At 66.5% G+C, this 190,496-nt stretch carries 165 protein-coding genes and 2 pseudogenes; 87 read left to right on the top strand and 80 right to left on the bottom strand.

Translation table 11 applies throughout. The annotated features are described in order from the left end of the window. Window positions 1-665: 665 nt before the first annotated feature. The 5 genes from K2R93_10955 (at window position 666) to K2R93_10975 (ending at window position 6,445) form a co-directional block, all read left to right on the top strand. Window positions 666-962, top strand: coding sequence for a hypothetical protein (locus tag K2R93_10955; protein ID MBY0490349.1), 297 nt, complete (start codon window positions 666-668; stop codon window positions 960-962). 166 nt (window positions 963-1,128) lie between these two features. After that, complete coding sequence (locus K2R93_10960; protein MBY0490350.1) at window positions 1,129-2,118, top strand: hypothetical protein; 990 nt, start codon at window positions 1,129-1,131, stop codon at window positions 2,116-2,118. Continuing rightward, on the top strand, window positions 2,115-3,089 hold the full coding sequence (locus tag K2R93_10965) for a hypothetical protein (GenBank protein MBY0490351.1): 975 nt from the start codon (window positions 2,115-2,117) through the stop codon (window positions 3,087-3,089). Before K2R93_10960 ends, K2R93_10965 begins: the two co-directional genes overlap by 4 nt. An 11-nt stretch (window positions 3,090-3,100) precedes the next feature. After that, window positions 3,101-4,030 (top strand): hypothetical protein, encoded by a 930-nt coding sequence (locus K2R93_10970; GenBank protein ID MBY0490352.1) that lies wholly within the window; start codon window positions 3,101-3,103, stop codon window positions 4,028-4,030. A 534-nt stretch (window positions 4,031-4,564) separates the two neighbouring features. Beyond that, on the top strand, window positions 4,565-6,445 hold the full coding sequence (locus K2R93_10975; protein MBY0490353.1) for a DNA2/NAM7 family helicase: 1,881 nt from the start codon (window positions 4,565-4,567) through the stop codon (window positions 6,443-6,445). 98 nt (window positions 6,446-6,543) lie between these two features. Here the strand turns inward: K2R93_10975 and K2R93_10980 are convergent, their stop codons facing one another. Further along, window positions 6,544-6,897, bottom strand: a complete 354-nt coding sequence (locus tag K2R93_10980; GenBank protein ID MBY0490354.1) for a hypothetical protein — start codon at window positions 6,895-6,897, stop codon at window positions 6,544-6,546. 485 nt (window positions 6,898-7,382) lie between these two features. On the opposite strand from K2R93_10980, the gene K2R93_10985 reads away from it, so the two are divergent. Then, window positions 7,383-9,860, top strand: a complete 2,478-nt coding sequence (locus K2R93_10985; GenBank protein MBY0490355.1) for a hypothetical protein — start codon at window positions 7,383-7,385, stop codon at window positions 9,858-9,860. Window positions 9,861-10,841: 981 nt separating this feature from the next. Here K2R93_10985 and K2R93_10990 read toward each other — a convergent pair. From K2R93_10990 to K2R93_11025, 8 genes are all read right to left on the bottom strand, one after another. Continuing rightward, window positions 10,842-14,111 (bottom strand): hypothetical protein, encoded by a 3,270-nt coding sequence (locus tag K2R93_10990; GenBank protein ID MBY0490356.1) that lies wholly within the window; start codon window positions 14,109-14,111, stop codon window positions 10,842-10,844. 7 nt (window positions 14,112-14,118) lie between these two features. Beyond that, entirely contained in the window at window positions 14,119-15,828 is a 1,710-nt protein-coding gene (locus tag K2R93_10995; GenBank protein ID MBY0490357.1) for a hypothetical protein, read from the bottom strand. Next, window positions 15,829-17,007: an AAA family ATPase gene (locus K2R93_11000; protein MBY0490358.1), complete on the bottom strand. Its 1,179-nt coding sequence runs from the start codon at window positions 17,005-17,007 to the stop codon at window positions 15,829-15,831. Window positions 17,008-17,019: 12 nt separating this feature from the next. Next, window positions 17,020-18,798 (bottom strand): DUF1998 domain-containing protein, encoded by a 1,779-nt coding sequence (locus K2R93_11005; protein MBY0490359.1) that lies wholly within the window; start codon window positions 18,796-18,798, stop codon window positions 17,020-17,022. After that, on the bottom strand, window positions 18,795-21,203 hold the full coding sequence (locus K2R93_11010) for a hypothetical protein (protein ID MBY0490360.1): 2,409 nt from the start codon (window positions 21,201-21,203) through the stop codon (window positions 18,795-18,797). The genes K2R93_11005 and K2R93_11010 overlap by 4 nt, the downstream gene beginning before the upstream one ends. A gap of 948 nt (window positions 21,204-22,151) precedes the next feature. Continuing rightward, window positions 22,152-23,780, bottom strand: coding sequence for an NERD domain-containing protein/DEAD/DEAH box helicase (locus K2R93_11015; protein ID MBY0490361.1), 1,629 nt, complete (start codon window positions 23,778-23,780; stop codon window positions 22,152-22,154). A 91-nt stretch (window positions 23,781-23,871) separates the two neighbouring features. Continuing rightward, window positions 23,872-24,987 carry a hypothetical protein gene (locus tag K2R93_11020; GenBank protein ID MBY0490362.1) on the bottom strand — a complete coding sequence of 372 codons (1,116 nt, stop codon included), beginning with the start codon at window positions 24,985-24,987 and terminating at the stop codon, window positions 23,872-23,874. Between the two features lie 70 nt (window positions 24,988-25,057). Further along, window positions 25,058-26,290 carry a DNA cytosine methyltransferase gene (locus K2R93_11025; GenBank protein MBY0490363.1) on the bottom strand — a complete coding sequence of 411 codons (1,233 nt, stop codon included), beginning with the start codon at window positions 26,288-26,290 and terminating at the stop codon, window positions 25,058-25,060. Between the two features lie 128 nt (window positions 26,291-26,418). Between K2R93_11025 and K2R93_11030 the strand changes: the two genes are divergently transcribed. From K2R93_11030 to K2R93_11040, 3 genes are all read left to right on the top strand, one after another. Next, entirely contained in the window at window positions 26,419-26,796 is a 378-nt protein-coding gene (locus K2R93_11030; protein ID MBY0490364.1) for a very short patch repair endonuclease, read from the top strand. Window positions 26,797-27,556: 760 nt separating this feature from the next. Then, the gene (locus tag K2R93_11035) at window positions 27,557-27,934 is read left to right on the top strand and encodes a hypothetical protein (GenBank protein ID MBY0490365.1); all 378 of its coding nucleotides are present in this window, start codon (window positions 27,557-27,559) and stop codon (window positions 27,932-27,934) included. 10 nt (window positions 27,935-27,944) lie between these two features. Further along, window positions 27,945-28,766 (top strand): SDR family oxidoreductase, encoded by an 822-nt coding sequence (locus tag K2R93_11040; protein MBY0490366.1) that lies wholly within the window; start codon window positions 27,945-27,947, stop codon window positions 28,764-28,766. Window positions 28,767-28,803: 37 nt separating this feature from the next. Here K2R93_11040 and K2R93_11045 read toward each other — a convergent pair whose 3' ends face one another. From K2R93_11045 to K2R93_11060, 4 genes are all read right to left on the bottom strand, one after another. Beyond that, on the bottom strand, window positions 28,804-30,294 hold the full coding sequence (locus K2R93_11045) for a serine hydrolase (protein MBY0490367.1): 1,491 nt from the start codon (window positions 30,292-30,294) through the stop codon (window positions 28,804-28,806). A gap of 9 nt (window positions 30,295-30,303) precedes the next feature. Then, entirely contained in the window at window positions 30,304-31,788 is a 1,485-nt protein-coding gene (locus tag K2R93_11050; protein ID MBY0490368.1) for a DUF1501 domain-containing protein, read from the bottom strand. Between the two features lie 22 nt (window positions 31,789-31,810). After that, window positions 31,811-35,281, bottom strand: a complete 3,471-nt coding sequence (locus K2R93_11055) for a PSD1 and planctomycete cytochrome C domain-containing protein (protein MBY0490369.1) — start codon at window positions 35,279-35,281, stop codon at window positions 31,811-31,813. Window positions 35,282-35,402: 121 nt separating this feature from the next. Continuing rightward, a complete protein-coding gene (locus K2R93_11060) occupies window positions 35,403-37,007 on the bottom strand; it encodes a VCBS repeat-containing protein (GenBank protein MBY0490370.1) in 1,605 nt (534 codons plus the stop codon). 114 nt (window positions 37,008-37,121) lie between these two features. On the opposite strand from K2R93_11060, the gene K2R93_11065 reads away from it, so the two are divergent. Both K2R93_11065 and K2R93_11070 read left to right on the top strand, forming a co-directional pair. Next, complete coding sequence (locus K2R93_11065; GenBank protein ID MBY0490371.1) at window positions 37,122-37,292, top strand: hypothetical protein; 171 nt, start codon at window positions 37,122-37,124, stop codon at window positions 37,290-37,292. A 102-nt stretch (window positions 37,293-37,394) separates the two neighbouring features. Then, window positions 37,395-38,114 carry a VIT1/CCC1 transporter family protein gene (locus K2R93_11070; protein ID MBY0490372.1) on the top strand — a complete coding sequence of 240 codons (720 nt, stop codon included), beginning with the start codon at window positions 37,395-37,397 and terminating at the stop codon, window positions 38,112-38,114. Here the strand turns inward: K2R93_11070 and K2R93_11075 are convergent. Next, a complete protein-coding gene (locus K2R93_11075; GenBank protein MBY0490373.1) occupies window positions 38,107-40,005 on the bottom strand; it encodes an APC family permease in 1,899 nt (632 codons plus the stop codon). The genes K2R93_11070 and K2R93_11075 overlap by 8 nt on opposite strands. A gap of 156 nt (window positions 40,006-40,161) precedes the next feature. On the opposite strand from K2R93_11075, the gene K2R93_11080 reads away from it, so the two are divergent. From K2R93_11080 to K2R93_11130, 11 genes are all read left to right on the top strand, one after another. Further along, entirely contained in the window at window positions 40,162-40,857 is a 696-nt protein-coding gene (locus K2R93_11080; GenBank protein ID MBY0490374.1) for a response regulator, read from the top strand. 4 nt (window positions 40,858-40,861) lie between these two features. Continuing rightward, window positions 40,862-42,340, top strand: a complete 1,479-nt coding sequence (locus tag K2R93_11085; GenBank protein MBY0490375.1) for a DUF4118 domain-containing protein — start codon at window positions 40,862-40,864, stop codon at window positions 42,338-42,340. A 212-nt stretch (window positions 42,341-42,552) separates the two neighbouring features. Next, entirely contained in the window at window positions 42,553-42,642 is a 90-nt protein-coding gene (locus K2R93_11090; GenBank protein MBY0490376.1) for a potassium-transporting ATPase subunit F, read from the top strand. Between the two features lies 1 nt (window position 42,643). Continuing rightward, window positions 42,644-44,371, top strand: coding sequence for a potassium-transporting ATPase subunit KdpA (kdpA, locus tag K2R93_11095; protein ID MBY0490377.1), 1,728 nt, complete (start codon window positions 42,644-42,646; stop codon window positions 44,369-44,371). Beyond that, window positions 44,368-46,428, top strand: a complete 2,061-nt coding sequence (kdpB, locus tag K2R93_11100) for a potassium-transporting ATPase subunit KdpB (GenBank protein ID MBY0490378.1) — start codon at window positions 44,368-44,370, stop codon at window positions 46,426-46,428. The genes kdpA and kdpB overlap by 4 nt, the downstream gene beginning before the upstream one ends. Window positions 46,429-46,430: 2 nt before the next feature. Next, on the top strand, window positions 46,431-47,030 hold the full coding sequence (kdpC, locus tag K2R93_11105) for a potassium-transporting ATPase subunit KdpC (protein ID MBY0490379.1): 600 nt from the start codon (window positions 46,431-46,433) through the stop codon (window positions 47,028-47,030). Next, window positions 47,027-48,127 carry a porin gene (locus tag K2R93_11110; GenBank protein ID MBY0490380.1) on the top strand — a complete coding sequence of 367 codons (1,101 nt, stop codon included), beginning with the start codon at window positions 47,027-47,029 and terminating at the stop codon, window positions 48,125-48,127. The genes kdpC and K2R93_11110 overlap by 4 nt, the downstream gene beginning before the upstream one ends. Before the next feature lie 6 nt (window positions 48,128-48,133). Beyond that, window positions 48,134-49,333: a universal stress protein gene (locus K2R93_11115; GenBank protein ID MBY0490381.1), complete on the top strand. Its 1,200-nt coding sequence runs from the start codon at window positions 48,134-48,136 to the stop codon at window positions 49,331-49,333. Then, window positions 49,330-50,364, top strand: a complete 1,035-nt coding sequence (locus tag K2R93_11120; protein MBY0490382.1) for a hypothetical protein — start codon at window positions 49,330-49,332, stop codon at window positions 50,362-50,364. The genes K2R93_11115 and K2R93_11120 overlap by 4 nt, the downstream gene beginning before the upstream one ends. A 78-nt stretch (window positions 50,365-50,442) precedes the next feature. Continuing rightward, the gene (locus K2R93_11125) at window positions 50,443-52,437 is read left to right on the top strand and encodes a hypothetical protein (protein MBY0490383.1); all 1,995 of its coding nucleotides are present in this window, start codon (window positions 50,443-50,445) and stop codon (window positions 52,435-52,437) included. Between the two features lie 47 nt (window positions 52,438-52,484). After that, complete coding sequence (locus K2R93_11130; protein MBY0490384.1) at window positions 52,485-54,806, top strand: TonB-dependent receptor; 2,322 nt, start codon at window positions 52,485-52,487, stop codon at window positions 54,804-54,806. Between the two features lie 153 nt (window positions 54,807-54,959). Here the strand turns inward: K2R93_11130 and K2R93_11135 are convergent, their stop codons facing one another. The 8 genes from K2R93_11135 to K2R93_11170 form a co-directional block, all read right to left on the bottom strand. After that, on the bottom strand, window positions 54,960-55,904 hold the full coding sequence (locus K2R93_11135; protein MBY0490385.1) for a carbon-nitrogen hydrolase family protein: 945 nt from the start codon (window positions 55,902-55,904) through the stop codon (window positions 54,960-54,962). 10 nt (window positions 55,905-55,914) lie between these two features. Continuing rightward, the gene (locus K2R93_11140) at window positions 55,915-56,391 is read right to left on the bottom strand and encodes a hypothetical protein (protein ID MBY0490386.1); all 477 of its coding nucleotides are present in this window, start codon (window positions 56,389-56,391) and stop codon (window positions 55,915-55,917) included. After that, entirely contained in the window at window positions 56,388-56,795 is a 408-nt protein-coding gene (locus K2R93_11145) for a hypothetical protein (GenBank protein MBY0490387.1), read from the bottom strand. Before K2R93_11145 ends, K2R93_11140 begins: the two co-directional genes overlap by 4 nt. Continuing rightward, window positions 56,792-57,409: an RNA polymerase sigma factor gene (locus tag K2R93_11150; protein MBY0490388.1), complete on the bottom strand. Its 618-nt coding sequence runs from the start codon at window positions 57,407-57,409 to the stop codon at window positions 56,792-56,794. The genes K2R93_11145 and K2R93_11150 overlap by 4 nt, the downstream gene beginning before the upstream one ends. Window positions 57,410-57,489: 80 nt before the next feature. Beyond that, a complete protein-coding gene (gene ggt / locus K2R93_11155; GenBank protein ID MBY0490389.1) occupies window positions 57,490-59,247 on the bottom strand; it encodes a gamma-glutamyltransferase in 1,758 nt (585 codons plus the stop codon). 17 nt (window positions 59,248-59,264) lie between these two features. Then, complete coding sequence (locus tag K2R93_11160; GenBank protein ID MBY0490390.1) at window positions 59,265-60,470, bottom strand: cytochrome P450; 1,206 nt, start codon at window positions 60,468-60,470, stop codon at window positions 59,265-59,267. 51 nt (window positions 60,471-60,521) lie between these two features. Further along, window positions 60,522-61,955: an NAD-dependent succinate-semialdehyde dehydrogenase gene (locus tag K2R93_11165; GenBank protein MBY0490391.1), complete on the bottom strand. Its 1,434-nt coding sequence runs from the start codon at window positions 61,953-61,955 to the stop codon at window positions 60,522-60,524. A 32-nt stretch (window positions 61,956-61,987) separates the two neighbouring features. Further along, window positions 61,988-63,109 (bottom strand): zinc-dependent alcohol dehydrogenase family protein, encoded by a 1,122-nt coding sequence (locus K2R93_11170; protein ID MBY0490392.1) that lies wholly within the window; start codon window positions 63,107-63,109, stop codon window positions 61,988-61,990. A gap of 152 nt (window positions 63,110-63,261) precedes the next feature. Between K2R93_11170 and K2R93_11175 the strand changes: the two genes are divergently transcribed. After that, entirely contained in the window at window positions 63,262-63,498 is a 237-nt protein-coding gene (locus K2R93_11175) for a hypothetical protein (protein ID MBY0490393.1), read from the top strand. 53 nt (window positions 63,499-63,551) lie between these two features. Beyond that, complete coding sequence (locus K2R93_11180; protein ID MBY0490394.1) at window positions 63,552-64,160, top strand: ATP-binding protein; 609 nt, start codon at window positions 63,552-63,554, stop codon at window positions 64,158-64,160. Window positions 64,161-64,219: 59 nt separating this feature from the next. Here the strand turns inward: K2R93_11180 and K2R93_11185 are convergent, their stop codons facing one another. From K2R93_11185 to K2R93_11205, 5 genes are all read right to left on the bottom strand, one after another. Further along, complete coding sequence (locus K2R93_11185; protein MBY0490395.1) at window positions 64,220-64,891, bottom strand: phosphatase PAP2 family protein; 672 nt, start codon at window positions 64,889-64,891, stop codon at window positions 64,220-64,222. A gap of 71 nt (window positions 64,892-64,962) precedes the next feature. Next, window positions 64,963-65,319: a metal-sensitive transcriptional regulator gene (locus K2R93_11190; GenBank protein MBY0490396.1), complete on the bottom strand. Its 357-nt coding sequence runs from the start codon at window positions 65,317-65,319 to the stop codon at window positions 64,963-64,965. Between the two features lie 39 nt (window positions 65,320-65,358). Next, window positions 65,359-67,701 carry a heavy metal translocating P-type ATPase gene (locus K2R93_11195; GenBank protein MBY0490397.1) on the bottom strand — a complete coding sequence of 781 codons (2,343 nt, stop codon included), beginning with the start codon at window positions 67,699-67,701 and terminating at the stop codon, window positions 65,359-65,361. A gap of 42 nt (window positions 67,702-67,743) precedes the next feature. After that, the gene (locus K2R93_11200; protein MBY0490398.1) at window positions 67,744-67,977 is read right to left on the bottom strand and encodes a cation transporter; all 234 of its coding nucleotides are present in this window, start codon (window positions 67,975-67,977) and stop codon (window positions 67,744-67,746) included. Between the two features lie 111 nt (window positions 67,978-68,088). Then, the gene (locus K2R93_11205; protein ID MBY0490399.1) at window positions 68,089-69,024 is read right to left on the bottom strand and encodes a VOC family protein; all 936 of its coding nucleotides are present in this window, start codon (window positions 69,022-69,024) and stop codon (window positions 68,089-68,091) included. A 125-nt stretch (window positions 69,025-69,149) separates the two neighbouring features. On the opposite strand from K2R93_11205, the gene K2R93_11210 reads away from it, so the two are divergent. From K2R93_11210 to K2R93_11225, 4 genes are all read left to right on the top strand, one after another. Next, window positions 69,150-69,611 (top strand): TonB-dependent receptor plug domain-containing protein, encoded by a 462-nt coding sequence (locus K2R93_11210; protein MBY0490400.1) that lies wholly within the window; start codon window positions 69,150-69,152, stop codon window positions 69,609-69,611. A gap of 102 nt (window positions 69,612-69,713) precedes the next feature. Next, window positions 69,714-70,058 (top strand): hypothetical protein, encoded by a 345-nt coding sequence (locus K2R93_11215; protein ID MBY0490401.1) that lies wholly within the window; start codon window positions 69,714-69,716, stop codon window positions 70,056-70,058. An 82-nt stretch (window positions 70,059-70,140) separates the two neighbouring features. Next, window positions 70,141-70,983, top strand: coding sequence for a hypothetical protein (locus tag K2R93_11220; GenBank protein MBY0490402.1), 843 nt, complete (start codon window positions 70,141-70,143; stop codon window positions 70,981-70,983). A gap of 2 nt (window positions 70,984-70,985) precedes the next feature. After that, a complete protein-coding gene (locus K2R93_11225; GenBank protein MBY0490403.1) occupies window positions 70,986-72,233 on the top strand; it encodes a hypothetical protein in 1,248 nt (415 codons plus the stop codon). On the opposite strand, the gene K2R93_11230 is transcribed toward K2R93_11225, so the two are convergent. The 3 genes and pseudogenes from K2R93_11230 to K2R93_11240 all read right to left on the bottom strand — a co-directional run bounded on the left by K2R93_11230 (window position 72,193) and on the right by K2R93_11240 (window position 74,128). Further along, window positions 72,193-73,065, bottom strand: a complete 873-nt coding sequence (locus K2R93_11230; GenBank protein MBY0490404.1) for a response regulator — start codon at window positions 73,063-73,065, stop codon at window positions 72,193-72,195. The two genes, K2R93_11225 and K2R93_11230, sit on opposite strands and share 41 nt — an antisense overlap. A 52-nt stretch (window positions 73,066-73,117) precedes the next feature. Further along, window positions 73,118-73,411 (bottom strand): annotated as a pseudogene (locus K2R93_11235) (hybrid sensor histidine kinase/response regulator). A gap of 315 nt (window positions 73,412-73,726) precedes the next feature. Further along, a pseudogene (locus K2R93_11240) lies at window positions 73,727-74,128 on the bottom strand (PAS domain-containing protein). Between the two features lie 369 nt (window positions 74,129-74,497). Here K2R93_11240 and K2R93_11245 point away from each other — a divergent pair. From K2R93_11245 to K2R93_11275, 7 genes are all read left to right on the top strand, one after another. Continuing rightward, window positions 74,498-75,193, top strand: a complete 696-nt coding sequence (locus K2R93_11245) for a PEP-CTERM sorting domain-containing protein (GenBank protein ID MBY0490405.1) — start codon at window positions 74,498-74,500, stop codon at window positions 75,191-75,193. A 133-nt stretch (window positions 75,194-75,326) separates the two neighbouring features. Continuing rightward, window positions 75,327-76,424 (top strand): serine/threonine protein kinase, encoded by a 1,098-nt coding sequence (locus K2R93_11250; protein MBY0490406.1) that lies wholly within the window; start codon window positions 75,327-75,329, stop codon window positions 76,422-76,424. Window positions 76,425-76,503: 79 nt separating this feature from the next. Next, a complete protein-coding gene (locus K2R93_11255; GenBank protein MBY0490407.1) occupies window positions 76,504-76,923 on the top strand; it encodes a hypothetical protein in 420 nt (139 codons plus the stop codon). A gap of 2 nt (window positions 76,924-76,925) precedes the next feature. Further along, the gene (locus K2R93_11260) at window positions 76,926-77,837 is read left to right on the top strand and encodes a DUF2911 domain-containing protein (GenBank protein ID MBY0490408.1); all 912 of its coding nucleotides are present in this window, start codon (window positions 76,926-76,928) and stop codon (window positions 77,835-77,837) included. Between the two features lie 179 nt (window positions 77,838-78,016). Beyond that, complete coding sequence (locus K2R93_11265; GenBank protein ID MBY0490409.1) at window positions 78,017-78,520, top strand: (2Fe-2S)-binding protein; 504 nt, start codon at window positions 78,017-78,019, stop codon at window positions 78,518-78,520. A gap of 4 nt (window positions 78,521-78,524) precedes the next feature. Continuing rightward, a complete protein-coding gene (locus K2R93_11270) occupies window positions 78,525-80,762 on the top strand; it encodes a molybdopterin-dependent oxidoreductase (protein ID MBY0490410.1) in 2,238 nt (745 codons plus the stop codon). A gap of 30 nt (window positions 80,763-80,792) precedes the next feature. Next, window positions 80,793-82,418 (top strand): alpha-D-glucose phosphate-specific phosphoglucomutase, encoded by a 1,626-nt coding sequence (locus K2R93_11275; GenBank protein MBY0490411.1) that lies wholly within the window; start codon window positions 80,793-80,795, stop codon window positions 82,416-82,418. Window positions 82,419-82,502: 84 nt separating this feature from the next. On the opposite strand, the gene K2R93_11280 is transcribed toward K2R93_11275, so the two are convergent. Then, window positions 82,503-83,369, bottom strand: coding sequence for a protein phosphatase 2C domain-containing protein (locus K2R93_11280; GenBank protein ID MBY0490412.1), 867 nt, complete (start codon window positions 83,367-83,369; stop codon window positions 82,503-82,505). A 144-nt stretch (window positions 83,370-83,513) separates the two neighbouring features. On the opposite strand from K2R93_11280, the gene K2R93_11285 reads away from it, so the two are divergent. From K2R93_11285 to K2R93_11300, 4 genes are read left to right on the top strand one after another with little or no spacing between them, the layout of a single operon-like run. Then, complete coding sequence (locus K2R93_11285; protein MBY0490413.1) at window positions 83,514-84,488, top strand: protochlorophyllide reductase; 975 nt, start codon at window positions 83,514-83,516, stop codon at window positions 84,486-84,488. Further along, a complete protein-coding gene (locus K2R93_11290) occupies window positions 84,488-85,558 on the top strand; it encodes a patatin-like phospholipase family protein (GenBank protein ID MBY0490414.1) in 1,071 nt (356 codons plus the stop codon). The genes K2R93_11285 and K2R93_11290 overlap by 1 nt, the downstream gene beginning before the upstream one ends. Before the next feature lie 2 nt (window positions 85,559-85,560). Beyond that, window positions 85,561-86,487, top strand: coding sequence for an alpha/beta hydrolase (locus K2R93_11295; GenBank protein ID MBY0490415.1), 927 nt, complete (start codon window positions 85,561-85,563; stop codon window positions 86,485-86,487). A 31-nt stretch (window positions 86,488-86,518) separates the two neighbouring features. Further along, entirely contained in the window at window positions 86,519-87,316 is a 798-nt protein-coding gene (locus tag K2R93_11300) for a matrixin family metalloprotease (protein MBY0490416.1), read from the top strand. 165 nt (window positions 87,317-87,481) lie between these two features. On the opposite strand, the gene K2R93_11305 is transcribed toward K2R93_11300, so the two are convergent. Genes K2R93_11305 through K2R93_11315 form a run of 3 tightly spaced genes read right to left on the bottom strand, consistent with a single transcriptional unit; the run spans window position 87,482 to window position 90,088 of the window. Then, complete coding sequence (locus K2R93_11305) at window positions 87,482-88,741, bottom strand: PDZ domain-containing protein (protein ID MBY0490417.1); 1,260 nt, start codon at window positions 88,739-88,741, stop codon at window positions 87,482-87,484. Further along, window positions 88,741-89,532: a hypothetical protein gene (locus K2R93_11310; GenBank protein MBY0490418.1), complete on the bottom strand. Its 792-nt coding sequence runs from the start codon at window positions 89,530-89,532 to the stop codon at window positions 88,741-88,743. The genes K2R93_11305 and K2R93_11310 overlap by 1 nt, the downstream gene beginning before the upstream one ends. Next, entirely contained in the window at window positions 89,519-90,088 is a 570-nt protein-coding gene (locus K2R93_11315; GenBank protein ID MBY0490419.1) for a sigma-70 family RNA polymerase sigma factor, read from the bottom strand. The genes K2R93_11310 and K2R93_11315 overlap by 14 nt, the downstream gene beginning before the upstream one ends. A gap of 209 nt (window positions 90,089-90,297) precedes the next feature. Here K2R93_11315 and K2R93_11320 point away from each other — a divergent pair, with 209 nt between their 5' ends. Further along, window positions 90,298-91,758 (top strand): serine hydrolase, encoded by a 1,461-nt coding sequence (locus K2R93_11320; GenBank protein ID MBY0490420.1) that lies wholly within the window; start codon window positions 90,298-90,300, stop codon window positions 91,756-91,758. Window positions 91,759-91,807: 49 nt separating this feature from the next. After that, the gene (locus K2R93_11325; GenBank protein MBY0490421.1) at window positions 91,808-92,146 is read left to right on the top strand and encodes a metal-sulfur cluster assembly factor; all 339 of its coding nucleotides are present in this window, start codon (window positions 91,808-91,810) and stop codon (window positions 92,144-92,146) included. Between the two features lie 27 nt (window positions 92,147-92,173). Here K2R93_11325 and K2R93_11330 read toward each other — a convergent pair whose 3' ends face one another. Both K2R93_11330 and K2R93_11335 read right to left on the bottom strand, forming a co-directional pair. Next, complete coding sequence (locus tag K2R93_11330) at window positions 92,174-92,734, bottom strand: signal peptidase II (GenBank protein ID MBY0490422.1); 561 nt, start codon at window positions 92,732-92,734, stop codon at window positions 92,174-92,176. 258 nt (window positions 92,735-92,992) lie between these two features. Continuing rightward, entirely contained in the window at window positions 92,993-94,168 is a 1,176-nt protein-coding gene (locus K2R93_11335; GenBank protein MBY0490423.1) for an HRDC domain-containing protein, read from the bottom strand. Between the two features lie 40 nt (window positions 94,169-94,208). Between K2R93_11335 and K2R93_11340 the strand changes: the two genes are divergently transcribed. From K2R93_11340 to K2R93_11350, 3 genes are read left to right on the top strand one after another with little or no spacing between them, the layout of a single operon-like run. Continuing rightward, window positions 94,209-95,462, top strand: a complete 1,254-nt coding sequence (locus tag K2R93_11340; protein MBY0490424.1) for an AI-2E family transporter — start codon at window positions 94,209-94,211, stop codon at window positions 95,460-95,462. 1 nt (window position 95,463) lies between these two features. After that, complete coding sequence (locus K2R93_11345; GenBank protein MBY0490425.1) at window positions 95,464-96,288, top strand: alpha/beta hydrolase; 825 nt, start codon at window positions 95,464-95,466, stop codon at window positions 96,286-96,288. A 9-nt stretch (window positions 96,289-96,297) separates the two neighbouring features. Continuing rightward, the gene (locus K2R93_11350; protein ID MBY0490426.1) at window positions 96,298-96,909 is read left to right on the top strand and encodes an isoprenylcysteine carboxylmethyltransferase family protein; all 612 of its coding nucleotides are present in this window, start codon (window positions 96,298-96,300) and stop codon (window positions 96,907-96,909) included. A gap of 97 nt (window positions 96,910-97,006) precedes the next feature. Here the strand turns inward: K2R93_11350 and K2R93_11355 are convergent, their stop codons facing one another. The 4 genes from K2R93_11355 to K2R93_11370 all read right to left on the bottom strand — a co-directional run bounded on the left by K2R93_11355 (window position 97,007) and on the right by K2R93_11370 (window position 98,740). Beyond that, window positions 97,007-97,270, bottom strand: coding sequence for a ferredoxin family protein (locus tag K2R93_11355; protein ID MBY0490427.1), 264 nt, complete (start codon window positions 97,268-97,270; stop codon window positions 97,007-97,009). 120 nt (window positions 97,271-97,390) lie between these two features. After that, window positions 97,391-97,696 carry a YhbY family RNA-binding protein gene (locus K2R93_11360; protein MBY0490428.1) on the bottom strand — a complete coding sequence of 102 codons (306 nt, stop codon included), beginning with the start codon at window positions 97,694-97,696 and terminating at the stop codon, window positions 97,391-97,393. Beyond that, window positions 97,693-98,325: a M23 family metallopeptidase gene (locus tag K2R93_11365; GenBank protein MBY0490429.1), complete on the bottom strand. Its 633-nt coding sequence runs from the start codon at window positions 98,323-98,325 to the stop codon at window positions 97,693-97,695. Before K2R93_11365 ends, K2R93_11360 begins: the two co-directional genes overlap by 4 nt. 1 nt (window position 98,326) lies before the next feature. Continuing rightward, window positions 98,327-98,740: a hypothetical protein gene (locus tag K2R93_11370; protein MBY0490430.1), complete on the bottom strand. Its 414-nt coding sequence runs from the start codon at window positions 98,738-98,740 to the stop codon at window positions 98,327-98,329. A 198-nt stretch (window positions 98,741-98,938) separates the two neighbouring features. On the opposite strand from K2R93_11370, the gene K2R93_11375 reads away from it, so the two are divergent. The 9 genes from K2R93_11375 to K2R93_11415 all read left to right on the top strand — a co-directional run bounded on the left by K2R93_11375 (window position 98,939) and on the right by K2R93_11415 (window position 106,347). Beyond that, window positions 98,939-99,658 (top strand): helix-turn-helix domain-containing protein, encoded by a 720-nt coding sequence (locus K2R93_11375; protein MBY0490431.1) that lies wholly within the window; start codon window positions 98,939-98,941, stop codon window positions 99,656-99,658. Beyond that, window positions 99,655-101,088: a Fe-S cluster assembly protein SufB gene (gene sufB, locus K2R93_11380; GenBank protein MBY0490432.1), complete on the top strand. Its 1,434-nt coding sequence runs from the start codon at window positions 99,655-99,657 to the stop codon at window positions 101,086-101,088. Before K2R93_11375 ends, sufB begins: the two co-directional genes overlap by 4 nt. A gap of 148 nt (window positions 101,089-101,236) precedes the next feature. Beyond that, window positions 101,237-101,986: a Fe-S cluster assembly ATPase SufC gene (gene sufC, locus K2R93_11385; GenBank protein MBY0490433.1), complete on the top strand. Its 750-nt coding sequence runs from the start codon at window positions 101,237-101,239 to the stop codon at window positions 101,984-101,986. Then, a complete protein-coding gene (gene sufD, locus K2R93_11390) occupies window positions 101,983-103,299 on the top strand; it encodes a Fe-S cluster assembly protein SufD (protein ID MBY0490434.1) in 1,317 nt (438 codons plus the stop codon). Before sufC ends, sufD begins: the two co-directional genes overlap by 4 nt. A 123-nt stretch (window positions 103,300-103,422) precedes the next feature. Continuing rightward, on the top strand, window positions 103,423-103,875 hold the full coding sequence (locus K2R93_11395) for an SUF system NifU family Fe-S cluster assembly protein (GenBank protein MBY0490435.1): 453 nt from the start codon (window positions 103,423-103,425) through the stop codon (window positions 103,873-103,875). Beyond that, on the top strand, window positions 103,872-104,213 hold the full coding sequence (locus K2R93_11400; protein MBY0490436.1) for a non-heme iron oxygenase ferredoxin subunit: 342 nt from the start codon (window positions 103,872-103,874) through the stop codon (window positions 104,211-104,213). The genes K2R93_11395 and K2R93_11400 overlap by 4 nt, the downstream gene beginning before the upstream one ends. A 98-nt stretch (window positions 104,214-104,311) precedes the next feature. After that, window positions 104,312-105,535: a cysteine desulfurase gene (locus K2R93_11405; GenBank protein MBY0490437.1), complete on the top strand. Its 1,224-nt coding sequence runs from the start codon at window positions 104,312-104,314 to the stop codon at window positions 105,533-105,535. Window positions 105,536-105,539: 4 nt separating this feature from the next. Further along, entirely contained in the window at window positions 105,540-105,983 is a 444-nt protein-coding gene (locus K2R93_11410; GenBank protein MBY0490438.1) for an SUF system NifU family Fe-S cluster assembly protein, read from the top strand. A 70-nt stretch (window positions 105,984-106,053) separates the two neighbouring features. Then, window positions 106,054-106,347 (top strand): YciI family protein, encoded by a 294-nt coding sequence (locus tag K2R93_11415; GenBank protein MBY0490439.1) that lies wholly within the window; start codon window positions 106,054-106,056, stop codon window positions 106,345-106,347. Window positions 106,348-106,503: 156 nt separating this feature from the next. Here K2R93_11415 and K2R93_11420 read toward each other — a convergent pair whose 3' ends face one another. The 3 genes from K2R93_11420 to K2R93_11430 are packed head-to-tail and all read right to left on the bottom strand — an operon-like array spanning window position 106,504 to window position 109,366. Continuing rightward, on the bottom strand, window positions 106,504-107,694 hold the full coding sequence (locus K2R93_11420) for a phosphodiester glycosidase family protein (protein ID MBY0490440.1): 1,191 nt from the start codon (window positions 107,692-107,694) through the stop codon (window positions 106,504-106,506). Next, window positions 107,691-108,470, bottom strand: coding sequence for an ABC transporter permease (locus tag K2R93_11425; protein MBY0490441.1), 780 nt, complete (start codon window positions 108,468-108,470; stop codon window positions 107,691-107,693). The genes K2R93_11420 and K2R93_11425 overlap by 4 nt, the downstream gene beginning before the upstream one ends. Then, the gene (locus K2R93_11430) at window positions 108,467-109,366 is read right to left on the bottom strand and encodes an ABC transporter ATP-binding protein (protein MBY0490442.1); all 900 of its coding nucleotides are present in this window, start codon (window positions 109,364-109,366) and stop codon (window positions 108,467-108,469) included. The genes K2R93_11425 and K2R93_11430 overlap by 4 nt, the downstream gene beginning before the upstream one ends. Window positions 109,367-109,527: 161 nt before the next feature. Here K2R93_11430 and K2R93_11435 point away from each other — a divergent pair, with 161 nt between their 5' ends. From K2R93_11435 to K2R93_11445, 3 genes are read left to right on the top strand one after another with little or no spacing between them, the layout of a single operon-like run. Then, the gene (locus tag K2R93_11435; GenBank protein ID MBY0490443.1) at window positions 109,528-110,079 is read left to right on the top strand and encodes a VTT domain-containing protein; all 552 of its coding nucleotides are present in this window, start codon (window positions 109,528-109,530) and stop codon (window positions 110,077-110,079) included. Window positions 110,080-110,081: 2 nt separating this feature from the next. Next, window positions 110,082-110,714, top strand: coding sequence for an HD domain-containing protein (locus tag K2R93_11440; protein MBY0490444.1), 633 nt, complete (start codon window positions 110,082-110,084; stop codon window positions 110,712-110,714). Further along, complete coding sequence (locus K2R93_11445) at window positions 110,711-111,910, top strand: tRNA-guanine transglycosylase (protein ID MBY0490445.1); 1,200 nt, start codon at window positions 110,711-110,713, stop codon at window positions 111,908-111,910. The genes K2R93_11440 and K2R93_11445 overlap by 4 nt, the downstream gene beginning before the upstream one ends. 117 nt (window positions 111,911-112,027) lie before the next feature. Here the strand turns inward: K2R93_11445 and K2R93_11450 are convergent, their stop codons facing one another. Next, entirely contained in the window at window positions 112,028-112,804 is a 777-nt protein-coding gene (locus K2R93_11450) for an aquaporin family protein (GenBank protein MBY0490446.1), read from the bottom strand. Here K2R93_11450 and K2R93_11455 point away from each other — a divergent pair. Next, on the top strand, window positions 112,803-113,762 hold the full coding sequence (locus tag K2R93_11455) for a hypothetical protein (protein ID MBY0490447.1): 960 nt from the start codon (window positions 112,803-112,805) through the stop codon (window positions 113,760-113,762). The two genes, K2R93_11450 and K2R93_11455, sit on opposite strands and share 2 nt — an antisense overlap. A 115-nt stretch (window positions 113,763-113,877) precedes the next feature. Here K2R93_11455 and K2R93_11460 read toward each other — a convergent pair whose 3' ends face one another. Both K2R93_11460 and K2R93_11465 read right to left on the bottom strand, forming a co-directional pair. Continuing rightward, a complete protein-coding gene (locus K2R93_11460) occupies window positions 113,878-114,228 on the bottom strand; it encodes a hypothetical protein (protein ID MBY0490448.1) in 351 nt (116 codons plus the stop codon). An 11-nt stretch (window positions 114,229-114,239) separates the two neighbouring features. Then, window positions 114,240-116,783, bottom strand: a complete 2,544-nt coding sequence (locus tag K2R93_11465) for a penicillin acylase family protein (protein ID MBY0490449.1) — start codon at window positions 116,781-116,783, stop codon at window positions 114,240-114,242. Window positions 116,784-116,916: 133 nt separating this feature from the next. Between K2R93_11465 and K2R93_11470 the strand changes: the two genes are divergently transcribed. Continuing rightward, window positions 116,917-117,432 (top strand): sigma-70 family RNA polymerase sigma factor, encoded by a 516-nt coding sequence (locus K2R93_11470; GenBank protein MBY0490450.1) that lies wholly within the window; start codon window positions 116,917-116,919, stop codon window positions 117,430-117,432. Further along, the gene (locus K2R93_11475; GenBank protein MBY0490451.1) at window positions 117,422-120,064 is read left to right on the top strand and encodes a von Willebrand factor type A domain-containing protein; all 2,643 of its coding nucleotides are present in this window, start codon (window positions 117,422-117,424) and stop codon (window positions 120,062-120,064) included. Before K2R93_11470 ends, K2R93_11475 begins: the two co-directional genes overlap by 11 nt. Before the next feature lie 633 nt (window positions 120,065-120,697). Here K2R93_11475 and K2R93_11480 read toward each other — a convergent pair. Continuing rightward, window positions 120,698-122,047, bottom strand: coding sequence for a S8 family peptidase (locus K2R93_11480; protein MBY0490452.1), 1,350 nt, complete (start codon window positions 122,045-122,047; stop codon window positions 120,698-120,700). A 304-nt stretch (window positions 122,048-122,351) separates the two neighbouring features. On the opposite strand from K2R93_11480, the gene K2R93_11485 reads away from it, so the two are divergent. After that, entirely contained in the window at window positions 122,352-122,600 is a 249-nt protein-coding gene (locus K2R93_11485) for a DUF3520 domain-containing protein (protein MBY0490453.1), read from the top strand. A gap of 3 nt (window positions 122,601-122,603) precedes the next feature. Here K2R93_11485 and K2R93_11490 read toward each other — a convergent pair whose 3' ends face one another. Beyond that, window positions 122,604-122,984 carry a hypothetical protein gene (locus tag K2R93_11490; GenBank protein MBY0490454.1) on the bottom strand — a complete coding sequence of 127 codons (381 nt, stop codon included), beginning with the start codon at window positions 122,982-122,984 and terminating at the stop codon, window positions 122,604-122,606. A 120-nt stretch (window positions 122,985-123,104) separates the two neighbouring features. On the opposite strand from K2R93_11490, the gene K2R93_11495 reads away from it, so the two are divergent. Next, window positions 123,105-123,671, top strand: a complete 567-nt coding sequence (locus K2R93_11495; GenBank protein ID MBY0490455.1) for a PepSY domain-containing protein — start codon at window positions 123,105-123,107, stop codon at window positions 123,669-123,671. Between the two features lie 291 nt (window positions 123,672-123,962). On the opposite strand, the gene K2R93_11500 is transcribed toward K2R93_11495, so the two are convergent. After that, complete coding sequence (locus K2R93_11500) at window positions 123,963-125,117, bottom strand: putative sulfate/molybdate transporter (GenBank protein ID MBY0490456.1); 1,155 nt, start codon at window positions 125,115-125,117, stop codon at window positions 123,963-123,965. Window positions 125,118-125,192: 75 nt separating this feature from the next. Here K2R93_11500 and K2R93_11505 point away from each other — a divergent pair, with 75 nt between their 5' ends. The 16 genes from K2R93_11505 to K2R93_11580 are packed head-to-tail and all read left to right on the top strand — an operon-like array spanning window position 125,193 to window position 139,750. Continuing rightward, window positions 125,193-126,692, top strand: coding sequence for an NAD(P)/FAD-dependent oxidoreductase (locus K2R93_11505; GenBank protein ID MBY0490457.1), 1,500 nt, complete (start codon window positions 125,193-125,195; stop codon window positions 126,690-126,692). A 56-nt stretch (window positions 126,693-126,748) separates the two neighbouring features. After that, window positions 126,749-127,717, top strand: coding sequence for an ATP-binding cassette domain-containing protein (locus K2R93_11510; protein MBY0490458.1), 969 nt, complete (start codon window positions 126,749-126,751; stop codon window positions 127,715-127,717). Further along, complete coding sequence (locus K2R93_11515; protein MBY0490459.1) at window positions 127,710-129,005, top strand: ABC transporter permease; 1,296 nt, start codon at window positions 127,710-127,712, stop codon at window positions 129,003-129,005. Before K2R93_11510 ends, K2R93_11515 begins: the two co-directional genes overlap by 8 nt. Before the next feature lie 38 nt (window positions 129,006-129,043). Continuing rightward, window positions 129,044-129,244 carry a hypothetical protein gene (locus K2R93_11520; protein ID MBY0490460.1) on the top strand — a complete coding sequence of 67 codons (201 nt, stop codon included), beginning with the start codon at window positions 129,044-129,046 and terminating at the stop codon, window positions 129,242-129,244. Window positions 129,245-129,292: 48 nt separating this feature from the next. Beyond that, window positions 129,293-129,460: a Flp family type IVb pilin gene (locus tag K2R93_11525; protein MBY0490461.1), complete on the top strand. Its 168-nt coding sequence runs from the start codon at window positions 129,293-129,295 to the stop codon at window positions 129,458-129,460. Window positions 129,461-129,475: 15 nt separating this feature from the next. Continuing rightward, complete coding sequence (locus K2R93_11530) at window positions 129,476-129,661, top strand: Flp family type IVb pilin (protein ID MBY0490462.1); 186 nt, start codon at window positions 129,476-129,478, stop codon at window positions 129,659-129,661. 7 nt (window positions 129,662-129,668) lie between these two features. Then, on the top strand, window positions 129,669-130,217 hold the full coding sequence (locus K2R93_11535; GenBank protein MBY0490463.1) for a prepilin peptidase: 549 nt from the start codon (window positions 129,669-129,671) through the stop codon (window positions 130,215-130,217). Next, the gene (locus tag K2R93_11540) at window positions 130,214-130,684 is read left to right on the top strand and encodes a pilus assembly protein (protein ID MBY0490464.1); all 471 of its coding nucleotides are present in this window, start codon (window positions 130,214-130,216) and stop codon (window positions 130,682-130,684) included. Before K2R93_11535 ends, K2R93_11540 begins: the two co-directional genes overlap by 4 nt. A gap of 46 nt (window positions 130,685-130,730) precedes the next feature. Continuing rightward, entirely contained in the window at window positions 130,731-131,690 is a 960-nt protein-coding gene (gene cpaB / locus K2R93_11545) for a Flp pilus assembly protein CpaB (GenBank protein ID MBY0490465.1), read from the top strand. Window positions 131,691-131,734: 44 nt separating this feature from the next. Continuing rightward, window positions 131,735-132,949 carry a pilus assembly protein N-terminal domain-containing protein gene (locus tag K2R93_11550; GenBank protein ID MBY0490466.1) on the top strand — a complete coding sequence of 405 codons (1,215 nt, stop codon included), beginning with the start codon at window positions 131,735-131,737 and terminating at the stop codon, window positions 132,947-132,949. 15 nt (window positions 132,950-132,964) lie between these two features. After that, window positions 132,965-134,200 (top strand): P-loop NTPase, encoded by a 1,236-nt coding sequence (locus K2R93_11555; GenBank protein MBY0490467.1) that lies wholly within the window; start codon window positions 132,965-132,967, stop codon window positions 134,198-134,200. Window position 134,201: 1 nt separating this feature from the next. Then, window positions 134,202-135,644, top strand: coding sequence for a CpaF family protein (locus K2R93_11560; protein MBY0490468.1), 1,443 nt, complete (start codon window positions 134,202-134,204; stop codon window positions 135,642-135,644). Window positions 135,645-135,659: 15 nt separating this feature from the next. Continuing rightward, on the top strand, window positions 135,660-136,607 hold the full coding sequence (locus K2R93_11565) for a type II secretion system F family protein (protein ID MBY0490469.1): 948 nt from the start codon (window positions 135,660-135,662) through the stop codon (window positions 136,605-136,607). Window positions 136,608-136,654: 47 nt separating this feature from the next. Beyond that, window positions 136,655-137,575 (top strand): type II secretion system F family protein, encoded by a 921-nt coding sequence (locus K2R93_11570; protein MBY0490470.1) that lies wholly within the window; start codon window positions 136,655-136,657, stop codon window positions 137,573-137,575. Window positions 137,576-137,602: 27 nt separating this feature from the next. Next, the gene (locus K2R93_11575) at window positions 137,603-138,778 is read left to right on the top strand and encodes a hypothetical protein (GenBank protein MBY0490471.1); all 1,176 of its coding nucleotides are present in this window, start codon (window positions 137,603-137,605) and stop codon (window positions 138,776-138,778) included. A gap of 15 nt (window positions 138,779-138,793) precedes the next feature. Beyond that, a complete protein-coding gene (locus K2R93_11580; GenBank protein MBY0490472.1) occupies window positions 138,794-139,750 on the top strand; it encodes a serine/threonine protein kinase in 957 nt (318 codons plus the stop codon). A 33-nt stretch (window positions 139,751-139,783) separates the two neighbouring features. Here the strand turns inward: K2R93_11580 and K2R93_11585 are convergent, their stop codons facing one another. From K2R93_11585 to K2R93_11680, 20 genes are all read right to left on the bottom strand, one after another. Then, complete coding sequence (locus K2R93_11585; protein ID MBY0490473.1) at window positions 139,784-141,400, bottom strand: serine/threonine protein kinase; 1,617 nt, start codon at window positions 141,398-141,400, stop codon at window positions 139,784-139,786. 85 nt (window positions 141,401-141,485) lie between these two features. Next, window positions 141,486-141,896 (bottom strand): BrxA/BrxB family bacilliredoxin, encoded by a 411-nt coding sequence (locus K2R93_11590; protein MBY0490474.1) that lies wholly within the window; start codon window positions 141,894-141,896, stop codon window positions 141,486-141,488. 25 nt (window positions 141,897-141,921) lie between these two features. Then, complete coding sequence (locus K2R93_11595; GenBank protein ID MBY0490475.1) at window positions 141,922-142,308, bottom strand: co-chaperone GroES family protein; 387 nt, start codon at window positions 142,306-142,308, stop codon at window positions 141,922-141,924. A 38-nt stretch (window positions 142,309-142,346) separates the two neighbouring features. After that, a complete protein-coding gene (locus tag K2R93_11600) occupies window positions 142,347-143,963 on the bottom strand; it encodes an FAD-dependent oxidoreductase (GenBank protein ID MBY0490476.1) in 1,617 nt (538 codons plus the stop codon). A gap of 7 nt (window positions 143,964-143,970) precedes the next feature. Continuing rightward, entirely contained in the window at window positions 143,971-145,467 is a 1,497-nt protein-coding gene (locus tag K2R93_11605; protein ID MBY0490477.1) for a polyamine aminopropyltransferase, read from the bottom strand. 16 nt (window positions 145,468-145,483) lie between these two features. Beyond that, the gene (locus tag K2R93_11610; GenBank protein MBY0490478.1) at window positions 145,484-145,696 is read right to left on the bottom strand and encodes a DUF350 domain-containing protein; all 213 of its coding nucleotides are present in this window, start codon (window positions 145,694-145,696) and stop codon (window positions 145,484-145,486) included. A gap of 9 nt (window positions 145,697-145,705) precedes the next feature. Then, window positions 145,706-145,888 carry a hypothetical protein gene (locus K2R93_11615; protein ID MBY0490479.1) on the bottom strand — a complete coding sequence of 61 codons (183 nt, stop codon included), beginning with the start codon at window positions 145,886-145,888 and terminating at the stop codon, window positions 145,706-145,708. 21 nt (window positions 145,889-145,909) lie between these two features. Continuing rightward, the gene (locus K2R93_11620; protein MBY0490480.1) at window positions 145,910-147,256 is read right to left on the bottom strand and encodes a DUF4178 domain-containing protein; all 1,347 of its coding nucleotides are present in this window, start codon (window positions 147,254-147,256) and stop codon (window positions 145,910-145,912) included. Next, window positions 147,253-147,906, bottom strand: coding sequence for a DUF4178 domain-containing protein (locus K2R93_11625; GenBank protein MBY0490481.1), 654 nt, complete (start codon window positions 147,904-147,906; stop codon window positions 147,253-147,255). Before K2R93_11625 ends, K2R93_11620 begins: the two co-directional genes overlap by 4 nt. Further along, the gene (locus tag K2R93_11630; GenBank protein ID MBY0490482.1) at window positions 147,903-148,289 is read right to left on the bottom strand and encodes an S-adenosylmethionine decarboxylase; all 387 of its coding nucleotides are present in this window, start codon (window positions 148,287-148,289) and stop codon (window positions 147,903-147,905) included. Before K2R93_11630 ends, K2R93_11625 begins: the two co-directional genes overlap by 4 nt. Window positions 148,290-148,303: 14 nt before the next feature. Further along, window positions 148,304-149,317, bottom strand: a complete 1,014-nt coding sequence (locus K2R93_11635; protein ID MBY0490483.1) for an SPFH domain-containing protein — start codon at window positions 149,315-149,317, stop codon at window positions 148,304-148,306. 9 nt (window positions 149,318-149,326) lie between these two features. After that, entirely contained in the window at window positions 149,327-150,748 is a 1,422-nt protein-coding gene (locus K2R93_11640; GenBank protein ID MBY0490484.1) for an aminopeptidase P family protein, read from the bottom strand. Window positions 150,749-150,758: 10 nt separating this feature from the next. Next, complete coding sequence (locus K2R93_11645; protein MBY0490485.1) at window positions 150,759-151,739, bottom strand: hypothetical protein; 981 nt, start codon at window positions 151,737-151,739, stop codon at window positions 150,759-150,761. A 1-nt stretch (window position 151,740) separates the two neighbouring features. Continuing rightward, on the bottom strand, window positions 151,741-152,241 hold the full coding sequence (locus K2R93_11650; protein ID MBY0490486.1) for a hypothetical protein: 501 nt from the start codon (window positions 152,239-152,241) through the stop codon (window positions 151,741-151,743). A gap of 90 nt (window positions 152,242-152,331) precedes the next feature. Further along, complete coding sequence (locus K2R93_11655) at window positions 152,332-153,357, bottom strand: esterase family protein (protein ID MBY0490487.1); 1,026 nt, start codon at window positions 153,355-153,357, stop codon at window positions 152,332-152,334. Between the two features lie 2 nt (window positions 153,358-153,359). Next, window positions 153,360-154,157: a signal peptidase I gene (gene lepB, locus K2R93_11660; protein MBY0490488.1), complete on the bottom strand. Its 798-nt coding sequence runs from the start codon at window positions 154,155-154,157 to the stop codon at window positions 153,360-153,362. 85 nt (window positions 154,158-154,242) lie between these two features. Then, complete coding sequence (locus K2R93_11665) at window positions 154,243-154,662, bottom strand: SWIB/MDM2 domain-containing protein (GenBank protein ID MBY0490489.1); 420 nt, start codon at window positions 154,660-154,662, stop codon at window positions 154,243-154,245. Window positions 154,663-154,872: 210 nt separating this feature from the next. Beyond that, complete coding sequence (locus tag K2R93_11670; protein MBY0490490.1) at window positions 154,873-155,934, bottom strand: alpha/beta fold hydrolase; 1,062 nt, start codon at window positions 155,932-155,934, stop codon at window positions 154,873-154,875. Then, window positions 155,889-156,779, bottom strand: a complete 891-nt coding sequence (locus tag K2R93_11675; protein ID MBY0490491.1) for a deoxyribonuclease IV — start codon at window positions 156,777-156,779, stop codon at window positions 155,889-155,891. Before K2R93_11675 ends, K2R93_11670 begins: the two co-directional genes overlap by 46 nt. 32 nt (window positions 156,780-156,811) lie before the next feature. Next, complete coding sequence (locus tag K2R93_11680; GenBank protein MBY0490492.1) at window positions 156,812-157,954, bottom strand: hypothetical protein; 1,143 nt, start codon at window positions 157,952-157,954, stop codon at window positions 156,812-156,814. Window positions 157,955-158,033: 79 nt separating this feature from the next. On the opposite strand from K2R93_11680, the gene pruA reads away from it, so the two are divergent. Further along, entirely contained in the window at window positions 158,034-159,665 is a 1,632-nt protein-coding gene (gene pruA / locus K2R93_11685) for an L-glutamate gamma-semialdehyde dehydrogenase (protein ID MBY0490493.1), read from the top strand. On the opposite strand, the gene K2R93_11690 is transcribed toward pruA, so the two are convergent. Both K2R93_11690 and K2R93_11695 read right to left on the bottom strand, forming a co-directional pair. Beyond that, window positions 159,653-161,179: an arylsulfatase gene (locus K2R93_11690; GenBank protein MBY0490494.1), complete on the bottom strand. Its 1,527-nt coding sequence runs from the start codon at window positions 161,177-161,179 to the stop codon at window positions 159,653-159,655. The genes pruA and K2R93_11690 overlap by 13 nt on opposite strands. A gap of 35 nt (window positions 161,180-161,214) precedes the next feature. Further along, window positions 161,215-162,537 carry a CPBP family intramembrane metalloprotease gene (locus tag K2R93_11695; protein MBY0490495.1) on the bottom strand — a complete coding sequence of 441 codons (1,323 nt, stop codon included), beginning with the start codon at window positions 162,535-162,537 and terminating at the stop codon, window positions 161,215-161,217. Window positions 162,538-162,594: 57 nt separating this feature from the next. Here K2R93_11695 and K2R93_11700 point away from each other — a divergent pair, with 57 nt between their 5' ends. After that, a complete protein-coding gene (locus tag K2R93_11700; protein ID MBY0490496.1) occupies window positions 162,595-163,206 on the top strand; it encodes a TetR/AcrR family transcriptional regulator in 612 nt (203 codons plus the stop codon). A gap of 9 nt (window positions 163,207-163,215) precedes the next feature. Continuing rightward, window positions 163,216-164,151, top strand: coding sequence for a PhzF family phenazine biosynthesis protein (locus K2R93_11705; protein ID MBY0490497.1), 936 nt, complete (start codon window positions 163,216-163,218; stop codon window positions 164,149-164,151). 42 nt (window positions 164,152-164,193) lie between these two features. On the opposite strand, the gene K2R93_11710 is transcribed toward K2R93_11705, so the two are convergent. Then, the gene (locus K2R93_11710; GenBank protein ID MBY0490498.1) at window positions 164,194-165,420 is read right to left on the bottom strand and encodes a GGDEF domain-containing protein; all 1,227 of its coding nucleotides are present in this window, start codon (window positions 165,418-165,420) and stop codon (window positions 164,194-164,196) included. A 158-nt stretch (window positions 165,421-165,578) separates the two neighbouring features. Here K2R93_11710 and gltB point away from each other — a divergent pair, with 158 nt between their 5' ends. Further along, the gene (gene gltB, locus K2R93_11715; protein ID MBY0490499.1) at window positions 165,579-170,162 is read left to right on the top strand and encodes a glutamate synthase large subunit; all 4,584 of its coding nucleotides are present in this window, start codon (window positions 165,579-165,581) and stop codon (window positions 170,160-170,162) included. A gap of 27 nt (window positions 170,163-170,189) precedes the next feature. Here gltB and K2R93_11720 read toward each other — a convergent pair whose 3' ends face one another. Both K2R93_11720 and K2R93_11725 read right to left on the bottom strand, forming a co-directional pair. Continuing rightward, window positions 170,190-171,536, bottom strand: a complete 1,347-nt coding sequence (locus K2R93_11720; GenBank protein MBY0490500.1) for a HEAT repeat domain-containing protein — start codon at window positions 171,534-171,536, stop codon at window positions 170,190-170,192. 120 nt (window positions 171,537-171,656) lie between these two features. Continuing rightward, a complete protein-coding gene (locus K2R93_11725; GenBank protein MBY0490501.1) occupies window positions 171,657-174,269 on the bottom strand; it encodes a hypothetical protein in 2,613 nt (870 codons plus the stop codon). A 139-nt stretch (window positions 174,270-174,408) separates the two neighbouring features. Between K2R93_11725 and K2R93_11730 the strand changes: the two genes are divergently transcribed. Together K2R93_11730 and K2R93_11735 are read left to right on the top strand one after the other, a co-directional pair. Then, window positions 174,409-176,088: a peptidase dimerization domain-containing protein gene (locus K2R93_11730; GenBank protein ID MBY0490502.1), complete on the top strand. Its 1,680-nt coding sequence runs from the start codon at window positions 174,409-174,411 to the stop codon at window positions 176,086-176,088. Between the two features lie 98 nt (window positions 176,089-176,186). Next, on the top strand, window positions 176,187-177,503 hold the full coding sequence (locus K2R93_11735; protein MBY0490503.1) for an amidohydrolase: 1,317 nt from the start codon (window positions 176,187-176,189) through the stop codon (window positions 177,501-177,503). Between the two features lie 124 nt (window positions 177,504-177,627). Here the strand turns inward: K2R93_11735 and K2R93_11740 are convergent, their stop codons facing one another. Then, window positions 177,628-178,953, bottom strand: coding sequence for an aminotransferase class V-fold PLP-dependent enzyme (locus K2R93_11740; protein ID MBY0490504.1), 1,326 nt, complete (start codon window positions 178,951-178,953; stop codon window positions 177,628-177,630). 43 nt (window positions 178,954-178,996) lie between these two features. Here K2R93_11740 and K2R93_11745 point away from each other — a divergent pair, with 43 nt between their 5' ends. Beyond that, window positions 178,997-180,484 (top strand): amino acid decarboxylase, encoded by a 1,488-nt coding sequence (locus tag K2R93_11745; GenBank protein ID MBY0490505.1) that lies wholly within the window; start codon window positions 178,997-178,999, stop codon window positions 180,482-180,484. A 20-nt stretch (window positions 180,485-180,504) separates the two neighbouring features. Here K2R93_11745 and K2R93_11750 read toward each other — a convergent pair whose 3' ends face one another. The 5 genes from K2R93_11750 to K2R93_11770 form a co-directional block, all read right to left on the bottom strand. Then, window positions 180,505-181,179 (bottom strand): DedA family protein, encoded by a 675-nt coding sequence (locus K2R93_11750; GenBank protein ID MBY0490506.1) that lies wholly within the window; start codon window positions 181,177-181,179, stop codon window positions 180,505-180,507. Window positions 181,180-181,274: 95 nt separating this feature from the next. Then, window positions 181,275-184,436: an efflux RND transporter permease subunit gene (locus K2R93_11755; protein ID MBY0490507.1), complete on the bottom strand. Its 3,162-nt coding sequence runs from the start codon at window positions 184,434-184,436 to the stop codon at window positions 181,275-181,277. Between the two features lie 9 nt (window positions 184,437-184,445). Then, window positions 184,446-185,579, bottom strand: coding sequence for an efflux RND transporter periplasmic adaptor subunit (locus tag K2R93_11760; protein ID MBY0490508.1), 1,134 nt, complete (start codon window positions 185,577-185,579; stop codon window positions 184,446-184,448). Continuing rightward, window positions 185,576-187,123: a TolC family protein gene (locus K2R93_11765; protein MBY0490509.1), complete on the bottom strand. Its 1,548-nt coding sequence runs from the start codon at window positions 187,121-187,123 to the stop codon at window positions 185,576-185,578. The genes K2R93_11760 and K2R93_11765 overlap by 4 nt, the downstream gene beginning before the upstream one ends. Then, on the bottom strand, window positions 187,120-187,785 hold the full coding sequence (locus tag K2R93_11770) for a TetR/AcrR family transcriptional regulator (GenBank protein ID MBY0490510.1): 666 nt from the start codon (window positions 187,783-187,785) through the stop codon (window positions 187,120-187,122). Before K2R93_11770 ends, K2R93_11765 begins: the two co-directional genes overlap by 4 nt. An 86-nt stretch (window positions 187,786-187,871) precedes the next feature. On the opposite strand from K2R93_11770, the gene K2R93_11775 reads away from it, so the two are divergent. Genes K2R93_11775 through K2R93_11785 form a run of 3 tightly spaced genes read left to right on the top strand, consistent with a single transcriptional unit; the run spans window position 187,872 to window position 190,259 of the window. Further along, window positions 187,872-189,098, top strand: coding sequence for an XdhC family protein (locus K2R93_11775; GenBank protein ID MBY0490511.1), 1,227 nt, complete (start codon window positions 187,872-187,874; stop codon window positions 189,096-189,098). Between the two features lie 4 nt (window positions 189,099-189,102). Beyond that, window positions 189,103-189,729, top strand: a complete 627-nt coding sequence (locus K2R93_11780) for a nucleotidyltransferase family protein (GenBank protein ID MBY0490512.1) — start codon at window positions 189,103-189,105, stop codon at window positions 189,727-189,729. Between the two features lie 29 nt (window positions 189,730-189,758). Continuing rightward, window positions 189,759-190,259 carry a DinB family protein gene (locus tag K2R93_11785; GenBank protein MBY0490513.1) on the top strand — a complete coding sequence of 167 codons (501 nt, stop codon included), beginning with the start codon at window positions 189,759-189,761 and terminating at the stop codon, window positions 190,257-190,259. The last annotated feature ends 237 nt before the right edge of the window (window positions 190,260-190,496 follow it).

A 190,496-nucleotide genomic window follows, 5' to 3' on the forward strand; every position in this document is an offset into this window, starting at 1 on the left:
TGACCGATCCCAAGTGCTCAAATACCCATCCACACGCGTGTGGATCGGGCCTCGGGCAGCGGACCTGTCGTCGCTCCGTTTCACTTTGGGGGCCACCCCCGGGATCCGGCCGAGACCTAAGTGCTCAAATACCCATCCACACGCGTGTGGATGGGGCCTCGGGCAGCAGACCTGTCGTCGCTCCGTTTCACCTTGGGGGCCACCTCTGAGATCCGACCGGAGCCCCAACTGCTCAAATACCCATCCACACGCGTGTGGATGGGGGCCTCAGACAGCGGACCTGTCGTCGCTCCATTTCAGTTTTTCCCGCTTCACCCATGCTGAGGGGGACGAGCTGTCCTTTTAGTGCGCCACACGCGAGTGGAGTGCGCGTCGGCGTCGCCCGACCTGTCGTCGCGCCCTTTCACTTACGCTGACCCGAGCAACGGCGTGGCAACCCGAACTTTGGTTTTCTATCGCCGAAAGTACTGATCGGGAATATCCAGCGCCGAGCCTGTCGTCGCTTCTCCTCTGCTAGTACCACCCCGGGAATTGGCAGCGCGATCGCTTCAGTCGATGAGATGCAGCTGCGCGCCGACGCCATATAAACGGGTTGTTGGGAATTTTGCCTGCGTTTTGGCGCGGCCATCCGTATCTTCTCGCGCCCTCAAACCCAAGGAGTGCGCATGGCCCGAATGAAGCGCCGCGTGGCGACCACGCCGCCGACCCCACCCACGCCCACGAGCCTGTTCACCGAGGCGGAGTTCCAGGAACTCCTCACCCTGCCAGAGTGGGAGGAGTCGCGTGAGCTCGCGCTGCTACTGGTGCTGGACGACGAGCTGTGGGCGAAGACGAAGCCTCTCATTCTGCGCCGGATGCTGGTGCGGCTGGAGGGCGAAGTCTTGTGCGAGGAGTCGACCGCGATTCAGCGAGCGATCGACGTGTTCTTCGTGACGAACGGATTGGTGACGAGCCCAGCGTAGTCGCTCGCGCCCCATCGCGTCCCACGACCAGTGCGGACGTGGTGGGGCGGGCGTTGTCGCGGGCGCCAAACCGCTCGCACCCTCATGCATGGGCGATCGGCAGCATCGTGGCGAATCGCTACGGTGCGCTGGTCCACGGCTGTCCCTCGCCACTGGAGGAGTACGCATGCATGCGCCATCGCACGTCAACGATCAGGATATCGCGCTGCTGGTCGCGCAGTGCGAGGCAGGAACACCACACGAGTTCATGGGGGAGTGGCCAGAGGACGTGATCGCGGAGACGGTGCATCGGATCCCCGTGGTGTGTCCCGAACTGGCTACCTACGTGATAGCCTGCGGCTATCCGAAGTACCTGCTACTTCGGCCCGACATTCCGCGGCGATCGATGGATGCGGTCTGGGCGCATTTGATCGGGGACTTCTGCGACGACGCGGAGAGTAGCTGGCAGTGGTCAGGAACGGTCGGACTGCTCCTGCGCGAGGATGCGTGGCGGACCAGTGTGGTGTGCTTTCTGGCCCCGTCATTTCGGGCGATGCGCCGACGCGGCGCGCTCAAGCGCCTCGCCCCGGGGGAGGTGAGTGCGGGCTACGCGGCGACGGCCTTTCTCATCACCGACCCCAGCGAGCCCCTCCGGCGTCGGGCGCGCATGCTGCGAGCCCTCGTGGCCCACACGGCCGACACGTTCTTCTCGCCGTTGTGGCATTTGGCGATCTCGGAGGACGTCCTGCGGGCAGCGTACCGTGACCAGTTCTCCACCTCTCCCTTTGTCGCCGAGGTCCTGCTGAATCACGGGTGTGTGCTGCGGGATGCGCCCTGGTGTGCGGCGTTGACGACCAACGTGAGCCCGTATGTCCTAGCCGAACTTCCCCTGCGGACCCTGGAGGCACTGCCCGCGCCCGACAATGTGGTGCGGGCCATCGCCATCGTGCAGAACCACGTCTTTGCCAGTGCGGAGGCCACGCGGGTGTTCGCCGCGCAGGTGTGCCGGATGGCGCCAAGGCTGCTCCCGATTCTGACGCGGGCCGATGTGCTGCGTTGCGTGGCGGCGACCGATGTCATCGACGTGCGGAGCGCGCTGCTTCGCATGCTGAGTCGCGTCCGCGCCGACGCTGATTCTGTGAACACTTCGAGCGACGTCGCGGGGGAGCGCGCATGAGCCTGCCGCCCGAGGTGCTCGAACAGGAGGTCGCGCGTCTGCTCCATCAGTGTCACTCGGACGTACCGCTTGAGGGCATGTGGTCGTGGCGCCGAGAAATTATCGCTGCGGCCGTGCAGTCCGTGGATCTCGTCACCCCCGCGTTGGCGACGTACGTGGTGAGCCGCGGTTATCCAGAAATCCTCCTAATGCGGGACGATCTCCCGGCGGAGGCGATGGACGCCGTGTGGGCGCTGCTGATGCTCGATCTCCCAAACCAGCATGGCATCTCGGTACGCTGGTTCACAGCCGTCCCCGTCCTCTTGGGCCAGCTGGCGTGGCGCCAGCGCGCGGAACGGTTTCTCAAGCGCTCATTCGCTGTCTTTCGCATCGGCGGGATGCTCGGCGACTTAGCAACCGGTCGCGAGCACGAGGGGTACGCGGCGGCGGCCTATTTGATCATCGACCCCGCTGAACCCCTGCACGTTCGCGCGGAGCTCCTGCGCGAACTCGAGCGGGAGCAGGTCTATACTCCGCTGCGATCGCTGCCGCTCACGGAGGACGTGCTCCGCGCGGCGTACCGGCACGATCCATTCATCGAACCGGCGGCGGCAGACGCACTGCTGGAATATCCGTGCGTCCTGGCCGACGCGGCGTGGTGTGCCGCGTTGATCGAGCACGTGTCTCACCACGTCGTCGCGGATCTGCCGCAGCGGGCGCTTGAGCTGCTGCCGACGCCCCGCAATCGGGAGCGGGCGATCGCCATCCTCCACGACCACGTCCTTGAGGATCCGGCGACGGCGCACGCCTTCGCCCATCACCTGTGGTGGGAGCCGCCTCTGCACGCCGTTGTGACCCGCGCCGACGTGCTGCGATGCCTCGCAGTCGTCGGGAGTGCCGAGGTGCGCGTCGCGCTCCTTCGCGTGCTGAGTACCGTCGGCGCCGACGCGGCCGTGCACCCGCCGTGTGGAGTTGCTGAGGAGAGCGTATGAGCGCGGCTCACGTGGTCCGCGACGAGGACGTGGAGCAACTGCTGCGACAGTGTCACTCGGAGATACCGCTCGATGCCATGTGGACGTGGGGCAGCAACACAATTCTCGAGGCCGTGCGCCGGGTGGATGTCGTTACGCCGGACTTGGCGAGGTACGTGGTGAGCCGCGGGCATTCGGAGCATCTGTTGACGCGGGACGATATCCCGCTGGAATCGATCGATGCCGTGTGGGCGCTGCTGATGATTGATCTGCCCACTCTGCTGGGGCTTGTCATGCGTTGGTTCGCGGCGATTGGCGTGCTGCTCCAAGAACCCAGGTGGCGCGCCCGCGCTGAGCGAGTTCTCGCCCCGTCGTTCGCCGCCGTTCGTGTGGGAGGCGCGCTGGAGCAGCTCCCGACCGGTCGGGAGCGGGAGGGGCTCGCTGCGGCGGTCTTCATCATCACCGATCCCGCTGAGCCGCTACACGTCCGCGCCGAGCTTCTGCGGGAGGTCGAGCGAGAGCAGCTTGGAGCGCCGCTCACGTCTCTGAGTCTTGCGGAGGACGTGCTTCGGGCCGCCTACCGCCATGATCCATTCCTCCACAGCGAGCGCGCCGAGGCGCTCCTGACCCACGCGAGTGTGCTGGCCGATGCCGCCTGGTGCGCGGAGTTGATTCCACTGGCGTCGAACTACGCGGTCGCCAATCTGCCGGTCCGGGCCTTGGAGGTGCTTCCTGCGCCGCAGAACGCTGAATTGGCCAAGGCCCTCCTGCACGAGCATGTGTTCCCCAATGCGGACGCGCTCCGGGAGTTTGCGCACCACCTCTGGCTGACGCCCTCGTTCCTTCAGCCAATTGTGACCCGGGCCGACGTGCTCCGATGCATTGCCCTCGTGCACGACGCCGACATCCGCGCGGGGCTCCTGCGGCTCGTTGCAAGGATCCCCGGCGACGACGGGCTGTAGCGACGCGCGGCGGGCGCGGGCAGGATATCGCCCCGACCGCGGGCGGGTCAATTCGCGCACGCAGACAATCTGGGCATCATGGCACGGCAAATGGCGATCCGTAGCCCGTCGGCAACTCGAAATCCATCGTGAGTCCTCGCGCGCTCCATGGTGCGGCTCGCTCGGAAGCAAACGCTTTGGGCGTCTACGCACCTCCCGGTTCAAGGAGGGGGATCCGAACGCGGCGCGATATCGGCATGCCTACAGAAGACCGATAGGCCCAAGTCACTGAGGCATCGGGTGGGTCGATTGGCTTCGTCACATTCGAGGATCTGAGCCAGCTGGCGCCAACGCCTGGCAAGGTCATCATGGTAGCGTGCCCGCTCCCGGAGGCGTTCGACGAGGGTGGATTCATGAATCATGAAGGAACGGTAAGTCAGCTTGTCACCGCGGCGTCATCAGGAAATTCGCCGCCGCCGCCGGCGTCGCTAAGGTCGCTCCACACCCTTCCCGTGGAGGTCGGCTGTGCCGGCACCGAGTTGCTCGAGCGAGGTAATGAAGGCAACCAAGATGATGGCGGGAGCGATGGCTATCGCCCTATCCCATGAGCTGAAGGCAAAGCGACAAGCTGCTATTCGGTATCCCATCATTCGGGCCCAACACGCGAGTGGAGGAGTTGGGTCAGTCCTGGAGCTTACACTGGACATGCGCCAGCGTAGGCCCCTTCCCAATCACGAGCTCGACCTTGGACGAATTACCCTCCGAGAGAAATGGATCGCGGTAGAGCTCGAGCGCCAAATCAAGGGTGGTGTGCGGGTCATATCCAGCGAACCAGTTGATCCGTGCTCGCTAGTCGGCGCTACCCTGGAGATCGATCAGAGCTGGTTGCTGGAACGACAGATAGCCGTAATGCGTGAGATAGTTGGAGAAATGGATCGACCGCATTCTGATGGCTTCAATTACGAACTGGCGCTACGGGCGCTGAATGACCCATCAGTTTCGGCGGGTTCGCCGCCCTCGGTGAACGTAGATCTTGAGCGTGCTTCCGAGGTGCTGAACGAAGAGCAACTCACGTGTCTGGCGCGCTGCAGCAATGCCGACGTCACGTTGATCTGGGGACCGCCCGGGACGGGAAAATCCACCACCCTGACCGAAATAGCCATATCTCACGCGCTCGCCGGGCAACGCGTGCTGGTCGCTACTCCGAGCAACGCCACCGCTGATCAGATCGCGACACGCTGTATGCGTCGCTACCAAGCCGTCGTGGGGCGAGACTATGATGCACAAGTGATCCGCCTGGGTCCCCGTGACAAAAAGCTGAGCGCCGACGAAAAGGAGCGTTTACTGCCATCGCGCGTGGCGGAGCGGTGGGCCGCGGACTACCTACACCATCTTCGAACCGCTCCGAGCGGAGTGTCCATGGAGCTGGTCAACACAGTGATTCCCATGGACCCAACGCCCGAAATGGTGCGTCAATGGACTTCTGAGGTGGTTGAGCGAGCACAGATCGTAGTTTGTCCCGTAGCGCAGCTCTACCTGAACCGGACGCACTTCCAAGGTGCGTTCGACACGCTTTTGATCGATGAAGCCTCCATGATGCTGCCGCCGACGGTCTGGATTGCAGCCGGCCTGCCTCGTAAGCGGCTGATAATTGCCGGCGACCCGATGCAGCTCGGGGCTCCATTGCAGAAGCCCCTGGGCGAGCTTCGACAAGACGTCTTTCGACGTCATGGCGCAGCAACCGACCGCGGCGACTGCAGTGGACCCACATGGGTCATGTTGACGGAGCAGTATCGAATGGTCCCAGCGATAGCAGACTTCGTGTCCGGCGCATTCTATGAGGGCCGGCTACGTACGGCACCCTCGACTATCCCCCGGCTTCGTCCAATATCCTGGCCGATGGATCCTACGGCTGGATCAATGGTGGTCGTTGACACGTCGTCAATTGGACGGACAATCGACAAGGCATACGGTGGCCATGCAGTGGTGGAGCACGCATCGATAGTAGCCGACATCGTTCGCCAAGTATCGGGCCATCCAAATCAGCAGGCCTCTGGCTCGATCCTCATCCTCTCCGCTTATCGAGCTCAGACACACCTCATCCGATCGCTGCTGGAGCGCAATGTGCCCCCTTCCACGGGCAGCAGCCTAGCGCAGGCCGTCTCGACCATCCATGCCGCTCAGGGAGACGAGGCGGATGTTGTGGTGCTGACGATTGACGACGATCCCGCGAAGCCGGTCTTCTTGGGAAGTGCGGATGGCAAGCGATTGCTGAACGTTGCCCTCTCACGGGCGCGTCGAGGTCTGGTGATTGTAGGCGAAATCAGCCGTCTAAGCCAAAGCACGCATGTCGCGGTTGCGACGCGGCAAGTCCTCCTGTCACTAGCAAACCATTCGTTCGCGCTACCGCCACTGAAGGTTGCGCTGGCGATCTAGCCTCAGCCATCGATGCGGCGAATCATGGCCTCGCCAACCTGCGACCAATTGATAACGACGTGAGTCCGCGCCCTTTTCGTTCTCGAAAATCATGCCCACTAGAGGTCCTCCCTCTCGAAGGTCCTGCCGAGCGAAAAGGCCTCACGGATTATCCCGATGTAGTCGGAAATTCTGGTCCAGCAGATCGCTTGCGGTGACAGAGGAAGAACAATCGTTTGGCTATCAGAAATGCGAAGGTGGAAGTCAACATTCCAACATGATTTTGCAGAGTCAATTGACCGGCGGTTCAGTTGGATGAATGATCCGTAGGGAATCTGGACCCAAAGCTCCTCGAGCTCGAGCGCCAGAAGATCGCAAGCTGCGGGATCTGTAATTGCGGGATCAATGAGCAGTTCAAGCGTCTCTGCCTTGATCGGCTCATCGAGGCGAATCTGGAGAACGGAGTAGTGCATACCCCAGCAAGCCACGTAGGCGGATCTGTTGTCAATGAATTGGGTTGCTATCGACTACCTCGCATGCCAAGCCGTAGAGGTAGTGGCGATGCGATGCTGTGATCACAAAGACCGCGTCAGGCATGTTGTGCCGGGACCGGCGGCGAACGCACGGTAAGTCGTGCGAAGGGGTGCTCGATCAGCCTTACGATTCGGCGCCTCGGCACTCGGCAAGGGTCTGCCTGAATCGCGACCACCTAAAGCGTTTAACGAACCAGCCTTAACCGAGGTGGTCACCGAACGGCGCGGATTACCATCCTGCAAAGTCTCAGGGTGCTGTTCGGAATTGCTGAACTTCCGACCGGTAAGAACAACGACTTAGCATGCCTGCAACCAGCCCGAACCCAAGTGAACTGGTGTGGATTCGTAACTCGAGCACGTCGATGCGGTGTTGCACCGGCGTGTTGTGACCCAGCCGACCATGTCGAGTCTGCGGAGAGCAGCTTATGATTACCTTGTCAGAGGCGACGGCTCGCTTTCGAGCGTTAGCAACCGCTGGCGACATTATCAACCGGAAAACAGGAGCGAAAGGGCCGTTTGCGGCCTCTCGTATCGCTCCGATCCTGTCTAATGTGACCGCCGCGGTTCGATACGCCGCCTACCGCATTCACGGCCGAGAGTTCTCCGACGCCGAGCTTCAGCAAGTGGATCTGGAGCCCCTCTGGTCAGCACTGCCGCAATTTGCCTATGAGGGTGCTCAAGCACCAGGCAACGAGCGCTCAGATCCCGCCAAGGAACGGGCCAACGTACGACTCTTCGTGAGCGCGGTGACAGGTCGTGATATCGAACGTACACCGCAGCCGGTATGTGAAAACCGGGTACCCGAGGATTGGCGCCAACTTTACGAAGCGATAGTCCAAGCCGAGGCAAATGAACAGATCAAGCACGGGACTGCAAAGGGTTATCGACGCGGCATCCTTCGCCTCGCGCAGTTAGCTCTCTTACACGGAGTGACTCGCCCAGAGGATCTGCCGGCCGAGGCGGTGCATATCTATCAATGGGGAGTGCAGTCAGGGTGGCGACGAAAGGAGATTGACCTTGCACTCAGCTCGTACCGACGTGCCGCGGAGCTGATCGGCGCCAACCACCTACCACGCGCCTATGAGTTAGTTCGTCGAGACGGGTTGGGGATCAAGAGCCTGCCGGACTACCCGGAACGACTGCTGGCGGCTGGCTATGTTGGAGATCCACGAACTATTACGACTCTAGACGCAATCAAACTATTGGCACCGCTCTTGGGAACGTCGCTAGAGCGAGTTCTGGATGGCGCACAACATCGTGGACTATCGCCGGGGTGGGTGTCAGCGCGAGTGGACATGGCGAGTTGGGTGGTGGCCACACTGATTCGAGAGCGCGCCGATATTCCAGCCGAACTCACAACGCTTAAATGGATGGATCTATGGCTGCAAACGCGTCCGACTGAGGTCCGCTCTGATGATGAGCGCCGCGCACAACTTGCCGATTATCTCGGATCCGACAGTGCCGGTGATCTGACACTGGAGCATCGCTCCTTGATGCGCCTTCTCCTTGAAGCATCTGCCGCCCGATCGTACGCGAACAGCCCGCTCACGTTGGCGAACCCTGCCCATGAACGTGACGTCGTTCCGGTGTACACCGAAAAGCTCCAGGCGCATCTTGAGTCAGCGTGGATGGTTACCTATGCCTTCTTTGGGGACGTAATTCAGAAGAAGAAGCCCGAGCTCTGGGCACGGGTACGTAATGAGTATGAAGCCATTGTACGGCATATCGGCGAGTACAATCGTCCTCGAGCTCTGACCGGCCGCAAGAATAAGGCCTCCCTGCCCATCTCGTGGCCGCAAATGATGTGCATGGGCCTCCCGTTCCTCATGCAAGAGGCTTACGAGGCGCGCCGGGCCATAAATGAACGACTCTATCGCGTTGGGAACGTCGACTCGCGCGATAGCGGTCGACTAGTAGCCAAGTACTGTGAGGCGCTTCGGCGATGGATGGTGACACTAATCCTCACAGACGACGGACTCCGAATTAAGAACTACGCCGGTGCAATGCTCGGAGAGCAGATCATTCCTACGTGGGAGCGGGACAAGGATGGGCGCATTTGCGGATTGCTCAAGCTATCGACCCGGTGGAGTGGACTCGATCCACAGTCCGTCCGCTTGAAAGTGACCAGCAAGGCCAAGGAGACGAATGAGCGGCGACGGGATATTACCCCGGCATTCCTCGATCCAATTCTCGCCTTTGACTATCTGACTCTGGCGCGACCACGAGCCTTGGCGGACGCCGGCCTGCTCAATTCTGTTGAGGACTATAAACCGGATACCGATTGCTGGTCATTCTTTGTCACGCCGCGTCCGCGAGCAGCCCAAGTGTCAAAGTATGTGGCGCAACAGAACCTTAATGAGTCGGCTTTGGTGATGGCCGCCGAGCCAGCGTCATTCAGCAAACCAGCGCCTCCAGATTGGCGAGGAAACTTTAGCGAAGACATGCTCTCGAACATCTACGGCGAGGCTATGCATCGAGTCTGCACAAAAGTACTGAAGCGCGACCTTCCAACGTACGACTCCCCCGATCTCACCGATCGTTATCGTAGCATATTTTCGGCTCACATTACTCGGACAGAGATCGCCTGCTACTGGGGTGGCATTCGACAGGATTGGACGACAGCGATGTGGCTCACCAACGATGAGGAGCATACGCTTCGCAAGCATTACCATCAGCTACAAGCCGCGTTTGAACGACACCGCAATGCGCGTAGCTGTGAGAATCCGCGATGGTTTGACGCTGTGGTTGATCGGGCGCTCGGCAACTATCCTGAAGACGACTGGATGGCATTCTGGCGATCCTTTGATCCCCATCACCCAGATGCATGCCTCCAGCGAATGCTGGAGAAGACAGAGAGCCGACGACCGACTAACCGCATGAAGAAGGGCAAGGCTAGCCCCTAGACAGGGGCTGGGCGGTGAAGGCAAGGTCGACGAGAGCCTTCATTTACGTCGACTTATCCTCCTATGCCTCGCCCACCTGCTCGCATGTATCGCCGCGAGTTTGAGCAGCTCGCCGGCATCAGTAAGACTCGTTACTTTAGCCTGTTGGGCGACCCGTTACTGAGGCATCGCCTTGATGCTGGCAAGGATGAGAATGGCTGCTTCGTCAATCGACGAAAGGCAGAGCGGTTCATCAAAGAGCTGCTTCAGAAGCGGGAGGCTGCACGGCTTCGTGTGCGTGAGAATCTTGGAGCATATGCGTCGAAAGATGCCCCGCCGCGCGGCCGCCCCTGCCCTACGTGCGGACGTCGAATCACCAGAAAGCGAACTACGTGTCGACATTGCGGCGAATTTGTCGATGCAGTATAGCCGCGCTCTACGCAGCCGACCGGGTGGGAGCGGTCGTAACGTAGCCTCTGCAATACGCCGCTGGGGAGCATGGGAGTCTCTCGTTTGGGGGAATCGTTTGCAACTTAATGTCCGTTTTAAGAAATCGTCCACGACTCTGCGGGTTGCGTGCTCGACCAACGAGTCACACCAAGCCACCACAGTGAGGACGCGTGGGTTTTCCATGCCGCCGGCCCCAAGTTCGCCAGGCCAATCGCGTCAGCCGTTCAAGACAGTTCGCGCGCTCGGACGTCGGCTCCCCCCGAAATGGCGTGATACGTCCATTCAGGTATGGCGCAACTCCAGAATCTAGTCCGGCCTGTGCTTTAGAGGCTTAGCGCCTCTCTGCTGCTCATGAAAGCCTTGCTCCGAGAGGTTCCGCGGGATCGCGTCGCGACTATCGGGTGGAGACGTATTGGATGAACGCGACTATAGCCGGCATAATGATGTGATTGTAATACGAAGGCACTAACCGGGAATTCCATCGGCTCATCCGGGGTATGACGTGCTGGCGATGCTCCCGGCCATAGATGCTTTCAGGCTGAATGCGTATAGTCACGCAATTTCGCAGGTCTCCGCGAGATACAAACGCTGGCGAAGCGCGTATGCCAGCCTTGTTTCCACGTACTCAGGAAATGTCTTGGCGACGGAAGCGAGAAACTCGGCGCACGCTGACGCGCGCTTCGAGAAAAAGCCCAAGTGTACGGCCGCTTCAAACGAGGCCACGTGAAGTGCAGCAACTGCGCCTCCGTCGGGATGGTCGCCACGCCGGAGCCACTCACGGGCTAGCACGCATTCGCGCCGTACGTTTGGTGGCAGTAACTCGAGATCCGCAGGACTGCAGGGCGCATTCCGAGCGAGCGTAATGATCCAGGCATTCTTCTGGGGATCTCCAGAATTCCACCAGCTGCGCACCTCAAGGAGCCCACGTGCGCGTCCGTTTATTGAGAGCACTGATGCCTCGATCCTTCTTAAGCTCCTAAGGACAGAGTTAAGCGACCGAATCGACGCATGTCGCGCTCGCGAACCCAGCAGATCCTCAAACGTAAGGGGAGCATCTGAAAACACTCCCGACATTTCGGCAAAGCGCTCTCGCGACCACGGTGAGCGATCGCTTGAACACTTCAACAGACGTAAGAGCGTCGGCCCTTCGTCTGGCCACTCGCGCAGGTCGCCTCCACCGATCACGTACGCCATCAATCGCGCGCTTGCGCGTACGACCACCGATCTTGATCCGGCTAATGCAACTGCCTCATCTGCCCCTCGCAACCATTGCTCACCGGGGAGTGCCAGCGTTCGTATCAGCGCCTGCGCTGCGCGGCTGTCGCAGCGATCAGAACCGAGTAGCGTCATCGCCGCGCTTACGGCAGCGCCGGGGCTTCGGAGCGTTGGAGTCGGATAATCAGAGCGCACCAATATCCGGAGCAGATGCTCTCGCTCGTCCTCAGGCTCTCCAAAGTCCTCGATTCGCTGTGGCCATGGGATCTCAATATGTGCGGGCGCGGAGCTCTCCAGCTTGTGGAACTCACCATTCGCATCATGGAGCACCAGCTCAACGCTGTATCGACCAGGCAGCAGGCGCGTGCAAGCGACGTTACCCTCAGCGCCCTGCTCGTGCAAGTACTCAATGACCGGACGGGTCCAAGGACGGTCCAATGAGGCGATTTGGAGTGCTCGGCCTGCAAGCCTTCGGCTATCCGAGAGTCGAAAATGAAGCCATCGGTCCGTGGGGGTACCGGAAAGAGTTACCGCTTCGAGAGTCACTGAAATTGACTCCTCGAAGCGAGCTAGCAGTGACGAACGTTCTCGCCAATGGAGAATCACATCGAAGTACAGATTCTCATCGGAGATCGCATCAGCGATGACACTGGAGAGGTCAACGCAGGTGATCGGCCCCGACTTGACCTGAAACTTGCTTGAACCGCCGCCATTCCCCTGAACCAACTCGATCTCAGCCGCGCTATTGAACTCAGATAAGTCCAAGATTAGCTGAACATTCGGAACTGTCTTTGCAGAATACGTAGCTGTGATGGCGGTGCTGTCGAATTGCGAGAATCTGGACTCGCTCACGATTCGCCAGCGAACGATCGGCAGTCGCAGCTGTACTGAGAGGTATTCGCCGCCCGAACCGACCGTGAATGTCTGGCGCGCGTTGTCAGCACTTATGCTCAGCGGCCATTCTCTAGAGAATCCATCCATCACCCAACACCCTGGCCCGATCTCAATGCGCACGTCGGTGCTCTCCCCGGGCATCAAGGCATGTGAAGGCCCTAAAACCTGAATTCGGGGAGCAATGGCGCACGTGTACCTGATGCTCTCCCCCATAGGTCCAAGCATCCGGAGCGTCAGCGCCGGCATGAACTTCCCGCCGAGTAAACTGGCGATTTGTCTTGAGAAGGCATCGGGTGTAGCGGCCGGCTGTAGGGACGCGATTACGCCCGTGCCTTGCCTCACCACAATACGCCACAGCGACTCAGCACCATCCTCCCACGGGACAGCGCGGAATATCGGCGGACCGTCCAGTATCGGATGGCCCTCTGCAGTCGAGACGAAAGGCACTTCGTTTTCAACATTGAGCGCCCTTCTTGACTGCCTACCGAGGTTAATCCGAAATCGATCGAGCCCCAAGGCACCGGTTAACGTCGCGCTCCCGCCGAGTTCCAAATGGTGAACCGTCCACCCGTCCCATCCTTTTGAGCGAAGCTCATAATGCTGAACTACACGTACCTCGTCATCGCTAGACTCCAGCAACGTTGGCGCAAGCACGACAACACTCGAAACAGGGCAGAACCTACCGTCATTAATCTGCTCGCCATTGTCCAAGCGGAACACCAGAAACGGTCGCTCCTCCGTGACGCCCGCAACACCCGAGTGATGCATGCTCCCGTCATCCGCGCTCATATAAGTAACGCGCCAACGCGGCGCGGGCTGGATAAGGAGGGCTGCATCCGCTCCGCCGGTTACCGTGACCTGCGTGGATGTTCTTCCGGAGTTCTGGTGAATAACCTCTACCGGTGAGTACCTCTCGTTCGAGGGGATTTGCAGTTCCGGACCCGACAGCGCTTCATACCTGAACAAGAGGCGGGGACGCGGACACATTCGAAGTACGCGCGTGCCGCTGTCCAGACTTGCTTGAAGGCGTCGGTACTCCTGTACCACGTACGACGGAAGGCCGACCTCTGCCGCCAGATCAGCGCTCGCCAATGCACCGTCTGCGGCCTCTGGCAATTCCAGAACGCGCTCGAGAAAGTCCGCACCGATACTCCCGGAGGAGCACAGAAAGCGCACTATCGGGCGATCGAGCTGCACTCCGAGTTGTGCCCCGTCGCGAAGAAGGTCGATAATCTCCTGTTCGTCCCCAAACCCACGTGCTCGCGCCTGATGCACTAGGCGAAAGAGATCGCCTAGGCAGTAGACCGGCACCCCACCGTGCGCAAGGACGCGTGAAACATAGCGAGACGCGGACTGCTCATCGAACGCGCGAAAGGTCTCTAGTCCTAAGCTTGCAATTGCGAATTCAAATGCTTTGCCGACTTCCCATCCACCACTATGCGGCAGTCTAATCCGGCCCCACAGGTCACCCTCATGGTATTCAAAGACTCCCTCCGCCGCGATTGCGACAGAAAGGAGCGCAGGATAGTGGGAGGCGAGCAACATGTAGTTGGCTCCGCACTCATGCTCGATGACGCCAAGCACGCGCTCAAGCACAGCATCACGAAATGACTTGTCGATCCCTATTTCGAAAATGAGCCGACGACCGGCAAGAGCATTGCGCAATTCGGTCTCAGCATTTGCTGCTGAATCTGCAAGCGTAATCTCAGCCATATGAGCTTTACTCTTTACGCTCGCTCTCAACCTTGGTTTGGGTGTTCCGCTTCACTCGCTTATTTGCTGGCGCGCGGTTGGCAGTGGATTGCGTTGACCAGAACTCGAGTAGCCGTTCAACCCCTGCCTGGAGAGATGCGCTGGTGATCGCGTCGGAGAGGAAAAGCGATACAGAAATACCTGCCGAATCAGCGCTGAGATCGTACACAAGACCAGCGCGACCGATGGCTTCTGAGATCTGCATCCTAGCGGACGCTGTCTTCGGCGACGCGATGGATAGCGTCAGCCGCACGAGATCTTGAGATGGGAACAGGAACGCCGGCGCGACCATTTGCGCAGCGAGCGTAATCGAGTTCCCATTGCGTTCGACCAAAATGGCGGGACCGTTGTCAGAGGCACCGATCTGCAGCCCGGCCTCGTTCGCGGCAACCGCGAATCGCTCATACCACTTCGGCATCCCGACTTCTGAGCGCCTAACCACGCGACCGAAAAGACTGAGTGCTCTAAAGGCAGTGCCATTCTCATATAGAGTTGATGCTCCACTCTCGACTCGAGCGCCATACCCAATCGCCTCGGCAAGCTGCCCTAGACCCCAAAGTCGTTCCTTCGTACTGGCCTTTATGTCCCTTGGCAGAGCAAAGATCCCCTCTAGATAGCCAGCCAAGAACATTGCGAATGTCGCAACATGACTCCCTACGCGTCCTCCACGAACCGCCGTCGCGGCAAGCTTCTCGACTGATGGCGAGCGCAGGAACGCCGTCACCCCACGTAGAACAATAGCACCGCCATCCTGCAAGAGCTCTCGATTACCACCAGGATGCAATGACACCAGTGGCTTAGCGGCGGCAATAAACCGATCCAAGCCGGCAAGGTCGGCTAACCGCCCCGTCGAGTGCACATCCGCATAGATCGCATCCAAGAACTGAATGGGCTCAAAACCTGTTTGGGCCGAAATTGAGCCTAGTCTCCGAAGAACAGCGACCAAAACCTCACTTGAGAGCTCGTCAACGGATTCAACGCTGAGGGAACTGCCGAGCGCCAGCCCGAGCATGATGTCTGCATCCTGTCCTCCCACGGAGGCACCGAGAGCGTTCCAGACATCCTCCGCACGCTCGCGAGACAGAAGGCCAGCGTCGATCGCTGCGAGAATTCCTGCGACTGCCCCAGCGCATTTTTCGGGTCTACGATCGACCGCCGCTTCACGTGGGGTGCTTAGGATCTCATAGTTCGCCTGCGCAGCACTCACACTTGAAAACAAATGCGGCTCAACGCGAAACTCGACTCCGTCCAGTACCACATCCGGAAATTCACTAATACGCGCGATAAGCTGGTCACGATACTGTCGCGATCTCACCGAGACAGCAGAGATCTTACTCAACGGTATTGGCAAACGGACCGCGCCGGCATTAACCGAATCCCGGCCTAAGCTTGTTACGTCAATGGTAAAGACAAATAGCTCACCGCTGTCACTCACGATCCCGCGTGACTCTGCTAGCTGAGCGGCAGGAACTCCGTCTATCCAGCAGGGAATGTCCGCCCCAGGACGCCAAACGTTTAGCGACGGCATGATCGCGCCGCCGCTTAAGGCGAGAAGCGCCTCAGTTTCGGGCAGGCAAACGAAGACGTGCAACACCTCCGTTCGCTTCGAAGCGTTGCGGGGCCGCCTCTTGGCCTTGGGAGCCTCCGAGTTGCCTACGGCAGCTTTCGATTCTTTCACCTATCTCTCCAAGACCTCGTAGAGCGCCTCGGCAGGCGCTGGTAAGTGCCGTCGGACCATATCAGGATCGGAAACGAAGCAGAGCTGCAGGTACTCGCGTGCTCGCGAACATGAAACATACATGTTCATCTTGAACTGTTGTTCTCCTGAGCCCTCCGCAGAGGCCAACAAAAATGGGTCGACCACTACTACCGCATCGAATTCAAGTCCCTTTACGCTCGGCCTAGAGAGCACCGTCACCGTATTAGAGTAGTCAAACTTCAGGTCCGACGCCTTCAACGACTCGTCCTTGTAGGAGTACGACTGCACCACGACATCGTCGTCACTGGCATAGCGCTCCTGAAGCTGGCTGTAGATGTACTTTCTAGTTCGGTCCTTGGGACATACGATTCCGACGTCCCAATTACGGTCGCGCGCCTCCTCGATCAATTCAATGATCGATTCGAGCATGGCTGGCTGTCCTCGATGAAACGAGACCACCGGCTTGGGTCCCTCGCGACTAGGTGCGCGTGGAATTCCGCTCCTTAGGCCGCAGTAGTAGTGCGCGGCGAACCTGGCGATCTGCTTCGTATTGCGATAGTTCCTGCTCAACTCAAACACTCGCTTCTCACCTAATAGCGCTAGAGCTTGCCGAATATCTGCTATCGTCGAGTTCTGCTCGGTCAGCCGCTGGTTTTCGTCCGCGAAAACGGATAGCGCCGGCGCACTTGCATCAGACCACACGAGCCGAAGGAGCATCGCGAGCGTGCCATACATCGCTGGAGGAAAATCCTGCCCCTCGTCGACAATGAGATGTCCCCAGTTTGCCCGTTCCGCCCTGCCGCCAGCCGCTACGCGCTGGACCGACGCGGCAATCGCCCCCCAGTCATGAACATGTGGGGCAATCATTGGCGGGCTGCCTGCGCCCATTCGCCTAAACCACCGCGTGGCCCAAGAGTGCATCGTAGAGACGTCGATGTCCTTGGCATGGCTATTATTCGCGCCGGCGTAATTTGCGAGCACGGAGCTGAACATGATCAGGGACGGCGACTGCCCAAGTTTCCTTAGGTACGTGGCACGATGAAACGCCATCACAGTCTTGCCGGTACCCGGGGGGCCGACCACAAGGATGGAGCCATCGGGCGGGGCTCCCTGATAGATCGATCGCTGTTCATCGTCGAGATCAGCAAACCTCGGCATCTTCACAAGTCATTACTCCGGAAGCGGGGGAACGGGGAGCAACCCCGAATCCATTCGACCATCTTCGACACTTAAAAGGAAGTGTCGATCGAGCAACTGATTATGAAACGTGCAGCTTGTCTCTGAAATGAGGGAGCAGGCATGACACGCCGACCCGTTCATCCCTCGCACGCCCTGAGAGCGCGTTTCTGCGCATACCGGATCCGCGGAACACCATGCAGCGTCGTTCAGAGCGGCTTCAAGAGTTCTGCCCAGAGTCGCCGGTTCACCCATACGAACCAGTCCACCTAGCGAACCCTCAGAGTCCGCGTCTGCCGTGTAGATGAGGAGTCCGGCCATGCCATCGCCGGCGTAGACTCTCTCGCGCAACGCTGTCGAAGAATAGCCGGCGTCAAATGCCAGACGCCTTATAAGCGCATGGCTGAGGGTATGCACAGCCAAAAACCGTGCGGTTACCGTGGCGGGGGATCGACCACTTCCTTGGTGAAGCTGCGCTAGCCTTTGAAGTCTCGCGAGCAGCGAAGGCGAAAGGCTGTTCTCCCATCGGGATACATACTCCTCTGAAAGTCGAATGAAGACTCCTTCGCCCCACACCTCTACACCGGGCAGCCAGTGATTCTCGATAGCAGAGTGAAGCGGCTGCCGAAGCCCTCCATCTGACACTCGTCGAAAGGAGAGCAATGCGCGTACTTCGCGAAGCCGAGGCAGTAGACTGATGCTCTCAACTGCGTCTTTGAGCTGTAGCGACCAGTCTTCGTGCGGCGGGCGCACCCTGATTATCAGTGATGGGTGCTCAAGGTCGCTCCTGCGGGAGAGCACTGGCCACTCTCGACGAAGTATCTCCTCTTGAGTCGCACCCGATAGATCATGGTCATTCGCCTCGACGTTTGGCTTACCCTCCAACTCGAGGATAAAGGCCTCTTCAATCTCCGCAAGCGATACTCCACGTTCTTGCGCAAGGTCGCTGAGTAACTGCCTCCAGGCTTGTGCCACGTCCTTTGGCGCAAAAGCTTGAGCCATAGTGCGCGCTGGAGCCCATGTCGGCTTCGCCAACTGTTCTGCCAGAAAGGCTCGCAATCCGCCCGTCGGCATCGCACCATCAACAACTATGTCGATAGCAGAGAGCTGATCGGGAAAGTAGAGATTGGAATCACCGCGCCGATGACCGAACGGCTGCTTATCACAAGGATCGCCGTCTTGACTCATCCACGGCTGGCGTCCACGACACTTACCAGGCAATGGACGGGTGGTGAGACCCTCAAGGGTATTTCGTGCTCCGCATTCGCATTCGATGCGAAGCGTCTCCCAGTCACCGCCGCGCGCTCCGGTTGTCTTGAAATGCATTCGGGCAGCTCCCGGCGCGCACTGTCCGCTTGATGCAACATGGTTGTTCCGATGAGCCCAACGAAACCAATCGATCTCGTCGAGATGACCGTCTTCACAGGCCTGAACGAAGCCCATTGGCGTTAACTCCGCCTTTTTGCACTCAGCACATCTCGGGGTGGTGAAGCCCTTCGTTATCAGCTCCGCTTCCTTGTCCGGCGTAAGCTTGACCATGATTCTGCACAACGGGCAGAACAACCAACGCGGAAACCGGACAAACGGTGCGCTCGCGAAGGGCGTTCGAATCTCTCGTCGCGTAATTCGCTGAAGTTCGGATTCGGGCAGAGCGAGCGTATCCGCGGGTGCCCAACGCGATAGATCCGCACACACAAAGCTATCCTGACCAACTTCGACGATAGCGCCTACCCCAAATGGGGTGACGAGCTGTCCACGGCGAACTCCGCTCATCGGGTGGATCCAGGTCGCACGATTCGGACGCTAACCTCACTGTCTACATGTCGCATCGTCTGCATCGTTTTCAGGCCCGACTGATCAGCTCCTCCATACGTGCTCAGAAGGGTCTCGTATTGGGCGCCAGCAACGCCGCGGTGATAGAGGAGGTTGTGCTGCTGATGATCCCGCCAATAATCAACAATTCCTTTCAGCTCTGATTGGACTCGTTGCGCGCTCTGCGGCTCTGCAGCAGCCACTCGCTCTGCGAGAGACACCACTAGCTGCTGCACCTCGTCGCCATCGAGGTCGACGAGGGGCGCGGCCTGATTACTTCCCCAGACGGTTGTATTGCGGATTACAGCGACTAGCGAGGCATGCAGCGTTCGACTAAGAGCAGGAGGAGCCAAGGGGGTTACGCTCGTCGGCTCCACGAATCGATATAGGTTCTCGTGGAAGGCTTTGAAGTCTTCATAGTGGGATCGATCACGCGACTTCATCGCACTGAAGACGGTTACCACGAGGCCTTGGACATCACCACGCCCGACCCTGCTCGTAGCTTGGATGTACTCTGCGGCGAGCTTGGGCTGCCCATTTACCAGCATCAGTCCTAATCGATCGATATCTATGCCGACCGACATAATGCTTGTACAAGGGACGATGTCTAAGCACGGTTCACCTGACTGCAAAGATGTCTCGAGTCGACGTATCGCATTGTCGAGCGTCGTCGACATGGTTGCACTCAGTTGCATAACACCTTGCCCACCAAATTCACGGGCGCCTGTTGGCGCGCTCGCGATGACCTGAACACGAGCAGGAATCTCGTCGCGGGCGGCGGTCATCGTTCGCCCGAGTTCGCGCCGGCTATTGTGATATGCAACTAAAGTCCAGAATGCATCACGTTCATCGTCAGTGAGGGAGTTCGATTCCTGCACGGCCTGCAAGAGCGCCGCCGAGGTCCAGACAAGACCCATCAGCGCTCTGGTGTAGCCCTGCCCCATCACTCCGACGTATCTGCGGGTCCGTTCGTAGTCACTCCGGAAGAAGAACGCGTCATCCCACCTCCTAATTGGCGCAGGGAACACGTAAGAGGGCCTTGCGTACAGCCCGCGTACTTGCTCGGAGGCATTCTTGATTGTGGCAGTCGAGCAAATGATCTTCGGAACACTGCCGCCACTCCGCACGATGATTTGCTCGATTGCAGCTTCATAGGCCGAGTCCAGAGTACCGAGCGGCCCGGCAATCAAGTGCAATTCGTCTTGGATTAGGAGGCTAGGCGGAGTGGAGCGACCGTCGACGCCAGAGAAGAACACTCGCGCGCTCTCTCGCCATGTAAGCTGCGCAAACTTGTCGACGGTTCCGATCAGCATGCTCGGCGGATGCCGATACAGAGATTCGTCGACCAAATCGACTGGAAGTTGCTCGTGAAACTCGCATCGACTATTTGGGCAGAAGAGTCGGAACTCTTGCTCGGTAGCGACAACTCCCCACTTCTTCGAGTCGTCTGGAAACAGGTCTGCCGCGCAGCGAGGGCAACGTGACAGGAGGAATGGATTTTTTCGATCTCCCACTCCGCTGCGGAAGTCCTCGAGCTTCTCGTGCGCCTCCACGTAGGTGTTTGGCGTGAGGCCTTTGTCTCTGCCACCAACCCAAAGCCCCAGGCGAAATGACCGATCTCCGAGCAATCGGGGATCGGCCCGCCTGAGGCGCTCTAATGCCACGAATAGCGCGGACGTTCTTTGGAACTGCTGTGCGGTGAGCATCCTCAAGGTGTAACGACTGAGGATTGCAGTGGCACCTTCGCTAACGTGATCGTGCAGCCTTCGACGTATTAATTCAAATGCCGCAAGCAGTAAGTAGGCCTCCGTCTTTCCGCCGCCAGTCGGAAACCATATCACGTCTGCGGTAAGCCGCTCTGGTGCCTCCTCATTACACAGTCCCTCCAGCACTCCGAGAAAGAACGCTATCTGGAATGGACGCCACACTCTTCCTTCGTAGTGAGCAAGCTCTGGAGGGGTCGGATCGATTAAATGCTGGTTCTTTCGAGCAACTTCCTTGAGATAGGAGGTGAGAACCATCTGCTCACCCATCGCAGTATTCGCCATTCCGAATGCCCGGCGTGCGATCGCGTCTGACTCAAGGCGGCGCACGCCCTGACGCATTCTCTTTGCCCACCCCCCAGCGCGAGACGCGAGCTCGACCGCTACCTGCTCGTGTAACATCCCGGCTTCAGCACGTTGCTGTTCGATCCATTCTTCATATGCTTCAACGAATCGACCGAGAACTCGCGCCAGCTGGTCAGGCTGGTCGACCTGCTCCGAGAGCCACTTTACAGACAGTGCCGATGGGTCGATAGCCGCGGACGCTGGCAGCGTGAATGTTGCGAGTGGTACGTCAGTCGAGGGGAGGAAGTTGATCGACACCTCGGTACAGCGCCCCCCCTCTAGCTTCCAGTCGCCCGAGACCCCATGGCCACGTGCGAATGGAACGGACGCGCGATAGAGAAACTGCTCCTCTCGCAGAGCGTCTGAAGCCTTAGCCGGCAGCGGATACGGGTGCACGGTACCCGAGCTCGGGCTACACGAGAGAGCAACCTGAAACAGCGCGCGCTCCGTGTCCAACGCCGATCGCTGCCGTTGCTGATTGACTAGAGAGACCGTAACGAGCCGCTTGTCTCGGAGTGTGCGCCACCGCGACGTGACCACAGCGCGCCCATCAAAGATCACTGCGGTTGGGCTTCCTTGCGACAATTCGACAACATGGCCACTTCCATCCGCCAGCGGGATCCGTTGCCATCTCTCCTGCGACCGGCCCCTTGCGGGCTCTGGACTCTCTGCGGGGATCTGCTCATATCGTGCGCCGTTGACTGTGCACGAGACTGTAACACCTGCATCGACTACGAAACTGATACCGACGGCGCTAGGCAGCGTCTCGTCCGCAAGAGATAACCAGTCGTCTGCGCCACCGTCGTCTTCCTTCCTTCCCGTTGCCTGCGGCGACGGAAGATCAACGCCGGCGGCGACTTGATCAGCGGCTCCATCTATAGAACCGCCTTGCCCGAAAAGAATCCCCATCATGTACTGTAGCCAGATGCGTCCCTCGACGACCTCCGTCGCTCCCGAGCGCGGCCCAACAAGCCGACTCGAGAGAAATGAGACAATAGAAGCGCGTCCGTCAGATGCGGTCATAAGGGCCCCGGAGGCAAGCAGCAAACATAGAGCGGATTTGAGCCAGCGTTCAGGCAGGGTGTGCCCGAGCGTTAACAATTAGCTCGATTGTACGCGGAAGACAGTCATCAGTCAAACGCGCACCCACACCACGGGTTTACGATCGCGCAGGCCTTGAGGCAAGACTAATTGAGTAATGGCTCTCTAGGACACGCCTGATACGGCAAGCGCCAGCATTCGCGTTTTTATACCGGTAGTACAGGCGATCACACCTGCAAACGTTGCACGCGTGACTGCGAGATATGCCAGTCCACGCAACTCTTCGTCAGACAAAACATCATCCAATCCGAAAATCTGTACGTACTCACTCTCGAGACCTCTGAACTCATCGATCGCGGCAAGGGCAACCGATCGCCCACGCTTCGCCATCGCGAAGGAAGAGCCCCAAGGAGCCGGTTCGAGAGCAGCCTTGCGTGAACATGCAATCGCGTCGCTCCTTCCCGCTTCACTAGCGTATAGCAGTACAATCTCGTCCGGAGGCGTCTCAGCGATTATCCAGCTTGATAGCTGCGCGGCAGCGGCGGCGGCTACATCAGACCTTCGATGAGCGACTGCCCATCCTAGCTGCGGACCAGCTCCGCGCACCCTCGCAGTGCCGATGCGAATCCCAGACAGGGTTTCCGCAGCAGCCAAGAGCTGAGGAGTGTTTCGGCAGTTCTGAAATATTTGTTGCGGCAATGCCCATCGACGGAGCTCATCTAGAACCGACTTATCAACGGGCGCCTTGATTGATATTTGACTCTTATAGTCGCCAAACCAGCACCAGCGTCCGGAGGACAGTCCACCCGCAACGCACGTATCGAGCGCTAGGGCGTAATCAACGTTGGTGATCTGCTGCCCCTCATCGACAACCAGAACATCTGCGATCGGCTTTCCCTTCCGGTCAATGAGTGAGCTCGCGGCCACAACCTCAACGTTCTCAGGTAGTCCAGCCGTCACGCTTAGGTATTGAGCAAGGGCTTCCGCGCCGCACACGAAGAGCACCCTGCGCCCACAAGTGGCTTCGCGGCGCGCGAACTCGATGGCAAGAAAGGTCTTTCCGCACCCGGCACCTCCGGTGACGAGGAGTCGAGGCTCAGTGCTTAGCTGATCGAGAAGCTCGTACTGTTCCTCCGTGAGCTGAACACGCTCTTCGCGCGTCGCTCGCAAACGAAGCGAAAGAGGAACTGCGCGGTCGAACTCAGGCCGAAGTCGGCGCACTACGCTTTGAATTGTCGTACTGCTCCAGTCGCCCTTGGCGCTACTGTGCTTCTGCCAGTAACGCACCACACGATTCAGAAATGCCACCAGCGATCGAGAATTCTCGAGGTCCTCACAGCTGCCCGTGAGCTCTGCCGGCATCTCTGGACCACCGACAATTCCTTCTAGATCCTTTCGACGCATGCTCGCAAGGATGACGCAAAAACCACCAAGCACAGGCTTGGATAGTCCAAGCGACGCGTCTCGTGCCAGGAGTCCCTCGAGAGCAAAGAACCCACCGCTTGCCTGAGCAAACGGACTTTCCTTGCGACGTATAGTTCCTCGGTCTGAGCGATATTGCCATTCTCCGTCGTGACACGAGACCGCGCCTCCTTTGACTTCAATGGCAATCAGCCCAAACGGGCTGAGCACCACAAAGTCGATCTCTCCCCATCTCTTGCGCTCATTCTCGGACAGGTTGACGGACGACAGCGCGACTGTGTCTTTTGCCCAATCGGTCGCCTGCAGCAGTTGAAACACGTGCTGCTCGGTCCAGGTGAGTCCTACACTTGGAGAGGTGGGGATAATCTTCACGGGTCAGGCGCTTGGAGATTCGTTTGCACGAAGGCGGCGAAGTAGCCGTATCCCGGACTGCCAGGATCCCACATTCGCTTTCGTTCGACTTTCAGTCGGCTGAGAAGAGATCCGTCGCCTTTGAGAGCATTGTTTTCGCCTCGGCCGGCCTCGATTTCTTTCTTGCCCCCCCACGCATCGCACCGGTGCCGCCCGCCGCCTGAGCGGCGCGGCGCTGTTCTCGTAAAGCCTTAGCCCTGTTGCGAAGCTCAATGATCTCCGCCTCATGCGCGCGGATACGATTCATCGACTCCGGAGATAGACTCGCCAGCCTGAAGGCACGATGCCGATCAGTACGCAGGTTGGCAGCTTCAGCTGCAAGCGCTTCGCGCAGCCCAGTACCTGCGCGTGCACCGATGCCATTCTTGCTAAAAAATTCGCTCAGCTGTAGCGCGACGCCGCTCTCGCTCGCTTTACCCCAGTAGTTCCCGCCCGTAACCCGAGAGGCTCGAAGGCATTCTAGTCGCTTGGGATTGTACTTGGTTTTGTTTGTGGGCACCGTCGCGAAAGCGTAGCTAAATCGCTTGAATGACTGAGGATGGTACCCCTTCACTCCCACCGAGACAGACAGGTCTGGCACCTTGGAGTGATAGACGATGTCCCAGAGCATTGGGATTTGCGCATTCTCGTTCCAGTTGGTCTTACACTGAATCACCGCTAAAGACGTCTTTGAGATCAACTGAGAACACGCAAAATCAAGTTGAGCATCAAGCGAGGACGAGACTGTCAGCGCGTTATTGAGCACCTCGTGCCCATCAGGAAACGAGACTGCAACTAGATCAGACTCTGAGTTTGCCGTTACTGATTCATAAATGATCGTAACGGCGTTCTGAATGGACTTAGGCGCCATCGCCCGCTTGAAGACAACAGCGTCCGATCCGATCAACGCCAGGTTCAGGTACCAGCAGACGAGCGACTCCCAGTTGTTTCCTGCATTCGCAACGGCGTCTTGACCGCGCTCGCCGGCCCTTCGACTCAGAAAAACGTCGCGTAGGTGGCCGCTCAACGCGAAAACGCTGTCAGCAGTCGGAGTATCGCCCAGCTCATGATTGATTTTCGGGGCCCAATCCAACCAGGCAAATTCAAAGTCAGATGGAGTTCCCTTCTTCGAACGCGCAAAGAGGGCGTCGATTACCCAAGCTCGAGCGTTTTCACAGAGAATGGACATTCGCCTGAACCTAGTTGATGCGGTTTGGGATCTCGCGCGGAGCGAAAGAGAGAAACTTCCAAGGACATCGCTATAGCGCAGTCGGATTGTGTCCTTCCAACAGTGCACGCAAGTGCAACCCGAGCTCCCGCGCGAGCCCCACTGGCACTGCATTACCGATTTGAGTGTACCTCGGCACCTCGCGCTCCCACATGTCTAGATCTGGGATTCCGGCACGCCGGTGACCACCAGTCGTGCGGGGCCCCCTAAACTTGTACCAGTCGGGAAAAGCCTGAAGGCGCGCCCACTCACGGACGGTAAGAATTCTAGGCTGCGAGTAGTGAACGAAATCATCAGGGAGCGAAGTGGCCGTGATTGTCGGCCCCACTGACGTCCAACGGGGAGGCAGCCATCGTTGGGCGAATTTCTTCGTTTTGTGCTTGTCTGAAATCGCTCCACGATTGTCAATCATGTACTGGAACTTTTCGACAACACGCGCGGAGTGCTTAGCGTAGTCTTGCTCCAGCAGCTCATCGCCTGCGCGCATCAAGCTTCCGTCCGGCTTAGTGCGCATCATTCGCTGGTAGTTCGTCTGGGGCTCTCGCAGGTAGCGTTCCGTCTTACCCTGAGACAAGTAGTCCTTGTCTACAAGATCATCGAGGACATCCACGAGATCCGGCGCAGGTATCGCACGCTGAGGGATAAGTCCGCGGGGATTATCCGTGAGGTTATCCCGCACGCTTGTCGCGATCGGAAGCTTCAGGTCCTTCCGAGCGCCGACTAGAAGAATTCGCGGACGATTCTGCGGAATGCCGAAGCTCTTGGCTTGCACGAGCTGCCACCCGACCTCGTAGCCAGGAATTCTCTCGAAAGTGTGACGAACCTCATCCCAGATCTCACCCTTGCGCCCTTCTTGCGTCCAGCGACCTGAGAGTAGACCACGAACATTTTCAAAGATGAAGAACTTCGGGCGAATAGAGGAAACCACGCGCACCATCTCTCGGAAGAGATGGTTGGACGGGATCTGCTCCTTCTGAACGCTGTAGCTCCGGCGATGTCCGATTCCTGAAAAGCCCTGACACGGCGGTCCGCCCGCCACGATATCCACTTCAATGTCTCGCTTCTTCCAGCCCTTCTTCAAGGCAGTTAGGCGAGCATCAGACAACTCCTCGATCCCTCCGACTCGTTCAACGTCAACTCCTCCAAGATTCTCCTCGAAGGTGTCCGCAGCATCTCGGTTGATCTCTGAGAACAGGATGGTCCTAAATCCCGCCTGGTGAAGGCCTAGCGAAAGGCCTCCACACCCCGAGAAGAGGTCGACCACGTTTAGCTGCTTGCCAGGTTGCATTCGGTTACGAGTCTGTTGAAGCGTGCACTGAGGAGGACACCGTGGGACAAGACACCAAGAATCGCGGGATCGTTTCGCCTCCAAGCTCCGCAAGATCGCGGATTATGAGCGCCATAAAGTCGAGAGGTAATCGTTCTACCGAGATGAAGCTGGCGGAGCTATTGCGTAGGGTTCCCGCCCTAAAGGGGTGGCGAAGACACGCTCCACTTGCTGGAACCCCCGACTTTACTTGGAGAAAGGCAAAGTTGGCTGTTTTTGTAGACGGCTGCTTCTGGCACGGTTGTCCTCGATGCTATGCCAAACCCAGAAAGAACGCGGAGTTCTGGGCGGCAAAGGTCGAGAGCAACCGCCGACGCGACCGGCGAGTAAACAACGAGCTTCGAGCTGCGGGCTGGACTGTTCTCCGGGTGTGGGAGTGCAGAGTCTCTAATTCAGGAACGCTTGGGCGAATCTCTCGTGCGCTTCGTGCATCGCGCAGTTAGTCCCATATTCTAGCAAACTACAGAGACGGCCTGACAGTACCCGTAAGTTATTAGCGGGTAAGCTGTTATAAACCCAGGTTCGGCTAGTAGCTCCAGCGAAGAGTTTACGGTGGTGTATTTGGTGACGGTGTTGGCCGTTACGTCAAGAACTCGGCTTGGACGCCGAAGGGCTACGTTCGGCGAAGTGACCTGTGGATCGGTCAGAGGTGCCGATTGGCAAGGAAGCGGGCGCTGTCTGCAAAGTCGGAAGGAGCAATGTCGCCCACCCGGCGCGCTCCACGCCGTTTTTTCGCCAACATTTCGGCACTACGGGTGTGTCGAGATGCCTGTAATGACCTCCGTGCGATAATCCCGACTCCCTAAGGGCCTCGCGTGGGATTGCCGCGTCCAGTCGCGCCCGTGCTTGTACGGCGGTCCGCCGCGGGAGTTCGCGCTTCGGTTCTTAAGAGTCAGCATGCCGAGTACATCGAACTGTTTCGCGCCTTGGCCACTAAGCGCGCAGGCTCCCGTTCCTTGGATCAGCGATCGAGACAATGGGAGACACGGTCCTGCCCCCGCTTCGACCGAGGTGCCGACGGGTCGACACCCTCACCTAAGCCTTGGATCAGCGATCGAGATAATGGGAGACACGGTCCTGCCCCCGCTTCGACCGAGGTGCCGACGGGTCGACACCCTCACCTAAGCCTTTGATTTCTTTAAGGTTGCAGCCCCAGTCAACAACTGAACCGCAATACGGGTGTGTGGACACTCCTGCAACGATGTGTGCCCCTGGAACCAGCGCTTCAGCCGCACGCCGAGCTTCGACGAGTTCGCGCCGCGCGAGCTCTTCGCCGAGGCGACCGACCGCGACGGAGTGCGTGCGCTGGCGCGTGAGCTGTGCATGATGGGGCCCGCCGAGTACGCCACCGCGTTCCGTGGCAGTGCCGTCAAGCGCGCCAAGCTCTGGATGCTGCAGCGCAACGCCTGTGTGGTGCTAGGCAACATCGGCACCGAGGAGGATCTGCCCGTGCTGACGGCCATGCAGCATCACGAGCAGGCGGTGGTGCGGGAGCATGCCCAGTGGGCGGCCCGACGCCTCCTGGTGCGGGCGCTGCCAGCGGGCGATCCGACGCGGTCGCACTCCCCAACCGTTCCATAGCGGACTGTTTATGCCTGACATGATGCGCCTCGCCAATCGCACGGCGGTCATCACCGGCGCGGGGAGCGGCATCGGCCGCGGCCTCGCGCTGGCCCTCGCGCGCCGCGGCTGTCATCTCGCGCTCGCCGATATGGATGCCAGCGGCCTCGCCGAGACGGTCTCGCAGCTGCCGACCGGGCTCCGCGTCTCCTCGCACGTACTCGATGTGGCCGATCGGGCCGCGGTAGCGGCGCTGCCGGCGACCGTGCTGAGCGCACACGGACAGGTCGACGTGCTCGTGAACAATGCGGGCGTCGCACTGGGCGGCACCTTCGAGCAGGTGGCCGCCGATGACTTCGACTGGTTGATGGAGATCAACTTCGGCGCCGTGGTGCGACTCACGCGGGCCTTTCTCCCGCTCTTGCGCGCAAGCGATGATGCGCGGCTGGTGAACCTCTCCAGCGTCTTCGGTCTCGTGGCGCCTGCCGAACAGGTGGCGTATGCGGCCAGCAAGTTCGCGGTGCGCGGCTTCACCGAAGCGCTCCGCCACGAGCTCGTCGGCTCCACCGTGGGCGTGACGGTCGTCCATCCGGGTGGCGTGCGTACGAACATTTCCGAACGCGCCCGGGCGCCGCGCGACATCGACCCGGCTGAAGTCCAGCGGCGACGCGCTCAGTTCCGGAAGTTCCTGCGCATGCCACCGAACGAGGCGGGCGAGATCATCGCCCGCGGCATTGAACGTCGGCAGCAGCGCATCCTCGTCGGGACGGATGCCAAGGTGCTCTCCCTGCTCGTGCGACTGATGCCGGTCCGATACTGGGACCTCATGCGCATGACACTGCCGTCGGCATGATGACGCGCATCATGCCAACCGACCAACCACCGCGCAATTACTCGCGCGTCGACTTCCGCGTGAGCAGGACGTCGCGTCCCGACACCTGCACCCTGACGCCGGTCACCCCATTGGCCGCCGTGAGCTGAAAGCGCACACGCGTGTTGCCGCCCAGAACGAACTCTGTCTCCGACAGGGGTTCGAGTGGGCTCCACCCGCCGCCCGCATTCAGCTGCAGGACACCGGTGTCGAGCCGAACGGTGACATCGAGTGCGGCATCCGCATATTGACCCGCGTAGCGCTCCAGAACGTCCGACGTGAGCGTTACCCGCGGCGTCGTGATCGCCGGGTAGTAGCCGCGCGGCACCGGTGCCGCCTCGCTGTCCCACGCGTAGGCGCGACGCACACGACGCAGAATCTCATTCATCAGCGGACCACCATTATCGCCGTTGGTCATAAGGGCGACCCCGTAGCCCTTGACCGTGTGCATGATGAGGTTGGACTGAAAGCCCCAATTGGAACCACCGTGGCTGAAGTACCAGCCTTCTCCCTGCTTCGAGAGCGAGAACCCGACAGCATACGCACCGACACCAACCGGCGTCAGCATCTCCCGCGCCATGGCCGGCGACAGTACCCGGTTGGACTTCCCCTTCGCCGAGCGCTCGACCTCGATCGCAAAGCGCGCGAGATCGGAGGGCGTGGTCCAGAGACCGGCCGCAGCGAGTTCCGGGTACACGTGCCACTTGGGACCGCGACCCTTGCCGAATCGGTCGTGGGCGCGGGCAGCGTTCCGGTCGTTCGTCGCGGAGAGTGGTTGCTCGAAGGTGCTCCGGGTCAGCCCGATCGGCGTGAGAATGGTCTGCGTGAGGAGATCGGCATAGGGCCGCTTCCGCGCATCGATGAGCGCCAACTGCAGCAGCGTCACGCCACCACCGGAGTACTCGAAGGCGGTCCACGGTTCGCGCTCCATGAAGAGCGGGCCGGTGATCGAGGGACTAGTTCCGTCGAGCAGCTGCACCATCGTCGGGAGCGTCGCACCGGGGGTATAACCGGGATACCCAAACGCATCGCCCAGTCCGGACACATGGCTCGCCAGCGTGCGAGGCGTAACGGGCTGCCGGCGCGTGAAGTCGCCGCCGTTGAGATGCCACGACTTCAGAATCGTGTTGATGTCGTCGTCCAGGCCGAAGAGCCCATCCTGCGCGGCCTTCAGCACGGCCATGGCATTGAACGTCTTGCTGATGGACGCGGCCTGAAAGAGCGTCCCGGTGTCAACCGGCGCCCCGGTCTCGGCGTCCGCCGTTCCGTATCCCTTCGCCCAGTGAATACGCGAGTCGCGAATCACGGCGACGCTTAGGCCCGGGACCTTGAACGTGCGCAGCAGCTCGGCAACCGTCATCCGGCTGAGGCTGTCCGTTCCCGTTTGCGACCCTTCGATCGCGGCGATGAAGTCAACGGCCGCACGCGGCTGCGCTGATGCCGGGGAGGCCTGGAGGGCGAACAACGCCGCCCAGGCCGAGCGCGCCCCCATCCGCATCCACCGGTTCATGCAGACCCCCTAGGCGATGATGTCGTGAATGACCTTCCCCGCCACGTCGGTCAGCCGGAAGTCGCGACCGCTGTAGTTGTACGTCAGCTTCTCGTGGTTGATGCCGAGCAGGTGCAAGATGGTCGCGTGCAGGTCGTGAATGTGCACCGGATTCTCGATCGCCTTGAAGCCGAAATCGTCGGTGCGGCCATACGTGGTGCCGCCCTTCACACCGCCACCCGCCAGCCAGACACTGAAGCCGAACGGGTTGTGGTCACGTCCGTTCGTAACCCGACCGCCCGCGCCGCCACCGCCGGTTTCGAGTACCGGCGTGCGACCGAACTCGGTCCCGCAGACCACCAGCGTCTCATCCAGCAACCCGCGTGACTTGAGGTCCTTCACCACCGCCGCGAACGCCCGGTCGGAGTTGCGGGCGTTGATGCGATGCTTCGTGATGTCGTCGTGATGGTCCCACGGATCGCCCTTGGCATAGTACACCTGGACCATACGCACGCCCTTCTGCACGAGACGCACGGCCATCAGACAGCCGCGCGCGGTGCTGCCGGGGCCGTAGAGTTTCTGGGTGGCCTCGCTCTCCTTGCGGATGTCGAATACGTCCGGCGCTTCGGTCTGCATGCGATAGGCGGTCTCCATCGCCTTGATCGCACCTTCGAGCTCCTCGTCATGTTGCCCAAGGCGATTCATGCGGGCCCGGTTCAGCTTCTCCACCAGATCTACCTCGCGGCGCTGGTCGTCGAGCGAGGTGGAGTCGGAGTGAATGTTTGGGATCAGCTCGTACGGGTCGAAGTCATCGGCCAGGCGTGGGGCCTTGTCGGCGATGAACGTGCCCTGATGCATCGCGGGCAGGAAGCCGTTGCTCCAGAGCGGCGGCCCCACCACCGTCGGCTGCTCCGGGCACAGCACGACAAACCCCGGAAGGTTCTTGTTCTCGGTCCCGAGCCCGTAGGTGAGCCAGGCGCCCATTGACGGCCGACCGGGCTGAATGTGCCCGGTATTCATCATGAGCAGCGACGGCTCATGATTCGGGATGTCGGTGTGCATCGAGCGAATCACGCAGATGTCGTCGGCGATGGAGCCGACCTCGGGAAAGAGCTCGCTGACTTCGAGCCCCGACTTCCCGTAGCGCGAGAACTTGAAGGGCGACTTCATGAGCGATCCCGTTTTCCGCTCGGTCTTGATGGCGTTCGGGATCGGCTTGCCGTCGTACTTGTCCAGCTCCGGCTTGGGATCGAAGGTGTCGACCTGCGACACCCCGCCATTCATGAACAGGAAGATCACGTGCTTGGCGCGCGGCGCGAAGTGCGGGACGAGTACCCGCTCTCCCATCGCCGACAGCACCGAGGTCGACGCCTGGGCCATCGACGCGCCGATCATCTGCGCGAACGCCATCATGCCGAATCCGGCCCCCATCGTCTTGAGCGCTTCGCGCCGCGTGCGGGGCTGGCAATGGATGATGCCGCAGCCGTCGTCGTGCCCGCCGTGTCCGTGTGACATCCGTGCTCCTGGAATGCGCCTGTCAGTCGATGAACCGAAACTCTGTCGCGCTGAACAGCGCGCGTGCGTACTGCGTCCACGCCTTCATGGAGACCCGGCGTGCAAGCAGCTCCTGCTTTGCCTGCGCGCTGCTGCTGTCGGCGGGTGCGGCCTTGGGCGCTGCGACCTTCGCGGCCGGCGACGCGCTGGCCGCCGCCTTCGTGGCCTCGGCCGCCGCCTTCGCGGTTTCGCTGGCCAGCAGCGTCGTCCGCTGATTGGCGAGGAACGCCAGCCCGAGCGTGATCTCCTCGTCGGTGGCGTCGCGTCCGTACAGCAGCGGATACGCGGCCTTGATCATGGCGCGATCGTCGAAGCGCTTGGGCGGCGGCGGGCCGGCAGAATCCTTGGCGGTATCCGCAACCGGGGGGACGATCGTCTTGAGCGCGGTGCGACGGGGCGGCGCCGACGCCGCGGCACCGGCGGCCGCTGCCGCCCCCGGCGCACTGGCCGAATCGGTAAGCCGTCGCACGAGCGCCTGCGCTTGGCGCAGGACGAACGGCGAATTCATGAAGTACAGACTCTGCAGCGGCACGTTCGTGGCGAACCGTCGCTCCGCACTCAGACTCGGGCTCGGAAAGTCGAACGTCTGCAGGAAGATGTTGGGCTGAAACCGGCTCACTGTGCCGTACAGCGTCCGACGATTGTTCTTCTCGTCGTCGAGATCCTGCGAGGGGCCGCCAATCGAGTCAACGAGCTGACCCGAGACCGCCAGCAGCGCATCACGGACGCCTTCGGCGCTCAACCGCTGACGGTTGAAGCGCCAGAGATACTGATTCTCCGGGTCGATCGCCGCCGACTTGGCGTCGTTGTCGGTGACCTGCTGATAGACCGCGGAGAGCATGATGTCGCGGTGCAGCTTCTTGATGGACCGCCCGTTCGCCACGAAGCGCGCGGCCAGATACTCCAGCAGCTCGGGGTGCGTCGGCCGCGCGCCGGCGAAACCGAAGTTGCTGGGCGTGCGCACGATCCCGGCGCCCATGTGCCAGCCCCACACGCGGTTCACGATGACGCGTGCGGCCAGCGGGTGGTTCGCGATATCCTGCGCCAGCTGCAGCCGTCCGCTGCCTTCGCGATAGACCGTCGGCGTCCCCGGCTGCAGCACATGGAGGAAGCCGCGGGGCACGCGCTCGCCGAGGTTGAGCGGGCTGCCGCGAATGTGGAGCGCGATGTCCTCCAGCGATTCCTTCGGCTTGTCCTCCACGCCCATGACGAACGGAATGTTCGGCAGCTCCTTCTCGAGGCGCTTGGACTCCTCGCGCATCGCATTGAGATGATCGGCGGCGACGCGACTGAGCTGGCGTTCCAGCCCCCATCCCGAAAAGCGCAGGAGCGCCGGCTTCGGGAAGAACGTGTCGAGCTCGTTGTCGAGGTCAAAGACAAAGACGTCGAGGTACAGGTTGAACCGCGCACGGTCCATCGTCGCCAGTTCCAGCTGATGCTGATCGAAGAAGCTCTCGAAGCCGTTGGGCATCGGGATGGACTTCACCTCGTCCAGCGGCGTGCCCTTGGCAATGATCTTCTTGTTCTTCTCCTCCAGCTTCTTCTGCTCGAGCGTCACGTCGATGAGCAGGCGCTGGAACGCATCGGCCAATCCCTGCGCCTTCTTCTTCGCCTCCGCCTTGGCCTCGTCCGTGGTCCCGACCGGCGTCGCGATCATCGCCTGCCAGTCGGTCAGGAACGGGTAGTGCTTGGGCGGATCGTTCAGGAAGTCGATCCAGCGTTCCAGCGTCTCGAGGTCCAGCCGGGCCTCGAGCGCCGCGCGCTCCTTGGGGAACTGCTCGTGGCCCGTCACCCGCCACGCCGCCATCATGTACTTGGACGCCTGAAGCGTCAGCACGCGGGCGAGCTGATCGGACTCGGTGCGCATGTACTCGGCCATGCTCTCACCGAACTTCTTGATGAACTCCTTGTCCTTCTTGTACTTCTCCGCGCGCACCGAGTCCGCGATCGGATACTCGTGATAGTTGGCGTTGTTGAAGATGCCCGCGAGTGCGTAGTAGTCGTGCGTGCCGATCGGGTCGTACTTGTGGTCGTGGCAGCGCGCGCAGCCCACCGTGAGGCCGAGGAACCCGCGCGTCGTCACGTCCACGCGATCGTGGCGCTCATCGGCGCGCGCGACCGGCGGATCCGCGAGATCGTAGTACCACGGCCCCTGTCCCAGAAAGCCGAGCGCCGGCAGCAGATCCTTGCGGCGATTCGCCGGCATGAGGTCTGCGGCCAGATGGGCCATGACGATCGTGTCGTACGGCATGTCGGCGTTGAAGGCGTCGACGATCCAGTCGCGGTAGAGATGGGCCATCGGATACCGCTCGCGCCCCGAGCCATCCTGCGCCAGACCGCGGGTATCATCTTCGCCGTAGCGGGTGACATCGAGCCAATGCCGCCCCCACTTCTCGCCGTAGTGCTCGGAGGCGAGGAGGCGGTCCACCACCTTCTCGAAGGCCTTGGCGCTGGTGTCGGCCAGAAACGCGTCGATCTCCTTCTTGCTCGGCGGAAGGCCGATGAGATCGAACGTGGCGCGGCGGATGAGTGTGCGTTTGTCGGCGGCGCGCGACGGAGACAGGCCGCGCTGCTCGAGACTGGCCAGCACAAAGTGATCGATCTCCGACTTCGCCCACGTGGTATTCTTTGGCGTGGGGACCGTGATCACCGGGTGCGGACTGAACGACCAGAACTCGCGATCGGCCTTGCTGATGACGCGACGCGGGATGGCCGCGGGCGCCTCTGCATTTGCCCATTCGGCTCCCGCCTGAATCCACTCGACGAAGCCCTGAATCTCCGCGTCCGACAGCTTGGCCGCATTGCGCGGCATGCGGAGGTTCTCGCGTTCGTGGCGCAACGCGGCGATCAGCAGGCTCTGTTCCGGATTACCGGGAATGACGGCCGGCCCACGGCTTCCGCCCTTGAGGAGACGCTCGCGCGAATCGAGCCGCAGGCCGCCGCGCTCCTCGTTGGTGTGGCACGCGAAGCACTTCTGCTCGAGCACCGGACGCACCTTCGTGACGAAGAGCCGCGCGCCGGGCGTCATGCCGCCGTCACCGGTGGCGATAACCGAACTCGCCAGCACGATCGTGGGCGCGGACTCCGGCCACGGCGCGCCCATGTGAACCCACTGGACGAGTCCCTCGATGTCCTTGGCCGACAGCGGCGCGCCGTCCCGCGGCATCTCCAGCTTCGGGATCTCGTGCCGGATGACCTTGATGAGCAAACTCGCGCCAGCGTTCCCCGGCACGATGGCTGGCCCCGACTTCCCGCCCGCCAGCAGATCCGCCCGCGACGTGACCTTCAGGCGGCCGCGCGCGCGCCCTTCGGAATGACATTCCGCGCACTGCCTGGCCAGAATGGGCCGAACCCGTGATTCGAAGAACTCATCGGGCGACTGCGCCGCCATCGGGCTCGCGGTGGTAACGACGATCGTGACCAGCGACGTGACGAGCGAGCGGAAGGGCTTCATTGCAACGTCCAGAACAGGGAGGACCTCGGTCAGCACCGACACAAGGCACGAGGCTAAATACCCGTTCTGCGCATGGCTTGTCAAATACACGGGGCACGGATGGTCCCCCGTGCGTCACTGCTCAGGGAGTGTTCGGTACGGCGCGGCAGGTCTCGTTGCCGGCGGCATCCACCGCACACACGCGCAGGTCGGCGGCCGTGCCCGGCACCAGTGCACGCCACAAATACTCCCCGTACCAACTGAGCGGCGTTGCGCCCGCGCCGGAGCCGGTGGTATAGCGTATCTCGACCCGGCGCCATTCGGTGGGTAGGGTGGGCCCCTTCCGGTCGTGCACCCGTGCCCGCACAAGCACGCCGGTGCCTGAGGGCGCCCGCGTGATGGGGCCGACGACGGGCGGCGCCACATCGGGCGCGAGGCCGCGGCCGAGGAAGATCCGCTCACGCTCGGCCCCCTTCACTTCGCCCTGCCCCTGCACGACATCCAGGCGCCCGTCGCCGTCCAGGTCGCCCAAGGCGAGCCCGAGCGTACCCGGCGTATTGTCGCCGACGAACACCTCGCTGGCCAGCCGGAGATGGCCGGTGCCGTCGTTGAGCAGCAGCCGATCCGGTCCACTCAACGAGCCGATCACGAAGTCGGCATCCCCGTCCGAGTCGACGTCGAGGAACGCCACGACGTTGTCGTCCTCACCGATGTTCGCGCTCGTGGGCCACCAGCTGTCGGTCGCGTCGAGAAAGCGGCCCTTGCCGTCGTTGCGCAGCACATGCTCGCGGCGACTGGACGCATCGCCGCCCACGATCTCGCCATCGTTGATCGTGACGAGATCGAGGAAGCCGTCGCCGTTCAGGTCCATCGCCTCGTAGTCGTAGTTGTTCGTGTACTGCGGCAGTGCGCGCGGATCGGCCGTGAAGTGCCCCGCCCCATCGTTGCGATAGAGCGACCCGCCGCCGCAGCGCTTGCACGACACGAGCACGTCGAGATCGAAGTCGTTGTCAACATCGACGAGCTCCAGATCCCACGAGAACCGTACGAGTTCATCGGGCAGTCGGCCGACGGTGCCATCCGTGAAGTGCCCCGCGCCATCGTTGAGCCACAGATGCACCCGACCGCCGGCGTTGGTCATGTTGTTCCCCGATCCCCAGTCGGCGAGGACCAGATCGAGATCACCGTCACCGTCCACGTCACCGGCTTCCGCGTCGCCGACGCTGAGGGTCAGCGCGGGGAGATGCGTCGCGGTCCGTTCGACGAATGCGCCGGCGCCATCTGCGAGAAACAGACGACTCTGCGTCTGATACGTCGTCCCGACAAACACATCCACGCGACCGTCCCCATTGAAGTCACGTGCCTTGACGACGCGCGCCAGCGACGGGGTCGTGCCAAAGAACTGCGTGGTCCGCTCCACGAACGGCTTTCCGGGTCCGGCGTTGAGGAACGCGCGCGTGGGCTCCGGCGTCCCCGGCGTCGAGTAATCCCCGCCGTTGGCGAACAGCAGATCGAGGCGCCCGTCGCCATTGAGATCCGCCAGCTCGACCTTGTTCGTCCATTCGGCCGTGGGCGCGAGCAGGGCATCGGTCGCGTCGATCCACAGCGCGCGCGGCAGCGGTGGCTGCGCCGCGGAGGCATCCGCCCGATTGGTCACCGCTGGCTTCGCGCACGCCGCCAGAAGGAGCGCGACCGCGGCGAGGGCGGCGCGCGGAACGGAAAGAACAGCCGGACCAGGAATGGGCATGGACCACGTTACGGGTCGAGAGACACATCGGCAATGCAGACGGTTGCTGGAGGAAGGGACCGTCTAGCGGGCCTGTCGATCCGAGCGCACACTAGGAGAGCCGGCGCGCCGATCGTGCTCGGCGCACTCAGTGGCGTGATCTCGTGCGAGTGGCTCTGGCCGACCAGCAACTTCTGCGGCGCAGTGCCACTGCTGCTGGCACTGCCGCTCGCCATCGTCGGCGGCCTCGCCGGCTACCTGTACAGCCGGCGGCCCGCCGATCGCGCCGACGCCAGCTCGCCGTGACGGCACGGCCGTCGCCTCGGGCGGTTCGCTGCAGCGCGGCCCCCATTCCCTGCTACGGCGAACCCTGACGGCGAGGGCGCCCGCCGCGCCCTAGCTTGGGGCATGTCACACATCCCCATGCCCAGTGCGCCCCCCGGGGCCCACGTCGAAGAACACTCGCAGGCCTCCGAAGTCGTCCGCGATGCCGTCATCGGCATGTCCGACGGCCTGACGGTACCGTTTGCCCTGGCCGCGGGTCTCAGCGGCGCGGTGACGGCCTCGACGCTCGTCGTCACGGCGGGGATCGCCGAGATCGTGGCCGGATCGATCGCGATGGGGTTGGGCGGCTATCTCGCCGCGCGCAGCGAGGCCGAGCATTACGCGAGCGAGTTACGCCGCGAACAGCGCGAGATCGTGGAGCGTCATGCCGATGAAATCGCCGAAGTGCGCGAGATCTTCGAAACGTATGGTCTCGAACCCGAGGACAGCGCGCGCCTGGCGGACGCTCTGAGCAAACGTCCGGAGGCGTGGGTGGATTTCATGATGCGCTTCGAACTCGGGCTCGAGGCGCCCGATCCCAGGCGGGCACGCACCAGTGCGCTGACCATTGCCGCGGCGTACATCGTGGGCGGGTTCGTGCCGCTGGCTCCCTACATGCTGGTCCCGACGGCCAGCGCGGCGCTGATCCCGTCGGTGGGTGTGACGCTCGCGGCGCTGGCGGTCTTCGGGTACGTGAAGGGGCGCTTCACCGGCGCACCGGCGGTGCGCAGTGCCATCCAGACGGTCGTGATCGGTGGATTGGCCGCGGGCGCGGCGTTCGGCATTGCTCGGGTGATCAGCTGAGCGCCGCGGGCGCGCCCACCAGCTCAGCACTGGTCGGGCGGCCCACGCGGAATGGGACGTTGGTCACCACGACGTTCGGCGTGAAGAGCAGCGCCGTGCGAATGTAGAGCGCCGTTTTGTTGTGCAGCAGATGCTCCCACCAGTGCCGGGGGAGGATCTCCGGCACCACCACGGTGATCAGATCCGTCGTGCCGCTGGTGCGCAGGTCGTCCACATAGGCCGTGAACGGCTTGAGCACCGAGCGATACGGCGACGGCAGGACGACGAGCTCGACGCCGATATCCCACGCCTCCCAGTCGCGACGCATACGCTCGGTGGCCGCCGGATCGACCTCGATATAGACCGCCCGCACATCTTTGGAAATGGCGGTCGCGTACACCAGCGCCGCATCCGTGGCCTTGGTGATCGCGTTGGTGGGCACCAGCACGGTGTGATGCAGAAAGAGCATCGGCGACTGCCCGCCGAACGCGACGTCTTTGGCGAAGTGCTCGTAGTGGCGATGAATGCGCGCCAGCAGCCACATGATGGCCGGAATGATCAGCACTACGACCCAGGCGCCGTGCACGAACTTTGTCACCACCTGGATCACGGCGACGAGTGCCGTGGCCACCGCGCCCAGGCCGTTCAGGATCGCGCGCCAGCTCCACCCCTCTGAGCGCGCTACGAACCAGTGGCGCACCATTCCCGCCTGCGACAGGCTGAAGCAGACAAACACCCCAATCGCATACAGCGGGATGAGCGCGCTCGTGTCGCCGGCAAAGAGCGTGACCAGCACGGCGGCGAGCACCGCCAGCACGATGATACCATTTGAGAAGGCGAGTCGGTCGCCGCGCGCGGCGAACTGTCGCGGCATGTAGCCATCGGTCGCCAGAATGCTCGCCAGCCGCGGAAAGTCGGCAAAGGCGGTGTTGGCGGCCAGCACCAGTACGGCGAAGGTGGCGTACTGCAGGGCGAAGTACAGCGCTCCGCTGCCGAAGATGTGGCGCGCCAGCTGCGACAGCACGGTTTCGGTGGGCGACGGCATCACGCCGTACTGCTTCGCCAACAGACTGGTGCCGATGAAGAACGTCGCCAGAATCGCCGCCATCCACCCGAGGGTGATGGCCGCATTCCGGGAACTCGGCGCCTTGAAGGCGCCGACACCGTTGGAGATCGCTTCGGTGCCGGTCATGGCCACGCACCCTTCGGCAAAACCCCGCAGCATCAGAAACACGAGCGCAAAGCCGACCGGACCGCCAGCCGCATGCTGCGCCGACGCGGGGTCCACGCGCACCGCCAGCGTGGGAGCCTGCCCGTGCCCCTGCCACGCCAGCCACCCGCCGGTGCCGATCATCAGCAGCATCAGGACGATGAACACATACGTGGGCAAGCTGAACGCCATGCCGCTTTCGCGCACGCCGCGCAGGTTGACCAGCATGAGCAACGCGATCGCGGCGTTGCACAGGAGCACGGTATGCGGCGCGAGCTGGGGATACGCGGAGTTGATCGCGGCGACGCCGCTCGAGATCGACACCGATACGGTGAGGATGTAGTCGGTCAGGAGCGCCGCCGCGGCGACGAGCCCGGGACCCGTGCCCAGGTTGTCCTTCGCGACGGTATAGGAGCCGCCACCGCCGGGATAGGCAAAGATCGTCTGCCGGTACGAGACGGCCACCAGCACCAGGAGCCCCACGATCACTGCCGAGATGGGCACCACGTGGTCGAGCGCGGCCGTGCCCAGCACCGCGAGGACCAGCAAGATCTGCTCGGTCGCGTAGGCCACCGACGAGATGGCGTCAGAACTCAGCACCGCGAGCGCGGTGGTCTTGCTCAGGCGCTCGTGGTCCAGCCGGTCGGAGGCGAGCGGTTTGCCGAAGAGCACCGTCTTCAGCTGGCGAACGGAGACGGCCATGAATGCGAGTCGGGGACGGACGGGACGATCGATATCGAAAGATTCGTCCCGCGCTCCCGAGCCGGCGCCTCGGACGCACAAAGATTCCACAAAATTCCCCAGTTCTGTTCCATCGCGCGGCCGGCCCAACCGCAGACGGCGCAGTATCCTTCACGCATGTCCGGCGCGACCATCCTGGTCATCGATGACGAAACCCCCATTCGCTCCATTGTCCGGGCGGCCGTGGAGTCCGACGGCGGCCGCGTGCTGGAGGCGGCGAACGCCCGGACGGGGCTGGAGCTGGCCCAGCGCGAGCGACCGGCGCTGATCGTGCTCGACCTCGGCCTCCCGGATCAGGACGGCCTGAGCGTGTGCCGGGCCCTCCGGAAATGGAGCGCCGCGCCGCTCCTCATTCTCTCGGCGCGGCACGCCGAAGCCGAGAAGGCGCAGTTGCTCGACGCTGGCGCCGACGACTACCTCACGAAGCCCTTCTCCACCCTCGAGCTGCAGGCCCGCCTGCGCGCGCTGCTCCGTCGCGCGCGCATGGCGCCGGTGCCCGGTGGCGACGCCCCACTCGTGGCGGGCGATCTGGTCATCGATCTCGCGCAGCGCGTCGTGAAGCGTGGCCAGGAGGCCATTCACCTCACCAAGACCGAGTGGGAACTGCTCAAGGCGCTGGTGTCGCACGCTGGTCGCCCGATGACCCATCAGCAGCTCTTCGATGCGGTCTGGGGGCGCGGCTACGGCGATGCGCAGCAGTATCTGCGCGTCTATATCGGGCACCTGCGGCGCAAGCTCGAGCCGGACCCGCTGCGCCCGGTGCTCATTCTGACCGAAGGCGGCGTCGGCTACCGCTTTGCCGGGCCCGGGTGACCTGATGCGTGGGCGGGCCTGGATCGGGGGCGCGCTGGCGCTGGCGCTCGTCACCGCGCTGCTCTACAGCGTGCGTGAGGCGCTCGACAAGGCACACGTCGCGCTCATGTTCCTGCTGGTGGTGCTGGGCGGGAGCGCGGCCGGCGGCCGCACGGTGGGAATTGTGCTTGCGCTGGCGAGCTTCTTTCTCTTCGACGTGCTCTTCTTGCCGCCATACAACACGGTGGTGGTCTCCGATCCGCTCGATTGGCTGGTGCTGGTGGCGTATCTGGTCACCAGCGTTGTCGCGGCGCAGTTGCTGGCGCGCGCGCAACGCGAGGCGGCGCGGGCGCAACAGCGGGCCGCGGAGGTCGATCGACTCGCCGCGCTCGGCGCCGATACGCTCAGCGCGCCACGTGCGGAAGATGCCCTGTCGGCCATTGCCCGCGTCATTCGCGAAACGCTGGGTGTGTCGGTGTGCGAGGTACTCCCGCAGCCGGTCGCCGCGCACGAGGCACTGGTGCAGTGGGTGGCGCAGGAGGGACGCGCAGCGTGGCGTCTGGACGATGGCACCACGCGTACCGCCCGCGAGGGCGCCCTCGGGCTCGACATCGATGCGCCGGCGGCGCCGCGCATTCGGGAGGCGCTCTATCCGCTGCGCGTGCGCGATGCCGTCGTGGGGGTGCTGCGCCTCGCCGATGTCCGCGGGGTGGCGCTCGATCCCACCCGCCAGCGCTATCTCGATGCCCTCGCCCACTACGCCGCGCTGGGTGTGGAGCGACTGCGCCTCGCCGGCGAAGCCGAGCACGCCGCGGCGCTGCGCGAGGCCGATCGAATCAAGGACGCGCTCCTCGCCGCCGTCTCGCACGACCTCCGGACGCCGCTCACCACCATTCGCGGCCTCGCCCACGATATCGCGACCGACGGCGACGAACGCGGCGTGGTGATCGAAGACGAATCGATGCGGCTCAACACGCTCGTGTCCGATCTGCTCGACCTCTCGCGGCTGAATGCGGGCGGGGTGCCCCTCGATGTCGCCCTCAACACGGCCGATGACCTGATGGGCGCCGCCCTGCAGCGCGTGAGCGGACAACTGGGCGGTCGCGACCTGCGCGCCAGCATCGACCCGGCCGACCCGCTGCTCGTGGGCCGCTTCGATCTGGGGCACTCGCTGCGCATCGTGGGGAACCTGCTCGAGAATGCGCTCAAGTACGCCCCGGCCGACGCCCCCATCGATTTCACGGTGCGACGCGATGGCGCCTGGCTGGCGTTCGAAGTGGCGGACCGCGGGCCCGGCGTCTCGGCGGCCGAGCGCGATCGGATCTTTCAGCCCTTCTATCGCGCCCCCGATGCGCCGGCTGACGTAACGGGCGTGGGGCTGGGCCTCGCGATTGCCCGCGGGCTGGCCGAAGCACAGGGGGGATCGCTCACGGTGCACGAGCGCCCCGGTGGCGGCAGCGTGTTCTGCCTGCGCGTCCCGTCGGCCGATCTGCCGGTGAGCTGATCGCGCTCTTTACGCGATCTTTGTGCGGACGGCCGCCGCTGTTTGTGCGGTCTTTACGACCGGGCTGGCACGCTTCACGTGTCCTTTCACCGTGAAGGCGTCATGTCCGAGTTGTGGTACCTGTTGCTGGTGGCGCTCCTCTTTGCGCTGCTCTTCGCCTATATAGGCGCCTGCGCCGCCCTCGGGGCGCGCGCAGACGACCGGGAGGCGCCGTGAGCCTCTCCGATTCGATCGGGCTCGCCTGCGCCGTGCTGGTGCTGGGCTATCTGACGTACACGCTGCTGCGACCGGAGCGCTTCTGACATGAGCGCCAACGGATGGTTGCAGATTGCCCTCTTTGCCGCGGCGGTGCTGGTCGTGACCAAGCCGATGGGGCTCTACCTCACGGCCGTGTTCACCGGGCGCCTGCGCGCTCTGGCCTTTGTGGAGCGGCCGCTCTATCGCGTGGCCGGCATTGATGAGGCGCACGACCAGCACTGGACGCAGTACGCCGCCAGCCTGCTGTGCTTCTCGCTGCTGGCGGTGGTCGTGACGTACGCCGGACTGCGGCTGCAGGCGTGGCTGCCGCTCAATCCCGCGGCGCTGCCGGCCGTACCCGACCGACAGGCGTTCGAAACGGCCGTGTCGTTCGTGACCAATACGAACTGGCAGAGCTATGCCGGAGAAGGCACGATGTCGACCTTCTCGCAGATGACGTGGCTCACCGTGCAGAACTTCGTCTCGGCCGCCGTGGGGCTGGCGGTAGCGGTGGCGTTGACGCGCGGCGTGGCGCGTCGTGCGTCGGCGAAGGGGCGCGTGGGCAACTTCTGGGTCGATGTCACTCGCGCCACGCTCTACCTGCTGGTGCCGCTCTCGCTGCTGTTCGCGCTCCTCTTCGTGCACCAGGGCGTGCCCCAGACCTTCGGTGGCCCGGTCGCCGTCTCGACGCTCGAGGGCCCCACGCAAACCCTTGCGATCGGTCCCGTCGCCAGCCAGGAAGCGATCAAGCAGATCGGTACGAATGGCGGCGGCTACTTCAACGCCAACGCGGCACACCCCTTCGAGAACCCCACGCCGTGGAGCAACTGGCTCTCGATGTTTGCCATCTTCCTGATCCCCGCCGGCACGGTGTGGATGTTCGGCGAGATGGTGGGCAGTCGGCGCCACGGCTGGGCCATCTGGAGCGCGATGTTCGCCCTCTTTCTCGCGGGAACGGCCGTGACGTATTGGGCGGAGGCGCGCGGCACGCCAGCCCACGCGCAGCGCGGCGTGGATGTCGCCGGGGTGCTCCCCGGGCATAGCGGCGGCAACATGGAAGGCAAGGAAGTGCGCTTCGGCATCGCGAACTCCGCGCTGTACGCGGTGGTGACCACCGACGCGTCCTGCGGGGCCGTGAACGCCATGCACGATTCGTTCACCGCGCTGGGTGGCCTCGTGCCCCTCGTGAACATGCAGTTGGGTGAGCTGATCTTCGGCGGTGTCGGCGCTGGGCTCTACGGCATGCTCATCATGGTCGTGCTCACGGTGTTCATCGCCGGTCTCATGGTCGGACGGACACCAGAGTATCTCGGCAAGCGCATCCAGCAGCGCGAGATCCAGATGGCGATGCTCTATATCCTCGCCTTCCCGGCCATCGTGCTGGTACTCGCCGCGCTCTCACTGGTGCTCCCGAGCGGGCTCGCCGGGCTCAACAACCGCGGGCCGCATGGGCTGTCGGAGGTGCTCTATGCCTTCACCTCCACCGCAGCCAACAATGGCAGCGCATTCGCCGGCCTCACCGGTGCCACGACGTACTACAACACGCTCTTCGGCGTCGCGATGCTGCTCGGTCGCTTTGCGCTCATCGTCCCGGTGCTAGCGCTGGCCGGCTTTCTCGCCGAGCGCTCACCGGCACCGGCCACCAGCGGCACGTTCCCGGTCACCGGACCGATCTTCGTCGTGCTGCTGCTGGGCGTCATTCTCATCGTGGGCGCCCTCACCTTCTTTCCCGCACTCGCACTCGGCCCCGTTGTCGAGCATTTCCTGGCGCTGAGTGGGAGGGTCATCGCATGAGCGTCGCCGCCCGTCCACTCTTTGATGGACCGATCGTGCGTCGCGCCTTGGGCGAATCGGTCCGCAAGCTCGACCCGCGCCACCTGGTGCGCAACCCGGTCATGTTCGTGGTGCTACTCGGCAGTGTGCTTACCACGTGCGTACTGATCGCGGATCTCATACAGCGCGCTGGCGCGGTGCTGTTCACCGCGCAGCTCGCCGCCTGGCTGTGGTTCACGGTGCTCTTCGCGAACTTTGCCGAGGCCATGGCCGAGGGGCGCGGCAAAGCGCAGGCCGACACGCTGCGCGCCTCGCGCGCTGATACGCAGGCCAAGAAGCTCGACGCGACCCGCGCGCCATACTCCATTCGCGAGTTTGAGCTGATCGGGGCCCCACAGCTTCGCCGTGGCGATCTCGTGGTCTGCTTTCCGGGCGACGTCATCCCCAGCGATGGCGAAGTCATTGAAGGCGTGGCCTCGGTGGACGAATCGGCGATCACCGGCGAGAGCGCGCCGGTCATCCGCGAGAGCGGCGGTGATCGCTCGGCCGTAACCGGCGGCACGAAGGTGCTGAGCGACTACCTTGTCATTCGCATCAGCGCCGATCCGGGCGAGACGTTCATTGATCGCATGATCGCGCTGGTCGAAGGCGCCGCGCGCCAGAAGACCCCGAATGAGATCGCGCTGACGATCCTGCTCTCCGGGCTCACGATCGTCTTCCTGCTGGCAGTGGTCACGTTGCAGCCGTTCGCGCTGTACAGCGGGACGCGCCTGTCGGTGCCGGTGCTGGTCGCCCTGCTGGTGTGTCTCATCCCGACCACGATTGGCGGCCTGCTGTCGGCGATCGGCATTGCCGGCATGGATCGCCTTATCCAGCAGAATGTCATCGCGATGAGCGGGCGCGCCGTGGAGGCTGCCGGCGATGTGAATACGCTGTTGCTGGACAAGACCGGGACCATCACCCTCGGCAACCGACAGGCGTGGCAGTTTCTGCCCCTGCCAACGGTATCGGAGCGGGAGTTGGCCGAGCGCGCGCAGTTGGCCAGCCTGGCCGATGAGACACCCGAGGGGCGCAGCATCGTCGTGCTCGCCAAGGAGCGATTCGGCATTCGCGGACAGGAAGTGGCCGCGTCGGAGTTCGTGCCGTTCTCGGCCGCCACCCGCATGAGCGGCGTGAATGCGGAAGGGGTGGTGCTGCGCAAAGGTGCCGGCGACGCCGTGGCCCGCTGGCTGGTGGAGCACGGCGCGATCGTGCCCCCCGAGCTCGAGCAACTCGTGCAGCGCGTGGCGCGCGAAGGGGGGACACCGCTCGTGGTCGGGGAGATCGTGGAGGCGCGCGCGCGCGCGCTCGGCGTCGTCTACCTCAAGGACGTCGTGAAGGGCGGCATGCGCGAACGGTTCGATCGCCTGCGGGCGATGGGGATTCGCACGGTGATGATCACCGGCGACAACCCGCTGACCGCCGCCGCCATCGCCGCCGAAGCCGGTGTGGACGACTTTCTGGCCGAGGCGAAGCCGGAAGACAAGATGGCGCTCATCCGGCGGGAACAGAGCGGCGGGCGGCTCGTCGCCATGACGGGAGATGGCACCAACGACGCGCCGGCGCTGGCGCAGGCCGACGTGGGCGTGGCGATGAACACCGGCACGCAGGCGGCCAAAGAAGCCGGGAACATGATCGATCTCGACTCCAACCCGACCAAGCTCATCGAGATCGTGGAGATCGGCAAACAGCTGCTCATGACCCGTGGAGCGCTGACGACCTTCTCGATCGCCAATGATGTCGCGAAGTACTTCGCGATCATCCCGGCCATGTTCCTCGCGGCGTTCCCGGCACTCGCCGCGCTCAACATCATGCGGCTCCACTCGCCGGAGAGCGCGATTTTGTCGAGTGTGATCTTCAACGCGCTGGTGATCGTGGCGCTCATCCCGCTGGCGTTGCGCGGGGTGACCTATCGCCCGGCGGCCGCCGGCGTCGTCCTCCGCCGCAACCTCGTGATCTATGGGCTGGGCGGACTGATCGTGCCCTTCGTCGGCATCAAGTTGCTCGACGTGGCCCTCGTGGCCCTTCACCTCGTCTGATCATGTCCCTCTCACTTCGCCTCAACCCTCACCTGCGCCCGGCGCTGGTCCTCACGCTGGTGCTCACCGTGCTTACTGGCCTGCTCTACCCGGGGCTCGTGACGCTCCTCGCGCAGACCCTCTTCCCGGCGCAGGCCAACGGATCGCTCGTGGTGCGCAACGGCCGTCGCGTGGGCAGTGCCCTCATCGGGCAGGCGTTCCGTGGCGCCGGGTACCTGCATCCGCGTCCGTCGGCGGCCGGCGGCGGGTACGACGCCTCCGCGTCCAGCGGCAGCAACAAGGGGCCGACCGACAGCACGCTGGCCGCGCAGATCGCGGCGCGGGTGGACAGCGCGGTCGCCGACGGCGCGACGCGAGGCCGAGTCCCGGCCGATCTCGTGACCGCGTCGGCGTCGGGGCTCGACCCCGACCTCTCGCCGGCCAGCGCCCAGCTGCAGGCGGCGCGCGTGGCGACCGCCCGCCGCGTACCATTGGAAACCGTGAAAGCCCTGATCACGGCGCATATCACTCCGCGGCAGTTCGGCGTGCTCGGTGAGCCTCGCGTGAACGTGCTCGCGGTCAACCTGGCTCTCGACAGCGCGTTTGGCGTGGGACGTCCATGATCGCCCTCTGGCTCTGCATTCTCACCAGTGTCGCCGACACCACCCGCACGCTGGCCCGCGACACGGTTCCGGCCGATACCGCCGTCTCGGTGAAGGTCAGCGGCTTTGTTGATGGCTACGTCGCGTGGGATACGCACCGGCCGCGTTCCCTCGACCGCGCCTTCACCACGGCGGCGGCGCGTCACAGCGAGTTCAACATCAACCTCGCCTACCTCGATGCCACGCTGAGCGGCCCGCGGGTACGCGGCCGATTCGCCGCCCAGTTCGGGACGTCGGTGCAGGCGAACTACGCCGCCGAACCGCGCGTCGGGAACAACAGTGGCCCCGACGTGAGCCGGTTCATCCAGGAAGCCTACGTGGGCTATCAGCTCCACCCCACCGTGTGGGTCGATGCCGGCGTCTTCTTCGCGCCCTTTGGGGCGGAGAACTGGATCAGCCGCGGCAATCCGGTCTACACGCGGTCGCTGATCGCCGACAACTGCCCCTACTACGAAAGCGGGGTGCGGCTGACCTGGCAGGCGCGCCCGTCACTGCAACTGCAGGGGCATGTCATCAACGGGTGGCAGAACATCAGCGAAACGAATCAGAGCAAGGCGGTCGCCTTCCGCGCCGATTGGACGCCCCACGCTCGCGTGACCCTCACCTACGACACCTTCCTGGGCAACGAACAGCCCGACTCGCTGCCCGGGCGGCTCCGGCAGTTTCACGAAGGGATCGTCAAGGTCACGATCGATCCCCGTACCTCGCTCGCGGCGACCTTCGACTATGGCCGGCAACCCCGCTCGGTGGGTACCGGCGCCGATGCCTGGCGCGGCTACGCCGTACTCCTCCGCCGAGAGCTGAGCAGCCGGGTCGGACTCGGTGCACGTGTCGAGGGGTACAGCGATCCAGCGCAGGTCATCGTGAACACCGGCGGCCCGGCCGGGATCCGCTTGACCGGTGGTTCCGCGAATGTCGATGTGCGGCTGCACGCACGCGCCGTCTGGCGGACGGAGTGGCGACAGCTCAGCGCCCGTGATCCCGTGTTTCCCAGTGGCGTGAGCGCGCGCGTGCGGACCAACGCCGTTGGCGTCAGCAGCCTGGCGCTGACCTTCTGACTCGCGATGTCGGCGCCGAAGCCCCGTCCTGACCTCGGGCACGAGCGTGAACTGCTCGCGCTCGTGCCGAGACCCGCCCGTGGGCGGCTCAAGGTGTATGTCGGGTCCGCGGCCGGCGTCGGGAAGACCTTCCGCATGCTGCAGGAGGGCCATGATCTGCGGCGCCGCGGCGTGGACGTGGTCATCGCCGCCATCGAAACGCACGGACGCCGCGACACGGCCGCGCAGCTGGGCGATCTGGAGCAGGTGCCACTGCGCGCCATCACCTATCGCGGCGTCACCTTGCACGAGCTCGATCTCGAAGGCGTGATCGCGCGACGCCCGCAGGTCGCCCTCGTGGATGAGCTGGCGCACTCGAACGTGCCCGGTGTCACGAACACCAAGCGATGGGAGGATGTCCTCGCCCTGCTCGACGCCGGCGTGAGTGTGATCAGCGCCGTGAACGTGCAGCACGTGGAGTCGCTGAGTCGCGTGGTCGAGCAGACACTCGGGGTGTCGGTGCGCGAGACCGTGCCCGACTGGATGCTCGCGCGCGCGGATCAGGTCGTGAGCATCGACCTGCCGGCCGACGAGTTGCGCCAGCGCCTCATCGACGGCAAGGTCTACGCCCCGGAAAAGGTCCCCACCGCCCTCGAACATTTCTTCACCGAAGAGAACCTCACGACGCTGCGCGAGCTGGCGCTGCGCGAAGTCGCCAGCTCGGTGGATCGCGAGCGTGAAGAGATCGTACGCCGGGAAACGGGACGTCCGGCCCACGCCACGCGCGCGGCCGACCGCATCATGGTGGCGATGGCCAGCCATCCCACCAAGACGGCGGCGCTCTTGCGCAAAGCCAGTCGCATCGCCGGGCGACTGAATACGGACTGGTACTGCGTCTACGTGCAGACCGCCGCCGAACGCGCGGACCGCATCAATGCCACACGCCAGCGCCAGCTGGTGGACAATATCCAGCTCGCCGAACGCATGGGGGCGGAGTTCGTGAAGCTGAGCGGCGAGGACATCGCCGAGGCACTCGCACGCTTTGCGCGCGAGAAAGGGGTCTCCCTGCTGCTGGTGGGGCAGAGCCGTCGCCGCTGGTGGCACCGATGGCGGCGCGGATCGGTGGTCGATGCACTGACCCGCAACACCTTCGGGCTCGACGTCCTCGTGGTGACGGAATCGCTGGACACCACCGGTGCGGGAGCGCGCGAGGATGCCCCGACATGAAGGTCGCCACGCGGCTCAACCTGGCCATCCTGCCGGCGATTGTGGGGTTGGCGGTGCTGGCTGCCCTCGCCTACTGGGGGGACCGAGGGCGACAGGCCCCCGAAGTGGTGGTGGCGCTCGCCCTGGTCGCCACCATCGGCTCGGCGGCGCTCTCGTGGCGATCGACCCGCTTTGTGTCCACGCGCGTCGGCGCGCTCGCGGCGGAGTTCCGCGCGCTGGGGCTCAACGTGGTGCTGCGCGATGCCGCCGACGAGTTCGAAGAGCTCGCGCGCGTCCGGGAGTCGGTGCGCATGCTGGCGAGCGATCAGGCGCGGCTCCGCGATACCGCGGCCGCTGCGGTGCGGCAGGCGGATGCCGATCGCCGGCGACATGATGCCGTGCTCGAGCAGGTGGCGACCACGGTGGCCACCCGACTCGAAGAGGCGCGGCTCGCGCTGCACATCCTGCAAACCAGTCCGTTCGGTGATCTGAACGAGAATCAAGAGGAGTTGGTGAGTGCGGCGCGCACGGCGGCGGATGACGCCGACCGGGCGTTGCGGCGCTTCGCGCGACTGGTGAGCATGCCCGCACGACGTCGCGCGGCGACGCGTGAGTCGGTGCCCGTGCGCGCGCTGCTCGATCCGGTGCTCGCCATGCTGCGCGGTTCCACCAGTGACGACGGCATCTCGCTCGTGCTGGAGCTGCCGGACACGTTGCCCCCGGTGCTGGTCGATCGGCTGGCGGCCCAGGAGGCGCTGAGCCTGGTGTTCACCGAGCTCGCCGCCGGATTGCAACCTGCTGGGGAATGGCGCATCGAGGCGGTTGAGTCGGCCGATGGAGTTACGATCACGGTGGTGCCGGGTCTGCCGGCGCAGGCCGACCACACGCTACAGCTGCTCCTCGCACGCGCCCTGCTGGAGTCACAATCCGGCGCGCTGCACTGCACGGACCAGTCGCTCACCATTCACCTGCCGGTGCCCCCCGATCGGATCTGGCGCGCGACGGCCCCCTCCGCCGACGCGCCTGAAAAGCCGAGCTCGTTTCAGCGCTGAGAAAGCCGCGCGGCCAGTAGTCCGCCCCAAGAAGCCGTCGATCACACGGCTGAAACGCGCTATCGTTCCGGGCGTAGGATGAGCACGACCCATCTGTCCCACGTCCTTCCTCTTCACATGACCCACTCTGCCCTTCGCGCGGCCGCCGTCGCGTCGGCGCTGGCCGCGCTCGCCGCCTGTGCGCCCAAGCAGTCGCCCAAGACGGCCCCGACCCCCGCGGTCAATCCCGCCGCCGACCCGCGCAACAACCTGAAGGCCGGCCTGTTCGACGCCGAAAAGGCGCTCTCGAACATGAAGCTGGTCGCCGAAGCCAAGTCGCCCAATGGCTTCCTCGGGATCACCAACTCCGACCTCGCCTTCACCGGCAAGTACGTCATTCAGGGCAACTACAACGGCCCGGTGGTGTGGGACATCTCCAACCCGTCGAGCCCGCAGCTTGTCGTAGCCTACGAGTGCCCCGCCTCGCAGAACGACGTCTCGGTGTACAAGAACCTGATGTTCATGTCGGCCGAGGCGAACAATGGCCGCATCGACTGCAAGCCGGGTGGCGTGAAGGAAGCCGTCAGCAAGGAGCGCATGCGCGGCGTGCGCATTTTCGACATCTCGAACATCAAGGAGCCCAAGCTCCTCGCCAACGTGCAGACGTGCCGCGGCTCGCACACGCACACGGTACTCGAAGATCCGAAGGACAAGGAGAACATCTACATCTACGTCTCCGGCTCCTCAGCCATTCGCCCGAAGGGTGAGCTCGATGTCTGCTCCGCGGCGTCATCGGATTCGGCGAATTCGTCGCGCCTCCGCATCGAGATCATCAAGGTGCCGCTCGCCAATCCGGCGGCCGCGGCAGTCGTCGGTCGCGCCAACATCTTTGCCGGCCTGACCAACCCGAAGAGCCATGGCGCCACCGCCGCCGAGAAGGCGGAGATGGATGCCAAGAAGAAGGCGGGCGCGTTCACGTACATGATCCCGGTCATGAACGAAGAGATCGTGCTCCCCGACCAGCTCGTGAAGCCGGTCATCGACAGCATCATGAAGAAGCGTGGCGCCACGACGCCCAACGCGGCCGACACCGCGGCCGCTCGCCCGGTGGTGAACGCGGCGGTCGCCAAGCTGCTCGAGGCGCAGGGCCTTTCGGCGCCCAAGGGCAACGCCATCAGCGAAGGCTCGCAGTGCCACGACATCACCGTCTACCCGGCGCTCGGCCTGGCCGGCGGCGCCTGCGAAGGGCACGGCCTGCTGCTCGACATCAGCAATCCGGTGAATCCGGTGCGCCTTGACGCCGCGGCTGACTCCAACTTCGCCTACTGGCACTCGGCCACGTTCAACAACGACGGCACCAAGATCCTCTTCTCCGACGAGTGGGGCGGCGGCGGCGCACCGAAGTGCCGCAACACCGACCAGCTCAACTGGGGTGCTGACGCAATCTTCTCGATCGAGAACAAGAAGCTCAAGTTCCACAGCTACTACAAGATTCCGACCTACCAGACGGACAAGGAAAACTGCGTCGCGCACAACGGTTCCCTGATTCCGATCCCGGGGCGTGACGTGATGGTGCAGGCCTTCTATCAGGGTGGCATCACGGTGTTCGACTGGACCGATCCCACGAAGCCGTTCGAAATTGCGAGCTTCGACCGTGGCCCGGTGGACGGCACGCGCATGCAGATGGGCGGCTCGTGGTCGGTGTACTGGTACAACGGCCATATCATCAGCTCTGAAATCGCGCGCGGCATGGACATCGCCGAGCTCACGCCGAGCCAGTATCTCACGCAGAACGAGATCGACGCGGCCAAGACGGTGAAGTGGGACCAGCTGAACGCCCAGGGGCAGCCGAAGATCTCCTGGCCGCCCAGCTTCCCGCTGGCCAAGGCCTACACGGACCAGCTCGAGCGCAAGTCGTGCCAGGTGAGCACGCTGCGCACGCAGATCGCGGCCGCGGAGAAGGCAAGCGGCGCGGCGCGCAACACGGCGCTCAACGCGGCGATCGCAGCGGCCGATGCGGCCAAGGGCTGTGACAGCAAGAAGGCGGACCTGCTCAAGAAGGCGCTGCAGGATCTGATGGCGCCGGCGATGTAATCACCGCGCACGCGGGAGCAAAAGCGGGGCATGGGGCGTTTCCCCCCATGTCCCGCTTTTCTCTTGTAGCCCTGCTGGGTGTGCTGGCGCCATGGTCGGCGACACGTGCCCAATCCACGCCCGCGACCGGTGTCATTACCGGCCGCGTCGTGACCATTGCCACCGAGGCGCCCATCGTGGGCGCGTCGGTGCGCGTGCTCTCCGCCACGCGGTCGCCGGAGCTTGCCACGCAGACCGACTCGCTCGGTCGCTTCACAGTGCGCGGCGTACCGGTCGGCATCGTACAGCTCGATGTGCGCCGTGTAGGCTACGAAGCCGTCACCCGTGGCGATGTGGTCGTCTCGCCGGGCAAACCCGCCGAAGTCACGATCAGTCTGCGTCCGGTGGATGTGCGCCTGGCGACGGTCACCGTGCGCCCCACGGCCTTCCCCACCGTGCCCGCGGCGGCGACACCGGTCTCCACCCAGCGGTATGACGCCGAGGAAGTGCGGCGCCAGCCGGGCGCCCAGGAAGACGTGTTGCGCGCGGTGTCGATCGCCCCGGGCGTTGGCGTCACCAGCGCCGGCCGCAATGATCTCATCGTGCGCGGCGGCGCGCCGTTCGAGAATCTGTTCGTGGTGGATAACATCGAGGTGCCGAACATCAATCACTTCGGCTCCCAGGGCTCCACCGGTGGGCCGATCTCGCTCATCAACATCCGCTTTGTCGAAGAGGCGGCGCTGTCGGCCGGCGGCTTTGGCGTGCGGTATGGCGATCGCACCTCGAGCGCGACCACGATTATGCTGCGTGAAGGCAATCGCGAGCGCCTCGCGGGCGAGGTGAACGTGGCCGCCACGCAGGTCGGCGCGGTGCTGGAAGGGCCACTCGGATCGCGCGGGTCGTTCTTCGCGAATGTCCGCCAGAGCTACCTCGACCTGCTCTTCAAGGCGATCGGGCTGAGCTTCGTGCCGCAGTACACCGATGCCACGATCAAGGCCACGTGGCGCCCCTCCTCGCGCGATGCGTTCAGCGTTCTCACCATCGGCGCCCGTGGGACCATCACCTTCAACAACGAGACCGACACCGCCCGCGTGAGCAACGCGCAGGTGCTGGCCCCCACGCAGACGCAGTACTTCAGCGGCCTCACCTGGAAGCGACGCCTCGACGCCGGCCTGCTGACCACCACCCTTGGTCGCACCTTCACCCGCTACGAGAGCGCGCAGCGTGACACGCTGCTCAATCCGGTGTTCGAAAGTCGCTCACGCGAAGGGGAGACCAGCCTGCGCACCGATCTGACGCGCACCCTCGGCCCCACGCTGGCGCTCGAAACCGGCACCGTGTTCAAGGTCGCGCGCGCGCTCCGCTACGATGCCACGCTCGCCGGGTTCGTCCGCCGAGACGCGGCGGGCGCCCCGCAAGCGCTGCAGGTCGATACCACGTTCCGCGCGGCGCGCAACGGCACGTATGCGCAGCTCGCGTGGCAGGTCCATCCCCGCCTGCGCCTGACGGGTGGCGCCCGTGGCGACTGGTACGGGTTTCTGCAGAACGCGGTGCGCTTCGCGCCCCGTGGGAGTGCCACGTGGCAGCTCGATGCCACGACGACCGCCAGTCTGTCCGCCGGTCGCTACTGGCAGGCTCCGAGCTTCATCTGGCTTGTGGGAGACGCCGGCAACGGACAGCGCCTCACGCCGTTCCGCGCCGATCAGGTGGTCGCCAGCCTCGCGCGTCTCGTGACGCCAGAGCTCAAGGTGCAGCTGGAAGCGTACGGCAAGCGCTACGGGGACTATCCGGTACGGCGCTATCGCCCGCAGGCCGTGCTCAGCCCCAGTGGCTTTGACGACGCCACGACCGACATTCCCTTCGGTCTCGAACCGCTTGCCTCGACGGGCACCGGCACGGCGTACGGCGTGGAGCTGTTCGCGCAGAAGAAGCTCGGCGCCACCCCGTGGTACGGCCAGGCGAGTGTGTCACTCAACCGCACGCGCTTCACCGCCCTCAACGGCATCCCCACGCGGGGGGCGTTCGACACGCCGGTGCTCGCGAACGCGGTCGTTGGTTGGCGCCCCAACGCACGCTGGGAGCTCGCCACGCGCCTGCGCGGCAGCAGCGGCCTACCTTACACGCCGTTCCGCACCAGCGGCGCGCTCGCGGGCACGCTCGACTTCTCGCAGTACAACACGCAGCGCCTCGGCACCTTCTTCGCCGCCGACGTCCGCATCGACCGCCGTCTCCTCATCCGCGGCCGTCAGCTCATTGCGTTCGTGGATCTGCAGAACGTCACCAACCGCCAGAACGACGCCCCACCGAGCTGGAACCCACGCCTGCGTATCGTGGAGCGCGAGGCCGGCATAGGGCTGCTGCCGTCGATCGGGCTCAACTTCGAGTTTTGAGTGACTGCGGACGGGTCGCTATCGCGACTGGATGACTTGAACTGCCCTCACCAGGCATCCCAGACATCCCAGGCATCCCAGAACAGCGGAAGAACTTCGCCCGTTTATTCCGCTAGTCTGGGATGCCTCGGATGCCCGGGATGCCTGGTGAGGTCAGTTCAGCGATCCCTGCTCACAGTACGACACCGGCGGCTTCGCTCCGACATCGACCGAGAGCCGGAACACATCCGGCCGCGCGTAGTGCCCCACGACATCCAGGTCATACTTGCCACGCGCGATCTCGTCGAGATCGAGGTCGGCCATCAGCAGCGAATGCGATCCATACACCGGCCCGGCCAGCACCTCACCGAACGGTGATACGATGCAGCTGCCGCCGCGGATCAGGACCGTGTCCGGCGCCTCGCCCTGCATCGGCACATAGTCGGCCGGATAGTCGCCGCGCACGGCATACTGGCACGCATTGAGCACAAAGCAGCGCCCTTCCACCGCGATATGGCGCATCGTCGCATGCCACACATCGCGATCGTCCACCGTGGGCGCGCAGTAGAGCTGCACCTGCTGGCCATACATCGCCGTGCGCAGCAGCGGCATGTAGTTCTCCCAGCAGATCACCGCGCCCACCTTGCCCACGGCGGTATCGAACACCGGCAGCGTGGAGCCGTCGCCGAAGCCCCACACGAGGCGCTCCATCGCGGTCGGCATCAGCTTGCGGTGTTTGCCGCGCAGCGTGCCGTCGGGGGCAAAGAAGAGCACCGTGCAGTAGAGCGTGCCGCCATCGCGTTCGATCACACCGATGACCAGCTCGATCGCGTGTGTCCGGGCGATATCGGCCAACACGCTGCACTCGGCGCTCGCCAGATCGAGGCTGCTCGCCCAGTACCGGCGGTACCACTCGCGCCCGTCCGGCGTACGGCTCCCCACGTGCGCCCCGAAGGTGATCCCTTTGGGATACGCCGAGACAAAGGCTTCGGGGAAGACCACAATCTGGGCGCCCTGCGACGCCGCCTCGGCGGTCAGCGTGCGGACCTTGTCCAGCGTGGCGGCCAGGTCGAAGGCGACCGGCGCATCCTGCACAACAGCAGCGCGAATGGTGGGCATGCGCCCAAAACTAGCGCGCCGACGAATCTCCGCCGCGCATCCCACGCCCACCCGGCCCACCGGGGCCGCCCGGGCCACCGGGGCCACCAGGCCCTCCGCGACCGCGCCGCTGCTTCCGCAGCTCGGCGAGCTTCGTGCGCTGCTCGGGGCTCAGCAGCGAGTCCACCTCGGCGCGCGAGATTTTCCAGACCGAGTCGTAGACCGGGCGCATGGCCTTGGTGATGGAATCCATCACGAAGAACTGCCGCGCGTAAATGCTGTCCATACGCAACCGCTGGGCGTCGGACAGGCCGAGGTCCTTGGTCATGCGCTCGGAGAAGCGCTTCCGCATCTCTTCCGGCGACGGCCGATTGTTCCGCTGCTGGCGGAACGCCTCGATGCGACGCGGGAGCAGGACGTAGCGATCGACCGCAGCGCCGCCCACGAGGCCTGCCACGAGGGCGGCCCCGATCACCAGCATCGCGGTACGCTGCGACTGACCGATCATCGGCCCTGCTCTCCCAGCAGCCAGCTTTCGGCGTCGCTCGGCATGAGCTGTTCGGTGGAGGTCCGGCTCATCGCCTCCACATCATCCGGCGTCTCGATGGCGATCGAGCTGGCCGTCTGCGACGCGAGCACTTCCGTGGCGCCGCCCACGGCGGGGGCCTGACGAAGCAGCAGGAGCGCCAACGCGGCGGCGGCCAGGCTGGCCGGGATCAGGAAGCGACCGGCCCGACTGGTCACATCCCACCACGATGGCGGCTGGCGCCGCGCAGCCAGTTGCGGCGCCGCGGCCGCGAGGATGCGCGTGCGCAGCGCCGCGACGTCGAGCGTCGGGGCGCGATCGACCGCCAGCAGCGCATCGCGCAGGCGGGGATCGGGGGTGAGATCGTCTTCGGTCCGTTGAGTCATGTGGCGCCGGCCTCCCTGGCCGCGTCCGGTTCTGAATCCCGCAGCACGCCCAAAGCGCGCCGCAGGGTGCGTCGTGCTTCGTGCAGATGCCAACGCACGGTGGCCTGTGACAGCGACAGGGCCTCGGCGATCTGCGGGGCGGTCCAACCATCCACTTCATGCCACATCACGATCTGGCGCTGGCGGGGCGGCAGCTCGGCCACGGCGGCGGAAAACCGCCGCCGTGTTTCGCGCTGCTCCACTTCCACATCGGGGGTGGCCCCGTCCGACGCCTCGAAGTCCGTGAGCTCGTCGGTCCTTCGCACCTTCCGCACCCGCTGCGCGTTGAGCCCGAGGTTCACGAGAATCCGGAAGAACCACGGTGCAAACGCGCGCTGCTGATCGTGCTGATCGATGCGTTCGAGCGCGCGCAGACAGGCATCCTGCACGAGATCTTCGGCATCTTCCGCGTGATCCATCAGGCGACGAGCGAGTGAGGCGGCACGCGGCAGCAGCGGCGTGATGAGGGCATCGAACGCCTCCATCTCGCCTCCGGCCGCGCGAGCCACGAGCGCCGCTTCCCGGCGTCGGGCCAACTCATCGTCGAGGGCGGACCCTTCCTGAGGCTCACCCAAGCGCGACCGCCACCACGATCATCCGCCTCCTCACAAATCTGCTCTGAACGGGCCCGGCACGCGGACGACGGGCTCGCATCTCATCTACCGCCCCCGGTCCGGGACCGTTGGGCCGGACGCGCCGGTGCCCCACCCGCCCGGGGCGCGGCCGGCAGCTCGGCGATCGCCGCCCCGTCTTTCCGGGGGTCGGACGCCCCGGCATTGAGCTTCGTGGCCAGGTTCCGCTGGACGGCCTGCCCCGACCCCATCCGGGTGCTCGAGAAGTCCCCCCGCATGACGATCTGGTGCCCCATGGCGGTCAGCGAGTCCCGGACCGCCTTGGGAATGCGCGATTCGAAGTTCACGTCGCACCCCGGGAACGTCTCCTTGGAGAACCGCGGCGCGTCGAGCGCGCCCTGAATGTTCATGCCGTGGTCCACGATGTTCGACACGAACTGGGCATGCGCCTGCGCCTGATTCCAGCCGCCCATGATGCCGAAGGCAATCTTGAGATCGCCCTTCTCCATGAAGGCCGGAATGATCGTGTGCAGCGGCCGCTTGCGCCCCTCGAGCACGTTCGGGCTCGTGGCGTCGAGCGTGAAGCCGCCACCACGGTTGTGCCACACAAAGCCCGTCCCATCGGCGATGAGACCGGCGCCGAAGCCCACCGTGCTGTAGTTGCTCTGGATGAAGGAGATGATGTTCCCCTCCTTGTCCACCACGCTCAGATACGTCGTGCCGTTATCGGTGCCGTTCGGCTTCCCGGCGGGCACCGTGCAGGTGGCCTTGTCGAGCGCAATGAGCTTCGCGCGCGCCGCGGCGTACGACTTGGAGCGCATCGCCTCCACCGGCACCTTGGCAAAGCGCGGATCGGCGTCGTATCGCTGCATGTCGGCATAGGCGAGCTTCTTCGCCTCGATCATGCGATGCAGGCTCGCCACCGAGTTGTGGCCGAGCGTGCTCATGGGGAACGACTCCATGATGTTGAGCATCTCGAGTGCCGCGATCCCCTGCCCATTGGGCGGGAGTTCGTACACCGTCCAGCCGCGATACGTCGTGCTGATCGGCTCCACCCACTCCACGTCGTAATCGGCCAGGTCCGCCGCGTTCATCGTGCCGCCGTAGCGCTTCGCGCTGGCGAGCAGCTTCTGCGCGATGGGCCCGGTATAGAACGCCTTGGCGCCCTGCGCCGCGATCTGCCGGTAGCTCCACGCCAGCTCGGGATTGCGGAAGATCTCGCCCACCTGCGGCGCGCGACCATTGGGGAGGAACGTCTTCGCGGTCAGCGCATCCTCGGCGAGGATCTTCTCGCTGTCCTTCCAGTAGACGCTCACGACTTCGCCCACCGGGAAGCCCTGCTCGGCGTGCTGAATGACCGGCGCCAGCACCTGCGACAGCGGCAGCTTGCCGAACTTGTCGTGCAACGCGCCCCATCCCTTCACGGCACCGGGCACGGTCACGGTGTTGATACCGCGCCCCGGCATCTCGGTGAGCCCCTTGGCGCGCAGATAGTCGGCCGTGAGCCCCTTCGGCGCCCACCCGGAGGCGTTGAGGCCGTACAGCTTGCCGGTCTTGGCCTCGTACACGATGGCGAAGAGATCGCCGCCGATACCGTCGTTCATGGGGGCCACGAGCCCCATCATGGCGTTGGTGGCGATGGCCGCGTCAATCGCATTACCGCCCATCTCGAGAATGCGGGCACCAACCTGCGAGGCGAGGACGCTTTCGCTGGCCACGATGCCCAGCGTGGACTGGACCATCGAGCGCGACTGCGAACGGTCCTGCGCACCGACCAGCGTAGGCAGAACGGCACCTACCAGCGCCGAGGTGATCGAGAGGCGATGGAGCAGCGAGGCCATGAGCGGAGGGGGTTGAATCAGGAAGACGGGGTGTGTTCGACGATCAGCTGGTCGAGGCCGTGGAAGTGCCAGCTGTCCTTCACCACCGGCGGCTCGACCAGCCGCAGCTGCGGGCAGCGCGCAAAGAGCACGCGCAGTGCCGTCGCCAGTTCGAGGCGCGCGAGGGGCGCCCCCACGCAAAAATGCACCCCGGCGCCAAAGCTCGTATGCGTCGCCCGCATGCGCACCGGGTCGAACTGATCGGGGTTGGCGTTGGCCTTCGGATCGCGCCCCGTAGCCCCATAGATCAGCGCGACCTGGTCCCCTTTCGTAAACGACACACCGCCCATCTCGAGATCTTCCAGCACGTAGCGCTTGAAGAGGTGCAGGGGTGGCGCGTATCGCAGCGCCTCCTCCACCAGCTGGCCGGCGCTCCAGTCGTCGGCCAGATACTGCGCCGGATCGGTGGTGCGCTCCAGCAACAGCCGAATGGCGTTGCCGAGCGCATGCACCGACGCTTCGTGCCCCGCGTTGAGCAGTAGAATGGCGGTGGAGACGATCTCCGGCTCACTCATCAGCTCAAGCGCCTCGGCCTCGATGAGGATGGTGAGCATGTCGTCGGCCGGCGTGTCACGGCGCGCCGCAATCGTATCGCGCATGAACGCCGCGAAATCGGCCGCGGCCGCGTTCGCATCGACTTCCGTGTCGTGCGTGCGCGCCACGCCATACATGGTGATCATGCGATGCGACCACGCCACCAGCTGCGGCACGGCGGACTCGGGGACACCCATGATGCGTGCGATCATCCGCGCGGGAATGGGCGCCGCAAACGCCTCGATGAGGTCGAATGGGCCGCTCGGGAACGCATCGACGAGCTCATTGGCGAGCGCCGCGATCGCAGGCTTGAGCGCCTCCACGCGGCGGGGCACGAAGGCCTTGCTGACGAGCCGGCGCATGCGGGTATGGAACGGCGCTTCGCGCTCGAGCATCGAGTTGGCATCCACGGCATCGAAGTCGCGCGTGTGCGCGGGCGGCTCCAGCCACCCCAGCTCTTCACGCGAGGCGACGTGCAGCACCTCCCGGCCAAAACGCCGGTCGCGGAGAATGGCGTTGACGTCGCGATCGCCAAAGAAGCACCAGCAGCCGATCTCCTCCCAGAACACCACCGGGCACTCGGCCAGGATGCGCGCATACGCCCCGTACGGATCGCGGTAGAACCGCGGATCGCGGGGGTCGAGGGACAAGCGACGCGTGGTCGCGTCGAGCTGCAGAGGAACCGGACCGTCCAACACCACTCAGATGCCGCCGTAGCAGAGGTACTTGAGCTCGGTATAGGCCTCGAGGCCGTACTTGGACCCCTCGCGCCCCATCCCCGACTCCTTGACGCCCCCGAAGGGCGCCAGCTCAGTGGAGATCAACCCTTCGTTGATCCCGACCATGCCGTATTCCAGCGCCTCGGCGACCCGCCAGCAGCGACCGACATCCCGGCTGTAGAAATATGCGGCAAGCCCGTACGTCGTGGCATTGGCGAGCGCGATCGCCTCGGCTTCGGTCGTAAACCGAAACACGGGGGCCACCGGGCCAAAGATCTCCTCCTGCGCCACCCGCATCGACGCCGTCGCATTGGCGAGCACGGTGGGCGCATAGTAGCGCCCCGTCAGGCGGCGCCCGCCGGTCGCGACCGTGGCCCCCTGGCCGAGGGCATCGGCCACGAACGCTTCCACCTTGGCCACCGCCCGGTCCGAAATGAGCGGTCCCACCTGCACCGCCGGATCCAGCACATCGCCGGTACGCAGCCCCTCCACCGCGCGCGTAAAGCGCTCGACGAAGGCGTCGTACACACCGTCCTGCACGTAGAGGCGATTCACGCACACGCACGTCTGCCCGTTGTGCCGGTACTTCGCCAGCAGCGCCCCCTGCACCGCCGCGTCGAGGTCCGCATCGTCGAACACCAGAAACGGTGCGTTGCCACCCAGTTCAAGCGACAGCTTGGTGAGCGTCGGCGCGCACTGCGCCATCAGCAGCTTCCCCACCGCCGTGGAGCCCGTGAACGACAGCTTCCGCACCAGCGGGCTCGCGCAGAGCGCCTGCCCCACCTCACTCGCGCGCGTGGTCGTCACCGTGCTGTACACTCCCGGCGGGAACCCGGCCTCTTCGGCCAGCTGCGCCAGGGCGAGCGCGGTGAGCGGCGTTTCGGCGGGCGGCTTGATGACGACCGGGCAACCGGCCGCCAGCGCCGGCGCCACTTTGCGGGTGATCATGGCCAGCGGGAAGTTCCACGGCGTGATCGCCGCCGACACTCCCACGGATTGCCGCAACACCACCAAGCGGCGATCGCGCGTGTGCGCCGGAATCACGTCGCCGTACATGCGCTTCGCCTCTTCGGCGAACCACTCCACGAAGTTGGCGCCGTAGGTCACTTCGCCGAGGCTCTCGCTGATCACCTTGCCCGACTCGCGCGACATGAGCTGCGCGAGCGCGTCGCGATGCGTCATGATGAGCGTGAACCAGCGGCGGAGTACCGCGGCCCGCTCGTTGGCGGTCTGATCGCGCCACGCCGGCCACGCCGCGTGGGCGGCCGCAATCGCGCGTTCGGTATCGGCGACCCCGCAGTCGGGAACATGCGCCAGCAGTTCACCCGTGGCCGGGCTGTGCACGGCAAAGGTGGCCCCATCACTCGCGGCAACCCAGGCGCCGGCGATGTACGTCGTATCCGTCGGAAATGCCATCCGGAATCTCTCGTCAGTAAGCGCGGCAGCGATCAGGGCAACACGACCTGGCGAATGGCCTCGCCCCGCGCCATGCGGTCAAAGCCCACGTTGATCTCGTGCAGTGGCATCGTATGCGTGAGCAGCCGATCGACCGGGAGCCGGCCGGTCTGGTAGAGCGCGATGTACGCCGGAATGTCCCGCATGGGCACACACCCGCCCAGATACGATCCGTGCAACGACCGCTCCTCGGCGACCAGCTGTACCGGCGCGAGATCCATCCGCTTGGACGCATGTGGCAGGCCGACGGTGATCGTGCGCCCGCCACGACGCGTTGCGGCGTAGGTGAATGCCAACGCCTCCACCACGCCGGCACACTCCAGCGCGACATCGGCGCCGCCATGGGTGAGATCGCGCACCTGCTCGGCCGCCTGCGGCACACTCGAGTTCACCGTGAGATGCGCGCCGAGCGCCCTGGCCTGCTCGAGCTTCTCGTCGTGCACATCGGCCACGATGACCTGACTGGCACCGGCGGCCAGCGCCCCCAACAACGCCGAAAACCCGATGCCGCCCAGCCCGGTGATCAGCACGCGTTCACCGAGGCGGACCTGCGCCGTGTTCGCGATGGCGCCCACGCCGGTGAGCACGGCGCATCCGAACAGGGCCGCCACGGAAAACGGCAGCGTGCGATCGATGCGGACCACACTGCGCCGCGACGCCACCACATACTGCGCAAAGCCCGACACACCCAGATGATGATGCAGCGGTTCGTCGCGCATATCGGAGAGCCGGGTCGCACCATCGAGCAGCACGCCGGCCGCGTTGGCCGCCGCCCCCGGCTCACACAACGCCGGCCGCCCGGTCATGCACGGGAGGCAGTGCCCGCATTGCGGGACAAAGGCGAACACGACGTGATCACCGACACGGATATCGGTGACCTCGCGCCCCACTTCGACGACCTCGCCGGCGGCCTCATGCCCGAGCACCATCGGCAGCGGTCGCGGCCGATTCCCCTCGATCACACTCAGGTCGGAGTGACACAGCCCCGCGGCCGCGACGCGAACCCGCACGTCGTGGGGGCCGGGCGCGGCGAGCATCACCTCCTCGACGTGCAACGGCTGAGAATCGGCGTAGGGGCGGGGGAGCCCCATCGTGCGCAAAATGGCGGCCTTCATGCCCTGCAATCTGGCCATTGGTGCGCGACGGCGCCTCCCGGCCTGGGCGCGGCCCGATTCCTGCCCGCCCGCAGGGCAGGACGGGGCCGACCAACCCCGCCTCCGCACCGGAGGGACCGCGGAATCTCAAGGCTATCGCACCGGAGGATCGGATGTCCAACAACGACGAACGCGCGCGCGGCGCCAAGCAGCGTCTCGATGGGATGGTGGATCAGGTGAAGGGCCGTGCACGGCAGGCGCTGGGAGGGCTGTCGGGGGAGACCGATGAACAGCTGCGCGGCAAGGGTGAGGAACTGCGCGGCAAAATGAAGAGCGGCATCGGCAAGCTGCGTCAGGACCTCGCCGATGATGACGAGGAGACGACTGACACCACGAAGGGCACGCGGTAACACCACGCGATGGGAGGTCGCCCCGCTCGGGGGTGACCTCCCATATTTGCGGGGTGACCGCTTCTCTGCTGCTTCCGCTCGATCCCCTCGGCCGCCGCCGGCTCAAGCTCGCCTTTGTCGGGACGCACGGCGTGGGCAAGACGACGCTCTGCTTCGACCTGGCCGCCCAGCTCAAGCGCCTTGATCTTGGCGTGGACATTGTGAAGGAGGTGGCGCGGCGCTGCCCGCTGCCCATCAACGAGGACACCACCCTCGATGCGCAGGCGTGGATTCTCCACACGCAGATCGCCGAGGAGATCGAGGCGAGCGCACTCTACGAGGTGGTCGTCTGCGATCGGTCCGTGCTCGACAACTACGCCTATCTCGTGGCCAAGGTCGGCCGGCGCCCGGAGCTCGAGCCACTCGTGCGCGAGTGGGTCCGTGGGTATCAGGCGCTCTTCAAGGTCCCGGTCCTCGGCGCGCCCACATTCGACGGCAAGCGCGCGGTGAGCCCGACCTTTCAGCAGGAGATCGATCACATCATCGACGACCTCGTCGCCGAGTTCGGGGTGGCGGTACACCATCTCGATCCGGGCGATCGTGACGGGTGGACCGTGCACGCGCTGCGCATGCTGGGACTGCCCACGCAGCCACCGCAGATCGATCTGTTCGCCAGCAAATAGGCGCGCGCCGGCGTCGTTCCGCGCGAAACGTTCAGCGCGAAACGTTCAGCGCGAAACGTTCAGCGCGCCGCGTTCGCGACTCGTGCGCGTGGTCGGTGCCCCATCCGCACGGCCCACCACCCACTCGCGATCCCGAGCCCGGCCCCGGCCACCACATCACTCGTCCAATGCGCGCGCTGGATCACGCGCGCGGTGCCGACGGCAGCCGCGGCCGTGTAGAGCGCGACGCGGCCGGTGGTCGCCCATCCCTGATGGCGTGCGGCATACCTGGAATGCGCGAGCTCTCCCTCAAGCACCGCCGCCGTTGTGAATGCCGCGCTGGTATGCCCCGAGGGATAGGAGACATGGCCACCACTCGGGCGGAGCGGCGTGAACATGAAGGGCGCGTCGAGACCGGCGGTACGGGGTCGCACACGACCGATCAGCACCTTGGCGCCAGCGGTGAGCGTGCCGGACAGCATGATGGCCTCGCTCAGATGCCGCCCTACATCCGCCACGGTCGGCCGACGCAGGCCGTATCCCACCAGCAGCGCGCTGCCGGCGACGAGCACACTGCCCGGGTCGCCGATCGTCGCGATCCGATCGGCCCAGCGCGCGCCGGTGCCCGGGCGCGCCGGATTCATGGCCAGACGGTGCGCCAGACGACGGTCGAACGGCAGCAGCGCGAGGCTGGTCGCCGTGAAGGCCGACAACGCCACCACTTCCCGCCGGGCGATGGGCACCAGACGCACGCTATCAGTCTGTGCCGCGAGTGGGGGAGCGCAACACACCCACAACGCGGCCACCGCACCGAACCCTCGTGTCATCGCTGCGTGCGGTAGATCATCTCCACCAACTCATCATACATCTGCGCGGCTTCGTCGGGGCCTTTGCGAATGGCATCACTCGCGCAGTGCTTGAGGTGATTGCGCATGAGCTCCTTCCCCACGCTTCGCAGCGCTTCGTGCACACTCGCGATCTGGGTCAGGATGTCCGCACAGTAGCGGTCTTCCTCCACCATGCGCTGCAGCCCTCGGACTTGCCCCTCGATCCGCCGGAGGCGCTTGGCGTTGCGGGCCTTGATGTCGGGGTCCACGGCCACCGCCTTGCGCGCGTCGCCGGACGGGGGCGATGCGCAGCCACAGGCCGCGTGAAAAGCATCAGGAGTTTCCGTTGTCATACGTCGAAGGCCGGTCCGGGATGAGAGGATGGTGCGCGATCAGGCGAACGTCGCGCGGCGGAGCCGCAGGGAGTTGCTCACCACACTGACACTACTGAAGGCCATCGCCGCGCTGGCGAGAATTGGCGAGAGCTGCAGCCCGAAGGCGGGGTACAAGGCGCCGGCCGCGATCGGGATACCGATCACGTTGTAGATGAAGGCCCAGAAGAGGTTCTGGCGCATGGTGCGCATCGTGCGCCGCGCGAGCGCGATGGCTCGCACCACCCCCATCAGGTCGCCGCGCATGAGCACGAGGTCGCCGGCTTCCATGGCCACATCGGTGCCGCTGCCGATCGCCATGCCGACATCGGCCTGCACCAGGGCCGGCGCGTCATTGATACCATCACCCACCATGGCCACGACGGCGCCGGCGTCCTGCAACCGCTTCACCTCCGCCACCTTGCCATCGGGCAACACGCCGGCCACCACACGATCCACGCCGGCGCGGGCGCCGATCGCCTGCGCGGTGCGCTCGTGGTCACCGGTGAGCAGGACCACGGTGAGCCCCATCGCCTTGAGACGACGGATGGCATCGACCGACGTGGGCCGAATGGGATCGGCGACGGCGATCACGCCCGCCAGCGCGCCATCAATCGCCACGAACATCGCCGTCTTGCCATCGGCCGCGAGACGCGACGCCTCCCCTTCGAGCGCGGTGGTCTCGACGCCCCAGTCGCGGAGAAACGCCGCATTCCCCACCGCCAGGGCCGCCTCGCCCACCACGCCCTGCGCGCCGCGTCCGGTGACGGACTGAAAGCCGTCCACCGCCTCGAGCGCGAGACCGGCGTCGCGCGCCGCGCGCACGATCGCGTCGGCGAGCGGATGTTCGCTCGACGCCTCGAGCGAGGCCGTCAGCCGCAACAGGGTGTCGCGATCGCGCGGCGACTCCGGAACCAGCACGACATCGGTGACCGTGGGCTTGCCCTCGGTGACCGTGCCGGTCTTGTCAAGCACCACCGTGGTGATGTCGCCGGCGCGCTGCAACGCTTCCCCCCCCTTGATCAGCACGCCGAGCTCGGCGCCCTTCCCGCTCGCCACCATCACCGCCGTGGGCACCGCCAGCCCCATCGCGCACGGGCAGGCGATGATCAGCACCGCCACCGCACTCGCGAACGCGCGCACCAGCGGTGCGTCATCAGCCGCGAGATACCAGACCGCAAACGTGAGCAGCGCGAGACCGATCACCACCGGCACGAAGATGCCGCTGATCCGATCGGCAAGCGCCTGAATGGGCGCGCGGCTGCCCTGCGCATCGCGCATGAGCTTCACGATTTGCGCGAGCACGCTGTCGGCGCCCAGCGTCGTGGCGCGATACCGGAAGGCCCCGGTGCGATTGATGGTGCCGCCAATGACGCGATCGCCGACCTGCTTGGCCACCGGCAGCGACTCGCCGGTGAGCATGCTTTCGTCTACGGCGCTCTCGCCGCTCACCAGCTCGCCGTCCACCGGCACGCGTTCGCCCGGACGGACCAGGATGATCTCGCCCGGCTCCACGGTATCGATCGGCGCGTCCACCGCTTCGCCAAAGCGTTCGACCCGCGCAGTCTTGGGCTGCAGATCCACGAGGGCCCGCAACGCCAGCGACGTGCGCTGCTTGGCGCGCGCCTCGAACATGTTGCCGGTGAGAATGAGCGCGATGATGATGATCACCGCTTCGTAGTACACATCGGGGGCCACACCGCGACTCACGAAGAAGCCGGGGGCGACCGTCGCCACCGTGGAGTACGCGAACGCCGCGAGCGTACCGACGCTCACCAGCGTGTTCATGTCGGCCGCGCCGTGGCGCAGTGCCGCCCACGCCCGTGTGTAGAAGTGCCGTCCGGCCCACCCCATCACCACGAGCGTGATCGCGAGCAGCGCCCACGTGAGTGCGCCAGCCGGGATCGTGTAGAGCCACGGCATGACCGCCCGCAGCGCCGGATCGAGCGCCGTCATGCTCCAGCGCATGAACGGATCCGCCACCACGCCGTGCGCATGCGCGCCCGCGAGCTGGGACATGAGCGGCATGCTCACGAGCATCGCCAGCACGCCGATCACACCGCTCACCAGCGCCTTCGTACGCAGCTCGCGGTACTCCGCCGCGTTCGCCCGATCGCGCGCCTCCTGTTCTTCGAAGGCGGTCTGATCGGGATTCGCGAGGGACGCGCCATAGCCGGCGCGCTCAATCACCTGCACCAACGCGTCCGGCGAGACCGCCGCCGGATCGTACTGCACCGTGGCGCTCTTCATCATGAGGTTGACCGACGCCTCAGTCACGCCCGGCTGCTTTTGCAGCACTCGCTGCACGCGCGACGAGCACGCCGCGCAGGTCATCCCGGTCACCGGGAGACGAAGGGTTTCCATGATCGATCTCTCGCGCGTCGCGCCGAGACGCAACGCCGGGCGTTACGCGATGACGCGGCTCTTGGAGGACGAGGTGGAGAGCACCTTGTAGCCCTCCGCTTCCACCAGCGACGCGATCTGCGCCGGCGTGATCTTCGCGGGATCGTACTGCAGCGTCGCGCTGCCCACCGCGACGTTCTCGACGGTCACCCCGTCGGCCGCCTTGAGCGCCTCGTCGACCGCGCGGACACAGTGGCCGCACGACATGCCGCCAAGCGTGAGCGTAAGATTTTCCATGGGAGCCTCCGTTCAGATAGGGAGTGGGGGTATCAAGCCTGAACGAATAGTATACCCCATCCCCCTATCTCGCAAGTCCGGGAAAGAGGGCCCTATGGAAAAACGCCGAGGTTAGCGGGACGCCAACGTCGGAACGGCCACCCGGAGCCCGGTTCCCCACGGGTCGCGCCACAGCGCGCCGTCCGCGCCAAACCCTGCCGACTCCAGGCTTGCCCGCACCGCGGCCACGTCCGCGGCCGTCGGCAGCACGACCGTCCAGTGATCGAGCCGGGCATCAGTCTCGCTGGGCGCGGGGGCGCCTTGCGCCCAGGTGTTGGTGCCGAGGTGATGGTGATAGCCACCGGCCGCAAGGAAGAGCGCCCCGGGATAGCGCCAGACCATCTTGTCGAAGCCGAACGCGGCATGATAGAACCGCTCGGCGAGCGCGATGTCGCCGACGTGGAGATGCAGATGGCCCATCACCGTGCCGGCGGGCATACCGCTCCACGGTTCGCCCTGGGCAGCCGCGAGCACCCCCTGAACGTCGAGGGGGTCGGTGGCCATCATGAGTTCCCTGGCCATGCGCTGCCAGTCGGAACGCGCACGGTCGCGGTACACCTCAATCCCCAGGCCGTCGGGGTCCTGCAGATAGAGCGCCTCGGACACGAGGTGATCACTGGAGCCCGCGCGCGCACCAAGCGCCGCCAGATGCTGTACGAACTTCCCGAGTTCGGCGCGACTGGGGAGCAGAATGGCGAAGTGATACAGCCCCAAGCGCGAACCGGGGCGAATGGGGCGCGTGCCGGGCCGACGCTCGAGGATGACCAGTGGGGTGCCGTCCGCCGCGCCAAGAGTCACCAGATCGCCGGCGCGTGCGAGTTCCCGCAGCCCAAGCACCACCTGGTACCAGTTGAGCGAGCGGTCGAGGTTCGAGACCTGCAGATGCACCGGTCCGAGGCGCAACGCCTGCGGAAGTCGGTAGCCGGGGGGCGCTTCGCCATACGTTCCGGGGAGCGCGGGCTGCGCGGTGTCGGCGCGGCCGAACATGTCGGACTTGGAGACGCTCATGAAATCAATTTGTATGGTTTAACAATGGTTGTCAAGCTAAGCTTCTGGAACATCATGACGAGCGACGCCGTCTTTCATCAGAGGACCTCGTGGTGGTCCGCCGCCCCCGCCCGACTGGAGGTCGCATGCCGTTCCGCACATCGCGTCCATCAACGGCGAGACCTGCTCGCTGGTCGCACATGCTGCTGCTCGCGGCCGCCGGCGCGTGCGGGCATGTCCCGTACGACCCGGATCCCGAGCCGTCCGGCAAGACCGCCGGCGCCAGCCAGACCCTCACCGAAAAGGATTTCGGGAGCCAGCGTGTCACGCGGGTCGAGGAGCTGTTCGCCGGTCGCTTTCCGGGCGTCGAGGTCTTCAATGCGCCGGGCGGGATTCAGGTCCGCATCCGTGGCCAGACCACGCTGCATGGCGCGAGTGAACCCCTCTATGTAGTGGATGGCACACCACTGGCGAGTGGCACCGGAGGCTTGTTGGCGATCAACCCGCGCGATGTCGCCCGCATCGAAGTGTTGAAGGATGCCGTCTCGACCGCCGAGTACGGCCTCCGCGGCGCCAACGGGGTGATCCGCGTGACGACCAAGCGGTAAATCGACCCATGGGCAATCCCGGCGGCGCCGCTTAGGTTGCGCCGCACGCGCGTTCGCTTCGCTCTCCTCCGTCGGCTCGGCGCCATCCTTTGCGGCGTGCTCATGATGCACACGTCATGGATGGCGGCATCGGCGTCGTGTGAGCGGACGGTCCAGCCGGCGGGCGTCTCACTCGCTGACGTGCCCGTGCCCGACGCGCATGCGCACCACCACGCGCCTCAGCAGACGTATGAGCAGGCGCGATCCACCGAGACACCGGCGCCGCAGCACCACACGCCGAGTGCGAGCTGCCCGATGGCCATGGCGTGCTCGATGAACGTGATCACGTCCGCGTTGCCCACGATCGAAGTCGTGACGGTCGGCCACGCGACCACGTTGCCAACGTTTGTCGCCGACGCGCCGCATTGGGCGCTGGTCGCGCCGGAGCCGCCGCCACCGAGAGGCTGACACCGCCCTGGTGTCCTGCCGGCATCGCGCCGGCCTCCTGTCTCTCGTGTCGTTCGCCGTGCGATCTCACGGCGGTGGAATCATGCCATCCCGAATCACGGTGGCGCTGGGCGCATGCGCGCTTGGCACACTCCTCCTTGCGGGCGCCCCACGCGTGGGGTTTGCCCAAACCGACTATTACAACACCGACGCCGGTCGCCCGATACGCGTCGAGGATGCGTACGCGATCGAGCGACGTGCGCTCGAACTGCAGGTCGCGCCGCTGCGCCTGGAGCGTCCGCGCGCCGGCGCGTATCGCTGGGGGCTCGAGCCCGAACTCGCCCTCGGGCTGCTTCCGCGAACGCAACTCGAGATCGGTCTGCCGCTGGTGCACGCCGAATCGCGCGCGGGCACGCGCATCAGTGCGCTCGGCGGACTCGATGTCCGTGCGCTCTATAACCTGAACGCCGAAACGCAGTGGCCGGCGCTGGCCATCGCCGGTGAGGTCGTGCTCCCGGTGGGCGGACTCGCGCCGGCACGCGCCATTCCGAGTCTCAAGGCGATTGCCACCCGAACGTGGCCGTGGGCGCGCCTGCACGCCAATGCGCAGATCACCTTCGCCAACGCCAGCGACGTCGCGCCGCTGACCAACGTCACCACGCACGCGCCCGCCAACGCCGAGTTTACCCGGTGGATGGGCGGGCTCGCCATCGACCACACGCTCGCGCTGCACTCGGCGCTGCTCACCGCCGAGCTAGTGGCCAGCCAGCCGTTGGAGCGCCTCGCGGCCACGCGCTGGGATGCCGCCAGCGGCGTCCGCTATCAGCTGAGCCCCCGTATCGCGTTCGATGCGGGCGCCGGCTATCGCTTGCGCGGTGATGATCCCGGCTGGTTTCTGACCAGCGGCGCGGCTATCGCGGTTGGCCTTCCCCGCGGAGGACGTTGATCATGGCACCAATGCATCGACTGCACCGCGCCATCGGCCTTGGCGTGGGCCTCGCGGCGGCCCTGCACGGGACTGCCGGCACGCTCTCGGCCCAGTGGTCCACGACGTACGAGCAGTTCTACCTGCCGGCGTCGCACAACTGGCAGTTCCGCACCCACTACGCCAGCGCCGACCGTCTGTTCAACGCGTTCGACTTTGGCCATGCGATTCTGTACGAAACGCTCTGGGGCAAGCCGCGCGCGCCGGTGAGCGAACTGGAGCAGCGCCGCTACGATCAGCTCACGCGACGCATTCTGCTCAATCCGCCTCGCCTGCCGCTCGAAGAGGCAGCGATCGAGCCGCGCTATGCACGGTTGGCGCCGGAGGCGAAGGTGATGTTCGACTGGGCGCACCTGCTCCATCGGCAGCTGTACGATGTCCTCGCCGATGAGCGACTTACGTGGGCGGCGCGGGACGCCGAGGTCGCGCGCCTGATCCGCTACTATCGCTCGCGTCCGGATCTCGCCTTCAGCAGCAAGCCCAAGACGATGCGCCTGATGCAGGAGCAGCCATATTCGCTCGCCTTCCGCAGGACGTATCCCAAGTTCAACGGGCTGATCTGGGCGTATCACTGGCTGCAGATGGGGCTCTACGAACCGCTGATGCGCGGCCAGAGCCCTGTCGACAAGCAAGCGATGATCCGGGCCACGGTCGCGCGCTTCTTCCAGATGCTCACCGACGCGCCGAACACGCTCCCGCATCAGATGCCCATGACGGTGGCCGTTGCGCCGCGCTTCGCGGAACGGTACCCCGAGGCGTCGATCATTTTCGACAACTTGCACTCGATGCACGATGTGGTGTCCGACATCCTCGCGAATCCGGCGGTGCCGCGCGACCGCAAGCGCGCCGAGATTCTCAAGGCGGCGCGGGCGTATCGCGACGACACCACCGAGGTGATGAGCGTGGCGGCGTGGCGCACCATGTCGGTGCAGATGGGGATCGAGAACATGGGTGGCCCGGCGGTGGGGTTCCTCCCCGACCTCCCGCAGCCGACCGTCACCGCCGGTGCCGTCATGCAGCACGACCCGATAACCGGGGCGATGACCGGGTTTGCCAGCGGCGCGTCCGTGGGCGGCGGGATGGACCACAGCCATCATCACATGCCTGAGGCGCCGGCGGCGCCGATGACCATGCTGAGCCAGCCGGTGCTCGACGCGCTGCAGGCGCTCTTCAGGGCGCTTGCCCGCGCACTGCCGCCAGCGCTTCTCTGAGCCGCGCACTGGTGAAGGGCTTGTCGAGGAACTGATCGAACGCGGTCGCCTCGGCGAGCCCTTCGTCGGCATAGCCCGACGCAAACACGATCGGAAACGTCGGCGTGTGCGCCCGCACCGCCTTCGCGAACTCCGGCCCGCTCATGCGCGGCATCCGGATGTCGGTGACGATCACGTCGATCTCCTCACGGTGCTCGCGCCAGGTCGCGAGTGCTTCCGCACCATCACCGGCCTCGACCACGCGAAAGCCGAGGACTTGGAGCATCCGTCGGATCGCGGTGCGCACGGCCGGCTCGTCTTCGGCGAGCAGGGCGGTGCCCTGCGGCTCCGCAATCGCCGGTTGTGATCCCGACATGCGCCGCGGCGCCATCTCGATCTGCTCGGGGAAGCGGAGCCGGACCGTGGTCCCCATGCCGAGTTGGGAGGTGAGCTCCACGGCCCCACCGAGCTGCTGCATGATGCCATGCACCGTGGAGAGCCCGAGGCCATGGGCGCTGCCGACCGGCTTGGTGGTGAAGAACGGTTCGAAGGCCCGCGCGAGCACCGCGGGGCTCATGCCACTCCCGGTGTCGGACACCTCGAGTTCGACGCAGGGCCCGAGCGTGAGTCCCGGCCACTCCGTCTGTTCTTCCGGCTGGTGCACCACGTGCCGCGTGGTGATGGTGATCGAGGGTGCCTGTGCCGCCGGCACCGCCAGACACGCATCCCGTGCATTGAAGATGAGCGCGAGGAGCACCTGTCCGATGAGTCCGGCGTCGCCCTGAATCGTGGGATCCTCGGTCGCGAGCGTGACCTCCACCGGCACCCGGTCGCCCACGACCCGCCGCAGCATGGGGGTGATGCGACGCAGCAGTTCGTTCAGGTGGAGCGCGGATCTGGAACGTTTGCCGCTTGCTGAAGGCGAGCAGCTGGGCCACGAGCGCGCGCGCCTGCGCCGCCGCGATCTCGATGTCATTGAGATCGTGATCCAGCTCGCCCGGCGCCTGCTTATGCTGGCGCGCGAACTCCACCGCGCCGATGAGCACCGTGAGCAGGTTGTTGAAGTCATGGGCAATGCCACCGGCGAGTTGCCCCATCGCCTCCAGCTTGCTCGCCTCCTGCGCCGCCGCCTCGAGCCGCACCCGTTCGGTCTCATCGCGGGCAATCACCAGCCGCGCCGGCCGGCCTTCCCACTCCATGTCGCTGGCCACGACATGCACGATCCGGATGGCGCCATCCTTCGTGCAGTGCCGCACGCGGGCGTCGGTCCGCGGCTGCTCCACATACCGGTGCTCGAGAAACGCGGCCCGATCTTCGGCCGGGCGAATGTCCAGCGCCGTGAGCTGCAGGAACTCGTCGCGCGTCCAGCCATACGCCGCCACCGCCGCTTCGTTGACCTCCAGGATCCGCAACGATTCGCGCTCGAGCACCAGCATCGGGACCGGATTCTTGTCGAAGAGCAAGGCGAACTGCTCGGCATGATAGACGCGCAGCTCGCGTTGCACGTCGGCGTCCTGCTGCCGCTGACGCCGCTCTGTGGCGTCCATGACGATGCCGGCCGCGCGCACCGGCGTATCGCCATCGAACTCGATCCGCCCGCGGGCCTCGATCCAGCGCTGCTGCCCGTCCACCGGTCGGTTGATGCGGTACTCGACGCTGTATTCGTGTCGCGTGCGCAGCGCCTCGTCGAACACGGCCTCCACATGGGCGCGATCGTCCGGATGCAGCAGCCAGAGGAAGAACTCGGGGGTGATCCGCGCGGTGTCGCTCACCCCAAACAACACGCGGTGCCCGTGATCCCACGACATCCGCTGCGTGCGCAGGTCCCACTCCCACGTGCCGGCGGACTCGAGCTTCAAGACCCGTCGGAGGCGCGCGAGCTCGCGATCAGGCGAGAGACCAGACGTCATGGTCATTTCCCGGAGGAAGCCCCTGGGGAGGTGCGGGTGGGAACAGGTCAATCATGCCATCGCGGCGGGCTCGGGGGTGTCGGGCTTTCCCTGCTCATTCCGGCGAATGCATGCACCGACCCGTCATGCGGTGACGCACGGGGACTACGCTGCCGCCGACGCATTGCTGCCGTGCACGAATCACGTGCGGCGCGCGCGCCGAACATGAACACGCGCTCACGCAACACCGCATGACGTGGTGCATGCATCACCATGCACCGGCGTTTGGTCGCCATCACCTGCGGCGCTAGAGGCGGCGCATCGCTTGCAACGTCGGGAGAGATACCTGCCGTGCGGACGCCGGTCCGCGTTCCTCCCCCGTTGCTGGAGTTTCCCATGCAGTACCGTCTTTCCTCGTTCGCCGCACTCGCGGCGTGCATCGTGCTCCCGCTGCGCGCGGAAGCGCAGCTCACGCTGCTTGGACAGTCAGCCGCCACCGGCGGCGGACTCGGCGCCGTCGCCACCGTGCTCACGCTGCAGAGCTCGGGCAATACCACCAGCGAAAGCGGCTGCGTGGCGCCCGATGGCACAGCCACCTGCGGTTTTGCGAACGTCGGTGTCGGGACCGGCGCCAGTCAGACGCAAATTCAGCCCGTCTCGGCGTTTCCCGGCCTCACCGGCAGCAACTTCCGTCTCTTCCTCAACGCGGTCGAGCCGGGCAACGACAACACGATCACGGTGAACAACCTCGTCGTGCGTCTGTACAGCAGCGCGGGGGCCCAGGTGTTCAGCAGCCAGAACCTGCCCAGCCCGATCACCCTGACCAACACCCTCAGCGGTGTTGGCAACTTCGGCTTCTTGTTCGGGCTGAGCGGCCCCGATGCGGCCGCGTTTCAGACCGCGCTGACCGCCAGTCCGGCCGCGTCGATCGGCGTGGGGGCAAACATCACCAACGCGTCGGGTGGCCCGGAAACGACGAGCATCGGCGTCGGCCCGGGGGTCACCAGCGTGGTCCCGGAGCCGTCGACGTACCTGCTGATGGCGTCGGGGCTGGGCGGGCTCCTGCTGCTGCGCCGTAAGCGCATGGCCTGAATGGGGTTCCGGTGACGTACGTCACCGCGTAGTGCGATACGTCACATGGATGATCCAAGGGGCGCCGACTTTCGGCGCCCCTTCACCGTTTCAGCCATGGAAGCAGTCCCGACCATTGGCTACCTTTTTCCCAATGTCCGCCTCGCCACCGACCTTCGATCTGCGAGAGCAACTGCAGCGCCATCTGGGGGAGACCTTCCTCCTCGATCGCGAGCTGCGCGGAGGCGGCAGCGCCCGGGTCTTTCTGGCGACGGAGATCGCCCTCGAGCGGCGCGTCGTGCTCAAGGTGCTCCCCCCCGATGTGTCACGGGGCGTCGACGCCGAACGGTTCCGGCGCGAGATCCTGTTCGTGGCGCGGCTCCAGCATCCGCATCTCGTGCCGCTGCTCAACGCCGGGACGGTGACGCTCGACAACCGCGGTGAACTCCGGTGGTTCAGCATGCCCTTCGTGGAAGGGCAGTCGGTGCGCGACCTGCTGCAGCGCGAAGCCCTCGCCATGAGCGACGTGCTGCGCCTGCTGCGCGAGCTCGCCTCGGCGTTGGCGTACGCGCACAGTCGCGGCATCGTGCATCGGGACATCAAGCCCGAAAACATGTTGTTGAGCGACGGCGTCTCCATGATCGCCGACTTTGGCGTCGCAAAGGCGCTCGACAATGCGGCCACGATTGGCCCTGATGGGAAGCGCGTCACCACGACGAGCACCGTCCTCGGGACTCCAGCCTACATGGCGCCCGAGCAGATCGTGTCGGCCACGGTCGTCGATCATCGGGCAGACATCTACGCGTTCGGCTGCGTGGCGTACGAGCTCTTCACCGGTGCGCCGCCGCTGTTGCGCGATTCCTTGCGCGCGACCCTCGCCGCGCAGGTCTCCGATGCCCCGGTGCCGATTCTCGAGAAGCGCCCGGAACTCGCGCCCTCGCTGGCCGAGGTCATCATGCGCTGCCTCGAAAAGGATCCGAATCGGCGGCTGGCCTCGGCGTCCACCATCGTGAAGACGCTCGACGAGCTCACGCAGACCGCGCACATCAGCGGCGCCTTCACGGCCGTCCGGCCGGCGGCGGCACCGCCGCTCGAAACGCCTGCGCCCCCTGCTCCGGCGGCGCCCCCGGCGCCGACCCCACCCGACACGCCGGTGCACTCCACCGCACGCTCGGGGCTCACCGTGCTCGGCCTCGCCTTCGCCGCCATCGCGACGATTGCCGCGGTGACCTGGTTCCTCAATCGCGGCTGAATCGTCCGCGGCTTGCGAGCGAACGGGACGCGGCGGACATTCCCCTCGGCCCCGACCGTGGAGTGTGTTGATGAACCCAATGGCAATCAGTCGCCGCCGAGCGCTGCTCACGGCGGCGGCCTCGCTGCTGGCCGGTGTCTTTCCGTGGCGACGCGTGCAGGCGCAGCAGGCCGGGGCGCCGTTCCATCCAACGCCGCGCAAGGGAATCACCGCGGCCAAAGTGCTCACCGCGGCGGAGCTCACGAAATCTCCGGGGCTGATCGCGCTCTTCGATGGGATTCGCGAGATCCCCCACATCGTGGACGGCATCGGCTGTCATTGCGGCTGTGCGCTGCTGGTGGAGACGCACTACTCCCTCCTCAGCTGCTACGAGACCGAGAACGCGATGGCCAAGATCTGCCCCATCTGTCAGGGCGAGGGGCGCGTCGCGGTCCGCCTCGCCAAGGCCGGCAAGACCCTCGACGAGATCCGCGAAGCCATCGACGCCCAATTCGGATGATCATGCACCTGCCTGGCCGTACCACCCTGCAGGCGCTGATGGTCAGCGTCGCGCTCAGCACCCCGCTCACGTCGAGCGACGCCCAGATTCGCGCGAGCGAACTGCAATCGATCGCCCAGACCGTGGACGGCACCACGCTGCGGGTCACGTACTCGCGCCCGCGGCTGCGCGGACGCACCGTCGTCTTCGGCACCAAGGCGGTGCAGTGGGGCGAGGTGTGGACGCCCGGTGCCAACTACGCCACGGTGCTGGACGTCGACCGGGATGTCACCATGGGTGGCGTCGCCGTCCCCAAGGGCAAGTACGGCATCTGGATGATCGTCTCGCGCGACTCCACCTGGACGATGCTGCTCGATCCGAAATGGAAGCAGTTTCACACCGAGCATCCCAAGCCCAACGACACCCAGCTGCGTGTGCCGGTGCGCGCGAACCCGCGCGCCGCCACGACCGAGGAGGTGCTGACCTTCTCGTTTCCGTCGGTCAGCGCCCGCGGTGGGACGCTGGCGATGCAATGGGCGCGGATGCGGCTGACCGTCCCCTTTCAGGTCACGCCCACGCTTTCGGAGAAGCTACCGGAAGCGGAGGCGCGACCGTATGTCGGCACCTATGTGCTCGATTCGCTGGGCAAGGCGATGGGCAAGCTCATCGTCACCTACGCCGACGGCGGACTCAAGGCCCGCTTCGACCCGAACGATGGGTACTTCAACACCTTCGCGCTCATGCGAACGGGGCGGAACCTGTTCACGGTGGGGCTGTTCGAAGCGGCTGAGGTGTACGCCGGCGGCGAGATCTATGAGGTGCTCAAGCCGGACCTGCAGCTCACCTTCACCCTGAGCGGCGGCAGCGTGACCCTGGAGATGCGCGACGACAATGACGCGCTGTGGTTCAGCGGAAAACGGGCGCCCGAGCGCTAAACGCCCCGCCCCAGAACCGGCCGACGCCCCGTTTCTGACCTCCGGGCCCCGATCCCGCCTCGGACGTCCGGTTCCCTCTGACGTCCGAGCCCCTCCCCCCTCCCATGGCGGTCCCGCCCGCCCCGGGCGAACTTTCGCAGGTTGCAGGTTTCCCTCCTCATCCCGCCGATATCCCGTCCATGCCGATCACGCTCAAGGTCAACGGCAAGTCCCGCACGGTGGACGTTCCGCCCGAGATGCCCCTGCTGTGGGTGCTCCGCGATGAACTCGATCTCAAAGGCACGAAGTTCGGCTGCGGCGTCTCGCGCTGTGGCGCGTGCACGGTGCACGTGAACGGCGTCGCCCAGCGCACCTGCACCATGCCGGTATCGCGCGCGGCGGGTGCCGAGGTCACGACCATCGAGGGGCTCTCGCCCGATGGCGCGCATGCGGTGCAGCAGGCGTGGGAGGAGCTCGATGTGCCGCAGTGCGGCTACTGTCAGGCCGGCCAGATGATGGCGGCGGCCTCGCTCCTGGCGAAGACGCCGAACCCCACCGATGCGCAGATCGACGACGCGCTGAACACCAACCTCTGCCGCTGCGCGACGTATCTGCGCATCCGCGCCGCTGTCCATCGCGCCGCCGAGATCAAGGCTGGCGGGGCCGCGGTGCCGGCGAGCGGCAAGTCGGGCAAGGAGGATTGAGGCCATGACCATGACCGACAACACGCTGCCCGGCGTCAATCGCCGCGACTTCCTCAAGGTCACCGCGCTCGCCGGCGGCGGCATCCTGCTCGCGAGCTACGCCGAACCGCTCGAGGCCATTGAACGCCTGGGCACCGCGGCGGCCGACCCGATGCTGAGCGCGTACATCCGCATCACCGCCGACAACATCGTCACGATCACCGCCAAGAATCCGGAGATCGGCCAGGGCATCAAGACGATGCTGCCGATGCTGATCGCCGAAGAGCTGGATGTGGACTGGAAGAACGTCCGCATCGAGCAGGCAGACTTTGATCCGACCAAGTATCAGGCGCAGATCGCCGGTGGCTCCACCGCGACGCCCACCAACTGGTTGCCGATGCGCCGCGCCGGTGCGGCCGGGCGCCAGATGCTGCTCGCCGCGGCCGCGCAGCAGTGGAACGTGCCGGTGAGTGAGCTCACGACGGAGCCCGGCGTGGTGGTGCATGCCGCGAGCAAGAAGCGCGCGACGTACGGTTCGCTCGCCGCAGCCGCGGCCGCCGTGCCGGCCCCGGATCTCAACACCGTGCCGCTCAAGGATGCGAAGAACTTCCGCATCATCGGTACGCGGCAGAAGACGTACGACCTCAAGGGCATCCTCACCGGCAAGCCGATGTTCGGCATCGACGTGGTCGTGCCGGGGATGCACTACGCCGCATTCGTGAAGTCGCCGGTGTACGCGGCCAAGGTGAAGAGCGCCAACCTCGACGTCGTGAAGGCACAGCCGGGCGTGACGCATGCGTTCGTTGTGGACGGTGGCACTGCGCTGACCGGCCTCATGCCGGGCGTGGCCATCATCGGCAAGAACTGGTGGATGGTGCAGCAGGCGCGCAAGAAACTGGTGGTGGAGTGGGCGGAGCATCCCACCGCGCAGCAGTCGAGCGCCGGCATGGCCGCCAAGGCCGCCGAGCTGTTCACGCAGGCGCCGCATCGGACCATGCGCAAGGACGGCGACTTCGCCACGGCCATCAAGGGCGCGGCCAAGACGATCAAGGCCGAGTACAGCTATCCGTTCATTGCCCACGCGCCGCTCGAGCCGCAGAACTGCACGGCCCAGATGGTCGGCGACAAGCTCGAGATCTGGTCCAACTCCCAGACGCCGCAGGCGGGTCGCACGCTCGTCGCGAACACGCTGGGCATCAAGGAAGACCAGATCACGCTGCACATGACGCGCGCCGGTGGTGGCTTTGGGCGTCGCCTGAACAACGACTACATGGTCGAAGCGGCGTGGATCGCACGCGAAGCCAAGGTGCCGGTGAAGCTCCTCTGGACGCGTGAAGACGACATCCAGCACGACTTCTATCGCCCCGGTGGCTATCACCAGTTCACCGCCGGCATCGATGCCAACGGCAAGCTGATCGCCTTCCGCAATCACAGCGTCACCTTTGGCGAAGGCGAGCGTTTCGCGCCGAGCGCCGATATCGGCCCGGGCGAGTACCCCGCGCGCTTCGTGCCGCACTTCCAGATGGACGTGTCGCTGATGCCGCTGGGTGTGCCGACGGGCGCGCTTCGGGCGCCCCGCTCGAACGCGCTGTCGTTCGTGTTCCAGGGCTTCATCGACGAAGTGGCGGAAGCCGCGGGTCAGGATCCGCTGCAGTACCGGATCGATATGCTCAAGGCGCCGGTGCCGGACGCGCAGCTGCAGCAGTTCACGCCGCAGCAGCAGGCGGGCTTCATGGACGCGCAGCGGGTGATTGGCGTGCTTGAGATGGCGCGCGACGTGTCCGGATGGAACAACCGGAAGAGCCTGCCGAAGGGGACCGGCATGGGCGTGGCATTCTACTACTCGCACCGCGGGTACTTCGCCGAGGTGGTGCAGGCCACGGTGAGCAAGGCTGGTGAGCTCAAGGTCGACAAGGTGTGGGTGGTCGGCGATGTCGGCAGCGACATCATCAATCCCAACCATGCCGAGTCGCAGTCGCAGGGCGCGGCGCTCGACGCCCTCGCGCAGGCGCTCGGTCAGGAGATCACCTTCACCGGTGGCCGCGCCGATCAGTCGAACTTCAACAACTTCCCGCTGCTGCGCCTCAAGCAGGCGCCGCCGGTCGTGGAAGTGCACTGGAAGAAGACCACCTTCCCGCCCACGGGTATCGGTGAGCCCGCCATGCCGCCGTTCATTCCGGCGCTGATGGGCGCGATCCACATGGCCACCGGCAAGCGCGTTCGCCAGATTCCGCTGACCAAGGTGGACCTCAAGTGGGCGTAAGCGTTCGCTAACCTCCAGTCGCTCCCGATGATCGTTCAGACCATCCCGACGTCCCCGTTCGCTGACCAGCGGCCGGGGACGTCCGGTTTACGGAAGAAGACGCGTGTCTTCCAGCAGCCGCACTACCTCGAAAACTTCGTGCAGGCGCTGCTCGACGAAGCGCAGATCCCCACCGGCGGCACGCTGGTGATCGGCGGAGATGGGCGCTTTCACAATCGCGAGGCGGTGCGCACGATCATCGCGATGGCGGCGGCGAATGGCGTCACCGACATCCTGGTCGGGCGCGGAGGCCTGCTCTCCACCCCCGCGGCGTCGCATCTCATTCGACAAGGCGCGGCCGGCGGCATCATCCTCTCGGCGAGCCACAACCCCGGCGGGCCCGATGGCGACTTCGGGATCAAGTACAACACCGCCAACGGCGGCCCCGCGCCCGAGTCGTTCACCAACGCCGTGGCGGCCCGCGCGGCGGCGCTGACGTCGTACAAGATCGCCGAGCTGCCCCCGTTCGATCTCGATGCAATCGGCACCCACACCGTGGGCACGATCACGCTGGACGTGGTCGATCCGGTCGAGGCGTACGCGACCCTCATGGAGCGCCTCTTCGACTTTGCGGCCATTCGCCGGCTCATCGCCGGCGGCTTTCGGCTGCGCTTCGATGCGATGCACGCCATCACCGGTCCGTATGCCGTGGAACTGCTCGAGCGGCGCCTCGGCGCGCCCGCGGGCACCGTCATCAACGCGACGCCGCTCCCGGACTTTGGCGGCGGCCACCCCGACCCCAACCTGACCTACGCGCACGACCTCGTGGAGGAGTGCTTCGGCGCGCACGCGCCCGACTTCGGGGCGGCGTCGGATGGCGACGGCGACCGCAACATGATCCTGGGCCGTCGCTTCTTTGTCACGCCGAGCGACTCGCTCGCCGTCCTCGCGGCCAACGCGACGCTGGTCCCCGGCTACGCCGAGGGCATTGCCGGCGTGGCGCGCTCGATGCCCACGAGCGCTGCCGTGGACGCCGTCGCCGACGCGCTCGGCATCCCCTGCTTCGAGACGCCCACCGGCTGGAAGTTCTTTGGCAATCTGCTCGACGCCGGCCGCATCACTCTGTGCGGTGAAGAGAGCTTTGGCACCGGCTCCAATCACGTGCGCGAAAAGGACGGCGTCTGGGCGGTGCTCTTCTGGCTCAACATCATCGCCGCCCGCGGTGAAGGCGTGGAGCAGATCGTCCGCGAACACTGGGCGCGCTTCGGGCGGAACTACTACACGCGCTACGACTACGAAGGGGTGCCCACCGACGCGGCCAACGCGGTGATGGCGCATCTCCGCGGGCAGTTCGCCACCCTGCCCGGCGCCACCCTGCGCGGCCGCCGCGTACGCGCTGCCGATGACTTCAGCTATACCGATCCCGTGGACGGCTCGGTCAGCCGCAACCAGGGCGTACGCATCCTCTTCGACGACGGCGCGCGCATCATCTTCCGCCTGAGCGGCACCGGCACCGAGGGCGCGACGATTCGCGTGTATATCGAATCGCGCGAAACGCGCAGCGAGATGCTGGCGCAGGACACCGCCGCCGCCCTCAGTGATCTGGTGTTCGCCGCGCTGGCAGTGTCGACGCTGGTGGAGCTGACGGGGAGAGCGGAGCCGACAGTCATTACCTAGTCACCCACAACCCACAACCAAAAACCCGGAACCCTCAACTGATCAGTTTGGGGTTCCGGGTTTTTGGTTGTGGGTTGTGGGTGACTACGGTCTCGCCCGCCCCACCACAATCGTCACGTTATCCGTCCCCCCGCGCTCCAGCGCCATCGCCAGCAGCGTCTCGCACAGCTGCCGCGAGCTCGTCATGCGCTCGCACTCGGCGGCGATCTCGGCGTCGGTCACGTGCTTCGTGAGTCCGTCGCTGCACACCAGCGTGATGTGGCCGCGGGCGCTGATTTCGAGCCGAGTGACCTCGGGCATCGCTTCCTCGGCGCCGATTGCGCTCGCGAGGACGTGCTGCAGCGGCGACTGCTGTGCGCGTTCACGCGTGAGCGCGCCGCGGTCGATCAGCTCCTGGGCCAGCGTCTGATCGCGGGTGAGCTGGCGTAGGGTGCCGTTGGCGTAGTGATAGCATCGACTGTCGCCGACCTGCACGACATAGAGCCACGGCCAGACCACGATCGCCACACTGAGCGTCGTGGCCATGATGCGGCCGTCGAACTGCACAGCCGACTCCTCCCGGACCCGTCGATGGGCCTGGAGCGCGGCGGCCGATAGCGCCGAGGTGAACTCCTCCTCGCTGGCCGATCCTGCGGTGTGCCAGCAGCGCATGGTGGACGCGAAGTACTCGGTGATCGCGATCGTCGCCAGGCGGCTTGCTTCGCTGCCGTCCACACTGCCGCCCACGCCGTCGGCCACGAGCATGATCGTCGCCAGCCGTTCGCCGCGGGCGGCGATGGCGTCCCGATCGAGGCTGGTGCCATGGACCACCACCTGCGGGTGCACCGTGCAGAGGAGGAACTGATCCTGATTGACCGTGCGGACCCGGCCCGGGTGCGTCAGCCCAAACAGGTCCAGTTCATCATCGCGAGGGCGCACCGCTGGGGCATTGGCATTCATCGACGTGGACATGGTCCACGATGGGTGCCCGGGCAGCCAGAGGCAAGCTGAACCGGAGCGCCCGGTCCCGAATATCGACGCCCCCGGATCCGGCCTCGGGAACTGGCGCTCGCGCCCAGAAAGTTTTTCATTCCCGACTGTCTCGTTCCCCAATCCATGTCCGCTCCGACTGTCATCATCACCGGCGCCTCCTCGGGCGTCGGCCTCTACGGCGCCGCGGCGCTCGCCCGGCGTGGCTGGCACGTCGTCATGGCCTGCCGCGACCTCGCCAAGGCGCAGGCGGCCGCGGCTGCGCTCCAGATCCCGAGTGAGGCGCACACGCTACTGCCCATCGATCTGGGCGTGCAGCAGAGCGTCCGCGATTTTGTGGCGGCCTTCCGGGCGCTCGGGCGTCCGCTCGATGCGCTGGTGTGCAACGCGGCAGTCTATCTGCCACGCCTCACCGAGCCGGCGCGGTCTCCCGAGGGATACGAGATCAGCGTGGCCACGAATCACTTCGGCCACTTTCTGCTGGCGAACCTGCTCCTCCCCGATCTCGAGGCCAGCGCGCACGCGTCGCGCCGCCTGATCATCCTGGGCACCGTCACGGCCAACTACGAGGAGTTCGGCGGCAAGATCCCGATCCCGGCCCCCGCGGACCTCGGGAATCTCGAAGGGCTCGAAGCGGGCTTCCGCGCGCCGATCGCGATGATCAACGGCAAGGCCTTCAAGCCCGGCAAGGCGTACAAGGACAGCAAGCTGTGCAACATGATCACCGGCCGCGAACTGCATCGCCGGTACCACGCGCGCACGGGCATCGTCTTCAACACGCTGTATCCGGGGTGTGTGGCCGATACGCCGCTCTTCCGCCACACGCCGCGCGCCTTCCAGGTGATCTTCCCGTGGTTTCAGAAGAACATCACCAAGGGCTATGTGACGCAGGAGCTCGCGGGCGATCGGCTCGCGCAGGTCGTGGCCGATCCGGCGTTCGGCGCGCAAAGCGGCGTGCACTGGAGCTGGGGCAACCGTCAGCGCGAAGGGCGCGCGGCGTTCGCGCAGCCGCTCACGGCACGCGCGCAGGATGAACAGCTCGGCAAGCGCCTCTGGGATCTCACGGCGCAGTGTGTCGGAGTGGCATCGCCCGTGCGCTGATGCGCGCCAGCCCGCTCACGTTGCGCGCCGGTCCGCGGGCGCTCGCAATCCTGCGGGAGCGTGGCCTGCGCGCGGAGGACGTGGACATTCTCCCCGGTGCGTCGGGTGGCGCCAAATGGCTCGGTATCGCCGGCCTCGATCGCTATCTGTTCGGCACCTTCCTGCAGACACCACGCACCCGCCCGCTCCACGGGATCGGCAGCTCGATCGGCTCGTGGCGGTTGGCGTGTCTCGGGCAGCGTGATCCGCTCGCCGCGCTCGCGCGGGGGCACGAGGCGTACATCCATCACCAGCGCTACTCAAAGCATCCGAGTCCGCGCGAGGTGACCGAGGTGCTCACCCGCTGCCTCGATCATCTGCTGGGAGCCAGCGGCGTGGACGAGATTCTCGCGCATCCCACGCTGCGCGTGCACGTGATCACCGCCGAGGCGCGCGGGGCGGCGGCCAGTGCACAGCGCCTGGTGCTGGGCACCGCGCTGGCCTTCGCCGCTGCCGCCAATGTCGTGTCGCGCCGCACACTCGCGCTCCAGGTCCGCCGCACGATCTTTCACGCCGCCGGCGACGAGTCGCCGTTCCTGCACCTGCGCGATCTGCCCACGGTGCATCGCCCGCTCACGCGCGAGAATGCGCGTGCCGTGTTGCTCGCCTCGGGATCGATTCCGCTCCTGCTTGAAGGCGTGCGCATTCCCGAGACGCCCGGCGTGCACTGGGATGGCGGCGTGACCGACTACCATCTGGATCTCGACTACGGCGCCGGTGATGGACTCGTGCTCTTCCCGCACTTCTACGAGCACATCGTACCGGGATGGTTCGACAAGTCCCTGCGGTGGCGACGCGCGGGCGCGGCCAACTTTTCGCGCACGCTGCTCATTGCGCCGAGTGCGGCCTTCGTGCGCTCCCTGCCCGGTGGCAAGATTCCCGACCGGAAGGATTTCTATGCGCTCTCCGACAGCGCGCGCGCCGAGCGGTGGGAGGAGGTCGCTCGCCGCAGCAGTGTGCTGGGTGAAGCGCTGCACGAACTGATCGCCACCAATCGGGTGGCCGAGGCCTGCACCCCCTGGGTCCCGTAGCCGTGTCCGCGTTGGCGCGGTATCTCGCGTTTCGTCGGACCCTGCCCCCGCGCCCCCCGCTGGAGTCGCTCACGGTGCATGCGCGTGGGCTCGACTTCGCGGTCTATCGGACACCGCGCGTTGCGGACACGCCCCCGCTTCTCTGCATCAACGGCGGCCTGCTGTTCGACCATCGTCTGTTATGGCCGGCGCTGGCGCCGCTCGCGGCCACGCGGCAACTCGTCTTCTACGATCAGCGCGGGCGTGGCCAGTCGCAGGCGCCGCCGGGGTACGCGGCCTCGCGCATCGAGTTCGACGCCGGCGATGTTGTCGCGCTGCGCGAAGCGTTGCACCTCGAGCAGTGGGCCCTCCTCGGGCATTCCTGGGGCGGCGGCATCGCCATGCTGGCGGCGGCGCTCGACGCGGCGCATGTCGAGCGGCTGGTGCTCGTCAACGCCGTGGGGATCACCAGCGCCTGGCTGCCGCCGCTACACGACGCGGCACTGGCGCGCCTCGCGGGCGCCGAGCGTGACGCGCTGGCCGCCTGTGATGTGCGGGCCCTCGAACGCCTGGAGCTCGCCGCGCATGCCGCGTACGCGCAGGCCTTCTTCCCCGCGTGGTTTGCGGACCAGAGCTTTGCCCGCCACGTCACGCCGCCCGTGGGGACCAGCCAGACGGGTGCCGCCGTCGCCGCGCGCCTGCGGCGCGAGGGATATGACTGGACGGACCGGCTGCGTGACCTCCGGGCGCCGACACTCGTCGTCCACGGAGCGGCGGATGTCCTGCCGCTGTCGGAGGCGGCCCGCACGGCGGCGCACCTCGCGGCGGGTGGGGCCACCGCGCGCGTGATGCCGATCGCTGATGCTGGCCACAACCCGTTCTGGGAAGCCCCCGACGCGTTTTTCGCCGCGGTGCAGGCCTTTCTCACGGAGGGTTCGGCCGCTTCCTGACGTTCGCTGCCACGCTCGCCCCCGTGCGCCGATGAAGTCCGCCGAAACGCTGCTCGCCTGTTGTGTCGTGGGACTCGCCTGCTTCATTGGCGGGCAAGCCGTGGCGACGCGGAACAGTGCGGTGCACAACGAGGCCGCCGGCGCGATCGGAGAACGGATGCCGCGTCCGGTGCTGCGCCCGACGCACGCGCCCGAGCATGGCGAAGAGATCGTGGTGCCGGCGACACTGCTGGCCAACGGTGGCGAGCGTCCGTCGCTCGAGCCGGACGAGATGCGCCGCCGCGTACTTGCCGGCAGCGACGGCACCTACATCGGCGAGTTGCTGCGCTCGCGCGATTCGGTCATGGCCCGCTGGCCCGACCGGGTTGGCCGCCCGCTGCGGGTGTTCGTGCGCGAAGCCGAGCGGCTCGAAGGGTGGAACGCCGACTATCTGCCGGCGGTGCGCGATGCCTTTGATACGTGGACGCAAGCCGGCATTCCGGTGCGGTTCACCTTCACCGCCGACTCATCGCTCGCCGACATTCACGTCCGCTTCCTCGACAAGTTTGCCAATGGGATCAGCGGCAAGACGGTCTGGAGTCGCGACGCGAACTATTGGCTGGTCTCGAGCGACATTCAGCTCGCGATCCAGCACCCGGCCGGCGGGACCGTGACGCCCCCGCAGATGCGCGCGATCGCGCTGCACGAAGTGGGACACCTGCTCGGGCTCGATCATGCGAGCGACAGCGAGAACATCATGGCCGCTCGGGTACGCGTGCGCGAACTGAGCGAGGCGGACAAGGCGACGGTGCGCTTGCTGTACTCGATGCCGGCAGGGAGGCTGCGATGAGAGAGGCGCTGACTGGCGGTGGGAATTAGCCGCTAAGGGGTGCTGGTCACTGGCTCGGTACTTTAGGGGCCAGGGGGAAGATTGAAGGGGGGAGTTGGCACTCCCCCCTTTGTACTTCTGCCTGGCTCCTGAACTACGGTGGCGGTGACCGGCACGACCTCGCGTTTATCTCCCCCGAAGCACGACGAGGCGCTCTCCCGCGCGCGACTGTACGCCCAGCTTCACATCTCCCCCTCCCGCGATCGCGCGGCGCAGCGCCGCGACATCGCGTACGCGCTGTCCGTTCACCCGCACCACGACTTCCCCGGCGCGGAGGCCGGCTTCGGCGGCGGGGGTGCCTGGCGGGACGCGGAGCACGAGGACGCCGGCTTCGAGATCGAGCGTGCTGGCAAAGTCGTCGTCGATCGTGGAGAACTGGGCACCGGCCAGCACGGCCACGCCGGTGCCGCTCATCATCACGGCGGGTGGCACGGGCGGCGCCGAGGGCGGCGGCGGGACGCGCACCATCATCAGCTTACGCGGCTCCTCGCGGCGGGCCGCCACGACGACGGGTACCTCGCGCGGCTTCCCCGACTTGCGGACGCGTACGCGCAGCGTGCTCCCCGGCACCAGCATCTCGCTGTAGTTGATCGCCTGCTGCGTCACATCACGCCCGTTGTACGCGACCACCGTATCCCCGGCCGCGAGCCCCGCCTTCTCGGCGGGTGAGCCGGCGTCGACCGACTCCACCAGCGGATACTCGCAGTGACTCGTCACCACGCCCTCTGGGGTGACCAGCCGGACCTGCGCGCCGGACAACGACACGCCCACGTAGCCGCTCGGCGCCCGCTCGGCGATCTGCGCCTCGGCGGCCCCGGCGAGCGCGGCGACTTGTGGCTGGAGCGCGCGCACCATCACATCGACCGCGGGGCCCATGCCCCGAATCATCGCCGGCCCGACGGCCCGCATCGTGGAATCGAAGCTGAGGAACAGACTGCGCGTCTCGATCGTCCGCCCCTGCGGCGTCACGACGCGCGCAGAATCGCCGCGCCGAATCGTCACGACTTCCTCCGGCGCGCCGTTCCGGCCGAAGTAGCGCACGACCACCTGCATTGCCGAATCGACGCCGCGCTGCACCTGGGAGAGCTGCCGCACCTGTTCGCGCTGCAGCTGCTGGTTGCGCTGCAGCGTTTCCACCGCGCCTTCGAGCTCACGCTTGAGACGCAGCAGCGCGAGCCCTTCCGGCGCCTGCGCGAGCGCCGACGGGGAGCTCGCCAGCTCCTCGCAGGCATTCGCCATGGCCGGCGCGCGCATGCGCACCGTCGACTTCACGGTGGTGGACTGCGCGGCCGCCGACTGCCAGAGCGGCGCCATCATCGCGGCCGCCGCCGCGACGGCGGCGGCGACGGGCCAGCGGCGCCGGGTGTGCTGAGTACGCGTCATCATCAGTACCGCTCGATCACCTTGTCCACCGGCAACGCCCCGCTGAGCGCCTGCAGCGTCGCTTCACGCGCGCTGTACGCGGACAGGTAGTAGTGATTGAGCACCGGATCCTGCGGCGCTTCGCGCAACGCGGCGCGCGAGGCGGCCATCATCTGATCGAGTGCGGCGAGTCGCGCGCGATAGACGTCCGAGTCGCGAATGGTCGGATCGTTCGATGCGAGCCACACCGATGCGCGCTCGTAGTCGCGCTGCGCCTGATTCAGCACCTGCGTGGCCTGCTCCACCGAGGCGAATCCGGTGTCCCCGAAGCCCACGGCGCGCGCCATCGCCCCCGCCTGCGCCACGGGGCCCGTCGCCGTTTCCGCCCCAGTGCTCAGGCGACCCATCACGGCCCCACCGGCCACGAGCGCCAGCGCCGCGGCGACCTGCCGCACGCGCTGGAACCACCGCTGCCCCGACACCGGCGTCTCGACGTGGCGCGGTACGACCTGCCGATCGCGCCGGGCGATCGGTGGTGGTTCGGCGGCGTCGCGTGCGGCATCGGGCGCCGCATGCTCACCGGTCGTGAGCAACCCTTCGTCGCGGAGACTCCGCGCCAGCGAATCCCACGCCACCAACCGCGGCGCATCGGAGGCGATATCCTGCGTGACCACGCCCCCCGCGTACGTCACCAGCTGCGCCACCGCATCGCGCTCGGCGCGACAGGCGGCACAGCCGGCGAGGTGGGCCAGTTCGTCGGGCGTGAACGGGTCATGATCGAACGCGGCAAGCCGCGCGGCATCAAGGTGCTGCATAGCTGCGATCCAGGCCGGAAGAAAACGAATCCACGAGCGGGGCGAGCAACCGGCGCAACTTCGCCCGCGCCTTGAACAGCTGTGACTTGGAGCCGCCGGGGGTGATCCCCAGTTCGGCCGCGATCTCTTCGTGCGTATACCCTTCGACGTCGTGCAGCAGAAACACCGTGCGCGCCCCGGGGGATAGCTGCCGCGCCGCGTCTTCGATCGTGCGGGCGAGCATGCTGCGTTCGGCATCCTGCTCGACCACCGCCGAATCTTCCTCGATGGCCGTTTCCGCGGCCGCGAGCCGCTTGACGCTGCGGAGCGCGTTCAGCGTGCGATTGATGGCGACGCGATGAATCCACGTGCTGAACTTCGCGTCCCCCCGCCAGGACGGGAGGGCACGGAAGATCTGGATCCAGACCTCCTGCGCGATATCCTCGGCAAGGTCGGGATCTCCGGCGAGTCGGCGAACGACCGCGTCCACGTGCGGCGCGTGCTGATTCCACAGCAGCCGCATGGCGCGTTCGTCCCCCTCAATCGCCCGTCGAACGATGGCGGCGTCGGTCTCCATGGGGTTCACCAAATCTGTCACCGGCCCCCCGCGCAGGGTTTCCTCGGTTGCCTGCTCTCCCGTACGCGGGCGGCGCCGTTGGGTCGAATATCACCGGCTGTTGCCATCACATCGTGCCGATCGTAGAGGGGAGAACGGGGTATAGCGCTTGACGGGCGGAGCCGCCTGTCGTAAATGCCTCTGGATCTCCCTACGGACGGATTCTCCCGGTGTTCCTGCTCGCTGCGTTGGTCATTGCTGCTGCCGACGTCACGCACGTCGCCATTCCGCGCGGGGCGGGTCTGCCCGAGCGGGAGCCGGCGGCTGTGGGCATGTCGGCCGAGCGACTGGGCACGATCGACCGGGTGGTGCAGCGCGGCGTCGATGCCGGTGGGTTCCCCGGCGCGGCCCTCGTGGTGGGCCGCAAGGGCTACTCCGTCTGGCAGCGCGGCATCGGCACCCTCGACTGGACGGGGCGCAGCCGCGTCAGCGCGCAGGAGAGCCTCTACGACCTCGCGTCGCTCACCAAGGTGGTGGCCACGACCACGGCCATCATGGTGCTGTACGACGATGGCAAGATCGACCTCGACGCCCCGGTCAACCGCTACGTCCCCGGCTTCACCGGCGGCCTGCGGGATCAGGTCACCGTGCGCCACCTGCTGACGCATCGTGGTGGCCTCCCGGCCGGCCGTGAGCTGTGGCGTATCGCGAGCACGCCGGCCGAGGCGCGAGCCGCGGTGCTGTCATCACCGGTGCAGTGCACGCCAGGCGCCTGCTACGAATACTCGGATCTGGGCGCCGACCTCCTGGGCTTTGTCGCCGAAGCCGTGAGCGGGGAGTCGCTCGACACCTTCCTCGAGGCGCGCGTCTTCCGGCGCCTCGGGATGAACGACACGCACTATCGGGTGGACGGTGCCGATATCGCGCGCACCGCGCCCACCGAAATCGCCCCGCCCCGCGGATATCCGCTGCGCGGGGAAGTGCACGACGAGAATGCCTACGCCCTCGGCGGGATCGCCGGGCATGCGGGGCTGTTCAGCACCGCGAGTGATCTGTCGGTGTTCGCGCAGATGCTGCTTGACGGCGGCGTCTACAACGGGGTGCGCGTCGTGGCCGACTCCACCGTGCAGCTCTTTACGCGACGCGCGGCCGGTCATCGCGCCCTCGGGTGGGATACCTGCGACGGCGGCGCGGGGTGCGGCCAGTACATGTCGGAGCGCGCCTTCGGTCACACCGGCTTCACCGGGACCTCGCTCTGGATCGACCCCGATCGGCAGATGTTTGTCATCCTGCTGACGAACCGCGTGCACGCCGCGCGGGCGCGGCGCCCCAGCAAGGTCATCGCCGATGTGCGGAACGATCTGGCCGATGCGGCCGTGCTGGCGGTGATGGACGATCCGCAGGGGGTCCGGGCGATGCCGGCTGCCTTCCGCGCCGATGTGGCCGAAGACTGGAACCGCCCGCTGCGCTCGCGACGGGCCACCAGCGCCGCCGCGCGGCGGCGGGCGGCCGCGGCGCGCCGAGCGGCCGCCAAGAAGGGGTCGGCCAAGAAGGCGGTGAGCAAGAAGAGCTCGGCCAAGGCCTCGGGCAAGAAGGCCGGCAGCAAGGCGTCCGCCTCCAAGAGCACCGCCAGGAAGTCCACGGCCAAGAAGGCGTCGACCAAGAAGCCGCCCGCGAAGAAGAAGCGCTGAGCGGGCCGTCGGGGAACGGCGCAGTTGCCCCCCGCGCTATGTTTCTTGTATGTCCGACGAACTGACTCCCGATAGCCCGGCCCCCGATCTGGGCGTGTCCGTTGACCAGGCGCGCCTGGTGCTTCGGCGCGTGAAGGACCCGGAGCTCAACCTCAACATCGTGGACCTGGGACTCGTCTACGACGTGCAGGTCGAGGGAGCCACCGTGAAGGTGGATATGAGCCTTACGTCGCCTGGGTGCCCTTCCGGGCCGGAAATCATGGGCGAGGCGGAGCAGCAGCTCCGTGGCCTGCCGGGCGTGGCCGACGTGCAGATGAATCTCGTCTGGTCGCCACCCTGGACCCCGGAGCGCATTGAGCCCCGGGTCCGCGCCTACATGGGCTTCTGATCCGTCAGAAGAACGAACGGCCGCCGATCAGGCGGCCGTTTCCGGTAGGACGGTGGCACCCGCGCGTTCCGCGCGCACGCGACTGACCAGCGTCGCCGCAATCGGCACCAGCAGCAGCGCCCCGCTCCACAGCATGAGATCGGCGACGTTCGCCACGATCGTGGTGTCGCCCCACAGCTGCAGGCCGATGAAATCGGCCACGCCTTCGTGCCCGCCCAGAATGCTCGCGAGGTTGCCGAGCGCGCCGCCCGTGACCATGCCGAGCGCGAGGACCGCGCGGGGATCCACGCTGGCGATGGCGCGTACGACCGAGACCACGAGCAGGACCGCCAGGCTGGTCATCAGCACATTGAGCTGCGCCGTGAACGGGCCCATCGAGATGCCGCCGGCCGCGCCCGTGTTCCATACCAGCATCAGCGTGACGCGGTCGAAGAGCGGCACAATCCCCGTCTCGCCCAGCGCGCGCACGGCCATCGCCTTGGTCGCCAGATCCACGAGCATCGCGCCCAACGCCACCACATAGAACCGGCGCTGGAGGTCGTCACCGAGGTGTCGGGAGACGCGGGTGCTGAGAGACTCGTTTCGCATGCGGCGATGGTGCAAAAGGCCAAGTCAACCGAGGGACGGCCACCTTCCTTCGCACTGTTTATGCCGCGCAACGCATGCAATCCGGCAACTGGCAAAATTGCCGTAAAATATTACCAGACAATGGTTTGTGAGAATTCTGCCACTCTGATGATCGATCGGGGAGTGCAGCGCCCACAGAACAGGGTGGCTCAGGCGCCACAGGTGGATCGACGCCTCAGGTGACCGTGCACACCGCATCCCGGCGGCGTGCGGCGGACGTCAATCCTTGTACGGTGAGTCGTCGGCCGGGGCGGTGGGCGCGGCGCCGCCCAGCGCCTTCACGAAGGCCGCCCCCAGCACTTCCACCTGCCACTTCCGGAGCTCGGGAATGGCATCGAACTCGTCCACATGGCGGGGCTTCTTGCGGGCGACCGCCTCCATGCGATCACGCGAACAGAGCACGCCGGGATCGAGATCGAGCTTGGTGGCCACGACATCGCGCACCGATTTGAGCTTCGCGACGCGCTCGTCGAACTCGGGGTCCTTGTCCCAACGGGCCGCCTTCGGGAAGCGCGGCAGATCGGCTTCCGCCACGGCATTGCCGCGCACGATCGCCTGCAGCGCTTCGCTGGCACGCGCCTCCGACATGCCGCGGGGGAAGCCCTTCACCGCGAAGAGCGCCTCGCGGGTGGTAGGCGCCAGCCGGGCGAGATCGAGCAGCACTTCGTTGCCCGCCACACGAAACGTGGCGCGATCCAGCTCCGAGGCAATCGCATCGCGCCAGGCCACGAGTTCGCGCAACCGCGCCAGCTCGCGCCGCGTGAGATCGCGGGCGCCCTTCATGCGCAGGAAGGCCTGCTCGGCGCCTTCCGGATCCCAACGCGTCCCTTCGGCGCGAATGAATTCTTCCTTGGCCCAGTGCAAGCGCCCCTTCTTCTCGAGTTCGCGATGCAGACGATCGCGCAACCCCAGGAGATGCCGCGTATCCTGCGCCGCGTAGTCGAGCATGTCCGCGGTGAGCGGACGCATGCTCCAATCCGCCCGCTGATGCTTCTTGTCCAGCTTGAGGCCGAAGAATTGCTCCAGCAACGCCGCAAGGCCGAACGCGCGAATGCCGAGGAGCTGAGCGGCGACACGCGTGTCGAAGAGATGTGTGACCCGCCACCCGTAATCCTGATGCAGCAAGCGCAAATCGTAGTCGGCATCGTGCAGCACGACTTCCACCTGCGGATCTTCGAGCAGCACGCCGAGCTTGACGGGCGTGCCGATCGGCAGCGGATCGATCACCGCTTCGTGCTGCGCGGTGGAGAGCTGCAGCAGATAAATGCGATCGACAAAGCGATGAAAACTCGCGCCCTCGGTGTCGAGCGCGAGGGCCCGGACACCGTTGAGGTCGGACAGAAAGCGATCGACGGCGTCGGCCGTGTCGAGATACAATGGCGCGGGAGCAGGCATGGGTCCCTGAAAAGTATACCCGGGCGCTAGTTTCGAGCACATGACCACGATCGACGAATCGCTTCTGCCCGAAGACCTGCCGCCCCAGCGGCGCGGCTGGCGGACGGCCGACCTCGCCCGTGCGGCGGTGGTCGTGCTGGCGGTCTGGTTCGGACTCCAGCTGCTTTGGTCGGTGAGCTCGCTGGTGTTTCTCGTGTTTCTCGCCACGCTCTTCGGGCTCGCGGTCGGGCGCGGGGCCGACTATCTCGAGCGCTTCAAGATCCGCCGGGGCATCGGTGCGGCGCTCATCATGTTCGGCGCCCTGGGGGCGATTGGCGGTGTGCTGACCTGGACGGCACCGACCCTGATCGAACAGGGGAAGGAGCTCCAGCGGCAGGTGCCGGACGCCCTGCACAAGATGCAGACCTGGGTCGACGCCAAGCGGGGTGGACTCCTGGGCTCGCTCATCACCAGTGCCGCCGGCACCGGTGCGCCGACCCCGGATAGCGTCGCCCCGCCGAAGCCATCCGCCGGCCCTCCAGCCGCCAGCGCCCCCCCGGGGGCCGCCACCCCGGTGGCCGCCACGCCGGTGGCCGCCACGCCGGTGGCCGTCACCACGGCCAGCGAGGCGCTCCGGCAGAAGTTCCAGACCGCGATGGCGGGGGCGGCGAAGTACCTGTTCTCCTTCGTGAGCAACACGGTCGCCGTCCTCACGAGCTTCGTACTCCTGATCTTCCTGGCGATCTACATCGGCGCCGAGCCCGAGGTGTATCGCGGCTGGCTACTGGCGGCGGTGCCGGCGGCGTCACGCGCGCAGGTACGGCTCGTGATGGGCGAGATGGCCACGGTGCTGCGCAAATGGCTCGTCACGCAGCTCATTGCCATGGTCGTGATCGGCGTCATGAGCATGATCGCGCTGTTGCTGCTGGGGGTGAAGGCGGCGTTTGCGCTGGGCTTCATCGCCGGGCTCCTCGAGTTCATTCCCACGGTGGGACCGATCCTGAGTGCGGTGCCGGCCATTCTCATGGGCTTCGTGGACTCCCCCGAGAAGGCGCTGGCCGTCGGCATCGTCTACTGGGGCATTCAGTTCATCGAGAACAACCTGCTCATCCCGTATCTCATGCGCGGTGAGATGGACCTGCCGCCGGCGATCACGCTGGTGGCGCAGACGCTCATGACGCTCGTGTTCGGCTTCATCGGCCTCATGGTGGCCGTCCCGCTCACCGCCGCGCTGCTGGTGCCGTTGCGCATGATCGCCGAACGCGAGAACGCGCGCGAGAAGGAACTGGTGAAGCAGCGAAAACTCGAGGCGTAAGATGATCGCGCAGCTCCCCGGGTTTCAGATGGGGTACGACGACAGCGGCGACGGCTTGCCGGTCGTCTTTCTGCATGGCTTTCCGCATGACCGGACCCTGTGGACGGCGCAGCGCCTATCGCTGGCGCCGCGCGTGCGTTGCCTGGTGCCGGACATCCGCGGCTTTGGGCACTCGTCCACGCACGGGCCCTTTTCGGTCGAGCAGTACGCCGACGATGTGGTGCAGCTGCTCGACTGGCTGGGGATCGAGCGGGCGGTGATCTGCGGGCTGTCCATGGGAGGCTACATCGCCATGGCGCTGTGGCGGCGCCATCCCAACCGGGTGCGGGCGATGGTGTTCAGCGATACGCGCGCCGGGGCCGACTCCGACGAGGCCAAGGCGCGCCGCGATGACATGATCGCGCTCGTAAAGCGCGACGGGGCCCGGGCGATCGTGGAACCACAGCTCACCGGCATGGTGGGGCCGGCCACCCGCGAACGGCGCCCGGAGATCATGAAGACGCTGCGCGCGATGATGGGGCGCCAGCCGGCCGCGGGCATCATCGGGGCCCTGCAGGCGCTCCGGGACCGGCCGGACTCACGCGAGACGCTCAGGACGATTAGCGTTCCTTCGCTGGTGATGGTGGGTGAGGACGACGTGCTGACCCCGATCAAGGAAGCGCGCGCCATTGCGGAGGCCCTGCCGTCGCAGGCTCGCGTGCGCCTCGAGATCATTGCCGGCGCGGGACATGTGCCCTGCCTGGAACGCCCCGCTGCCACCACGCACGCCCTGTCCGACTTCCTGTCCACGCTCGATCCGTCGATCGCTGGACCGCCCGTTTCGTAGCCCCTCTCGATGACTGCTTCTTCCACGATCTCTGACGCCGAACGGTCCACCGCCGCCCGTATCGGGCAGGTGCTGTTCAAGAACCGCGGCTGGCTGCCGGTCCCCTTTCTCGCGGTGCCGCTGCTCGTGCCGGGCACGCAGTCGCCAACGACCTGGATCGCGGGGCTCGTGCTCGTGCTGATCGGCGAATTGGTGCGCACCGCCGGCGTGGCCGCCGCGGGCACCGTCACGCGCCGCCGCTCCCGCGATGTGCAGCGCCTGGTGACCTATGGCGCCTTCGCGTGGTGCCGCAATCCGCTCTACGTCGGCAACTACCTCGCCTGGATGGGCTTCACGGTGGTGAGCGGCGTCTTCTGGTTTCTGCCCGTCGCCACGCTGATCTTCGCCATCGAGTACACGCTCATCGTGCGCTACGAAGAAGGCGTGCTTGAGTCGATCTTCGGGCAGGAGTATCTCGACTACAAGGCGCGCACGCCGCGCTGGTTCGGACGCCCGCCCGCCGGCAGCACCCAGGGGCAGCACGACTGGGGCGAGGCGATCTGGAGCGAGCGGTCAACGATCGGGCAGTACATCGTGCTCGGTGGGCTGTTCTGGCTGAAGGCGCGCGGCTGGCAGTTCTAAACCCGACGACCCCAAACCTGAAAACCCCAGACCCCAAACTGATCAGTTTGGGGTCTGGGGTTTTCGGTTTGGGGTTCGCGGGTTTACCGCGGACGCGTTACCGCGTCGGCCGCCCCGGCGGGGTCGGGCCGTTGAACACGTCCTTGTTCTTGCCGATGAAGCTCTTGAGCTGCACGGGCACGTCTTCCTCGGGGAAGATCGCGGTCACCGGGCACTCCGGCTCACAGGCGCCGCAGTCGATGCACTCGTCGGGGTGGATGTACAGCTGGTCCTCGCCTTCGTAGATGCAGTCGACGGGGCAGACGTCCACGCACGACTTGTCCTTGACGGAAATGCAGGCTTCAGTGATGACGTAGGGCATGAGCAGGGTCTCGGATCGAACGCGACCGGACGATGACTCTCGGGGGAGAATCCCGGTCGAGGGAAGATAGCTCAGCAGGAACGCGCGACAAGCGCGGAAGGTTGCCGGGCCGCCGCGCGCTTACTTCCGCCAGGCGGGGGTGTCGCTCTTCTTGAGCTCGGGGTTGTGCCGGTAGATCGTGAAGGTCCGGCCGATCACCTGAATGACCTCGGCGCCGAGCGCGGGGGCGACCTCGTGGACCGCCTCCTTGGCCGACAATTCGCCACCCTTGGCGACCTGCACCTTCACCAGCTCGTGGGTCCGCAGGACGTCGTCCAGACTCTGAAGGAGCGCCGGCGTCAGCCCCGCGTGGCCGATGTGGACCTGCACGGCGAGATGGTGTGCTTCGGCGCGCAGTTCCGCGCGCGCCTTGCCGGTCATGCTCATGGGGGCGCCTCGGCGGCGAAAAAGGAGTACGGGTTGATCGGCGGGCCATCCCACCAGGCACGCCCCACCCCACGCTTCATCACCTGGAAGTGCAGATGCGGGGTGTCCGGCGGGGCGTTTCCCGTCGTTCCAACGTAGCCGATCACCGAGCCCTTGGCGACTCGGTCGCCCACGGCGAGGCCACGTCGATAGCGCTCGAGATGCGCGTAGTAATACACGAAGCGCTCATCGGGGTCGTAGGCATAGATCACGATGCCGCCGACAGGCCCTTCGAAGAGACGCCCGATGATGCAGTCGGCCGCCGCCACGACAGGCGTGGAGCGCGGCGCCAGAATGTCGAGGGCGCCGTGAATGCCCTTGTCCCGCTTGGCCGTGAAGGTGTCCGGGATGCGCGCGCGGGACATCCCCTGCACCGGCACCATGAGCTGGCGCGCCCAGAGGGCGTCGAGATCGTCGGGGGTGACCGCCGCGCTCAGCGGCCCGGCGTGCGCCGGGGTCGGGCCCAGTCGCGGGCGTGGTGGCGGTGATTCAACCGGCGGCTCCGCCGGCGCCGGCGCCACGATGGGCGTCAGGCCGCGAGAGCAGGCGGTCGTCAGGACGACCAACGCCAGCAGTAGCCGGCGCGTCAACTCAACCCTTCACCACTTCCGGGCGGAAGAACGGCTCGAGGTAACGCAGCAGATCGTCGACGGTGCGAACCCGCGTCTTGAGCGCATCGAGCTCGTTCGCCTTGGGCAGCCGCGCGCCGGCCCGGTCGGCAATGACCAGCACCGCGTCTTCGAGGTCGAGATCGATCAGGCCGTACACCCGCTCGAGATCGTCGCCCGGATTGACGATGTAATGCGGCTCCATCGCCCCGTGCCGCTCCGCCAGGTACGTATAGACCTGCGCCAGCAGCACTTCGGGATACTTGCCGCGGAAGCTGTCCCGAAACCGTGACAGCCCATCCCGTTCGATGGACGCCTGGTTGATCCGCTGGGCGCGGAACAACGCAATGAGGCCCACCACGAGCACGACAATGGCCGCAATGACAGTCAGTTTCACGACTGCGATGGTCCTCGGGCGGGAAGCGGGGAGAGGGGCGGGTGACAGTGCGGTGGGACGTCGGACTCCGCATACAGTACCACGACGGGACCCGTTGCGAAACGGCGAATCCCTTTGGATGAGCTCGCCGCCATCGTTTGACGAATTCGTTTACACTTTCGTTGACGTATCCGCCAAATCCGATGTAAATTATCGGACATGGAGGATGTCGTTGGAGCCTTGGGGGGATTTCGCGGCGTGCGCGCGGAGCTGCTGGTCGCCTTGAAGAAGGCCCAGCCGCTGTCGGCGCATGAGCTGGGGGAGCAGTTCGGCCTCACGGCGAACGCCCTGCGCCGCCACCTCAAGGCGCTCGAAGACGACGGGCTCGTGCGGTACCAGCGGGAAGTGCGCGGCGTCGGTGCGCCGGTGTTCACGTACTCCCTCACGGCCGCCGGCGAGGCGCTGTTCCCGCGCAGCTACGTGCAGGTGCTCGCCACGGCGCTCGAAGCGATTCGGGCGCAAACCGGCGATGCGGCCGTGGAAGCGGTGCTGGAGGCCGAATGGAAGCGGCTCGCCGATGAGGCGGTGCCGGTGCTGGAAGCGTTGCCGTTGGAGGAGCGCGTGCCGTTGGTGGCGGAGCTGCTGACGGCTCGCGGATACATGGGGGTGGCGCTACGCGCCACCGAGGACGCGGAGGGGGCGGAGGGCGCGGAGTTCGCGCGGCGGTCTGAACTGCCGCAGTTCACGCTGCGCATCCACAACTGCGCGGTGCGGGAGATCGTGGACCGCTTCCCGGAAGCGTGTGCAGTCGAAGCGAAGTACGTGGAGAAGCTGCTGGGCGCTCCCCTCGTGCGCGGTGCGCATCGGCGGGACGGCTGCAGTCACTGTGATTATGGCGTTTCAGGTCACCTTTCGACGGTGAGACAGGAGCAGGCATGAGTTCGACGATCGAGCAACTGGTCAATCGCGAGTACCAGTACGGCTTTTCGACCGACATCGAAACCGAGACGCTCCCGCCGGGGCTGACCGAAGAGACGGTGCGCTTCATTTCGGCGAAGAAGCAGGAGCCGCAGTGGCTGCTGGACTATCGCCTCAAGGCGTTCCGTCGCTGGCAGACGATGACGGAGCCGCATTGGGCGAACGTCACGTATCCGCCCATCGACTATCAGGCGGCATCGTACTACAGCGCGCCCAAGTCGGTGAAGCCGCTCGCATCGCTCGACGAAGTCGATCCGGCGCTCCTTGAGACGTACAACAAGCTGGGTATCTCGCTCACCGAGCAGAAGCGCCTCGCCGGTGTGGCCGTCGACGCCGTGTTTGACTCGGTGTCGGTGGGCACGACGTACAAGGAAGAACTCGCCAAGCACGGCATCATCTTCATGTCGTTCGGCGAAGCGGTGCGCGAGCACCCTGATCTGGTGCAGAAGTACCTCGGCACCGTGGTCCCCTACAGCGACAACTTCTTCGCGGCGCTCAACAGCGCGGTTTTCTCCGACGGCTCCTTCTGCTACATCCCGAAGGGTGTGCGCTGCCCGATGGAGCTGTCCACGTACTTCCGCATCAACGCCGCCGAAACGGGGCAGTTCGAGCGCACGCTCATCGTGGCCGATGAAGGCTCGTACGTGAGCTACCTGGAAGGGTGCACCGCGCCCAAGCGCGACACCAACCAGCTGCACGCGGCCATCGTCGAGATCATTGCGCTCGACAACGCCACGGTGAAGTACAGCACGGTGCAGAACTGGTACGCCGGCGACGAGAACGGCGTGGGCGGCATCTACAACTTCGTCACCAAGCGCGCCAAGGCGATGACCAACGCCAAGGTGTCCTGGACGCAGGTCGAGACCGGTTCGGCAATCACGTGGAAGTACCCCAGCGTGATCCTGCAGGGCGACAACTCGGTGGGTGAGTTCTACTCGGTAGCCGTGGCCAGCAAGAAGCAGCAGGCCGACACCGGCACGAAGATGATCCACATCGGCCGCAACACGAAGTCCACCATCGTCTCGAAGGGCATCTCGGCGATGCAGGGGCAGAACAGCTACCGCGGCAAGGTGCAGATCCTCCCCAAGGCCGAGGGCGCACGCAACTACACGCAGTGCGACTCGATGCTCGTGGGCAACGCCTGCGGCGCCCACACCTTCCCGTACGTCGAAGTCGGCAACAACAGCGCGACGCTCGAGCACGAAGCGTCCACGAGTAAGATCGGCGAAGACCAGATCTTCTACCTCAAGGCGCGCGGCCTCGACGCCGAGCAGGCCGTCTCGATGATCGTGAGCGGCTTCTGCAAGGAAGTGTTCAAGGAGCTGCCGATGGAGTTTGCGCTGGAAGCGCAGCAGCTCCTGGGGATCACGCTTGAAGGGTCGGTCGGCTAACGCCGACCTCGTGTTCGACCGATCAGTTCTGGGTTTCGGGCTTTAGGTCGTGGGTTGTGGGTACCCATAACCCACGACCAAGAACCTGAAACCCATCACCAATCAGTTTTCATCTCGACTTCCGCCCCTCCACGGGACTTCCACGCATATGCTCCAGATTCGCGACCTCCACGCCTCCATCGACGGCAAGCCCATTCTCAAGGGCATCTCGCTCACCGTGAACGCGGGTGAAGTGCATGCCGTCATGGGCCCGAACGGCTCGGGCAAGAGCACGCTCGCGCAGGTGCTCGCGGGCCATCCGGCCTACGAGATCACCGGCGGTGAGGTGATCTACAACGGCGAGAACCTGCTGGAGATGGATGCCGAAGTGCGCGCGCAGAACGGCGTGTTCCTCGCCTTCCAGTATCCCGTGGAGATCCCGGGCGTCACGAACGCCTACTTCCTCCGCGCGGCGTACAACGAGATCCGCAAGGCGAAGGGGCTCGAGGAAGTCGACCCGATGGAGTTCCTCGACCTGGTGGAAGAGAAGCTCAAGCTGGTGGACATGGATCCGTCCATGCTCAACCGCTCGGTGAACGCCGGCTTCTCGGGCGGTGAGAAGAAGCGCAACGAGATCCTGCAGATGGCCGTGCTGCAGCCGATGCTCAGCATCCTCGACGAGACCGACTCCGGCCTCGACATCGATGCGCTCCGCATCGTCGCGCAGGGCGTGAACGCGCTCAAGCGCCCGGACAATGCGTCGATCGTCGTGACGCACTATCAGCGCCTCCTCAACTACATCGTCCCCGACTACGTGCACGTGCTGGCCGGTGGCCGCATCATCAAGAGCGGCGACAAGTCGCTGGCGCTCGAGCTCGAAGCGCGCGGCTACGATTGGGTCCTGGAGACGGCGGCGTGAGCACGGAACTGCGTTTCGCCGAGCAGGCCATCGCGGCGTCCGCGTCCGAGGCCCCCGGCACCCTGAAGGCGCTCCGGGTCGCCGGCGCCGAGGCGTTCAAGACGCTCGGCTTCCCCACGACGCGCAACGAAGACTGGCACTACACCAACGTGTCGGCCATCGCGTCGGCGCAGTATGAGGCGGCGGTGGAGCGGGCGCCGATGTCGGGTGCGACCGACATCGCGGCGCTCGCCCCCTTCCTCCTCGACGCCAGCTGGCCGCTCGTGGTGTTCCTCAACGGCCGCTACGCGCCGCAGCTCTCGAACCTCTCGGCGCTGCCCGAGGGGGTCCGCGTGCTGACGCTCGCGCAGGCCGCCGAGCAGGAGCCCGAACTCCTGGCCAAGTACCTCGGCACGGCCGCGCCGGCCACGCGCGACGGGTTCACCGCGCTCAACGCCGCGTTCGCCGGCGAAGGGGTGCTGGTGCACATCGCCAAGGAGATGGTGAGCGACACCCCGGTGCACATCCTGCACGTGGTGGACGCGCACGGCGCCAACCTCATGAGCCACCCGCGCCACATTCTGGTAGCCGAGCGGCACGCCAAGGCGAGCGTGGTGGAGAGCTACGTGTCGCTCGCCGAACTGCCGTACTTCACCAACGCGGTGGTCGAGGCGTTCACCGACAACAGCGCCACGCTGCAGGTGGTGCGCATCCAGCGTGAGTCGCGCCAGGCGCAGCACATCAGCACGGTGGAAGCCCGGCAGGGGCGCGACAGCCACTTCGTGACGTTCACCTTCCAGACGGGCGCCAGCCTCTCGCGCAGCAACGTGTACACGGTGCTGGATGGCGAAGGGTGCGGCTGCACGCTGAACGGTCTGTACATGCTGGATGGCCAGCAGCACGGCGACCACCAGACGCGCGTGGAGCATGTGAAGGAAAACTGCTTCAGCCGCGAAGTGTATAAGGGGCTGCTCGACGACCGCTCGCACGGCGTCTTCAACGGCAAGGTGTACGTGCACCCCGAAGCCCAGAAGACCGACGGCAAGCAGACGAACCAGACCCTCCTGCTCTCCGAAGCGGCGCAGATCGACACCAAGCCGCAGCTCGAGATCTTCGCCGACGATGTGAAGTGCACCCACGGCGCGACCGTCGGGCGCATCGACGAGACCGCGCTCTTCTACCTCAAGAGCCGCGGCGTGGGCAAGACGCTCGCCAAGCAGCTGCTGATGTACGCCTTTGCGGCCGACGTGCTGGAGACGATCGAGAACCCGACGATCGTGGAAGCGCTGGAGCAGCTGACGATTGAGCGGTTCACCGGCTCGGCGAACCACTGAGAACAGCAACCGATCAGTCAGGGGTATCGGGTTCTTGGTAATGGGTTGTGGGTCCCCAAACCCACAACCCACGACCTAAAGCCCGAGACTCGAAACTGATCAGTTGCAGTTACACGAGGCACCATGTCCGACCTACAAGAGCTGTACCAGAGCGTCATTCTCGACCACAACCGCAAGCCTCGCAACTTTGGCGCCCTCGACGGCGCCAATCGTGAGGCCGACGGGCGGAATCCGCTGTGCGGCGACGAAGTGCATGTCGCGCTGGTGGTCGAGGGCGACATCATCAAGGACGTGAAGTTCACCGGTCACGGCTGCGCCATCTCCAAGGCGTCGGCGTCGCTCATGACGGCTGCCGTGAAGGGGAAGTCGCGCGCGGAAGCGGAGGCGCTGTTTCATCGCTTCCACCAGCTCGTGCTCGGCCAGGATGAGAACGGCGGCAAGGACCTCGGGCAGCTGGTCGTGTTCAGCGGCGTCTCGCGCTTTCCGGTGCGCGTGAAGTGCGCGTCGCTGAGCTGGCACACGCTCAAGGCGGCGCTCGAAAGCGAGAGCGCACCGGCCGCGGTCAGCACCGAATGACCGGCATTCAGGGCAGCACCGGATTCGTCCGTGTGGCGCCGGTCAGCGAGATCGAAGCCGGCTTTCCGTTGGGCGTGCAGTTGGAGGACGGGCGCCGCATCTGCCTGGTGCGCGATGGCGAGCAGGTCTACGCGGTGGACGACCGCTGCCCGCACCGCGATTTCGCCTTGAGCGGTGGCGATGTGGTCGGTCCGTGTGTGCTGGAGTGCCCCTGGCATGGTGCGCAGTTCGATGTGCGCACGGGCGAGGTGCTGCAGGGCCCCGCGACGGATCCGATCGGGACCCACGCGGTGCGGGTCGAGGATGGTGAGGTATTTGTTGGACCACGTCTGACGTAGTTCCGCAGCCTGTCTGCGCCCCACGTATGCGCAGTACGTATGCGCCCCACGTATGCGCAGTACGTATGCGCCCCACGTATACGCTTTCGAACCACACCATGCTCGCCAGTCTCGCTCCGAAGTCAGATTTTCCGCTCCTCGTCGCGAACCCCGGGCTCCACTATCTGGACTCCGCGGCCACGTCGCAGAAGCCGCGCGCCGTGCTGGACGCCATCCGCGACTTCTACGAGACCGCGAACGCCAACCCGCACCGCGGCGCCTACGCGCTGTCGGCCAAGGCCACGGATCTGTATCACGATGCGCGGGCCACGATCGCCCGCTTCGTGGGGTGCGCGGATAGCGACTGCGTGATCTTCACTCGCGGCACCACCGAGGCGATGAACCTGGTGGCGTCGAGCTGGGGGCGCGCGCACGTGAAGGCGGGTGATGAGATCGTCGTCACCGCGCTCGAGCACCACGCCAATTTCATTCCCTGGCAGCAGCTCGCGCTCGCCACCGGCGCGACACTCCGCATCGTGGAGCTCACGCCGCAGCAGACGATCGACATTGACGCGCTCCGCGACGCGGTGAACACCCGCACGCGCCTCGTGGCCGTCACGCACGTCTCCAACGCGGTGGGCGCCATCTCACCGCTCCGCGACATCGTCCACCTCGTGCGCGCGCGTTCGAGTGCGGTGATCGTGGCCGACGGCGCCCAGGCGGTCCCGCATCTGCCGGTGCAGTTCGATGAGCTGGGCGTGGACTTCTACGCATTCAGCGGCCACAAGCTGCTGGGTCCCATGGGCATTGGCTGCCTGATCGGTCGTCGCGCGCTGCTCGAGCAGATGCCGCCCTACCAGTTTGGTGGCGACATGATCGAGTGGGTGCGCGATTTCGACTGCACGTGGAATGTGATCCCGCATAAGTTCGAAGCCGGCACGCCCAACGCGGCCGATGCCGTCGGCCTCGCGGCCGCCGTGCGCTATCTCGAAGGGCTCGACATGGCCGCCGTGCGCGCGCATGAACTCGCGCTGCTCGAGCTGGCCGACGCCAAGATCCGCGCGCTCCCCGGCGTGACCGTGTATGGGCCACCGCCGGCGCAGCGGAGCGGCGTGGTGAGCTTCTCGGTGACGGACGTGCACCCGCACGACTTGGCCACGATCCTTGACCAGCACGGCGTCTGCATTCGCGCCGGCCATCACTGCGCGCAGCCGCTCATGCGCCGCCTCGGCGTGAGCGCCACGGCGCGCGCGAGCTTCTACGTCTACAGCGACGAGTCGGACGTGGACGCCCTCGTGGGCGCGCTGCAGGCCGCGCAGTCGCTCTTCGCCGTCACCGAGTAGTCGCGTGCCCGCGCCGAGTGACAAGCGCACCAGCGCGTCGCTCGGCGCGATGTACCAGGAGGCACTCCTCGCACATCACCGGGCGCCGCACAACAAGCGCGAGATGCCCGGTGCGACGACCAGTGCCGTGCAGAAGAACCCGGTGTGCGGCGACGAGCTCAAGGTCATGGTGCTGCTGGACGGCGCACGCGTGGCGGATGTGTCCTTCACCGGTCAGTCGTGCTCCATCGCCACCGCCTCGGCCAGCCTCATGACCGATGCCGTCGTGGGCATGTCGGTGCGCGACGCGTTGCGTCTGGCGGGCGACCTCGAGGCGATGCTCGCCGGCAACGCCGAGGTCGAGCTGCCGGAGAGTCTCACACCCCTGCGCGGCGTTGCCCCGTTCGCCGGCCGCCATGGCTGCGCCAGGATGGCGTGGAGCGCCCTCCGCGACGCACTGTCACCGTAGTTCTCCGATGCCCCCGGTGCTCCGCGGAGGCCCCGTTGACGCCGCCCGTACCGCCGCGTTCGTTTCAGGCATGTACGCCATGGCCATCATCCGCTATCGCCGCCCCTTCGAAGAGGTGGCACCCTACGTCGACGAACACCGCGCCTATCTGCGCGAACTCAAAGCCGAGGGGACGCTGCTCGCGTCCGGGCCGCTTGAACCACGCTTCGGCGGCGCCCTCCTGTTCCGCGTCCCCGATGCCGATGGACAGGCGGCGCTCGACCGCATCCGGAACGGCGATCCGTTCACGCGACTGGGGTTGGCGCAGTATGAGATCTGGCCGTGGCATCCGGTGATTGGGAAAGAGGATCTCGATCGACTGTAGGATCGGCGCGAACTGAACCGGTTGGAACCCCTCAGGCGTCAGGGGGACGGAACAGAGGGAGTAGGCATCAGGACGGCGTGATCAGCCCGCGGTCCTGATGCCCACTCCCTCTTTCCCTCCCCCCTGATGCCTCAGGGGTTCCGCCTTTTTCTCGCGCTACTTACACGTCTGCCGGACGGCGAGTGCATTCGCCACCGCCCGTTCTCCCCCCGCATCACTCGGCTTGTTGACCGTCCGCACCGACCCGTCCGCGCGACGGATATCCAACGCCGACGAGCCCCCGCCGTCGAGGTTGATCGCCCGCGTCGCGCCCAGCGCGAGCATCAGCTCCGCTTCCTGGCGCAGCGTCATTCCCATGCTGTAGCCCTTCTGACGGCCGTCGACGACGGCGAGCCAGGCGCGGCGGCCTTTGCGATCGAGGCCCAGGAGCGTGCGGGGATTCAGATCGCGAAAGCTCGCCTGACCATCGGTGTCCACATCCTTCGCCGCCGCACTGTCGGCGACCAGCATCGGGCGCCCGCCGACCACCTCGGCGAGTGCGGTGCGAGCGGCGGTGGCCCCGCGGCCAACCAACTGCACCGACAGCGTGATCGCCTCGCCCTCGGCGGGAGCCGCCTCGCGCGGGGCGAGATGGAGCAGGAGCGTGTCGCCGCGCACGAGCGTGTCGCCGGCACGCGGGGCATGCGCGATGTAGCGGCCGCTCAGCGTGATGGTCTTGGCGCCCCGCAGTGGCGCCCCCACCGGATCGAGTCGCCAGTAGCGCTTGCGCACGGCGGTATCGAGCGGCGCGCCCCACTTGCTGTCGATCACGCCGTTCGTGCGCACGGCGGGGCGGTTCCAGGCGGTGAGCGTCACCGTGCGCGCGCCGGCGCCGAGCGTGCCAGTTACACGCAGTGTGTCGAAACCGACGGCGCCGTTCACCCCCTGCCAGAAGACCGGGCGATTGTCCGGCCCGGAGATCATCACGCCGCGCTCGACGTGCGCGTTGGTCGGGACACCCGGCGGCGCAAACAGGAAGAAGTCGGCGTTGACCGCGGCGACGGCCCGGGCACCAGCCGGCAGGGCCGCCAGCAGCTGATTCGTGGTAAGCCGCCCCACGGCCGTCGGCGCACCTTTGACGGCCTGCAGTGCGTTGCATCGCAGATCCACGTCCAGCACATAGGCGCGCCACGGCGCGGCCACGTTCACGAGCGAGTGCAGCGTGACCCCGCGCGCGACCGCCTCGGTGCGCACGGAATCGGCGGTCCCTCGCGGCAGCACGAGCGGCCGCGGCGAGAGCGATGGGGCGCGCTGGCAAGCAGCCGCGAGAACCACCAGTACCAACGCATGGCGAACGGTGAGCGTCATACGCGTTTGGTATCGCGCCGAAACAGGAGCATGGCCAGCGAGCCGAACACCAGCGCCCACACGATCACGCTGAACACGGCTTCGATGTGAAAGTTGTGCGTGAGCGGCGAGCGGGCGAGCTCACCCACACCGTACATGGGCGTGAGCTTGGCCACCGTCTGCACGCCGGGAGGCAGCGTACTGACCGGCATGAAGATGCCCCCGAAGAGCGCCATCACGGCCATGGCCGGCCCCGCGAACTGCATCACGTTCTCCGACGGCACCAGAAAGCCCATGAACAGGCCGAAGGCCGCGAACACGCACGAGCTCCCCCAAGCCGCCAGCCCGCACAGCAGCCACTGCTGTGGTTCGAGCGACACGTGGCCGACCAGCGCGCCAATCGTGAAGGTGGAGACAATCGCAAACAACCCGAGCGTCATGGCCACGATCACCTTCATGGCGATGTACGCCGGCGGCGCGAGCGGGGTCAGACGCAGCTGGCGGCTCCAGCCGAGGCTCCGCTCGACGGCGACCGCTGCCCCGCCGCTCGTCGCCCCGATCATCGCGCCGTACACCGCCATGCTCACCATCACGTACCCGAGCATGGCGGCACCACCCGGACGGCGGGCCGCATTGCCGGCCATGCCGAACAGGTAGAAGAAGAGACTCGGGAAGACGAAGATGAACATCGTCGTGCGGCGATTGCGCAGCACGCGCCGCAGTTCGAGCGACAGCGCGGTGATATTGAATCCGCCCATGGGCGGGGCGTTGCGCGTGGTGATGACATCGGTACTCATCGCACGGCTCCGGCTGGGGCGTCGTCACCGGTCAGGGCGACGAACGCCTCTTCGAGGTTCTGCGACGTGATCTCGAGATCGCGCGCAGGGGTTTCTGTGAGCAACCAACGGGCGATGGCATCGGAATCGACGCACTGCACGATCACCGCATCGCCGCGTGTCTCCACGTGGGTCACGCCGGCGAGCTGCTCGATCGCGGCCAGCGGTGCATCGGGCAAGTACGCGCGCACCGTGCGACCGGTTGCGAGCGCCTTGATCTCGGCGGTGGTACCGTCGGCGACGATTTGCCCTTGCCGCACCAGCACGATGCGATCGGCGTACGCGTCGGCCTCGTCGAGATAGTGGGTGGCGAACAACACCGTGCGCCCCTTCCCCGCATCGGCGCGAATGGCGCCCCAGAAATCACGACGCCCCTCCACGTCCATCCCGGTGGTGGGCTCGTCCAGAATGAGCAGTCGCGGATCGCTCAACAGCGCCATCGCAAAGCGCAGGCGCTGTTGCTCACCGCCGGAGCACTTCCCAACCTGCCGATCGGCGATGTGCGCGATCCCCGCCCGCTCCATGCACTCGGCCGCCGGGCGAGTGTGCGCAAACAGCGACGCGGTGAAGCGCACGGTTTCGCCGACGGTGAAGTCCTTGAGCAGTCCGCCGGTTTGCATCACGGCGGCCACGTCGCCACGCGCGATCGCGTCAGCGGGCGTCTGGCCGTAGACCGTCACACTCCCCTCATCGGGGCGGGCGAGGCCAAGGAGCATATCGATGGTCGTCGTCTTCCCGGCGCCATTGGGGCCGAGGAAGGCCACGATTTCGCCCGGTGCGATCTGGAGCGACAAGTCGCGGACGGCGGTGACAGGCCCGTACCGCTTGGTGAGGTGCTGCAAGTCGACAGCGTACACGAATGACGAGTGGCGAGAGCCGGCATCGGGGCGGGACCCCAAAGGTAGTCGCGGGAACACGACCTGTCCCTGTCGTACGGCGCGGGGCGCCGCCGGTTTCTCGCGATGTCCCGTCGGTGCCCGAGAGCTATCCCGCAGCCCGTCTGGGCTATCTTTCCGGCATGTCTGCTCCCACTGCCCCGCTCGGTCGCTTCGCGCGCCTGCATGCCCGTCTGCAGCAGTGGGCCGATGCCGGCTGGGCGAACAGCGTGGTGCTCGGCTGGGGGCTGCTGCAGGGGTTCATCTTCCCGGGGCTCGCCGATCTGTTTTTTCTGCCGCTGGCGCTCGCCCGCCCGGCGCGCGCGTACACGCTGGCCCTCGTGGCAACGGCTGGCACGATGATCGGGTCGGTTGGGCTGTACTGGCTGGGACACGAGGCGCTGTCGGTACTCCAGGGGCCGCTCGCGAACTTCTTTGACTTGTCACCGGCCACGATCGATCGCTACCGCGGCACGCTCGCCGAGTGGGGCGGGTGGGCGATCTTTGCGAGTACCATGAGCCCGTTGTCCACGAAACTCACGAGCATCGCCTCGGGGATCGTGGGCGTGCCGTTCGTGGAATTCTTTCTGGCGCTGGCCGCGGGGCGTCTGACGCGCACGATGGTGTTCGCGTGGCTCGTGCGCCATGGGGGCGCGCAGGCCGTGGAGCGGTGGACCGGCAAGAAGGTCGCGTGACGATGCATCCGATCGATCCAGCAGAGCTGCATGGCATCCTGACATTTCTGCGCCGCGCCGAGGCGCTCAAGATGACGACGCGGACGTCGTGGACGTCGGACGGCGCACCGGAAACGGTGGCGAGTCATACGTGGCGCCTCTGCCTCATGGCGATGGTGCTGGCGCCGTGCGTGCCGGGGATCGACCTGGGGAAGCTGCTGCGCATCTGCGTGGTGCACGATCTGGGCGAAGCGATCGGCGGCGACATCTCGGCGGTGCTGCAGGCGGGGGTACCAAGCAAGGCGGCGCAGGAGCGTGCGGACCTGCTGGAGCTCACGAAGGAGTTGCCGGTGTCGCTGCGCGACGAACTGGTGGCACTGTGGGATGAGTACGAATCGGCCTCGAGTCCCGAGGCACGGTTGGCCAAGGGGCTCGACAAGCTCGAGACGATCCTGCAGCACAATCAGGGGGCGATGCCGGCAGGGTTCGACTTCCGGTTCAACCTGGGGTATGGGGCGACGTACACGAGTTCGGAGCCGGCGCTGAGGCAGGTGCGGGAAGTGCTGGATGGGGAGACGGAGCGACGTGCTTTAGAGCGGGAAGACGAACGGCGGGAAGACTTGCTGCGGGAAGACGTACGGCGGGATGGGGTGTGAGCGCGTTTTCGTTTCGCACGTCGAACGCCAACGGGGCGGCGCGGCTGGGGTGGTTCACGACGCCGCATGGGGTGATCGAGACGCCGGCGTTCATGCCGGTGGGGACGCATGCGAGCGTGCGCGGGCTCGCTATGCCGGAGCTCCGTGCGGCTGGCGCGCGGATGATTCTCGCCAATGCGTATCACCTGTATCTCCGGCCGGGCGACGAGATGGTGCGCGCCCTTGGCGGCGTGCATGCCTTCGCGCGGTGGGATGGGCCAATGCTCACCGACTCGGGCGGATACCAGGTGTTCTCGCTGTCACGCTACCGGTCGGTCTCTGAGCACGGGGTCGAGTTCAAGAGCAAGCTCGATGGCTCGCTGCACCAGTACACGCCGGAGCGGGTGATGCAGATCGAGCGCAACATCGGCGCCGATGTGATCATGCAGCTCGACGAGCTTATCGAAGGTGGCTCCCCCTATCGCGCGAGTGGCGCGGCGATGGAGCGCAGCCTGCGCTGGCTCGAGCGGTGTCGCGTGGAGTTCGAACGCATAGAACGCGAGGGGCGCGCGCCGTTGCCCGCGCTCACGGTGCCCGAGGGCGCGCCGGCGCTGCACACCACGGTGGACGCGCCGCCGCAGGCGCTCTTTCCCATCGTGCAGGGCGGCACCCACGACGATCTGCGCGCCCGCAGCATCGAAAGCATCCTGAGTGCCGGCGATTGGGTCGGCATCGCGGTGGGCGGCTTGAGCGTAGGCGAAGCGAAGGAGGCGATGTACCACACCTTCGACACCTGCGCGCCGCTGCTGCCGTGGGACAAGCCCCGCTACCTCATGGGCGTGGGTTTCCCCGATGATCTGCTCGAAGCCGTCGGGCGCGGCATGGACCTCTTCGACTGCGTCGCGCCAACGCGCATGGGTCGCCATGGGACCGTGTTCACACCCACGGGCAAAGTGCAGATCACGAAGAGCAGTTATCGGCTGGATCGCCGGCCGCTGGTCGCGACGTGTCCGTGCCCGGCGTGTACCCAGTATGACCGGGCGTACCTACGGCATCTGCATGTGACCGAGGAGCCCCTCGGCCCGCGACTCCTGGCGCTGCACAACCTCACGTTCCTCATGGAGCTCATGCGGGAAACGAGAGCACGGCTTCGCGAAGGCTCGTTTGGCTCGTGGGCGGCGGAGTGGCTTTGGCGTTATCGCGGGCGGAGAGAGTGAACATCTCGCACAGAGACACAGTGAACACAGAGGGACACAGGGTATTTCTTTTTCGTTGATCGTTTTTCTCTGTGCGTCTCTGTGACCCTCCGTGCCTCTGTGCGAGACACTCACCACTCAAGCCGGCGCGATGGCTCGCAGCAGGAGCACGGCACTCACCGCGCCGATGATCGGCCCCACGATGGGGATCCACGCGTAGCTCCAGTCGCTGCTCCCCTTCCCGGCGATCGGGAGGAGCGCGTGGGCGATGCGCGGTCCGAGATCACGTGCGGGGTTGATCGCGTAGCCGGTGGGGCCGCCGAGTCCGAGGCCGACGCCCCACACCACCGCACTGACGAAGATGGGCGTCAGATTGCTCGCTGGCGTTGTGCCGCTCACGCCGCGCATGCCAAGTGCCGAGGCAATGAACACCAGCGCGAAGGTGCCGATCGCTTCGGTGATCAGATTATTCAGCGGATGCCGAATGGCCGGGCCCGTCGAAAAGCAGGCCAGGATATCGGCAGCATTCGTGGCCCGCCGCCAGTGATTGAGATACGCGAGCCACACCAGCGTGGCACCGGCGATGGCGCCGGCGAGCTGGGCACCGATGTGCCAGAGCGCATTAGACAGCGTGCGGGCGCCCGTGACCACATTGGCGATACTGCCGGCGGGGTTGAGTTCACCCGGCGCACCCAGCGCCAGCGCGACGGCCACGCCGGCCAGCACGGCCAGGGCCCATCCGGTGGTGATGACGATCCACCCCCCATTCTGGCCCTTCGTCTCGGGAAGCACCACGTTGGCAACGACGCCGTTGCCGAGCAGGATGAGGACGAACGTTCCGAAGAACTCGCCCAAGGCAGTGGTTGGCATCTCCGAGTTTGCGCCCGAGCCCCGCAGGCCGCAACTTCGCGACATGCCTGCCACCTTCCCTTCCCGCTGGCGCGGCCTCGCGGCTCTTGGCGCCGCCGCCCTTCTCGCGGCCACCGCCCTGCCCGCGCAGGCGCCCGTGGTCCGTACCGCCTTCCCCGACGCGCGCGGCATCCCGCTCACGGCATTCCCACGCTTCGTGAAGCTGGCGGATCGCGTCTACGGCTATGAGGAAATCCGGAATCCTGGCATGACCACGGTCAGCCTCGTGGTCATCGGCACCAACGGCGTGCTCATCGCCGATGGGCAGGGGTCACCGGCGGCGACGCAAACGATGGTGAACAAGATCAAGGAGCTCACACCGCTGCCGATCAAGTGGTACGTGGTGGGCTCCGATCACGGCGACCACACCGCCGGCAACAGCGTCCTGCCGAAGGACATCAAGTACGTCGTGAGCCCGGCGTCGCTCGCGCAGCTCAAGAAGGACTCGGCCGCCGCCACTCAGGGGCGCGTCGTAGTCGTGCCTCCCGCCGCCATGACCGGCACCGAAGAGACGATCGACGTGGGCGGCACCACCGTGAAGGTCCTCAATCTGGGCCGCGCGCACACGGGCGGCGATCTCATGGTGCAGCTGCCGCGCGAGAAGATCCTCTTCATGAGCGAGGTCTACCTCAATCGCGTCTTCCCGGCGATGCGCTCAGCGTACCCAAGCGAGTGGGTGAGGACGGTGGACGCGGCGCTCGCGCTCAAGAACGTGGACCGCTTCGTACCGGGACACGGCTTCATCGAAGAACCCAAGGTCTCTCGCGAGGAGCTCGTGACCTTCCGCGATGCGCTCGTGAGCGTGATTGCCGAAGTGAAGCGGCAGAAGACGCTCGGCGTGAGCGTGGACGACGCGGTGAAGCAGGCCCAGTGGGGCGCGCTGAGCAGCTGGATGCTGGCGGACCAGCAGGGGCCGATCGCGGTACGGCGGGTGTGGCTGGAGTTGGATGGAACGCTGAAGTAACCCACAACCCACGACGAACCCACCACCCACGACCAACTCATAACCCACGACCAAAAACACGAAACCCAGAATTGATCGGTTCTGGGTTTCGTGTTTTTGGTTTTGGGTTGTGGGTTTACTGCGGTTTACGCTCCGCCAGCCGCCCAATTCCCCCCGCCAGCCCCCCGCTCTGCAGCGCCGGCAGCAGCACCGTCACGGCCAGCAACGCCGCGCCGGGGAGCTTGAAGTTCGCGCCGATCATCTCGGCGAAGTGGGCCACGGGCGCGCCGCGCACCGCGGCGACGGCCAGCAACAGCGCGGTCGCCACGAGCGCGGAGAGAAAGCCGATACGAAAGGCGCCGCGCCCGCCGCCGAGTCCGACGAGCGCGCCAATGATGATCCCGGCGCCTGCCGCGCCCCAGATGCCACCGAAGCTGAGGGCGAGGACCTGCACCACCAGCGCGAGCACGAAATGCGATGACTTCATCGTGATCTCCGTTAGCGGGCGCCGGCGGCGCGCAGGGTGAGTGTGGCTTTCACGTCACCGCTCGCGAGTTCGGCGGGTGTATGCGGCGTTCGTACGCTGTCGAGCGTGCCCTCCGTCCAGAGCGGATAGCGATCGAGATAGCGCGGGCTCGCGGGGTTGCCGCTCTGCCCGCCCGGATACGTGGCGCGAATGACGGGCTGCTTGTCGAGCTCTACCACCATGCGCCAGCTGGCACCGAAGTTCGCGCGCTTCGAGGCGACACTGGGGTTCAGTGTCCCCCGTCCGCCATTGATACCGGCGTCGGGCGCGGCAAAGCCGGCCAGGCGCAGCAGGTGCGCCGGGTGCGCGGGCGTCGTGCGCTCCCACGTCCACGGGTCCTTGGTCGGATCGCCGAACTGCGTCACCAGCGTGTCGTACGCCCACGCGAGAGCGCTCGCCATGAGGCGATCGCGATCTTCGATCACACTCGCGGTCCGACGATCGTCCCACCACGCGTTGCTCGAGTCCGCGATGAGCTGCAGCAGACGCGATTCGCTCGGCGTGGCCACCCGCGTGTCCTTGCCCTTGGGCATGAGCTCGTCGTAGAGCTGCTGCGTGAGCCGCCCCATGGCCGTTTCGAAGAGACGCGCGCCGGTATTCGACTTGGTATAGGCGCGGTCCCACGTGCCGAGCATATCGACGGCGGCCTTGAGCGACTTGTCGGTGTCGCCCTGCTGCACACGCACGGTGCCCGCATGCACGAACGCCGGCACCAGGCGATCGGCGCGTACGCTGGTGGGGTTGGTCTGGAACTGCCGCATCTTGTCCGGTGTCATGCTGCTGTCCCCGCGCAACAGGCGGTTGATCTGCAGCGCGCGCCAGATCTCGTAGTGCCCATCGACGCCGAGATAGAGCGGGTCGATCTCCGGATCGATCGGCTCCTGATTGGCACTCGCGAGATACCCCTGCGCGGGCCGAATGCTTTGCGGATAGCGCGCGACCGGGCGGAAGCCGAGCCAGTCGTTCTTGCGGGTATTCCCTTCGAGAATCGCCGTGCCGCGGCCGCTGTCGGCGCGAATGGGATACTTGCCGGTGGAGCGAATGGCAATCGTGCCGGCCGTGTCGGCCACGATCATGTTCTGCGCCGGCGCGGTGAAGTACGTCGCCATTGAATCAAGGAACGCCTCGGCGGTGTTCGCATGTGCGGCGCTGTAGAAGCCCATGATCTCCTGCCCGGCTTCGAGCACCGTCCAGCGCATGGAGAGCCACTCGCTCCCTTGGCGGCGCATCGGCCCCCGGTGCGTGTAGTACACCGTATCGGTGACAATCAGCGCGCCGCGCTTGTCGCGATACTGCTCCACGCGAGTGTCCACGAATGGCGTGCGCTGCCCATCCAGCTCATAGGTGGTGGGGTTGGCCTTGTCGTCCACCGTTTCGCGCCAGAAGTCCATGACGTCGGCGCCAGTGTTGGTGAAGCTCCAGGCGAGCGAACGGTTGTAGCCGATCGTGACGCCGGGCGCGCCCGGAATGGTGACGCCGCCGATGTCCATCTTGCCCGGCACGACCATATGCACTTCATACCAGATACTTGGCAGCGTGAGCTCGAGATGCGGATCCCCCGCGAGCAACGCCTTGCCACTCCTGCTGCGCTGCGGCGCGACGGCCCAGTTGTTCGAGGCAAACGCGCGCTCCTGCTGCAGCAGCGCGCGCTCCTCGGGGGAGCCCTCACGGTCGCGCGTCCAGCGCAGTGGGCCCACGTCGCTGCCACGCATCAGTTGCGCAAGGAATCGCACCGCCGTGCTATCGGGGGCGCTGGGCGCCGGCAGCGGGGTGAGCGCTTCGCGCGGCGCATTACGCGGCGCCGGCTGAATGGGCTCCTGCACGGGGGAGTCGCTGTCGAAGATCGCGCGCGCCGCCGCATCACCGATCGTGGCACGAGCCTGCAGCAGGTCCAGCTCCACCGGCGCGTGCGCGAGCGTGTACCCCATGCGATTGAGCAGGTGCAGCGTGTAGATCGGCTTCCACTCGCGTGGCGCCACCTGCAGCAGCTTGTACTCCACCGGCCACTGCGAGGCCGGGAGTGCGCGGCGATAGGCGTTGATCCCGTCGGCGTAGGCCTGCAGGATCTGCATCATGGGGCCGTTCGGGTCCATCCCCTTGAAGCGGAGCTCCGCCGAACGCGGCATCCCCAGATGGCGCGTCTCCTGATCGGCGCTCAACGCCACGTCGCCCACGAGTTCCGTCAGGGTGCCCTCGCCGGCGCGGCTCTGGACCTCCAGCTGGAAGAGGCGGTCGCGCGCCACCACGTAGCCCAGCGCGCGGACGGCATCGAGCTCGGTGGTGGCGAAGATGTGCGGGACGCTGCGGCTGTCATAGCGCACGTCCACTTCTCCGGTCATGCCGGGGATGGCGGCGGTGGCGCTGGCCGGGAGGTCATTCTGGGCGTTGGCCCAGAGCCCCACCGACGGGGACAGGAGCGCGTTGAGGGGGGGCACGGCGCCGACCCCCTGGGTGCCGGCCCAGGTGGCCGCAGCCCCCAGCGCCAGCAGTGACACGGCAGAAACGAGTTTGGCCATCCGGGAAGGATCCGATCTGGCGCTCCGGTGTGCAAGTTCGGACGTGGCCGGCGTCTCCCCCAGTGACCGCCACTTTCGGGCGGTGGAACGGGCAGCGGATGTGAACGGGCGAGACGCCAAACGGGATTGCGCAATGGATCACGTGGACCGGCTGTTTCGGGAGTATCACGCCCCCGTCGTGCGGTATCTCACACGACGATTGGGAGATCGTGACCTCGCCGAGGAATTGGCACAGGAGACCTTCGTGCGGGCGCTGCGGCATGCGCCGGCCACGAACGAGCGCGCGTGGATCTTTGCCGTCGCGACGAACCTCGTGCGCGACGAGGCGCGCCGCGATGCGCGCGAACGGAAGCGACTGACGATGCTCCGCCTCGAGGCCGAGGAAGCACTGGAGCCGGAGCCGACGTCGCTCGAACGATTGCAGGAGCAGGCGCTGGCCCGCTCGGCGGTGGACGCACTCGCCGAGAAGGACCGGATGGCGCTGCTGCTCCGTGAAGAAGGGCTCGACTATCACGAAATCGCCGCCGCCCTCGGACTCGCCGTGGGGAGCGTGGGCACGACGCTGTCGCGTGCCCGTCGCCGGCTCGTGGACGCTTATGAGGCGCTGCAGCGTGATCGCGCGGCGCGGGAGGGGACCGATGTCGCGTGACAACTTTGAGCTGCCGGATCCGGCGGCGTTCGGTGTGTCGGACCACGTGTTGCGGCCGACGTTCGATGGCGCCGGCCATGTCGATGAGGGAACGATCCACGCGTGGCTCGATGGCGCGTTCGGGAGCGACGACGCAGCGCGCGTTGACGCGCACGTGGCGAGCTGCGCGACGTGCCAGACGCAGGTCGCCGAGGCGCGCGGCCTGTTCGCCGCGAGCGCGCGGATCCTTGGTACGCTCGATGGCGTGCCGGCTGGGGTGGTGCCGAAGGTAGATGCCGCGGTGACCGCGGCCCGCCTGGCGACGGCCGTGCCGACGCCACGCGTGGCGCGCCGGCCGTGGATCGGGATTGCGGCCGCGGCGGTCCTGATGGTGGGCTCGGTGACGGTGTGGCAGCGGTCTGGCACGCGTCGTGGAGCGACTACGGCGAGTGAGGCGCCCGCTCCGGCGCCGGCAGCTTCGGTCGCGGAGGTGGCGGGTGGGGCTCGCGACACCACTGTTGCCACGGTCGCGACGTCGGCCCAAGCGCCGTCCCCATCCGCGAGCGCCCGCAGGGCGCCCGTGGCCGAGCACTCCTCCTCGCGCGTTGCTGACGCGGCTGCCCCCGTACCATCCGCGCCCGAATCAGCGCCAGCTCCCACCGTGGCATCTGCCGTGGCATCTGGCGTGGCCCCCACGACGCTCGCCTCCAAGGTCGAGAGCCCGGAGGCGTCGGCAACGGCGCGTTGGTTCGTGATGTACGGAACCGTTCGGGACGGAGCAACCCTGCAGCCCGTACGCTCCGGGTCCGTGCAAGTCTCCGGGACCATGTACGGGTCGACCGTCGATTCGCTCGGACGCTTTCGCATCGCGCTCGCCGTGTCGCGCGAGGTCCGCCTACCCGTGTTTGCACGGGCGATCGGCTACGAACCATCCTCGACGACCGTCGCAGTGACGGGTGACTCCTCGCGCGTGGACTTCACCCTCCGCGCACGCCCCGCATCGCTCGCGCAAACGGTGGTGACGGCCTCGCGGTCCCGCCCTGAACGCGCGCTTGATGCACCCGCGCAGATCAGCACGCTCACCAGCGAACGCATCGCACAGCGCCCCGGGAACGGGGCCCCCGCACCCGCGGCGGCTCCGGCCAATGTGGGCATCGCCGGCGGCATTGCCCGTGGTCGTGAACTCGCGCCGCAGGCCCGCAAGACGACCGGCATGGACTCCCTCGGCCGCTTCACGCCGCCGCGCGACCGCGAGCAGTACGACCGCATCGAAGACAATCCGTTCCTCGCGGTGCGTTCGAACCCGATGTCCACCTTCTCCGTGGATGTGGACCGCGCCAGCTACGGCAACGTGCGCCGCTTCATCACGAGCGGTGGGCGGCCGCCCAAGGATGCGGTGCGCATCGAGGAGCTCATCAACTACTTCCCGTACGATCTCCCCGAACCCACAGGGGCCGATCCGGTGCGCATCACCACCGATGTCATGCCGGCGCCGTGGCAGCCCAGGCATCAGCTGGTGCGCATTGCGCTGCAGTCCAAGCGGATTGCCACCGATAAGCTGCCGCCGAACAACCTGGTGTTCCTCATCGATGTCTCCGGCTCGATGATGTCGCCCGATAAGCTCCCGCTCGTGAAGCAGTCGCTTCGGTTGCTCGTCGATCAGCTGCGGCCGCAGGATCGCGTGGCGATCGTGGCCTACGCCGGCGCGGCCGGGCTAGTGCTGCCCAGCACGAGTGGCGATGAGAAGGTGCAGATCACCGAGGCCATCGATCGCCTCGAGGCGGGGGGCTCCACGGCCGGTGGGGCCGGCATCATGCTCGCCTATGCCACGGCGCGCGCCAACTTCCTCGAGCACGGCAACAATCGCGTGATCATTGCCACCGATGGCGACTTCAACGTGGGCGCGACCGGTGGCGACCTGGAGCGGCTCATTGAACTCAAGCGCAGCGAGGGCGTGTACCTCACCGTGCTGGGCTTCGGGACCGGCAACTACCAGGACGCGATGATGGAAAAGCTCGCGAAGAAGGGGAATGGCAACTACGCCTACATCGACGAGCTGAACGAGGCGCGCAAGATGCTGATGCGCGAGATGGGCGCCACGCTGCTCACCGTCGCGAACGATGTGAAGCTGCAGATCGAGTTCAACCCCGCCGCCGTGCAGGGCTATCGTCTGATCGGCTACGAGGATCGCCTGCTGCGCGACGAAGACTTCAACGACGACCAGAAAGACGCCGGCGACATGGGGGCCGGGCATCAGGTCACGGCGCTGTACGAGGTGGTACCGGTGGGCGTCGACGGCACGGTCACGCTCCGCGGCGTCGATGCACCGCGCTACCAGGCGCCCGCTCCCGCGACCGCGGGGGCGCGCGACGAGTTGCTCTTCGTGAAGCTGCGCTACAAGAAGCCCGGCAACAGTGCCAGTCAGCTGCTGCAGCAGGCCGTGCGCACGAACAGCGGCCGTGGCACCACCGACACGCGCTTCGCGGCGGCCGTCGCGCAGTTCGGGATGCTGCTGCGCGACTCGGAGTACAAGGGAACGAGCAGCGCCGCGCAGGTCCTGGAGCAGGCCCGCGCGGCGCTGGGGGAAGACGAGGGCGGCTATCGCGCCGCGTTCATCGAGCTGGTCGAACGCTGGCGGCAAATTTCGAGGTAAACAGAAGGGACGGCATAGTCCCTTAGCGCGAGACCCGCACTCCCACCGATCCAGCTATCGCTGGACGGCTTGCGATTGGGGATATGTAGTCTACGGCGAGGAAAGGGCCACTTCCTCGATTGACACCGATGGCGGAGTGTACACCTATGCCTACGTCACTCCTGTCGAACTGCATGAACGTGAGACTCGGACCGAGGTAAAACCCAGCCCGGGAGTGACGCAGGCCCCACATTCTCGAAAATGACGCGGTCACGAACAGGGAGTTGGAGGGACACCACTCACTGCAGAGTTTCGAACTGAAGCCATATCGGGCATCAAGCTCTCCGACGTACCGAGTCGCCGCGCGGATCTCGAGTCCCACGCCGACGAGGTTACGAATCGCCGACGAAGGCCCGCGAGAGGGACCTGGATTGGCCGGAAACCTACCCTTTCCGAGGCTTATCAGTACGCCGGTGCGACTCGCTGACCGTGTCGTATCCTGAGCTTGTAGCTCTGCAGAGATCAGCAGCAAACCAAGGGAGATAAGTCTCGGAAACCGACCAAGCAACGCCGCAGACGCTGTGTGCGATTGACGGCGTAGGTCATGCGCCAAGCGTAAATGCACCACACCGAAGCTGCGCTCCACCAGCGAGTTCATGGGCATATGAAGGCAGAACTCGTCGGATCAACGTACACGCCCCAGTCCGCGACGGCGGTGTTTCCCAACGCATCGGTAACACTGAGAAAAAGGTTCCCGGAGGCCGCTGGCGATCCCGTGATTGAGACCGTGGATCCGTCCAGCACACCGCTCCACGAAATGGTGAATGGTCGGCGACCGGCCTTAATTGAAGATGACCAAGTACATATGGCACCACTCGGGACCGAATGAGGACCATTGATTGCCACCTGCACCGGCGCCGGAAGCTTCGAATACAGAAACAGATCGCCGATGTTCCCAACAAGGCCGGTGGTCGCACCGTCACGAATCGCGAAGTGCACCTCGTCGTTCGTATCGTTGGGATATTTGGCAAACACGAGTGCGGCAACCCCTGCCACCATCGGTGCGGAGATGGAGGTACCCGAAGGGTAGTTGTATCCGCCTTGATAGGATGCCTGCGGAGCACCGTCTCCCGGAGCATAGATATCCACACACTCCCCGAAATTCGAGAAATATGTGCGAGCGTCGTTAGCGTCGGTTGCTCCCACCGTCATGAGCTCGACTACGTTCGCAGGTGAGGAGTTGCAGGCATCTGTCGCCTCATTTCCCGCCGCCACGGTCACAAAGACGCCGGCATTCCGAAGCTTTTGTGCAGCGTCATGCACGGACCCAGGTAAGACTCCATCCAGAAAGGCAGACATTCCAAAGCTGATGTTCGCAACCGCGGGCTTGATGTGGTAGCTGGCGACCCACTCCAGACCAGCTATGACGTCTGAGCGACTTGGCTGACGGTCACATCCGGTCACCCTGACAGACCAGATCTTTGCGCCCTTCGCGACGCCGTACTCCGAACCCGCGGCGGCAGACGCGGTACTTGTTCCGTGTCCAACACAATCGTCTAGAGCTGGCGATCCGGGGTCGAAAGTCCAACCAGTGTACAGGCGGCCTGTGAAGTCTGGGTGAGTGCCCTTAATGCCGGTATCTATGATATAGATATTGACGTTACTCTGGCCGACGAGTGAGTACGTGAACTGATTGTCAGACGGTCCATTTCGCTGATCGATCCGCCCGAGTCCCCACCCAGCGTTTAGATCGACATCGTACAGGTCCAGCTTTTCGTCCGCAATCACTCGACTCACTCGTGGGTCGGCGGAAAGTAAGTCGATTTCATCCGAAGTCATGTCCGCAGCGAAGCCCTTAAAGAACTTCGAGAATTTTTGGAAGATCCTCCCGTGCACACGAGATACAGCCTGGTCGCGCGCGCGTAGCGCCGACTCATCTTCGAGACCCTCCTTGATTACCACCAGGTATCGTCCGGGAAGACGCCGAGGAGAGGAGGTTTGCATCAGGCGAGAAGGCTCCAATGGCGTTAACTGAGGGCCATCGGTTCTACTGCAGGAGGCAAGTATGAACGGAAAGATCGCGCTCGTCGCGATGAGAAATCTCGGGTCGTAATGCACGAAGGACTCCGATTGGGGTTGTCATTTGCCAAGGCTCGGCGACGGCAATTCGGTGTTAAGCGAGCGAGCTGTCAATAGGGAAACCGAGAAGCGCTATTGCTCTCCGATTGTCAGAGATCGTGATTGCCACCATGTGGCAGCGCGACTGATCTCAGCACTCTGATCGACGCCGCGCACGTCGATAGCGGACATGGGCATCCGCGACGCTTGCATGGGTACCTTCCCATTAGGATCGAAGCGTATCGCCGGACCTCCAATCGCTTACCTGATTCGCTGCCACGCGCCGCTTTGGATGCTGCTGCGCGACTCGGAGTACAAGGGAACGAGCAGCGCCGCGCAGGTCCTGGAGCAGGCCCGCGCGGCGCTGGGGGAAGACGAGGGCGGCTATCGCGCCGCGTTCATCGAGCTGGTCGAACGCTGGCGCAAACTGCCGAAGTAACGATTACTGCTGCCGGACCGCGCTGAAGGGGAAGGCGCCCATGCCGCCAACTTCGAGCATGCCGTTCATGGTGTCCTTGTCCTTCATCGCGCCGGCGCCGTTGATCACGATGGCCTGGCCACCCATATCGAGCGAGAACCCGAAGAACACCGAGTCGCCCTTCTGCACGCCGCGCAGCTGCGACGAGCCGAGCTCCGACTCGATGGTGCCGGCCAGCGAGTCACCCTTCTGCGTCCAGGTGATGAGCGAGGTGCGCGCCTGATCCGGCGTCGCGATGGAGACGTTCCACTTGCCGGTGAGGTCGGCGATGAGGCGCGGCGCGGCAACAGCCACGCTGGCGGCCGCGCAGAGGAGAGCGGCCGAGGCGACGAAGCGACGAAGCATGGGCTCGAAAGGGCTGGGGGTGGGCCGGGAAGCCACGCGGGTCGGATGCGTGGTCCCGATAGGATAGAGATTACCCGCGAAACGGTTGAAAGATAGCGGTGCCGGGACCAACGTACCCGAATGCCTACCCCTGCCTTCTGGAGACAGTGGCACCGCTGGATCGGTGCCCCGGCCGCCCTTTTTCTGGCCTTTGCCGCCCTCACCGGCGTGATCGTCGCCGGCGTCGAGTTCTTTGGCGAGGACGAAGCCGTCCGCGAGGCCAACCGCGAGCTGGTGAGCGCGGTCAAAACGACCTCCCCGCCGGACGCCTGGCAGGGGTTGATCAACAAGGTCATGACCGGCGCCGCGAAGCAGGCGCCGGACGCCCCGATCGACAAGATCGCCATTGAGCTCAAGGGGACGGCGCCGGTCATCACCGTCTATCTGGGGAAGCCGACCGGCGGCGAAGACAAGCGCCTGCTCTTCGATGCCAGAACCGGGAATTTCCTGCACGTAGACGACTACTCCGACAAGCCGCTGATCAACCGCATCCACTCGGGGGAGGCGTTCGGCGACGGCGGGCTGGTGGCGTCGATGCTCTGGGGGCTCGCGCTCTTTGCGCTGACCGTGTCGGGGTTCCTGCTCTACTGGCGACTCGCGGGAGCGAACCGGCAGGGACGGACGGGACTCAAGCGGTGGTTCTTTTAGGGTGCTCGGACTTCCGACAGCGGAATCGGATGTCGGTCTACGGACCACTATGGACAGTGGGAATCGAGATCTGGCTCGGACATTGGGGGTGGGAGTGCCAAGGCAAGGGCTTGCTGCGCTCCGTCAGTCAGACATCCGATCGCCCGAACGAGGTGCGCAACACCGCGCGAGGGCAGTCCGTCGCGCGGAGCGCAGCAAGTCCTTGCCCTGGCACTCCGACCCCCAATGTCCGTCAACCGTCACGACTCCCACGGTCCATAGTGGTCCGTGTTCCGACGTCCGATTCCGACGTCAGACGGTCTGAAGCCCGCGACGGCGAAGCCGCACGATAGGCAGCGCTACCACCGTCCCCGCCACCAGCGCGATCGCGTACCCGTACGGCGCAAATGCCGCCGTCACGCCGCAGCCAATGGCCAGCATGAAAGCGGGCCAGTCGCCCCACTGGTCGCGCGAGAGCCAGAGTACAGCGCCGGCCTCCACGACCAGGAGCGTGCCCAGAATGGGGCCCGGCACGAGGCGCTGAAACGCCGCCGGGTCACCCACGAGGAACAGGCCAGCCAGCAGGAGCGCACTGCCGTAGAGGATCGCACTGCCACCGGTGCGCGCCCCGAAGGCGTAGTGGCCCGCGATCCCCCCCGACCCGTGACAGACCGGCAAGCCGCCCAGCGGGGCCGCGAGCAGGTTCATGAGGGCGTACGTCGTGCCGATGCGCTTCACCGTGAGCGGCTCGCGCTCGGGGAAGAAGTCCGCCACCACCTGCCTGGTGGCGAGCACTGAGTTGCCGAGCGAGAGAGCGATTTGCGGTAGTGCGAGGAGCCCCGCCGCCTTCACGAACTCGTCGGTCGTGGGCCACTGTCCGCTCCACTGCGGCAGATGAAAGCCGACGGGCCCGGCGACAGTCGCCGGCCAGGTGTACGCCGCGACGGCGGCACCAAGGCCGAGCACCACGAGCGCCGCCGGCACTTTCTTGTTGCTGCGCAGCGTCAGCACCGTCACCAGTGCCACCGCCGCCAGCAGCCAGCCACGCGCGCCATCGCTCGGCAGGAACTGCGTGAAAGCGAGCTTGGCGAGCTGGAGGCCCAGTCCGATCTGAATGCCCCGCACGACCATCTTGGGAACGACGCGCGCGATGCGCTCCAGAAGCCCCGTCTGTGCGAGCAGCAGCATCACCACGCCGACAATGAGCCCACCGGCGGCGAGCAAGGTGGGGGCGATCTTGCCGGCAATGGCAATCGCCGCCATGGCCTTGAGCGGCTGCACGGGCATCGGCAGGCGATAGACAAGCCCGGAGCCAATCTGGAGTGCGCCAAACACCACGAACGCGGTGGTAGGGTCCATCCCGGTGGCCAGCACCACACCGACCAGCAGCGGCAGGTCTGTGCCGAGATCGCCGAACGCACCGGCGAGTTCATGGCGAGAGAACGCCAACGGCGCACGCGTGTTCATGACCGGAAAAGATACTCACCGGGCCAACCGTGCATCTGGCGCCGGATCATGGGGCTGCGTCAGCTTTCCGTCACCATGGAATCACCACTGCCCACCACTGTGATCATTGGCGCGGGGCCGGCCGGATTGACGGCCGCGTACGTGCTGGCGGGGGCGGGCTATCCGGTCACGGTGCTCGAGGCCGACCCCACGTATGTGGGCGGCATCTCGCGCACCGTGCGCTTCAAGGGGTTCCACTTCGACATTGGCGGCCACCGCTTCTTCTCCAAGTCGGAGCGCATCGAAGCGTTGTGGCGTGAAATGCTCCCCGATGATTTTCTCGAGCGCCCGCGCTCGAGCCGCATCTTCTACAACGGCCAGTTCTTCGCCTATCCGCTGCGCCCGGTGCAGGCGCTGTGGCAACTCGGCCTCGTCGAGTCCGCGCGCTGTGCACTCTCCTACGCGAAAGCGCGCCTCCGTCCCAATCCGGCGCCGCGCACCTTCGAAGAGTGGGTCACGAACGCGTTCGGCGAGCGGCTCTATCGCATCTTCTTCAAGACCTACACCGAAAAGGTGTGGGGCATGCCCTGCACCGAGATCTCGGCGGACTGGGCGGCGCAGCGTATCAAGGGCGTGTCGCTCCGTTCGGCGGTGATCACGGCCCTGCTGCCCTCGCGCCGCGCCGGGATCAAAAGCCTCATCGGCACCTTTCAGTATCCACGGCTCGGGCCAGGGATGCTCTGGGAGCGCTGCACCGACGTGATCCGGTCCCGTGGCGGTGCGGTGACGCTCGGTCGTACGGTCACCGATCTGGCGCAACGGGACGACGGCCGCTGGATCGTGGGGCACGTCGGCACCGATGGAATGCGCGCCGAGCAGGTGGCCGATCACGTCGTGTCATCGGCACCGCTGCGTGATGTCGTGGCGCATCTCACGCCGCCACCGCCACCGGCGATGCGCGAGGCGGCCTCGCGTCTTGGGTACCGCGATTTCCTCACGGTGGCGCTGATGCTCCGCGATCGGGAGCGCTTCAGCGACAACTGGCTGTACGTGCACGATGACACGGTGAAGGTCGGCCGTATCCAGAACTTCAAGAGCTGGTCGCCGGCGATGGTCCCCGATCCGACGCTCACCTGCCTCGGCCTCGAGTACTTCTGCTTCGAGGGCGACGGGCTGTGGGCCAGCAGCGACGCGGATCTCGTGGCGTTGGCCACCCGCGAGCTGGTCCAGCTGGGGCTCGCCGACGCGGCCGATGTCGTGGACGGCTGCGTGGTGCGCCAGCCCAAGGCGTATCCGGTGTACGACGACGAATACGCGGAACGGGTGCAGGTGATTCGCGACGGGCTTGCCGCCCACTATCCGAACCTGCATCTCATCGGCCGGAACGGGATGCACAAGTACAACAACCAGGACCACGCCATGATGACCGGCCTGCTGGTCGCCGAGAACATCGTGGCGGGGCGGGCGCTGCATGACCCGTGGCTGGTGAATGAGGACGCCGAGTATCTCGAGCGATTGACACCGCGGTCGACTCCCGCCGTAGGATCGAGTGGCGCGAGTGGGCTGCGGGCGGTTCCCACGCGCGTGGCGCCCTGACGACTTCCAGACATCCGTTGCCGTCGTCGGCGCGTGCGTTCCCCTACTTTTCCGGTATGACATCCCTCGCCATCGATATTGCGGGCGCCGTGAAGCGATACGATCACCATGTGGCGGTGAAGTCGCTCTCTCTCGCGGTCCCCACCGGCAGTGTGTACGGCTTGCTCGGCCCCAACGGCGCTGGCAAGACGACCACCATCCGGATGCTGCTCAACATCATTGCGCCCGACGAAGGGCGCATCCACGTGCTGGGAAAGCCCAACAGCGATCCCGCCCTGGTGGACCGGATCGGCTATCTCCCGGAGGAACGCGGGCTGTACCGGAAGATGGAAGTGCGTCGCGTCCTCCGCTTTTTGGGCGAGCTCAAGGGGCTGGGGGGGCGTGATCTGGAGACGCGCATCGACGCGTGGCTCGAGCGCATGAGCCTGCGCGGCAACGGCGGGGCCGACTGGAGCACCAGCAAGGTCGACGAGCTCTCGCGCGGCATGCAGCAAAAGGTGCAGTTCATTGGCGCCCTGCTGCACGACCCGGAGCTGGTCATTCTCGACGAACCGTTCAGCGGCCTCGACCCGATCAACGCGCAGGCGCTCAAGGACACGGTGGTCGACCTCCGCAAGCGCGGGCGCACCGTGATCTTCTCCACGCATATCATGGACAATGCCGAGCGGCTGTGTGACTCGGTGTGCATCATTGCCGGCGGCGAGAAGGTGCTGGACGGCGCGGTGTCCGCGGTGCGCGATGCGCACGGCACGCGTCTAGTCGCCCTCGGCCTCGACGGCGCGCCCTCACCAGCAGTGCAGGCCGTCCTTGCCGATCGTGGGCTGGTGCAGCGCGTTGATGATTCCCATCGCTTTCTGGAGATCGAACTCGCCGCCGGGACGAACTCGCAAGCGCTCCTGCACGCACTCGTCGGAGCCGGTGCCGTCATCGAGCGGTTCGAACGCGTGCGGCCGTCGCTGCATCGCATCTTCCTCGAAAAAGTCGGGGCCACCCATGTGGAAGCGGGGATGAGCGGACATGGCTAACAGCAAGCTGATGGCGGTGATTCGCCGCGAATACATGGAGCGGGTGCGGTCGAAGTGGTTCGTGATCGCGACGCTCTTCGGCCCCGTGCTCTTTGGCAGCCTGATGTTCCTGCCGGCGCTCATCGCGTCGAAGAACAAAGACGGGAACGCGAGCGCGAACATTCACATCATCGATCTGTCCGGTGTGCAGCTGGGTGATCGCCTGGCGACCTACCTGCGGGGCGGGGTCACGGGGGCGAACACGACCGACGGGCCCATTGTCCATACGATCTCGCGCGACAGCCTGGCGCCGGCGGAGTCGCTGGCCACGCGCGCCGTGATGGACGGACGGGTAAAGGGCTACCTGGTGGTCGACTCCGCGACGGTGCTGACGGGCAAGGCGCGCTACGCCGGCAGCAACACGACCGCCCTCTTCGACATGCAGCGCCTCGAGAAGGCCGTCCAGCGCCAGGTGCTGGACTTGCGGCTGGAGGCCTCGGGCATCGATCCCGATCTCGGACGCCAGCTCACCTCGCTCAATGCCGTCGTGAGCACGGAACGCCTGACCAAGGAGGGTCGCGGTGGCTCCGGCCAGGTGAACTTCTTCTTCGGGCTCGCCGTCGCGATGCTGCTCTATCTCACGATCTTCATTTACGGGCTCAACGTGTTGCGCGGCGTGCTGGAGGAGAAGCAGACGCGCGTGGCCGAAGTGGTGATCGCGAGTGTGCCGGCGTCCAAGTTGCTCACGGGCAAGGTGGTGGGGGTGGGCGGCGTGGGCTTGACGCAGATCGTCCTCTGGCTGGTGATGGGACTCGCGATGTATCAGGTGCGCGCTCCGATCCTCGCGAAGTTCGGGGCGGCGGACACGCCGCTCTCGTTGCCGAGCATCTCGGTTGCGACCGGGGCTATTCTCGTTGCGTTCTTCGTGCTCGGGTTCATGTTCTACGCCGGCCTCTTCGCTGCGGTTGGCTCCACGATCAACAGCGAGCAGGAAGCGCAGCAGGCGCAGATGCCGATCGTGCTGCTCCTCGTGAGCAGCATCATGTTCGCGCAGAACATCCTGATGCAGCCGGATGGGATGCTCTCGCGCGTGCTCTCCACGCTCCCGTTCAGTGCCCCGATCATCATGCCGCTGCGCATGACGGTGGCGCCGGTGTCGCCGGGTGAGATTGCGCTGTCGTTGGCCAGTGTGGCGATCGGCGCGGCGGTCGCGGTGTGGCTGGCGTCGCGGATCTATCGCGTGGGGTTGCTCATGTATGGCAAGCGCCCGTCGATCGGTGAGGTGTTGCGCTGGGTTCGGGCACGGTAGGCGCTCAGCGATCACTGCATCTCGATGATGCAATCTTCATGAACACTCTGTCATTCACGTATGACAGAGCGTTCTTTTCTTGTGATGTGTGGTTTCTCTACGTCGTTGTGTTGCTTTTCTTCGTCAGGGAAACCCGCGCCGATTGTGTGATGTTTGCCGACTGGAATGTGACGGTTGCGTCACCATTTTCGTGGCGGATCCCTGATCCACCGCAACGCCAGCTCAGTGAGGGCGGCTGACGAGGCGCTCACTGGAGCCCTCCGGACAGAGAGGCGGTTATGTCGACGATGACAACGCTCGTCCGCCGGTTTACTGCGGATGACTCGGGTGCCTCGCTCGTCGAGTATGGGATGCTGGTGCTGCTGATTGCGGTGGTGGTCATTGGAGCCGTCACCACGCTCGGCACGAAGATCAACACGGGCTTCGGCAAGGTGAATACGGCGCTGCCGAACTAGACACGATGTCGTCGTATGTGGTACGCGACACGTGAGTCTCGCCTCCGCGCCTGGCGCGAGGACGAGCATGGCGCCTCGCTCGTGGAGTACGGCCTACTCGTCCTGCTGATCGCGCTCGTTGCGATTGCCACCGTGAACACGTTCGGCTCCAAGGTGGCTGCGCTGTTCACGGAGGCCGACGGGAAGCTCCCCAACTCCTGAGGGACCGATGTTCCGCCTGACCGATAGTCCGCTGTGGATACCCCTCGCTGGAGGGTTGTTCACCGGTGCGCTGGTGATCGCATCCGCGGCAGACGTTCGGTCACGACGGATCCCCAACGGGATGGCGGCGGGTCTCCTCGGCATGGGCGTGCTGGTACAGCTGGTGGGGCACGGGGTGGCGGGGCTCAGCACCGCCACCCTTGGCGCTCTCACGGGGCTGGCGATCTGGTTGCCGTTCTGGTTGCTCCACATGATGGGCGGCGGCGATGTGAAGCTGTTTGCCGCCGGAGCCGCGTGGCTTGGACCGCTGGGCGCGGCCGAAGGGGCGATGCTCGCCGGATTGTGCGGTGGTCTGCTCTCCCTTGGCTGGCTCCTCTGGACACGCGGCGCGGGATACACCGCGCTTCGGCTGCAGCTCGGGGTGCGCCAACCGCGTCAGCTGCACGAGCCCTCGGTGGATGCGCGTGATGCACGCGTGCCCTACGCGCTCGCGATGACCGCCGGGCTGCTGCTGGCCTGGTGGAAACCCGGGCTCATTCTGGGAGGTGTCGCATGACCCGTTCCCTCTCCTGGTGGCGCGCGATGCGGGCGCAGCAGCGGCGCCTGCGGACCGACGAACAGGGTGCCACGCTCGTCGAGTTCGCGATTCTCGTCACGCTGCTCCTCACCCTGGTGTTCGGGGCGATCGACTTTGGTCGCGCGCTCTACACGTCGAACAACTTGACGGCGGCCGCCCGAGAAGCGGCGCGGTATGCCGCGCGCTTGCCGAATCCGGGGGCGGAACTCGCCGCCATTCGCGATACGGCCGCCGCGGTCATGTCTCCCTTTGGCAACGCGCCCGTGGATGCCGCCACGCAGGTCGTCGTCACGTGCAAACCCGGCTGCAGCACCTCCGCGCTGCAGTCGATCGAAGTCCAGATCAATTATCCGTTCACGTGGCTGACGCCACTGCCGGCGCTGATGGGCAAGTCGCTCACCCCAACGCTGCGGGCGCGCGCCACCTTCCGGTGGGAAGGCGCCTGACACCGCCGCCGGCGGTGCCGAGGATCTCGTCTTCAGGGAAGGCGTTATGGACCTCAATCGTTACTCCGTGGTTCTGGTGGTCGCGCTCGCGACCGCAGGCAGTGCCACCTTCGGGGTGTACCGCCTGATCGAGCGCACGCGCGCCCAGAACCAACTCGTCCTGGCGCCCGTCGTGATCGCCAGCCAGGACATTCCCGAAGGGGCCGCCCTGATGCGCAGCGCGCTGTCGGCGGAGCGGTGGCCCGCGGCCTCGGTGCCCGACAGCGCCTTTGGCCAGATCGACTCCGTAGTCGGACGCGTGACCCGCATCGCGGTGTTCAAGGGCGAGGCCATCATCCCCGGACGCCTCGCTCCACTCGGCACCGGTCAGGGCATTCAGGTCAAGATCACGCCGGGCAAACGGGCGATGGCCGTCCGCATCGATGATGTGGTCGGGGTGAGCGGCCTGATTCAGCCGGATTCCCGCGTGGACGTCCTCGTGACACTGCGCGAGCAGGGCGACGATCGACAAGTCTCCAAGCTGTTCATGTCGAACATGCGCGTCCTGTCGGTCGGAACGGTCGATCGGGCGGCGCGAGACAACGAGCCGATCAAGGCCACGACGGCCACGCTCGAGGTCACGCCCTTCGAGGCGGAGCGCCTGGCCGTGGCGATGCGTGATGGCACGATCCAACTGGTGCTGCGCGGCTATGGTGATCCGGACTCGATCGTGACGAAGGGCGCACGGACGGAGGACGTGCTGATGCGCGACCCGCCGCCGCCGCCACAACCCGCGCCCGAGAAAGCGGGTGCGGCACGCCCTCGGATCGTCGTGCGCTACCTCCCGGCGCCAACGCCGGCACCAACGGTGGCGCCGCCCCGTGACTCGGCGGTCATCGCACCACCGAAGGCGCCCGATTCCGTCGCGGTGCAGGTCATCCGGGGCGACAAGGTCACCAACCAGAAGTTCGAGAAACGTGATTCGAGCAAAAGTGACTCGGTGAAACGGAAGCCGCCGCTCCCCTGACGACTCGTCACCGGGCCTTCCCCTTCATTCAGTGGGAGCGTCCCGTGCGTACCACCATGTCCGCGCCACGTCGTGGCCAACTCGTCAGACTCTGGCAGGTTCTGGCACTGCTGCTGTTCTTCCTGCTCTTGCTCGCCTCGCGGGCGATCGCGCAATCGCCCGTGTCGTCCGACACCATTCTGCGCATCAGTCTCTCGGTCGGGCGATCGCTGCCCCTGACCACCCCCGATCCGATCACCCGGGTCGCCGTCGCGAACCCCGAGATCGCCGATGTGGTCGTGCTCGGTGAGCGCGATCTCGTGATCAACGGGAAGGCGAACGGGGAGACCGATATCGTTCTCTGGGCGGCCAACCGTCCACGGCTCCACTACCGCGTGAGCGTCCGTGCGCCGAACGACCGGCGCATGGTGCTGCTCGCGGTCCGTCTCGCCGAGGTGCGCAAGGATGTGCTCCGGCAGATCGGCGTGTCGGGGCTGCACAAGAACGACGGCAGGAATACGCGCGTCGGGACTGGCCTCTTCAAGTCCGACAACGCGATCGATCCCGAGAAGGGGACCATCACGATTCCAGGAGAGACGCGCTTCCTGACCATCCTCTCCGACTTTGGCACGAAGCAGTTTCTCGCGCTGCTGGAAGCTGAGGAACAGGGCGGACGTGCTCGCCTGCTCGCCGAACCGAACCTGCTGGCGGCCGATCGCGATTCGGCGTCGTTCCTCGCCGGCGGTGAACTCCCCATTCCGATTGTCCAGGGCGCGGCGATGGGCGCTGGCCAAGGTGGGCAGGGCTTCGTCACCATCACGTATCGTGAATTCGGTGTGCGGCTCCGCTTCTCGCCGGACATCGTCAGCGACAGCCTCATCAAACTGTTCGTGCGGCCGGAAGTCTCGAGCCTCGACTACGGCAATGCCGTCACGCTCAACGGCTTCCGCATTCCCGCCCTCCGGACACGACGCGTCGAAAGCACCGTGGACATCCGGCGTGATCAGTCGGTCGTGCTCTCCGGGCTCTTCAACGAGGAACGGGAACGGGTGCGCACCGGTGTGCCGTGGCTGATGAACGTCCCGGTGCTGGGCGCCCTCTTCTCGAGTTCACGCTGGCAGAACGCGGAATCGGAACTGCTGGTGATCATCACCCCGAGCATCATCGATCCCGCCAACGTCGGCGCAGAACTGCTCGCGCAGCCGCGTACGCCGGGCTCACTCCCGGCGATCGAGGCCCTCCGAAAGCGCCCCGCGTCCGACACCTCGAAGCGGCAGTAGGTGAAGGGGGATATCATGCGTGAACGCACCGTACTGATCGTGGGCGACGCCGCCCGGCCGGCCGACGTGGTGCTGCCGGTCCTCACCCGCTTCGGGTTTGCGGCGCCGGACACGGTGCCCTCCCTGGCCGCGGCGGCGAACCGGCTGCGTTCCACGCATGCGGATCTGGTGCTGCTCCCCATCGATGGCCTGGGCCCGGTGGAATCGGCGCTGATCGAACACGACCTGCGCCGAGCGACGCCGTTTCTGATCGGCGTCGCAGAGGCGGCCACACCAGAACTCATGTTGGCGGCGATGCGCGCGGGGATCGCCGAGTTCGTGGCGTCGCCGATCACGGTGCGCGAATTCGAAGGCGCCGTTGACCGCCTCTCCCGACGTATGACGACGCCAGTGCGGGCGGCGGGCACCACGATCGCCGTCTACTCGGCCAAGGGAGGGTTGGGCACCACCACGGTGGCGGTGAACCTGGCCGCCGCCTTGGCCAAGGCCGATCCGACGCGTCGGGTGGCTCTGGCCGATCTGGTCGTGGTGGGTGGCGACGTGCGCGTGCTCCTGGATGCCACCCCCACCTATGACATCGGCGATCTGATGGCCAAGGTGGACCGCGTCGATGCCGAGTTGCTCAATGCGCTGCTTACACCGGGGCCCGATGGGATCTGGATTCTGCCCTCGTCCGACAAGGCGGAAATGCTCGACCTCATCGACGCCAACGCGGCGACGAGCATTCTTGCCCACCTCCGCTCGCACTTCCAGTGCGTGGTGGTCGATACCGAGCACTATCTCGGCGAACGCACCCTGGCGGCGCTCGACACCGCCGATCACATCGTGCTGGTGACGCAACTCTCGGTGCCGGCGCTCCGCAGCACGCAGCGCACGCTGCAGCTGTTCGAGCGCCTCGGCTATGGCGCCCACAAGGTGCACGTGGTCGTGAACCGCGCGAACGCCGAATCGCCGCTCTCGATGCGCGATGCCGAAGGCGTGCTCGGACGCGCCATTCGCTGGAAGCTGCCGAACGACTTCGATGCTTGCACGCTCGCGACCACGCGTGGCGTACCGGTCATCGATCTCGATGCAGACTCCGCGCTGACCCGCAGCTATCGCGACCTGGCGGTCCGCCTGGTCCCCGGCGGAGCGGCCACGGCGCCGACAGACACCCTGCCGGCGGCCCCGACTCGCGACGACGGTTCCTCGCCGCCCGACTCTCGTCCGGATTCACGCAAGGGGCGGTTGTTCCGCCTTGCGGGGAGATGATATGCCTACGCTACTCGAACGCCTGACGGGAGTGCCCGCACCGACGGCGACGCTCACGCCCTCCCCCACGCACAACGGTACCGAACCGCCGCACGGCGATGGTCGACCACGCCCCACACCGGCCTCCGTGCAGGAACGGCTCTCGCGCAGCTTCACCCCGCGCCGGCTCGACGTGGAAGCGCTGAGCCCGGTAGACCAGCTCAAGGTCGATCTGCACCGTCGGCTCATTGATCGCCTCGACCTCGAGGTGCTCGAGCGGATCGAAGATCCCGAGCAGCTCGACCGGCAGATTCGACAGGCGGTCGCCGAGTTTCTGCGCACCGAGAGCACGCCGCTCACGCAGGCCGAGCGCGACGAGGTCATCGAACAGATCGTGTATGAGGTCACCGGGCTCGGGCCGATCGAGCCGTTCTTCCGGGACCCGACCATCTCCGACATCCTCGTGAACGGCCGGAACAACGTCTACATCGAACGGAAGGGACGCTTGGCGCGGGTACCGGTCTCCTTCCGCAGTGACGCTCACCTCATGGCGATCATTGACCGCATTGTGAGCCGTGTGGGTCGACGCGTCGATGAATCATCACCCATGGTGGATGCCCGCCTGCCGGATGGGTCGCGTGTCAATGCCATCATTCCACCGCTGAGTCTCGACGGCCCGGTGCTCTCGATCCGTCGATTCGGCGCGCAACTCGCGATGCCACAGCTGATCGAGAACGGCACGCTGACGCGGGAGATGGCCGACCTGCTCGCCGCGTGTGTAGAGGCGCGCCTCAACATCATCGTGTCAGGCGGAACCGGCTCGGGCAAGACGACGCTCCTGAATGCGTTGAGCGTCTACGTGCCGTCTACCGAGCGCCTGGTCACGATCGAAGACGCGGCCGAGCTGCGGCTGCAGCAGGAGCATGTGGTCCGGCTCGAAACGCGCCCGCCGAACGCCGAGGGGCTGGGGCAAGTCGTGGCCCGCGACCTGGTGCGGAACGCGCTACGCATGCGCCCGGATCGCATCATCGTGGGTGAGGTGCGTGGCGCCGAGGCGCTCGACATGCTGCAGGCCATGAACACCGGCCACGAAGGCTCCCTCACCACGATTCACGCCAACTCACCGCGGGATGCGTTGGCGCGCGTGGAAACCATGATCCAGTTCGCCAATACCGCGCTGCCGCTTCGGGCCATCCGGGAACAGATCGCGTCCGCACTCGAAGTGATCGTGCAAATCGCCCGCATGGCGGACGGCTCACGACGTGTGGTGTCGATCACCGAGATCACCTCGATGGAAGGCGACATCATCTCCACGCAGGAGCTCTTCCGGTTCCGTCGACGCGGGATCGCCGAGGACGGCCGGGTGATCGGCCACTTCGAAGCGACGGGCGTCGCCCCGACCTTCACGGAACGCTTGCATGTGGCGGGCGTCGATCTGCCGCCCAGCATGTTCCTCGCCTTGTGAGCTGTGGGAGGCGTTATGTCCACCGTCGTGCTCTTTCTGGTCTTTTTCGGCACGCTCCTCCTGGTGCTCACCGCCTACGGTTACATGAATCGCGGGCGCCTCGAAGCGCTGGCGGCACTCCGCTCGCGCGGCACGCCTGGGAGCGCCACGGCGAACCTGGAGATTCTGCGTGATGTGCGGGCGAGTGCGGTGCCGCTGCTCGATCGCCTGCTCCATCGCATTCGCATCACGCCGCTGATCACCCATGCGCTGGCCCGCGCTGGCGTGCATTGGTCGGCGGGGGAGTTCGTGATCGGCAGCGTTCTCCTCGCATCGCTGGGGCTCCTCGCCACGCCGCGCTTCGGCCTGTTCGTGTCGGTCCCCCTCGCCTGCGTCGGGGTGGCGCTTCCCACGATGGTCGTGGCGTTCCGCACCCGGAAGCGGCTGGCGCACTTCGCCATCCAGCTCCCGGATGCGATCGACATGGTTGTCAACGCCATGCGCGCCGGCTTCTCCTTTCAGGCGGCGATGAAGTTCGTGGGCGACGAGATGCCGAAGCCGGTCGGTGAGGAATTCATGGCGTTCTACGATGCACAGCGCCTGGGGATCGATGTACGCTCAGCGCTGCTGGATTTGCAGGAGCGGGTCGGTACGCTGGATGCCAAGATGTTCGTGACCTCGCTGCTGATTCAGCGTGAAACCGGCGGCAATCTGACCGAGATCCTGGGTGGACTGGCGACGTTGATCCGTGATCGCGGCGCGCTGATGGACCAGATCGATACGCTGACCGCCGAGCCCAAGTTCACGGGAGCCATTCTGGCGGCGCTCCCGATCGTGGCGTTCGCGGCGATGATGCTGCTCAACCCCACGATGATGCAGCCGATGTTCGTGTCGCGCACCGGACAGCTGATGCTGGGATACGCTGCACTCTCGATCGTGCTGGGCTACCTCATGGTGCGTCGCATTGCGCGCATCGCGTTCTGACGGCGTCGTGCTGATCACGTCGTTCTGCTTTTGACGAGGGAGCGGGTATGTCGACCTCACTCATGATGCTCATCGCGGTGCTCGTGATTGCCGCCTCGTTCGCCGCCTGGGCGGTCGTCGGAAATCAGGCGCGTGCCGCGGTGATCGGCCGGGCGACCGAGCGGCGCGGCCGCGCCGCCCGTCTCCCGCCCCTGCTGACCCGTGAAACGCCATCCATGGCGCGACATGTCGAGCACGCGATGACCAGCCTGCTGCCCGATGGCATGCTCGATCTCAGCAACGCGCGCCGGCTCGTACGCGCCGGGTTCGATCACCCCTCCGCGCCGGCCCTCTACGTGTTCCTGCGAGTGCTGTCGGTGGCGGTCTTTCCGGCGCTCGCGTTGATCACGTTGCGCTACGCGGCGCCGGTGCTGCTCTTTACCGGGATCGGGGTGAGCGCCGTGCTGGGACTGCTGCTCCCTCCGGTGGTGCTGCGGCGACTCGAGCAGACGCGTCAACGACGGGTCGTGCATGCCATTCCGGACTGCCTGGATCTCCTGCTCGTGTGTGTCGAGGCGGGCGTCTCGCTTGATGCCGCGCTGTTGCGCGTCGGACGTGAGATGCAACTGGTGCACCCGGATCTGGCCGAGGAGCTGTTGGTCATCAACCGGAAGTCGAATGCCGGCATGCGCCGCGAGGACGCCCTGCACGGATTGTACGACCGCACCGGCGTGACCGAACTGCGGACGCTCGCCTCGGCCATGATCCAGAGCGAAAAGTGGGGATCATCGATTGGGCGCGTGCTGCGCGTGCACTCGGAAAGCTTGCGTCGCAAGCGGCGGCAGGTGGCGGAAAAGACCGCGGCCCTGGCCGCCACCAAGATGGTGTTCCCGATGGTGCTGTTCATTCTGCCGGCGCTGTTTGTCGTCATCGGTGGCCCGATGGTCCTGGGCCTCGACACGATCTGGACCGCGCTCGGCTTGCAGTAGCGCCTCACGGGCGCTGAGGAGGGGCCGATGAAACGCACCAGCCTGTGGTATCTGCCGGCGCATTCCCGGGAATCCGTGACGCGCCGCCGTCGCGGATCGATCCTGATTCTCGTGGCGAGTCTGCTCGTCGTACTCCTCGGCGTGGTGGCATTCGCCGTGGACTTTGGCCGCATGTATCTCGATCGGGCGCAGGTGCACGTGTCAGCCGATGCCGCGGCCTTGGCTGGCGCCGACCGACTGCTGCGCCTCGCACCAACCCGCGGCGCCGACTCCGCCATCCGCTATGGGCAGTTGAATCTGGTGGAGAATGTGGCGCCCACGATTGGCAGTGCCGACGTGGTTCCCGGCCGGTGGGATTTCAGCCGCCGGACGTTCACGGCGACGGGCTCGTGGACGGCGGCGAACACGAATGCGGTACGGGCCACCTCCCGCTATACGGCGCACTATCTGTTTGGTCGTATCTATGGGTTCGAGACGAAGCTGCGATCGGCGACGAGCATTGCGGCGGTCGGCTATGCGTCACGGACGCCCTGCGTGCGCCCCATGGTCGTGCCCTATCAGGCGATGCTGGACATGCTGTTTCCGCCGGCCGGGTCGCAGACGAGTGCCACCCATCCGTCGCTGGATACCACCGATGTCCGCCGACTCGCTCAGCTGACCATCGCCAATGAGATCACCCTCGCCGGCAAGGGCAATGGCCCGCTCGGCTCCGGGACCTTTGGCGGCGTGCGTCTCCCACCGATTCAGTACGCCGATGGCAGCGGCGGCAATCCCTGGAACAACGCCAGCAACAACTGGGAGTACGGGCTTGGCGTCACGTGTGACTCACTCGCGCAACGTATTGCGGCGTACGGCGGCCGGCCCACCATCGGCGTCGGCGACCAGCTCGCCGAGGACAATGGGGTCACGACGTCAGCGCAGAGTGCGGGCATCGAACGGCTGTGCAACAACGAGGGTGGCGGGACCGTGCCGGCCACCCCGAAGAACAACGCGACGTTCAGTTGTGTGAATCCGGTCCCGGTGAAAGTGGCGGTTTCGGAGGCGCTGGTGAGTGGGCGATTCACCGTGAAGTTCATCGGCGTGTTCGCGGTGACCGGATACACCAAGAACACCGGTATCCGCGGCTACTTCTCGTCCATCGCGTCCACAGGCGCGTTCTCGGGGACGCCGAGTCCGGTGAAAGCCATCGCCCTCGTGCAGTAGCCTCGGGAGGCTGTCATGATCACGCGAGCCGCCTTCGGTGAGCAGATCGCACGGCGCCTCGGCGAGCGATTTCACGACGCCCGCCTGTTGCACGCCGGCGAAAATGGGCTGGTCTTCAGTGCCCGCGATCCGGCGGCGCACGGAGAGCGGCGCGCGGTGCGCGTGCCGTACCCCAACGAGGGCACCGACGCCGGGCACGCCATTCGCTTCCGGCGCCTGGTGGCGCTCGCGCAGGCGGTATCGCACCCGCACATTGCCCGCGTGCATACGACAGAGCTGATCGATGGACTCGAGGTGGCGGTAACGGAGCTGGCCGGGCCACTGCGCGTCGATCACCTGATCGTGGCGACGCGCCCACCGACGGTGCACCGCATCCTCACCGTGCTGCGCGAAATCGGTGAGGCGCTTGATCTGCTCCACGCCGCCGGGATCGTACACGGGGCGCTGCGTCCCTCCCGTGTGCTGCTCGACGCGAGCGGGCACGTGAAGCTCACCGGGATGCTGCTGCGCGCCGGTGAGACGCCGCCCCATCCGGCGTTGCGGCCGGCGGCTGTTGGCGATCCCGCCTATATGGCACCGGAGCAATGGCACGCCGAGATGGCGACGCCGGCGATGGACCGCTATGCCGTGGGCGTGATGGCCTATGAGCTGTATACCGCCGAACCGCGTGTCACGCATCTGGATGCTTCGGTTGCGGTCCATCCGCTGCAGATCCCGTTGCAACGCCCGCTCCGGCCCGATGTCCCACTCGCCGTGAACGAGGTGCTCCGGCGCGCCACGCACGCAGATCCCGGCATGCGCTATGCTTCCGTGCGCGAACTCGTGGACGCCTTGGAGCGGCCGCATACCCCGGTATCGGCACACGCCGTGGCGGCGCCAGCGCCTGAAGCGGGCAGTGCCTCAAGGATCAGCCCGCGAATGTGGGGGTTGATCGTCGCGCTGATTGCCGCGCTGCTGCTGCTGCTCACGTGACGCACACGCCGCGCGTGTGGCGCGGCGCGGGCGCTAGCCGCGCGGCGGCGACAAAATGCGCTCGCCTACCCGGCGCACGATCCGCTCCAGCTCCGCCTGTTTCTTCTGCGATGAGCGCATGAACAGCCAGCGCGCGCCGGTGACCGAGAGCGCCATCGATCCCAGCAGCGCGAGGACGATCTGCGGCGGGTTGTGCGACGCCGCTCCAACGATGGCGGCAATGGCGGTGCCGCCGCCGACCCCGGCGCCACCGGCGAGGCCACCAAACAGGCCGCCGGCGATTTGCGACGTGTCTTCGAAGGCGCGGATGGTCGTGCGCCCATTCCGACTCGACACCGTGACCTGCAGCGTGCGCGGCATGCCCTTGCCGGGCGTCGGCGTGGTATTCACGGTGAGCGTCCGCCCCACCGCGCTCACCGTGACCAGCTGGCCGATCGCCGCACGCAGTTCGTCGGCGACATCCTCGAACTCTTCGGGGCGCAGTTCACGATCGATGACGGCGGTGTATTCGATCTTGGTCGGCGCACCGAGGAACGCGTTGACTGGAGCGAGCATGGCGTCGCCGGGCTTCACGGCCACGGCGGCCGCCGCGGCGGCCTGTCGCTCCACGAGCGCGCGATTCACGAAGCGTTCGTCGATGCCGGCATCAACGGCCGCCGCGCGCACCTCGTCGGCGGCGTAGCCACGCGTCAGCAGCTCCGCCGGCTCGCTGAAGTTCGCCGGGCGCGCCTGAGCGCTGGTATCCGCTTGCAGCTCCGCCGCGCGCGCCCAGACCTGCTGCGCGTCGGCGGAGGCCATACGCGTCGAGGGGCGCCCCTCGGGTGCCGGCATCGCCTCCGGGGATACGCCCAGCCGGATCGGGCTCATGGGCATTTGCAACCAGGCGAGCACCTCCTCGAGGAGCGCGCCGGCCGAGGCGTAGCGGCTCGCCGGCACCTTGGCGAGCAAGCGGGAGACCATGCGATCGATGGCGCCGTCCACACCGGGCACCAGCTCCCGCAGGAACGGCGGGGTCGCATTCACATGCGCTACGAGCACGGCCGGTGCGGTGGCGCGCTCGAAGGGGAAACGCCCCGAAAGCGCGTAGAACATCAGCACCCCCAGGGCATAGAGGTCGGAGCGCCCGTCGAGCTCGTCCCCCTGCACCTGCTCGGGGCTCATGTAATGCACCGTCCCGAGCACCGTGCCCGTCGCCGTCATGGGCTGCGCTTCGGTGACGCGCGCGATCCCGAAGTCGGTCACCATCGCGTGCCCGCGCCGATCGATCAGCACATTCTCGGCTTTGATGTCGCGGTGCACCACGCCCTGCGCGTGCGCATAGGCGAGGGCCTCGGCGAGCTGTCGCACCATCGGCATGAGGGCGCCGGTCGTCAGCGGCCCGTCACGCGCGATCCGCTCGGCGAGCGACTCACCATCGACGAGCCCCATGACGAAGTACACCACCCCGTCGTGCTCGGCCCCCTGGTAAATGGGCACGATGTTGGGGTGCGACAGCGAACCGGCCGTACGCGCTTCGCGCAGGAACCGCGCGCGCACGGTCGCATCATTCGCGAGGTGTGGCGGCAAGGTCTTGATGGCCACCGCGCGCTCGAGGCGCTCGTCGATGGCGTGGTACACCACGCCCATCCCACCACGCCCGATTTCGCGCACCAGGCGAAATTCTCCCGCCACCGCGCGCAGCAGCGCGGCGGTGGTCGGGTCGTCGGGGCGCAGGTCCTGACTCAGCGGAGTCGGCTCAGCAGTGTGTCTCGAACGCCTGCTGGAGGTCGGCCGCGATCTCCTGCGCGCTCCGCCCTTCGATCTGCCGCCGCTCGAGCATGAACACCACATCGCCGTCCTTCATGAGCGCGATGCTCGGCGAGCTCGGCGCATAACCGGTGAAGTACTCACGCGCGCGCTGCGTCGCCTCCACATCCTGGCCGGCAAACACGGTGGTGGAGCGCTGCGGCTTCTTGGTATGGCTGAGCGCCATCGCGACGGCCGGGCGGGCGTTGCGCGCCGCGCAGCCGCAGACGGAGTTCACCACGACCAGCGTGGTGCCGCTCGCCGGCAGCGTCGCATCGACCGCTTCGGCCGTGCGCAGCTCTTCCACGCCCAGGCGCGTGAGCTCCTGACGCATGGGGATCAACAGCTGTTCGGGATACATCATATCGCGATCCTCTGAGTGAGACTCAGTAATCCGGAATGTCTTCGCGCGGCTCCCGCACGAGGGCGAGAATCGCCGCCTGCGGCACCACGAGATACTGCTCGTTTTCGAACGTGATTTCGACCGCGGCCTTGCGGAAGAAGAGCGCGTAGTCGCCCACCTGCGCCTGCATCGGCACGTAGCGCGCTTCGCGCCCCGACGCGCCACCGATGCGCCACGGCTCGTCGCCCTGATCGGCAAGATCGGGCAGCGCGAGCCCCGGGCCGGTGGAGACGATCTCCCCGCCCTGCACCGCCTGATTGTCGACGGCCGTGGGCGGCAGATAGAGCCCGACCTTCGACCGCTGTTCGCCATCCTCGATTTTCACGAGGACGCGGTCGCCCACCACAATGAGACGTTTGTTCTTGCTCATACCCGACAATTTAGGGGGGTGGGAAGGGCCCGGGCCCGCTATCCGCGCGTTTTCCGACTGCCCAGCCGACTCGCCGCCGCCTCGGCCGCCCGGACACCGTGCCACTGCGCCTCCTCGAACAGGCTGAAGCCACTCAGATCGGCGTGGGCCACGAGCAGCCCCGGCGCCGGCTGCCAGCGGGCCAGCGCCTCGGTCCGTGACAGCAGCCCGGGGGTCGGGCGCGCCATCGCATGCCCCCAGCGCATCACATCGATCCGGGCGACACAACTGGCAATGTCCGGATGGGCGCGCGCGAGATCGGCCACGATCTGGTCGCGCCAATCGCTCCAGGGGCGCGCCTGAAGCCACCGCCGCGCCTCCGTGGCTGGGCGATCCACGACGGCGTGATACCAGGTCCACACCGTGGGGAGCGACTCCGCGCCGAGGTGCTGATGCGCCGCGTTCACGTAGCCCAGCGACGGGCTGTCGTAGAGGACGTTGTCCCAGGCCAGCGGCGATCCCCGCTGCGCCGGCAGCCGATCGAGGACGAGGTTGGCGACCACCCACGGCGCGTACTCGAGCGCCACCGGGACCGTGATGTCGGGCGCGACGCGCGGCAGCACGAACAGGGGCGCGCTCCAGATCACAACCTCGGCGTCGAGTCGTACGGTCGGCGTGTCCACGACCCAGCGGGATCCACGTCGCGCGAGGCGAAGAGCGGGCGCATTGGTCAGCAGCCGCGCGCCGTCATCGGCGGCGCGCCGGGCGACAACCCGCCGCGTGAGCTGCTGGGCGATCCAGTCGTTGCCTTCGGGCCAGGTGAGAGGCCCCTGCTCGTCCGCCTCGCGGGCGGCAAAGTAGTGCACGGCCGCCCACGCGCTCGCCTGCGTGAGCGACGCCCCATAGTCGTCGCGGGTGCCGTACTCCACCCACCACCGCAGCGCCTTCGAGGTGAACCCCTGCTGCGTCAGCCAGGCGTCGGCGGTCTGCGCGTCGAGCTGCTCGACACGCTGGCGTACCGTCGCCAATGCGGCCCGCCGCCGTTCATGCGCCGGGGCACTGGGCACCGCGAACGCGCGGGTCGCCCGAAACTCGGCGATGCGCTCGGCGAAGCGGGTGAACTGCGCGCGCTCAGCCGGTGGCAGCGCATCGAACGGCTCGAGCCCCTCGTGCCAGCGGCCGTGCTGAAAGATCCGCTCCTGCGGGGTGTGACAGAGCGTACGCTCGTCGAAGCGCCCGTCGGCCCCCAACACGCCGAGATCACGCAGCAGGGCGCGCACGTACGTGGCATCGGCCGCCGGCACCGGCAGATAGTGCGCGCCCCACGGGGCGGCCTGTCCGATGGACGGGTAATAGGCAGCCTGCGCATTGCCACCCGTACGCGCGCCCAGCTCGCACACCACCCAGTCGTGCACGCCCAGGGCGTCGAGCTGCCAGCCCGCGGAGAGGCCGCCGATGCCGCCGCCTACAATGGCCACCGAGACGCGCCGGGTCGGTCGCGATGCCGGGAGCGTGGCCTTCCCGTCGCGCAGGGCATGCCCCGCGGTGCTGTGGTCCTCCGCGAACCCGCCGCGGATTACACGTCCCTTCGCGGAGAGCCCCGCCAGCGCGGGCGCCGCCATCGGCATGGCCGCCAGCGCCGCCAGCTGGCGCAGCGCATCCCGTCGCGACGTCACCGACGGTTCACCGGTTGATCGCGTCGAACTCGTGCTCGTAGTAGCGCACGAGCACCTGATCGTTCAGGCGATTGGGTTCGGCCGGAATGCGCTGGAGGTCGGCAGGAAAATCAAAGAGCGACGGCAAGGTGGCCACCGTGAGATAGCGCAGCCCCGTGGGGAGGGTGCGCGGCGGCGCATAACTCGCTTCGCCGGCAATCACGAAGCCCCAGTCGCCGAAGCTCGGCACATAGACGTGATACGGCCACGTGCGGAGCCCGGCGCCTTCGAGCGTGGCCACGATGCTCCAGTAGCTCTGCCGCGCGAACATCGGCGACGTGCTCTGCACCACCAGAAACGCGCCCGGCGCGAGATGCTGCTTGACCAGTCGATAGAACGCACTCGTGTACAGCTTCCCGACGTGGTAGTTGGACGGATCGGGGAAATCGATCACCACGAAGTCAAACTGGGTGGCGTGCGTATCGAGCCAGGTGAACGCATCGGCATTCACCACGGTCACGCGCCTGTCGGTCAGTGAGCCGGCGTTGAGCTCAGTCAGGCGTGGATGCGTGCGAAAGAGCTGCGTCATCCCTTCGTCGAGGTCCACCAGCGTGACCTGCTGCACCTCGGGGTACTTGAGGATCTCCCGCACCGCGAGTCCGTCGCCGCCGCCAAGCACCAGCACCCGCCCACGGGTTGTGGCCGCACTCAACCCGGGGTGGACGAGCGACTCGTGGTAGCGATACTCGTCGCGCGAGGCGAACTGGAGATGCCCATTGAGATAGAGCCGAAGATCGTCTTTCCAGCTCGTCAGCACGATGCGCTGATACCGTGTGTCCTTCGCGAGGATGATGGGATCGGCATACATCCCTTCCTCGGCGAGTGTCGTGATCGCCTGCCCCTTCCAGAGCCCGGCGCAAAGCACCACCAGCGCCAATACGCCGGTGGCCTGGAGTGCGCGGCGACGCGGCAGCACATCGCGGAAGAGCCACGTGCTCCAGAGCCCCACCGCCACGTTGATCACCCCGAAGAGGAGCGCCGAGCGCACCAGCCCGAGGCGCGGCACGAGCAGCAGGGGAAAGAGCAGCGAGGCGAACAGCGCGCCGATATAGTCGAACGTGAGCACGTTCGACACCACATCCTTGAAGCTGAAGCGGTCCTTGAGAATGCGCATGAGCAGCGGGATCTCGAGGCCGACCAGGACGCCGATCAGGATGACCAGCGTGTACAGCGTGGGGCGAAACGCTTCGGTGTAGGCAAAGGCGAGAAAGAGCACGAGGCTCGACAACCCACCCACCACGCCCACGAGTAACTCCACCACGACAAAGCGCGTGACCACACCGCGCGTGACGAACCGGGAAAGCCAGCTCCCGATGCCCATGGCAAAGAGATAGGTGCCGATGATCGTGCTGAACTGCGTCACGCTGTCGCCCAGCAGGTAGCTGGCGAGCGCGCCAGCGACGAGCTCGTAGATGAGCCCGCAGGCGGCGATCAGACAGACGGAAATGAACAGCGCAATCGGCACGGGGCCGAACTCCGGCTCAGTGGATAGCGGCGGCGACGATGATGCCGAGCGCGATGGCGACCGACCCCATCAGGATGGCGGCGGCCGTGTTCTTCTTTTCGCTGATCTCATCCCAGAGCTTGCCGGGGGTGAGCAGATCGATGATGAAGAACGCCACGACGAAGAGCACGATGCCCAGCGCGGCGAAGACCGCCGACCCGGAGACGTTGTTGAGGAGCGATTCAGTCATGCAGTGGCCTCACTTGCCGCGGAGCACACGCCCCGGTGAGTAGTACGACGGACGATAGGAACCCGGATTGTTGCGAACGGAACGTGGATTGGTTTTGGCTTCGGTCACCGTGGTGAACGACCAGCCAGTATACTGGGCGTAGCCGAGCATCCCGAGCACGGCGATGGCCCAGAGGGTGTAGAGCTTTACCACGCGGCACACTCCGGCAGGCGGCTATTCGTCGTCATCACTGTCTCCCGAGCTGGCGGGGGCGTGATCGCTCTCGGCCCATCGGCGCCCTTCGAAGCCGGCCGACGGCAGCAGCGCGAGGATCGTGGGCACGAGCAACACGAGAAAGGCGAGCCCATAGAGCAGGTAGTACGGCTGATCACGGCGCACCTCGACGCGATACGGGATCGGACCACGCCCCGGCTCCCCGCCTTCCGGCTGAATACGCAGGAAGTAGCGGCCGGCCGGCACGTTCGAGAGGCGCAGCGTTTCGCTGCGGCCGCCCTCACTCCAACTGCCATCGCTGTCGGTGCCGTGGTAGTAGCTGATCTGCCGACCCGCCTCGCGCGTCTCACCGGTCGCTTCGTTGATGAGGGCGAGATTGACGTACATCCAGTCGTTCTCGAGCGGCGCCGACAGCGCGATCGCCAGGGATGACGGCCGGCCGTCGAGTTGGAAGGGCTCGGTCACGAAGGCGTCGCCGGTCGGTTCGTTGTCGCCAGCCGCCGCTTCGGGCGCCAGCAGCTGTGGGCGGGCGCGCGCAAACTCGTAGGTGTGGTTGAACACCACCCGGTCACTGGCGAACGCCGCGTTCAGCACCAGCATCCCGATCAGCACCAGCATGGCGATGCCGAAGACGCCGAACATTCGCTTCGGCAGATCGGTATACGGATTGGGCTGATTGGCAAACACGCCGCGCGGCGACGGCAGGCTCTTGAGCCCGAACGCCTTCGCAATGACCTCGGGGGGCGTGTACGTCCCGAGCGACCAGGTGACTTCGTTGTCCGACGCTTCGGCGCTCAGGATGTACGGTGGCGCCACGAAATCGCGCGCGATGATGCGATCACCGTAGCGCAGTTCCCACGGGAACTCACCGAGGGCGTGCGTGGTGTAGGCGCTGGCCGTCTGGAAGTGCTTGAAGGTGAGCCCATCAAAGGTGGCCGTGGGGCGCTCGCCCCCGGTTTCATCTTCCGCGCGGCGATGCTGCTTCTCGATGACGTTCCAGTGCCCCTCGTACTCCGAGAGATAGAAGAAGCCGCGGTAGGGATTGAAGCAGACGTATTCATCCCACGAATACGCCGTGCCTTCCACCGAGATCTCGACGCGCTGAAAGCCGATGACATCCCAGCGTACACCCTTCCAGGTCCCCCGCGTGCCGATCGGGATCTTGGGGAGCCGCTCCACCGCTTCGCCGCGGCGCAGCAGCGCGAGGTTGGGATCGGTGGCATCGAGCAGCGCGCCGCACTGACCGCAGGCGACGGTGACGGCCCACCCCTGCGCGTGCATCTCGATCGACGCGCCGCACCCCTGACAGGTGAAGCCAGTGGCCTGTGGCGCCATGGAGGTGCTCATGCGGGCGGCCCCCAGCCGTCGAACTCGCGCACGTGGCGAAGCGCGAGGTCGTCAAAGCGCACGTATTCCCCCACGAACACGAGGGGCGGTTCTTCGGTACCGTCCACCGTGGCGAAGCGCCCGTCCGGCGACTGGAAGTCCACGAAGCGACAGCGGCGCTTGTCCCACGACGTGAACGGCAGGTCGCCTTCCGTGCCGATGTACGCGGCATCGACAAAGCCCGCCACTTCGTACTCGCGCGCCATGAACTTCTGACGGTCACCGACGCGCAGACGGTCGAGATCCACTCCGCCACCGGGGAGCGGCGCGGCCACGGTCATCGTGTATTCGAGCTGCGCATCCGCGAGCCACGCACTCGAGCCATCGGCCAGAACACAGTGCCACTCGTTCCACCGACCGCGCGGCCACTGGTACGTGATGCGCCCGACCACGGTGAAGCGTTGCTGTTTCCAGGTGCCTTCGGTCCCGATCTGAATGGGAGAGCCGGTGGCCGGGAAGCTGGCCTGCCGACCCACCAGCTCCAGACCGATATCGGTGCGGACCAGCACCGAGCGGCAATACTCGCAGGTGGTCTGCACCGCCTGCGCCCAGCGAAAGCGCACGGTGGCCCCACAGTTCGGGCAGCTCATGCTGTTGGCGGGCGCCGTCATGCGCCGGTCTCCGCCGGCGCCGGCGCGTATTCACGCGGCAGCACGCGCACCTGGACGTCGGACGCACCGAGCAGCGCCGCCAACCGCGCGCGCCACGCCCACGACGGGCGGGGCGTGCAGCAGAAGAGATTGAAGCACGCCGACGCATGCTCCGGAAACGTGTGCACCGTGAGATGCGACTCGGCGAGCATCTGCATGCCGGTCAGGCCACCGGGATGCGGGAAGCGATGCCACACGGCATCGCCCACCGGATGGAGCGCCAGCTCCTGCACGGCCGCCGAGAAGACGGCCTGCAACGCCGCAACGTCGCGCAGGCGTTCGGGATCACACCCGAACGCCTCCACGATCCATTCGCTGCCGGTGCGGGAATTGGAGGGGAGCACCGCCTACGAGCGATTTATGACTGCGCGGTGCCGCACGCCGAACAGAACTTCGCGATGCTCGGCAGCTTGGTGCCACAGTTGATGCAGAACTTGCTCTCGGCGCTCGGCGCGACCGGCGGCGCCATCCGCTCGGGCGGCTGCGCCACACCGGGCGACTGCGGAGCCCCCGCGGCGCCGGCGAGTGCATTGGTGATCGCACCACCGAGGCCGACACCCGCGCCCAGACCAGCCGCCAATCCGGCGATGCCGCCTTCGTTGGCCGCCGCGATGGGAATGGACTGCGCCGCCTGAAACGCCGTGTACGTCCGCATGTCCCCGATGATGTTCATCGAGATGCGTTCATCGAGACGCTTCTGCAGCTCGTCGGGGAGCGACAGGTTCTCAACGGTGAACGTGTCGAGCGTCAGCCCGAACTGGGCAAACGCCGGCTGCACCGCCGCGGCGATCTGCGTGGCGAGCTGCGCCTGATTCGCCGCCATGTCGAGGAATGGCACGTTCGCCGCGGCAAAGGCGCTCGTGAAGCCACTCAGAATGGCATTCCGAAGCTGCGGCTCGATCTGCGCGACCGTGTACTCGGCGTCGGTGGCGCCCACCGTCTGCTGAAAGACCGCCGGGTTGCTCACCTTGAAGGCGTACATGCCGAACGCGCGCAGGCGCACCGCCCCGAATTCCTTGTCGCGAATCGTGATGGGCTGCTGCGTCCCCCACTTCTGCCCCGTCTGCGTGCGGGTGGAGAAGAAGTAGACGTCGCTCTTGAACGGGGACTCGAACATCTTGTCCCAGTTCATCAGGTTCGTGAGCAACGGCAGGTTCTGCGTGATCAGCGTATGCAGCCCGGGCCCGAAGGCGTCGGCCGCACGCCCTTCGTTTACGAAGAGCGCGAGCTGCGATTCGCGCACGGTGAGCTGCGCGCCGCTCTGGATCTCCATGTCCCGCATGGGAAAGCGGTACATGAGCACCCCGGGACCCGATTCGGTCCACTGGATGACGTCAATGAATTGCTTACGGAGGAAATCGCCCAACGACACGGTTGGCTCCTAGCGGACAAGGTGAAAGGTGGTCTGGCGTCCATACGCCCAACGCACCCTTCCGGTTGCATCAATGATCACATCTTCTTCCTGCATCGAGCGCACCGGCTGGTTTCCCCATTCTGGCACCTTGGTGGTGGCCTGAAGCTCGATGGAGTACCACATCCCCGGGATGATCGTGTGGTCGCCGCGCCCCGGCACCCCCTCTTGGTAGTCCCACAACCCGATGAGGGCGCCGGCCCCGTGGCCGTTGAGTCCGATGGGGTGGGAGTACACGGTGCCATCGATCCCCTCCTCCTTCATGCGGCGGAGCGCCGAGGCGAGCACCTGGTTGCCGGTCCGGCCGGGCTTGAGCTCCTCGACCGTGATGTCCTGCAGCCGATTGGAGTTGGCGAGCGCCTTCTTGAAGCCGGCGGGGATATCCGTTTCGCCGGCCTTGAGCACGTAGCCCATGTGCTGCGTGTCGGTGTTGAGCCCCAGCGCTGTGATGCCGAAGTCGCAGTGCAGCACGTCGCCGCGCAGGATCGTGGGGTTCACGCCCACGAGTTCCTTGCTGTCGAGCGGGCGCTGGACTTCCACGCTCGGGTGGAACCAGGTGCCCAGCCCGAGGTCGTTCACGCGCTGGCGCATCCACCACACCACGTCATCGGCCGTGGTCACGCCCGGCTTGATGACCTTGTTGGAGAAGGCCTCCGTGATGATGGCCCAGGCGAGCGCGTTCAGGTCCTTGTAGAAGGCCTCCTCATCGGGCGAGCGCGCCGCGATGAGATCCACGGCGAGCGCTTCGGCATTGACGACCTTGGCCGCCAGCGCCGGACCCAGCGCCTCGAGCATCCCTTCCTTCTCGCCGCTCGACAGGCCGTCGGCGAACGCGAAGGTGCGCGACGTGTTGATCGCGATCTTGCGGGGGCTGCGCTCCTCGATGACCTGCTTGAGCACAGACCACTGTTCGTCACCCCAGAGTTCGGCGGTGCGATCGGTGCTGCGGCTGCCGGCGGCCGGCGCCGCGACCGCCTTGGTGCTGCGTACCGCCTTGAAGACGTTCCCCTGACTCGTGCCACCGAGGGCAAGCCGCTCGATGCCCTTGTCGCCGCCGCGGTCGTAGAAGACGTAGATCGTGCGGCGGCGCGCGGCGAACGTGGTGGGCGACGTCAGCGCGCGGAAGACCGGATCTTCGTTGTACTCGCGCATCGGCACCACCCACATATCCACGCCCTGTCGCCGCATCAGCCTGGGGAGGACCGAATCCATGCGGAACTCGAGCCACTTCTGCATGCGGAACGCCTGATCGCGGAGCGTGCCGAATGGGCGCAACGTGTCGGCCGCAGTGGACCCTGAGGTACGGGTCCCCTTGGTGGCCGGAAAGGCGATGGGCTGGGCGGCGGCGGGCGCGGCACTCAGCGCGAGGAGCAGGAGGAGGGCGGGTCGCATGGGCACTACGTTAGCGCCCCGCGACCTCGTCCGAAACGACCGGCGGGCGTCGCAGGACAAGCACGAGTGCCGGCAGGTAGACGCCGACCAACACATACCATTCGGCTTTCGCGACATAGAAATCCGCCCCACCAAGCCCGGCGTACCAGGCGAGCCAGGCGAGGAGCGCGGCGAAGGCCATGCCGGCCGCCTGCGTGCGCGAGCGCGCGAGCAGAAAGAGCGGCAGCTGGTCGGCGAAGTACAGCAACTGCGGCACGGCCGCCATCCCGAGCAGCAAGCGGGCATCGCGCGAGCGCCAGCGCAGCAGCGCCAACCAGAGCCACGCGCCGCGCCACGAGAACAGTGGGGCCGGATGTTTCTCGAGCGTCCCGAGGTTGTGCAGCCACTCGGCGGGCCAGTGCGGCAGGATCAGCAGTGAGAGCGCCCCCACCGCGGTGGCCATGGCAACGGCGCGCCACGACGGGCGCCAGACAAAAAGTGCGGCGCCGAGGTTCGGCTTGACCGCGAGCAGCGCGCCGAGCCACGGGATGGCCACGCCGAGGATCACCGCAGGGGACCATTGCCCCAGCTCGATGACCATCAGAAAGCTGGGGGTGGCGAAGAGCCACAGCGTCCACCACGCCGACGCCGTGAGCCACCAGGCGAGTACGGCACTGCTCGCGCCGATGAGGAGGCCGGCCGCCAGCGGCAGAGGGATCGACGCCACGGGCGCGGCGACCAGCAGGGCGGGCAGCGGATAGTAGAGCGGCTCCGCAAAGGGCCAGAGCGCACTGCGCGGGGGCACGGTGTACGGATCGGTCCCCGACAGCAGCAGCTGTGCACCGATATGCCATGCCCGGAAGTCACTGGCGCCACCGCGCGCGGCATACGCCGCCGCCACCCCACTCGCGAGCCCGATCAGGAGCGCCACCACCACGCGGGCGCGTGGCGTCGGCGCGCGCGCGGGCGCCTCGTCAGGGGCTGGCGTCAGCGACCCGTCGGCCGTCGCCACCTCAGGCGACAGAGTGATGCTGATGCCCGTCGCGCTTGTCCACCGCGCGGCGTACCAGCTGCACCACCAGCGCGAGGACGGCGGCGAAGAGCACCATCACGAGCCCGCGCTGCCAGAGCGTCTGTCCGGCCATCGGCCACCAGTCCGCCCACGTCGCGAGACGCGAGCCCATGCGCTCGCGCTGAAACACGATGAGCACCGAGCTCATGCCGAGCTCGACCATCACTTCGATCACGAGGAACGCGAGGACCCGCAGCGGCCACCGGCGCACCGGGAAGTTGCCCAGATGCCACGTGAGCATGCCGCAGAGAAAGAGCAGCCCGGTGGTCACCCCGACAACGAACAGCCACCACTGATCCGGGATCAGCACCACGGCGCGCCACAGCCGCAGCACGATCCCCGTGATACCGGCGGGTTCGATCGTGCGGATGGCAAAGGCGCGCAGCGGGTGGAGTTTCTCCTCCCCCCAGTGGATGACGTCACGCGGGAAGAACCGGGACATATCCCCAAGCTACGGCGCGGGACGGATCGATGTAACGCCCCCGGCAGTCACCGGGGTGGCGCGCGCCCTCACATCCGGCGCCCCGCGGCCTTATGGCTTGCCGACGACGGCGAGGAGGAATTCCAGACTGTCCTCGGCGTGCACCCGCCAATAGGTCCACGTATGCCCGCCGGTGAACTCGCCGTAGCGCCGCGGCACGCCGGCGCTGGCAAGCGCCGCATTGAAGTCGCGGTTGTGGAGCAGCCAGGGGTCGTCAGCGCCCACATCGAAGTACAACGCCGGCATCAGCGCCTGACCGGCCTGCACGCGCGGCAGCAGGCGCCCGAGCATCACGACGGGGTCGCGGGCCCGCCACGCGATCGTATCGGGACCAAAGGCCAGCCGCTGCGACTTCCAGAGCCCGCGCGCCGCCTGCTGCAGCTGCGCCATGCTGGTGGCGTAGCGATTGGCGTCGGGCGCCACCATGCCGGGGAGGAGCCGCGGCGAGAGGACGCCGGAGTGACTGGCGGCGGCGGCAAACCGATCGGGGTGAGCAAGCGCGAGCGTGATGGCGCCGTACCCGCCCATGCTCAGGCCGGCGATGGCGCGATGCGCGCGGTCGGCCCTGGTGCGGTAGTGGTGGTCCATGTGGTCCACCACGTCGCGCTCGATGTAATCGTCGTAGCGCGGCCACGGGACACAGTAGGTCGCCGCCGGTTCCTTGCGACTCGTGTCGCCGGTGCACGCCGGGACGTCGGGCAGCTGCCCCCAGGTGGTGTACCAGCTGTCGTCACCATCGGGCATGGCAATGATCGCTTCCGGTGTCCCCGCGGCCACGAGCGAGTCCATCGTGCGATCGAGCGCGCCGTTATCGACCCAGTTCTTTTCGTTGCCGCCCAGGCCGTGCAGATACACGAGGAGCGGATAGCGCCTGGTGGGGCTCGACGCGTAACTCGGCGGGAGGTAGACGCGAAGGGCCTTTCGGGCGCCGATCGCGTTCCCCCACACGGTGTCCATGCGGACGGTCCCGCGGGGAAACGTGGCGGGCGTCGCGTTGGCGGGCGGCGCACTCTGCGCGCGCGCCACGCCGGCGCCGAGCGCCAGCGCGACGGCCAACGCCCCGACCCCACGCGCCATCGTCACCGGATGATCGTCCCCAGCCGCCCCCACCGGATGTCGGTGATGAAGGGGAACGGACGGTCGGACTCATCGCTGTTGCGGTACGAGTAGTACACGAACACCGGGCGCCCGCGCACATTCTCGCGCGGCACCATCCCCCAATAGCGGGCGTCCTTGGAGTCGTAGCGGTTGTCGCCGAGCATGAAGAGATGCTTGGCCGGCACCACCAGCGGCCCCCAGTCGTCGAGCGTGGGCTGCGCGGGCGGCTCGCCAAAGCGCGAGCCCTTGAGCTCGAACTGATGCTGCCACTGGAAGAGCGGATGCGAGAAGCCGCCGTCCTGCTTGGGGTTCTGCGCGGCGGCCGGCCCCTGGGGCTGCGGCTGCCCATTCACGTGCAGCAGCCCACCGCGCATGTAGATCGTGTCACCGGCGACGGCGACGAGGCGCTTCACCAGCGTGGGATTCGGATCTTCCGGCTGGTCGATCTGGGTGGGCGACACGAACACCACCACGTCGCCACGCTCGGGTTCGTCGTACCCCGGCAGGTTCACGTTCGTGAACGGAACGTGCGGGCCGTAGGCCAGCTTGTTGACGAACAGCCAATCCCCGACGAGCAGCGTCGGGATCATGCTCCCCGAGGGGATGCGGTACGCCTCGATCAGGAACGTCCGGATGGCGAGGAAGATCGCCACCGTGACGAGAATCGCCTTGATGTTCTCCCAGGTGGAGGCGCCCCCGGACGAGCCCCCGCCGCTCTTCGTGCCGGAGCGGAGCTGGGAGACGGAGGAGCGATCGGACGAGGACGGCTTCGCGGCCACGGGCAGGCAGGGAATGAGGACAGAGAGAAGGGGCGCGTCCCACCGGGACGCGCCCCTTCAAACATACGCAGAAGACCGCGCTGGGTTACGAGAGGTTTGCGTTCATGAACTTCATCATCTCGAACATGTCAGCCGACTTCTTGCCGCCAAACAGAGCCTTGAGCTTGTCGTCGGCGTTGATCTGGCGCTTGTTCTTCTGGTCCTGGAGGCCGTTCTTCTTGATGTAGGCCCAGAGCTTCTTGACGGAGTCCGTGCGCGCCAGCGGCTTGTCGCCAACGATCGCGGCCAGCACGGCCGACGGCGTCATCGCCTTCATGAACGCCGGGTTCGGGGCACGCTTAGTCGCCTTCTTGGCGGCCTTCTTCGGGGCGGCCTTCTTGGCCGGCGCCGCCTTCTTGGCGGCAGCCTTCTTCGGCGCGGCCTTCTTCGGGGCGGCCTTCTTGGCAGCCTTCTTCGGAGCAGCCTTCTTCGCAGCCTTCTTCGCGGACTTCTTCGCAGCGGCCATGTCGTCTCCTGAGTGGTTTGACCGTTGGGTCGGGTCGAGCAATCCATGTCTCGACAGGATCGCGCGAAGTCGGTACGCGCTTCGCGGACGGGCACAAACTACAATCGCGCGATACGCGCGCAATAGGTGATTTCGCGTTTTTCCCTCTGAGAATCGAAAATTTTTCGCGTTTTTCCCTCGGAAACGCGTGATCGCGCGCGTTCGCACGCGTCAGCGCGCGCCCAATGCGCCCTCGAGAAACCCCGCGATCGCCCCGAGTGCCGCCGGGTGCACGCGCCGATCGACCAGTCGGACGTACCCCTCCGGGCCGCCATCGTCATCGGCGAGGAACAGGTGATTGGTCCGGGGCACCCGCTCGACGCGCACCCGCGCACCACCCTCGCGGAGCGCGGCCGCCAACTCGGCCGCCTGTGCGACCGGCACCTGCTGATCCGTCTCGCCGTGGACGAGCAGGACCGGCGCATGCGTCGTGCGCGCGGCCGTGCGGGCGGCGTCGCGCGGGTCGAGCGCGAACCAGGTGCGGAGCCACGGCTCCCGCTCGGCCAGCCGCTCGGCTTCACCTTCGGCGGCCGAGAGGACGGGCGTGCGCATCGGCGGTGGAAACGCCGCCAGATCGCGGGTGACCACCGCCTGCCGCTGCCAGCGGGCGAGTTCACGACCGGGGCGTGACGCCGCCCCCAGCAGCACGAGCGCACGCACCGGCGGCAGCGCGGGCGCCGCGAGCAGCGCCACCAGCGCCCCTTCGCTGTGCCCGATCAACGCCAGGCGGGTGCCATCCACCGATGGCGCCGTCTGCAGCCAGCGTACCGCCGCCTCGGCGTCGTGCGCGAAGTCCACGGTCGTACTGCCGGCGAACTGCCCGGTCGATGCGGCCGTCCCGCGGTCATCGAGACGGAGCGACGCGATACCACGCCCCGCCAGCGAATCGGCCACCTCCTGCCACGGCTGATAGCCCGGCAGATCGTCGCGCGCCCCGTCGCGATTCTGTGGTCCCGAGCCGCCCAGGATGAGTGCCACCGGCGCGCGCGTCCCATCGCTCCGGCTCGGCACCGTCAACGTGCCGGCGAGCACGAGCTCCCCACCCGCGGTGCCCACGGGCACGCGCACGTCGAAGCGATCCACCACCGACGCCGCCGGCGCGCGACAGGCGCCGAGGGCAACGGCGAGCCACCACCCGGCACCGACGCTGCGCGCCGCCCCCCACGAACGCCGACGCGCGCGACGGCTCAGGGCGCGAGCGACCGCAGCAGCGCGATGGAGCGGACGTCCCATGGATCGGGGGTGTCGTCATCCTCCGCCACCGTTTCGATCTCCTGCGGCGTTTCGAGGATGAGTGGGATCTGCTGCGCCCGCCGATCGTGCAGCAGCCAGCCGAATGCGTCGGCGCCGATCAGCCCCTCGCCGATCAGCTTGTGCCGGTCCTTGTTCGAGCCCAGCGCGCCTTCGCTGTCATTCAAGTGGAAGAACGCCGGCGGCTCACCCGTCGCCGATTCGAAGGCATCGAGCACCCCGGTGAGCGCCTGCGGCGATTCGTTGATCGGGAATCCCGACGCAAAGAGATGGCAGGTGTCGAGGCCGTACCCGGTGCGATGGCGCTGGGCCGCCGGAATGCCGCTGAGCATGAGCGCCACTTCCTCCGGCGTCCGCCCTACGGTCGTGCCGGCGCCGGCGGTGTTCTCGATGAGCAGACGCGTCGCGCCGTCCGGAACGTGGGCCAGCGCGCGGCGCATCGCCTCGCTCACCCGCGCACAGGCCGCGTCGCGGTCGCCATCGGTGGCGGCCCCGGGGTGAAAGCAGACGCCGCCCACGCCGAGCGCCGTGGACCGTTCGAATTCCTTGGCGAGGCCGGCCGCTGCGCGGGCCCACTTTTCTTCATCGGGCGTGGCGCAGTTCAGTACGTACGCGGCGTGCACGATCACGTGCTCGGGGCGAATCCCGGCCTCCGCCAGCGCTTCCCGGAAGCGCGCCAGGCGATCCGGCTTCACGCCGACCTTGTCGTTGTAGTACTTGGGAATCGCGCTGAAGATCTGGAGCGCCTGCATGCCGGCGCGACCGGCGCGGCGGGCGGCCATCGGAATGCCACCGGTGTCGAGACAATGGGCGCCGAGCAGCAGCATCGGGACAGGGGCCAGAGGGGAGAGACGAGCGGTCAGCGGAGCACGCGTACACGGCGGGTGACGAACACAGGCGAGGCGCCCGCCGCCGGGGCGGACGGATCGGCGGCCACATCGCTCCACCCGAGGGCCACCGCACGGCCGTGCACGACGACGTGAGGATCGCGCGCATCGCCGGCCTCACCACTGGCCGTGAGCCGCTGCTCCTCGAAGGTATGCCCTGCCGTGCGCGAGATGGCGAGCCCCACCCGCGAGCGGCCGCGGGTGTTGGGGTCCTCATAGGCCACCGCCACGACATCACCGTCGCTCGCCACCCGCGCCACGCCCAGCTGCTCGCCATAGAGCACGGCCGCCGGGACTTCGAACGAGGCCCGCGGATCCATCTGGTGCGCATAGAACACGCCGGGCCCTTCGGGGCCGCGAACCGTATAGGCGACATGCAGGAATTTCGTGCGGGCGTCCCAGGCCACGCTGGGTGCCGGCCGCACGCAGCCATGCGCACCGCGCTCGGCCGCCTGCGCATCACCCGGCCCCTGATCGAGCGTGTCCACCGGCAGCGGCCCGCGCCAGGCACCGCGGCTGCCATCGCGCCACGCCGCCACCAGATGGACGCGCCCGGCCGTGGCGCGGGTCCACCAGAGCGCGGCCGTACCGAACCCCGGGGCCTCCACGGTGCGCAGCGTCCGGGCGCAGCGGGCGTCATCCCGCGGCAGGTCGCCATCGCCGAGTGGGCCGGCTGCGGGCATGGGCATGGTGCTCATGTCGTGCGCGGCGTGATTCATACCCGGCATCGGTGCAGCGGCGCTGGCCCCCGCGCTCGCCGTCGCGCTCGCCGTCGCGCTCGCGGTCGCCCTCGCGGCCGCGACGGGCGCTGTGGACGATGCGGTATCCGTCGCCTCGGGCAGTCCAGCCGTCAGCCCCGCCAGCAGCGACAGGGCACCGGCCTCGCGCAGGCGATCCTGCATCAGCTGAAAGGCGGCCAGTGCCGACGAATCGGCCAGCGTGGAATCGAGGGGCTCGGACGGCAGATTGGCGAGCGGCGAGGGCATGGTGGTGCGCACCGGCGCGGGGTCCACCCACGCGAGCGGCGCCGTGTCGCAGGCGAGGCTGCCGAGCGCAGCACTGCCGAGCAGCAGGGTGCGGAGCACGCGTGCGCGGGGGAGCACAGAACAGACCATGTGCGAAGGGTACTGCGCGCACGCGCCGATGGTAGCTTTCAGTGCTCCCCCATTTCCTTCCGATGCTCCGGAGACCCTGATGTCCTTTGCTGCTTTCGACGGGACGCGCCGCGTGCCGCCCGCTGTGAACGAACCGGTGCGGAGCTACGCGCCGGGCTCCCGTGAACGCGCGTCGCTCGAAGCGCGCCTGGCCCAGATGGCGGCCGAGGTGGCCGAAATCCCCGTGGTCGTGGGCGGGCGTCGGATTCAGACCGGCGATACCGGCACCGTGAACATGCCCTGTGATCATCAGCACGTGCTGGCGCGCTACCACAAGGCGACGCCGGCGCTGGTGCACGAGGCCATCGCCGCGGCGGCCGAGGCCAAGAAGGAATGGGCGAGCTGGCGCTGGGAAGACCGCGCCGCGGTGTTCCTCCGGGCGGCGGAGCTGCTGACCACCACGTGGCGCGACACGATCCTCGCGGCCACGATGCTCGGCCAGGCCAAGACCGTGCATCAGGCCGAGATCGATGCGGCGTGCGAGCTCATCGACTTCTGGCGCTTCAATGCCCAGTTCGCGCAGGAGCTCTACAACGAGCAGCCGCTGAGCGACCACTCGATGTGGAACCAGCTCGACTACCGCCCGCTCGAAGGGTTCGTGTACGCGGTCACGCCCTTCAACTTCACGGCCATCGGCGGCAACCTGCCGGGTGCGCCGGCACTGATGGGCAACACGGTGCTCTGGAAGCCGAGCGCGACGGCCACGCTGTCGAGCTGGTACACGTTCCTGCTCCTCGAGGAAGCCGGGCTGCCCAAGGGCGTGATCAATTTCCTCCCGGGCGACGCGGCGATGATCTCCGACATCGCGCTCACACACCGCGATCTGGCTGGCGTGCACTTCACCGGCTCGACCGGCGTCTTTAACAGCATGTGGGAGACGGTCGGCAAGAACATGAACAAGTACCGCTCGTACCCGCGCATCGTGGGCGAGACGGGGGGCAAAGATTTCATCGTGGCGCATCCGAGCGCCGACCCGCAGGCGCTGGCCGTGGGCATGGTGCGCGGCGCCTTCGAGTATCAGGGGCAGAAGTGCTCGGCGGCGAGCCGCGCCTACATCCCGGCGTCGCTCTGGCCCACCGTGAAGGAACGCTGCGTGAAGATGATGGGCGAGATGAAGCAGGGCGACACGCGCGACTTCACGAACTTCGTGGCCGCCGTGATCGACGAGCGCGCCTTCACGCGCCTGGCGGCCGCGATCGACGAAGCCAAGGCGAACGCGACGATCGTGGCCGGCGGTGGCTACGACAAGTCGAAGGGGTGGTTCATCCAGCCCACGATCATCGAGACCAAGGACCCGAACTACCGCACGCTGTGCGAGGAGCTCTTCGGGCCCGTGCTCACCGTTTATGTCTACGACGATGCGAAGTGGCTCGAAACGCTGGCGATCGTCGACAGCACGTCGCCCTATGCGCTCACCGGTGCCGTGTTCTCGAACGATCGGCAGGGCGTGCGGGAAGCGATGAGCGTGCTGCGCCACGCGGCCGGCAACTTCTACATCAACGACAAGCCGACGGGCGCCGTGGTCGGGCAGCAGCCGTTCGGTGGCGCGCGCGGCTCGGGCACCAACGACAAGGCCGGCTCCAAGTCGAACCTCATGCGCTGGACGAGCACGCGCACGATCAAGGAGACGTTCTCGCCGCCGCTCGACTGGAAGTACCCCTACCTGGGCTGACCCCCGGGCGCGCACGTGGTGTAGTTGACCACGCGCGCCGAGTCGACCGGAAAATTCCACGCCGGCAGGATGGCCGTTGTCCGCTCACGCGCGATGACGGCCATCAGCTTTTTCACAAGGTCCGGGCGCTGCGCCGCGCGATCGATGCGCTCCCCCGGATCGGTCTCGAGATCGAAGAGCATGGGGGCGAGCGGCGTGCGGGCGCCCACACCGAGTCGCACGAGCTTCCAGCGGCCATCGCGGACGGCCTGCTGCCCCGCGCACACACCGTGATGCTCCCAGTAGAGCGGCGCGTGCGGCGACATGGCCTTCCCGAACAACGCGGGCGCAAAGGAGCGGCCGTCGATGCCGGCCGGGGCCTGTGCCTGGGCAATGTCGGCGAGCGTGGGGAGCACGTCCCAGTTCGCGGCGACGGCCGTGCTTACGGTGTTCGGCCGGATGCGCCCGGGCCACCGCGCGATGAAGGGCTCGCGGATACCGCCCTCGAAGACGGCGTCCTTGAGCCCGCGGAACGCCCCCACACTCTGAAAGAAGGCCTGATCGACCCCGCCGGTATACGTCGTCCCGTTGTCGCTGGTGAAGACGACCAGCGTGGTGGAATCGAGCTGCAGCTCATGCAGCACATCGAGCACCTGCCCCACATGCTTGTCGAGTCGGCTGATCATGCCCGCATAGGCGGCGCGCGGTCGCGCATGCGGGAGGTAACCGCTCTGTCCGAGATAGGGCGTCTCCGGAAAGTCGTACGCGGCCAGCTCGTCATCGGGGACCTGCAACGCCAGATGCGGGAGCGTGAAGGCGAGATACAGAAAGAACGGCTGGTTGGCACTGCGCCGGATGAACGCGACGGCTTCTTCTGTCATGCGATCGGGCGCGTACACGGTGCCCTGAAACGCCTTCCACGCGGCCGGGTCGGTGGGCACCGCCGAGAGCGTCTGGTGCGCACTGAAGTACGGCTGCAGCGTGTCCCACTGCGTGTTGCGCCAGAGATGGCTCGGGTAGTGGTTGTGCGCCTGCTTCTGGTCGAGATACCCGTAGAAGAAGTCGAAGCCGAAGTTGTTCGGGATGCCGCTCGTTTGCGGACCACCAAGCCCCCACTTACCGACGAGCGCCGTGGCGTAACCGCGCGCCTTGAGCATCGTGGCAATGGTGGGCGTACCGAGTGGCAGCGGATGCTGCCCGAACTCCTCGCGGTCGAGAAATCCGCCGTACTCGGCGTTCCCGCGAATGGGCGCGTGGCCCGTGTGCCACCCGGTGAGCAGGGCCGCGCGGCTGGGCGCGCACACGGGGCTGCCACTGTAGAACTGCGTGAAGCGCACGCCCTCACGCGCCAGACGATCCAGCACGGGCGTGCGGATCTTCTGCTGACCATAGGCCCCGAGCTCCGCATAGCCCAGATCATCGGCCATGATGTACACGATATTGGGCGCGCGCTGGCCACTGGCCGACCGCGCGATGGCGTGAGCAACGACGCATGCGAGCACCGCTGCAGCGATGCTCGCTCTTCTTCCGAACATGGCGACCCTCCGATGTGTCGCTGAGGAGGGAGACGCTACAGGCTGTCGCGCCGGAGTTCAACGGCGCCGCGATTACCGGCAACAGGGGGCGCGATCCGCGTCATGCGATACTGACGGGACCGCCGATGTCCCCCGTCTTCCCAGATCAGCGTCGCCCGCCAGCGGTCGGCGGTCTCCCGTTCCCACTGAAAGTGATTGGTCGCACCGCGGACCGGAGCGAACCCGATCCGCTCGGGCGTCAGCTGCTCCGCGATCCATTCCATGTCCGCGTTTCCCGTCCGCAACTCGTTGGCGCGCACCCGCAGTGTTCCGCTCAGTGGCGCAGCGGTATCGCCGGCGTCACGCGGCTGCCGCACTTCGACCGTCGAGTCGTCGAGAAAGTGATAGCTCTCGTAGAAGGGCGCCGTATCGTTCAGGGTGCCTCGCCAGCGTCCCTCGAGCATCCGCCACGGGGTGAGCGCCGACGCGGTGGCCATCGCCGGTTCCACGTTGTCCCGCGTACATCCGGCGAACAGGCTCATGACGACGAGCAGGCTCGCGGCCTGTGCGCGATCGGCGCGCCGCATCGGTCCGCGCGTCGGCGGCGGGGCGGCGCCGCGGTGGAGCGACCAGAGCAGCGCGAGCGCAACGACGATCAGCACACCGTCGGCGATGTCGAGCGCGACGCCAAGGGAGCCGCGCAATCCAAATAGGGCGCCGCTCTGCATCCGACCGCTGGGAACCAGCGACGCCCAGAACCAGCCGGCGTGGAAGCCGGTCCCGAGCCACACCGAGCCGGTCCGAAGCCAGCACACCGCGAGGACGACACCGAGCGCCCACAAGTAGGCCAAGCGCGGCAGGCTGAGCGTTTCACCGATGCCGTGCATCAACGCGAAACTGAACGCCGTCAGAGCGACCGCGCGCCATGCCGGCCATTGCGCCAGGAGCGCGAGCGGTGCCGCCCGACTGGTGATCTCCTCGAAGAGGGCGTTGAGCAGGGCGATACCGACGCCGGTCGCCACGGCGACCACGGCGACGTGGGGACGGTGCTCGACCACGACCGTCCCCTGCAGCAGCGGGATCAGCCAGGGCAGTGCGTTGAGGGCCGCGCCAACGATCAGCCCCGTGAGCAGGTGCCGCGTGCGTGCCACATCAATCCGAATCCCGAGAGTTGCGCCCGGGCGGGTGCGCCACGTGATGGCCGCGCTCGCCCACACAAGCCCGGCGGTCACGACGAGATAGAGCAGCAGATCGCTCAGGTGGGGCACGTCCTGCAGGCCCTTCAGCGTGCGTCCCGTGATCTGTCGGTGCCCCAGCATCACGAGTCCCAACACCCCGACGAGCATCGCCTGTTGCCCCAGGAAACGGCGCAGCGTCATCGACTCTCCACATATTAGACTTGAGTCTAAATTGAGCCATCAACTATGTTGTCCGCAATGGTGCGCCCCTCTCCTGCCCGGCTCCGTCGACGGTCCGCCATTCTCGAGGCGGCCGGCGCGCTCTTCGTGACCGGGGGCGTCGCCGCGACGTCGATGGAGGCGATCGCCGAGCGCGCGGGCGTCTCGCGCGCCACGGTGTTCAATCATTTCGGCGGGAAGCGCGAGTTGCTGCTCGGCCTGTATGATCGCCAGCTGGATCGACTCGCCGAGTCGTTACGCACGTCGTCGGAGCAGTCCAATCCGCGGCGCGCCGTTGCCGCCTTTTTCCGCAGCGCCGAAACCGTCCTGCGCGCCGACGGCGACCTGACGCCGCTGCTCATTCGCGAAGTGTTGTACGATCCGGCACTGTTGGCGCACGATGTGGCGCGCGGTGACGACGTCCGGCGCGAACTCATCGATCGGGTACGCGCGGCGCAGCGGGCGGGGCAGCTTCGGCGAACCGTCCCCGCGACGCAGATCGCCGCCATCATGATGGACCTGTGGACGGCCTCGCTGGTGCCGTGGGTGTTGGCGGAGCGACGGTTCGGGTTGGCCGCGCACGTCATGCGCAAGATTCGCCTGGTGCTGCGCGGACTCGGCGCTGATCCACGCGAGGCGTCGCCACGTTAGCTTTGGCGCATGCGTACCCTCCGATATGTCACCGCCGACGTCTTCACGTCGGTGCCCTTCACGGGCAATCAGCTGGCCGTCGTCTTTGGCGCCGAGGGGCTGCCGACGGAGACGCTACAGGCCATCACGCGTGAGTTCAACTACGCCGAGACCACGTTCGTCTTTGCGCCCGAGCGCGCCGACACGACGCGGCGGGTGCGGATCTTCACGCCGGAGCTCGAAGTGCCCTTTGCCGGCCACCCGACGATCGGCACGGCGCACGTGCTGGTGGCCACCGGTGATGTGCCGGCGAGCGGCGACGAGATGACGGTGGTGCTGGGGGAGAACGTGGGGCCGGTGCCGGTGCGCGTGCGGCTGGCGGGGGGCGCGCCAGTGCACGGCCAGCTCACCACGGCGCAGCTGCCCGAAGAGCGCGTGGAAGTAACCGACCTCGAGGCGCTGGCGAGTACGCTCTCGCTCAGCGCCGACGACCTGGTGGGCGGCGCGCATGCGCCGGCGGGCGTGAGTTGCGGGCTGCCGTTTCTCCTGATGCCGCTCAAGACCACCGCTGCGGTGGCCAAGGCACGGCTCAACATGGAGGCGTGGCACCGGGTGCTGCACGGAAAGTGGGCGGCGTGGCCGATGGTCTTTGCGATGGCGCATGAGGACGACCAGTCCGCGTGGCCCACGCATGTGCGGGGCGCCGACATCCGCGCGCGCGTGTTCGTCCCCGGCAGCACGGTGCCGGAAGATCCGGCGACCGGCTCGGCGAACGCCTGCCTCGCCGGCTATCTCGCGGCCCGCACCCCGCGCGACGGGCTGCTGCAGTGGGAAGTGGCGCAGGGCGTCGAGATGGGGCGCCCCAGCCGACTGTCCATCGAAGTGCACAAGACCGGTGGCGCGTTGGACGCCGTGCGGGTGGGCGGCGCGACGGTGGTGATGTGCGAGGGGACGCTGCGCGTCTGAGGGGGCGCCGCGCCGATGGCGTCGACGCCGAGGCGTGGCGCCTTACGGCGCCGAGGCCGTCCAGGTGACGACGCGGTTCCGACCGCTGCGCTTGGCGGCATAGAGCGCTTCATCGGCCCGCGCGCGCAGCGCTTCGGCGATGCTCTCGTCGGGGACCCGATTCGCCGCAATGCCGGCGCTGACCGTTACGCTGACCTTGGCGCGTGGCTCGCCGAAGCTGCGGCGACGGAACGACTCGGTGATGCGCAGCGCGAGCTGCTGGGCGCCGTCCACGCCGGTGTTGGGGGCGAGCACGATGAACTCTTCGCCACCGGTGCGCGCCACCACATCGTCGGCGCGGGCATTTGCGCGCAGCAGTTCGCCCGCCTCGGCAATGACCTGATCGCCCACCAGGTGCCCGAAGGTGTCGTTGACCTGCTTGAAGTGGTCGAGGTCCAGCGCGATGAGTGCCAGATCGGTGTGCGTACGGGCGGCGCGCGCAAGCTCGCGACGATACTGCAACTCGAAGCCCCGCCGGTTGTAGCAGCCGGAGAGCGGATCGGTCAGCACGATGCCGGCGAGCTGGGTGCGCATGCGGTTGTAGGCGCGCCCCACACTCGTGATGGCATCGGGGCGCGCGTCGGCCGCCACATCGTAGCTGTCGGTGAAGTCCCCTTCCTCGGCGCGCTCGAACATCGTCACCAGGCGGCCGAGCCGCGCCTGCAGGTTGGTCTGCACCCGGGTGAGCAGCAGCCCGCCCAGACTGAAGATCGCCACGCGAAAGAAGACCTTGTCCCAGTACACGACACCATGGTGTCGCTCGGCGACCTGATTGAGCGCAAGGTACCCGGCGCCGATCACCGCCAGCATGAGCAAGGCCGGCGCGCGCCCGAAGTACACATGCGTGAGCTGCAGCGACACCAGCGCGATGAAGAGGCCGACATCATAGTTCTCGGGCGCGGCCAGCAGGAACACCACGCAAAAGACCAGGACCAGGTCGGCGACGACCATCACCGTGGAGAGCGCGATGCCGGCGCGACGCTTTCGGGTGATCCAGTGCCGGAGGCCGAGGACCAGCGCCGCGTAGCCCGTGGTGATGAGCCCCAGCAGCCAATCCGCCGCGTCGGTGCCCACACCATGTTCCGCGACCTCCGAGAGGGCCAGAAACCCCGCGGTGCGCAGCCCCACCGCCACCAGCCCGACCGACAGGGCCAGCGCCAGCCGGTACCCCGTCTGCCAGAGCAGGACGTCGGCAGCCGCGAGATCGGCGCGGGGGCGGTCGGTAGCCATGCGCGAAGTGTACCCGGCGCGCCGTGTCATGCAACGCAGGCGTGACGAACGCATTGACAGCGCCAGCCGTAAGACGCATTTGGGATGGGTGGGTCCGGGGACGGAACGACTCCGCCCACGCCCCGGTTTGTCTGCTTCACCCCCGATCAGCTCAGGCTATGTCCCAGCACCTCGCCAGCGGCAAGTTGTCCGACGACCACGTCGGCTCCCCGTACGCCCCCAAGGACGCCTGTGGCGTGGGGTTCATTGCCCGCCAGAGTGGCGAGCGCACGCATGAGGTGATCAGCCTCGCGCTGGGGGCGGCGGCCCGCATGGCCCATCGCGGCGCCTCGGCTACCGACAACTCGGCCGACGGCGCCGGCCTGCTCACGCAGATCCCGCGCCGCCTGTTCATCCTGGCCGCCTCGCGCCTGGGGATCCATCTGCCGGCCGACGCGTCGATTGCGGTGGGCATGTGCTTCCTCCCGACCCAGGCCAACGCCTGCGAGGAGGCGATGACGCTGGTGAAGGACGTGCTGCTCGGAGACGGCCTGCCGGTCCTCGGCTGGCGCGACGTGCCCATTCGCCCCGAGGTCCTGGGCACTTCGGCGCGCGCGGCGATGCCGGCGATCAAGCAGGTCCTCGTGGGGCGCCCGGCCGGCGCCGACGACGAGACGTGGGAGCGCCAGCTCTATACCGCGCGTCGCGAGATGGAGCATCGGGCGCTCGCCCGCGGGCTCGAGCCGTTCTACATCTGCTCGCTCTCGTGCCGCACCGTGGTCTACAAGGGGCTGCTCACCGGGCATCAGCTCGGCGACTTCTTCCCCGACCTGCGCGACCCGGCGTTCGAAAGTGCCATCGCCGTGTTCCACGAGCGCTACGCCACGAATACGATGCCGCGGTGGGAATTGGCGCAGCCGTTCCGCATGCTCGCGCACAACGGCGAGATCAACACGCTGTGGGGCAACCGCAACGCGATGGCCATGCGCGGTACGCTCCTCGATGCGCCGGCCTTTGGGGCGCACGCCGAGCGCGTGCGTGAACCGATTCGCCCCCGCGGCTCCGACTCGGCCAGTCTCGACAACGCGCTCGAGCTGCTGGCGCGCGCCGGTCGTTCGCCGGTGCACGCCACCATGATGCTGGTGCCGCAGGCGTGGGAGAAGTTCCCCGATGTCGAGCCCGCGGTGAAGGCATTCTACGAGTACCACCAGTGCGTCATCGAGCCGTGGGATGGTCCGGCGGCGCTGGCGTACAGCGATGGCGTGCAAGTCGCGGTATCGCTCGACCGCAACGGTCTGCGCCCCTGCCGTTACAAGATCCGCGCCGACGGCATGGTCGTGGCCGGCTCGGAAGTGGGGATCGTGGACTTCGATCCGCGCGACGTGGTGGAGACGGGCAAGCTGGGCCCCGGCGGCGTGTTCCTCGTGGACACGGCGGGCAAGCGCATTGTGCGCAACATGGCGGCCAAGCGTGAAGTGGCCACGCGCCGCCCGTATGCGAAGTGGATTGCGCAACACATGGCCACGCTCCCCACGAGCGATGGCACCGAGCCGCTCGTGCGTTCGAGCGACCAGCTGCGCGCCACGCAGATGGCCTTCGGCTACGGACACGAAGACCTGCGCATGGTCATCGAGCCGATGGCCACCACGGCGGCCGAAGTGGTGTGGAGCATGGGCGACGACGCGCCGCTGGCGGTGCTCTCCACCATGACGCCGCCGCTCTACAGCTTTTTCCGCCAGCGCTTTGCGCAGGTCACGAACCCGCCCATGGATTCGCTGCGCGAAAGCATGGTGATGTCGCTGCGCATGCACCTCGGGCGCCGCGGCTCGCCGCTGGTGGAGAAGCCGGCGTACGCGCGCATGCTGCGCATCGAGCACCCGGTGCTGTTGCCGGAAGAGATGAACAGCCTGCGCAACTTTCCGCAGTTCCCGAGCGCGACGCTGGATGCCACCTACAACGCGCGCTCGCGGTCGGAGGCGCTGGAAGCGGCCCTCGACTCGCTCTGCCGCCGCGCCGAGATGGCGGTGCGTAAGGGCGCCCGCATTCTCATCCTGAGCGATCGCAAAGTGAGCGCCGACCGCGCGCCCATTCCCATGCTGCTGGCGCTCGGTGCGGTGCGCCAGCACCTGGTGCGCACGGGGCTCCGCGCCCGCGTTGGGCTCGTCGTGGAAGTGGGTGACGCCATCGAGCAGCACCACATGGCGACGCTCTTCGGCTACGGCGCCGAAGCGGTGCATCCGTGGGTCGCCATGGAAACGGTGGCGACGATCTTTGCCGAAACGCACGGCAAGGCCGATGCGGACCCCGATCGCCCCGGCCCCGCGGCGGCGCAGTCGCGCTATCGCACGGCGGTGGAGAAGGGGCTGCTCAAGGTGCTCGCCAAGATGGGCATCTCCACGCTCTCGTCGTATTGCGGCGCGCAGACCTTCGACGCCCTCGGCCTGGGCTCGGATGTGATCGACCGCTGCTTTGCCGGCACCAGTTCGCCGATGGGCGGGTTGTCGCTGCGCGAGATCAGTGAGGACGTGTTGCAGCGTCACCGCCGCGCGTTCACCGCGGATGGCGCGCCCGTTGCCACGCTCCCCGACCATGGGCGCATTCGCTTCCGCAAGGAAGGCGAAGTGCACGCCTGGGCGCCGCAGACCGCGCTCACGCTGCAGCAAGCCGTGGGCAGCGCGCGCGCCTCACGCGCCGGCAGCAATCCGGATGACGCGTGGCGCACGTTCGTGGACAAGATCGAAGGTGGCGCGCCGGCCAATGTGCGCGACCTGCTCGCGATCCGCCCGGCGACGCCGATCCCCATCGACGAAGTGGAACCGATGGAGGCCATTCGCACCCGGTTCATCTCGAGCGCGATGTCGCTCGGCGCCCTGTCGCCCGAGGCGCATGAGACGCTCACGATCGCGATGAACCGCATGCAGGCTCGATCGAACTCGGGGGAAGGTGGCGAAGATCCGGCGTTCTATCGCGAGCAGGGGGGCGATCGGCGCGACAGCAAGATCAAGCAGATCGCATCGGCACGCTTTGGCGTGACCACCGAGTATCTCGTGCGGGCCGAAGAGCTCGAGATCAAGGTGGCCCAGGGCGCGAAGCCCGGTGAAGGCGGGCAGCTCCCGGGCCACAAGGTCACCGAGCTCATCGCGCGCCTGCGTCACTCCACGCCGGGGGTCGGCCTCATTTCGCCGCCGCCGCATCACGACATCTACTCCATCGAAGATCTCGCCCAGCTGGTGCACGATCTCAAGACGGTGAACCCGCGGGCGCGGGTGGGCGTCAAGCTCGTGGCAGAAAGCGGCGTGGGCACGGTGGCGGCCGGTGTGGCCAAGGCGTTCGCCGACTATGTGCTCATTGCCGGCTACAACGGCGGCACGGGCGCGAGCCCGCTGTCGAGCATCAAGCACGCCGGCTCCCCGTGGGAGCTCGGCCTGGCCGAAGCGCAGCAGGTGCTCGTGCAGAACGGGCTGCGCCATCGCGTGGAAGTGCGCGTGGACGGTGGTCTCAAGACCGGCCGTGATGTCATCATCGCCGCGCTGCTCGGCGCCGAGACCTATGGCTTTGGCACGGGGCCGCTGGTGGCGATGGGGTGCGACATGGCGCGGCAGTGCCATCTCAATACCTGCCCCACGGGCATTGCCACGCAGCGCGAGGATCTGCGGGCCAAGTTCCGCGGCACGCCGGAGCAGGTCATCGCCTACTTCTCGCGCATTGCCGAAGATGTGCGCACCGAGCTCGCGCTCATGGGCGCGCGCTCCCTGCAGGAGATCATTGGCCAGGTGGAGCGGCTGCAGCGCGCCGAGCGCCCCGAGCTGCCGCGCAGCACGATGCTCGACCTGTCGCTGGTCCTAGGCGCACCGCGTCGGACCGACGAACCGCGCGTGCGCACGGCAGCGCGCAACGAACGGCGCGGTCTGCAGGTGCTCGACGAGCGCATCCTCGAGGAAGCGTATCAGACGGTCGCCACCGGCGCGTCGTTCAGCGGGCAGTACGAGATCCGCAATCACCATCTGTCGGTGGGTACCCGCCTGGCGGGAGCGCTGGCGGAACGCTTTGGCGATGCCGGGTTGCCGACGGGCACGATGCAGCTGTCGTTCACCGGGAGCGCCGGTCAGAGCTTTGGCGCCTTCGCGCTACGGGGGATGCGGCTCACGCTCGAAGGCGAGTGCAACGACTACGTGGGCAAGGGGCTCAACGGCGCCGAGATCACCGTGCGGCCGTTCCGCAACGCGCGGTATCGCGGCGCGAGTCACCTGAACATGATCCTGGGCAACACCGTGTTGTACGGGGCCACCGACGGGCTGCTGCTCGCGGCGGGTCAGGCGGGCGATCGCTTTGCGGTGCGCAATTCCGGCGCCTGTGCGGTGGTGGAAGGCGTAGGCAATCACGCCTGCGAGTACATGACGGGTGGGATCGTGACCGTGCTGGGGCGCGCCGGGCGCAACTTCGGCGCGGGCATGTCCAACGGTGTGGCGTACGTGTTCGACGAATCGGAGACGTTCGCCGGACGCCTGAATCACGAGATGGTGCTGCTCGCCGATCTCGACCCCGAAGACACGCAGCTCCTGCAGCAACTGCTGCAGCTGCACATCACGCGGACCGGCAGTGCGCGCGCGCGCTGGATTCTCGAAGACTGGGAGCACCAGCACATGCGCTGGCGCAAGGTCAAGCCACGCGGGGCGGCGGAGCATGTCACGCGCATCCGCGAGCACTGGACGCCGCGCATCGCGGCGCTGCTGGAAGAAGAGCTGGGCGCCGCCGCGCACTGACGGCAGCTCCCCATCTCGGTTCGTCGATCAGGCCGCGAGCAATGCCGCGGCCTTTTCGCGTACGTAGGGGTTCCGGTCCTCGAGCAGCTCCTTGAGCAGCGGCACGGCGTGAGAGCGATGCCCACTCGAGAGCGCGGCCAGCGCCGCCAGTCGCACCTGATGATCATCGAGGGTGCCGTTGGTCTTCCGGGCAAAGGCCTCGAGCCGGGCGCGGGCGCGCGGCGTGTGGATGTGCGCCAGCGCGGCGACCATCTCGAGGCGGTACTCCAGCGGATTCTCTTCCTCGAGCGCCATCAACACGCGCGACGGCAGCGGGGCGCTGTCCGGTGACGCGAACACCAGCGCGAGCGCGCGATTGCGCACTTCGATCGACGGATCGAACAGCACCGACTCGAGCCGCGCGAGGGCCAGTGGACCGCCGATCTGCCCCAACGCCACGACGGCGGCGATGCGCACGCGCTGGTCTTCGTAGCGCAGCAGCTTGCCAAGCTCCGAGATCATGTCCGGATCGCGCGACTCGCCCATGAGTCCGGCCGCGTTGCGCACCACGTACCAGCGCTGGTCGTGCGCGTGTTCGCGGGCCACCACGCCAATGCCGGCGAGGGTCGCCGCCAGATCGTAGAGGAAGCGCCGCTCGGAGGTGTCGGTGGCGGCCACGAGCTGGGCGAAGACGGCGCGGGCGCCGGTGACCCCCGCGCGATCCAGCAGCGCATGCGCGTCATCGTACGTGATCGCCGCTTCGAGGAGCTGCTCCACCACCAGGTGGAGCACCTCCGGCGTCGCCGCCCGCGCGAAGGCGGAGCCGGTGAGCGCCAGCAGCAGCTGACACACCGTGCGCCCATCGCCGCGATGCAGGGCCAGTGCGAGCTCGTCTTCGAGCGCCGGCGACGGTGTATCGGCCGGGGCCGCGTCCGCCGGCTCGGGGGCCGATGCCGCCGACGGCGCGGCGGGTGCCGGCGTGTCCACCGCCTTCATGCCCAGCGGAGTGGGGCGCAGCTTGGCGCCAAAGGCACGCAGCCGCACGTTCCAGATCGACAGCGCTTCGGCGGTTTCCACGATGCTCCCCGCCACGATCGACGGTGTGCCCGACAGAATCCCGGCGAGCTTGAGAAACTCGGTCTCGGTGACGGTCGTCGCGATGTCCATCGCCTCGATGCCGTGCGCGTGCATCGTGTCCTGCAGCAGCCGGCTCGCCATGCCCACGCTGTCCGCGCGCTCGCTGTCCAGCGTCGCGGCGCGAATAGTGACCGAGCCCACGCGCGCGAGGGCGCACAGTCGCGCCACACTCGCGAGCACATCGGACATGGGCGCCTTGTCTCGGAGCTGCTGGATCAGCAGCCCGAGCGCCGCGGCGTAGACGAGGTCGAGGGACATGGCTTCACTCCGTCGTGAAGATCTGGGGCCCCGGACTACCCGAAGGCGCGAAGAGGGGACGATTTCGTCCCCTCTTCGGTCATTCCGCGGCTGAGAAGGCCCGTCCCGCCCCGCCAGGGCTCAGAGTGGGGCCCCGAGGTAGATGTCCGTGCGCCAGCGCTTGGCCGGGTTGAGGCCACGGGCGAAATCGACCCGCAGCAGCCCGTCCAGGAAGCCGAAGCCCACCCCGGCCCCCCGCTGCATCATCCCCTGCCCGAACGCGCTCCGGCTCCCCGCCCACCCCATGTCGTAGAACACGATCGGCCGCGCAAAGCCCTGCCGCGTCCCGAGTTCGGCCCGGCTGTACCAGAAGGCATTGCCATTCTGGGTGCCCGGAAACTGGCCGCGCACGGTGCGCAGCCCGCCCAGGAACCAGTTCCGCTGGATCGGCAGGCGCCCTGCCGAGCTGCCGGCCGAGCCGGTGAGCGCGAAGGAGGCGCGCCGCCCGAGCCCGTGCGAGACGGTCGTCTCCAGCGACCCGCGCGCATACTCGAACGTGCCCGTGGCCGCCTCGGCGCGGGTAATCCCAACCAGCCGCCAGCCGCGCGGCTGGTCGAGCAGCGTACGCGCCCACGTCAGATCCACGCCGGTGAACGTGCTCGGCTCCGCGATGATGTTCGGGGCAAAGCGCCGGTCCCCAAAGGCGCGGGCAAACGAGAAGGTGTTCACCACGCCAGTATCGCCGGCGGTCCACTGCCGCTCGATGAACAGGCGGTAGTCGAGCGACCCCTTTCGCTGTTCGCGATGTTCGCCAAGGGAGGCCCCCATGGCGCGGTAGTAGAACCCTTCGTCACGGCCATAGAGGAGCGCCGGCAGCGACGGCCCGAAGCTGAGCGCGCCGGCCCAGTCGGGATTCGTGGCCGAGAGGCGATGATACCCGGTGAGGCTGACCGTGCGGAGCCCGGTGCCGCGCGCGAGGGTCAACTCACCATTGGCGTGCAGATCAGCAAAGCCGAAGCGCCCGACGCCGGTGAGGGTGTAGCCGGCCCCAAGCACCTGCTTCACTTCCGCTCCAACGGACAGCCCTTCGATGCGATTGTAGCGCATGAGATCGGAGCCCACGCGCACCTTGGGCAGTTGCGGCGCCCACGGCGTCTGCAGGGACATCCCGAGCGCATCGACGAGCCGTTCGGCGCTCGCCATGTCGAAGACGTCCGCATCACTTGCATCGAGCGCGGGCAGTGCCGGCGACTTGCCCAGTCGATCCATGTCGCACGGCAGGTCATAGGCGATGCGCACGGCGCCCTCGTAGCGCTCCTCGACGCGCGTCCACACGCTGTCCTTCGAACACTGCCGGAGCTTGGAGGTCCCGTAGCGGCGACGCTCGATGGAATCGCGCTGCGCCGGCGTCTTCTTGCGGTCCGACGAGCTGACCGTGACCTCGACGCCGGTGTTGTCGAGATCCACCGCCAGGCTGTCGGCCTTCGCCGAATCCTTCGCGGCGAACCGATTGCGGGCGGGCGGCAACGCCGGCAGCGTGAAGTCGCCGTCGACATCATCGTAGCTGAACTTCTCGTCGAAGCGCACCGGAATGCGCATGAACATCGCTTCGGCGTTCGCCGTGGCGCTGTGCATGCGGGGGAGCCAGAACTTCCCCTTGTAGAGCGCGTACTCCACGGTGATCGCATCGAGGCTGGCCTTCATCGGGCGGAACGTGGCGGTCACCCAGGCCGGTGGCTTGTCGTCGGGATTCTGCCCCTGAAACTTCTCGAGGCGCGCGCGCTCGATACTGTCCTTGACGTACACGTCGCGCGGCAGACGGGCACGCAACAGCGAATCCCGCACCGGGCGCATCGCGAGCCGCTCGGCGACATCCTTCTCGGTTTCCTCGTCGGCAACGCTCCAGATGTCGATCTCCGACGCCATGCGATACGCCGCACGCACGAGCTGGCCGCCATCGGCGTCGAACCAGAACGACCCCACGAACGACCGCCACTCCGGCTTGCGCGCCGCAATGCGCAGTTCGCGCAGGCGGATGACTTTGCCGTCAGGGAGCGTGATATCGGCCGAGTCGCCCGTCTGGTACCGATAGAAACGTTCGGCGCCGCGCGCCAGCGGATGAATCATCTCGCGCTCGTCCACCTCGGTCTTCACCATGCCGAAATCGGACGACGGGAACCACAATTGCTCGCGACCCGGGAAGTACGGAATGGAGACGGCGCTCACGAAGTCGCCACCCGTCTCGCCGCCCATGGGCACCACCATGCGCGAGCCAATCGGGCGGACCCGGACGCCCACATCGCGGCGCCAGGAGATCTCGGCGACGTTGTCTCCTCGGAAGAGCAGCTTTTCGAACCCCAACCGGCGGGCGCCGAGCCCAACCGACATCCGCTGCGTCGTGGTAGCCCGGTACGCCTTGAGCGCGCTGTCCTGCCGCTCGCGGGCCGCCCGCGCGCGGTCGAAGATCACACGCGCCTCCGGCGAGGCGAATGCCGTGGTCGCCGCTTCAGCCGTGCGGGTGGCCCGCTCGACGCTGTCCCCCGCGGTCCGGCGACGCGAGATGGAGCGGGCGTCACGTGACGCCTCGCGGATGGCGCGACGCTCGTCGGCGGTGAGGGTATCGCGCTTGGGCGTTCCCGCCGTGGCCTTCGCCGGAGCCGGCGGGGCCTTGGGGGGCTGCGGAGCTTGGGCGGCCGCCAGATGCCCGGCGGACACCACCGAGCAGACCGCGAGCAGGACAAAGGGACGACGCATACGGGAACGAAAGCAGGGGAAGGACCTTCGGGGCAACGAGGGCCCGTACGCGACGGCGGCGCGAGCGGTTTCTCCCCGATGGGCGTAACTTCGGAAGGTTCGACCCCCGGATGATCGCCAACGTTTCAGGAGACCGGCCGTGCCCTTTGCCCCTGCCCTTTCCCGCTGGACCCGCCGTGCGGGTCTCGCCGCCTCCCTCGCGGCGCTTCCCGCCACCCCGCTCGCCCTCCCGGCGCAGGCCGCGGCCCAGCCAGCAACAGCCGCCGCCGATCCGCGCCTCGAGAAGCTGAAGGCCGAAGCGCTGCAGATGGTGGAGGCGCGCTCCAAGCAGGTGCAGGAAATCGTGGACATGCTCTTCTCCTTCCAGGAACTCGGCTTCCAGGAATTCGAGACGCAGAAGTACATCACCACGCTGCTGGCCAAGGAAGGGTTCACGATCGAGAAGGGCGTCGCCGGCATGCCGAGCGCGTGGACGGCGAAGTGGAGCTACGGGACCGGCAAGCCGGAGATCTCGCTGGGCTCGGACGTGGACGGCATCCCGCAGGCCAGCAACAAGCCGGGCGTGGGCTACAAGGATCCGATGATCACCGGCGGCCCGGGGCATGGCGAAGGGCACAACTCCGGGCAGGCCGTGAACATCGTGGCCGCGATTGTCGTGAAGCAGCTCATGATGCGCGACAAGATCAACGGCACAATCCTGCTCTGGCCGGGCATCGCCGAAGAGCAGATGGCCGGCAAGGCGTTCCTCGTGCGCGCGGGCATCTTCAAGAACACCGACGTGACGCTCTTCACGCACGTCGGCAATGATCTGGGCGTGTCGTACGGCCCGAGCGGCTCGAGCGCGCTGATCTCGGCTGAATTCAAGTTCCGTGGCGAAAGCGCGCACGCCGCCGGGGCGCCATGGAGCGGCCGCTCGGCGCTCGACGCCGCGATGCTCATGGGCACGGGCTGGGAATATCGCCGTGAGCACCTGCGCCTCGCGCAGCGCTCGCACTATGTCATCAAGGACGGCGGCGACCAGCCGAACGTGGTGCCCAGCACGGCGAGCATCTGGTTCTACTTCCGCGAGGAAGACTACCCGCGCACGATGGCGCTCTTCGAGATCGGCAAGCAGATCGCGGCCGGCGCGGCCATGATGACGAACACCAAGCTCGACACGGTGAACATTCTGGGCAGCGGCTGGAGCGGCCATTTCAGCAAGCCGATCGCCGAAGCGATGCACGCCAACATCCAGGTGGTGGGCATGCCCAAGTGGGACGACAAGGACCAGACGATCGCCAAGGGCATTCAGGCCGAACTCGGCAATCCGGCGTTCGGGTTGGCGAACGATGTGAACAAGCAGCTCCGCGGTGGCGATACCCGTGCCTTCACGGGCGGTGGCTCGGACGACATCGGCGACGTGTCGTGGAATGTGCCGACGGTGACGCTGCGCTATCCGTCGAACATTCCGGGGCTGCCGGGGCACAACTGGGCGAACGCCATATCGATGGCCACGCCGATCGCCCACAAGGGCGCGCTCGCTGGGGCGAAGGTGCAGGCGATGACGATGCTCGACATCTTCCTGACGCCCAAGGTCGTGGCGGACGCGTGGGATTACTTCAAAAACGTCCAGACGAAGGACGTGAAGTACCAGCCATTCATCCGGCCCTCGGACATGCCGCCCACGTATCTGAACGCCGAGATCATGGCGCGCTTCCGCGAGCAGCAGAAGAAGTTCTACTACGATCCGACGAAGTATAAGACGTACCTGGAGCAGCTCGGGATCGAGTACCCGACGGTGCGGCCGCAGGTGACGAAGCCGAAGGGGAACAACAATTAACTCACAACTCATGACCTAAAGCTCGGAACCCTGAACTGATCGGTTTTGTGTTTCGGGTTTTAGGTCGTGGGTTCTGGGTTTGCTTCAGACCACGGACTATGAAGACGCTCAGACACTCCCTCGCCACGCTCCTGCTCGCGGCGGCGCCCTTCGCCGCCCAGCAATCCCCGTTCGATCCCGCGCTCGCCGCCGAGATCGACAAACGCACCGCCGCGATTGCCGACAAGATCACGGCCTGGCGGCACGACATTCACCAGCACCCCGAACTCGGCTACCAGGAGAAGCGCACCGCGGCGCTCGTCGCGGCGCATCTCAAGTCGCTCGGGCTCGAGGTGCAGGAGAATGTCGGCGGCATTCCTGGGGTGATTGGCATCCTCAAGGGGGGCAAGCCGGGGCCGACCGTGGCGCTGCGTGCCGACATGGATGCGCTGCCGGTCGCCGAGCAGGTGGATGTGCCGTTCAAGAGCACGGTGCGCACCGTCTACAACGGCGTCGAGACCGGGATCATGCACGCCTGCGGCCATGACATGCACACGGCCATGCTCATGGGCACGGCCGAAGTGCTCGCCGGCATGAAGGCCAAGATCCCGGGCACGGTGAAGTTCATGTTCCAGCCCGCCGAGGAAGTGCCGCCCAATGGTGGGGCGAAGGCGATGATCGAGTCCGGGGCGATGAACGGCGTGGACGGCGTGTTCGGCCTGCACGTGGGGCCGGGCCCGAGCGGCACGCTGTCGTATCGCAGCGGGTCGATCACCGCCGCCGCCGACAGCTGGAAGATCATCGTGCGCGGCAAGCAGGGGCATGGCGCGATGCCGTCGAACGCGGTGGACCCGATCGTCGCCAGCGCGGAGATTGTGAGTGCGCTTCAGACGATCGTGTCGCGCTCGCTCGATCTCACAGCAGGTCCGGCGGTCGTCACGGTGGGCGCCATTCACGGCGGCCTGCGCGAGAACATCATCCCCGACTCGGTGTGGATGATCGGTACCATCCGCACCTTCGACGCCAAGTCGCGGCAGGTGATCGGCGAAAAGATGAAGCTCATCGCGCAGAAGATCGCCGAAGCGAACGGCGCGACCGCGGAAGTGCACGTGGACCTGGGCTACAGCAGCACGAACAACAACGTGGCGATGGTCTCGCGGTTTTCGCCGGCGCTCAAGCGCGTGGCGAACGGCAAGGCGTTCGAGTCCAAGGGGCCGAGCATGGCCGGTGAGGATTTCTCGCGCTTCGCCGACAAGGCACCGGGGTTCTTCTTCAACCTGGCCGTGACGCCGCCGAACGTGGATCTGTTCAACGTGGCGTCGAACCACTCGCCGCTCTTCCAGGGCGATGATGCGGCGCTGCCGGTTGGCACGCGCGCGCTGGCCAACGTGGCGCTGGAGTTCCTGACGAGTGGCGGGATTCCGAAGACGCCCTGAGTTGGACTAAAGGGCTCGCACAGAGTGCACGAAGAGCCACAGGGGGCACGGAGAACAGCGCAGCACTGGCTGTCTCTGTGTCCCCTGTGGCTCTTTGTGCACTCTGTGCGAGCAGTTCGGCGAACTACCCACGCGCAGCGATGGTTTTGATGGCGACAGAAAGCTTGTCGAGATCCGCCGGCGTATTGAACAGCGTGGGCGTCACGCGCACACAGTCGCCCTTGGCGAGGCCGGTGCGCTGGAAGGTGAAGATGTGGAACTCGTCGAGTAGCGTCTTGGCGAGCGCGTCATTGGCCGCCTTGTCCCCGCGGCCGTGGAGGCGGAAGCCCGTGATCGCCCCGCAGAGCCCTGGCTCCTCGGGGGTGAGCACCTGCACGCCGGCCACGTCGCGCACCGCGTGCACCCAGCGATCGCGCAGGTAGCGGAGGCGCGCCGCTTTCTGCGGAATGCCGATGGAACGCTGAAAGGCGATGGCATCCGGGATCGCCATCACCGTGGCAAAGTTGGTGGTGCCCGTGTGCAGGCGGCTGCCGATATTCGAGAGCGGGAACGCCTCATCGGCGTGCATGCGATCGATGGCGTCGAGGCGGCCGCTCCGGATGTACATCGCGCCGGCGCCCACCGGGGCCCCGATCCACTTGTGCAGGTTGAGCCCCACAAAGTCGGCGCCGAGGTCATCCATCGTGAGCGGCACCTGCCCGAACGAGTGCGCCGCATCCACCACGACATCGGCCCCACGCGCCTTCGCCAACGCGGCGATCTGCTTCACGGGGATGATCAGCCCCGTCTTGTTGTTGCAGTGCGTGAGCAGCAGCAGCTTGGTGCGGGGGTTCGCGTCGAGTGCTCTGGTATACGCCTCGAGCACGGCCGCTTCGGAGGCCGGCTCCGGGATGTTGAGGGTGGCCACCTTCGCCCCGCGCTCGGCCGCGAGCGCGTTCATGGCCCACTGCATCGCGTTGTAATCGAGGTCGGCGTACATCACCGTGTCACCGGCCCCGACGCCCTTGTACTGCACGATGAGCGCCTGCAGCGCCTCGGTGGCCCCGCGAGCGAGCTGCAGTTCCTCGGGCTTGGCGCCCACGAACTCGGCAACCGCCTGACGAGCGGCGATGAACATCGCCGGGTACGCGCGCCGGGCGAAGTACGAGTTCTCGCGGTTCACCCGGTCGAGATGCGCGTGGTACGCCTTGAGCACCGGCGCGGCCATCAGCCCGAAATAGCCGGCTTCGAGGTTGATGACCTCCTTCGTCACCGCATACTGCTCGGCCACCTTCGCCCAGTAGGCCTCGTCGCGGGCGACCGCGTCGAGCGGGCCATCAAGCGGCGCGAGCGGCATCGGTTCACGCGGCGCGTGGTCGGCGGGGGCCGCCCCGGCCACGGATGGCAGGCTGATGGCCGCACATCCCAACAGCGCGGCATCCTTCACGAAGTCTCGGCGGGAGGTCGTCATGTCTCAGGCTACCGCGTAACCGGCGCCGCAGCAACTTTGCAGCATGGCCGATCCGACCCCTTCGCGTGACAGTGCCCCCTTTCTGGGCGATCTCCCCGCCGATGACTTCCGCGCCGCCGCCCACGCGGCGGTCGACTGGATCGCTGACTATCTCGAGCATCCGCAGCAGTATCCCGTGCGGAGCCGCGTGCAGCCTGGCGATGTGCGAGAGGCGCTGCCCGCGTCGCCGCCGACGCGCGGGGAACCGCTCGATGCGATGCTGCGCGACTTCCACAGCACCGTCCTCCCCGGCATCACCCACTGGAATCATCCCGGGTTCATGGCGTACTTCGCGAACAGCGCGTCGTACCCGGGCATTCTGGGGGAGCTGCTGGCCGCCGCGTTGAATGCGAACGGCATGCTCTGGGTCACCAGCCCGGCGGTGACGGAACTCGAGCAGGTGGCCGTGGACTGGCTGCGCCAGCTCATGGGGCTGGGCGAGGGGTGGTTCGGCCAGATCACCGACACCGCCAGCGTGTCCACGTTCTATGCGCTCGCGGCGGCGCGTGAACGCGCGGGGCTGGATGTCCGCGCGCAGGGGATGGCCGGTCGCGCCGACATGCCGGTGCTGCGCGTGTACGCGAGCGAGCATGTGCACTCGAGCATCGACAAGGCGGTCATTGCCCTCGGGCTCGGCCACGACAATCTCGTGAAGGTGCCGGCCGACGCGCAGTTCCGCATGCGCGCCGACGCGCTGGAGCAGGCGATCGCCGACGACGTGGCGCGCGGATATCGACCGATCGCGATCGTGCCCTGCGTTGGCACGACGAGCGTCACCAGTATCGATCCGGTGCCTGACGTGGTCCGCATCGCCCGTCGCTACGACTGCTGGGTGCATGTGGACGCCGCCTATGGCGGACCGGCGGCGATCGTCCCCGAACTGCGCTATCTGCTCGACGGCGTGGACGGTGCCGACTCGCTGGTGGTGAATCCGCACAAATGGCTGTTCACTCCCATGGATTGCTCGGTGCTGTATACCAAGCATCCCGACGCGCTCAAGCAAGCCTTTGCGCTGCTGCCGGAGTATCTCGTCACGAAGACGCAGGATTCGGCGGTCAACCTGATGGATTACGGCATTCAGCTCGGGCGCCGCTTCCGGTCCCTCAAGCTGTGGATGGTGTTGCGCGCGTATGGCGCCGACGGACTCGCCGAACGCATTCGCTTTCACTGCGAGCTGGCGCGCGAGTTCGCGGGCATGGTGCACTTCGAACAGGGCGGCTGGGAGCTCACCGCTCCCGTGACGCTCTCGCTGGTGTGCTTCCGCTATGCGCCGGCCGGCTGGCGTGAGGAGCAGATTGCCGCCGTGAACGCGCAGATCATGGAGCGCGTGAACGCCAGCGGTGACGCTTATCTGTCGCACACGAAGATCGCCGGGCGCTACACCCTCCGCCTCGCGATCGGCAACATTCGCACCGACCGGGTGCATATCACCCGCGCGTGGGCAGCCCTGCGAGAAGCCGCAGCCGCCGTCGACCCACAACCCACGACCTAAAGCCCGAAACCCAGAACCGATCAGTTCTGGGTTTCGGGTTCTTGGTCTTGGGTTTCGGGTACTCGGTGCGGCCTGGTCTTCCGTAACGCCTTCCGCTCGCGCCGCCGGCGGTCCCACTTGAAGAACGCGATCACCGCGGTGGTCACGGCGATCGCGCCGATGACCTCGCCCACGCGCCCGAAGTGCCCCATCGCCTGCACGGCGGCTTCACCGGCCGCGTAGCCCACACCGGTGAATACCGCTGTCCAGATAGCGGAACCGACGAGCGACACCGGCAGGTAGATGTACAACGGGACCCGCGCGGCACCGCAGGCCATCGGCAGCACGATCCGCAACCCGAAGGCGAAGCGTACGAAGAACGACGCCTTCAGTTGGTTGTTGCGGACGACCCGTAGGGCCACGGTGCCCGTGGCGCGTGCCTTGGGGAAACGGCGCCGGATCGCCTCCCACTTGAGGCGCCCGAGCGCGTAGAGCAACGCGCCCGCGATCCACCCGCCAAGGGTGATGGCCACGATGACCCGGCTGATCTGCAACTCCCCTTCGTGGGCGGCGATGCCGCCGAAGATGGGGCCGAGTTCCTCCGTCACGATCGCCGTGGCCCCGAGCACCACGTACGTCCACGGGGCGTCGGAGAGCGCGGCCAACCACGATGCGGCGTCGGCGAGCAGGGCGAGAGGCAGGAACGGCGGTCGCATGGGGATGGTGAATCTACACCAAACGACCGCGGCAGTTGGGGAGTGCCCAACCACCGCGGTCGTGGGATCCGGCCGCTACGTTCGCGGCGACAAACTCAGTCGCCGACCCCCGGCACGGGCATTTCGAACGTGGCGAACTGGCCGGTGTGCGGCGCCGTCAGCCCGACCATGCGCATCACGCGGGCACGCGCATTGTCGAAGATCTCGTAGAAGGTCGGGATCACCAGCAGGGTGAGCACGGTGCTCGTGACCACGCCACCAATCACCGCCACGCCGAGTGGTGCGCGGAACTGGGCCCCTTCGCCGCGACCGAGCGCCACCGGAATCATGCCGGCGATCAGCGCGAACGTCGTCATGAGAATCGGACGCAAGCGAATCGCGCCCGCTTCGATCAGCGCCTCACGCAACGGCATCCCCTGCACCTCGCGCGCCGACTTGGCGAAGTCGATGAGCAGGATGGCGTTCTTCGCCACGATGCCGCAGAGCAGGATCACCCCAATCAGGCTCATGAGGTTGATCGTGTTGCCGGTGAGCGCGAGCGCACCCATCACGCCAATCAGCGACAGCGGCAGCGAGATGAGAATGGCAATCGGATCGAGGAACGACTGGAACTGCACGACCAGGATCAGATACATCAGCGCGATCGCCACACCGAGCGCGATGAAGATGTTGGTGAACACCTCCTGCTGCTGCTGCACCTGGCCACCGCTGGTGAGGCGCACGCCGGGAGGCAGTGCGATGGTGGCAATCTGCTTGTCGATGTCGGCGCGCACCTCCGAGAGCGAGCGCTCCGCGACATTGGCCTCGACCTTGATCACGTTGTCGCGATCGAGGTGATTCACCACCGCCGGGCCCAACTCGTTCTTGATCTGCGCCACCTGCGCCAGCGGAATCAGCGTGGCATTCGCGCCCTGCCCCACGCCCACGGGCAACTGCGCCAGGTCGCTGCCCCGCGCACGGGCCTCGGGGGAGAGGCGCACCATCACCTTGCGCGTCTCGTTCGACGGATCAACCCAGTCGCCGGCATCGAGCCCCGCAAAGGCCGGCCGCAGCGCCTGCGCAATGCTCCCGATGCTGAGCCCCAGGGCACCGGCCAGACCACGATCCACCTGCACCGTGAGCTCCGGCTTCTGCCCCTTGGTGCTGAGCCCCACGTCCACGGCCCCCGGGATACCCTGCAAGGCCGTGAGGTACTGATCGGCGACGCTCTGCAGCGCTGCCTTGTTGGTCCCGCGGAGCTCAAGCGAGATCTGCTTCTGCGCGCCGGCAAAGTCGTTCGTGAACACCGCCACGCTCGCCCCGCCGATCCGCTTCACCTCGCGGCGAATCGCCGACGCCAGATCCTCGGCCGTCAGCTGGCCCTTCTTCAAGCGGTCGGCCTTCGGCTTGAGCTTGAAGTACACACTCGCCTTGTCGACCGCGCCGTTCGCGCCGCCGGCACTGACGAAGGTGTACAACACCTCGGGGTGCTTCGTGGAGTCGCCCAGCGCAAGCACTTCCTGCGTCTTCTGCCGCAGGTAGTCGAGATTGCCGCCCGGCGGCGTCTCCAGCGTCATCTGCAGCTCGGCGTTGTCCTCCAGCGGGAAGAACCCGCCACCGACCAGCCCGGCCGCCGGCATCGCGAGCGCCACCACGAACGTACCGACCGCCAGGGCGACCATGCTCTTCGGATGGTCGAGCGCCCAGCCGATCATCCGGCGGTAGCCGTTCGCCAGGCCGTTGAACCAGTGATTGAACTTGTCGAGCTGCTTGGTGATCCAGCTCTTCTGGTCCTCGGTCTGATGCGGATCGGGCCAGTAGGCCGACAGCATCGGGTCCAGCGAGAAGGACACGAACAGCGACACCAGCACCGAGCAGGCAATGGTGAGCGCGAAGGGCTTGAACCACTGACCACTCAGGCCCTGCAGGAACGCGATCGGGACGAAGACCGCCACAATCGAGAAGGTGGTCGCCGCCACCGCCAGGCCGATCTCCGCCGTCCCCTCGCGCGCGGCCGTGTAATGGTCTTTCCCCATCTCCACATGCCGTACGATGTTCTCGCGGACGACGATGGCGTCGTCGATCAGGATACCGATCGCCAGCGACAGTCCGAGCAGCGACATGGTATTGAGCGTGAACCCGAACGCCCACACCGCCACGAAGCTCGCGAGCACCGAGACCGGCAGCGCCAGACCCGTGATCACCGTGGAGCGCCACGAGTTCAGGAACACGAACACCACCAGCACGGTGAGCACCGCGCCTTCGATCAGCGCGGACTGCACGTTGTTCACGGAGTTCGTGACGCGCGTGCCCTTGTTCTTTACGACTTCGAGGTTCGCCCCCTTGGGCAGCGTCGGGCGGAGCTGGTCCATCTTCTTGATGACCGCGTCGGCCACCGCCGTCGTGCTGTACCCCTTGGTCTTCTTGATCTCGAGACCGACCGCATCGCGGCCATTGAAGAGCGCCATCGTCCGCTGCTCTTCATAGCCCTCGGTGGCGGTGGCCACATCCGCCAGCCGGATGACGCGCCCGCCCTTCTCGGCGATCACCAGCTGCATGAAGTCCTGAGCGCCGTCGAGACGGCCGCGCAGACGAATCGTGCGTTCGTCGAGCGTGCCGTTGAGGCGCCCCACCGGCACCGCGAGGTTGCCACTCTGCACCGCGGCCACGACCTGCGGCACGCTCACCCCCGCCGCCTGCATGCGCGCCGGATCGAGATTGACCGTGAGTTCCTTCTTCACCGCGCCTGTCACCGACACATCGGCCACGCCCGGAATGGCGCGCAGCTCACGCGTGATCCCGGGATCGGCGAGCTGGGTCAGCTGCGCCGGCGAGAGCGAGTTCGACCACATCGACAGCGTCACGATCGGACCGTCGAGGTCGTTGAACTTGCGGATGATCGGCTCCTCGAGCTCCTGCGGCAGGTCCTGCCGTTTGGTGGCAATGGCGTCGCGAATGTCCTGCGTCGCCTCCTGCACATCCTTGGAGAACACGAACTCGGTGCGGATGAGCGCGAAGCCGTCGCGCGCTTCGCCGTTGATGCTCTTCACGCCCGAGATCGACTGGATGGCCTCCTCGATCGGCTCGAGCACTTCGCGCTCCACCTGCTCCGGCGAGGCGCCCGGGTACACCGCCGTCGTGAGCACGATCGGCGGCTGCACTTCCGGAAACTCGTCTGTCTGCAATTGCGTGAGCGCGACCGCACCGAAGCCGACGAGGGCCAGCATGGCCACGATCGTCAGCAGCGGCTTCTTGATCGCAAAATCAGAGATGAACATGGTCCGGCCTCAGTTCTTGACGGGCTTTTGTGCCGGAGCCGTCGCATCCTTCGGCGCGGACACGGTGATCGACGTGCCCGCGGAGATGCCGCGCGCCGCCCCGAGCAGTACCGTGTCGCCACCCGCGAGTCCCGACGTGATCTCGAGCAGCTCGGCCGCGTCATCACGCAGCCCGACCTGCACTTCGATCTTCTCCACCTTGCCGTTCTTGACGCGCATCACGTTGGCCACGATGCCCGTCTGATCGACGGCCTGTTCGGGCACCAGCACCCCCACACGCTTCTGGGACGCCACACGCCCTTCGACGAAGAGCCCCGCGACGAGCGCGTTCGCGCCGTTGGGCACGGTGGCCTGAATGCCGACCTGCTTGGTCTGCGCGTTCACCATCGGCGCCACGCGGCTGATCTTGCCGACGAGCTCGCGATTGGCGCCATTGACCGTGAACATGACCGGCGCGCCCACGTGCACATCACCGAGCGCCGTGGCCGGCACCGACGCTTCGACACGCAGACTGCGCGGATCGATCACGGTGAACAGCGCAGCACCCGGCGACACGATGTCGCCCGGGCTCACCGACTTTTCCGCCACCACGCCCGCGAACGGCGCGCGGATGGTCGCGTTCTTGAGGTTCTTCTCCGCGGTCGCCACGCGCGACTTGGCATCGGCGAGCTGCGCCTGCGCCCCCAGATTGGCGCGCTGCGCACTTTCGACATCGCGATCGGCGATGGCGCCAGCCGCCGACAGCGCCTGCGCGCGCTTGAGCTCCCGTTCGGCCTGCTCCGCCGCCAGTGCCGCCTGCGCGGCACCGGAGCGTGCCGACGCGGCGGCATCGCGCAGCACCGCATCATCGATCCGGGCGAGCGTCGTGCCTTCCGACACCGGCTGCCCTTCGTCGACATACGTCTGCAGCACCGCACCGGCCACTTCGGCGCGGATGCGCGCCTCGCGATCGGCGACGAGCGTGCCGGAGATCGCGGGGCCGCTCTTGAGCGTGTCCGTGCGCGCGACCGCGATGTTCTCGGGGCCGATCGCCTGCACGGTGGGCGTGGTGGCCGAAGCATCGGCCTTGTCCTTTTTGCCGCAGGCCGCAGCAGCGAAGGCAACAGCGAGGAGAAGCGCCGACTGGCGCAAAGGGGTCGTCATCGGCCGGTTCCGGTAGTCGTGGGAGCGGCGCTCGTGCTACCGAGCGGCAGGTAGGGCAAGAGTTCCAGGCGCTTGCGGGCGACCTGCAGGTCGCGCGCAGCGCGGGCCCGGTTCGCGAGCGCCTGCTGGAGCTGCACGCGCGAATCCGAGAGTTCGATCTGCGTGGAGATACCTTCGCGGAAGCGCACTTCCGCGATGTCGTAGGCGCGCTGCGCCTGTTCAGCGGTACCCACACTCGCCAGCCAGGTGGCTTCGGCTTCGGTGAGCTGCAGCGTGGCCTGCCGCGCGTCGAGCGAGGCGTTCTCCTGCGCGAGCTTGAGACGCTGGCGGGCATCGGCCACGCCGGCTTCGGCCTGCAGGATCTGCCCCTTCACGTTGCCGCCGGTGAACAGCGGATACGAGAAACCGAGCCCCACCGTCCAGTTCGGAAAGAAGTCGCGCAGACTCGACGGCAGCGCATTGACCGGATAGGCGAGACGCTGGTACTGCGTGTTGGCGCTCAGCTGCGGCAACCGCGCCGCCTTGGCCGCACGGAGCTGCTGCTCCGCGACGCTCACCGACTTCTCGGCCTGCTTCACCGACGCGCGGGAGCGACTGGCCGTATCGGTCGCGGCCACCACCTGCGACACACTGCTCGAGACGCGCGGGTCGATCGTCAGCACGGTGGACGGATCCACCGTCACCGTCGTGACCGGAGCCGCCGTGGCGGCCGGCGCCACCGGCTGCTCGGCAATGCTGTCGGTGAGCACGAGCGGCGTGTTCGCCGGCAGATCGAGCAGATTGCGCAGCCGAGCGAACGCGAGCTCGCGCTGCGTCTTGGACTGCAGCCAGGCCGGCCGCTGATTGTCGCGGGTGACCCGGGCGCGGATCAGTTCGAACTCCGACGCCGAGCCGACGCTGCGGGTGAGCTGTACCTGGCGGAGCGTCCGCTCCGACTGCACGAGCGTCGATTCCGCGATGGTCACGAGACGGTCGGCGAGCGCCGCATCGTAGTACGCCTGCGTGACATCGAGCTGCACCTGCGCCTGTGCGCTGGTGATGCCGATCTCGGCGCTCTCGCGCTGCAGACGGGCCGCCTTGATGTTGGCCGTCGCTCGTCCACCGGTGAAGATGGGCTGCGACGCCGCGATCCCCGCGGTCAGGGTGTACTCACTCGCAAAGATGCGGGTGATGCTCGCAGCGGGATTGCTACCGCCACTGCTCGACGTATCGCTGCCGCCGCTGGAACTGCCGCTGCTGGCGCGCTTGGAGATCGCCGCGAACTGATTCTCGAGCGTCTTGCGCCAGTCGAGGGTGGTGTTGACCTGCGGGAGCAGCGCCGAGCGCGCCGAGCCGAGCGCGCCGCGCGCGCGCTGCTCGCCGGCCTTGGCGATGGCGACCTGCTCGGAGGTGGCACCGGCGAGCGACAGCGCCTCGGCCAGCGACAGCGGCCGTGGCGCCGGTTGCGCCGGCGCCTGCTGCGCGGCGCCGACGGACGGCGCGAACGCAAGCAGGGTGAGAGTCAGTGCGCGGCCTACGGTACGCGCACCCGGAAGAGGCATCATTCGGGCACCGCCGATGTGGTGAAAGGGCGCATCGGTGTGCCGACGTCGGCGTCGCTGGCGGCAGGAGCCGCCGGCAACGCGCCGAGTCCGCGCAGGAAGATGCGCACGTACGCTCGCAGGCTGTCGTCGACGGTCTGCGAGAACATTTCGGGCATGAGCTCGCGATGCATGGCATCGGAGAACAACGCCCCCATGAGCATGGTGACGGCCGCGGCGACCTCGGTGGGCGAGATCTGTTCGGGGCCGGCGATGAGCCCGTTGCGGCGCAGCTTGACGACGTAGTCGCGAAGCGACGCCGCCGCGCTGTTGGGCCCCTGTGACGCACAGCTGGCGGCGTCGGGGCGTTCGAGCGCGTCGGACATCATCTGTTGCACCAGGGCGCGGCGGGACGCGACATGGACGTGCTGCGCCATCATCCAGCGCAGCAGTTCGGCCTCGGGATCGGCCGGGACTTCGGGGAAGGCGACCACCCCATCGAGGGCCGCCAGCTCCCGCATCATCGTATCCAGGAGGGCGTCCTTGGAGCCGAAGTGGCGGAAGAGGGTGACCTCGTTGACGCCCGCCTCTTCGGCGATGCGTCGCGTGGTGGCGCCCCGCCAGCCGTGCTGGGCGTAGACCACGGCGGCGGCGTGGAGAATGCGGTGTCGGAGATCGTCTACCATGACCTGAGATTAAAGCAAGTGGTTACTTGCTCGCAAGTGGGTACTTGCTTCGGTTAACAACGGAAAGCGCCATAGCAAAGTTTCAGGTGCGCGCCATCGAGGGGGCGAGTAGACTCCGGCAGTCCTTCCCGGAGCCTCCTCTGACCGGATTTGCCGACCTCGCCCGCGCTGCGGCGGCCGCCCTCGAGGCGCGGCCGACGGTGCCGCTCGCCCTGGCCACGCTGGTGGCGGTCGAGGGGTCGTCGTACCGCCAACCGGGCGCGCGCCTGCTGGTGGACGCGGAGGGGCGGATTCTGGCCGGCGCGGTGAGTGGGGGGTGCCTCGAAGGCGATGTCGCCGCGCGCGCCGCCGCCGTCTGCGCCTCGGGCGAGGCGATTCGCCTTCGCTACGACCTGCGCACTGACCTCGAAACGATCTGGGGGTTCGGGGCCGCCTGCGACGGCATCGCCCATCTGCTCCTGGAGCCCCTGCCCGACTGGCGGTGGCTGGCCGACGCCGATGCGCAACGCCAGCGGCGCGCCGGGGGGGCCGTGCTCACCGTGGTGCATGCCACCGGTGGGCGGAGTGGGCTTGCCCCACTCGCAGCGCTGGATGCCCCGGAGATCGAGGCGGCGATCGACACCGCGCAGCGCATTGCGGCGCCGACGCTCGTGGAGCTCGACGCGGAGCAGAGCCTGCTCGTGGACCCACTCGTGGCGCCGATTGCGCTGCACTGTGTCGGGGCGGGACGCGGCGCCGAAGCGTTCGCCCGGATTGCCGCCACGCTCGGCTGGACCGTCACGATCCTCGACCATCGCCCGGCGATGCTCGACGGGCTCGAGGTACCGCCCGGCGTTCGCACGGTTGCGCTGCGTGGCATCGATGACCTCGCGGCGGCGCTGACCACCCTGCCCTGCGATGCCCGTACGGCGGTCGCGTTGCTGTCGCACGTGTTCGAGGCAGACGCCGCCTGGTTGGCGATGTGCCTGCCATTGCCGGTGAGCTACATCGGGCTGCTGGGCTCTCGGCGCCGCGGCGCGCAGCTGCTCGATCGCGTCGCCGCCACCTGCGCCGAGCAGGGGAGGCCGCTGGTGCCGCGCGTACGCCAGAAGGTGTACGCCCCCATCGGCCTCGATCTCGGTGGGGAAGATCCGGCGTCGATTGCGCTCGCCGCGATCGCCGAGATCGAGGCGGTCCTGCACGGACGCCCGGGCGGGTTTCTGCGCGAACGCCAGAGCCCCATTCACACGCGGACGCCAACACCGCGGCTGCGCGACACCGAGCCCGAGCCGATCACGCCGACCCAGTGCGCGACCCCGTTGCCGCCGCGGTGACGCGGTGACGCACCCCGCCGCGCCGGTCGGCGGCGTACTGCTCGCCGCAGGCCAGTCCTCTCGGCTCGGAGAGCCGAAGCAGTTGCTCCGAGATGCGGCGGGGGAGCCGCTCGTGCGCCGCATGGCGCGAGTCCTCCTCGAGGGCGGTTGCTCGACGGTGTCGGTGGTGACCGGCGCGGCGGCGGATGACGTCGTTGCCGCGTGCGTTGCCCTCGGCGACCGTGTGCAACCGGTGCACAATGCGCACTTCGCCGAGGGGATGGGCACCTCGATCGCGTGCGGCGTGGCCGCGCGGCCGTCCGATCAGGCGGTGATCGTGGCGACCTGCGACATGCCGGCCGTGGACGCGGCCCATGTGCAGGCGCTGCTCGCGGCGAGTGCCGACGGCCGTCTGCGGGTGGCGTCGAGCTACCCGGTATCGGATGGATCGAGCGAGCTCGTCCGTGGCGTTCCCGCGCTCTTTCCGCCCTATGATCGCGAGATGCTGCTGGCGCTCACCGGCGACCGTGGCGCCCGCGATCTCCTGAGGCAAAGCGACACACTTTCGGTTTTTATTCGTAACGGTAGCTTGGATCTCGACACCCCCGCCGACGTGGCGCGTTGGCATGCGATCCGCGTCGCGCCGGGGTAGTCCGACCTCCACCTTCCGCCTCCCCCACCATGGCCTCCCCGCTCTTCGCCACCGCCCTCGGCGATCTCGACCACGAGTTTGCGCAGACCCGGCGCATGCTCGAGCGCGTTCCGCAGGACCATCTCGACTTTGCGCCCCACGCGAAGAGCTGGCCGCTCAAGAAGCTCGCGCGCCATCTGTGCGACTTCCCGGAGTGGGCGCTCTACACGCTGCAGACCACGGAACTCAACTTCGACACGCCGATGCCGGCGAAAGAGATTCCGTCTAGCAGCGCCGAGTATCTGCAGCTGTGGGATGCCGGCGTTGCTGCACTTCAGGCCTATCTGCCGCAGGTGACCGACGCCGATCTGGGCGTGGAGTGGCGCGCGCTGGCGGGCGGGCACGCGGTGATCAAGGGGACCCGCGCCGAGATCATTCGGAGCATGGTGATCAATCACATGATCCATCATCGGGCGCAGCTGTCGATCTACTATCGACTCGTGGGTGTGGCGTTGCCGGGGATGTATGGGCCGACGGCGGATGACGCGTGAGTGGTGAGTGGTGAGGAACCCCTCAGGCGTCAGGGGGGAGGACAAAAGGAAGTGGGCATCAGGACCGCGGTTCGCGCTGTCCTGATGCCCACTTCCTCTACGCCTCCCCCCTGATACCTTGTATGTCCAAGGTGATGCCTCGCAGGTCAGATTTGGGATGGCGGCAGCTCGCCTTCATGCCTCGTGCCGTGAGCACGTCCCTCAGTTCGAGCGCCGCCACTCCCATCGTCGTAAGCC

Source organism: Gemmatimonadaceae bacterium, assembly GCA_019752115.1.
Lineage (GTDB): Bacteria > Gemmatimonadota > Gemmatimonadetes > Gemmatimonadales > Gemmatimonadaceae > Gemmatimonas.

Excerpts from the sequence above, each read along its gene's own strand:
- K2R93_10955 (MBY0490349.1), top strand. The coding sequence starts at position 666 with ATGGCCCGAATGAAGCGCCGCGTGGCGACCACGCCGCCGACCCCACCC.
- K2R93_10960 (MBY0490350.1), top strand. The coding sequence starts at position 1,129 with ATGCATGCGCCATCGCACGTCAACGATCAGGATATCGCGCTGCTGGTC.
- K2R93_10965 (MBY0490351.1), top strand. The coding sequence starts at position 2,115 with ATGAGCCTGCCGCCCGAGGTGCTCGAACAGGAGGTCGCGCGTCTGCTC.
- K2R93_10975 (MBY0490353.1), top strand. The coding sequence starts at position 4,565 with ATGAAGGCAACCAAGATGATGGCGGGAGCGATGGCTATCGCCCTATCC.
- K2R93_10980 (MBY0490354.1), bottom strand. The coding sequence starts at position 6,897 with ATGCACTACTCCGTTCTCCAGATTCGCCTCGATGAGCCGATCAAGGCA.
- K2R93_10985 (MBY0490355.1), top strand. The coding sequence starts at position 7,383 with ATGATTACCTTGTCAGAGGCGACGGCTCGCTTTCGAGCGTTAGCAACC.
- K2R93_10990 (MBY0490356.1), bottom strand. The coding sequence starts at position 14,111 with ATGGCTGAGATTACGCTTGCAGATTCAGCAGCAAATGCTGAGACCGAA.
- K2R93_11000 (MBY0490358.1), bottom strand. The coding sequence starts at position 17,007 with ATGCCGAGGTTTGCTGATCTCGACGATGAACAGCGATCGATCTATCAG.
- K2R93_11005 (MBY0490359.1), bottom strand. The coding sequence starts at position 18,798 with ATGAGCGGAGTTCGCCGTGGACAGCTCGTCACCCCATTTGGGGTAGGC.
- K2R93_11020 (MBY0490362.1), bottom strand. The coding sequence starts at position 24,987 with ATGTCCATTCTCTGTGAAAACGCTCGAGCTTGGGTAATCGACGCCCTC.
- K2R93_11030 (MBY0490364.1), top strand. The coding sequence starts at position 26,419 with ATGAGCGCCATAAAGTCGAGAGGTAATCGTTCTACCGAGATGAAGCTG.
- K2R93_11040 (MBY0490366.1), top strand. The coding sequence starts at position 27,945 with ATGCCTGACATGATGCGCCTCGCCAATCGCACGGCGGTCATCACCGGC.
- K2R93_11045 (MBY0490367.1), bottom strand. The coding sequence starts at position 30,294 with ATGAACCGGTGGATGCGGATGGGGGCGCGCTCGGCCTGGGCGGCGTTG.
- K2R93_11050 (MBY0490368.1), bottom strand. The coding sequence starts at position 31,788 with ATGTCACACGGACACGGCGGGCACGACGACGGCTGCGGCATCATCCAT.
- K2R93_11055 (MBY0490369.1), bottom strand. The coding sequence starts at position 35,281 with ATGAAGCCCTTCCGCTCGCTCGTCACGTCGCTGGTCACGATCGTCGTT.
- K2R93_11060 (MBY0490370.1), bottom strand. The coding sequence starts at position 37,007 with ATGCCCATTCCTGGTCCGGCTGTTCTTTCCGTTCCGCGCGCCGCCCTC.
- K2R93_11070 (MBY0490372.1), top strand. The coding sequence starts at position 37,395 with ATGTCACACATCCCCATGCCCAGTGCGCCCCCCGGGGCCCACGTCGAA.
- K2R93_11075 (MBY0490373.1), bottom strand. The coding sequence starts at position 40,005 with ATGGCCGTCTCCGTTCGCCAGCTGAAGACGGTGCTCTTCGGCAAACCG.
- K2R93_11080 (MBY0490374.1), top strand. The coding sequence starts at position 40,162 with ATGTCCGGCGCGACCATCCTGGTCATCGATGACGAAACCCCCATTCGC.
- K2R93_11085 (MBY0490375.1), top strand. The coding sequence starts at position 40,862 with ATGCGTGGGCGGGCCTGGATCGGGGGCGCGCTGGCGCTGGCGCTCGTC.
- kdpA (MBY0490377.1), top strand. The coding sequence starts at position 42,644 with ATGAGCGCCAACGGATGGTTGCAGATTGCCCTCTTTGCCGCGGCGGTG.
- kdpB (MBY0490378.1), top strand. The coding sequence starts at position 44,368 with ATGAGCGTCGCCGCCCGTCCACTCTTTGATGGACCGATCGTGCGTCGC.
- kdpC (MBY0490379.1), top strand. The coding sequence starts at position 46,431 with ATGTCCCTCTCACTTCGCCTCAACCCTCACCTGCGCCCGGCGCTGGTC.
- K2R93_11110 (MBY0490380.1), top strand. The coding sequence starts at position 47,027 with ATGATCGCCCTCTGGCTCTGCATTCTCACCAGTGTCGCCGACACCACC.
- K2R93_11115 (MBY0490381.1), top strand. The coding sequence starts at position 48,134 with ATGTCGGCGCCGAAGCCCCGTCCTGACCTCGGGCACGAGCGTGAACTG.
- K2R93_11120 (MBY0490382.1), top strand. The coding sequence starts at position 49,330 with ATGAAGGTCGCCACGCGGCTCAACCTGGCCATCCTGCCGGCGATTGTG.
- K2R93_11125 (MBY0490383.1), top strand. The coding sequence starts at position 50,443 with ATGAGCACGACCCATCTGTCCCACGTCCTTCCTCTTCACATGACCCAC.
- K2R93_11130 (MBY0490384.1), top strand. The coding sequence starts at position 52,485 with ATGTCCCGCTTTTCTCTTGTAGCCCTGCTGGGTGTGCTGGCGCCATGG.
- K2R93_11135 (MBY0490385.1), bottom strand. The coding sequence starts at position 55,904 with ATGCCCACCATTCGCGCTGCTGTTGTGCAGGATGCGCCGGTCGCCTTC.
- K2R93_11140 (MBY0490386.1), bottom strand. The coding sequence starts at position 56,391 with ATGATCGGTCAGTCGCAGCGTACCGCGATGCTGGTGATCGGGGCCGCC.
- K2R93_11145 (MBY0490387.1), bottom strand. The coding sequence starts at position 56,795 with ATGACTCAACGGACCGAAGACGATCTCACCCCCGATCCCCGCCTGCGC.
- ggt (MBY0490389.1), bottom strand. The coding sequence starts at position 59,247 with ATGGCCTCGCTGCTCCATCGCCTCTCGATCACCTCGGCGCTGGTAGGT.
- K2R93_11165 (MBY0490391.1), bottom strand. The coding sequence starts at position 61,955 with ATGGCATTTCCGACGGATACGACGTACATCGCCGGCGCCTGGGTTGCC.
- K2R93_11170 (MBY0490392.1), bottom strand. The coding sequence starts at position 63,109 with ATGAAGGCCGCCATTTTGCGCACGATGGGGCTCCCCCGCCCCTACGCC.
- K2R93_11175 (MBY0490393.1), top strand. The coding sequence starts at position 63,262 with ATGTCCAACAACGACGAACGCGCGCGCGGCGCCAAGCAGCGTCTCGAT.
- K2R93_11190 (MBY0490396.1), bottom strand. The coding sequence starts at position 65,319 with ATGACAACGGAAACTCCTGATGCTTTTCACGCGGCCTGTGGCTGCGCA.
- K2R93_11195 (MBY0490397.1), bottom strand. The coding sequence starts at position 67,701 with ATGGAAACCCTTCGTCTCCCGGTGACCGGGATGACCTGCGCGGCGTGC.
- K2R93_11200 (MBY0490398.1), bottom strand. The coding sequence starts at position 67,977 with ATGGAAAATCTTACGCTCACGCTTGGCGGCATGTCGTGCGGCCACTGT.
- K2R93_11205 (MBY0490399.1), bottom strand. The coding sequence starts at position 69,024 with ATGAGCGTCTCCAAGTCCGACATGTTCGGCCGCGCCGACACCGCGCAG.
- K2R93_11210 (MBY0490400.1), top strand. The coding sequence starts at position 69,150 with ATGCCGTTCCGCACATCGCGTCCATCAACGGCGAGACCTGCTCGCTGG.
- K2R93_11215 (MBY0490401.1), top strand. The coding sequence starts at position 69,714 with ATGATGCACACGTCATGGATGGCGGCATCGGCGTCGTGTGAGCGGACG.
- K2R93_11220 (MBY0490402.1), top strand. The coding sequence starts at position 70,141 with ATGCCATCCCGAATCACGGTGGCGCTGGGCGCATGCGCGCTTGGCACA.
- K2R93_11225 (MBY0490403.1), top strand. The coding sequence starts at position 70,986 with ATGGCACCAATGCATCGACTGCACCGCGCCATCGGCCTTGGCGTGGGC.
- K2R93_11230 (MBY0490404.1), bottom strand. The coding sequence starts at position 73,065 with ATGCTGCGGCGGGTCGTGGGCGACCGGGTGCCGGTGGAGGTCACGCTC.
- K2R93_11245 (MBY0490405.1), top strand. The coding sequence starts at position 74,498 with ATGCAGTACCGTCTTTCCTCGTTCGCCGCACTCGCGGCGTGCATCGTG.
- K2R93_11250 (MBY0490406.1), top strand. The coding sequence starts at position 75,327 with ATGTCCGCCTCGCCACCGACCTTCGATCTGCGAGAGCAACTGCAGCGC.
- K2R93_11255 (MBY0490407.1), top strand. The coding sequence starts at position 76,504 with ATGGCAATCAGTCGCCGCCGAGCGCTGCTCACGGCGGCGGCCTCGCTG.
- K2R93_11260 (MBY0490408.1), top strand. The coding sequence starts at position 76,926 with ATGCACCTGCCTGGCCGTACCACCCTGCAGGCGCTGATGGTCAGCGTC.
- K2R93_11265 (MBY0490409.1), top strand. The coding sequence starts at position 78,017 with ATGCCGATCACGCTCAAGGTCAACGGCAAGTCCCGCACGGTGGACGTT.
- K2R93_11270 (MBY0490410.1), top strand. The coding sequence starts at position 78,525 with ATGACCATGACCGACAACACGCTGCCCGGCGTCAATCGCCGCGACTTC.
- K2R93_11280 (MBY0490412.1), bottom strand. The coding sequence starts at position 83,369 with ATGTCCACGTCGATGAATGCCAATGCCCCAGCGGTGCGCCCTCGCGAT.
- K2R93_11285 (MBY0490413.1), top strand. The coding sequence starts at position 83,514 with ATGTCCGCTCCGACTGTCATCATCACCGGCGCCTCCTCGGGCGTCGGC.
- K2R93_11290 (MBY0490414.1), top strand. The coding sequence starts at position 84,488 with ATGCGCGCCAGCCCGCTCACGTTGCGCGCCGGTCCGCGGGCGCTCGCA.
- K2R93_11300 (MBY0490416.1), top strand. The coding sequence starts at position 86,519 with ATGAAGTCCGCCGAAACGCTGCTCGCCTGTTGTGTCGTGGGACTCGCC.
- K2R93_11305 (MBY0490417.1), bottom strand. The coding sequence starts at position 88,741 with ATGATGACGCGTACTCAGCACACCCGGCGCCGCTGGCCCGTCGCCGCC.
- K2R93_11310 (MBY0490418.1), bottom strand. The coding sequence starts at position 89,532 with ATGCAGCACCTTGATGCCGCGCGGCTTGCCGCGTTCGATCATGACCCG.
- K2R93_11315 (MBY0490419.1), bottom strand. The coding sequence starts at position 90,088 with ATGGAGACCGACGCCGCCATCGTTCGACGGGCGATTGAGGGGGACGAA.
- K2R93_11325 (MBY0490421.1), top strand. The coding sequence starts at position 91,808 with ATGTCCGACGAACTGACTCCCGATAGCCCGGCCCCCGATCTGGGCGTG.
- K2R93_11330 (MBY0490422.1), bottom strand. The coding sequence starts at position 92,734 with ATGCGAAACGAGTCTCTCAGCACCCGCGTCTCCCGACACCTCGGTGAC.
- K2R93_11335 (MBY0490423.1), bottom strand. The coding sequence starts at position 94,168 with ATGCCTGCTCCCGCGCCATTGTATCTCGACACGGCCGACGCCGTCGAT.
- K2R93_11340 (MBY0490424.1), top strand. The coding sequence starts at position 94,209 with ATGACCACGATCGACGAATCGCTTCTGCCCGAAGACCTGCCGCCCCAG.
- K2R93_11345 (MBY0490425.1), top strand. The coding sequence starts at position 95,464 with ATGATCGCGCAGCTCCCCGGGTTTCAGATGGGGTACGACGACAGCGGC.
- K2R93_11350 (MBY0490426.1), top strand. The coding sequence starts at position 96,298 with ATGACTGCTTCTTCCACGATCTCTGACGCCGAACGGTCCACCGCCGCC.
- K2R93_11355 (MBY0490427.1), bottom strand. The coding sequence starts at position 97,270 with ATGCCCTACGTCATCACTGAAGCCTGCATTTCCGTCAAGGACAAGTCG.
- K2R93_11360 (MBY0490428.1), bottom strand. The coding sequence starts at position 97,696 with ATGAGCATGACCGGCAAGGCGCGCGCGGAACTGCGCGCCGAAGCACAC.
- K2R93_11375 (MBY0490431.1), top strand. The coding sequence starts at position 98,939 with ATGGAGGATGTCGTTGGAGCCTTGGGGGGATTTCGCGGCGTGCGCGCG.
- sufB (MBY0490432.1), top strand. The coding sequence starts at position 99,655 with ATGAGTTCGACGATCGAGCAACTGGTCAATCGCGAGTACCAGTACGGC.
- sufC (MBY0490433.1), top strand. The coding sequence starts at position 101,237 with ATGCTCCAGATTCGCGACCTCCACGCCTCCATCGACGGCAAGCCCATT.
- K2R93_11395 (MBY0490435.1), top strand. The coding sequence starts at position 103,423 with ATGTCCGACCTACAAGAGCTGTACCAGAGCGTCATTCTCGACCACAAC.
- K2R93_11400 (MBY0490436.1), top strand. The coding sequence starts at position 103,872 with ATGACCGGCATTCAGGGCAGCACCGGATTCGTCCGTGTGGCGCCGGTC.
- K2R93_11405 (MBY0490437.1), top strand. The coding sequence starts at position 104,312 with ATGCTCGCCAGTCTCGCTCCGAAGTCAGATTTTCCGCTCCTCGTCGCG.
- K2R93_11415 (MBY0490439.1), top strand. The coding sequence starts at position 106,054 with ATGTACGCCATGGCCATCATCCGCTATCGCCGCCCCTTCGAAGAGGTG.
- K2R93_11420 (MBY0490440.1), bottom strand. The coding sequence starts at position 107,694 with ATGACGCTCACCGTTCGCCATGCGTTGGTACTGGTGGTTCTCGCGGCT.
- K2R93_11425 (MBY0490441.1), bottom strand. The coding sequence starts at position 108,470 with ATGAGTACCGATGTCATCACCACGCGCAACGCCCCGCCCATGGGCGGA.
- K2R93_11435 (MBY0490443.1), top strand. The coding sequence starts at position 109,528 with ATGTCTGCTCCCACTGCCCCGCTCGGTCGCTTCGCGCGCCTGCATGCC.
- K2R93_11440 (MBY0490444.1), top strand. The coding sequence starts at position 110,082 with ATGCATCCGATCGATCCAGCAGAGCTGCATGGCATCCTGACATTTCTG.
- K2R93_11455 (MBY0490447.1), top strand. The coding sequence starts at position 112,803 with ATGCCTGCCACCTTCCCTTCCCGCTGGCGCGGCCTCGCGGCTCTTGGC.
- K2R93_11450 (MBY0490446.1), bottom strand. The coding sequence starts at position 112,804 with ATGTCGCGAAGTTGCGGCCTGCGGGGCTCGGGCGCAAACTCGGAGATG.
- K2R93_11460 (MBY0490448.1), bottom strand. The coding sequence starts at position 114,228 with ATGAAGTCATCGCATTTCGTGCTCGCGCTGGTGGTGCAGGTCCTCGCC.
- K2R93_11465 (MBY0490449.1), bottom strand. The coding sequence starts at position 116,783 with ATGGCCAAACTCGTTTCTGCCGTGTCACTGCTGGCGCTGGGGGCTGCG.
- K2R93_11470 (MBY0490450.1), top strand. The coding sequence starts at position 116,917 with ATGGATCACGTGGACCGGCTGTTTCGGGAGTATCACGCCCCCGTCGTG.
- K2R93_11475 (MBY0490451.1), top strand. The coding sequence starts at position 117,422 with ATGTCGCGTGACAACTTTGAGCTGCCGGATCCGGCGGCGTTCGGTGTG.
- K2R93_11480 (MBY0490452.1), bottom strand. The coding sequence starts at position 122,047 with ATGCAAACCTCCTCTCCTCGGCGTCTTCCCGGACGATACCTGGTGGTA.
- K2R93_11485 (MBY0490453.1), top strand. The coding sequence starts at position 122,352 with ATGGGCATCCGCGACGCTTGCATGGGTACCTTCCCATTAGGATCGAAG.
- K2R93_11490 (MBY0490454.1), bottom strand. The coding sequence starts at position 122,984 with ATGCTTCGTCGCTTCGTCGCCTCGGCCGCTCTCCTCTGCGCGGCCGCC.
- K2R93_11495 (MBY0490455.1), top strand. The coding sequence starts at position 123,105 with ATGCCTACCCCTGCCTTCTGGAGACAGTGGCACCGCTGGATCGGTGCC.
- K2R93_11500 (MBY0490456.1), bottom strand. The coding sequence starts at position 125,117 with ATGAACACGCGTGCGCCGTTGGCGTTCTCTCGCCATGAACTCGCCGGT.
- K2R93_11505 (MBY0490457.1), top strand. The coding sequence starts at position 125,193 with ATGGAATCACCACTGCCCACCACTGTGATCATTGGCGCGGGGCCGGCC.
- K2R93_11510 (MBY0490458.1), top strand. The coding sequence starts at position 126,749 with ATGACATCCCTCGCCATCGATATTGCGGGCGCCGTGAAGCGATACGAT.
- K2R93_11515 (MBY0490459.1), top strand. The coding sequence starts at position 127,710 with ATGGCTAACAGCAAGCTGATGGCGGTGATTCGCCGCGAATACATGGAG.
- K2R93_11520 (MBY0490460.1), top strand. The coding sequence starts at position 129,044 with ATGAACACTCTGTCATTCACGTATGACAGAGCGTTCTTTTCTTGTGAT.
- K2R93_11525 (MBY0490461.1), top strand. The coding sequence starts at position 129,293 with ATGACAACGCTCGTCCGCCGGTTTACTGCGGATGACTCGGGTGCCTCG.
- K2R93_11530 (MBY0490462.1), top strand. The coding sequence starts at position 129,476 with ATGTGGTACGCGACACGTGAGTCTCGCCTCCGCGCCTGGCGCGAGGAC.
- K2R93_11535 (MBY0490463.1), top strand. The coding sequence starts at position 129,669 with ATGTTCCGCCTGACCGATAGTCCGCTGTGGATACCCCTCGCTGGAGGG.
- K2R93_11540 (MBY0490464.1), top strand. The coding sequence starts at position 130,214 with ATGACCCGTTCCCTCTCCTGGTGGCGCGCGATGCGGGCGCAGCAGCGG.
- cpaB (MBY0490465.1), top strand. The coding sequence starts at position 130,731 with ATGGACCTCAATCGTTACTCCGTGGTTCTGGTGGTCGCGCTCGCGACC.
- K2R93_11555 (MBY0490467.1), top strand. The coding sequence starts at position 132,965 with ATGCGTGAACGCACCGTACTGATCGTGGGCGACGCCGCCCGGCCGGCC.
- K2R93_11560 (MBY0490468.1), top strand. The coding sequence starts at position 134,202 with ATGCCTACGCTACTCGAACGCCTGACGGGAGTGCCCGCACCGACGGCG.
- K2R93_11565 (MBY0490469.1), top strand. The coding sequence starts at position 135,660 with ATGTCCACCGTCGTGCTCTTTCTGGTCTTTTTCGGCACGCTCCTCCTG.
- K2R93_11570 (MBY0490470.1), top strand. The coding sequence starts at position 136,655 with ATGTCGACCTCACTCATGATGCTCATCGCGGTGCTCGTGATTGCCGCC.
- K2R93_11575 (MBY0490471.1), top strand. The coding sequence starts at position 137,603 with ATGAAACGCACCAGCCTGTGGTATCTGCCGGCGCATTCCCGGGAATCC.
- K2R93_11580 (MBY0490472.1), top strand. The coding sequence starts at position 138,794 with ATGATCACGCGAGCCGCCTTCGGTGAGCAGATCGCACGGCGCCTCGGC.
- K2R93_11590 (MBY0490474.1), bottom strand. The coding sequence starts at position 141,896 with ATGTATCCCGAACAGCTGTTGATCCCCATGCGTCAGGAGCTCACGCGC.
- K2R93_11595 (MBY0490475.1), bottom strand. The coding sequence starts at position 142,308 with ATGAGCAAGAACAAACGTCTCATTGTGGTGGGCGACCGCGTCCTCGTG.
- K2R93_11610 (MBY0490478.1), bottom strand. The coding sequence starts at position 145,696 with ATGACTGAATCGCTCCTCAACAACGTCTCCGGGTCGGCGGTCTTCGCC.
- K2R93_11620 (MBY0490480.1), bottom strand. The coding sequence starts at position 147,256 with ATGAGCACCTCCATGGCGCCACAGGCCACTGGCTTCACCTGTCAGGGG.
- K2R93_11625 (MBY0490481.1), bottom strand. The coding sequence starts at position 147,906 with ATGACGGCGCCCGCCAACAGCATGAGCTGCCCGAACTGTGGGGCCACC.
- K2R93_11640 (MBY0490484.1), bottom strand. The coding sequence starts at position 150,748 with ATGCGACCCGCCCTCCTCCTGCTCCTCGCGCTGAGTGCCGCGCCCGCC.
- K2R93_11650 (MBY0490486.1), bottom strand. The coding sequence starts at position 152,241 with ATGTCCCGGTTCTTCCCGCGTGACGTCATCCACTGGGGGGAGGAGAAA.
- K2R93_11655 (MBY0490487.1), bottom strand. The coding sequence starts at position 153,357 with ATGGCGCGTGGGGTCGGGGCGTTGGCCGTCGCGCTGGCGCTCGGCGCC.
- K2R93_11665 (MBY0490489.1), bottom strand. The coding sequence starts at position 154,662 with ATGGCCGCTGCGAAGAAGTCCGCGAAGAAGGCTGCGAAGAAGGCTGCT.
- K2R93_11670 (MBY0490490.1), bottom strand. The coding sequence starts at position 155,934 with ATGGGACGTCCGCTCCATCGCGCTGCTGCGGTCGCTCGCGCCCTGAGC.
- K2R93_11675 (MBY0490491.1), bottom strand. The coding sequence starts at position 156,779 with ATGCTGCTGCTCGGCGCCCATTGTCTCGACACCGGTGGCATTCCGATG.
- K2R93_11680 (MBY0490492.1), bottom strand. The coding sequence starts at position 157,954 with ATGGTCTGTTCTGTGCTCCCCCGCGCACGCGTGCTCCGCACCCTGCTG.
- pruA (MBY0490493.1), top strand. The coding sequence starts at position 158,034 with ATGTCCTTTGCTGCTTTCGACGGGACGCGCCGCGTGCCGCCCGCTGTG.
- K2R93_11690 (MBY0490494.1), bottom strand. The coding sequence starts at position 161,179 with ATGTTCGGAAGAAGAGCGAGCATCGCTGCAGCGGTGCTCGCATGCGTC.
- K2R93_11695 (MBY0490495.1), bottom strand. The coding sequence starts at position 162,537 with ATGACGCTGCGCCGTTTCCTGGGGCAACAGGCGATGCTCGTCGGGGTG.
- K2R93_11700 (MBY0490496.1), top strand. The coding sequence starts at position 162,595 with ATGGTGCGCCCCTCTCCTGCCCGGCTCCGTCGACGGTCCGCCATTCTC.
- K2R93_11705 (MBY0490497.1), top strand. The coding sequence starts at position 163,216 with ATGCGTACCCTCCGATATGTCACCGCCGACGTCTTCACGTCGGTGCCC.
- K2R93_11710 (MBY0490498.1), bottom strand. The coding sequence starts at position 165,420 with ATGGCTACCGACCGCCCCCGCGCCGATCTCGCGGCTGCCGACGTCCTG.
- gltB (MBY0490499.1), top strand. The coding sequence starts at position 165,579 with ATGTCCCAGCACCTCGCCAGCGGCAAGTTGTCCGACGACCACGTCGGC.
- K2R93_11720 (MBY0490500.1), bottom strand. The coding sequence starts at position 171,536 with ATGTCCCTCGACCTCGTCTACGCCGCGGCGCTCGGGCTGCTGATCCAG.
- K2R93_11725 (MBY0490501.1), bottom strand. The coding sequence starts at position 174,269 with ATGCGTCGTCCCTTTGTCCTGCTCGCGGTCTGCTCGGTGGTGTCCGCC.
- K2R93_11735 (MBY0490503.1), top strand. The coding sequence starts at position 176,187 with ATGAAGACGCTCAGACACTCCCTCGCCACGCTCCTGCTCGCGGCGGCG.
- K2R93_11740 (MBY0490504.1), bottom strand. The coding sequence starts at position 178,953 with ATGACGACCTCCCGCCGAGACTTCGTGAAGGATGCCGCGCTGTTGGGA.
- K2R93_11745 (MBY0490505.1), top strand. The coding sequence starts at position 178,997 with ATGGCCGATCCGACCCCTTCGCGTGACAGTGCCCCCTTTCTGGGCGAT.
- K2R93_11750 (MBY0490506.1), bottom strand. The coding sequence starts at position 181,179 with ATGCGACCGCCGTTCCTGCCTCTCGCCCTGCTCGCCGACGCCGCATCG.
- K2R93_11755 (MBY0490507.1), bottom strand. The coding sequence starts at position 184,436 with ATGTTCATCTCTGATTTTGCGATCAAGAAGCCGCTGCTGACGATCGTG.
- K2R93_11760 (MBY0490508.1), bottom strand. The coding sequence starts at position 185,579 with ATGACGACCCCTTTGCGCCAGTCGGCGCTTCTCCTCGCTGTTGCCTTC.
- K2R93_11765 (MBY0490509.1), bottom strand. The coding sequence starts at position 187,123 with ATGATGCCTCTTCCGGGTGCGCGTACCGTAGGCCGCGCACTGACTCTC.
- K2R93_11770 (MBY0490510.1), bottom strand. The coding sequence starts at position 187,785 with ATGGTAGACGATCTCCGACACCGCATTCTCCACGCCGCCGCCGTGGTC.
- K2R93_11785 (MBY0490513.1), top strand. The coding sequence starts at position 189,759 with ATGGCCTCCCCGCTCTTCGCCACCGCCCTCGGCGATCTCGACCACGAG.